Origin of the sequence: Burkholderia sp. Bp9142, assembly GCF_003853415.1 — a bacterium.
Lineage (GTDB): Bacteria > Pseudomonadota > Gammaproteobacteria > Burkholderiales > Burkholderiaceae > Burkholderia.
The window spans coordinates 1-228,429 of sequence record NZ_QTPP01000010.1; the positions used below are offsets into that span (position 1 = coordinate 1).

The following is a 228,429-nucleotide window of genomic DNA, read 5'->3' on the forward strand; positions in this document are numbered from 1 at the left end:
ATCCAGCCGATGTTCGAATTCGGCTACGGGCTGTCGTACACGCACTTCGCGTATTCGGGGCTGTCGGTGTCGCGGCAGCGGGACGGCTCGCTGAGTGTCGCGTTTACCGTGCGCAACGACGGCCGCGTCGCCGGCGCGGAAACGCCGCAGGTCTATCTCGGCGTGCCGTACAAGGACGAACCGCCGAAGCGGCTGGTCGGCTGGGAGAAGATCCGGCTGAACCCGGGCGAGGCACGGCATGTGCGCGTGACCGTGTCGGCGCGGATGCAGAGCGTGTGGGACACGTCGCGCAACGGCTGGCGCATGGTGCCGGGCGGGACCGTGTATGTCGGTGCGTCGTCGCGGGATATCCGGCTGCAGGGTAGCTGACCGACGATGGCGTGACCGGAAGCGCCGCGTGCGGCGCTTCCGGTGTCCGTGCAGGGGCCCCTTTCCCCGGCCACCTGTGCCGGCTACCGGAGCAACAGCGCCAGCAGCGTCGCGAGCGCGGCGATCCCGACGATCCCCGCCGCCAGGCCCGCCAGATGCGCGGCGACCGCGAGGCCCGCGGGCAACCGCATCGTCACGCGCTCCCTTCCAGCGTGTCCAGCAACGGCCGCGCGAAATGCAGCACCTGATACACCGTGCCCGCGCCGTCGTCGTCCGGCTCATGCTCCGAGACGAGCGCCCGCGTCAGCCTCCAGCGCGCCGGATCGACGCTGACGGCCGCCGCGACGACACCCGGCCGTCCCGCCGTTTCGCGATTGTGTGCGATCTCCCGCGCGAGCGCGGCGTCGAGATCGGCATCCGCCGCGATGTCGACGGCCTCGAGACGAACGAAGCGCGCCGTCGCTGCGCACCCCTTGCGCGCATCGAGCGCAACCCGGACCTCGACCGGCGGCCGTCCGAAACTGTCCGTCACGCCCCGGAAGCGGCCGTCCGCGACGAATTCGGCGAACGCCCGGTCGGAGCGCCACAGATAGAACGACGCATAGCCGTTTTCCGTCGCACCGTAGCGGCCGGCCTCGCGCAGCAGGAAACCCTTGAACAGCAGTTCGGGCGTGTCGTCCCAGCGCCCGCCGCGCTCGCGCACGCGATCGCGAATGATGTCGAGGTCGTAGTCCGCCGGCAGGCGGTGCATGTAATACGCGGTCAGCATGGGCGCCTCCTGGCGAAAGAAACGGCATGAATCGGGCGGATTTCGGAACGGCTGGACACAGCGTAGAAGGCCTTGAATCATTTGAAAAGGCGATGGCAGAATATTTCAATGATTCGTTTTCAAAATGGAGGAATGCGCGATGAAAACGCTCGACATCGACGCCGTGCATGCGTTCGTGCTGACCGCCGACCTCAGGAGTTTTACGCGCGCCGCCGAGGCGATCGACACGACGCAGTCCGCGGTGAGCCTGAAAATCAAGCGGCTCGAAGACGCGCTCGGCCGCCGGTTGCTCGAGCGCACGCCGCGCCAGGTGCGCCTGTCGGCCGACGGCGCCGCGTTCCTCGAACCGGCCCGCGCCCTGGTCGCGGCTCACCAGGGCGCGGTCGGCGCGTTCGGCACGGGCCAGCGGCGGCTGGTCATCGGCGTCAGCCACCATGTCGTCGGCGCGGATCTGCCGATGCTGCTGCGGCGCATGAACGACGCGGAACCCGGCCTCGTGCTGGAAATTCGGGTCGCGGCGTCGCGCGACGTGCTCGACGCATTCGATCGAGGCCGACTCGATGCCGCTGTCGTCCTGCAGCACGACAGCCGGCGCCTCGACGGCGAGACGATCCTGTCGGAATCGTTCGGCTGGATGGCCGCGGCCGATTTCGAGTACCATCCGCCGCAACCGCTGCGGCTCGCCACGCAGGCAGAACCGTGCAGCGTGCGGCGCATGGCGGTCGGCGCGCTCGACGAAGCCGGTGTCGCGTGGACGGAAGTGTTCGTCGGTGGCGGCGTCGCGACGATCGGCGCGGCGGTATCGGCCGGGCTGGCCGTCGCGGCGCTCGGGCATCGCGTCGCACCATCGGGCACCGTCGACGTCGGTACGCAGTATGGATTGCCGCCGCTGCCGGCCCGCGACGTCGTGCTGTACACGAACCGGACCGATGCGCACGCAAGACAGGCAATGCGCACGCTGGGGGCGGCGCTCCGGTCGTCGGTCGGGAGGCGGTAAAAGGCACGCGGCGAATCGCGAACGCGGCATCGTCGCCGGTCTGCGCCGCAGTACCGAACCCGGCACGATACCGGCGTGCGTCGCGGGCGGGTTAGCCATCGCCCCGCCCGCTCGGGGTATCCTTCGTCACACGCCACCGCGCGGCCGCCCCGTTCATCGGCCGGCCGCGCGACCGGCATGCGGACGCCGAACCGCGCAGCGCATTCGCCCCGGCCGAGACAGAACGCGCCCGCCATGCGGGCAACCCACTGCATGCTCCGTGCATGCCGACAACGATCAACGTGACTTACACCCTATCCGCTTCCCGCACGACCGAACTCGAAATCCGCAAGAGCCGCTTCATCGCGCACGCGATTCCGGTTGAAGACCGCGACGCCGCGATGCAGGCGCTGCAGCGCCTGCGCGCCGAGCACCCGACGGCCACCCACGTCTGCTGGGCGCTGCTCGCGGGCGGCCAATCCGGCATGTCGGACGACGGCGAGCCGTCGGGCACCGCCGGCCGGCCGATCCTCGAAGTGCTGCGTCATCACGATCTCGACGGTGTGCTCGGCGCGGTCGTCCGCTACTACGGCGGCGTGAAGCTCGGCGCGGGCGGCCTGGTGCGCGCCTATACGGATGCGATCGCCTCCGCGCTGCTCGACGCCGAGCGCGTCGAACGCATTCGCCACACGCGCTTCGCGATCGAAATCGGCTATCCGGACGAAGCGCGCGTGCGCCGCTGGATCGAGCAGGCGGGTTACGAGCTGGTGGACAGTGCGTACGGGATGACGGTGCGGCTCGTCATCAAGCTGCCGGAAACGGCCGAAGCGGCGGCGAAAGCCGAGCTGTTCGACCTGACGCAGGGGCGCTCGGGCTTCCCTGACCTGTGACGAACGGCCGGCCGCACTGCCTCCGCGTCACGGATTCGCGACGACCCCGCGAAAATTCAGATACGTCCGATAGAAAAACCGCGCACCGAAATTTAATCTCCTGCATTCCCGGTGCGGCGTTTCGCAAACGGCTGGCCGGGCATGCAGACACGCAGCCCATCGCGCGTCGCAAGCAATCAGAATCAAGCTACGGGGATATCGGACGCATGCAACTGCAAAAACTGCAAGCCCAGCTTGCGGAACTCGATCGACGCATCCAGGCGGCACGTCGCCGTGAACGCGACGCGGCACTCGTTCGGGTGCGCCGGCTCGTGACGAACTATGCGCTGACCGCGCGGGAAATATTCGGGCAGGGTTACAACGATCGCGCGAAGCTGTTCACGGTCGGTGCGAAATATCGCGACCCGGCGACGGGCGCGACGTGGAGCGGACGCGGCCGCGCACCCGCCTGGATCGCCGGCCGCGACCGTGCCGCGTTCCTGATCCGGGAGTGAGGCGCGCCGCGTTGCACGCGCGCCCCCGTGACCGCTCCGGCCGGCCTGCACCGCTCGCGCTCAATAAGTGTCCGGCACGATCATGGTGTCCGGCACCGGACGGCGAATGTAGTCCTCGTGATGCTCGCGCTGCGGCAAATCGATCGTCGGGCGCGGCACCTCGTGATACGGCACCTGGGTCAGCAGATGGTGGATGCAGTTCAGGCGCGCGCGCTTCTTGTCGACCGCCTGCACGACCCACCACGGCGCATCCGGAATATGCGTGCGCTGCAGCATTTCTTCCTTCGCGGCCGTATAGGCTTCCCAGCGGCGGCGGCTCTCGAGGTCCATCGGGCTCAGCTTCCACTGCTTCAGCGGATCCTCGATCCGGCTCTGGAACCGCACTTCCTGCTCGTGATCGGTGATCGAAAACCAGTACTTGACGATCTGGATCCCGCTGCGCACCAGCATCTTCTCGAACTCGGGCACCGAGCGGAAAAACTCCTCGTATTCGTCGTCGGTACAGAAATTCATCACGCGCTCGACACCTGCGCGGTTGTACCAGCTGCGATCGAACAGCACGATCTCGCCGCCGGCCGGCAGATGCGCGACATAGCGCTGGAAATACCACTGCGTGCGCTCGCGGTTGCTCGGCGCCGGCAGCGCCGCCACGCGGCACACGCGCGGGTTCAGGCGCTGCGTGATGCGCTTGATCGCGCCGCCCTTGCCTGCCGCGTCGCGGCCTTCGAAAATCACGACGAGCCGGTGCCCCGTGCTCACGACCCAGTCCTGCAGCTTCACGAGTTCGCCCTGCAGCCGGAACAGCTCGCGGAAATACTGCTTGCGCGCTTCGCGGCGCTCCGGCGAGAACAGCAGATCCTCGTCGTCGTCGAAGCGGCGGTCGTCGAGCTCCATTTCGAGCTCCTCGTCGTACGCGTCGACGAGGTCCTCCTCGAAACGGCGCTGGCGCGACTCGAGCGATGCCGTATCGGTGAAGTTGTCGGTCTCGGTGCGGGTATCGTTATCGCCCATGGGGCCTCCTTCCTTCAGTTGACGCAGCCAAACTCCGCCATTATCCCAGTGTTGCGCGTCAAATTGATGAAAAAGGGGCCGATCCGCCCCTCGGAAGCGAAAAGCGGCGACGCACGCCCGATCGCAGTGCATCAGCCGGACGGCGGCAGCACGACCGTGTCCTCTGGCCCGAGCACGCGCCCGTCCTGCGAGCGAAGCTCCAGCTTCCTGACGGGCAGGCCCTTCTTCCGGTCGACGAGGAGCACGTGTGCCTCGTCCGGTTCGAAGCAGAAATCCTCGCCCCACTGCCGCAGCGCGACGAGCACCGGAAACAGGCCGCGCCCCTTCTCGGTCAGCACGTACTCGTGATGCGCGCCGCCGTCCGCGGCCGGCACCACGTCCATGATTCCGTGTGCGACGAGATTGCGCAAACGCGCCGCGAGAATGTTCTTCGCCAGACCGAGGCTCGTCCGGAATTCGCCGAAGCGGCGGCGCCCGTCGAAGGCGTCGCGCACGATCAGCAGCGACCACCAGTCGCCAATCGCGTCCAGCGGGCGGGCAACGCCGCAAGGGGAATCTTCGTGGGTGGTTCGTCTGGTCATCGATGCGGGTCGAACGGCGGATCGCGCCATTGGCAATGAATGGTTTCAATATAAAACCAACAATATCGAAAATCAATCGACCCGCGCCCACTGTTCGAGAAGCGCGAACGATACGGGACTCGTCCTCGTGACTGGTTTTCCCGTTCACGCATATCGATGCGAAAACCCGCTGAATTCCCTACTCTTCCTGACCCGATGACCTCCCGTCGCCGAGGTATTCGAGCACGTCCTGATTATCCATTCGGTTGCAGCTTGCCATCTCCCGACTTACGCTCCCCATGGTTTCAATTTGAAACTATCCTCCTCGACCATATGAAGGAGCGCTCGATGATTTCGTCCGATGCCACGTTCGACGGCACCTTTCCATTCGCCCCGCGTTTCGACGACACGTCCGGTTTCCGGATGCACTACGCGGACGAAGGCCCGCGCGACGGCGAGACCGTTCTGTGCCTCCACGGCGAACCTACCTGGGGTTACCTGTTCCGCCACCTGATCGCGGCACTGAGCCCGACATGCCGGGTCGTCGTGCCCGATCACATGGGATTCGGCAAAAGCGCGACGCCGCAGGACCGCAGCTACTGGTTGCAGGACCATATCGACAACCTGGAGCGCTTCGTCCTCGCGCTCGACCTCGACCGCGTGACGCTGGTGATGCACGACTTCGGCGGCCCGGTCGGCATGGGCCTCGCCGCCCGTCATCCGGACCGCATCCGGCGCATTGTGTCGGCGAACGGACCGACGCCGTTCGGCCAGCCCGACCTCGTCGAACGCCTGGCCGCGAACGGTCGCGACGCGCCGTGGTTCCAGTGGATCATGCGCGCGGCCACGGACGGTTCGCTCGAAACGGTGCTCGGCCAGCTCGGTTTCAACATCCTGAGCACGCTGAAGCTGAACGGCTTCGAGAATCATGCGATCGTCACGGATACGTGGCTCGCCGCGTACGGCGCACCGTTTGCGCGGCCGGCCGACTGTATCGGCGCGATCGGATGGGCTCGGGGATTTGCCGACGGCGCACACCGGTTCGAGAAACCCGATGCGGCGGCGATACGCGCGATACGCGACAAGCCCGCGCTCGCGATCTGGGGAGACGCCGATCGAACGCTCGGCGCCCAGCATTTCCTGCCGCTGTTCACCGCGCTGTTTCCGTCGGCACCCGTCGATCGGCTGGCCGGCGTCGGGCACTATTGCTTCGAGGATGCGCCCGATGCGGTTGCGAGCCGGATCGCCGGATTCATCCGGGCCACCGCCTGAGCGTTGCATCGCGCGCGTGAGCGCTGCGGTGCGATTCCCCGACCGGGAGCGGGCGAATACCGGGCCGGGGAACCGCATGCGCGGCCGCTGTCGCAAACGCGCATGCGCCGCCCTGCGTCACCGAATGATCCGCGTCACCCCGCGCCCGCGCGGATCGGCCATCGCCTCCGGCGTCCTGCCATCGACCTTGATCACCTGGATGTCGCCGCTGAAGTCCTGTCCCTTCAACGTGTAGCCGCGCGCCTCGATCTGCTTCGCGAGCTCGCCTTCGATCGGGTGGTACGGCTCCCAGAAGATCGTGTTCGGCGGCAGCAGCTGATGGTGGAAGCGCATCGCGCCGACGGCCTCCTTCAACGGCATCCTGAAGTCGTAGATGTTGTTGATCACCTGGAAGATCGACGTGAAGATCCGCGAGCCGCCCGGCGTGCCGATCACGAGCGACACCTTGCCGTCCTTCGTCATGATCGTCGGCGACATCGACGACAGCGGACGCTTCTTCGGCTCGATCGCGTTCGCATCGCTGCCGACCACGCCGAACATGTTCGCGACGCCCGGCTTCGCGGAGAAGTCGTCCATCTCGTCGTTCAGCACGATGCCGGTGCCGTCGGCGATCACGCCCGAACCGAAATAGCCGTTGATCGTGTACGTGTTCGACACCGCGTTGCCCCACTTGTCGACGACCGAGAAGTGCGTCGTTTCGGCCTTCTCGGGCATCGACGTGCCGAGGCCCGGCTGCACGCTCTTCGTGTCGGACGGCTCCTTCGGATTGACCTCCGCCGCGCGCTTCGCGATGTACGCGTCGTCGGTCAGCTGCGCGATCGGCACCTTGTAGAAGTCGGGGTCGCCGAGGTATTGCGCGCGATCGGCGAACACGCGCTTCTCGATTTCGGCGACCAGGTGGATGTATTGCGGCGAGTTGAGCTTCACGCCCTCGAAGTCCTGCTTCAGGTCCGCCTTCATCTTCAGCAGCTGCACGAGGCCGATGCCGCCCGAGCTCGGCGGCGGCGCGGTGATCACGTCATAGCCGTTCCACTTCGCCTGCACCGGCTGGCGCCACACCGCGCGGTATTGCGCGAGATCCTCGGTCGTGATCAGCCCGTTGCCGTCGCCGGTCTTCATCGACGCGGCGATCAGCTGGGCCGTCTTGCCCTTGTAGAAGCCGTTCGCGCCGTCGTTCGCAATCCGCACGAGCACGTCGGCGAGATCGGGCTGCTTGAAGTTCGACCCGGCCTTCATCGTGGAGAAGTACTTGTCGAAGTTGGTCTTGCCGCCGAACTCCTTCGACGCGTCGACGCCGCGCTGCGCGAGCTGTTCGTCGACGACGAAGCCGTCGCGCGCATAGTGGATCGCCGGCGCGAGCACCTGCTTCCACTTCAGCTTGCCGAAGCGCTTCTGCGCTTCCCACATGCCCGCGACCGTGCCCGGCACGCCAGCCGCGCGCGGGCCGTACAGGCTCATGCCCGCGACGACGTTGCCGTCCTTGTCGAGGTACATGTCCTTCGTCGCGGCGAGCGGCGCGCGTTCGCGGTAGTCGATGAAGTACGGCTTGCCGTCCTTGTAGATCGTCATGAAACCGCCACCGCCGATGTTGCCGGCTTCCGGATACGTGACGGCGAGCGTGAAGGCGATCGCGACAGCCGCGTCGATCGCGTTGCCGCCTTCCTTGAAGATCCGCTCCGCGGCGTCCGCGCTGTACTTGTCGGCCACCGCAACCGCCGAGCTCGTCAGGACCGCCGGCTGCGGCCCCTTCGCATAAGCCGGCGCGTTCGGCAGGAAGCCGATGCCGGCCACCGTCGCGAGCACGGCGGCGGATGATTTGAAGCGATTCAGCGTCGTCATTGCATGTCTCCCATGTGGATCTCCAGCGGGCCGAAAAAAGCCCCTGATCCGCTTATATCCGCTGGCTCACGGTGGGCCATATGCCGGTTTCGTAGTGACGTGGGGCAATCGATCGAAAATCACGCACCACACTACGAATCTCCTCGAATCGTGTGCGGTGGGTCACGCGCCGGTGCAAAGGCGGACACGCGGATCGGTCGAAATTGCATGCGACCCATGCGAGGCACGGCCCGCAATCGGAAAATCACGGCACGCGCCACTTGCGCGGCTCCGCCGCATGCAAAAAAACCGCGATCGAACCGCCCGCTGCGCGGGCCGATCTGAGAAGATAGCGCCCCGCTTTCGCGCCCGATCGTTCGCGCTCGTTTGCCGCCGCTTCACGTTTTCTCGTCTCGTTTCCTATGGCATCACACAATGCGCATCACGCGTCCGGCTTCGCGGCCGGCGCCGCCGCCGCCGTCCTCGTCGCGCAAACCGGCGCGACCGGCCCCTGGCACGCGGGCCTGCTCGCCGCGTTCGCGGCCGGCGTCGCGGGCGGCACCGCGCCCGACTGGCTCGAAGTCGCGTGGTGGACCCGCAAGCGCCGCCTGTGGATCACGCACCGCACCGTCACGCACTGGGGCATCGGCTGGATCGCGCTGCTCGCGCTCGGATGGCACGGGCTCACGCATCATCCGCATCCGCTGTGGGCCGCGCCGCTGTTCGGTTTCGCGTGCGGCGGCGTGATGCACCTGCTCGCCGACTGGCCGAATCCGCTCGGCGTGCCGTGGATCTGGCGGCGCCACTCGCTGAACCTGTGGAACAGCGGACATTGCGACCTGATCGTCGTGGCCGCCGCATGGGGCGGCACGCTGTGGCTCGCGCAGTCGCTGTGGACGCGCGCGCCGTTCCTCGAACACTGGCTCGGCTGGCTGCACCGCGTGTAGTCACGTGTAGTCGCGTGTAGGCACGGATCGCGCCCTGCATCCGCCCGGCGCACCTCGACCGCCGCTTTCCCCTTCCGCAAGGCCGGCCACCCGTGACCCAACAGGTGCCGGCCCGCACGCGCGCACCTATTGCCTGTTGAAACGCCGGCACCGCGCCTCATCTGCCTCTCCGCCGCGTGCGTGCTCCCTGCCCGCGGCGCCCGGCATGCATCCGCGACGTCTGGCACACTGACGATTCGCGCGCGGCCGCCCGTGCGCTCGCACCCCATTTCAACGCTCCGATGGACGTCACCGCCACCCGCCCCGCCACCGCGCTCGACGTGTTCCACCCGGCCGTCGCCGCGTGGTTCCGCCGCGCGTTCGCCGCCCCGACCGGCGCGCAGGCGCTCGCGTGGCCGCACATCAAGGCCGGCCGGTCGACGCTCGTCGCCGCGCCGACCGGCTCCGGCAAGACGCTCACCGCGTTCCTGTGCGCGCTCGACGACCTCGTGCGCGATGCGCTCGCGCACGACGGCGCGCTGCCCGACGCGACGCTCGTCGTCTATGTGTCGCCGCTGAAGGCGCTGTCGAACGACATCCACGTGAACCTCGACGCGCCGCTCGCCGGCATTGCCGAGTCGCTCGCGCAACTCGGGCTGCCGGTGCCGGCGATCCGCACCGCCGTGCGCACCGGCGACACCACGCAGGCCGAACGCGCGGCGCTGCGCAAGCGCGCGCCGCACATTCTCGTGACGACGCCCGAGTCGCTGTACGTGCTGCTGTCCTCGACGTCGGGACGGCAGATGCTGTCGAGCGTGCGCTCGGTGATCGTCGACGAGATCCACGCGCTTGCGTCGTCCAAACGCGGCAGCCACCTCGCGCTGTCGCTCGAACGCCTCGATGCGTTGACGGGCCGCGCGTTGCCGCGCATCGGATTGTCGGCCACGCAGAAGCCGATCGACGCGGTCGCGCGCTTCCTGGTCGGCGGCCCGGCCGATGCGCCGCGCGACTGCACGATCGTCGACACCGGTCATACGCGCGAACGCGACCTCGCGCTCGAGCTGCCGAACGTGCCGCTCGAACCCGTGATGGCGACCGACGTGTGGGAACAGGTGTACGAACGGATCGCCGCACTCGCGGCCGCGCATCGTACGACGCTCGTGTTCGTGAACACGCGGCGCACCGCGGAGCGCATGGCGCGCCATCTCGCCGACCGCCTCGGCAAGGACGCGATCGCCACGCACCACGGCAGTCTCGCGAAGGAACACCGGTTCGACGCGGAACAGCGGCTCAAGCGCGGCGACCTGAAGCTGCTCGTCGCGACCGCGTCGCTCGAACTCGGCATCGACATCGGCGACGTCGACCTGGTGTGCCAGGTCGGTTCGCCGCGCGGGATCGCGCCGTTCCTGCAGCGCGTCGGCCGCTCGGGGCACCACGTCGGCGGCGTGCCGAAGGGCCGCCTGTTCCCGCTGTCGCGCGACGAGCTGATCGAATGCGCGGCGCTGCTCGACTGCGTGCAACGCGGCGAGCTCGACGCGTTGCGGATTCCCGAGGCGCCGCTCGACGTGCTCGCGCAGCAGATCGTCGCCGAGGTCGCCTGTGCGCAATGGCACGAGGACGCGCTGTACGCGAGCTTCACGCAGGCGGCGCCGTACGCACGCCTGTCGCGCGAACGCTTCGACGACGTGATGAAGATGCTCGCCGAAGGCTTCACGAGCCGCCGCCGCGGCGTGCGCGGCGCGTATCTGCATCGCGACGTGGTCGGCGGCACGGTGCGCGGGCGCCGCAACGCGATGATGACCGCGACGACGTCGGGCGGCACGATTCCCGACATGGCCGACTACGCGGTACTGCTCGAACCGCAGGGCATCCAGGTCGGCACCGTCAACGAGGATTTCGCGATCGAGAGCCTGGCCGGCGACGTGTTCCAGCTCGGCAACCAGTCATACCGGATCATTCGCGTGGAAACGGGCCGTGTGCGCGTCGAGGACGCGCAAGGCCAGTCGCCGAGCATTCCGTTCTGGCTCGGCGAGGCGCCCGGGCGCAGCGACGAGCTGTCGGCGGCGGTCGGCCGGCTGCGCGCGCGGCTCGACGGGCTGTTCGCCGAAGGCGATCGGCAAGCGGATGCCGGTGGGCCGAAGCGCGCAGGCGGCGACGCGGCCGGCAAGACGGGCACGCGCGGCAAAGCCGGCAAGGCGGTCGAGGCCGACATCGCGACCGATTCGCGAAGCGAGCCCTTCGGCACCGCGACGGCCCCGTCCGAAAGCCGTCTCGCGCCGGCGCTGCGCTGGCTCGCCGACGATCTCCACCTGTCGCCCGACGCGGCCCGCCAGATCGCCGACTACCTCGCGCGCACGCGCGCGGCGCTCGGCGCGCTGCCGACGCAGGACACGCTCGTGATGGAGCGCTTCTTCGACGAATCGGGCGGCACGCAGCTGGTGATTCATTCGCCGTTCGGCAGCCGCATCAACCGCGCATGGGGGCTCGCGCTGCGCAAGCGCTTCTGCCGCAGTTTCAACTTCGAGCTGCAGGCCGCCGCGACCGACGACGCGATCATTCTTTCGCTGTCGCTCGCGCACAGCTTCGCGCTCGACGAAGTGTGGCGTTACCTGCGCTCGGCCAGCGCCGAGCACGTGCTGGTCCAGGCCCTGCTCGACGCGCCGATGTTCGGCGTGCGCTGGCGCTGGAACGCGACGACCGCGCTCGCGCTGCCGCGCTTCACCGGCGGCCGGCGCACCGCGCCGCAGCTGCAGCGGATGAAAAGCGAGGACCTGCTCGCGACCGTGTTCCCCGATCAGGTGGCATGCCTCGAGAACATCGTCGGCGAACGCGAGATCCCGCACCATCCGCTCGTCGACCAGACGCTCGACGACTGCCTGCACGACGCGATGGATACCGACGGCTGGCTCGCGCTGCTGCGCCGGATCGAAAGCGGCGCGATCGAGCTGATCGCACGCGATCTGCCCGCGCCGTCGCCGCTCGCGGCCGAGATCCTCAACGCGAAACCCTATGCGTTCCTCGACGACGCGCCGCTCGAGGAGCGCCGCACGCAGGCCGTGCAGTCGCGCCGCTGGAGCGATCCCGAATCGGCCGACGATCTCGGCGCGCTCGACGCCGACGCAATCGACGCGGTGCGCGACGAAGCATGGCCGCTGGTGCGCGATGCCGACGAAATGCACGACGCACTGCTCACGCTCGCCTGCGTCGCCGACGGCGAAGCACATGCGCACGAAGGCTGGGCCGACCAGCTCGCGGAACTGGCCGAACGCCGCCGCGCGACCCAACTCGTCACGCCGGACGGCGCCGCGCTGTGGGTGCCGGTCGAACGGCTGGTCTGCATACGCGCGCTCCATCCCGGCGCACGCGTCGCACCCGCGCTGAAGGTGCCGGCCGCATGCGCACAGCCGTGGGAAGCCGACGCCGCACGCGTCGATGTAATCCGTGCGCGGCTCACCGGCTTCGGACCGCTGACGCTCGACGCCATCGCGCAGCCGCTCGGCCTGCCGCCCGCGACGATCGCGACGGCGCTCGCGGCACTCGAGCGCGAAGGCTACGTGATGCGCGGCCGCTTCACGCCGGGCGCGACAGCCGACGAATGGTGCGAACGCCACCTGCTCGCGCGCATTCATCGCTATACGGTCAAGCGGCTGCGCCGCGAGATCGAACCGGTCGAGCGCGCCGATTTCATGCGCTTCCTGTTCCACTGGCAGCACCTGACGCCCGACACGCGCGGCTCGGGCCGCGACGCGCTCGCGGCCGTCGTCGAACAGCTCGAAGGCTACGAAGCCGCGGCGAGCGCGTGGGAAGACGCACTGCTGCCCGCGCGGCTCACGGACTACACGGCCGGCGGCCTCGACGAGCTGTGCCGCTCGGGCAAGCTCGTCTGGACCCGCATCGGCGCGCCGGCCCGCGCGGCCGGCACGCCCGTGAAAACCACGCCGGTCGTGCTGCTGCCGCGCCGCCACCTCGGTGCATGGCAGGCGCTGCGCGACCCGGACGCGCAACCGGCGCTGTCGGCGCGTGCGACGCAGGTGCGTGACGCACTCGCCGCACATGGCGCGGTGTTCTTCGATGCACTGCTCGACGAACTGCACCTGCTGCCCGTCGAACTCGAACAGGCGCTCGGCGAACTCGTCTCGGCCGGCCTCGTGAATGCGGACAGCTTCGCCGGACTGCGTGCACTGCTGAAACCGGCGGTCAAGCGCCACGCGACGCATGGGCCGCGCACGCGGCGCGGCGGCGCACTGATCGGCGGGATGGACGATGCGGGCCGCTGGGCGCTCGTGCAACGCGTTTCGGCACCGGACGACGCGCCAACGCCGGCACCGAAGCGCGGTGTGCCCGCGACCGATCCCGCCGCGCTCGAACACGTCGCCTGGACGCTGCTGCGCCGCTATGGCGTCGTGTTCTGGCGGCTGCTCGAACGCGAGGCCGACTGGCTGCCGAGCTGGCGCGAACTCGTGCGCGTGCTGCAGCGGCTCGAAGCGCGCGGCGAAATTCGAGGCGGACGCTTCGTCGCGGGGCTCGCGGGCGAGCAGTTCGCGCTGCCGGAAGCGATCCCGATCCTGCGCGAACTGCGTCGCCAACCGGGTGACGGCCAGTATGTGTGCGTGACGGGTGCCGACCCGCTGAACCTTGCCGGCACCCTGCTGCCCGGCGACAAGGTGCCCGCGCTGGCCGGCAATCGCGTGCTGTTCCGCGACGGCGTGCCCGTCGCGTCGCTCGTGTCGGGCGCGTTCCACTATGCGCCCGACCTGCCGCCCGCCGCGCGCGAGGATGCGCGCCTACGCCTCGCACGCCGCTACTGACATCGGCTGACACGCGGCACGTCGCGGACTACTGAACGCCGCGCGGCATCGACGCACCCGTTCGGGTAGCATCGAACGATTCATCGCGCGGCCGACCGCGCCCAGAACAAGCCTTCCGGAGACTGCCTTTCATGTCCTCGCACGCCGATTCGCCCGCCGTTCATCACGCGGGTTCTCTGACGATTTTCCAGGGCGCCGCGCTGTATATCGGCGCGGTGCTCGGCACCGGCGTCATTGCGTTGCCTGCGCTCGCCGCCGAGGTCGCGGGGCCTGCGTCGCTGCTCGCGTGGGCCGCGCTCGTCGTGCTGTCGGCGCCGCTCGCGGCCACCTTCGCCGCACTTGGCGCGCGCTACCCGGACGCGGGCGGCGTATCGACCTACGCGCGACGCGCATTCGGACCGAAGGCCGCGGCGATCGTCGGCTGGTGTTTCTATTTCGCGGTGCCGGCCGGCGCGCCGGCCGCCGCGATGTTCGGCGGCGCGTACGTCTCGGCCGTCACGGGCGGCGGGCATGTCACGGTGGTCGTCACGGCGGCCGCACTGATCGCCACGGTATCGGCCGCGAATGCGTTCGGCGTCACCGTGTCGGGCCGCATGCAGCTCGTGTTGTCGGCGCTGCTCGTCACGCTGCTGCTGGCCGCCGTGCTCGCGTCCGTGCCGCATGCGAACTCGGCAAACCTGCATCCGTTCGCTCCGCACGGCTGGCTCGCGGTCGGCCAGGCCGCAGCGTTGCTCGTGTGGAGTTTCGCGGGCTGGGAAGCGATCACGCACCTTGCCGCCGAATTCCGCCGCCCCGCGCACGACATGCCGCGCTCGGCCGGCATCGCGGTCGTGGTCGTCGGGTTGCTGTATCTGTCGGTAGCGGCCGCGAGTGTGACGGTGCTCGGGCCGTCGGCCGGTGCGTCGGGCGCACCGCTCGCGGAACTGATCGCGGGCGGCATCGGCGGTCACGCGCAGGTGCTGGCGGCCGCGGCCGCGCTGCTGCTCACGCTCGGCACGATGAATGCGTATTTCGCGGGTGCGGCGAAACTCGGCGCGGCGCTCGGGCGCGACGGCGCACTGCCCGCGTGGCTCGCGCAAGGCAGCCAGGTCGGCGGCGTGCCACGCCGCAGCCTCGGCGTGATCGCGATGCTCGCGGCCGTCGCGCTGGCCGCCACGACCCTCTCGGACGTCGGGCCGAAACCGCTCGTGCTCGTGACCTCCGGTTGCTTCGTGATGGTGTACGGGCTGGGCGCGGCCGCCGCGCTGAAACTGCTGCCGCGCGGCAGCATCGCGTATCGCTGCGCGTGGATTTCGCTGGTCGCCGTCGCCGGGTTGTTCCTGACGACGGGATGGTATTTCCTGTGCCCGCTGCTGCTCGCGGGCGGCGCGTTGCTTTACCTGCGGATGGCCGGGCAGCGCACATGATCGTGCGCCGATGCCCGCGAGCGGACGAACATGCGCCCGCTCGCCGCGTTGCGCCAGCCCGCCGCCAACCGGCCACGCACCGTTTCGCCGGGCGCGTCAGGCCGGCACCAGCTCGAAGCTGAGCCGCTTGCCGAGTGCGGTGGCCGCGCTCGCGAGCGTCGCGAGCGTGAGGCTCGTGTCGGTTTCGTCGAGCAGCCGGTTGAGCGCGGCACGGCTGGTTTTCATCCGCGCGGCCATCGCGGTTTTCGTGATGTGCTGCGCCTTCATTTCCTGCCCGATCTGCCACGCGATCACGCGCTTGATCGCGGTGGCGGTGGCCGCTTCGAGCTGGCCTTCCTCCTCGAGGAAGGTGTCGAAGTCGCTGCCGATATGCGGGTTGTTCGTGGTCGTCATGGGTACTCCAGTGCATGGCGTGGCCGGCCGGCACGGCGGCGAACCGCATGTGCCGGCGCAACCGGGGAATTCAGATGGCGCGCGTCAGCGCTTTCAGCTGCGCGACGGTCACGTCGAGATCGTCGGACGGCGTGGCCTGCGACTGCTTGAAGAACGCGTGCAGCAGCACCATCGTGTCGCCGACGGCCGTGAACAGCACGCGCGCGCTTCGCCGCGGCAACATCACGCGGATTTCCCACAGATCGTTCGACATCTTCCGGACCAGCGGCATGCCGAGCGGCCAGCCCAGTTGAACGGTCTTGATCTCTTCGCCGATCACCCGGCGCTCGATCTGCCCGAGCGCCTTGAGCCATTCGCGCACCGGCTCGTTGCCACGCGCGGTGCGGAAGAACCGCACGCCGAGCGTGATCTGAATCTGCTGTCTCGCCATCGTCGTGTCATCTAGCGTACCAAAAACGATACGATATGCCAAGCACGACGAGACCCGCTACTGACCGAACGGCCGACGAATGGCGGTGAAGGAACGGCAGCCGGACGCCACGTGGCCCGGCCCTGCACGGCGTCTCAACGCTCGCGGCGAGCAGGCTTGCGCGCGCCGGGCGGCGCGCGATGCGCTCGCGCATCGCCGAACCGCGCCTGCGCGATGTCGCGCACGGCGTCGATCAGCGTCCGCGCGACGGGCGACGGTTGCGCATCGGTGCGCAGCACGAGCCCGACCGGCTCGTCGGTGCCCGCGGACGGCAGCGGCAGGCGCGCGAGCGCACCGGCCGACAGGTCGTATTCGGCCGCATAGAGCGGCACGAACCAGACCGCGTCGTTCTCGAGCGCGAGCGCGCGCGCGACCGACACCGACAGCACCTCGATGAACGAATCCAGCGGCGGCGCGCCGCATGCGCCGAGCAGTTGCTCGGCCGACTGGCGGATCAGCGTGCCGAACGGCGGCAGCACGACCGGATAGCGCGCGAGTTCGACGGCCGGCGCGGCGCTCGCGAGCAGCGGATGCCCCGCGCGCACGACCGCGACGAGCGGCTCGTTATACAGCTGCTCGAACGCCAGCCCGATCATCCGCTCCGGCTCCGACAAACGCCCGATCGCGCATTCGATCGCCCCCGCCTTCAGCCGCTCCAGCAGTTCGGCATTCGCGGCCGTCGCGATCCGCACGACGATGCGCGGCCAGCGTGCGGTCAGCGCCTTCATCAGCGCGGGCGCGAGCGATGCCGCAACCGTCGGCAGCATGCCGATCTCGAGTGTCGCCGCGGCCGCGCCGCCCTCGCGCGCGAGCAGCCCGACGCCCTGCCGCAGCGCCAGCACGCACGCGTTCGCATGCGGGATGAACAATTGCGCTTCGCGGGTCGGCTGCGCGCCGTGCCGCCCGCGTTCGAACAGCTTCACGCCGAGGATCGACTCCAGTTCGGCGATCGTCTTCGACACGGCCGGCTGTGTGATCGACAGGCTTTCCGCCGCCTTCTGCACGCCGCCCAGCTGCGCGACCGCGAGAAAACACTGCAGGTGCCGGAATTTGACGCGGCCGTCGGCGATACGGTTATTCATAACGGGCGGTTATGCGAGTGGCGATGTTGTGTCATTTTGCATAACTTTCCGGAAAGTCCCAAGCAATCGGCGCAGCATCACGCATGGCGCCGCAGCGTGTGGAATCCGGTCGGCTCCCAGATCCGCTTCGCGATCAGCAGGCCCGTGCCGCGCTTCTGCCCTAGCGGCGCGGACGACGACTCCGCGTGCAGCGCCGCCGCCTTGCTGCTCAGCCGCCGCAGTTCCTGCTCGAGTTCCGCGGCGGCCGCATCGGTCAGCATCCCCTGCGAGAACGTCATCGTCTCGCCCGGGCCGTCGAAGCGGCTGCCGAGAAAGTCGTCGAGCACGTGCGCATGGAAGTATCGGCGGATCGGCCCGCCCGGCAGCCAGTCGAAATCGCGCGCGACGCGCACGCGGATGCGGTCGCCCGGCAGCAGCGCGATCACGTTCATCCGGTCGAGCATCAACAGGTATTTCACGCACTCGGCCTGCGTCAGGCAGTAGGCCGACACGATGTCCTGCACGGTCCAGTAGTTGACCGCGCAGACGGCGACGAGCAGCAGTTTCTCGTCCGACACGAGCAGCGCCTCCTGCTGTTCGGTCAGCACGCGCAATCGCGGCGCGGATGCCGACGCCTCCTGCACCAGCTCGGCGAGCGTATAGCCGAGCAGCTGCGCGATCTCCGCGACGCGCTCCAGCGTGAAGCGGCCGCTCGCGAACAGCCGCTTCACGCTCGTCTCGGACACGTCGAGCGCACGCGCGACGTCGCGGTAGGTCATGCCCTGCGCCTTCAGCTGGCGCTTCAGCGTTTCGATCAGTTGGGCGGTCTCGGTCATGTTGGTATCGAAAAATGATGCTCGAGGTCGGATATTAGGCTACTCCAGCATCCATACAAGCACTATTGGGTACTTGTCTGCATAATCCGCTCCGTCCTGTCACTCACCGACGGAGCCGCGATGAGCACCCGAACCGACACCACCGCCTTCGACCCGCATCCCGCCGCGCCGCGCGACGCCCGCGACACGGATCGCACGCTGCCGCTCGCCACGGTGCGCACGCTGGCCGCCGGCGTGCACGTCGGGGACCTCGTGTTCATCCGCGTACCGGCCGGCGCGTCCCGCGAAGCGGCAGGCAACGCAGGCGTGTGGGCCGATCGCTTCGGCATCGTCGTCGATACGTCGGGCAACGAGCCGTTGATCGCCGAGCCCGCCTTTGCGCGCACGAAGCTCACGCCGCTGTCGCGCTTCGTCGCCCGCGCCGACGGCGGACGCATCGCACTGGCGCGCCGCGTCGCCGCACCGACCGCCGACGCGCAGCGCGACGTGCACGCGCTGGCCGAACAGCGGATCGACGCGCTGCTCGGCAGCCGCTTCAGCCTGCTGTCGCAGCGCGGGTTCTGCGCGAACTACGTGAGCGACGTGCTCGGCGCCGAGTGCGCGACGACGCCAGCCGCGCTGCTGCGAAGCGGAACGCTGTCGCTCGAATTCGACGGGATCGTCTTCGATCCCGCCCGACCGTAACCGCGAAGGACGAACGACGAATGGGCGCGCCCGGGGAGACCGGATAACAACAACGAAACAAGAAAAAGCAGCGACGGGCTGGCTGGAGGGCCGTGCACGGAGTCGTCACCGACGACGCGAAGCCCGATCGCTTTTTCCGCCGGACAGGCCACCTGTCCGGCGGATTTTCATTGGCGTCGCCGAACATAACCAATGGTTATGCGATTCGCGAAAAAAGGTCATTTTGCATAACTTTCCGGATTGGCTAAAGTCTTGCCATCCACTTCGCGAAATACCTAACAGGAGACGCCCGATGGATTCCCCCACGATCCTCACGCCGCGCGACTGGCCGTCGCATCCCGCGTATGTCCACCCCGAGTACCGTTCGTCGGTGAAGCGTGGCCCGACCCGCCCGCTGATCCCGTTGAAGGAAAAGCTGCGCGACCAGTACGCGCCCGTCTACGGCGCCGAGGATCTCGGCGCGCTCGACCATGACCTGACGAAGAACGCCGTGAAGAACGGCGAGCCGCTCGGCGAGCGCATGGTCGTCACCGGCCGCGTGCTCGACGAAGGCGGCAAGCCCGTGCGCAACACGCTCGTCGAGGTATGGCAGGCGAACGCGGCCGGCCGCTACGTGCACAAGGTCGACCAGCACGACGCGCCGCTCGACCCGAACTTCCTCGGCGCGGGCCGCTGCCTGACCGACGACGAAGGCCGCTACCGCTTCCTGACGATCAAGCCCGGCGCCTATCCGTGGGGCAACCATCCGAACGCGTGGCGCCCGAATCACATTCACTTCTCGCTGTTCGGCGACTACTTCGGCTCGCGCCTCGTCACGCAGATGTACTTCCCCGGCGATCCGCTGCTCGCGTACGACCCGATCTTCCAGGGCACGCCGGAAGCGGCGCGCGACCGCCTGATCTCGCGCTTCTCGATGGACATCACCGAAGAAGGCTATGCGCTCGGCTACGAATTCGACATCGTGCTGCGCGGCCGCGACGCTACCCCGATGGAGCGCTGAACCATGACGACGCTGAAGCAAACCCCTTCGCAGACGGTCGGCCCGTACTTCGCATACGGCCTGTGCCCGCAGCAATACGACTACGACCTGAAGAGCCTGTTCACGCCGTCGATCGCCTCGCCGGACGCCGAAGGCGAGCACGTGCTGCTGGTCGGTCAGGTGTTCGACGGTGACGGCAACGTCGTCGGCGACGCGGTGCTCGAATTCACGCAGGTGGACGGCGCGGGCCGCTATCCCGCGTCGCGCGACGACATCGCGAAATCCGGCTTCACGGGCTTCGCACGCGTCGGCACGGGCACCGATGCGCAGCATCGCTTCGTCGTCCCGACGGTGAAGCCGGGCCGCATCGCCACCGACGAGGCACCGCACATCAACGTGACCGTGATGATGCGCGGCATCCTGACCCACGCGTTCACCCGCGTGTATTTCGACGACGAAGCCGCGGCGAACGCGGCCGATCCGGTGCTGAACCTGGTACCGGCCGAACGCCGTGCGACGCTCGTCGCGAAGCGCGACGCGCAGCCGGGCCGACCCGTCGTGTACCGCTTCGACATCCGCATGCAGGGGCCGGACGAAACCGTGTTCTTCGACCTGTGACGCGCGAGCCGGCGCAGGCCGGCTGCTCGCGGCGGACCGCCGCGTGGCGCGATACCGACAGGCATCGCGTCGCGCGGCGGCTTTCGTTTTCGGGCGCCAACATTCGATGCTGGCCCGCAGCACGCCCTGTCGGAATCGCCGACGCCCATGGTCGACGGCTTCCGCCCCCGGTACCGAACACGCGATTGAAACGCTTGCTGCGACAGCACATGAATCGTTGCGCACACGCGATATCGTTTGCGCGTTACGCGGCGTATGCTTTGCTATCCTCAACGCACCGACGGGATTGAATCGGAATAGGCAACAATTTCACGAATCCATGCGCGAACACGGCCCCGCTGGCCGGTCGCGCATTTTTTCTGACCGAGTGCCTTTAAGCGCGTCTGGCCGAATCCTGGCAGGCGCGTTTTTTTCGTTCGCGCAAGAGCGGCCCGGCCGGCGCGGTACCCGCCGCCGCGTCCGTCCCGGCTACCTAGCGGCGAACCTCCAGATACCGGCTCGGCGTATCGCCGAGGATGCGGCGAAACGCCGACGTAAAGGCGCTCGCGCTCGCATAGCCGAGATCGAGCGCGACCCGCGTCACCGGCTGCCCGTCGCTCAGGCGCGCAATCGCCGCGAGCATGCAGACCTGCTGACGCCACGCGGCGAAACTCACGCCGGTCTGCGCGCGGAACAGCCGCGTAAACGTGCGCCGGCTCACGCCCGCATCGGTCGCCACCTGGTCGAGATCGGCCGCGATCGACGGCGACGCGAACAGATGCCGGCAGATCCTCGCGAGGCGCGCGTCGGCGGGCAGCGGCGCGTGCAGCGACAGCCGCGGCATCGTCGCGATTTCCGCGACCAGCAGCGCCATCAGCTTGCCCGCCCGGCCGTCGACGTCGTACATCGCCGGCAGGTCGATCGCATCGTCGATCAGTTGCCGCAGCAGCGGCGACACGCCGTATACGCCGCACTGGTCCGGCAGCCCGGCGGCCTGGGCCGCGTCGTCCGACACGAACGTGTTGAGCATCGTGACCGGCCCGGTCATCGTCATTTCGTGGCGAACGCCGGCCGGCACCCAGCACGCGCGCTGCGGCGGCACCAGCCAGCGGCCATGCGGCGTCGACACGCTGATCGTGCCGCGCGACGCGCACGCGAACTGCCCGCGCCCGTGCGCGTGCTCCGCAAACGTCGTGCCCGCCGCGTAGTCGTTGGCGGTCACGACGACGCTGCGCGCAATGTGTTCGTAGGGATCTGGCAGCGTATTTCTCAAGGCCCGAATTCCATCATGAATCACCGCAGCATGAACGACATGGCCGACAGGCTGTTCAGCGTGCGCACGACGTGCTCGACCGACGGCCCGTCGAAGCGCAGCGTCACCGCATCGACCCGCTCGAGCGACGGCAGCACGCAGAACAAATCGGCGAGCGCGGCCGTTTGCACGCGCAGCGTGCACGCGGCCGGCGCGGGCCGATGCGCGCTCGCGCGCCAGCCTGACGACAGCGCATGCGCGACCGTTTCGCGTGCGGCGGTCGCGATGCGCGCGCAGGACGCGGCCGGTGTGAGCGTATCGCCGCTCGATGCGCCGCCGGCCGTCTTGACCGTCTCGAACCGCGCGTCCGGAAACAGCGGCCGGGTTTCCTCGGCGAACACGTCGTCGCCCGACGCCAGCGCGACGTGCGCGCCGTATTCGCGCGCCAGCGCGCCATACAGCCCGGCCTCGCCGAGCTCGACGCCGTTCAGCCACACCTGCGTGAACGCGAAGCTGTTGATGGTGTGCGCGAGCACGCCGCGCGTCTGCGATTTCGCGTGAAAGCCGATCATGAACACGAGATCGGGCCGCTGTTCGAGGCCCGCCATCATCCCGAGCGTGCGCGGCTTGCCGAGCACGACGCGCGCACGCGCATCGAGCCCGTCGGGCAGCAGATTGCGAAAGCCGCCGTGCGAGTCGTTGACCCAGACGGTCTGCGCGCCGCCCGCGAACGCGCCTTCGAGCGCCGCGTTCGCCTCGGCGGTCATCCAGCGGCGCGCGCGTTCGTATTCCGGATTGCCGGCACGCGTCTGCTCGGTGGCGAACACACCGGCGACGCCTTCGATGTCGGTCGAGATCAGGATCTTCATGACGGGGGATGACGTCCTTCGTTGTCGTCGTTGAACAGGCATTCGAGATCGGGCACCGCGTCGCGCAGCGATTGCCGCACGTGGCCGTCGCGCCCGGCCACGGTCACGGCCTGCAGCAGCGCGTCGGCGATCGCCTGCTCGACGCTCTCGGCCGCGGCCATGAACAGCGGATCGAGCGCCGCATCGGCCACGAGGGCCGGCAGCGCGACGCTCGACGCATCGTGCGCGATCGTATACGCGGTGGAAAAGGCGAGCGCGATGTCGCCGCTGCCGTGCCCGTAGACCGAGCCGGTGCGGGCCAGGCCCGCGCCCGCGCGGCGGGCGAGCCGCGACAGTTGCCGCGCGTCGAGCGGCGCATCGGTCGCGAGCAGCAGGATGATCGAGCCTTGCTCGGGCGGCGCCGCGTGCGCGGCTGCAGCGGCACGCCGCTGCGCGACGATGCGCCCGAGCGGCACACCGTCGAGCGTCAGCATCGGCAGCCTGCCGAAATTCGCGAGCACCAGCGCGCCGACCGTATACGGCCGGCCGGCCGCGACGGCCACGCGCGACGCGGAGCCGATCCCGCCCTTCAGGTCGAAACACGACATCCCGCGCCCGGCGCCCACCGCGCCGCGCGCGAAGTCGCGCGCCGCCGTGCGGCACGCGTCGTCGTAATGCGCGGCCGTCACCGCGAACGCCTGGATATCGTTCAGATAGCCGTCGTTGCACTCGAACACGAGCGCGTTGACGGTCGGCCAGTCCCGGCCGATCCGCGGATTCTGCGCGATCGCGGCGCGGATCTGTGCCTGTGCGACCGCGCCGACTGCGAACGTGTTGGTCAGCGCGATCGGCGTATCGAGCGTACCGAGCTCGTCGACCTGCACGAGCCCGACGCTCTTGCCGAAGCCGTTGATCACGGCCGCGCCGGCCGGCACCTTGCTGCGGTACGGGTCGCCCGGGTGCGGCTTCACGACGGTCACGCCCGTCTGCACGTCACCGGCATCGAGCGTCGCATGGCCGACCGTGACGCCCGACACGTCGGCGATCGTGCCGCGCGGCCCGGCCGGCAGCGTCGCGGCCCACATGGGGACTGCACCCATCAGCGGCGCTCCAGCTTCGGGTCGAGCGCGTCGCGCAGCCCGTCGCCGAGCAGGTTGAACGCGAGCACGGTCAGGAAGATCGCGAGGCTCGGGAAGATCGCGACGTGCGGCGCGGTCACCATGTCCGCGCGCGCCTCGTTGAGCATCGCGCCCCACTCCGGCGTCGGCGGCTGCGCGCCGAGCCCGAGGAACGACAGGCTCGCGGCCGTGATGATCGACGTGCCGATCCGCATCGTGAAGTAGACGACGACGGACGACACGGTGCCCGGCAGGATGTGCCGCATGATGATCGTCCAGTCGGACGCACCGATGCTGCGTGCGGCCTCCACGTAGGTCATGTGCTTGAGCATCAGCGTGTTGCCGCGCACGAGCCGCGCGAACGCCGGGATGCTGAAGATCGCGACCGCGCAGATCACGTTGATCATCCCGTTGCCGAGGATCGCGACCACGCCGATCGCGAGCAGGATCCCCGGGAACGCGAACAGCACGTCGGCCACGCGCATCGTGATGCGGTCCCACCAGCCTTCGTAGTAGCCGGCGAGCAGCCCGAAGAACGTGCCGATGAGCGCGCCGAGCGCGACCGAGAAGAAGCCGGCCGCGAGCGAGATGCGCGTGCCGGTGACGATCCGGCTGAAGATGTCGCGGCCGAGCGAGTCGACGCCGAACCAGTGCACGGCCGACGGCCCCGCGTTCAGCGCTTCGTAGTCGAAATAGTTTTCCGGATCGAACGGCACGATGTGCGGGCCGGCGAACGCCAGCACGACGAGCGCCAGCACGAAGCCGCCCGCGACGAGCGCGACGGTCTGCTTGCGGAACTTGCGCCAGAACTCACGCCACGGCGTGCGGATCGCGGTCGATGCGGCCGACGCCGCGGGCTGGACAGTCGCGTTCATGCGCGCCTCACTTGAACCGGATGGTCGGGTTGATGACCGCGTACAGCACGTCGACGGTCAGGTTGATCAGGATGAACTCGAGCGAGAACAGCAGCACGATCGCCTGGATCACCGGGTAGTCGCGCATCGTCACCGCGTCGACCAGCAGGCGCCCGAGCCCCGGCCAGTTGAACACGGCCTCGACGACGATCGAGCCGCCGAGCAGGAAGCCGAACTGCAGCCCCATCATCGTGACGACCGGGATCATCGCGTTGCGCAGGCAGTGCTTGAGCACGACCAGCGGCTCGTGCACGCCCTTCGCGCGCGCGGTGCGCACGTAGTCCTCGTTGAGCACCTCGACGAACGACGCGCGCGTGAAGCGCGCCATCACCGCCGCGACCGCGGCGCCGAGCGTCAGCGACGGCAGCACATAGCTCTTCCACGTGCCGTCCGGCACGACGGGCAGCCAGCCGAGCTTCACCGAGAAGATTTCCATCAGCAGCATGCCGAGCGCGAATGCCGGAAACGAGATGCCCGACACCGCGATCGTCATCCCGAGGCGGTCGGGCCAGCGGTTGCGCCACACCGCCGACGCGATCCCGATCGCCATCCCGAACACCGTCGCCCACACCATGCTGACGAGCGTCAGCAGCAGCGTCGGCATGAAGCGCTCGCCGATCTCGGTCGACACCGGCCGCTTGCTGCGCGTCGACGTGCCGAAATCGCCGTGCGCGATCTTCACGAAGAAGTTCGCGAACTGCGCGGGCAGCGGCCGGTCGAGCCCGAGATCGGCACGCACCAGCGCGACCGTCGCGTCGTCGGCTTCGGGACCCGCCGCGAGCCGCGCCGGGTCGCCCGGCAGCAGGTGCACGAACAGGAATACCAGCACCGCGACGATCGCGAGCGTGGGCAGCAGGCCGAACAGGCGTTTGACGAGGAAATTCAGCATGGGGCACCGATCGAATCAGCGCGCCGGCAGCTTGCGCCGCCGGCGCCGCACAGCGGGCGAACCGCCGTCATTTCACCGAGATTTCGTCGAAGTTGAACGAACCGTCCGGCATCACGTACATGCCGTGCAGGCGCTTGCTGCGCGCATAGACGATCTTCTCCTGCACCAGGAAAATCCACGGCGCGTCGGCCCACACCTGCTTCTGCGCGTCGGCGTACAGGGCGGCCTTCTTCGTGTTGTCGGTCGTCTCGAGCGCCTTCGCGAGATCGTCGTCGACGGTACCGTTCTTGTAGTACGCGGTGTTGTAGAGCTTCGGCGGCGCGGACGTCGACGCGAGCAACGGCGACAGCGCCCAGTTCGCCTCGCCCGTCGACGCCGACCAGCCGCTGTAGTACATCCGCACCGGTGCCGTCGCCGGATCCTGCGCGCTCTCGACCTTCGCGACCCGCTCGCCGGCCTCGAGCGCCTGCACCTGCACCTTCACGCCGACCTGCGCGAGCTGCTGCTGGACGAACTGGATCAGCTTCTGCGCCGTCGAATGGTTGTACGCGGACCAGAGCGTCGATTCGAAGCCGTTCGGATAGCCGGCCTCCTTCAGCAGCGCGCGCGCCTTCGCCGGATCGTACGGCCAGGGGCCGAGCTTCGTCGCATATTCGACGCCGACCGGCGCGACACCCGTCTGCGGGGTCGCATAGCCGGCGAACACGACCTTCGCGAGCGCTTCCTTGTTGACCGCGTAGTTCAGCGCTTCACGCACCTTCGGATTGTCGAACGGCTTCTTCTGCGTGTTCAGCGAGATGTAGCGCTGGATGATCGACGGCCGCTCGATCAGCTCGACCTTCGGATTGCTCTTCAGGTCGGCCGCCTGCTCGAACGGAATCGTGAACGCGAAATCCGCCTCGCCGGTCTTGAGCAGCGCGGCACGCGTGTTGTTGTCGACCACCGGCTTCCAGTCGATCGAATCGACCTTCGGATAGCCCTTCTTCCAGTAGCCGGCAAACTTCTTCACCTTCATGTCGTCGGTCTGCTTCCATTCGACGAACTCGAACGGGCCCGTGCCGACCGGATGCAGCGACACGTCGCGCCCCCACTTCTTCAGCGCGGCCGGCGAAATCATCACCGCCGACGGATGCGCGAGCGTGTTGATGAACGCGGAGAACGGCTCGTGCAGCGTGAACCTCACCGTCATCGGATCGACCACCTCGGTCTTCTCGATCACGCGGAACAGCCCGTAACGCTTCAGCTTGTTCGCCGGATCGGTCACGCGGTCGAAGTTCGCCTTCACCGCGGCCGCGTTGAAGTCGGTGCCGTCGTGGAACTTGACGCCCGGGCGCAGCTTGACCGTATATGTCTTCGCATCGGGGCTCGCCTCATAGCCCGTCGCGAGCACGTTGACGAGCTTCATGTCCTTGTCGAAACCGAACAGCCCCTCGTAGAACGACTTGACGACGGCTTGCGACACCGTGTCGTTCGCGTCGTACGGGTCCATCGTCGTGAACGTCGAGTACACGGCGACCACGACGTTCTGTTGCGCGAACGCGGGCGCCGCGACCGACAGCGCGAGCGCGCCTGCCCCCGCGGCGAAGAACGCGCGCGGACGGAACATCGGGAACGAATGCGGCTTGTTCATTTTGTCTGGCTCCTGTGGATGATTCGGTAACGCGTGGTGGAAATCGCGGCGTGAGTGCATCCGCTCGGGAAAATGACGCCGTTGCCTGGCGCGTGCGCAGCTGCGGTCCATATGCGACTCGCCGTGCAATCAATACGCGCCGCCGACGCGATGCGTCGCGACGTAATGATCGGGGCCGACCGCGACGAGCGGCGCGACGAGCGGATCGTCGCCGGCCGCGCGGATCGGGCTCGGAATCTCGTCCGCCGCGAGCTGGCGCGGCGCATGCCGGCGCGCGGGGTCGGCCACCGGCACCGCGCTCATCAGCTTCTTCGTGTACGGATGCTGCGGTGCCTCGAACACCGCGCGGCGCGGGCCGATCTCGACGATCTGGCCGAGATACATCACCGCGACGCGATGGCTGACGCGCTCGACGACCGCCATGTCGTGCGAGATGAACAGGTACGCGACGCCGAGCTCGCGCTGCAGGTCGAGCATCAGGTTCACGATCTGTGCCTGCACCGACACGTCGAGCGCGGACACCGATTCATCGGCGATCACGACCTTCGGGTTCAGCGCGAGCGCGCGTGCGATGGCGATCCGCTGGCGCTGGCCGCCCGAGAATTCGTGCGGATAGCGGCGCGCGGCCTCCGGCGGCAGGCCGACCTTGTCGAGCAGCCAGTCGACGCGCGCCTGCGCGTCGCGGCCGCTCGCGACGCCGTGCACGAGCAGCGGCTCCATGATCGAGAAGCCGACGGTCAGGCGCGGATTCAGCGACGCGAACGGATCCTGGAAAATGAACTGGATGTTCCGGCGCAGCGCCTGCAGGTCCGCGCCCTTCAGTGCGCTGATGTCGCGGCCGTCGAATTCGATCGAGCCGCTCTGCGATTCGACGAGGCGCAGCAGCGAACGCCCGGTGGTCGACTTGCCGCAGCCCGATTCGCCGACGAGCGCGAGCGTCTCGCCCGCGCGCAGCTCGAAGCTCACGCGCTCGACCGCATGCACGTACTGCGACACGCGGCCGAACACGCCGCTCTTCACCGGAAACCGCGTGACGAGATCGCGCACGCGCAGGATCGGCGGCGCGGCCGGATCGACGTGCGGCTGCCCGGCGGCGGGGACTGCGGCCGCATCGCTCGCATCGTTCGCGGCAGGCGCCGGCGCGGCGGCGCTCGCGCCGTCCACCTTCAGCAGCGGGAATTTCTCGGGAATATCGGTGCCCTGCATCGAGCCGAGCCGCGGCACGGCCGCCAGCAGCGCCCGCGTGTAGCGGTGCGCGGGCGTCGCGAAGATGCGCTCGGACTCGCCCTCCTCGACCTTCTCGCCGCGATACATCACGAGCACGCGGTCGGCCACTTCGGCGACCACGCCCATGTCGTGCGTGATGAAGATCACGCCCATGTTCATTTCGTCCTGCAGGCCGCGGATCAGTTGCAGGATTTGCGCCTGGATCGTCACGTCGAGCGCGGTCGTCGGCTCGTCGGCGATCAGGAGCGCGGGCCGGCACGACAGCGCCATCGCGATCATCACGCGCTGGCGCATCCCGCCGGACAACTGGTGCGGATAGCGCACGAACACGCGGCGAGCCTCCGGGATGCGCACGAGATCGAGCAGCCGCAACGCTTCCGCGCGCGCCTCGGGCGCGCTCTTCGACTGGTGCAGCGCGATCGCCTCGCTGATCTGGTCGCCGACCGTAAACACCGGGTTCAGCGATGTCATCGGCTCCTGGAAGATCATCGCGATGTCCGCGCCGCGGATGCCGCGCATCGTCGCCGCGCTCGCCTGCGCAAGATCGACGATCGCACCGCCTCGGCGCCGCAACGCGATCCGGCCGCTCGTGATCTCGCCGCCGCCGTGCTCGACGAGCCGCATCAGCGCGAGCGACGTCACCGATTTGCCGGAGCCCGACTCGCCGACGATCGCGAGCGTCTCGCCGCGATCGACGTGAAACGACACGTTGCGCACCGCATCGAACGTCGCGGTTTCGCGACGGAACATGACCGACAGGTCGTCGACCGCGATGACGCGCTGCTCCGGCAGCACCAGCACGGACGGGGTTCGGCTCGAAGTCATGCGAAGGTCTCCTCGTGCGATCCGGAATCAGGCCGCATCGTCGCGATAGATGCCGACCACGGGCGTCTCGCCGACGCGCGCATAGCCGCGATACATCCCTTCCGTGTTGAACGGCATCGCGACGTTGCCGTGCCCATCGACCGCGATGATCCCGCCGCGCCCGGCCAGGCGCGCCAGCTTGTTCATCACGGCGTCGTGCGCGGCGTCGGCGAGCGATGCGCCGCGATACGCGATCTGCGCGGCCACGTCGTGCGCGGTCGCGAGCCGGATGAACATCTCGCCGGTGCCCGTCGCGGATACCGCGCAGGTCGCGTCGTCCGCGTAGCAGCCGGCACCGATGATCGGCGAATCGCCGACGCGTCCGGGCTGCTTGTTCGTGATGCCGCCGGTCGACGTCGCCGCCGCGACATGGCCGTCGAGGTCGCATGCGACCGCGCCGACCGTGCCGTGCTTGCGATCGGGATCGAGCGGCTCGGCCGCCTGTCCGGCGCCGAACGCGAAGGTCGCGGCATCGTGATCGAGCATCGTGCCGGCCGCCGCCGCGCGCGCCTTGATCCACTGCGCATGGCGCGCTTCGGTATCGAAGTAGCCGGGCTCGGCGAGTTCGAGGCCCTGCGCGGCCGCGAACGCGTCGGCGCCCGCGCCGGCGAACAGCACGTGCTCGCTCGCCTCCATCACGCGCCGTGCGGCGAGGACCGGATTGCGCACGCGGGTCGCGCAGCAGATCGCGCCGGCCGCGAGTGTCGCGCCGTCCATCACCGCCGCATCGAGTTCGTGCTTGCCTTGCGCCGTATAGACGGCGCCGCGCCCGGCGTTGAACAGCGGACAGTCCTCGAGCATCCGCACGGCGACGGTGACGGCGTCGAGCGCGCTGCCGCCGTCGGCGAGCACCTGTTGCGCGGCCTGCAGGATCGCGGTGAGCTCGGCGCGGTACTGGCGTTCGGTGTCGGTATCCATCGCATCGCGCAGGATCGTGCCTGCACCGCCGTGAATCGCGACGATCGCGGGTGAAGTCATGATTTTTTCGGCCCGGAGGAAGAAGGGTTGGCGGCCGGCAGCGCCGCTTGCGGCTGGATCAGCCATGGCAACAGGAATTCGGTCATTTCGGCGGCGGACTTCGCGGAGCGGTGCGTGCGCAGCGCGACCGCGTCGATCAGCGCCTCGATCATCGTCAGCACGGCCGCTTCCGACGTGGCCGCGAAACGCCGTTCGGCCTTCACGTACAGATTCAGCGACGCGATCGGCGCAAGCGGCGAACCGGGCCCGTCGGAAATGCCGAGCACGCGTGCGCCGCGCGCCGCCGCGCGGCGAGCCAGCTCGATCGTGTCCTTCACGTAGCGCGGAAACGCGAGCGCGATCACGAGATCGCGCGAGTCGGCCGTATACAGGCGCCGCGCCGCATGCGAAGGGCCACCGAGCAGCGCGAGCGACTGCACGTTGTCATGACACACCGACAATCCATGTTCCATCAGCCCGGTGAGAAACGCGCTCGAACCGGCGCCGAGGATCAGCACGCGCCGCGCGCCGACGATCGCCTCGACGGCCGCCTCGACATCGGCCGCGTCCAGCTGCGCGCGCGTGTTCTCGATGTTCGCGACGGCCTGGTCGAATACCGCGTCGATCCACGCGGCGCCGCGCACGCCCTGCTCCTGCTCTTGCTCCTGCGCGGATCGCAGCCGCTCGACGGGACCGAGCGTCGCCTCGAAGCCGCGCACGAGCGCCGCGCGCATCGCCGGATAGCCGTCGAAGCCGAGCGCCTTCGCGAAGCGGTTCGCGGTCGCGATCGACGCATTCACCGCCTGCGCGAGCTCGTCGATCCGCATCGTCGCCGCGCGAAACGGATTCGCGAGCACGAACTCGCCCATCCGGCGGTGGATCGGCGTCATCCGCGGCATGGCCGACGCGATGCGCGCCGCGATCGAGGATTCGTCCTGACTGGCATCGTGCGGAACGAGAGGCGTCATGCGAAAGGTTTTGCAAGGTGGATGAAAATCAATTTACACAATCTATCGACCGGAAAAAAATAAATTTTCATCAGGGTTGTCACGATCCTGCCGTGTCCGTCCGGCCGGGCCGGTCGTACGACGGCCGCCCACCCCGATCCGCCGGCGTTCGGCACGCAGGCTCCGTATGTCGCGGCCACCCTTGTCCGCCCATCTGCCGGGAAAACCCCGAGAACGTTCGTTCGAATGCAGATTCACGTTGACCGGATTCGAATTCGAACATAGGATGTTCGAAAATGATCAGTCGTCAGATAACATAGGCTTTCAACCGCAGCGAAATGTTCGATCGAATGCGGCTGTTCCGGCAAAAATCAGGCGGATCGGCGCCCACCAAGATCGGACATCGTACAAATAAGACAGGGCAAGACGTCCCGGACAGGCGGCTTGCATGGATCAGGAGACAGCAGTGAAAACAGTCAAGGCGTTGCGCTGGTGGATCATCGTGCTCGTATGTCTCGGCACGATCCTCAACTACCTCGCGCGAAATTCCCTCGCGGTGCTCGCACCGGAGCTCAAGCAGGTATTCGCGATCTCGACGCAGCAGTACTCGTACATCGTGGGCGCGTTCCAGATCGGCTACACGATCATGCAGCCGGTGTGCGGGTTCGTCGTCGACCTGATCGGGCTGCGGCTCGGATTCGCACTGTTCGCGATGCTGTGGTCGGTGGTCGGCGTCGCGCACGGCTTCGCATCGGGCTGGCTGTCGCTCGGCGTCCTGCGCGGCCTGCTCGGGCTGTTCGAGGCCGCCGCGATTCCATCGGGGATGAAGGCCGTCGCCGAATGGTTTCCGGATCGCGAGAAATCCGTCGCGGTCGGCTACTTCAACGCGGGCACGTCGCTCGGCGCCGCGATCGCGCCGCCGCTCGTCGTGTTCATCTCGATGCGGTTCGGCTGGCAATCCGCATTCATGGTCACCGGCGCGCTCGGCTTCGCATGGGCCGCGCTGTGGTACACGCAGTACCGGTCGCCGGCCGACCATCCGCGCATCACGTCGCAGGAGCGCACGCTGATCCGCGACGGCCAGACCACGATGCCGGCCGTGTCGAAGCGCCGGATTCGCGACGTCGTCACCGCGCGCCGCTTCTGGGCGATCGCGCTGCCGCGCTTCTTCGCGGAACCCGCGTGGCAGACCTTCAGCTTCTGGATCCCGCTGTACCTCGCCACCGAGCGCCACATGGCGCTTGCACAGATTGCCGTCTTCGCGTGGATGCCGTTTCTCGCGGCCGACCTCGGCGGTATCGCGGGCGGCTACCTGTCGCCCTACCTCGCGAACCGGTTCAAGCTGCCGCTCGTGTGGTCGCGCGTCGCCGGCGTCGCGCTCGGCGCGGTGCTGATGCTCGGGCCGGCGATGATCGGGCTCGTGTCGTCGCCGTACACGGCCATTGCGCTGTTCTGCGTCGGCGGCTTCGCGCACCAGATGATCTCCGCGCTCGTCAACACGCTGTCGGCCGACGTGTTCGATCCCGAGGAAGTCGGCACGGCCAGCGGCTTCGCGGGAATGGCCGCGTGGATCGGCGGGCTCGGCTTCTCGCTGCTGGTCGGCGCGCTCGCCGACAAGATCGGCTACGCGCCGCTGTTCGCGTGCCTCGGCCTGTTCGACATCATCGGCGTCACGCTGCTCGCGGTGCTGATCCGTGGGCAGTCGAAGCAGGAACGCCTGCTCGCGCAGCACGCCTGACATCCGTTCTCACCAGGAATCGCCTTCATGACTTCGCTTCTTCATCCGCCCGTGTTCCGCGTCGCCGACCGGCAGGCGAACCGTGTGCTGCTCGCGTCCGGCGCGGGCGCGACCCTCGAGATCTTCGTGCTCGAGGACGACATCGTGCGTGTGCGCGTGCTGCCCGACGCGCTGCCGCGCAATCCGCGCACGTGGACGATCGCACCGGGCCTCGACGATGTGCCGCTCGAAGGGCGCGACCGCCTCGACCTGAGCGGCTTCGCGCTGCCGGCCTACGACTTCGTTGAAGACGACAGCAGCGTGCGCATTGAAACCGCCCGGGTCCGACTCGCCGTGAACCGACAAGGCGGCCATTGCACGTGGTCGATGCGCGGCGCCGACGGCGCGTGGCGCGTCGTGCTCGCCGACCGCGCGACGCAGGCGTACAACTTCGGCTGGTGGGACGACCGCGCCTATCACTACGTCGCACGCGAGCGCGGCGACCAGGTGTTCGGCCTCGGCGAACGCGCGGGCGCCCTCGACCGCACCGGCGCGCGCTTCGAGATGCGCAACATCGACGCGATGGGCTACAGCGCGAAGCACACCGACCCGCTCTACAAGCACATCCCGTTCTACGTGACCTGGTCGCCCGACGCGTGCCAGGGCTTCGGGCTGTTCTACGACACGCTGTCGGATTGCGCGTTCGACATGGGCCGCGAACTCGACAACTACCACGGGCCGTACCGCTACTTCGTCGCCGAGCACGGCGATCTCGACTATTACTTCATCGCGTCGCCCGACACGCCGCTCACGGCCGCACGGCGCTTCACGTGGCTCACCGGGCGCCCGGCGCGCACGCCGAAGTGGGGGCTCGGCTATTCAGGCTCGACGATGAGCTACACCGACGCGCCGGACGCGCAGCGGCAGATGAACCAGTTCGTCGAGCAGTGCGACGCGCACGACATCCTGTGCGACTCGTTCCACCTGTCGTCGGGCTATACGTCGATCGGCGCGAAGCGCTACGTGTTCAACTGGAATCGCGACAAGTTTCCCGACGCGAAGGGTTTCGTGCAGCACTACCGCGACCACGGCATCCGCCTGTGCGCGAACATCAAGCCGTGCCTGCTGCGCGACCACCCCGCTTTCGACGACGCTGCACAGCGTGGGCTGCTGATCCGCTCGGCGTCCGGCGAGCCGGCGTGGGTGCAGTTCTGGGACGAGGTCGGCGCGTATCTCGACTTCACGCAGCCGGATGCGTACCGCTGGTGGCGCGAGCAGGTCACGTCGGCACTGCTCGACTACGGAATCGAGTCGACCTGGAACGACAACAACGAATACGAGATCTGGTCGCCCGACGCGATCGCGCACGGCTTCGGCGAGCCGTTCCCCGCGCGCGAGGCGAAGGTGCTGCAGACGATGCTGATGATGCGCGCGTCGCGCGAAGCGCAGCGCGCGCATGCGCCGGCGCAGCGGCCGTTCCTCGTGTCACGCTCGGGTGGCGCCGGCATGCAGCGCTACGTGCAGACCTGGTCCGGCGACAACTACACGTCGTGGGAAACGCTGCGCTACAACCTGAAGATGGGCCTCGGGCTCGCGTTGTCGGGCGTGTCGAACATCGGTCACGACATCGGCGGCTTCTCCGGTCCCGCGCCGTCGCCCGAGCTGCTGCTGCGCTGGGTGCAGTTCGGCATCTTCATGCCGCGCTTCAGCATCCATTCGTGGAATGACGACGGCACCGTCAACGAACCGTGGATGTATCCGGAGATCACCGCGCAGATCGCGTCGCTGATCAAGCAGCGCTACCGGCTGCTGCCGTATCTCTATCACCTGCTGTGGCTGTCGACCACGCGCTACGAACCGGTGCTGCGGCCGACCTTCGGCGACTTCCCCGGCGACGCGCGCTGCTACGACGCGTGCGACGACATGATGCTCGGCGACGCGCTGCTGGTCGCGCCGGTCGTCGACCCGGGCCGCACGGAGCGCACGGTCTACCTGCCGTCCGGCGCGCGCTGGATGTGCTGCGCGAGCGCGCAGTCGTTCGACGGCGGCGCGAGCGTGACGCTGCCCGCGCCGCTCGACACGCCGGTGATGCTGTTGCGCGAAGGCCGTGTGCTGCCGCTGAACGTCGCCGAGCAACGCTTCGGCGCACGCGCCGACACGCGCGGCTTCATCGTCGCGCCGCGCAGCGAGGACGGTGTCGCGTACGGCGAATGCGTCGAGGACGACGGCGAAACGGAAGCGTGGCGCGACGGCGAGTACGGGCTGTGGCGCATCGAGGCCGGACGCCAGGCATCTGGCGAACTCGGCGTGTCGGTCCGCTGGGACGGCCGCATGGCCCGCCCCGCCGAGCGCGTCGAGCTTCTGCTGCCGGCGTCGCTGCAAGGTGCGCTGGCGGTGCGCGGCGCGCGCGTCGAACACGATGCGCGGGACGGCGCGTGGCGCCGCATCGTCGTGGCGCTCGTCGACTGACCGCGCACCGCCGCACAGACACCGCTCCCTGATCGGGCGGGCCGGACATGCGGCCTGCCCGTCCACCAAAGAGGAGGCCATTCAGCTTCCCGCTCCCTTGAAGAGACTTGGAGATCGACAATGAAAGCATCGCATCACCGTTATGCAATCCTGATTATTTCGGGCGCGACACTCGGCGCTTGCGCCGCCCATGCGCAGAGTAGCGTGACGCTGTACGGCGTGGTCGACGATTCGCTCGCGTACGTGAACAACCAGCAGGGCCACTCGAACATCTACATGCGCGACGGCAACCTGTATGCGTCGAAGTTCGGGCTGCGCGGCGACGAGGATCTCGGCGGCGGCACGCACGCGATCTTCGACCTTCAATCCGGCTTCAACCTCAACACCGGCGCGCAAGCGGCCGCCGGCACGATCTTCAATCGCCAGGCATACGTGGGGCTGCGCAACGATCACTACGGCACGGTGACTGCCGGCCGCCAGTACACACCTTACTTCCTGCTGGTCGGCCCGTACGCGTCGAGCAGCTGGCTGACCGGTGCGACAGGCGCGCATCCGGGCGACATCGACGGCCTCGACACGACGATCCGCGTGAACAACTCGGTCACATACACGTCGCCGACCTTCTCCGGACTGACCGCGAGCGCGATGTACGCGTTCGGCGGCATTGCCGGCGCGACCGGCAAGGGCAACACGTTCAGCGCCGCGCTGCGCTATGCGAACGGGCCGGTCGGAATCGCGGCCGGCTACCTGCGCGTCAACAGCTCGGGTTCGTCGACGGGTTTCCTGAACCCGGCGACCGCGGCATCGGGCAGCTTCGCGGTGTCCGTGCTGAACCAGGGCTACCTGACCGCGAAGGCCGTCGAGCAGGTCGCGGCCGCCGGCAACTACACGCTCGGCGACCTGACGCTGGGCGTCAACTACTCGAACGTGAAGTACCTGCCCGGCAACGGTTCCGCGTTCACGGACACGGCCGTGTTCAACACCTACGGCGCGCTCGCCGCGTACCGCTTCACGCCGACGTTCTCGGTGGCCGGCGCGTTCGCGTACACGCTCGCGTCGAAGGCGAACGGCGTGTCGAACGCGGCCCGCTACCAGCAGTATTCGCTGAAGGAGTCGTACAGCCTGTCGAAGCGCACGACGCTCTATGCGCTGCAGGCATACACGCATTCGAGCGGACAGACGCTCGGCGCGCAGGGCGCCGGCCACATCGTCGACGCGGCGCCGATCGTCGGCGATTCGCAGCAGCTCACGCCGTCGACGACGCACGGTCAGTTCGTCGGCATGGCCGGTATCGCCGTGACATTCTGAACCTTCACGGCCGCGCATCGCCCACTTCCGACCCCGGACGATCCGCATCGTCCGGGGCCGGTTTCCGTTCCTCGCCCTCTTCCTTTCGCACGCTGCACGCAGCGTGCGGGTTTTCGCGATCGCCCCGATACCTTACAATTCGTCAGGTTGATCCCTGCTGCATGCCCCTTCTTGCAGTCCTGACACCGCGGTACACTCGACGCACGCCGTATCAGGGTCCGACGCGCGACGTGCGCGCCGGGCGGCGTCGCGCCTCGTTGCGCCCACAACTGGATGCCTGCCATGCCAGAATCCCGTCCCTCGCCCCGCACGACGTTCAAGCCGCAGGTCGTGCTGCCCGCGCTCGCGGTCATCGGCGCCCTGCTCATCGTGTGCGCGCTGCACCCGAACGAAGCCGGTGCGCTGTTCTCCTCCGGCCAGCAATGGGTCGTCGCGCGTTTCGACTGGTTCTACGTGCTCGCTGTCACCACCTTCCTCGTGTTTCTCGTGCTGATCGCGGCGAGCGACTTCGGCCACATCCGGCTCGGCCCGGACGACGCCGAGCCCGAGTTCAGCTTCCTGTCGTGGACGGCCATGCTGTTCGCGGCAGGCATGGGGATCGGCCTCATGTACTTCGGCGTCGGCGAGCCGATGCAGCACTTCCTGAAGCCGCCGACCGTCGACCCCGGCACGCCTGCCGCCGCGCGCGAGGCGATGCTGATGACCTTCTTCCACTGGGGCTTCCATGCGTGGGCGATCTACGGGCTGATGGGGCTCGTGCTCGCGTACTTCGGCTTCCGCTACAACCTGCCGCTGACGCTGCGCTCCGGGCTGTATCCGGTGCTGCGCGAGCGCGTGAACGGCTGGATCGGCCACACGGTCGACGCGTTCGCGCTGGTCGGCACGGTCGCGGGCATCGCGACGACGCTCGGCTATGGCGTGATGCAGTTGAGCGCGGGCCTGCATGGGGTCGCCGGCTGGGATACGAGCGGGAACGCGTTCCGTATCGGGCTCGTCGTGATCGTCGTGATCCTGGCCGGCGCATCGGCCGCGAGCGGCCTCGACAAGGGCGTGCGGCGGCTGTCCGAGCTGAACCTGCTGCTGGCGTTCCTGCTGCTCGCATTCGTGGTCGTCGCGGACCCGACGTCGTTCCTGCTGCGCGCGCTCGGCGACAACATCGGCCAGTACCTGTCGAATCTCGTCGACCTGTCGTTCCGCACCTATGCGTACGCCCCGCCGCGCGAGGAAGGCTGGTTCGGCGGCTGGACGATCCTCTACTGGGCGTGGTGGATATCGTGGTCGCCATTCGTCGGCATGTTCATCGCGCGGATCTCGCGCGGCCGCACGATCCGACAGTTCGTGATCGGCGTGTTGCTCGTGCCGACCGCATTCAATCTCGTGTGGATGACGGTGTTCGGCAACAGCGCGATCTGGCTCGACACGCACGGCGCGGCCGGTGCGCTCGCGCAAACGGCGAGCAATGTCGATGCGTTGCTGTTCCGTTTCTTCGATTTCCTGCCGCTGCCGCAGTTGCTGTCGATCGTCGCGATCGTGCTGATCGCGGTGTTCTTCGTCACGTCCGCCGATTCGGGCGCATTCGTGATCGACCAGATCGCGACGCGCGGCGCCGCGCATTCGCCGGTCTGGCAGCGGCTGTTCTGGGCTGCGCTGCTGGGTGTGACCGCGGCCGTGCTGCTGGTCGCGGGCGGGCTCGGCGCGCTGCAGGCGATGACGTTGATCGCCGCATTGCCGGTTGCCTTGATCATGCTCGCGCTGTGCTACGGGCTGTGGCGCGGGCTCGCGGCCGATCGCGTGCACTATTCGCAGGACGTCGCGCCCGCGACGAGCTTCTGGACCGGCCAGCACTGGCGTCATCGCCTGACGCACATCCTGCGGCAAACGACCGAGGCCGACGCACGCCAGTTCGTCGCGGATACCGTCGAGCCCGCGCTGCGCAAAGTCGCCGACGAGTTGCGTGCGGGCGGCGTCGACGCGCACGTGCAGCGCGACAGCGAATACGCGGTGCGGCTGACCGTGCCGACCGCGGAACACCGCGACTTCGTCTACGGCGCGCGCGTGACGGCGAAATCCGCGGCCGCGTTCCTCGTACGCGAGGCGGCCGAGCCGGAAGCGGCGCGTCCGCACGTGTACGGCATCGTCACGTTCTTCGAGGATGGCCGGCTCGGTTACGACGTCGAATACCTGCGCGGCGACGAACTGATCGCCGACGTGCTGCGTCAATACGAACGCTACGTCTCGCTCGCGGCCGACCAGCGCACGCATCTGCTGAGCCGCGCGCCAGGGCACGCAACGGAGGCCGAATGAACGAGACCGTCGCGTTCATCGCGTCGAGCCAGCGCGCGGCACCCGACGGAGCCGCACGATGAACGCCCTCCTGAACGACCGCACCGGCGACGTCGTCGCACTCGCCACGCTCGCGGTGCTGTACCTCGGCGGCGTCGGCCTCGCGCTATGGCGCATTCGCACCGCCGCGCCGCGCGACAAGGTCTACTGGATCATCTGCATCGCGCTGCTGGCCGGTGGCGCCATCGCGATAACCGCGAACCTGTCGCCGGTGCCGAACAGCGGCGAAATGCCGCCGGGTTTCGCGCTCGGCGTCGAGGCGGTGCTGCTCGGGCTCGCGCTCGTTGCGGCCGGCTGCGCATGGCTGATGTTGCGCGCGAGGCGCGGCTAATACACGCCCTTCGCACGGCGCGGCCTGGTCACGCGCAAACGACAACGCGCGTGCCGAACGTCGCGCCGCCGCCCTTCTCCCGATGCGTCATGCAGACGGCGCACGCGCGGTGACGAGCCAGCACGCGGCGTCGAAGCGCACGTCCGCGCCCTGCAGGTAGCCGTCGTACTCGGCGCGAACCGTCTCGATCACTCGACGCCGCGTCGCGTCGTCCGCGTGCTGAAGCGCGAGCCCGACCGGGCCCAGCCGCGCGATATAGTCGTCGAGCGCGGACGCCGGCAACGCACATGCCGTGTCGATCGCCTCGATCGCGATCTCGGCCCAGCCGCTGTCCGACAACACCGACGCGATCCGCTGCCGGTCGCCGAACGCGAATTGCCCCGGCGCGCCGGGCTGCCGCGCCGGCAGGTTCGGCAGCAATGGCGCCGCGGCGCGTTCGGCCGTCGTCATGAACGGGTTTTCGCTTGCGCCGCGCCATGCGACGAATCGCAATTGCGCGTTCGCGCGCGCCGCACGCCGCAGGTTCGCGAACGCGCGAACCGGATCGTCGAAGAACATCACGCCGAAACGCGACACGATCAGGTCGAACCGGCCAGGCGCGAACGCCTGGGTCTGCGCGTCGGCCTGCACGAAGCCGACGTCAGCGCCGTCGCGTGCGGCGCGTGCCCGTGCGGCGGCGATCATCCGCGCCGAGATGTCGACACCCGTACAGTGCGCGTGCGCGCCAAGCCGCCGTGCAATCGCGAGGGTCACCGCGCCCGTGCCGCAACCGACGTCGAGCACACTGCGGGCGGACGCCGCCACCGCCGCGTCCGCGAGCCGTGTCTCGAACGGCTCGAACATCCGGTCGAGCGAACGCTGCGCGTCGACCCACGCAAGCCCCGACGGACCGTTCCACAGCGCAGACTGCGCTTCGTTTGCCCGGTTGTCTTTCATCGTCGATTCTCCTTTTGTCCACGTCGTTGACCGTGATCCGGACTATGCTGCTTCAAGCCGGCTTGAGGTCAAGGCCGCGACCGCGATACGAACGTGCGTCGAGCGCCTGCCGTCCCGCGCTTTTCACATTTCTTACATTCGTGTTGCGTATCGTTGACGGCTTTCCCACGGTGCCTCCCATGCGACGATTCCTCTCGTGCGCGCTGTTCGTGCGCTGCGCTCCGCTTGTTGCCCTCGCGGCGCTGTCCGCGTGTTCGAATCACATCGATACGCCTGCCGACCCGGCCAGTGCCGCGATCAACGTCGAGGCCGCGTGGGTCGAGATCGGCGATGCGAACCAGGCGATCGCGCGCGTGATCACGAACTACCGGCCCGCGTCCGCGAGCGATCCGCTGTGTCCGCAACTGTCCGTCGACGGCAAGTTGTCGCGCATGACGCTGCGCGCCGGCGCCGCGACCGTCGCGCAACGAACGACCGCCAGCGACCCGGCCGACTCGAAACCGTCGAGCTTCCCGGTGTCCGTCTGCGAAACGACGCTGCCGGCCGATGCGCAGACGGCGAGCGTCGCGGGCCGCGCGCTGCCGCTGCCGAAAGCGCAGCCGCAGCGCATCGCGATCATCGCCGACACCGGCTGCCGGATGAAGAAGGCCGACAACGCATGGCAGGCGTGCAACGACGCGACGGTCTGGCCGTTCGGCACGATCGCGGCGAGCGTCGCGAAGCTGTCGCCGGACCTCGTGCTGCACGTCGGCGACTATCACTACCGCGAGAATGCATGCCCGCCCGACATCGCCGGCTGCAAGGACAGCCCGTGGGGCTACGGCTGGGACACGTGGCAGGCCGACCTGTTCCGCCCGGCCGCGCCGCTGTTCGCGAAGGCGCCGTGGGTGCTCGTGCGCGGCAACCACGAGGAATGCGCGCGGGCCGGCCAGGGCTGGTACCGCTTCCTCGATCCGCGGCCGTATGCGGCGGCCCGTTCGTGCGACGATCCGGCCAACGACAACGACGCGAACTACTCGGATCCCTATGCCGTATCGCTCGGCGGCGGCACGCAGGTGATCGTGTTCGATACCGCGAAGGTCGGCCGCAATCCGCTGAAGACGACCGATGCGCAATTCCGCATCTACCAGAAGCAGTTCCAGACGGTCGCGTCGCTCGCCTCGAAGGCCGGCATGACGACGACGATCTTCACGAACCACCATCCGATCCTCGCGTTCGCGCCGATCGCCGGCAGCACGCCGGCGCCGGGCAACCTCGCGCTGCAGTCGGTGATGTCGAGCCTGAACGCGCAGGCGTATTACCCGCCCGGCATCCACGTCGCGCTGCACGGGCACGTGCACGACTTCCAGGCGATCAATTTCTCGTCCGGACATCCGGCGACGATCGTGTCCGGCAACGGCGGCGACAACCTCGACGTCGCGCTGCCCGATCCGTTCCCGGCCGGCCTGACGCCCGCGCCGGGCGCCGTGATCGAGCGGCTGTCGCACAACAACAGCTTCGGCTTCCTGATCATGGAGCGACGCGCGGCGCCGGCGACGGGCTGGGTGTTCCATGCGTATTCGGCGGCGGGCAAGCTGCTCGCGTCGTGCGACCAGTCGGGCACGACGCTCGCATGCGACAAGACGGGGTTCATCACGCCGTGAGCGACGAAGTTCGACTGCATGACGGTTTGACGGGTTCGAACGGCCGCCGGCGACGGATGGCCGGATCGCGGAGGCGGCCGGTTTCGTCCGCGGCTTGCGCCGAGCGTTCGGTTTGCGCGTCGGTGCCGGTCGCCGGCACCGGCCGGACGGTACGCGTACTTGCCGCCGCCGTGTTCACCGGTGTGGCGCTCGCAGCCCACGCCGCACCGTCCGACACGACCCTGCTGCCCGGCGCGCCGCCAGCGCGCGTCGTCGGCACGATCGGCAACGGCACGCCGCAGGTGACCGGCAAGGTCGACGCGGCGACTGCCCATTTCGCGCCCGACCCGACGCTCGTCGCGCTCGGCCGCCGGATCTTCTTCGATCCGCGGCTGTCCAAGCCGCGCGGCATGTCGTGCGCGGGCTGCCACGATCCGGCGCGCGCCTTCGCGCCGACGCTGTCGGCGGCTTCGCTCGCGGGGCCGGGCGTGCCGGAAGGCAGCCGCCACGGGCGCTTCAGCCAGCGCAACGCGCCGTCGCTGCTCTACGTGCGCTACGTGCCGCGCCGCCACTTCTACCAGGACGACGACGCGCCCGCGCCGTCGCCGTTCGGCGGCCTCTTCAGCGACGGCCGCGCGAACACGCTCGCCGAACAGATCCGCGGGCCGTTGTTCGATCCGAACGAGATGAACAACCGGTCGCCGGCCGCGCTGCTGCGCAAGGTCGACGGCACCGAACTGGCCGGCGATCTGGCCGCGCGCTTCGGCGCATCGGTGCGGCGCGATCCCGAGCAACTGGTGCGCGCGCTGGGCTCCGCCGTGGAGGCCTATCTGCAGAGCGACGACATGGCACCGTTCACCTCGCGCTTCGACGCGTTCCTGCGCACGCGCAAGCCGCTCGCGCCCGCCGAGATGCGCGGCCTGGCGCTGTTCCGCAATCCCGACAAGGGCAACTGCATGAGCTGCCATACGCTGTCGGAGACGTCGAGCCGGCCGGAGCGCTCGCTCTTCACCGATTTCGGCTACGACGCGATCGCGGTGCCGCGCAACCGTGCGCTGCCCGCGAACCGCGATCCGCGCCATTTCGACAACGGCCTGTGCGACACGGCAACGCGGCTGCGCTGGCCCGAGCCGACGCAGTGGTGCGGCTACCTGCGCACGCCGGGGCTGCGCAACGTCGCGGTCAAGCAGACGTTCATGCACAACGGCGTGTTCACGACGCTGCGCGACGCGGTCGCGTTCTACAACACGCGCTCGACCGACCCGGGCTACTGGTATCACGGCGCCAGAACGTTCGACGACGTGCCGGCCGCGTATCGCGGCAACATCAACGTCAATTCGACGCCGATGAACCGCCGGCCGGGCACGCCGCCCGCGCTGACCGACGCGGAAATCGACGACATCGTCGCGTTCCTCGGCACGCTGACCGACGCACGCTACGCGAATCTCGTCACGCCCGCCGCACCCGCGGCTCCCGCGGCACGTGCCGCCCGGATCGCCGGCCCGCCGGTCGTCCGGACCGCCGCGCCGGCACGCTGACCCTGGCCGAACGGCCAGGCGCATGCGCGCCCGCTTGCGGCCGCCTCGAATACTGGTTATATTTACAGTACTGTATTTATGAACAGTGAGGTGCGCGATGGAACATCTGGTCCGTATCGTCAACGACACCGATCGCCAAGTACTGGCATGGCTGCGTGCGCAGGTCGGCGACGCCCGCGTCGAGCGCGCGGCGCGCCAGCTCGGGCATACGCGCAAGCCCTTTCCGTCGGCGGTATGCCGGTATCTGGGCATGAGCGCGCCGGCCACGCTGCGCCAGGCGGAACGGCCGCGTGCCGCACGCGACTTCTCGGTCGGCGATCGCTACCTGTCGCTGATCCGTCAGCACCTCGCCGCGCATGCGGTCGGCCGATGAAATCGCCGAAATCGTATCGCCGGCGCGTCGCCGCGCGGCGGCCGGCCGGGGTGAGCGCGGCGTGCCGGTTCGGCCGGCCCGTGCCGCCGTCGCGACAGCCAAGCCCGGCCGTCAACGCGCCCGCCCGGCCGATACCCGCCCCGCTTACGCAGCGGCCGCCGCGTCGCGTATCAGCTGGCCGAGCGTTTCGATGGCCGCTTCATGGGCCGAGTCGAACACCCGCGTGCACGCAAGCCGGATATAGGCATCGAAGCGATCGGAATTCGAGAAGATCGAGCCTGGCGCGATCCTTACCCCGCATGCCAGCGCTGCATCGAACAATGCTTCGGAATGCACGCCGTCCGGCAGCGCGATCCACAGCAGCATGCCGCCGGGCGGCCGGTTCATCCGCGTGCCGGCCGGAAAATGGCGCGCGATCGCATCGATCGTCACATCGCGCTGCGCGCGAAGCTGTTCGCGAAACCGGTGCAGGTGGCGATCGAACGCGCCCGAGCCGACGAATTCGGCCGCGACGGCCTGCAGCAACGCGGCGTTGTGCCGGCTGTGCGCGAACTTGAGCATCTTCACGCGCGCGTGCCAGCGGCCCGCGCTCATCCAGCCGAGCCGCATCCCGGGCGCCAGGACCTTGTTGAACGACGGGCAGTAGATCACCGTGCCGTCGCGGTCCCATGCCTTCACGGGCTTCACCGCGTGCGGCGCTTCGACGAGTTCGCGATACGGCTCATCCTCGATCACGGCCACGCCGCGGCGCGAGCACAGTGCGACCAATGCGGCCTTGCGTTCGTCGGGCATCACGCTGCCGAGCGGGTTCTGCAGGTTCGGCACGACGACCACGGCCCGAATGTCCGGGTACGCGGTCAGCGCCACGTCGAGCGCTTCGAGCGACAGCCCGGCCGTCGGGCTGGCCGGAATCTCGAGTGCGCGCAGGCCGAGGCTTTCGAGCAACTGGATCAAGCCGAAAAAGGCCGGCGATTCGATCGCGATCGTGTCGCCGGGGCGTGCCACCGCGCGCAACGCGAGATTCACGGCATCGACGCCGCCGCTCGTCGACATCACGTCATCCGGCGATACGGTCACGCCGTACGACAGCGCGCGCTTGGCCATCGTCTGCCGGAATTCGGGCGACCCGCCGACCGGCCCCGCGTCGGTCAGCAGCGTCGGCCTGCGCCGCAGCAGCCGGATCGCCAGCGCCTGCAGGCGCTCGGCCGGATACAGCGTCGCCAGCGCGGACGCCCCGCCGAGGTTCAGCGCATCGGGTTTCGCGTTCGCGCGATCGATCACACGCGACACGCGTTCGTGCAGCCCCGCGAACGGCGGCTCGACGCTCAGCGGCGGCCCGTCGCTTTCCGGCAGCGTGTCGAGCGTGGCCGCCGCGCGGCGCCGCACGAAGTAGCCCGAGCGCGGCCTTGCTTCGCACCAGCCCGTATCCTCCAGCCGCCGGAACGCCTGGATCGCGGTCGACAGGCTCACGCCGTGCTGCGCCATGAACGCGCGCACGGACGGCATCCGGTCGCCGGGCGACAGCGTGCCGGCCGCGATGATGCGGCGGTAATGCTCGGCGAGCCGTTCGTACAGCGGCTCGCCGGCCATCGGCAAAGGCATGCGGGACGGGGCGGTGATGGGCGTCATGCGGGTGATCGTGCCCGCACGCCCTGGCGCACGCCAGATACAGATTCGGGGAAAACCCACCGATACAGCGAGTCGAAATCGCCGCTTGCACCGCAACAGATTCCCGTCCCCTGAATCTGTCCCGCCCGCGCGCGTTTCCCTAACCTGATTGCACGCCGTCGCCCCGCCATCGCGGGGCTGCGCAACCGGGAAAAGGACTCGCCATGCGAACGCAAGACATCCGGCTCGACGCCGGGCAAAGCCACTTTGCGTGGTTCGACAAGGGCAGCCAGGTCATCGTGCTCGACGGCGCGCTCGCGGTCACGTTGCACCACGGCGGGCTCGACTGGCTGCCTGATGCGCCGCAATACGTCCGCCGCGTGCTCGACGAAGGCGAATGCCTGACGATCGAGACGGCCGGTCACGTGGCATTGACTGCCAGCGGTGCCGGGCCGGTCGACGCGGCCCTTGCGGTACCCGCCGCTCGCGCGGGGGCGTTCGCCGCATGGCGCGCGTGGCTGCACCGGGTGTCCGTCCAGCCATGCGGCGAGCGGTGTGTGCGCAGGCAGCCCTGACGCGGTGGCTCGCGCCGTCGCCGGTGGCGTCATGTGATTGCCGTATCGCCCCATCCGGCGACGACCGTGCTGAACCGATTCAACCGGGTCGACGACGCCCGACGCACTCCCCTCACCCGGCTACCGCACCTTCCGCGAACGCTCGATCCATTCGAACGACGCCATCCCGGCCAGCATCGCGACGACGAACACGATGCCCTTGACCGACCCAAGACCGATCGACACGAGCGCCGGCCCCGGGCAGAACCCGGCGAGCCCCCAGCCGATGCCGAATACGGCACTCCCGGCGACGAGCCGCACGGTGATCGTCCGTGCTGCCGGCCACTTGATCGGCAGACCGAGCCACGAGCGCGTGCGGCGCTTCGCCCATGCGAACGCGAATACGGCGACGCCAATCGCGCCGGCCATCACGAACGCGAGCGACGGATCCCAACGGCCTGCCAGGTCGAGAAAACCGAGCACCTTCTGCGGGTTGGCCATCCCCGACACGATGAGACCGACGCCGAACAGCAACCCCGCCAGAAACGCGAATCCTGCCTGCATGTCAGCCTCCGAGCACGTGTCGCCGCACGAATACGGTCGCGAAGCCCGCGACCATGAACACCGCCGTCGCGACGATCGAGCGCGTCGCACCGCGCGACAGCCCGCAGACCCCGTGACCGCTCGTGCATCCGCCCGCATAGCGCGTGCCGATCCCGACCAGCAGGCCGGCCGCCAGTAACTCGCCCCATCCTGCATCGACCTGCGGCGTCACGGCGGCACCGGTGATGCGCATCATCAGCGGCGCGGCAACCAGCCCGGCGACGAACGCGGCACGCCAGTCGCGCTCCGCGCCACCGGCCGTGAACAGGCCGCCGACGATGCCGCTGATCCCGGCGATTCGCCCGATGAATGCCACGAGCCACGCGGCGGCAAGCCCGATCAGCACGCCGCCGGCAAGCGACAACCCCGGCGTGAAATGAAGCGAATCAAGCTGCATGGCGCTTCCCCTTCGCGGCCGGGCCGCAGAACTGTTCGTACAACACGCCCATCACCGCGATCGCGGCCGGGCTGTCGAGCGAATAGTGGATGTTCTTGCCTTCGCGGCGCGTGCGGACGAGTGCGTTGTCCCGCAACACGCCGAGCTGCTGCGACAGCGTCGGCTGGCGGATATCCAGCCGCGCCTCGAGATCGCTCACGCAGCGTTCGCCCTGCGACAGTTCGCACAGAAGCAGCAGCCGGTCGGGATTGGACAGCGCCTTGAGCAGCGCGCATGCCGATTCGGCGGCTGCGCGCATCTGGTCGGGCTCGGGCGGCCCGGCGGAAGGATGGGCTTTCATGATGAAGGCGGCAGACGATTAACGAATCCATATTATATCAATTTATATATCATGGATTCGCGCCATCATCCTGTGCCATCACCCGGAAGGCGCCATCAACACCGCCCTGCCGTGCACCGCTACGCCTGTTCTCCGGCAATCGCATCGGCCGCCGCGGCCCGCTTCGCGCCGGCCCGCACCGCGCCGAGCGCCAGCACCGCGATTCCCGCGATCACGCACGGCGCCGCGACGCATGCGAACGCGGTCGGCAGCGGCAGCCCCATCGCGAGCATCGCCCCGCCCGCCATCGAGCCGACGACCGATCCGCCGCGGCCGATCCCGTTCGCCCAGCTCACGCCCGTGGTCCGGCATTCGGTCGGATAGAACGCGGCCGACAGCGCGTTCGCGCCGACCTGCGAGCCCGACACGCAGAAGCCGGCCGCGAACACAGCCAGCGCGGCACCGGCCGGCGACGCGGCCAGCACGCCGATCGCCGCGACGAACACGCCCGCCGCCGCATAGCTGCAGGCAAGCACGCGGTGCGGATCGAAGCGGTCCATCAGCCCCCCGAGCACGATCGCGCCGAGCGTGCCGCCGACCTGGAACATCGCGGTCACGCGCGCGGCCGTCTGCAGCGTCGCGCCGGTCGTGCGCAACAGCGTCGGCAGCCAGCTCGACAGCAGGTAGATGACGAGCAGGCTCATGAAGAACGTGAGCCACAGCAGCAGCGTGCCGCGCAGCAGATCGGCGCCGAACAGGCTGCCGAGCGGCGACCCGGCCGGCTTGCCGCGCGGTGCGATGAACGACGCGTGCGCGAGATGCGGGTCCGGTGCGATACGCGCGAGCATCGCCGCGATCCGCTCGCGCGCCGCGCCGGTGTTGACGAGGTAGCGCACCGATTCCGGCAGCCGCCACGCGAGCACCGGCAGGAGCAGCAGCGGCGCGGCACCGCCGACGACGAGCACCGCTCGCCAGCCGTCGCGCTCGATCAGCGATGCGGCCGCGAGCCCGCCGAGCGCGGAGCCGATCGTGAAGCCGCAGAACATCGTCGTCACGAGCAGCGAGCGCCGCCGCGCGGGGCAATACTCGGACGTCAGCGTGATCGCGTTCGGCATCGCGCCGCCGAGCCCGAGGCCCGTCACGAAGCGCCACGCGATCAGCTCGGTCAGGCTGCCCGCGCTCGCCGACGCGGCACTCGCGATGCCGAAGCACGCGACACAGGCGAGCAGCAGGCGCTTGCGGCCGAACCGGTCGCCGAACGGCCCGAACACGAGTGCGCCGGCCATCAGCCCGGCGAGCCCCGCGCCGAATACCGGCGCGAGCTGCGCGGGCGACAGGCCCCATTCCGTGCGAATGACGGGCGCGATGAACCCGATCGATGCCGTGTCGAAACCGTCGATCGCGACGATCAGGAAGCACAGCGCGACGATCGCGGCCTGAAACGGCGCAACGCGATGCCGGTCGATCCATTCGCTGACGTCGATGGACAGCGTATCGGTCATGATGGTGTCTCCTCCATGAAGGCGGTCGCGCGCGATGTCGTTGGAATGCGCGCCGCCGGATTCGGGCTGAAACGCGTCAAGCGACGGACTTCAGGCAATCCTCCGCACGCCAGCCGTGCAGCCAGTCGAGCGCATCGTAGAACTGCGCCTGCGTGCGTCCGACCCACAGCGCGTTGCGCACCTGCCGCTCGACGCCCTTTGCGTGATAGATCCGCCCCATCTCGCGCGCCGAATACAGCACGCGCGCGGTGCGTGGAATCCGCACGCGCTCGTACAGCGCAAACGCGGCCTCGAAATCGCCGCCGGTCCGCGCGACGGCCGCGCCGAGCGTCACCGCATCCTCGAGCGCCTGGCACGCGCCCTGCGCGATGTACTGCGTCATCGGATGCGCGGCGTCGCCGAGCACCGTCGCGCGGCCCGCGCTCCAGCGCTCGACCGGGTCGCGATCGGCGGTCGCCCAGCGCTTCCACGACGTCGGCCGGTCGAGCATCTGCTTCGGCAGCGGATGAATGCCGTCGAAGTACGACAGCACTTCCTCCTTGCTGCCCTCGCGCACGCCCCAGGTTTCCTGCTCGCGGCTGTGGAACGTGACGACGAGGTTGTATTGCCGTCCGCCGCGCAGCGGATAGTGGACGAGATGGCAATGCGGGCCGGCCCAGACGACCGGCGCGTTGATCTGCAGATCCTTCGGCATGTTGTCGACGTCGACGACCGCGCGGTATACGACGTGCCCCGTCACGCGATGCGCGTCGCCGATCAGCGCCTGCCGGATCGCGGACTTCACGCCGTCGCAACCGATCACCGCGTCGGCACGATAACGCTCGCCATGCTGGTCGATCACGGTCACGCCGGTGTCGTCCTGCTCGAACCCGCACACCTGCGTGCTGGTCCGGAATTCGATCAGCGGATGATCCTTGACCGCCTCGTAGATCGACAGGTGGATGTCCGCGCGATGGATCACCGCATACGGGTTGCCGAAGCGTTCGCGATACGCGGCACCCGTATCGATGCACGCGACTTCCCGCGCATCAACCGCATCCATCAACTGCAGCCGGTCGGTGAACACCGCGCGGCCGCGCGCGGCCTCGCCGACACCCAGCGCGTCGAGCGCGTTGAATGCGTTCGCGGCAAGCTGGATGCCCGCGCCGATCTCGCCGATTTGCGCGGCCTGCTCGAGCAGCTTCACGCGAATACCCTGGCGTGCGAGGGCCAGCGCCACCGCGAGTCCGCCGATGCCGCCGCCGATCACGAGTACGCGCCGGCCTGTGTTGTGTCTCTCGCCCATGTCTGTCTCCTGCTTCGTGTTACGCGACGTAGTCCGGTTGCCGCTGCGGCTGCGCCGCGTCGAACGCCGGCTCGCGCCGCGCGTGTTCATAAACCGCGAGACTGCGCGGATAGGCGCTCAGGTCGCAATCCATCCGCAGCGCGTTCGCGACCTGCGGCACGAGGCACACGTCGGCGAGCGTCGGCGCATCGCCGAAACACCACGGGCCCGTGTCCGCGCGCGCGAGCAAGCGCTCGACGCCGGCCATGCCTTCAGCGACCCAGTGCCGGTACCACGCACTCTTTTGCTGCGGCGTGACCTGCAGTGCGCTGTCGAGATAGCGCAGCACGCGCAGGTTGTTGACCGGATGGATGTCGCACGCGATCAGCGTCGCGAGTTCCAGCACGCGCGCGCGCAGATGCGGTTCCAGCGGAATCAGCCGCGGCGCCGGATGAATCTGGTCGAGGTAGTCGATGATCGCGAGCGACTGGCCAAGACGGAAATCGCCGTCGACCAGCGCCGGCACCGACGCCGACGGATTCACCCGCGCGACGTAGCCGGCCTCGCGGTGCTCGCCCGTGCGGATGTTCACGGGCAGCGTGTCGTACGGCAGTCCTTTCAGCGCGAGCGCGATGCGCACCCGGTAGGATGTCGAACTGTTGAAGAAGCCATGCAGTTGCACGATGTCGCCTTTCGAGGAAGATGCGTCAGACCACGCGCACGGTCAGTTCACCGAGGCGCTCGACGCCGACCTTCATCACGTCGCCCTTGACCACCGCGCCGACGCCTTCCGGCGTGCCGGTGAAGATCACGTCGCCCGGTTCGAGGCGGAAGAACGTCGACAGGTCGGCGACCGTTTCCGCGACCGACCAGATCAGGTGCGACACGTCGCTCTTCTGCTTCGTCGCGCCGTTGACGGTCAGCCACACGCCGGCCTGCTCGACATGACCGACTTCACTCGCCGGATGCACGGGGCCGATCGGCGCGGAACGGTCGAACGCCTTGCCGATTTCCCACGGCCGGCCCATCTCGCGCATCTTCATCTGCAGGTCGCGGCGCGTCATGTCGAGGCCGACCGCATAGCCCCACACGTGCTCGAGCGCGCGCTCGAGCGGGATGTCCGCCCCGCCCTTGCCGATCACCGCGACGAGCTCGGCTTCGTAGTGGTAGTTCTGCGTCTGCGACGGATACGCGAGATCGAGCGTTTCGCCGTACGCGACCGGCACGACCGAATCGGCCGGCTTGCAGAAGAAGAACGGCGGTTCGCGATCGGGATCGAAGCCCATTTCGCGCGCATGGGCCGCGTAGTTGCGGCCGACGCAATACACGCGGCGAACCGCGAAGCGGGCGTCGCTACCGGCGACGGAAAGCGCCACCGGCGCTTCGGGCGGGAAAACGTAAGTCATGAACGGCTCCAGCGTAGGCATGAATGAAGGAACGCGCGCCGCCTCGGCGGCGCATCGGACGAATCGAACGGATCGGAAGGATCGGGAAAAACGGCCGCGTCAGTCGCGCGCTTCGCGCAGCAGGTTCAGCGCGGACAGCACGGGCCGGTCGGAATAGCTGAACAGCACGCTGTCGGACGATGCCGACAACCGCACCGGCACCCACGACGGCGCGACGAAGATGTCGTGCGGCTCGAACGCGAACGCGTCGCCGCCGATGTGCGCCGTGCCGCTGCCTTCGACGACGCAGTAGATCGTCGCGTCGGTGCTGCGATAGGTGCGGCCGTCGAAGCCGGCGGGCAGGAACTGCATGAAGGTCGCGATCGTCGGCATCGGCCAGCCGCCCGTCGCGGGGTTCACGTAGCGCAGCTTCACGCCGTCCCACGCGTCGAGTTCGCCGTTGCGGTACAGCGCGTCGAGCGCCTCGCGGGTGCGTGCATACGGATAGCTGAACACCGGCGACGTCGGGTCGCTCGCGCGATGCCGCACCGGCACCATGTTGTGGCCGAAGCGCGCGTAGCTGTCGCCTTCCGCGCGGCTGACGGGCTGCTCGGCTTCCGAATGGTTCTCCGCGAAGCCCGCATCGAGGTTCGCGACCAACGGAATGTCGAGCCCGTCGAGCCACACGACCGGCTCGCCGCCGTCTTCCACGGACGGATTGCCGTGGTCGTGCCACGCCCACGACGGCGTGATGATGAAGTCGCCCGGATGCATCGTCGTGCGCTCGCCGTTCACCGCGGTCCACGCGCCCTTGCCTTCGACGATGAAGCGCAGCGCCGACTGCGTATGCCGGTGGCTCGGGGCGATCTCGCCCGGCAGGATCAGCTGCAGGCCCGCGTACAGGGTCGGCGTCATGCTCGACTTGCCGGGCAGCCCCGGGTTCTCCAGCACCAGCACGCGGCGCACGGCTTCTTCCGCGCTGATCACGCCGCCGGCCTGCAGCACCAGGTCGCGCACCTGCGCGTACTTCCAGATCGCGGCCTGCGCGGCCGGCTGCGGGGTTTTCGGCACGAGGTTGTGCAGCGATTCCCACAACGGCGCGAGGCGCTGTTCGGCGATCCGTGCGTAGTAGTCGGCGCGCGACGTATCCGGGTGTCGGCTGGTCATGATGTCTCCTTGAGGCGGCCGATCGCGGTCGGCGCTGTGTCGGGTCGGGGACCGCGTGCCGCAGTCCGTTAGCGCATTTATAGTCGACGCAGACATACCCGGTAAAATGACGAAATCATCTAATCCATATAATTTTTGATATACCTTCCGATACGGAGTGCACGATGGACTGGACCCACAGGCTGCGATTGCGACACCTGCAGGTGCTGCTGAGCCTGGCCAGCACGGGCAACCTGAGCCAGTCGGCGGCGGCGCTCGCGACCACACAGCCCGCGCTGTCGAAATGGCTGAAGGAGCTGGAAGAGGACGTGGGACTGCCGCTGTTCGAGCGGCACGCGCGCGGTTTGCGGCCGACGGCCTACGGCGACGCGCTGATCGAGCACGCGCGCCGCGTGGAGGCGCAGCTCGACGTCGCGCGCGACGACATGGCCGCGCTGCGCGAAGGCGGCAGCGGCCTGGTCACGATCGGCACGTCGGGCGTCGCGGCGGCCGATACGGTGCCGCTCGCGGTGTCGCAGCTGCTGAAGCGAATGCCGCGCGCGCAGGTGCGGCTTGCCGAGAGCACGATGAACCAGCTGATGCCGCAGCTCGCGCGCGGCGAGCTGGACATCGTCGTCGGCCGCTCCGGGTCCGCGTCCGTCGATCCTCACCTGCACGCCGAAGCGCTGTATGTCGATCCGGTGGTGTTCGTCGCGCGCCCCGATCACCCGCTCGTCGGCACGGCATCCGTCGGCTGGGACGAGGTGCTGGCCTGCTCGTGGATCGTCTGGCCGCCCGGCACGCCCGTGCACAACGCGCTGCAGGTCGCGCTGACGGCCGCCGGCCGCGTGCAGCCGCCGCACTGCGTCGAATCGAATTCGTCGATCCTGAACCTCACGCTGCTGAACAACACCGACCTGCTGGGCGTCGCGTCGCATCGTGCCGCGCGGCGTTTCGAGCAATTGAACGCGATCCGCATCCTGCCGATGCAGCTCGAGGGCCAGGGCGCGGTGTCGATGTACTGGCACCCGGACAGCGCGAATCGCGCGGCCGTGGCCGCCGCGATCGAGTGCCTGCGTGCCTGTGCGGCGCCGCAGGTGGGCGGATGGGAGAAAGTGAAGGTGGAGTGAGTGGCGAAGCGGCCCGGCGCGAACCGCGCCGCTTCACCGTGACGCGTCAGGCGCCGTCGCAGGTCGCCGTGTCGTCCAGCATCAGCGTGCCGACCCGCGCGGGCACGAGCGGCGTGCGCGGCACCGGCGGCGTCCAGCCGAACAGCGCCTGCGCGGCCGCCCCGCACACGCGGCCCTGGCACGCGCCCATCCCGCAGCGCGTCTGCAGCTTCGCGGCCGTCCAGCCCGGCGCCGGCGCGACCGCGTCGAAGCGCACGTCCTCGCAACGGCACAGCAGCGTATCGGGCCGTGCGAGCCGGCGGATCGGCTCGCGGATCGCGAAGCGCTCGCGCACCGCGTCCGCGAACGCCTGCCAGTGCGCGCGTCGCGCGACCAGCGCGGCCAACGGCGCCGTCTGCCCGGTGGCCGCGCAGCCGGCGATCTCGCCTTCGATCATCGCCAGTTCGCTACCGCCGACACCCGTGCACTCGCCCGCCGCGAAATAGCCGTCGCGGCTCGTGCGCTGGTGCGCGTCGACCGCGACCGCGCCGTTCTCGATCCGGCAGCCGAGATGGCTCGGCAGCACGGTGTTCGGCACGAGGCCGAAGCCGCACGCGAGCCGGTCGCAGTCGACGTCGAACTCGCGCTCGCCCTGCCGGATCCGCACGCGTTCGAGCCGCTTGTCGCCGAACGCTTCGACGACGTATGCATTGGGCCGGTAGGCGGCCGTGACGAGCTTCGCGGCCTGCGCGAGTTTCGACGGCCAGCGCCACAGCCCCGCGCCGAAACCGGCGACGTCGCTCCACGCAGCCTGTTCGAGCACGTGCGACACCTGCGCGCCGGCCTGGCGGGCTGTCGCGGCGCTCGCGAGCAGCAGCGGGCCGCTGCCGGCGATCACCGTGCGCTGCCCGCGCACGTCGAGGCCGTACTTGATCAGCGCCTGCAGGCCGCCCGCGCCGGTGACGCCCGGCAGCGTCCAGCCCGGGAACGGCAGCAGCAGCTCGCGCGCGCCGCAGCACAGGATCAGCGTGCGGAATTCGAGCAGGAAGCCGCGCGCGTCGTCCTCGAGCAGCAGCGTGCCGGGCTGCGTTTCGGCGACGATGCGCGTGGCCGCGAGATGCGTGACGTTCGGCTGCCGCAGCACGGCAAGGCGTTCCGCCGCGGCCGGCACCGGCGTGGCGTGAGCCGCCTGGCGCCAGATCTGCCCGCCCGCGCGCGGGTTGTCGTCGACGATCGCGACCGTGGCGCCGCTTCGTGCGGCGGCCCGCGCGGCCGACAGCCCGGCCGGGCCCGCGCCGACGATCGCGACGTCGACGCTCAGTCGTTGCTGTTTCATCGCGTGCGCTCCACCCGCATCCCGTCGCGGCACAGCGTCTGGCAAGCCAGACGGCGGCGCCCGTCGATCGTCATCCTGCACTCCTGACAGATGCCCATACCGCAAAACGGCGCACGCGCCGCACCCGTGCACGACACGCGCGTCGTGTCGTCGCCGCTCGCCGCGACGGCGGCCGCGACGGTCGCACCGTCGGCCACCGTCAGCGCGCGGCCGTCCAGATGAATGATCATGTCAGCCTCCGCCGGGCCGCCCCAAGGGGGCTGACAGCCCCCCGCGGGGGGAGCCTTGCATGGGACCGGAGTAAGTGCTGAAGCACCGACTCCGGTCGACAGCGAACGAAGTGAGCGTGGGGGTCGTTTCATGTCAGCGCTCCGGCTACGGGGGACGTCGTCAGGAAACGTCCCGGCAAATACGGTTCGATGTCGATGGGCGGCCGCTCGCCGGTCATCAGCGCGGCGAGGAGCCGCGCACTGCCCGGCGCGGTCGTCACGCCGAGCCCTTCGTGCCCGACCGCGAGCCACACGCCCGGCCGCGCCGGATGCTCGCCGAGCAGCGGCAGGCCGTCCGGGCTCGCGGACCGGAAGCCCGTCCAGGCGCGAATCCCGTTCAGCTCCGCCAGCTCCGGCAGGTAGCCGGCCGCGCGGCGCAGCATGCGCGCGAGCACCGGCGGCTCGATGCGCGCGTCCTCGGTGTCGAACTGGCGCGACGAGCCGATCAGCAGCTGGCCGGTCGGCCGCGGCTGCACGTTGAATGCGACCGACGTGCCGTCGCTCGCATGCGCGCTCGCCGCATAACCGAGCTCGACGAGCTGGTGCGACACCTGGCCCGGGTAGCGGTCGGTGATCAGCAGGTGGCCCTTCTTCGGGCGCAGCGGCAATTCGGGCAACAGCGTGCGCGCGGCGACGCCGTTCGCGACGACGACGCGTTCCGCGCGCAGCGTGTCGCCGCTCGCGAGCGTCACGCTCGGGCCGTCGACCGCCACCGCGCGGTCGCGGCGCAACGTGATGCCCGGCGCGCGCTGCAACAGCCAGCTCGCGGCGACGGGCGCATAGAGAATCGCGTCGCCGGGGATCTTCAGCGCGCCGCCAAGGCCCGCGCGCAGCATCGGCTCCAGCCGCGCGAGCGTTGCCGCGTCGATCAGCTCGCCCGCCACGCCGTGCGCGGCGAGCGTCGCCTGCTTGGCGCGCGCGAGATCCATCTCGTGGGCATCGGCGGCGAGCCACAGCGTGCCGCAGTTGCGGTACGCGCAGCCTTCCGGCATCTCGCCGGCGAGCGCACGCCACAGTTCGATCGAGTAATGGCTCAGCGCGAGCTCGGCCGCGTTGTCGTCCATCGCGACGAGGTGCCCCATGCCGGCGCCGGTCGCGCCACCGCTCGCGTCGTCGACGACGAGCACGCGCAGCCCGCGCCGCGCGAGTTCATGCGCGCATGCCGCGCCGACGATGCCGGCGCCGATCACGACGACGTCGGTGCTGGTCTCGCTCACGACACGATGCCCCAGCCGAACGGATCGTCTTCCTCGATCAGCAAGGTCGCTTCCGCGCTCAGGTGCGCGCTGCCGCGGATCGTCGGCACGACGCCGCCGTCGGCCTGCGCATAGCTCGCCTGGAACACGCTGCCGATCACGCTCGCCTGCCGCCACACGACGCCCGGTTCGAGCTTGCCGTCGGCCGCTAGGCACGCGAGCTTCGCGCTGGTGCCGGTGCCGCACGGCGAACGGTCGTACGCATGGCCCGGGCACAGCACGAAGCTGCGGCTGTCGTGCTCGGGATCGTCCGCGAACAGTTCGATATGGTCGATCTCGCCGCCGTTCGCGCCCGTGATGCCGGCGCGCTCGAGCCCCGCGCGCACCGCGGACGAATAGGCGGTCAGTGCCGCGACGTTGTCGCCGGCCACGCGCTGGCCGTGATCGCTGACCAGGAAGAACCAGTTGCCGCCCCACGCGATGTCGCCCTTCACGGGGCCGTAACCCGGCACGTCGACGGCGACGCCCTTCGCATGGCGGTACGCGAGCACATTGCGCACGCTGACCGACAGGTCGTCGTGCAGCGTCGCCTCGACGGTGCCGACCGGCGTTTCGATCCGGTGCACGCCCGGCGCGATGCGGCCCATGTGATGCAGCGTGCGCACGACGCCGATCGTGCCGTGCCCGCACATCCCGAGGTAACCGCTGTTGTTGAAGAAGATCACGCCGGCCGCGGCCTCCGGCGACACCGGTTCGCACAGCAGCGCGCCGACCAGCACATCGCTGCCGCGCGGCTCGAGAATGCACGCGGTGCGGTAGCGATCGTGCTCGCGCGCGAGCACGTCGCGGCGCTCGGCCATCGTGCCGTTGCCGAGCGAGGGGAAGCCGGACACGACGAGCCGCGTGGGTTCGCCGCCCGTGTGCGAATCGATGATCTGGATGCGCTTCATCATGAGCCGTCCGAAGTGGGGAAAGGAGCATAGCTTCCTCCGTCGCGCGTCCGTCCGCTTGTGGCTTTTCGATGAGGACGGCGACGAAATCGGCATAGTGCGGAACCCCTCGCGCGGCCCTTCCGGCCACTGTGCCGATTTCGTCATTCTGCTCCGCGATACGACTCAAGCGTGATGGGTGTTTGCACGGCGATACTGGTTGCACGTCGATGCCCCTGTCGTCGGCCGATACGAAGCAGGAGATTGCAGTGAGCCGAAACGCCATCCAGCGGACCGGAGTTTTCCCCGCCCTCAGCAACCGGTTCGTACCGGGCGCTTCCATCGCTTTCGACGCCGCGCGCCGCGCCGCACGGAACCGGGCGAACCGCTGACCGATTTTCCCCCGGCGGTGCAACGGCTCCCCCCGTCGCATCGCCAGTTCCGGTCCGGCATGGCCCGCACGGGCCCGTTCGCTGCAACGTCAGCCCGCGCTGCGCATGAACGGCCCTCGGCCCGCCCCGGTCGTTCGAACCGGTCGCACGCCGGCCCGCAGGTGCTGCGCCGCTGCTCCGTCGGAGCGCGGCGCAAGCCGCCCCTGCCCCGATATTTCCCAGGAGACAAACCCATGCCAGGCCAAGGCAACACACACCCGTCCGTCCCGCTTTCCCGTTCCGTGCCCGCCGACGGCGGTCACGGCAAGTTCAAGAAACAGCTGTCGCTGACCGACCTGACATTCATCGGCCTCGGTGCGATCTTCGGTTCGGGGTGGCTGTTCGCCGCGAGTCACGTGTCGACGATCGCCGGCCCGGCCGGCATCTTCTCGTGGCTGCTCGGCGGCTTCGCGGTGCTGCTGCTCGGCATCGTCTACTGCGAGCTCGGCGCCGCGCTGCCGCGCGCGGGCGGCGTGGTCCGCTACCCGGTGTTCTCGCACGGCCCGCTGCTCGGCTACCTGATGGGCTTCATCACGCTGATCGCGTTCTCGAGCCTGATCGCGATCGAGGTGGTCGCCGCGCGCCAGTACGCGGCCGCGTGGTTCCCCGGCCTCACCAAGGCCGGCTCGAGCGACCCGACGACGCTCGGCTGGCTCGTGCAGGCCGCGCTGCTGTGCTTCTTTTTTTGCCTGAACTACTCGAGCGTGAAGACGTTCGCGAAGGCGAACAACGTCATCAGCATCTTCAAGTTCATCGTGCCGCTGTCGGTGATCGCGGTGCTGTTCACGTTCTTCAAGCCGGCCAACCTGACCGTGCACGGCTTCGCGCCGTTCGGCATGCCGGGCATCGAGATGGCCGTGTCGGCCGGCGGCATCATCTTCGCGTACCTCGGCCTCACGCCGATCGTGTCGGTCGCGAGCGAGGTGCGCAATCCGCAGCGCACGATCCCGATCGCACTGATCCTGTCGATCCTGCTGTCGACGCTGATCTACGTGCTGCTGCAGCTCGCGTTCATCGGCAGCATCCCGACCGACATGCTCGCCGCCGGCTGGCATGACGTCAGCAAGGCGTTCTCGCTGCCGTACCGCGACATCGCGCTCGCGCTCGGCGTGGGCTGGCTCGCGGTGATGGTCGTCGCCGACGCGATGATCTCGCCGAGCGGCTGCGGCAACATCTACATGAACGCGACGCCGCGCGTCGTCTACGGCTGGGCGAAGACGGGCACGTTCTTCAAGGTGTTCACGCGCGTCGACGAAGCGTCGGGCATCCCGCGCGCGGGCCTGTGGCTCACGTTCGGCCTCGCGATCTTCTGGACGATGCCGTTTCCGTCGTGGGAAGCGCTGATCAACATCGTGTCGGCCGCGCTCGTGCTGAGCTATGCGGTCGCGCCCGTGTCGGTCGCCGCGCTGCGCCGCACCGCCCCCGACCTGCCGCGGCCGTTCCGCGCGGTGGCGTTCGGCATCACCGGCCCCGCGTCGTTCGTGATCGCCGCGCTGATCGTCTACTGGTCGGGCTGGGACACGGTGTCCTGGCTGCTCGGCCTGCAGATCGTGATGTTCGTGATCTATCTCGCCTGCCGCCGCTGGGTGCCGACCGCGCATCTGAGCATCGCCGAGCAGGTGCGTTCGTCCGCGTGGCTGATCGCGTTCTACGCGGCCATGATCGTGCTGTCGTACTTCGGCGGCTTCGGCGGCACGGGCCAGCTCGCGCATCCGTACGACACGGTCGTCGTCGCGGCCGTCGCGCTCGTCATCTACTACTGGGGCGCCCACACCGGCATCCGTTCCGACAAGCTGCAGCTCGAGGACGACGAAGGCTGACGCGCCCGCTTTCCCCTTCCCACTCCGGCCGGGCGCACCCCGCCCGGCCCCCGCATTTTCCGAGGAAAACCATGCAACTCACAGGTCAGCTCCTGATCGGCCAGTCGGCCGTCGCCGGACAGAACGGCACCCTCCACGCGATCGCCGCCGCGACCGGCGAACCGCTCGAACCCGCGTTCGGCGGCGCGAGCCTGCGCGACCTGGAAACGGCCTGCGCGCTCGCCGACGAAGCATTCGATACGTACCGCGAAACGCGTCCCGAGCAACGCGCCGCGTTTCTCGACGCGATCGGCCGCCACATCATGGCGCTCGGCGACGATCTGGTCGAGCGCTGCGTCACCGAAACGGGCCTGCCGCGCGCACGCATCGAAGGCGAACGCGGCCGCACGGTCGGCCAGCTCGCGCTGTTCGCGTCGCTCGTGCGCGACGGCGGTTACGTCGATGCGCGCATCGATCCGGCCCGCCCGGAGCGCAAGCCGCTGCCGCGCGTCGACCTGCGCCTGCGCAACGTCGCGATCGGGCCGGTCGCCGTGTTCGGCGCATCCAACTTCCCGCTCGCGTTCTCGGTCGCGGGCGGCGATACCGCATCGGCACTCGCGGCCGGCTGCCCGGTGATCGTCAAGGCGCACTCCGCGCACCCGGGCACGTCCGAGCTCGTCGGCCGCGCGACCCAGCAGGCCGTGCGCGAATGCGGGCTGCCGGCCGGCGTGTTCTCGCTGCTGTTCGACGCGTCGCGCGACATCGGCCAGGCGCTCGTCGCCGATCCGCGCATCAAGGCCGTCGGCTTCACCGGCTCGCGCCGCGGCGGCGTCGCGCTGATGCACATCGCGGCCGCGCGCCACGAGCCGATTCCGGTCTATGCGGAAATGAGCTCGATCAACCCGGTGCTGCTGTTCCCCGCCGCGCTCGACGCGCGCCGCGACACGATCGCGCCGCAGTTCGTCGCCTCGCTCGCGCTCGGCGCCGGCCAGTTCTGCACGAACCCGGGCCTCGTGCTCGCGGTCGACGGCCCCGCGCTGCGCGCGTTCGAAGCCGCGGCGGCCACCGTCGTGCAAGCGACTCCCGCGCAGACGATGCTCACGCCGCACATCCACGCGAGCTATGCGCAAGGCGTGGCCACCCTGCGCGCACACGACGCGGTCGAGCTGCTGGCGCAAGGCGTGGAAGGCAGCCGCTACCAGGCGCGCGCGGCGCTGTTCGCGACGTCGGCGGACGCGTTCATCGCGCACGCCGAACTGCGTGACGAAGTGTTCGGCCCCGCGTCGCTGATCGTGCGCTGCCCGGACGCCGACGCGCTGCATCGCGTGCTGAAAGCGCTCGAAGGCCAGCTGACGATCGCCGCGCATCTCGCCGACGGCGACGCCGCGCTGTTCGCCGCGCTGCGCCCGACGCTGGAGCGCAAGGCCGGCCGCATTCTCGTCAACGGCTTCGGCACCGGCGTCGAGGTCGGTCATGCGATGGTGCACGGCGGCCCGTTCCCGGCCACGTCCGACACGCGCACCACGTCGGTCGGCGCACGCGCGATCGAGCGCTTCCTGCGCCCCGTGTCGTACCAGGACGTGCCGGACGCGCTGCTGCCCGACGTCATCCGCGACGGCAACCCGCTGAACGTGCCGCAACGCATCGACGGCGTGCCCGCGCCGCGGGAAGCGCGCGATGACTGAGCCGCTTGCCGAAGTCGTCCTGTCGCTCGATGAGGTGCACGCGCTCGCGTTGCGCGTGCTGACGCACCACGGGATGTCCGCTGCGCACGCGCAGGCGATCGCCCGCGTGATCACGCAGGGCCAGCGCGACGAGTGCCACTCGCACGGCGTGTACCGGCTGCTCGTGTGCGTGCGCTCGCTGAAGAAGGGCAAGGTCGATCCGCAGGCCGTGCCGACGCTGCGCCGGCTGTCGTCGTCGATCGTCGCGGTCGACGCGCATCGCGGCTTCTCGCTGCTGAGCTTCGAGACCGGCCTGCCGGTGCTCGTCGAGATGGCGAAGCAGCACGGGATCGCCGCGATGGCGATCAACCACTGCTATCACTTCTCGGCGCTGTGGCCCGAGGTCGAGGCGATCGCCGCCGCGGGGCTGGCCGGCATCGCGATGAACCCGAGCCACAGCTGGGTCGCGCCGGAAGGCGGCCGCGAACCGGTGTTCGGCACCAACCCGATCGCGTTCGCGTGGCCGCGCCCGGACGGCGTGCCGTTCGTGTTCGACTTCGCGACCAGCGCGATCGCGCGCGGCGACATCGAGCTGCACGCGAAACAGGGCAAGGCGATCCCGCCGCACTGGGCGATCGATGCCGACGGCCGGCCGACCACCGATCCGAAGGCCGCGCTGCAGGGGGCGATGCGCACCTTCGGCGGCCACAAGGGCTCGGCGCTCGCGGCGATGGTCGAGCTGCTCGGCGGCGCGCTGATCGGCGACATGACGAGCCAGGAGTCGATGGACTTCGACGAAGGCGTCGGCGCGACGCCGTGCCATGGCGAGCTCGTGATCGCGTTCGACCCGAAGGTGTTCCTCGGCGACGCACTCGACGCGGGCCTCGCGCGCGGCGAGCGGATGTTCGCGTCGATCACCGGGCAAGGCGCGCGGCTGCCGTCGCAGCGGCGCTTCGACGCCCGCGCGCGCAGCCTCGCGCACGGCGTGCGGATTCCGAAGGCGCTGTACGACGAAATCCTGACGCTGCTCGACTGACGTGCCATTGCGGAACGGGGCGCGGCGTCATCGCCGGCAGGTCGGGCGATGCACCGCCGCCCGGTTCGCCCGGCGAGGTCCTGCGCCCGCCTTCCACGTGCGCTGCCCGGCGCACCGCCCGCCCCCCCTCGCCCGCTCCCGCGGGCGCCGCGGGCCCGACGGCTGTGGGATAATCGCCCAGTTTGCCCAGGGCGCAGCTCAAGAGGTTGTTCGCACGGGCGCGCGAGAGGCCTTTATTCCCGTGCCTCCACCCTTTTCCGCGATATTTCTTCAGCCATCACAATGCCCACATACCGTTCCAAAACCTCCACCGCCGGCCGCAACATGGCAGGTGCGCGCTCGCTGTGGCGCGCCACCGGCATGAAAGACGACGATTTCTCGAAGCCGATCATCGCGGTCGTCAACTCGTTCACGCAATTCGTGCCCGGGCACGTGCACCTGAAGGATCTCGGCCAGCTCGTCGCGCGCGAGATCGAGGCCGCCGGCGGCGTCGCGAAGGAATTCAACACGATCGCAGTCGACGACGGCATCGCGATGGGCCATGACGGCATGCTGTATTCACTGCCGAGCCGCGACATCATCGCCGACTCGGTCGAATACATGGTGAACGCGCATTGCGCGGACGCGATGGTGTGCATCTCGAACTGCGACAAGATCACGCCGGGGATGCTGATGGCCGCGATGCGCCTCAACATTCCGGTGATCTTCGTGTCGGGCGGCCCGATGGAAGCCGGCAAGACGCGTCTCGCGAACCCGGTCACCAAGACCGTCGAACTGAAGAAGCTCGACCTCGTCGACGCGATGGTGATCGCGGCCGACCAGTCGTATTCGGATGCCGACGTCGCCGAAGTCGAACGCTCGGCCTGCCCGACCTGCGGTTCGTGCTCGGGCATGTTCACCGCGAACTCGATGAACTGCCTGACCGAAGCGCTCGGCCTGTCGCTGCCCGGCAACGGCACGGTCGTCGCGACGCACGCCGATCGCGAGCAGTTGTTCAAGCGCGCCGGCCGCCGCATCGTCGAGCTGACCCGCGAGCACTACGAGCAGGACGACATGCGCGCGCTGCCGCGCTCGGTGGGCTTCAAGGCGTTCGAGAACGCCATGACGCTCGACATCGCGATGGGCGGTTCGACCAACACGATCCTGCACCTGCTGGCGATCGCGCAGGAAGCCGGCATCGACTTCACGATGAAGGACATCGATCGCCTGTCGCGCATCGTGCCGCAGCTGTGCAAGGTCGCGCCGAACACGAACAAGTACCACATCGAGGACGTGCACCGCGCGGGCGGCATCATGGCGATCCTCGGCGAGCTCGACCGCGCCGGCAAGCTGCACACCGACGTGCCGACCGTGCACGCGCCGACGCTGAAGGATGCGCTCGACCAGTGGGACATCGTCCGCACCGAGGACGCGGCAGTCCGCACGTTCTACCTGGCCGGCCCGGCCGGAATCCCGACACAGGTCGCGTTCAGCCAGGACACACGCTGGCCGAGCCTCGACCTCGATCGCGCCGAAGGCTGCATCCGCTCGTACGAACATGCGTTCTCGAAGGAAGGCGGCCTCGCCGTGCTGACCGGCAACATCGCGCTCGACGGCTGCGTGGTGAAGACGGCCGGCGTCGATGAAAGCATCCTCGTGTTCGAGGGCTCGGCCCACGTGACCGAGTCGCAGGACGAAGCGGTCGAGAACATCCTGAACGACAAGGTCAAGGCCGGCGACGTGGTGATCGTGCGCTACGAAGGCCCGAAGGGCGGCCCGGGCATGCAGGAAATGCTGTACCCGACGAGCTACATCAAGTCGAAGGGCCTCGGCAAGGCATGCGCGCTGCTGACCGACGGCCGCTTCTCGGGCGGCACGTCGGGCCTGTCGATCGGTCACTGCTCGCCGGAAGCGGCAGCGGGCGGCGCGATCGGCCTCGTGCGCGACGGCGACAGGATCCGCATCGACATCCCGAACCGCACGATCGACGTGCTGGTGTCGGACGAGGAACTCGCGCGTCGCCGCGAAGAGCAGAACGCGAAGGGCTGGAAGCCGGCGCAACCGCGTCCGCGCAAGGTGTCCGCGGCGCTGAAGGCCTATGCGAAGCTGGTGATGTCGGCCGACAAGGGCGCCGTGCGCGACCTGTCGCTGCTCGACGACTGACGCCGGGCGGCGGGCCGCGCGAACGGCCCGCCCGCCTGATCCGGAAGCCGCTCTCCGGAGCGGCTTTTTTGTCGATGGCAGGCCGGACCGTCGCGCGCTCAGCGACGAAACTCGTCGTGCCGACGATCGTCACCGCCACCGCCGCCGCCACCGCCGCCGTGGCCTCCCCCGTTATTTCCGCCGCCTTGCGGACGGCTCCCGTAACCGCCGCCGCCCGGATTCGCCTGCGGCGGCATCATTCGGGTCACCGCGCCGCCCTGCGCGGGCGCCGGACGCTCCACGGCAGCCGGCGGCCGGACATTGCCGCCCGCGCCAGGCATCGGCGCGGGTGCCGGTGCGGCCTGCGGCGCCGGCATGCGGTTCGGGCCGTTCCAGCCGCCGCGCGTGGCCGACGGCCGCGCGTCATGTTGCGCGGGCGGCGGCGCCCCGCCCGGTGCGCGCTGGATCGGGCCGCCCGGCTGCGGGCGCCCGTAGGCGGGCGGCATCCCGCCGGGGCCGACGCGCGGCTCCACTCGACGCTCCCAGCGATCGCGATCGTGATACCACGGCCGGTGGCGGTAATAGCGATCCCAGTACGCGCCGATCGCGAAGCCGGTGATCGGCACGCCGATGATCGCGCCGTATTCGAGCAACGGCACGTAACTGCCCTGGTACGGATAGTCGAGCTGCTCCGCGTCGATCCAGCCGCGCACGCCCGGCAGCGCGACGTCACACCACGCGTAGTCGCTCAGGCAGCCGAACACATCGACCGCGGTGCCGGGCGGGAGCTGCGCGACGACCGGATAGTCGGGCGCCGGCCCCGCGTAGAGTTCGGCCGCCGAGTTCGTGTAAGCGCTGCTTTGCGCGCCGGCGAGGCCCGGCACCGCGGCGATGCCGAACAGGACGACGCACAGACTTCGGATGATCGTGTTGCTCATGTTGCTCTCCCGCGCGGTGCCGCCGCGCGTCGGTCAGTGTCGATGGCCGCCGCCCCAATGTCCGCCGCCCCAGTGGCCGCCGCCCCATGGACGGTGCCAGTACCCGCCCCGATATCCGCCGCCCCAATACCCCCGGAAGCCGAGGCCGATCGTGACGGGCGGCCCGTACCAGCCCGGGTAGTACGCGGGATAGTAGGCCGGATAAGGGACGTAGGCCGGCGCGACATACACCGGGGCCGATGCGTCGGCGTAATCGTCCGCCGGCGGCGGCACGGCCGGCGCCGCGGGTGTCGACGGGACGACCGGTCCGGCGTTTGCCGGCGCCACCGGGATCTCGCGCTGCGACACCATGGCGGGCACAGGTGCGTAATATGGCGCATAGCCGTAGGGGCCCGTGTAATAGCAGCCGCTCAGCGCGAGCATGGCCAGCGCCATGACGGCAGGCCTCGCGGCGGGAATCGGGTTCATTTCATGCTCCGCGGGAATCCGCGCGTCGCCGCGTGGCGCGCGCCTGACTCTAGCTTACGTCCCCTGCATATTTCTGCGGGTTTGATCGGTTACTTTTTGTTTCCGGGCATCGAATGCGGGGGCAGCACTGCGCGGGCATGCCGCATGCGCGTGCATCAGCCGCGCCGGCGTTGAAGTTGACGCAAATGCCCTCAACTTGAATATCGAGTCAGGCTGGCCGGCGCGGACGGGTGTTCGCGGTCCCCGGCGGCCTGAAACCCGCGGGCCTCGGCCCGCCCAGACAGGAACGCGGCTCACGCCGCCATCGACATGACTACGCCACGCCCCACGCTTCGGGCGGACACGCCCCTCGATCCGATCATCCAGTTGCTGGCGCTTGCCGGCGAACAGGGTTATCTGACGCACGCCGACCTCGTCGACGCGCTGCCGCCGGAAAGCGACAGCCCCGACGCGCTGGACGTCGTGCGCGCCGCACTCGCGGACATCGGCATCGCCGTGCTCGACGAGCCGGCCGCCCCGGCGCCGTTCGCGGGTGCCGCACCGGTCGACGTCGATCGCGACGCGCTCGACGAAGGCCGCGCGCTGCTCGGCGATCTCGCTCGCGGCACCAGCGCATCGACGGATCCGCTCGCGCTCTACATGCGCCGCATCCATGCAGTGCCGCTGCTCAAGCGCGAGGACGAAATCGTGCTCGCCCGCGAAATCGAAACGGGCCGCCATCAGATCCTGCACGCGCTCGCCGGCTGTCCCGCGGCCGTCGATGCCCTGCTCGCGCGGCATGGCGCAATCGGTGCAACCGGCGAGGCCGACGAGGCCGACCACAAAGGCGACGACATCGGCGGCGGCGAAGGCGACACGCCGCCACCCGCGCGCTACGACACGCTGCAGGACGCGGTTGCGGCCGTGCGCGACGCATTGCACGCGCACGGCTGCCGCTCGGCCGAATACCGCGACGCGCGCAACCGCCTGGCCGCGCTGCTGGGCTCGCTCGCCTGGGTTGCACCGGCCGTCGACGACGCGAGCCGCGTCGTGCGCACGCTCGCCGCCGCGACGGTCGACGCCGCGACGGACGTCACCACCTGCACCGATGCCGCTTGCTTCGACACGGTCGCGCGGCGAGCGCTCGGCGCCGCGCTGAGCGACGGCCAGCAGAAGGTGCGCGACGGTACGCGCGCGATGCTGGAGGCGAACCTGCGGCTCGTACTGTCGATCGCGCGCAAGTACATGAACCGCGGCGTCGACCTGCCCGACCTCGTACAGGATGGCTGCCTCGGCCTGATGCGCGCGATCGAGAAGTTCGAATACCGGCGCGGCTTCAAGTTCTCGACTTACGCGACCTGGTGGATCCGGCAGGCGGTCGCGCGCGCGGTGGCTGACCGCTCGCGCACGATCCGCGTGCCCGTGCACGTCGGCGACCAGCACCAGCGCGTGCAGCGGCATGCGCTGCGCTTCCGCCAGCGCACGGGCCGCCGCGCGACGCCAGCCGAACTCGCGGCCGAGACCGGGCTCGCCGAGGACAAGCTGCGCGCGGTGCGCGCGCTGCCGGCCGAGCCGCTGTCGCTCGACACGCCGCTGCCCGACGCGGACACCAGCCTCGTCGACCTGATCGAGGACCAGGCATCCGCGAGCCCGTTCGAGCAACTGGCGGACACGCGCATGCGCGAATGCGTGACATCGCTGCTGCAGTCGGTCACGCCGGCCGAGGCCGACGTGCTGCGCCGGCGGTTCGGCCTCGGCGGCGCCGAGCCCGATACCTATGACGCGATCGCGCAGGACGCCGGCATGTCGCGCGAACGCGTGCGGCAGATCGAGAAGCGCGCGCTCGCCACGCTGCGCACGGCCGCGGAGGCCGAGGGCGCGCAATCATTCCTCGACGCGTAACCGGTCGCGCGTTCGTGCTGCAGCCCGGCACGAACGCGCGCGGCCCGGTTCCGCCTGTGCAACGTTTGCTATTGACGCACATCAAGTTTTGTTCGTCGCTTGCCGTGACAATGTGATGAAATAAAAGGTGGACTGGCGCATTGCACGCCGTGTCCGTTCCGTTTGCACATCCCGGGCTCTGCACATGCAAACGACCATCGGCCAAACTCACGAGGAAAACCGGCAAATCGCGGCCTGCCTGCGCGAAGCCGCGCAGTTGCTTGCCGACCAGGGGGCGAATCCCTATCGGGTGGCCGCCTACCGCGCGTCGGCCGATACGATGGAGTCGCTCGACTGCGACATCCGCACGCAGTTCGACGCGGGCGGCGTCGATGCGCTCGGCGCGCTGCCGGAGGTCGGCACGGGTGTCGCGCAGGCGATCGCCGAACTGCTGGTGACCGGGCGCTGGCGCCTGCTCGACCGGCTGCGCGGCGACGCGGAACGCGCGTCCGCATTCGAAGCCGTGCCGGGCATCGGTCACGCGCTCGCGCTGCGGATTCACGACCAGTTGCACATCGATACGCTCGAGGATCTCGAACGCGCGGCCCGCAGCGGCCAGCTCGAAGCGATCGCGGGCGTCGGCCCGCGTCGCGCGGCCGGCATCCGCGCGGCGCTCGACGACGTGCTGAGCCGGCGCCGGCGCTGGCAAGGCCACGCGCGCGATGCCGGCCCCGGCACCGAACCGCCGGTCGAACTGCTGCTTTACATCGACCGCCTGTACCGCAACAAGGCCGCCGCCGGCATCCTGCCGATGCTCGTGTCGCGTCGCCTGAACGCGGACGTCAGCGTGTCGCCCCCCGTGATGCACATGACGAAAGGCGGCTGGCATTTCACCGCGCTGTGCCCGTATCCCGCGCGACCGCACGAGTCCGGCAGCACCGCGGACTGGGTCGCGCTCTACTTCTACGATGCGTTGCAATGCGAGTACCAGCGGACCGTCGTCACCGAAACGCTCGGTTCGCTCGTCGGCAAGCGCATCGTGCGCGGACGCGAGATGGAATGCCGCGTGTATTACGCGGGTTGAGGCGCCCGGGACGCCGACCGCCTCCGTACAACCGCCCCGCAGCACGCTCGAGCGCCACGCTCCGGCCAGCCGACCCGGCTACGCACCGTCCGTCTTCGTGCGACGCGCCGGATGACGGTGCGCCGCGATGCGCAGCAGCTTGCGGAACGCCGGACACTCGAGATGACTCGGCGCCGGACAGAGTGCCGCATGCCGCAGCGCATCACGCACCGCACCGAGACGGCGGATCGTACGGTCGAGCTCGTCGGCCTTGTCGTCGAGCTTCGCGCGATCGATCGCCGGCCGGCCGTCCGCGCCGAACATCGCGAGGATGTCGTCGAGCGAAAAACCGGCCTCGCGGCCGAGCGCGATCAGCGCAAGGCGCTCCAGCACCGACTCGTCGTACTGGCGCCGCAGCCCGTGACGGCCGCTCGGCACGATCAATCCCTTTTCCTCGTAGTAGCGCAGCGTCGACGCGGGCAATCCCGAGCGACGCGCGACATCGGCGATGTCCAGGCGGCTCATGCTTGACCTCAAGTGAACTTGAAGTTGCACGATAGCCGTTCGACTCCTTCGCCACAAGATCCGGCAGCGTTCGGACTGGCGACGCTGGGCCGTTAGGCGCCGCGCACCGGCGTAGCGGATCGGGCCGGCGCAAATGAACTGAAACCGAATCGCGACATCCCGCGCCGCCTCGTCACCGCGGAAGACCCTCCGCCGTTTCCAGCCGCTTCAGCGGCCCGGGCTGACGCACGCGTCATTCGCCGCCGCTGTCGATCAGGTTGCGGCGCACGCGCCCGAGCAGACGCACGAGCGTGTCGCGCTCGTCGCGCGTGAAGCCGCGCAGCCCGTCGTCGGTGACGGTGTCGCCCACTTCCAGCATCTGCGGAAATATGTCGCGCGACTTGTCGGTCAGCCGGATCACGAACGCGCGGCGATCGTCGTCGTTCGCGATCCGTTCGATCCACCCGCAGCTTTCCATCCGGTCGAGCAGCCGCGTCAGCGAGATCGGCGTGATCTCGAGCCATTCCGCGAGCCGCGCCTGATTCATCTCGCCCTTCCACGTCAGGTACGCGAGCACGCGGCTTTGCGCGCGCGTCAGTCCGATGCGCTTCGCGCGCCGGTCGAACAGGCGTCCCTGCAGGCGGGCCACGTCGGAAATCAGGTAGCCGATCCGGTTCTCGTAAGTCTTGTCCATGCGGCGATTATAGGGGCAGGCCGCGAACGACCCGCGGCTCGGGTCAGGCGATGAGCACGGATATAATAAGCATGCTTATAATTCGAGGCACCCCGGATCGCCGCCCACGAAGACCGCCCCACGGAGACGCCCGCTTGAATCCCGCCGCCGACACTGCCACCTCGCCGCCCGCCCTCAATCGGCCGATGCTGACCCTGTCGATCATGCTCGCGACGCTGATCCAGACGCTCGACAGCACGATCGCGAACGTTGCGCTGCCGCACATGCAGGGCACGCTATCGGCGTCGCAGGACGAGATCACCTGGGTGCTGACCTCCTACATCGTCGCCGCGGCGATCGCGACCCCGCTGACCGGCTGGCTGTCCGACCGCCTCAGCATGAAGCGGCTGCTGACGATCTCGATCGCGGGCTTCACGATCGCGTCCGCGCTGTGCGGGCTGTCCGAGTCGCTCGTGCAGATCGTCGGCGCGCGGCTGCTGCAGGGCGTGTTCGGCGCCGCGCTGGTGCCGCTGTCGCAGTCGATCCTGCTCGACATCAATCCGCGCGAGAAGCAGGGCCAGGCGATGGCGATCTGGGGGATGGGCGTGATGGTCGGCCCGATCCTCGGCCCGACGCTCGGCGGCTGGCTCACCGACAGCTACAACTGGCGCTGGGTGTTCTTCATCAACGTGCCGATCGGCGCATTCGCGCTGGCCGGCGTGCTGACCTTCCTGCCCGCGCGCGCGCCGCGCCCGCACGTGAAATTCGACGCGTTCGGCTTCGCGACGCTCGCGCTCGCGATCGGCGCGTTCCAGGCAATGCTCGACCGCGGCGAACAGCTCGACTGGTTCGGCTCATACGAAATCCGTATCGAGGCGCTGATCGCGGCCGTCAGCTTCGCGTTCTTCCTCGCGCACACGGCAACCGTCGGCAAGGCGTCGTTCTTCAAGTCGGAGCTGCTGCGCGACCCGAACTTCGCGACCGGCACGCTGTTCATCTTCGTCGTCGGCGCGGTGCTGTACGCGACGCGCGCGCTGTTGCCGCCGATGCTGCAGAACCTGATGGGCTATCCCGTCGCGACGACGGGCCTCGTCACCGCGCCGAGCGGCGCGGGCACGATGATCGCGATGCTGTTCGTCGGGCGATTGTTGAAATACGTGGACGCGCGGGCGCTGCTGCTCGCCGGGCTGGCGATTTCCGCGCTCGCGCTGTGGCAGATGATGCAGTACACGATCGTGCTGTCCGAGGCGGACATCGTGTGGCCCGGGGTGGTCCAGGGCTTCGGGCTGGGGCTCGTGTTCGTGCCGCTGAGCGCGCTGTCGTTCTCGACGCTGCAGCCCGAGCTGCGCGCGGACGGCACGGCCACCTACAGCCTGATGCGCAACATCGGCAGCAGTATCGGCATCTCGATCGTGCAGACGCTGATGACGCGCAACACGCAGGTCGCGCATGCCGACCTCGCGACCCACGTCACGCCGTTCGACCCGGCCGTGCAGGCGCTGGCCGGCAGCCACCTCGACATCGCGCTGCTCGACCGCACGATCAACCAGCAGGCCGCGATGATCGCCTACCTGAACGACTTCAAGCTGATGTTCGTCGCGACGCTGCTGATGATCCCGCTGTTGCTGCTGATCCGCCCGCCGCGGAAAACGGCGAGCGTCGACGTCGCGCACGCGGCGATGGACTGACGATGCGACGGGCGCGCCCCCGTCGCAGGCCGATTCGTCAGGCCTTCATCGTCCCGGTGCGCACGTAGCGCTCGTGCCACGACAGCGCCTCGGCGAGCAGGTGCGGCGTGTGCTTGCCGAAGCTCTCGCGCGACGCGCGCTCGAAGTAGTCTTCGAGCATCGGACGGTAGTCCGGATGCGCGCAGGTCGCGATGATCTTGCGCGCGCGCTGCTTCGGCGACAGGCCGCGCAGGTCGGCGAGCCCCTGCTCGGTGACGACCACCGCGACGTCGTGCTCGGTATGGTCGACGTGGCTCGCCATCGGCACGATCCGCGAGATCGCGCCGCCCTTCGCGGTGCTGGCCGACATGAAGCACGACAGGTAGCCGTTGCGCGCGAAGTCGCCCGAGCCGCCGATGCCGTTCTGGATCTTCGTGCCCATCACGTGCGTCGAGTTCACGTTGCCGTAGATGTCGGCCTCGATCATCCCGTTCATCGCGATGCAGCCGAGGCGGCGCACGAGTTCCGGATGGTTGCTGATCTCCTGCGGGCGCAGCAGGATCTTTTCGCGGAACGTCGCGATCTCGTCGGCGAAGCGCTGCACGGCGGCCGGGCTCAGCGACAGCGCCGTGGCCGACGCGAAGCTCAGCGTGCCGTCATCGAGCAGGTCGAGCATGCCGTCCTGGATCACCTCGGTATAGGCGGTCAGGTTCGAGAAGCCGGCCGAGCTCAGTTCCGCGAGCACCGCGTTCGTGATGTTGCCGACGCCCGACTGCAGCGGCAGCAGGTTTTCCGGCAGGCGGCCGCGCTTCACTTCGTGGCGCAGGAAATCGATCAGCTGCAGCGCGATCTGCTTCGACGTGGCGTCCGGCGCGGAGAACGCGTTGCTGCGGTCCGGCGCGTCGGTCTCGACGATCGCGACGATCTTGTCGGCCGGGCAGCGCAGGTACGGCTCGCCGATGCGGTCGTCGCTTTTCGTCAGCGGAATCGGCTTGCGGTGCGGCGGCAGCGCGGTGCCGTAATAGACGTCGTGCATCCCGTCGAGGCCGAGCGGCTGGCGCGAGTTGACTTCGAGGATCACGTGCTTCGCCTGCTCGAGCCACGTCTTGTTGTTGCCGATCGATGCGGACGGAATCAGCAGACCGTCCTCGCGGATGCCCGCGACTTCGACGATCGCAACGTCGAGCTCGCCGTACAGCCCGAACCACGCGTATTGCGCGACGTGGCTCAGGTGCACGTCCTGGTAGTCGACTTCGCCGTTGTTGATCTTGTCGCGCAGCGTCGGGTCGGACTGGTACGGCAGGCGCATCGAGATGCCGTTGGTGCGGGCGAGCGCGCCGTCGAGTTCCGGCGCGGTCGATGCGCCAGTCAGCACGTTGATCCGGAAGTCCTCGCCGCGCGCGTGGGCGGCGTCGATGTGGGCGGCGAGCGCGGCCGGCACGGCCTTCGGATAGCCCGAGCCGGTGAAGCCGCTCATGGCGACGGTCATGCCGGGACGGATCAGCGCGGCGGCTTCGTCGGCGGTGCGGACGAGCGAACGCAGGGCGGGAGCGAGGATGCGTGATGAAGACATGGCTGGTTATCTGACGCTTTGGGTCTGTCGTTGACGTCGCGGGGGGTGTCTCCTGAGCGACGCAAAGCCCTTGGGGCCGCGAGGGGCGGCCCGGCACCACGGGCACGGTCCGAGTATCGCAGAGGCCATCGGCGCGAAATGTCCGCCGGATGCAAAAGATACTTACTGAATGCACCGGGTATCGAACGGCCGTTCTGTGACAAGGCGCTGCTTCGACGTCGAATGCTACCGAAAGGTTTGCGAAAGCAATCTGCCAATTTTCCGCTCGCGGATTGCGAATTACTGAACGTCAATCAACCGATACCCTTCCGGATTGACTGCGTAAACGCAGGGAATCCGCATCCAATGACCGATCGGCGATCGCCGCGGCCGATTGTCGCCCGGCACCGCGTTGCCGGGCCTGATGCACATCAACCCGTCAACGTGCGCGAATCGCCGCCAGGCCCGCGCGCGAGGCCCGTCGGCCCTTGACAGCCGCGTCTTGCGAACCACACTGGATCAGGTATGGCCCGCATGCGCGAACGCCGTTTCGCGCATCCGGTTTGCAACCGGCCGATGTCCGCAATGCGCGGTAACACTCCCGCATGTCAGGACATTGATCGAATAAAAAGCAACAAATTACAATTCCGTATATATTTCGCCGATGGACCAAAGAAAAACCGCCACACGTTCCGAACCGCCCCTGCCACGCACCTGGGATGCGCGGCTCGCGCGCGCGCTCGTCCGACCGCTGATCGACACGCCGGTCACCCCGAATCACCTCACCACCCTTCGTCTGCTGATCGGCCTCGCCGGTGCCTGGTGCCTTGCGCAAGGCGGCTTCGGCTGGAGCAACGCGGGGGCATTCCTGATCGTGCTGTCGAACTTCGTCGACCACACCGACGGCGAACTCGCGCGCATCAGCGGCAAGTCGAGCAAGATCGGTCACTTTTACGACCTCGCGGCCGACGCGCTCGTCACGGTCGCGCTGTTCGTCAGCATGGGCCTCGGCATCGTCGCCCAGGGCGGCCAGATGGCCGCGTCGCCCGTGCTGCTCGGTGCGCTGGCCGGTGCGGCCGTCGCGCTGATCTTCTTCCTGCGCATGCGGATCGAGTCGATCGCCGGCAAGGCCGGCACCAAGCAGGCGTTCGCCGGCGGCTTCGAGACCGAGGACGTGCTGTACCTGCTGCCGCTCGTGACGCTCGTCGACGGCGTCGAGCCGTTCCTGCTCGCGGCGTCGATCGGCGCCCCGCTGTTCGCCGCATGGGTCGTGATCGACTGGTGGCGCATCGTCCGGCGCGGCAACGTCCCGCAGAATTCAACCGAAATCCAGGCTTCCAAATGACTCCTAGCACGCGCGACGACTCCGTGCTGAGCCCGGCACGCCCCGCGCCTGCGCGCGCGGCAGCGGCCGATCCCGATCGCACCGTGGCCGACCGCGTCGGCCATCTCGACCTCGGCCGCCTGCGCGGCGACTACACGCGCCAGGGGTCGTTCCTGTACCTCGACGCGTTCCTGCCGGCCGATGCGCATGCGAAGCTCGCAGCCGCCGCCCGCGCGATGCAGCCCGGCCTGAACCGCAACTACCTGCCCGGCCACAAGCAGGGCGGCAGCGTGAGCCGGCACACGATCGACGAGCAGGCGCCGTACATCGCGGAGCTGTACCGCTCGAAGGCGCTGATCGGCTTCCTCGAGAAGATCACGGGCGACAAGCTGATGCTGTCGCCGGACAACGATCCGCACGCGTACGCGCTGTATTACTACACGAAGCCGGGCGACCACATCGGCTGGCACTACGACACGTCGTACTACGACGGCCGCCGCTACACGCTGCTGATCGGCGTGATCGACGAATCGTCGTGCCGGCTCGACTACGAGCTGCATACGCGCAATCCGGACGTGCCCGACGAACCGGGCTCCGTGCAGATCGCCGACGGCGGCATCGTGCTGTTCGACGGCGACAAGCTGCGCCATCGGATCACGCCGCTCGGCCAGAACGAGACGCGCGTGTCGCTGACGTTCGAATACGTGACCAACCCCGGCATGCGGCCGTGGAAGCGCTTCATCTCGAACATGAAGGACGCGATCGCGTATTTCGGTTTCCGCCAGGTGTTCAAGCAGCTGGCCACGCGCCGGTCGACCGGGTCATGACACGCGCCGGCCTGATCCTGCTGTCCCTCGGAACGGCACTGTTCGTCGCCCTGCTCGCGTGGCAGGGCATCGGCGCGGTCGCGTCGACGTTCCTCGCGGCCGGCTGGGGCCTCGCGCTCGTCGCGGTGTTCCACGTCGTGCCGCTCGTCATCGACGCGCTCGCGATCGCCGTGATGTTCCGCCGCGGCCAGCCGGCCGCCGAGCTCGGCAACGCGCTGCGCGCGCGCTGGGTCGGCGAATCGGTGAACAGCCTGCTGCCCGCCGGGCAGATCGGCGGCCCGGTGCTGATGGTGCGCCACCTCGCGCAACGCGGCACGCGGATGGCCGAGGCGGCCGCCGCGGTCACCGTCAGCACGACGATGCAGGCGCTCGCGCAGATGGCGTTCGCGCTGATCGGCATCGCCACGTTCAGCCTCTATGCGACGCACGAATCGGTCGCTCACCTGCGCACGCCGGCGCTGATCGCCACCGGCGTGCTCGGCGCCCTCGCCGTCGCGTTCTACGCGGCGCAGCGGCGCGGGCTGTTCGGCCGCGGGATGCGTCTCGCGTCGAAGCTGCTGGGCCCGCGCGACTGGTCGTCGCTGGCGACCCGCGCGGATGCGATCGACGCCGCGGTCGGTGCGCTGTACCGCGATCGCGCGAAGGTCGCGAAGACCTTCGCATTGAGCCTCGTCGGCTGGATCGTCGGCACCGCGGAAGTGTGGCTCGCGCTGCACTTCCTCGGGCACCCGGTCAGCTGGCTCGACGCGCTGCTGCTCGAGAGCGTCGGCCAGGCGATTCGCGGTGCGGCATTCGCGATCCCGGGCTCGCTCGGTGCGCAGGAAGGCGGTTACCTGCTGCTCGCCCCGCTGGTCGGCCTGCCGCCCGACGCGGCGCTCGCGCTGTCGCTCGCGAAGCGCGCGCGCGAACTCGCGCTCGGCCTGCCCGGCCTGCTCTATCTGCATTTCAGTGAAAGAAACTGGCAGCGGCGCCGTGCGCCGCAGCCGCTCGCCGACTGATCGTTCAGATCCGCCGGCTTTTTGGTTGGAGAACCCATGCGAGCCATCATTCTTGCGGCAGGCCTCGGCTTGCGCCTGCAACAACCGCCCGAGGCGCAATTCCCGAAGTGCCTGCTGCGCTTCGACGACGTGTCGCTGCTCGAGCGCCATCTGCGCGTGCTCGACGCCGCGGGCGTCGATGAAATCGTGCTCGGGCTCGGCTTCCAGTCCGGGAAGGTCGAGCAGGAGCTCAAGCGCCTCGGCCGCACCGCCGAGATCGTGCTGAACGAGCGCTACGACCTCGGCAGCGTGCTGACCGTGCATACCGTCGCCGATGCGATGACGCGCGGCGGCGACGTGCTGCTGATGGACGCGGACGTGCTGTACGACGAGAACATCCTGCACGCGCTGGTCGCCGATCCCGACAAGGCCGTCGACCGCCTGCTGATCGATCGCGACTTCGAGGCCGGCGACGAACCCGTCAAGCTGTGCCTGAAGAACGGTGTGCCGGTCGAGCTGCGCAAGCAGCTCGCGGTCGACCTCGACTACGACACGATCGGCGAATCGGTCGGCTTCTTCCGCTTCACCGAAGGCACCGCGCGCCGCCTCGCGACGATCGTCGCGGGCTACGTCGACAGCGGCCGCGCGAACATGCCGCACGAGGAAGCCGTGCGCGACCTGCTGCTCGAAGGCGGTCACTCGTTCGACGTCGCGGACGTCACGGGCTCGCCGTGGATCGAGATCGACTTCCCGAACGACGTGGCGCGTGCCACGCAAGACATCCTTCCCCTGATTCAACGCACTACCGCCGGAGCCGCACGATGAACGCACGCGAACCCAACTTCACCGAATCGCGCAGCGCACGGCTGCGCCGCATGCTCGTCAGCAGCGACCTCGAATTCCTGATGGAAGCGCACAACGGCCTGTCCGCGCGGATCGTCCGCGAAGCGGGCTTCAAGGGGATCTGGGCATCGGGCCTCGCGATCTCCGCGCAGTTCGGCGTGCGCGACAACAACGAAGCGAGCTGGACCCAGGTCGTCGACGTGCTCGAGTTCATGGCCGACGCGAGCGACCTGCCGATCCTGCTCGACGGCGACACCGGCTACGGCAACTTCAACAACGTGCGCCGCCTCGTGAAGAAGCTCGAGCAGCGCGGCATCGCCGGCGTGTGCATCGAGGACAAGCAGTTCCCGAAGACGAACAGCTTCATCGACGGCGAGCGTCAGCCGCTCGCCGAGATCGACGAATTCTGCGGCAAGATCAAGGCCGGCAAGGATTCGCAGAGCGATCCCGACTTCTCGATCGTCGCGCGCGTCGAGGCGCTGATCGCCGGCTGGGGGATGGACGAGGCGCTGCGTCGTGCGAACGCGTACGCGGAAGCCGGCGCCGACGCGATCCTGATCCACAGCAAGCTGTCGCGCCCGGACGAGATCCTGCAGTTCGCGCGCGAATGGAGCGGCCGCGCGCCGCTCGTGATCGTGCCGACCAAGTACTACAGCACGCCGACCGACGTGTTCCGCCAGGCCGGCATCAGCACCGTGATCTGGGCGAACCACCTGATCCGCGCATCGGCCTCCGCGATGCAGGCGACCGCGCGCGAGATCCACGAGAACGAAACGCTGATCAACGTCGAGGACCGCGTCGCGTCGGTCAACGAGATCTTCCGCCTGCAGGACGCCGACGAATATTCGGCGGCCGAGCGCATCTACCTGTCGTCGTCGTCGCGCGCGTCGAACGCCGCGATCGTGCTCGCCGCCAGCCGCGGCAAGGGGCTCGAGGCCGTCACCGAGGATAAACCCAAGGTCATGCTGCCGGTCGCCGGCAAGCCGCTCTTGCGCTGGCTCGTCGACGGCTTCAAGAAGCATGGCGTCAACGACATTACCGTGGTCGGCGGCTATCGCGCCGATGCGATCGACACGTCGGGCATCAAGCTCGTCGTCAACGAGCGCCACGCGCAGACGGGCGAGCTCGCGTCGCTCGCATGCGCGGCCGAACGCCTGACCGGCGACACCGTGATCTCGTACGGCGACCTGCTGTTCCGCAGCTACATCCTGCGCGACCTCGCGGAGAGCGAGGCCGAGTTCAGCGTCGTCGTCGATTCGTCGCTCACCGAGACCAACCAGAGCGTGCGCGATTTCGCGCTCTGCTCGGCCGCCGACGACCGCGGCCTGTTCGGCCAGAAGACCTACCTGCAACGCGTATCGAGCGACGTCGCCGCGGGCACGCCGCACGGCCGCTGGATCGGTCTGCTGAACGTGCGCGGCGCAGGCGTCGACCGCCTGAAGGCGATGCTCGCGACGCTGCAGGCGCGTCCTGATTTCGACACGCTCGACATCCCGTCGCTGCTGAACGAACTGATCGCCGCCGGCGAGAAGATCGAGGTGCAGTACGTGCACGGCCACTGGCGCGGCGTCAACGACCTGGAAGACTTCCGCCGCGCGGGCGACTTCGCGCACGGCCAGACGCCGCTGTCCGAGCCGGGCGCAGGCAACGGGGGCGCACGATGATCGAAGCGGCCCAGTTCGTCGAGGCCGCGCGCGAACGCGGCTTCGACTGGTACGCGGGCGTGCCCTGCTCGTACCTGACGCCGTTCATCAACTATGTGCTGCAGGACCCGACGCTGCACTACCTGTCGGCCGCGAACGAAGGCGACGCGGTCGCGCTGATCGCGGGCGCCACGCTCGGCGGCAAGCGCGGGATCGCGATGATGCAGAACTCCGGGCTCGGCAACGCGGTGAGCCCGCTCACGTCGCTGACCTGGACGTTCCGGCTGCCGCAGTTGCTGATCGTCACGTGGCGCGGCCAGCCGGGCGTGCCCGACGAGCCGCAGCACGCGCTGATGGGGCCGATCACGCCGGCGATGCTCGACACGATGGAGATCCCGTGGGAGACGTTCCCGACCGACCCCGAACAGGTCGGCCCGGCACTCGACCGCGCGATCGCGCACATGGACGCGACGGGCCGCCCGTACGCGCTCGTGATGCAGAAAGGCAGCGTCGCGCCATATGAGCTGAAGGCAAACCCGGCGGCAGCGCCGCGCGCGCATGTCGCCGCACAGTCGGCCACACGCACCGAAGCGCCCGCCGCGTGGCCGACCCGCCACGACGCGCTGCGGCGCGTGATCGCGCACACGCCGGTCGAGTCGACCGTCGTGCTCGCGTCGACCGGCTTCTGCGGCCGCGAACTCTATGCGATCGACGATCGTCCGAACCAGTTGTACATGGTCGGCTCGATGGGCTGCGTGACGCCGCTCGCGCTGGGTCTCGCGCTCGCGCGCCCCGACCTGCGCGTGGTGGCCGTCGACGGCGACGGCGCCGCGCTGATGCGCATGGGCGTGTTCGCGACGCTCGGCACCTACGGCCCGTCCAACCTCACGCACGTGCTGCTCGACAACGGCGCGCACGAATCGACGGGCGGCCAGGCGACCGTGTCGCGGCATGTGTCGTTCGCGGGCGTCGCGGCAGCATGCGGCTATGCGTCGGCCGTCGAAGGCGACACGCTCGACGTGCTCGATGCGACGCTCGACGCATCGCATCCGGCCGACGGCACGCGCTTCGTGCGGCTTGCGATCCGCACCGGCGTGCCCGACGGCCTGCCCCGCCCGACCGTCACGCCGGTCGAGGTCAAGACCCGCCTGATGCGGCATATCGGCGCCGCACAGGCTGAAGCCCACGCCGAAGGAGCTCATTGATGCTGCTGCTGAACCCCGGCCCGGTAACGCTGACCGAACGCGTGCGCCGCAGCCTGCTGCAACCCGACCTGTGCCATCGCGAAAGCGAATTCTTCGATCTGCAGGATGAAGCGCGTGCGCGCCTCGTCGGCGCGTACGAACTCGACCCGGCCGAATGGGCCGCCGTGCTGATGACGGGTTCGGGCACCGCCGCCGTCGAAAGCATGATCGCGGCGCTCGTGCCGCAGGACGGCAAGTTGCTCGTGATCGAGAACGGCGTGTACGGCGAGCGCATCACGCAGATCGCGACGCAGTACGGGATCGCGCACGACGTGCTGAAGCATGAGTGGATGCAGGCGCCCGATCTCGCGCAGATCGCCGCGCGTCTCGACGCGGGTGGGTATTCGCACGTCGCGGTGATTCATCACGAAACGACGACCGGCCGGCTGAACGACCTCGGCGCGATCGCGGAAGTGTGCCGCGCGCGCGGCGTGAAAATGCTCGTCGACGGCGTCAGCAGCTTCGGCGCCGAAGCGATCGACTTCGCCGGCGGCGTGATCGACGCGGTCGCCGCGACCGCGAACAAGTGCCTGCACGGCGTGCCGGGCGCGGCGTTCGTGATCGTGCGCCGCAGCGCGCTCGCGAAGGCCGCGAGCCGTACTTACTACCTCGACCTCGGTCGGCTCGCGAAGCTGCAGGATCAGCGCAATACGCCGTTTACGCCGTCGGTGCACGCGTATTACGCGCTCGTCGAGGCGCTGCGCGAGTTTGATGAGGCCGGCGGCTGGCGGGCGCGGCATGCGCATTACAAGGCGCTCGCCGATCAGGCGCAGGCTGGGCTTGCGGCGCGCGGGATGACGCTCGTGCTGCCGGAAGGTGAGTCGTCGGTTGTGCTGCGCGCGTACCGGCTGCCGCAGGGCGTCACGTACGAGACGCTGCACGACGGGTTGAAGGCGCGCGGCTTCGTGATCTACGCGGGGCAAGGCGGGTTGTCGAAGGAGTTGTTCCGGATCTCGACGATGGGTGCGATCGAAGCGGCTGATGTCGAGCGGTTGCTGGAGGGTTTTACGGCGCTGACGCAGTAAGCTCTCGCCCTCACCTTCGTCGACGAAAGGCCCGCAAGGGCCTTTTTTATTCTTCGAAAATTTATCGGACACACGGAACACAATGTCGGCGTTCGGCCAACAGGCGACCTTCGTGGGCAACGGGGTTCGGACATTCAGACGTTCGTTGCGCCCCTGGATGCGGCCATTCAAATCGCGCGTACAGCCTGAGCGCCACCTGGGGGATGGCTGGAAAGCAATGCAGCGCAGCGCTCCCGTAGAAAGGCATGCAACTCGGTCATCGCCGGCGTGAGTTGCGCACGGTGCGCGCAAATCAAGTGCAACGGCGCAGGCTCGCAATACTCCGGCGGAAATAACTCCATCAGTCGACCAGCCCTCAGATCGTCGATGAGGTCCAGTCGCGACTTATAGATAAGGCCTTCCCCGGCTATCGCCCAGCGACGAACCGCATCGGCATCGTCGCTGATGCGATTACCGGTGACCGCCACGGTGCGGTCGCCACCGGGCGGGGTAAAGCGCCAGCGCTCATGGATCTGCTCGCTCCATACGTACCGAAGGCAGTTGTGCCGCCGCAGGTCGTCGACTTTGGCCGGTGCGCCATGCCGTTCGAGGTAGGACGGCGCGGCACACAATGCGCGCCGGTTGTTGTCGACCAACTTCATGGCCAGAAGAGACGAATCCGGCAGCGCTCCGTAGCGCACGACTGCATCCAGCGGCTGGCGAATCAGGTCGGCCGCACGGTCGCTCATTTTCAGGTGCAGCGACAAACCAGGGTGCCGGTGCTGAAAATCATCCAGCCACGGCAACAGCAGGTTTCGACCAAAGTCAGACGGCGCGGACAGCCGCAGCGGGCCGGACAGCGCCCCCCGGCCGTTTGCCAGTGCCTGCTGGCCTTCCTCCAGCGCACCCATCATGACCCGCGCATGCGGCAGGTAACGCTCTCCAGCCTCCGACAGTTGCATGCTTCGCGTGGACCGCGTGAACAGGCGCGTGTCCAACGCCTTCTCGAGCCGCTGCACCGATGCACTCGCGTGTGCCGGCGCGATATTCAGCTGGCGCGCCGCCTCCGAGAAGCTGCCGTAGTCCACCGTGTGCACGAAGATCCGAACGTCATCGAGTCGAATCATTTTCATTGAAATGCCGAAATTGTTTGAGCTCGGTGGCCATTTATCCGCATACCGACGAAAGATAACATGGTCTCAATCCCCCTTGGAGGCCACGTGTATGAAAGCCATCGGTTTCAATCAGAACCATCCGATCAGCCACCCGCAGGCGCTGCAGGATATCGAGATTCCGACCCCGGAACTGCGCGACCATGATCTGCTGGTGGAAGTGAAAGCGGTATCGGTCAATCCGGTCGATACCAAAATCCGGCGCGGTGGCGATATTCCGGAAGGCGGTGCGCGCATCGCCGGCTGGGACGCGGCGGGAATCGTCCGCGCGACCGGTCCGCTGGCCACGCGCTTCAAGGCAGGCGACCGTGTCTGGTACGCGGGCGACATCAAGCGACCCGGCAGCAACAGCGAGCTGCACGCCGTGGACGAACGTATCGTCGGACCCATGCCGACATCACTGGATTTCGCAGAGGCCGCTTCGTTGCCGCTGACCACGATCACCGCGTGGGAGCTGCTGTTCGACCGTCTGCGTGTTCAGGCAGCGGACCCGACCGACAACAACGTGCTGCTCGTGATCGGAGCGGCTGGCGGTGTCGGCTCGATTCTGACCCAACTGGCGCGTGAGCTTACGGGCATGACAGTCATCGGCACGGCCTCGCGACCGGAAACCCGCGAGTGGGTGCTGGCACATGGTGCGCATGACGTCCTCGATCACCATCAACCCTGGGCAACCCAGTTGGCCGCGCTCGGTATCGAGCACGTCACCCATGTTGCCGGGTTGAACAACAGCGCTGCCTATGTGACTCAAATCGCCGACGTGCTGCGCCCGGAAGGCCAGTTCGCCCTTATCGACGACCCGGTGGGTCTGGACATCGGACCGTTCAAGGGGAAATCCATCTCGATTCACTGGGAGCTGATGTTTACCCGTGCGATGTTCACCACCGACACCCTCGCACGGCAACACGCCTTGCTGCGCCGCGCGGCGCAGCTGGTTGACCAGGGCCGCCTCAAGCACACCCTGACCCGACGCATTGACGGCATCAACGCCGCAGGCCTCATCGAAGCGCATGCGCTGGTCGAGGCCGGCAACATGATCGGCAAGGTCGTCGTCGCCAACCGCTGAACCCTTCTGACAAGGAGCATCAACATGACATCGCCAATCATCAACACGACCACGATCAGCCTGGAAGCCGCACAAGCATTGATGGCCGAAGCGCGCCGCGCGTGCGCCGCGCGAGGATTCGCCGCGACAATCGCGATTACCGATGCAGGCGGCCACCTGCGCGCTTTCGAGCGCGCGGATGCCGCCCCGTTCCTGACGGTTGACGTCGCCATCGACAAGGCATGGACCGCCGCGTCGTTCGGCATGGCCACGCATCAATGGAATCAGTACATGGCCGAACCTGCCGTTGCCCCGCTGGCGCACCATCCGCGGCTGATGCCGGTCGGCGGTGGCGTACCGATCTTTCACGAAGGGCGTCTGGTCGGGGGCATCGGTGTTTCTGGCGGAACGTCGGCTCAAGACCACGAGGCCGCCGAGGAAGCGCTGCGCCACGCAGGGTTTAACCAGTAAGCCTGGGCCGTTGAGCGGTCGCCTTGCCGTCAATCGACAAACGTTCTACAAAGGCGAAACCGTTGCTCGTGAGGGACCGGCCCGGACGGCCGGATCTCTCCAATAACTGCCGTTGAAGCTCTGGCGGCTCGAACAGCGGCTTCGGGGCAGTAAGCGACATCCACGAAAACCTGTGAAAAACCCTTTTCATCGTGATCACGAGCATCCTTCGTTTCGCCCCGCTGCTGGCGCTCGCCGCCGCCCCGACGGTTCAGGCCGCCGACAATCAGCCTTGCGACGACGCGACCATCACGGCCGTCGCCCGCTGGGCCGGCATCGCGAGCGCGCGCATCGCCACCCGCGACGCGGACCGGCTCGTCATCGCATCGGCGTGCAAGGCGATGCCGAATACGCCGGGCACGACGATCGCGGCCATCGCGTTCGATTCGCTGCCGAAGAGCAAGAACCCCGACGAAAGTGCCAAGCTCCAGGTCATCGCGCTCGTCGAAGGCGGCAAGGTCGTCGCCGCCGACCGGTCGGTGATCGACGAAGATGCCGCGACGGAGATCGGCGAGAACAGCTATCGCATCGATACCGCGCCGTACCGGCTGTCGCCCGACGTACGCGCGTTCGGCGTCGTGTTCACGAGCAGCGCGCGCGGTCCAAGCTGTCCTGATGCGAACGCAAGCGAAGAGCTGACGCTGTGGGTGCGCGAAGGCAATCGCATCCGGCCGGTGTTCGGCACCAACCTGTACGGCTGGGTCAGTGTCGAGGGCGAAGCCTGCGGCGCCGGTGCGGGCGATGCGCGCAGCGAAGATGCCCGCATGACGATTGCCGTCGAGAAAACGTCGAGCCACGGCTTCGCCGACCTGTCGATCACCGCGCACATCACGAAAACGCAACGCAAGGACGGCGATTACTCGGATACGGGCAAGCGAACCGCGCGCACGGTCGTCAAATACGATGGCAAGTCGTACGGAATCGATATGTTCAGGACGTTCTGGTATTCGCCTGACGTACAGAAGTGATTTAAGTGACGCGGCAGGTCGAGTACGCCCGCTCGCCTACTCCACCACCTTCGGCCCGATTGCGTCGTTCGGCGACGGCATCCGCAGCGAGTCGTCGCGCACGCGTCGCGCTTCGCGCGCCGTATAGCGATCCTTCAGCCGCAGGAACGGTTTCTCGACGAGAAAGTAACTGGCTGTCGCGGCCATCAGCGCCCACACGATACCGAGCGGAAACGCATGCGCGACCGGCAGATCCGGGTTCGCGAACGGCTGCTGCCAAAGATAAAGACTGAACGAGATCGTGCCGACGAACACGACCGGCCCGGCCCGCAGCCATCGCGCGCACCAGAACTCGCTGCGGAAATTCAGCACGACGATCACGATCGCGATCAGCGCGGCCTCGAGCGTCACGCCGTAGGTCGCATTCCAGAAGCCGCCGAGCCGGTGTTCGGCAAGCGGCATCCCGAACAGCACGATGAAGACGAGCGCCGTCACGATGCGCGACTCGCCGCGCCATGAACGAATCCACGCTTCGAGCCGTTCGCGCTCGAGCGCCGCGTAGCAGCCGATCAGGATCGGATCGACGCCCGTATGCAGCATCATCCCGAGTTGCCCGCGCAGCGCCGGCGCGACGAAATACGTCAGCGCGCGCACCAGCGGCACGACCAGGATCAGCGCGGCCAGCCAGCGCGTGCCGCGACGCCGCGTGCCGTACACCAACAGCAGCGGCCAGAACCAGTAGAACTGCTCCTCGAGCGCGAGCGACCAGAAGTGGCCGAGATACCATGCGCCGTCCGGATGCAGCGCGTTGTCGCCGGCCAGCCCGAACCACGCCGAGTAATTCCACAGATGCAGCGCCGCATACAGCCACTGACGGCGATCGACGTCGAGCCAGCCGGCGGCGGCGAGCACGCCGACGGTCGCGAGATACACATAGCAGGCCGGCCAGATCCGCAGCGCGCGGCGCACGTAGAACGCCGTCAGCGCGATCCCGCCGGTGCGCGCGAACTCGGCGCGCAGCACGTTGGTGATCAGGAAGCCGCTGAGGACGAAGAAGATCAGCACGCCGAGCCGGCCATCGGCGATCAGCCGCAGCGGCGCGAACCAGCCGGTGTAGCCGCCGGGCAGCACGTGCTCCGCATGGCCGACGACGACCATCGTGACCGCGACGGCGCGCAACCCGGTCAGCTGCTTGACGCGATGGTTCATCGGCTGGATTCCGTTGGCACGGTGGAGGGATGGCAGGCCGACGCCCCGATCCGCGGCGCCGATATGCCGCCGGGATTTTGTCTGAAAAATATCGGAATGAAATTGCTTAAAAAATTCCGGTGCGCATGCCGGGCTGAATGCGGTGCCGCGCGCCGGATGCCGACCGGCGCGCAGCGGCCGGAATGAATGGGCATAATGACAAGCGTTGTCCGGCGGCGGCCGGTCCGATGCAGACACAACCAATTTTGCGGCGCCGCAATATCCGCGATACCGGCGCTGCCGTATTCCGCCCGCATCCCGGTCCGTGCCGCGTCCGCCCTCCTGTCGATCCTCACCCGGAGCCTGCCTGTGTACCCACCGATCGAACCCTACGCCCACGGCCACCTCGACACCGGCGACGGCCACCGCATCTACTGGGAGCGCTGCGGCAACCCGTCCGGCAAGCCCGCCGTGTTCCTGCACGGCGGCCCGGGCGCAGGCTGCAGCCCCGACCATCGCCGCCTGTTCGATCCCGAGCGTTACGACATCCTGCTGTTCGACCAGCGCGGCTGCGGGCGCTCGACGCCGCATGCGAGCCTCGACCACAACACAACCTGGGACCTGGTGGCCGACATCGAGCGGCTGCGCGAGATGGTGGGCGCGGAACAGTGGCTCGTGTTCGGCGGCTCATGGGGCAGCGCGCTCGCCCTCGCCTACGCGGAGACGCACCCGCAACGCGTGAGCGCGCTCGTCGTGCGCGGCATCTTCACGATGCGTCGCGCGGAGTTGCTGTGGTACTACCAGGAAGGCGCGTCGTGGCTCTTCCCCGACCTGTGGGAGGAATTCCTCGCGCCGATTCCGGAAGCCGAGCGCGGCGACCTGATGGCCGCGTACCATCGCCGGCTGACGGGCGACGACGAAGCCGCGAAGCTCGAAGCCGCACGTGCGTGGAGCCTCTGGGAAGGCCGCACGATCACGCTGCTGCCCGATCCGGCGCTGGCCGCGCACTTCGCGGACGGCCACTACGCGCTCGCGTTCGCGCGGATCGAAAACCATTACTTCGTGAATCGCGGGTTCGTCGACGAAGGCCAGTTGCTGCGCGACGCGCATCGCCTCGCCGGCATTCCGGGCGTGATCGTGCAGGGCCGCTACGACATCGCGACGCCCGCACGCACCGCGTGGGATCTCGCGAAGGCATGGCCCGACGCGACGTTCGAGATCGTGCCGGATGCCGGACACGCATACAACGAACCGGGCATCCTGAAGGCGCTGCTCGCCGCGACGGACCGGTTCGCCGCGTAAGCAGCCCAGTACGGCGCAATACGACGCGGCGCGCTACAGCCGGCCATCCCGGCCTGCACGCGCCGCAAGCTCAAAGCGCGGCTTCGACGATGGTCCGGCCGCTGATCGCGCGCTCGACGAGCTGTTCGTCCCCGACCTTGCGGATCGCATCGTCGAGCAATCCTTCGGGCTCTTCCGTCGCCACCTTCAGCAAGCCCGACAGGCCGCGCGCGTCGAGCACCACCAGCGTCTCCATCGAATCCGCACGGCTCACGAGCACGCGACGGAATGCCGGGCCCGCGCCGAAGCTCGCGCAGAGCGCGATCGTCTCGTTGCCGAGCGTGTAGTCGAAGTTCTTGATCATGTGTGCCGCCGTTGCAAGGAAATGGCGACGCGCGACGGCGCGGCGCCGTGACGTCGACGCACCCGTGCGTGCCACCGGCGCCGGACCAGGGGCCGATCCGGTCGCCGGCACCACCATGCTAGGCGGGCAGTATTAACGAAGACTTAAACGGCCGGCGAGCAGTGCGTCAGGCCGATCGCGCCGTATTACGACGCATCGTCGAGCGGCTCGACCGTCACGCCGACCTTCAGCTCCTGATCCGCGCCGCCGCCACGAATCACGCCGCGCAACGGCGTCACGTCCGCATAGTCGCGGCCGATCGACAACATCACGTAGTCGTCGCCCGGCGCACGGTCGTTGGTCGGATCGAGCTGCAGCCAGCCGCCGTCTTCGGGCCATGCCGGGTCGTACACGTCGACCCATGCATGCGACGCATCCGCGCCGATCAGCCGCGGCTGCCCGGGCGGCGGCTGCGTCAGCAGATAACCGCTCACGTAGCGCGCGGCGAGCCCGAGCGAGCGCAGCGCGCCGATCATCACGTGCGCGAAATCCTGGCAGACGCCTTTGCGCAAGCGCAGCGCATCGAGCGCGGTCGTCGTGATGTCGGTGCTGTTCGGCGTATACGCGAAATCGGCGTGGACTCGCCGCATCAAGTCCCACGCGGCCTGCACGAGCGGCCGCCGGGGCGTGAAGCTCGCGGCCGCATACGCAGCCAGCTCGGGATCGCACGCCACATGCGGCGATGCGAACACGAACTCGCTCGCCGCGTCGTACGGCTGTCCCGCGCGAAACCGCAAGCGGTCGCGCACGGCTTCCCACGCCGTGGCGTGGTCAGGATCGGGACTCGCGATCGCGGGCGGCGGCGCGCCGCGTGCGCCCTGCGACCATACGGGCGGACTCACGCGCACCGTGCTGCGGCTGCGCACGAGCAGCGCATCGTGAGGCTGGTTAAGTGCGAACGATGCACGCGCGTTGCCGAACGCGTCGATCTCGGTGCCGACCGCCTCCGGTGCGGGTTCGATGTCGAGCGCGAACGTCAGCACCTGCTGGCGCGGCGTCGCGAGCGGCTGCAGCCGCGCCTGGTGCTGCGCGGATTCGACGCGTGCCGCGTAGCGGTATTCGGTGTCGTGCGTGACGCGCAGCACGCGGCCCGGTACGGCGGCAGCCGATCGCGCAGGTGTCGCAGGCGTGATCGCCGCTGCGGCCTGCTTCGGATGGCCGGAACCCGGCGCGGGCGGCGTCTTCGCCGCGTGTTTCGCTGTCACCATAGCGTCCTGCCCGCCTCGCGCACGTGACTGAAATAACGCTCGCCGATCCGGTTCGACAGATCCCACACGGCCTTCACGGTCGTGTCGAGCGCATCGAGCAGCTTGTCGTGCCGGCCGTCGTCGCCGGTTTCGCACAGTTCGTGCAGCGACCACGCGGGCACGTCCGGAATCGTCTCGGCCAGCTCGGACAGCGCATAGCCTTCGCTGCGCTCGACCTTCGTCAGCCGGCCGCGCAGCGCCTGCACGACCCAGCCGAGCGAGCGCGGGTTGTCGGTGTCGAGCACCGCGAGCGACAGCAGCGGCGCGACGTCGAAGCAGCGCTGGAAGCGCGAGCGGAACGTGATCGTGCTGTCGAACAGCTCCAGCACGAGCTCGAAGCCGTCCTGCCGGTGCACGGCGCCCTCGTCGAACGCGAACTTCAGCACGCTGCACAGGAAGTCCAGCCGGTCGATCTGCCGGCCGATGGACAACAGCCGCCAGCCGTCGTCGCGCGTCATGTTGTCGGTCTGCGCGCCGGTGATCGCGCCGAGCAGCAATCCGAGCCTCTCCAGCAACTGCAGCGCCTCGTTGCCGATCTGCTCCTCGGCTTCCGGATGGTCCGCACTATCGGCGAACAACTGCGTCGCATCGTCGATCAGCCGCCACTGATCGCTCGACAGCCGCTCGCGGATCGCGGCAGCGGCGCCGCGCATCCCGAACAGGCAGGACGCGATGCCGGACGTGCGGTCCGCGCCGCGCGTCAGCGACGTCGCGAGCGCGTGCTGGAACGCACGCGGCGCATCGACGGCGTTCGGCGCGTCGGGGGCGATCAGGCCGGTGTCGCGACAGAGCGTATCGATGAGCTCCAGATGCGCGGGGCTGTCGACGTCGTCCTCGCCGCGCAGCCGCTCGAGCGCGGCGCGCGCGAGACGCATCAGATTGGTCGCGCGCTCGGTATAGCGGCCGAGCCAGAACAGGTTCTCGGCCGCGCGGCTCGCGATCGCACGCGGGCGCTCGACCAGATCGTCGGGGCCGAGACGGGTCTGCAGCAGCGTGGTCGAATCGACGATGCCCTCGGTCATCACCCACGTATCGACGGTGCTGCCGCCACGCGGCATCGGCGCGTTGAACAGCGTATCGCGCGTGCCGACCCGCGACAGTCCGCCCGGCAGGAGCCGCCAGCTTCGCGCGCCGTCGGCGAGCGCGAACACGCGCAGCAGCAGCGGTTTCGGCACGATGCGCGCGCCGCCGTTGCCGTCGGGCGCGTCGCGCCCCGGCCAGGTCGGCGCCTGCGACAGCGGCAGGTCGGCCTGCACCGTGTAATGCTCGGGCCGGGCGAGGATCCGCGCACGCCACTCGGCCAGCTGCGCCGGCGTGAGGCGCGCACCGATCACCGGGTCGAACGCGCCGCCGGCCTGCGCGTCGGGCGGATACGACGGCTTCACGATGCTGCGCGCGAGCTGCGGCAGCGCGTCGTCGCATGCAGCCGCCTCGCCGCACCACCACGAATGCACGGCGGGCAGCGTCAGCGTTTCGCCGAGCAGCCCTTCCGCGAGGCGCGGCATGAAACCGAGCACGCCCGGCGATTCGAGGAAGCCCGAACCCGGCGCATTCGCGAGCAGCACGTTGCCCGCGCGCACGGCCTGCAGCAGCCCTGGCACGCCGAGCATCGAATCGGGCCGCAGTTCGAGCGGATCGAGCCACGCGTCGTCGACGCGCCGCAGAATGCCGTGCACGGGTTCGAGCCCGCCCAGTGTCTTCAGGAACACGCGGTTGTCGCGCGCGGTCAGGTCGCCGCCCTCGACCAGCGTGAGGCCGAGGTAGCGCGCGAGATACGCATGCTCGAAGTACGTCGCGCTGTGCGGCCCCGGCGTCAGCAGCACGATCCGCGAGTTCTTGCGGGCGGGGCTCAACGCCTGCATGCTCTGCAGCAGCGACCGGTACGCGGATGCGAGCCGCTGCACGCGCAGCCCGCGGAAGCCGCGCGGAAACAGCCGCGACACGATCAGCCGGTTCTCGAGCAGGTAGCCGAGACCGGCCGCGCCCTGCGTGTGCTGCGCGACGATCCGCCATTGGCCGTCGGGGCCGCGCGCGAGATCGAACGCGACGACGTGCAGCCACGTATCGCCCGGCACGCGTGCGCCGCGCATCGCGCGCAGGTAGCCCGGGTGGCCGGTCACGAGCGCGGGCGGCAGCAGCCCGCGCTGCAGGATCGTCTGCGGCCCGTACAGGTCGGCCATCGTCGCGTTCAGCAGCCGCACGCGCTGCAGCACGCCGCGCTCGATCGCGACCCAGTCCTCGGGCGTGACGATCAGCGGCAGCAGGTCGAGCGACCACGGGCCGGCCGCGCCGTCGCCGGCGCGTTGTTCGTGGAGCTGGTAGAACAGCCCGTTCTCGCGCATGCGCCGCTGCAGCGCGTCGGCTCGGCGGTCGAGGTCGGCCACGCCGTCGCTGCCGATCGACGTGAAGAAGCTGCGCCAGGCAGGGGCGAGCAGCGGCGCGGTAAGGCCGGCGGCGCTGCCGCGCAGTTCGTCATAGCGGCCGGCCGCGGCCGGCGCCGCGAGCGCGGCGGCCAGTTCCGCGGCATCCGGCTGCGCACCGGTATCGAAGAGCGTGGGCATCGCGTCGGCGTCGGCGAGATCGTCGGGGTGAATGGGCGGCACAGTCGAGATCGTTCCGTCGTCAGGGGGCGGCCGCGCCCGCGCGCCGCCGCACCGGCGGCCCGGCACGGCGGACGCGGCGGGCGGCCGCAGTCTGCCCGCATCCTAGCACTCCGGCCGGCGCGCCGGGAGGTCGCGTACCGCGCATCGTCGTCCGTCCTTTCATCCGACGATCAGGGCCGCCGCAGGTCGAGCGTGAACGGGAATTCACGGCTCGGCGCGGCCGCCGCCACCGTCATCCGCCCCGGCGTGTGCCCCATCGCGACGAAACGCGCGAGCCGGCGGCTCTCGGCCTCGTACGCATTGACCGGGAACGTCGCATAGTTGCGTCCGCCCGGGTGCGCGACGTGATACCGGCAGCCGCCGAGCGAGCGCTGCAGCCACGTATCGACGATGTCGAACGTGAGCGGCGCATGCACGCCGATGGTCGGATGCAGCGCCGACGGCGGCGCCCACGCCTTGTAGCGCACGCCCGCGACGTATTCGCCGACGGTGCCGGTCGGCTGCAGCGGCAGCGCGCGGCCGTTGACGGTCACGACGTGCCGGTTGTCGTTCAGTCCGGTCACGCGCACTTCGAGCCGCTCGACCGACGAATCGACGTAACGCACCGTGCCGCCGGGCGCACCCTCCTCGCCCATCACGTGCCACGGCTCCAGCGCGCCGCGCAGCGACAGCTGCATCCCGTTCACCGCGATCTGCCCGAACAGCGGGAAGCGGAATTCGAAGTGCGGCGCGAACCAGGCCGGGTCGAACCCGAAACCGGCGTCGCGCAGCTCGGCCAGCACGTCGTCGAAATCCATCTTCAGGAACGCGGGCAGCATGAAGCGATCGTGCAGCGCGGTGCCCCAGCGCGTGAGCGGCGTCGTGTACGGCGCGGCCCAGAAGCGCGCGACCAGCGCGCGCAGCAGCAATTGCTGCACGACGCTCATCCGCGCATGCGGCGGCATCTCGAACGCACGCAGTTCGAGCAGGCCGAGCCGTCCGGTCGACGCGTCGGGCGAGTACAGCTTGTCGATGCAGAATTCGCTGCGGTGCGTGTTGCCGCTCACGTCGATCAGCAGGTTGCGCAGCACGCGGTCGACGAGCCACGGCGGCATGTCCTGCCCGTACAGCAGCTTGTTGCGCTGGATTTCCGCGAATGCGATGTCGAGCTCGTAGACCTGGTCGTTGCGCGCCTCGTCGACGCGTGGCGCCTGGCTCGTCGGGCCGATGAACAACCCGGAGAACAGGTACGACAGCGACGGATGGTTGTGCCAGTAAGCGATCAGGCTCGCGAGCAGGTCCGGGCGGCGCAGGAACGGGCTGTCGGCCGGCGTCGCGCCGCCGAGCACGAAGTGGTTGCCGCCGCCCGTGCCGACGTGCCGGCCGTCGACCATGAACTTCTCGCTGGAAAGGCGCGACTGCCACGCGGCGTCGTACAGGAATTCGGTCTGGCCGACGAGTTCGTCGAAGCTCCGGGCCGGATGGATGTTCACCTCGATCACGCCGGGGTCGGGCGTGACCTGCAGCACCTTGAGCCGCGCGTCGCGCGGCGGCGGATAGCCTTCGAGCACGAGCTTCACGCCGAGCGCGTGCGCGGTCAGCTCGATCGCGGCGAGCAGGTCGAGATAATCCTCGAGCGCGGCCAGCGGCGGCATGAACAGGTACAGGACGCCGTTGCGCACTTCGACGCACAGCGCGGTCCGCGTGATCCATGCGGCCGATTCGAAGCGCTCGGGGCTGCGCCGCGGGTCCTGCAGGCCATGCGCGTGCGGTCCGTCCGCGTCCGCGTCGGCGCCGTCGCCGCGCCACTGCATGACCGTTTGCGCGGGCGCTTCGCGATGCATGCCGGCCAGGTAGCGCGGTGCGTCGGCGGCGCCCGCATGACGCGCACGGAATGCGGCCGCATCCGGCAGCGCGGCGCGCGGCGCGAACGGATCGCGTTCGACGAGGAACGGATAGTCGGCACCGGCGACCCACGGCAGCGAATCGAGCGGCAGCCGATAGCCCATCGGCGAATCGCCGGGCACGAGGTACATCCGCTCGTCGCGGAAGAACCACGGGCCCGTCTGCCAGCGCGGACCGTCGAGCTCCGGCCGATCGCGGCCCGACCGATCGCGGCCCGGCACATCGTCCGCGCGCTTGATGGGCAGCACGTAGCCGACCACGCTGTCGAGCTGCTGGTCGAACACCTTGCGCAGCCGCGCGCGTTCGAGCTCGTCGTCGAGACGCGAATCGAACGGATCGACGTTGACGGGCAGCCGGCGCTCGCGCCACAGGTAGTACCACACGTCCTCGTAGCCGGGCCGCACGAATTCGTCGGTCAGGCCCAGGCGCGCGGCCAGCGCGTCGATGAAGCGCTTCGCATCGTCGGTCGTGCACGCGGAGGGCTCGCGCTCGTCGGCGAACAGCGACGGATCGTGCCACACGGGCTGGCCGTCGGCGCGCCAGAAGATCGACAGCGCCCAGCGCGGCAACTGCTCGCCCGGATACCACTTGCCCTGCCCGAAATGCAGGAAGCCGCCTTCGCCGTATTCGGCGCGCAGCCGCTGCACGAGCTCGGTCGCGTAGCCGCGCTTGGTCGGGCCGAGCGCATCGGTGTTCCACTCGGCGCCGTCGCGATCGTCGATCGACACGAAGGTCGGCTCGCCGCCTTGCGTCAGCCGCACGTCGCCGGCCGTCAGCGCGCCGTCGACCTGCGCGCCGAGCGTGCGCACCGCATCCCACTGCGACTCGGTATACGGCTTCGTCACGCGCGGCGACTCGTACACGCGCGTCACCGCCATCTCGTGCTCGAACGTGACCTCGCATTCGTCGATCAGCCCTTCGACCGGCGCGGCGCTGGTCGGCTGCGGCGTGCACGCGAGCGGGATATGCCCTTCGCCGGCGAGCAGGCCCGAGGTCGGATCGAAACCGATCCAGCCCGCGCCCGGCAGGTAGACTTCGCACCAGGCGTGCAGGTCGGTGAAGTCGACCGTCGTGCCGCTCGGGCCGTCGAGCGCTTTCACGTCGGGCGTGAGCTGGATCAGGTAGCCGGACACGAAGCGCGCGGCGATGCCGAGATGCCGGCACAGCTGCACGAGCAGCCACGCGCTGTCGCGGCACGACCCGGACGCGAGCTCGAGCGTCTGCTCGGGTGTCTGCACGCCCGGCTCCATCCGCACGAGATAGCCGATGTCGCGCTGCAGCTGCTGGTTCAGCGCGACGAGGAAGTCCACGGTGCCGGCGGGCGTACGATCGACGCCGTCGACATACGCACGGAACAGCGGCGCCGCGCTCGTCTGCGGATCGCACGCGAGGTACGGCGCGAGTTCGGTCTTCAGCGCGTCGTCATAGCTGAACGGGTATTGCTCCGCGCTCGCTTCGAGAAAGAAGTCGAACGGGTTGTACACCGACATCTCGGCAACCAGGTCGATCGTGATCTCGAAGTGTTCGGTGCGCTCCGGAAACACGAGCCGCGCGAGATAGTTCGAGAACGGGTCCTGCTGCCAGTTGATGAAGTGCTGCGCGGGCTCGACCGTCATCGAATACGAGACGATCGGCGTCCGGCAGTGCGGCGCGGGCCGCAGCCGCACGACCTGCGGCCCGAGGTTGACGGGGCGGTCGTAGCGGTAGCGGGTGGTGTGATGCAGCGCGACGTGGATGGACATGGGAGAGCCGCTCGGTTCGGGTTGGGCCGGCCGCACGCGCCGCGTCGCCGTCGCTGCGGCGGCACGGCACGGCGAATTCGGTGAAAGGGCGCGTCAGACGAGTTCCGGCGACTGCACGACGCTGATCTCGATGCCGACGGTGCTCGCGCCGAGCCCCGTCACGGGCTGCGCGTCGCGATGGTCGAGGCCGATGGCGATGCGCACGTAGCGCTCGTCCGGGCAGCGGTTCATGAACGGATCGAAGCCGACCCAGCCGAGCCCTTCGACATAGGCCTCGGCCCACGCGTGCCCTGCCGGCTGCTGCATCAGCGCGGCGGCCTGCGGCTGTGTGCCGAGCGCCGCCAGCGGCAAGCCCTGCGACTGCGCGGCGTGCGATGCGCCGAGCGCCTGCTGCATGCCGTCGCCGCTCTGCAGCGCGAGCGCTTCCTCTTCCTCGTCGCCGGCCGCGCTCTGCTTCGCGTCGGCGATGCGCTGCATCGCGCTGTCGGCAAGCACGTAGCCCGAGATGTAGCGCGCGGGCACCTTCAGCGCACGCGCGGCCGCGATGAACGCATGCGCATGGTCGCGGCTCGTGCCCTCGCCGCTTTGCAGCGCGGTTTCGGCGTCGACCGTTGCGTCGGCCAGGTTCGGCGCATACGCGATGCGCCCGTGCACTTCCGTCATCAGCCAATGCAGCGCGTCGAGGCTGTGCGGCTCGATCGGCAGCGCCTGCGTGATTTCGCGAACGGTATCGCCGGCTTTGGTGAGCGCGGTTTCGCGTTCGAAGATCCACGGCGGCGCATAGCCCTCGGGGTTGCCGAGAATGCCCGCGCGGTCCTGCGTCTCGACGACGCCTGCCGCGACGACGACGATTTCGTTCTTCGCGCCGCGGTCGTGGCGCACGAGGTCGGTCCGGTTGCCGAGCCCGTCCGTATAGGACAGCGTCGGCTCGACGCCGTCGATCGTGACCTGCCACGCGCGCACCGTCTGCCCGGGCCCCGATTGCGGGCGCAGCCGCAGCCGTTGCAGCGCATGGGTGGCTTGATCGTCGAACTGATAACGCGAGATGTGTCGGATGGCGAGTCGCATGGCAAGTCTCTCAGTCGAAGTTGTAGGCCTGGGCGATGTCGATCCCGAGGCTGTTGTTGCGGCCGATGAAGTCGGTCAGGAATTCGTGCAGGCCGCTCTTGAAGATCCGCTCGACCGACGTGTCGGACAGCATCTGCAGGATCTTCGTGGCCGTGTCGTGACACGGGTGTGTCACGCCGTAATCCTTCGCGAGCAGGTTCAGGCTCGACACGACGCGCCCGTAGCAATAGCGCAGCGAACGCGGCATGCGGCCGTTCAGGATCAGGTAGTCGGCGATGTTCATCGGCTTGTACTGCACGTCGTACACCCAGCGATACGACCGGTGTGCGGCCACGCAGCGCAGGATCGTCTCCCACTGGTAGTTGTCGAGGATCGTGCCGACGTGCGACACCGACGGCAGCAGCAGGTGATATTTGACGTCGATGATCCGCGCGGTGTTGTCGGCCCGCTCGATGAACGCGCCGATCTGCGCGAAATCGAAGATCTCGTTGCGCAGCATCGTGCTGTAGAAGCTGCCGAGGATCAGCGCGGTTTCGCGCTTCACTTCGTCGAGCACCGCCGGCAGCCCGCTCTCCGGCACCGGCTGCGCGAGTGCGCGGCGCAGTGCAAGCCATGCGCCGTTCACGCTCTCCCACGCCTCGCGCGTGAGCGCCGTGCGCACCATCCGCGCGTTCGAGCGCGCGGCCTCGATGCACGACAGCACGCTCGACGGGTTGTCGCGGTCGCGCAGCAGGTAGTCGGTCACGGTATCGGCGGCATACGCGTCGTACTTCTGACGATAGCCGTCGTCCGCGCCCGAGCTGACCAGCACCGACGACCATTCGGCCGGCGCGTCGGACGTGCGCGTGAGCGCCATCCGCAGCCCGGCATCGACGATGCGCGCGATGTTCTCCGCGCGCTCGATATAGCGGTACATCCAGTAGAGACCGCTCGCAGTTCGTCCCAGAAGCATCTCGTGTCCACTCCGTCTTCGTTCGGTTCGCGCGCCGGCTGCGGCGCGCGTGGTCGTGCCCGGCTCAGTCGGCCAGCACCCAGGTGTCCTTGGTGCCGCCGCCCTGGCTCGAGTTGACGACGAGCGATCCCTCCTTCAGCGCGACGCGCGTGAGCCCGCCCGGCGTGATGCGGATCCGGTCCGACACCAGCACGAACGGCCGCAGGTCGACGTGGCGCGGCGCGAGTCCGGCGTCGGTCAGGATCGGCGTCGTGGACAACGCCAGCGTGGGTTGCGCGATGTAGTTCGCGGGCCGCGCGCGCAGCTTCGCGGCGAACGCCTCGAGTTCGGCCTTCGATGCGCACGGCCCGACCAGCATCCCGTAGCCGCCCGAGCCGTGCACTTCCTTCACGACCAGTTCGTCGAGATGGTCGAGCACGTATTTCAGGCTGTCGGCCTCGCCGCAGCGCCAGGTCGGCACGTTCTCCAGCAGCGCCTTGCGGCCGGTGTAGAACTCGACGATCTCCGGCATGTACGAGTAGATCGCCTTGTCGTCGGCGATGCCGGTGCCCGGCGCGTTCGCGATCGTGATGTTGCCGGCGCGGTAGACGTCCATGATCCCGGCCACGCCGAGCACCGAGTCGGGGCGGAACGTGAGCGGATCGAGGAACGCGTCGTCGACGCGGCGATACAGCACGTCGATCGGCCGGAAACCTTCGGTCGTGCGCATCGCGACGCGGCCGTCGACCACCTGCAGGTCGCTGCCCTCGACGAGGTGCACGCCCATCTGGTCGGCGAGGAACGAATGTTCGTAGTACGCGGAGTTGTGGATGCCGGGTGTGAGCACGGCGATGGTCGGGTTGTCGGCGTTGCCGCCCGGCGGGCACACGGCCGCGAGCGACTGGCGCAGCATCTGCGGATAGGTCTCGACCGGGCGCACCTTGACCTGCTGGAACAGCTCCGGGAAGAGCTGCATCATCGTCTCGCGGTTTTCCAGCATGTACGACACGCCCGACGGCGTGCGCGCGTTGTCCTCCAGCACGTAGAACTGGTTCTCGGCGGTGCGCACGATGTCGACGCCGATGATGTGCGTGTAAACGTTGCCGGGCGGCCGGAAATCGATCATTTCCGGGATGAACGCCTCGTTGTGCGCGATCAGGTGCTTCGGCACGATGCCGGCACGCACGATTTCCTGGCGGTGGTAGATGTCGTCGAGGAACGCGTTGAGCGCCATCACGCGCTGCTCGATGCCGAGCGACAGCCGGCTCCATTCCGCGCCCGAGATGATCCTCGGCACGATATCGAACGGAATCAGCCGCTCGGCGGCCTGTGAATCACCATACACGGCGAACGTGATGCCCGTCCTGCGGAACACGCCTTCCGCATCGTGGGCCTTCTGGGCGAGGCTCGCAGGGTTCTGCGTGTCGAGCCATTGCTTCAGGCGCGCGTAAGGCGCCCTCACCATGTCGCCGGATTGCAGCATTTCATCGAACGGTTTCATCGAATTGTTCTCCATCGTTCTCCCCGGCATTGCGCATGCCGGACCGGCGTCACATCTGCTTTGCAAGGAACGTGCCTTGCGCGATCCACTCGATTCCCCCTTTTTGCGCCGCATCACGCACGCTCGTGCGCCATGTCGCACCACGACGGTGCAGCGACGGCCCGCTCCGCGGCAGCGACGCGCCGCGATCGCGCGCGGCCGATGCCGCACCTGTCAAACATAGTTCCCCCGCGTGTCACGAATGTGCAATCTGCACCGCACCAAATGCGCGCCCGCGCCGGCCGCGCGCGTCGTGGCGGAGCGTGCCCCCGCACCGTCCGCCCCGGCTTCGGCTGTTCGATTCCCGATTCCCGCTTTCGCCCGGGATGGCATCGTGCCGGGCCGTCGCAACGAACCGCGGGAAAGGCGGGCCGGCCACGCAACCCGCGCGGCCGGCCCTGGGGAAGTACCGTCTGCGGCCGCACCGGCGTTCGACGCGGTGAACTAACCGGTTAGCCGGGTCCGGCGCCTCAAACTTATGCAGCCGTAATGGCGCCGACAACGCTCATGCATATTTCGACTGACACCGATCGAAAAAAAACATCGGCTGCTTGCGCGCGAGGCACGGTAGTCTAGAAGGTTCGTGCAGCGAAACGGCGCCGCCGCCCCTGTGGGCGCCCGACTATAAAAAGCGAAGATCGAAATGGAAGCGAAGTGGCTGGAAGATTTCCTGAGCCTTGCAGATACCAAGAGCTTTTCCCGGGCCGCGCGTCATCGGCACCTCACGCAGTCGGCATTCAGCAGACGAATCGCCGCACTCGAAACGTGGATGGACGCGAAGCTGGTCGACCGCAGCATCAACCCGATCGCGCTGACGCCGGCCGGGCAGATGTTCCGCGGGCTGGCCGCGGACATCCTGCGCAGCATGTATGCGGCACGCAACCTCGTGAACGGCTACGACCAGTTCGCGGCAAGCGACCAGGTCGTGCGCTTCGCGGTCGCGCATACGCTCGTGTTCACGCTGTTCCCCGAATGGCTCAAGCAGCTGAACGGCGAAGTCGGCCACGTGACCGCGCGCGTCAACGCAGTCAACGTGCCCGAAGGCGTGCAACAGCTCGTCGAAGGTGAGTGCGACCTGCTGCTCGGCTATCACCATCCGCAGTTGCCGATCGTGCTCGATCCGAACCACTTCCCGTTCGTCACGCTCGGCGTCGAACGGATCCTGCCGGTGTCGACGCCCGACGCGCGCGGCAAGCCGGTATTCGAACTGCCGGGCACGGCGGACGCGCCGCTGCCGCTGCTCGCGTATTCGTCGGGCGCATTTCTCGGCAATGTCGTCGAGATGCTGCTGCTGAATGCGTCCGAACCGTACGCGCTGCATCGCTGCTTCGAAACCCACATGTCCGAGGCGCTGAAGGGCATGGTCGTGGCCGGGCACGGGATCGGCTGGCTGCCGGAAAGCTGCGTGGCGAAGGAACTCGCGGAAGGGTCGCTCGTCTGCGCGGGTTCGGCGGACTGGATCACCGAGCTCGAGATCCGTCTTTACCGGTCCGCGCGCAAGCGCGGGCTCGCGGCCGAACAGCTGTGGACCTACATCATGAACCGGCCGCGAGCGGCGGCCGACGGCACGATCGCCGCCGATCGGGTCGCGCCGGCCGTGCGCATGGCGCGCCGCAGCGCCGGCGGCAGCCGGTAACGCGCCCTTACGTACTCACGCACGAGAACGCCGGCGCGCGACGCGGATCGATCCGCGCCGCGCCGGCCATTAACCCGCGCCTGCCCGCGGAGCATCTTTCGCTCGCGCTTCATATTCGAATCAATATCGCACGCCCGATCAATTGCGATTAAAAGCCAAACGTTTGCGCGCCCGCGCCGTATTCTTCGACAAATCAAGCAGCGGCCCCAAATAACCCATCGATTTATAAGACGGAAATACCCTGTTACACAACAAATCAAAAGTTTCTGTTTGCATATAATGCCGACCGATATCAATAAACGTCGCACCCTCCTTTCCGGCTTCCCGGCCTGTGCATCGACCTTCATCGCCATGCCGCGAGCACAGAGGCAAAAAATCCTTTTATCAGTCGTTATTTCTCGGCACGAACTTCGGTACCACTTTCGTCGGAGAATTTTCGTCTGGTCATCGCTACCGCTGAGCAATAGTCATATTCGGCAATATCGACTTTATTCAGCGTTAAACAAACCACCAAAATCCGCCACAATCTTCGTTCAATAATACATTTAAAATCCGTCCCATTCCGGCCACACGCAGTTGTTTGTTCAAAACCCATCGTGTATCAATAGCGTGTCGCAAATAGAACATCGCCAATTTCGACTCGGGATAAATGCGCCGTCATCGATTCCGGACGGAGGTTGCAATGTCTTCCTCGTTTAGGCAGCACGCTAACCCACTCCTCGGCATCGCCGTATCCGCACTCTGCATCAATGCCGTGGCCCAGTCCCAAACCCCGGCCGACACGCCTGCGTCCGGGGCCGGCCCCGGGCGATACGTGATTTCGTACATCTGCGGCGACGCGCGAATCGACGGGACGGCGCCGCTTCCCCCCGATGGCCGTCCGTACAACCTCGGTGTGTCGTTCGTATCGGGCGCCAACGGGCAACCGCTTTCGAACGTGCAGGTACGGCTGCGACGGCACGGCCGCGTGCTCGTCGAGTTCAAGGCAACGGGGCCGCGCTGTCTGTTCAGCGTGCCCGAGGCAAGTTACCGGGTCGAAGGGACTTATCAGGGAGCCACCCAGTTCGCGGTCGTCGAAACGGGCACGCTCGCCACGCAGCTGCGGTGGTGAACGTCAGTCGAATCCGCGTGCCGATGGTGCGCGCGATCGCGTCATGCACGGCAATCCATCGAATCGAGGAGGATTGAATGACTCGTGCAGAACAACCGGACGGCTCGCCCGTCCGTCAGCCGAAACCCTTCTGGGGCCCGGGAAAGAGTGCGGCACTCAGCATCGTTGCATTTGCCGCGATCTTCGGTGCCTTCGCATACGTCGAGCGGGACGTGGGGCTCGGCCATGCAACCGTGACGCACGACATCGCCGGCATGATCGGCACTGCCGCCGGAAAGTATCGCGAGGCCGTCGCGGCCGCGACGGCCGACGTCTCCGGTGCGGCATCGACGGTCGCGCAGGCCGCGCCGGTCACGCCTTCTGCACCGGTCATGCCGTATGCGCCGGCAACACCCGCCTTGTCGGCTGCGGCGGAACCGGCCGTGCCGCCGCAAACGACTACCCGCTCCGCCGCGAAACACGCGCGCCCCGCACACATGCCGTCCACGACGCTCGCGGCGAACGCACACGCCGCATCGGCCAGCGGTCGTGCGGCACGTCCCAGCGACACGCACCGGACGTCACGTTCACAGTCGCTCGCGCGCACGAGAACACACACCGACCCCGCGCCGCGACGGCAACCGCAGTCGTATCTCGCCGACACGGCACACATGGAGACCACGCGCGTCACGCACGACGATCTGGAAGGTGCTCGCGCCCTGGCCAAGGCGCGCTGGTGCGCACGAATCGACGAATGGAACTGCGTGGAGCAAAACGCGAGCCGGGCACTCGCCATCGACCCGAAGAACAGCGAATCGCGTGCGCTGCTTGGACAAGCGATCCGCAACCGCCTGTGAACCGGCCGGATGCCGCCGGGCCTCGCTGCCCGGCGGCGTGACGGCCGGCGACGAGCATCGTCGGGCGTGCAACCGATGTGATCGATTCAGAGTGAGGACTACCGTGGCCAACAATCGTCAACAACAATGCACCACCGTCGCTCCGCCCAACCGGCGGATCCTCCTGCACGCGCCGTTGCTGTTGCTGCTCGTCGCGTACGGCCCCTGCCTTGCCGCCGAAGGCGACGCGGAACCCGGCGGCGCGAGCAAAATCGCCGGAACCCACGGCGCGCCGGATGCCCTGCCTCCCGACATCCAGCCGACGGGGGCGTCGATGCGGCTCGCCCAGGGTCCGGACACCCTGCCTCCGCTTGCGCCGACGCCGATCGCGCAGGCATCCGATGCGTCGATGCAGATCGTGCAGGCGTCGAACCCGCAACCGCAGGCGATGCCGACCACGGTCGTGGTGGAGCCGGACGTGGCGCAGCCGAATGAACCGGCGCCGGACGCGCAATCGCCGAATACGCAGGCACCAGACGCTCAGGCGTCGAATGCGCCGATGCAACTTGCCCAGGCATCCGACGCCGTGCCGACGAATGCGCCGGCATCGGTCGCGCCTGCATCGGACGCGCCGATCCAGATCGCGCAGCCCGCGAGCACCCAGCCGCCCGAAGCACCGCCGCAAGGCGCTTCCACGACGACCGACGTACCTGCCTCTCATTCGCCAGCACCGAGCGCGTCCCCCTCGGACACCCCGCTGCAGGCCGCGACCGACGCGCCGCCGAATGCGCCGACGAAAACCGCGCAGGCATCCGGCACCCCGACGCCGAACTCGCCTGCGCCGGTTACCCTGACGCCCGGCGCGCAACCGCCGTCGTCCCAGGGACCGAATTCGCAAACGCCCGGCGCCCAACTGCCGGGCACGGCGACGCAACCCTCGCAAGGACCTGACGTCGAAACGCCGAATGCCCAGGCACCGAACCTCCGCACCGCCGATGTCGCGACCGTGCGCAACGACGTGTTCGGCCTCGCCGCGAGCGGCGGCGCGATCAAGGCGCTCGAAGAAGCGAAGGCGCGGCCCGATGCGTTCTCGGCCGTCGACATCGCGCAGCTGGAAGAACTGTCGATTCGCCAGCAGGTGCGCGGCGGACGCGACAAGTCGCGCTCGATGACGAGTACCGACCGCTTCGACGGGCTCGACAGCGCACTGCGCGCGGCCGACGACCTCGGCAAGCGGATGCCGGCCACGCCCGAGTATTCACCGGTGAGGACCGCGCTTGCCGGCGACCGGACGGTCGCCTACGCGGCACGCGGCGACATGAAGCAGGCAGTCGCGACGTTCGAGACGATTCCGCCCGACGCGGAGATCTCGATCGACGCGCTGGCGGCCGTCGGCGACGCCTACCTGTACCTGAGCGAACCGGGCAAGGCGAACACCGTATACCAGCGCGCGCTGAAGCAGGCGACCGCGGCGCCGACGGACCGCGCGACCCGCGGCTTCCAGTACGGTGCACGCACGCGCCCGATCGAACTGCGCGAAGGGCTGTTCTGGTCGTACGTCGACCGGGCGCGCGCGGCGGACGCGAAGCAGGTGCTCGACGACATGGGCAAGTCGCTGCCACCGGCCAACGAGGTGCGCAACTACGGCCCGGAGGAAAGCGACTATCTGCGCTACTACCGGCTGCGCGCGCAATACCTGATCTTCACGGGCCACGTCGACGAAGGGATCGCCGCGCTCGAAGCGCTCGAGAAACAGGTGCCGTTCAACGCGGAGATCCGCGCCGCGCACGCCGACGCGGTGTCCGGCCAGTCACATCCGCGCCAGGCGATCGCGATGTATCGCGCGTCGCTCACGGATCATCCGGACAGCGTCGAGATGCTCGCGGGCCTCGGCCGCGCGTCGCTCGTCGCGGACGACTACGCAACCGCGAAGAACGTCGACCAGACTCTGGACAACGTGTTCCCGGACAGCGGCGCCGTGCGCGGCTTCAAGCGCGACTACAAGGCATACCGCAGCCCCATATTCACGACCGACCTGAGCTTCGAGCACGGTAACAGCGCGCTGGCCGACAACAGCTTCACGTCGGACAGCTACATTTACTCGCAGCCGTTCGGCGACAACTGGCGCGTCTTCTCGCACACGTTCTTCGGCCATGCACAAACCGACAGCGGCAGCGTCAGCCGCACGCGCACGGGCATCGGCGGCGACTACCGGCACGGGCCGCTCACCGTGCTGGGCGAAGTCACGCGCTCGCTCGGCGGCGACGGCCGAACCGGCGGCCGCGGGTCCATCGCGTACGCGCTGAACGACTACTGGACGGTGTCCGGCGCGCTCGACACCAACGACAACTCGCTGCCGTGGAAGGCGTATGCCGCGCACATCTGGGGCCGCTCCGCGAACGTCTCGGTCGTGTATCGCCAGAACGACCGTCGCGAGGTCAAGCTGAGCTACGGCGTGAGCCGCTACAGCGATTCGAACCTGCACCAGGAGATCACGGCGACCGCCACGCAGCGCGTGTACACGGCCGCCAACCAGCTCGTCAACGTCTCGCTGGATCTCGGCACCGACAGCAACACGCGCCAGAACGCGCCCTACTTCAGCCCGGGCCGCGACTACGCGGCCGCCGCGACCGTCATGCACCAGCTGACGCTGTGGAAGAAGGGCGACATGGGGTTGCAGCAGCGCCTGTCGGTGTCGGGCGGCGTGTACAACGAGCGCGGCTTCGGCACCAGCCCGCTGTGGAGCGCGCGCCTCGAGCACGCGTGGACGTTCAAGCACGACATCACGCTGAGCTATGGCGTCGAGGTCAGCAGCCACGCGTACGACGGCCAGCGCGAGCGCTCCGAAACCGGCTTCCTGTCGGTCAACCTGCCGTTTTAGCAAGGAGATCGCGCCATGCAAACCAGACGGACCTTCATGTGCGGATGCCTCGGCACGTTTACCGCCTGTTCGCTGTTCCCCGGCGTGACCAATGCCAGGATGATCGACCTGCTGCCGCCGTCCGATCCGGCGGACGGCAAGACGTTTCGCGTGATCTGCATGCACGACGTGCGCGACAACCTGATGGCGTCATTCTCCTCCGCGTCGGCGATGGTCGACCCGTTCGCGGTCGATACCGGCACGCTGACCGCGATCTTCTCGTGGCTGCAGACCAACAACTACCACACCATCACGGTCAAGCAGATCGAGGAGTCGCGGCACGGCGGCAAGCCGCTGCCGCCGCGCGCGGTGCTCCTCACGTTCGACGACGGTTACCGCAGCCACTACACGAAAGTGCTGCCGCTGCTCGAGCGCTTCAAGTATCCGGCCGTGATGGGCATCGTGACCGCATGGATCGACGCGCCGCTGGATGCGCCGATCCGCATCAGCGACAAATTCCAGGTGCCGCGCAACTACTTCATGTCGTGGGACGAGGTGCAGAAACTCGGCCAGTCGCACCTCGTCGAGCTCGGTTGCCACACCCACAACCTCCATCACGGCGCGGTCGCGAACCCGCAAGGCAACGAGTTGCCGGCGACCACGTCGCACCTCTACCTGCAGAACGAGAAGCGCTATGAAACCGACACCGAATTCGAAACACGCGTGCACAACGACCTGCAGACATGCGTGCAGCAGATCCGCGAACGCACCGGCATCGTCGCACGCTCGATGGTGTGGCCATACGGTGCGGAAAACCAGCCCGTGCGCAAGATATCGACGTCGCTCGGCATGGACATCCAGTTCAGCCTCGATGCCGGCCCGAATACGCCGGACGTGCCTTTGGACCGGCTGAGGCGGATCCTGATGATGTACGACGTCGACATCGGCGGGTTCGAGCGCTCGATGCGCGAGCCGGCGTCCAACCGCGGCGACGTCGACGTGCCCGAGCGCATCGTGCAGGTCGATCTCGACCAGGTCTACGATCCGGATCCCGCGCGGCAGGAGGCGAATCTCGGCAAGCTGGTCGAGCGCATCTACCGGATGCAGCCGAAATCAGTGTATCTCCAGGCGTATGCGGACCCGAAAGGCACCGGCGTGGCCGAAGCGGTGTATTTCCCGAACCGGCACCTGCCGATGCGCGCCGACCTGTTCTCGCGCGCCGCGTGGCAGCTCAACACGCGCTCCAACGTGCAGGTGTACGCGTGGATGCCGGTGCTCGCGTTCCGGCCGCCGGCCGACAAGCAGCGCGGGCTCGAGGCCGTGAGTGCCTATGGCGGCGCACCGGCCCGCGAGAGCGGTACGCGCATGTTCCGGCTCAGCCCGTTCGATCCGGATGCGCGGCTGATGATCCAGCAGATCTACGAGGATCTCAGCAAGCACGCGTCGTTCAGCGGCATCCTGTTCAGCGACGACGCCGTGCTCGACGACTACGAGGATGCGGGCCGGCACGCGCTGCGCATCTATTCGCAGTGGGGGCTGCCGGCCGACGTCGGCAAGATCCGCGAGAACCCCGACCTGATGAAACGCTGGACGCGCCAGAAGTCGCGCTACCTGATCGACCTGACCCGCCAGCTCGAACAGGTCGTGCTGGCCCACCAGAACGTGGGCGACGTGCTGACCGTGCGCAACATCTTCGCGATGCCGGTGCTCAAGCCCGAATCGGAAGCGTGGTACGCGCAGAACTACGACGACTTTCTCGCCGCCTACGACTATGTCGCGCTGATGGCGATGCCGTACATGGAGCAGGCGAAGGATCCGCAAGGCTGGCTCGACCAGCTCGTGCGGGCCGTCCGCGCGAAGCAGCGCGGGCTGCAGCGCACCGTGTTCGAACTGCAGTCGTACGACTGGCATGCGCACAAGGACGTGCCGGCCGGCACGCTGCTCGCGCAGATGCGGCGGCTGCGCAGCGAGGGCGCGGTGAATTTCGGCTACTACCCGGACAACTTCCTGAACGGCCAGCCGGAGCTCGACGCGATGCGCGACGTGATGTCGCTGAAGTCGCGCCTCGATCCGACCTCGATCAACGCGCTGATGCAGATGCAGCATGCACAGGGGACCAAGACGCCATGACCACCCACGGCATCATCCAGCGCCTGCAGGACTTCGTCTTCTACTATCCGTTCTTCATGTCGTATCTGTGGATGATCGGTGGTGTCGTGCATTACTTCCTGCTCGAGGAAGGTCGCGAGCTGTCGACGCGCACGATCGCCGCGAGCGGGATCCCGAAGATCTCGATCGTCGTGCCGTGCTTCAACGAGGCGGCGAACGCGCGCAGCGTGATCCGTCACCTGAACGCGATGGACTACCCGAACTACGACATCATCGCGGTCAACGACGGCAGCAAGGACCGCACCGGCGACATCCTCAACGAGCTGGCCGTCGAGATTCCGCGGCTGCTCGTGATCCATCACGCGTGCAACGAAGGCAAGGCGGTCGGGCTCACCACCGCGGCGTCGGTCTCGAACGCGGAATACCTGCTCTGCATCGACGGCGACGCACTGCTCGCGCACGATGCGATCGGCTGGATGCTCGAGCATTTCCTGACCGATCCGGGCGTCGGCGCGGTCACCGGCAACCCGCGCATCCGCACGCGCACGTCGCTGTTGGGACGCATGCAGGTCGGCGAATTCTCGTCGATCGTCGGGCTGATCAAGCGCACGCAGCAGGTGTACGGGCGCATCTTCACGGTGTCGGGCGTGATCACGATGTTCCGCAAGACCGCGCTCGCCGACGTCGGCTACTGGAGCTCGGACATGCTGACCGAGGACATCGACATCAGCTGGAAGCTGCAATGCCGCGACTGGCGCGTCGTGTACGAGCCGCACGCGCTCAGCTGGATCCTGATGCCCGAGACGCTGAAGGGGCTGTACCGGCAGCGGCTGCGCTGGTCGAAGGGCGGCATCCAGGTGCTGCTCAAATACGCGGGCACGCTCGCGCGGCCGACGCAGATGATGATGTGGCCGCTGTTCGCCGAGTACCTGATCGGCATCGCGTGGGCCTATTCGATGTCGTTCATCCTGCTGCTCGCGCTGATCGACGTCGTCTACCCGCTTCCGTCGAGCTGGCATGTGTCCGTGGTGCCGCACTGGCACGGGATGTTGCTGGTCGCGACCTGCACCCTGCAACTGATCATCGGCTGCATGATCGATCGTCGTTACGACGAAAAACTCCTGATGTACTTCCTTGACACCATCTGGTACCCCGTCGCGTTCTGGTTGATCAGCATGATCACCACCGTCGTCGCCCTGCCCGCCGTCTTACTGCGGGGTCGCGGCAAGCGCGCCGTTTGGGTCAGTCCCGACCGAGGCATTCAACATGAAGAACGCGCCGATTATTGACCTTTCCCTGCGCGCGCCGCGCGAACTGATCGCCGAGCGCGGCAACATCGTCGGGCCCGTGCTCGTCGTGTGGTTCCGCCTCGTGCGACCCGCGCTGGTCGGCGGCGTATGGGCATCGATCTGCATCTACACGTATCGCTACCTGCTGCCGTTCAACCAGGCCGAAATGCCGATCGAGCAGATCGTGTTCTACGTGACGAGCATCGCGCTGATTGCCGGCACGATCGTCATGTGGCTGATCGCGGGGCGCGTCGTGCATCCGCTCGCGTACCGGTTGCGCGCGTCGAAGATGCTGCGGCGCTCGGCCACCGTGAAGATGCGCTCGGTGCCGCCGACCGCGCTCGCGGGCGCCCGCCGGCGCGGCGCGCGGCGCACGACGCGCATTCTCGTCGCGTCGCACGATGCGAACGGCTCGATCTCGGGCATCGAATGGGTCGCGCATGCGGGACCGCGGCCCCGCGAGTAGATCACCGGAGACGCGCCGCGCCGCGCGCAACGCATGCCGCGCGGCGCGACACCGCTCCCGGAATCGTGCTGGCGCGCGTCGCGCGCCGGCCGGCAACTTCCTGTAGACGAGGTGAATCATGTGCGGAATCGTCGGAGCAAGCGGCCTGAAGAATCAAGTGCCGCAACTGGTCAACGCGCTGAGCCGGCTCGAGTATCGCGGCTACGATTCGTGCGGCATCGCCGTGCTGCGCGACGGCCGCCTGCGCAGCGAACGCACGTTGCGGCGCGTGGCGGACCTGCAGGACCGCGTGCTGACGCTCGGTCTCGAAGCGCAGACCTGCATCGCGCACACGCGCTGGGCAACGCACGGCGCGCCGTCGGAAATGAACGCGCACCCGATCATGTCGGGCGACACGATCGCGGTCGTGCACAACGGGATCATCGAGAACCACGATGCGTTGCGCGCCGAACTCCGGGAGCGCGGCTATACGTTTCGCGGCGAGACCGACACCGAAGTGATCGCACATCTGATCCACAGCGTGTATCGCGACGATCTGTTCGATGCCGTCATCCGCGCGGTCAAGCGGTTGCACGGCGCGTATGCGATCGCCGTGCTGAGCGCACGCGAACCGCAGCGGCTCGTCGCCGCGCGCGCCGGCTCGCCGCTCGTGATCGGCATCGGCGCACACCAGAACTATCTCGCGTCCGACTGCGCGGCACTCGGCGACCTGACCGACCGCTTCGTCTACCTGGAAGACGGCGACGTCGCGCGGATCACGCCGGAACGCATCGACGTCGTCGATTCGGTCGGTTGCGAAGCCAGGCGTCCGCTGTGCGAGGTCAAGGCACGCGACGACGACGCCGCGCTCGGCCCGTACCAGCACTTCATGCAGAAGGAGATCTTCGAGCAGCCGAAGGCGATCGCCAGCACGATCGACGGCATCGACACGATCTCGCCCGCGCTGTTCGGCGGCAACGAAAGCGCGCGCGCATTGCTGTCGAAGACCCGGAGCGTGCTGCTGCTCGGCTGCGGCACCAGCTACTACGCGGGCCTGACGGCGAAATACTGGCTCGAGGGCATCGCGGGCATCCCGGCACAGGTCGAGATCGCGAGCGAATATCGCTACCGCGATACCGTGCCCGATCCGCGCACGCTGGTCGTCGGCATTTCGCAGTCCGGCGAGACCGCCGACACGATCGGCGCGATCGAGCGCGCGCGCGGGATGGGCCAGGACCTGTCGATGGCGATCTGCAACGTCGCGACCAGCTCGATCGCGCGCGGCGCGCCACTGTGCTTCCTGACGCGCGCCGGCATCGAGCTCGGCGTCGCGTCGACCAAGGCGTTCACGACGCAGCTCGTCGCGCTGTTCCTGCTGACGCTGACGCTCGCGCAGCAGCGCGGCCGGCTCGACGCGGCGCATGTCGCGATGCACCTGAAGAAGCTGCACGAACTGCCGGAGCGCATCGGCCACGCACTCGCGCTGGAAACGCAGATCATGGGCTGGGCCGCGAAGTTCGCGCGCACCGAGAACGCGCTGTTCCTCGGCCGCGGCATTCACTATCCGATCGCGCTGGAAGGCGCGCTGAAGCTCAAGGAAGTGTCGTACATCCATGCGGAAGGCTATCCGGCCGGCGAACTGAAGCATGGCCCGCTCGCGCTCGTCACGAGCGCGATGCCGGTGGTCACGATCGCGCCGGACGACCGCCTGTTCCAGAAGCTGAAGTCCAACATGGCCGAGGTGCGCGCACGCGGCGGACGGCTGTACGTGCTCGCGGGCCATCATCTCGAGATCGACGCCGACCGCGACACGCACCTGATCCGCGTGCACGAGTCGGGCGATGCGCTGTCGCCGGTCGTCAACGTGATACCGCTTCAGCTGCTCGCGTATCACGTCGGCTGCGCGCGCGGCGCCGACGTCGACAAGCCGCGCAACCTCGCGAAATCGGTCACCGTCGAATGACGCGGCGGCCGGACGTGGCGCACGCGTTCGCCATGCGCGCACACGCGGCCCGGCGGGCCGCCGCGTGGCGCGTCGCGGCGGCGCTGTGCGGCGCGTGCGGTGCGGTCGCGGCGCCGTCGTACACGTGCGCCGGCGCGCCGGCCGTGCATACGGTCGCCGTGCGGGAACCCGCGTCGCCGCAGGAAAGCGGCGACCCGCGGCGCTTCATGCACGGGATCGGCGTGGCCGACGCCGGCGACGGACGGCGCTGGGTGTTCTTCAGCAGCTCGGGCGTCGTGCCGCGCGGCGCGCTGCGCAACGGCAACTGGCCGCATGACGTGTACGTCGGCGAGTGGCGGGCGGGCAAGCCGCGCCTGCTGCGCGTCCATACGTTCATCAGCCGTCCGGAAGCGCAGGAGCCCGTGTCGATCGCGCAGAACCCGCGCGGCGACATCTTCGTCACGTTCGAGGACGGCTGGAACACGCCGCAGGTGGTCAGCCAGCGGTACGGCGTCTATCGGCGCGACCTGAAGCCGGTCAAGCCCTACCCGAACGACGTCGAAGCGGGCGGCCATTCGGGGCACGTCGCCGCGGTTGGAGAACGCTTCGTCGTGTTCTATTCCGCTGACTGGATCGACGGCGGCGGCGTCGACAACCTCGGCACCGGCAACGGTGTCTACGTGAAAACCTACGATGCAGAAGGACACGCGCTGAACCATGTGCCGGTCGCCCCGCACCGCCGCGAGTGGTGGCCCGTGGTCGCGGGCTCGCCGCGCCGCGCGCTGCTGGTCTGGCAGAAATACATCGAAGGCAGCACCGCCGCGACGCTCGAATACGCGATGTTCGATCCGGTCACGGCGAAGCTCGACAAGCTCGGGGCGCTGAGCGACACGATCCAGTACTACGTGTATTCGTCGGCCTACGTGCCGGCGGTCGACCGCTTCGTCATCGTCACGACGACCGCGGACAATCGCGGCGTCGCGATGCTGATCGACGCGGACGGCCGGCACCTCGCCACGCTCGACTGCCTGCCGGCGTCGGTGCGCGAATCCGGGATCGGCGTCGACGGCACGCATGCGTATGTCCCGACCCGCGACGGGCGGCTGATGACGCTGGCGCTCTCGCCAACCGGCATGTCGGTGAGCGGCGTGCAGCGCTCGCCGGTTCCGTGGGGCGCGACCGGCATCGCCGGGTTCCCGGCACGCGACGGGACGATGCATTTCGTGTCGCTGACACCCTACGGGACGCGCGAAGCCGATTTCGACACGACGCGGGAAACGCCGTTGCCGAACGCCGACGCGCAGTGTTCGGCGCATTGACGTCGAGGCGCGCCGATCGGAACCGACGCGATTCACCCGTGCAGTTGCGCCGCTGCCCGAATCGCGCAGCGCGATCCTTCCGCACGCATCCGGCGGCCGGGTAGCCGGACACGCCGCTGGCCGGCCCGCTCCCGCGCCGAAGTCGCCAGCGCCGCCCGTACCGGATAGACTGTCGCCCGATTCCTTCCATCGACCGCGGCACTCGCCCTTCTGCCGCCGCCGGAACGCCCTTCCACGGAGAACGAATGCTGAAGCGCCAGTGGTTTTCGCTGTTGCTGATGACGGTGTGCCTGATCGCCACGCGCGCGTCCGCCCAGGGCTCGCTCGAGCTCGAGACCGACGGCACGCCGCGCGTCCTGACGCGCCAGGCGCTGCTCGCACGCGCCGACGCGACGGACATCCACGTGCCGCGCGACATCGCGTACGGCCGGCCGATGACGTTCCGTGCGGTGCCGTTCGCCGCCCTGCTCGGCGACACGCCGCTGCCGGCCGACGGCGTGCTCGAAACGCGCGCGGCCGACGGTTTCGCCGCGCAATTGCCGCTGGATCTCGCGCGCCGCCGTGCGCCCGCCGGCGCCGTCGCGTGGCTCGCGATCGAGGACCCTGCGCACCCATGGCCGAAGCTGCCGGGCAAGCAGGTCGGCGCGGGGCCGTTCTATCTCGTGTGGTTGGGACCGGAGGCGGCGTCGGTACGCGGCGAGCAGTGGCCGTATCAGATCGTGCGCATCACGGTCGAGTCGTCGCCGCTCGCGCGCTGGCCGTCGCTCGCCGTCGATCCTGCGCTGCCGGCCAACGATCCGGCCCGCGCGGGCCAGCGGCTGTTCGTCACGCAATGCCTCGCGTGCCATCGCCTCGACGGCGCGGGCAGCAGCCATGCCGGCCCCGACCTGAACGCACCGATGAATCCGGTCGACTACTTCCAGCCCGCCGCGCTGCGCCGCTACATCCGCAATCCGGCATCGGTGCGCGACTGGCCGGGCCGTGTGATGCCGGCGTTCCCGCGCGATCAGCTGAGCGACCCGGAACTCGACCAGATCGTCGCCTACCTCGCCTATATGGCCCGGCGCAAGGCCGGCAAGTAAGCCGCGCCGGTCAGGCGCCCGCTTCCTGCGCGCTTTGCAGCACCGCGCGCAGCAGCACGTCGGCGCCCGCCGTCGACCATTCCGGCGTGATCGCCTCGGCCTCGTTGTGGCTCAGCCCGTCGACGCAGGGCACGAAGATCATGCCGGTCGGCGCGACGCGCGCGACATAGCATGCGTCATGGCCCGCGCCGGACACGATGTCCATGTGCGACAGCCCGAGCGCCTGCGCCGCGTCGCGCACCGCGTCGATGCAGCGCGGCGCGAACGGCACGGGCGGATACGTGAAGATCTGCTCGATCCGCGCACCGAGGCCGGCGTCGGCGGCCACGCGCGCCAGTTCCGCGCGCAGCGCCGCATCGAGTTCGTCGAGCACCGCATCGTCGGGATGGCGGAACTCGACCGTGAAGAAACAGCCGCCCGGCACCGTGTTGCGCGAATTCGGCCGCGCCTCGATCATCCCGACCGTCGCGCGCGCATGCGGCGCATGACGACGGCCGAGCGCATCGACGAACTCGATCATCCGCGCGGCACCCACCAGCGTGTCGCGCCGGAATTCCATCGGCGTCGTGCCCGCGTGCGCGTCGACGCCCGTCAGCGTCACCTCGTACCAGCGCTGCCCCTGCCCGGCCGTCACGACGCCGATCGTCCTGCCTGCGCGCTCGAGAATCGCGCCCTGCTCGATATGCAGTTCGTATGCGGCATGGACCGGATAACCACCGACGGGCTCGGCGCCCGCGTAGCCGATCCGCGCGAGTTCCGCGCCGATCGTCTTGCCGGCACCGTCGGTGCGCGACAGCCCGTATTCGAGCGGATAGACGCCCGAGAACACGCCGGCCGAGATCATCGCCGGCGCGAATCGCGAGCCTTCCTCGTTGGTCCAGATCACGACGTCGATCGGGCGCTCGGTCTCGATGCCCGCATCGTTCAGCGCGCGCACGACCTCGAGGCCGCCGAGCACGCCGTAGATGCCGTCGTAGCGGCCGCCCGTCGGCTGCGAATCGGCGTGCGAGCCCGTCATCACCGGCGCGGCGTCGGGATGGCGGCCCGCGCGGCGCGCGAACACGTTGCCCATTTGGTCGACGCGCACCGTGCAGCCGGCGTCGTGCGCCCACTGTACGAACAGGTCGCGCGACTCGCGGTCGAGGTCGGTCAGCGCCAGACGGCAGACGCCGCCCTTCGGCGTCGCGCCGATCTGCGCCATCCGTTCGAGCGACGCCCACAGCCGCGCGCCGTCGACGCGCGGTGCGCGCGCGAGGTCGTCACGCATGGCCGGCCTCCGGTGCGTCGTCGCGCGGCGTGACCTGCAGCGCATAGCGGAAATCGCAGCGCTTGCCGCCTTGCATGATCGTGCTCGTGCGCGTCAGCGCGATGCGCGGGTCGTAACCCTCGATGAAGTAGCTGTCGCGCGCGCAACTCAGCAGGTGGCCGATCTCGCCGAGCCCCATCGCGTGATACATCTCCGCATAGCTGCAGCGATGCACGTCGTAGTCGTAGTGCGCGTCGTCCGCGCGACGCACCTCGACGTCGAGCGCGTCGTCCTTCTCCCACAGCACCTGCAGCGCGATGAACGACTGCACGCTCGTGCCGTCGGGCTCCTGCGCGGCGAACGTGCGGCCCGCATCGACGGCCGCGCCGCGCACGGCTTCCGCGATCACGGCCTGCGCGCGCTCGGTGCCGAACTCGCGCTTCATGATCTCGTAGATCGGCTTGATGATTTCCGCTTCGATGCGGCGCCGCGCGAGGATGCCGAGGCGCGTGTCCTCGGGTGCCGCTGCGCAGGCATGAGTCGTGTCGGTCATGGGGATCGTCTCCGTCGTTATTTCGTTGCGGTGCGCGCGCCGCCGAGCACGTCGACGACGGTCCACTTGCCGCCGCGTACCTGGTAGATCGTGAACGCCGGGTCCTTCAGGTTGCCCTCCTGATCGAACGCGACCCGGCCGGTCACGCCGGACCGGTCGATCGCGCGCACGGCCGCGACCAGCTTCGCCGGCTGCGTCGTGCCGGCCTTCTGCGCGGCCGCGATCAGCGTGGCGGCCGCGTCGTACGCGAACGGCGCGTGCAGTTCGATCGGCGTGTGGAAGCGTGCGCGGTATTGCGTATCGAACGCCTTGCCGCCCGGCATCCGGTCGAGCGGCAGGCCCGGCTCGAGCGCCGTCACGCCGTCGCCGTCCTTGCCTGCGAGCGACAGGAAGGTCTGGCTCACGAAACCGCCGGCGCCGAGCAGCGGCGCGTTCACGCCGAGCTGGCGCATCCGTCGCGCGATCGGCGCGGCCTGCGCGTCGAGCCCGCCGAAGAACACGAGATCCGCGCGCTTGCCCTTGATCGCGGTCAGCACGCCGCTGAAGTCGGTCGTCCTGTCGTTCACGTACTGGCGATCGACGATCGTGCCGCCGTTCGCCTGCACGCCCTTGATGAACTGGTCGGCGAGCCCGGCGCCGAACGACGTGCGATCGTCGATCACCGCGATACGCTTCGCCTTCAGCGTCTTCACCGCATAGGCGCCGGTGAAGTTGCCGCCCGCATCGTCGTGACCCATGATCCGGAACGCCGTCGCGTAGCCCTGCTGCGTGTACGGGTGGCCGGTGGATGCCGGCGCGATCTGCGGGATGCCCGCATCGCGGTAGACGCGCGACGCCGGCACGCTGCAGCCCGTGTTCCAGTGACCGACGACGCCGATCACGTGCTGGTCGGCCAGCTGCTGCGCGACCGCGACGGCCGTGCGCGGGTCGGATTGGTCGTCGGTCACGACGAGCTTGTAGACGACCGGCTTGCCGCCGATGCTCGGATGCTTCGCGTTCGCGTCGTCGATCGCGAGCTGCGCGCCGTTCTGCAGGTCCTTGCCGATCCGCGCGGACGGGCCGGTGAGCGGCGCGGCGAGACCGATCAGGATCGTCTGCGGCGCGGATTGCGCAAAGGCGGGAACGGCAGCGATCAGCGTGGCTGCGGAGAATGCGAGGCTGGCGGGAAGAAAGGCGATTTTCATGGGCAGGGATCGGTGATTCGGCTCAAAACATGAAAAATATTAAAGATTCGTCACCTACACCCCAAATACTCAATTGTTGGATGCTTATGCCATTCCCGACACAATAACGTAATCACCTGTAAATACAGGATATTTTCGCGTTGTCGCTTACCCTGATTTTTCGATAAAATTCGATACATGAAAAATATCGAACAATTGCCGCATGATCCGCCGCTGCGCGCCGTCCGCGCGTTCGAGGCATTCGCGCGTCTCGGGTCGGTCACCGCGGCCGCGCACGAGCTCGACATCACGCCGTCCGCGGTCAGCCACCAGCTGCAACTGCTCGAAGCGTTCATCCAGACGCCGCTGACCGTGCGCGAAGGCCGGCTGCTCGCGCTCACCGACGAGGGGCGCGACTATTACCGCTCGATCAGCGCCGCGTTCTCGGTGCTGCGCAGCGCGACGCGCTTCGTGCGCGACCGGTCGTCGCTGCGGCAGATCACGATCAGCCTGATTCCGCTGCTCGGCATCGGCTGGTTCATACCGCGGCTGCACGCGTTCCTCGCCGACAACACCGACGTCGACGTGACCGTGCTGTATGCGCATCACCGCAACTATCGAAGCGACGCATCCGACCTGTCGATCCGCTTCGGCACCGGCGACTGGCCCGGCTACCGCTGCGAGCGGCTGCTGCCGGGCGCGATGGTGCCGATGTGCAGCCCGACGTTCCTGAAGCGCCACGGGCCGTTCCGCACGCCTGCCGATCTCGCGCGGGCGCCGCTCGTGCACGACGAGGATCGCAGCACCTGGGTCAACTGGCTGCAGGGCGCCGGCGTGCGGCACGTGTCGCATGCGGTGGGGCCGATGTTCGAGGATGGGCAACTGACGCTGAGCGCCGCGCGCGCGGACCTCGGCGCGGCGCTGTTGCGCGCGCCGCTGGTCGAGCGCGAACTGGCGAGCGGCGAACTCGTGAAGCTGTTCGACCACGCGCTCGACGACGGGCGCGACTACTACCTGTGCACGCGCGAGGATGCGGACATGCCGGACGGGGCGAGACGGCTCGCCGACTGGCTGAGGAAGATCGCCGCCTGAATGCCCGTTCCACCGCCTGCCGGCGGACCGCCACGGTTGCCGGGCAAGCCGGCGCCTTGCGGACGACCGCGCGTGTATATATGATATGCATATCATATATCGGAGGCTGCAATGAGCCGTATCCTGATCGATCTGTCGAATGGCCAGCTCGACGAACTGGCCGCCATCGTCGAGACTGAGCAACGCCCTCGCGCCGCGATCATTCGCGACGCGATCGACGCGTACATCGCGCAACACAAGCGAGCGCATGCCGATAACGTATTCGGCCTGTGGAAGGATCGCGCGGTCGACGGGCTCACCTATCAGGAGGCACTGCGTTCAGAATGGTAAAAGCACTCATCGACACCCCCGGCGCGGCCGCGCATTCGGGCCGCGCGCCTGCGGCCCACGCTTGCCTCGTGCCGCGCCGGCCGCCGCATGCCTGCACCGTGTTCGGTCTCTGGAAAGCCCGTGCGCTCGACGGGCTCGCCTATCAGGAGGCACTGCGCGCGGAATGGTAAAGGCACTCTTCGACACCAACATCCTGATCGACTATCTCGGCGGCGTGGAGTCCGCGCGCGCGGAGCTGGGCCGCTACGACTATCGGGCGATCAGCATCGTGACCTGGATGGAAGTCCTGGTCGGTGCAACGGCCGGCGACGATGCGGCGATCCGCGCATGGCTTTCGTCGTTCGACCTCATCCCGCTCGACAGCACGGTGGCCAATCGCGCCGTAACGATTCGCAAGGAACGTCGCATTCGCCTGCCCGATGCGATCGTCTGGGCATCGGCGCAAGTGAACGGCCTGCTGCTCGTGTCGCGCAACACGAAGGATTTTCCGCTCACCGAGCCGGGCGTGCGGGCGCCCTATCGGATCTAGCGCGAGCGGAGTCCGTCATGCATGCCGGACGTCCGCGCATCGCGCCGTCGCCGCGCGTCACCCTGGCCGCCCCCATCCGCGCTCGGCCGCATAGGCGAGCGTCGCGCGCGCCAGCTCCTGCGTGCTGTCGACCAGCGCAAACGGCGCATCGCGCAACGCACGCGCGGCGATCGGAATTTCCGTGCAGCCCATCACCGCGACGCCCACGTCGCGCCGCGCCAGCGTCGCGAGCGCGCGCGACAGGCACCGCACCGACGCATCGATCTTCCCCGCCTTGACGGCCGCGATGCACGCGGCGATATCGCGCTGCGCGGCCACGCCCGGCATCACCGGCTCGAACCCGCGCGCGCGCAGCGCCGCCTGGTAGAAGCCCGATACCAGCGTGCCGCCGGTGGCGAGCACCGCGACGCGTCGCACGCCGGCCGGCAACGCGGCCACCGACGCATCGGCGATATGCAGGACCGGCACCGCGCTGCGTTCGCGCAGCGGCACATACCAGTGGTGCGCCGAGTTGCACGGGATCGCGATCACGTCGACGCCGCAGCGGTTCAGCAGCGCGACGCCATCGAGCAGCGCCGGCAGCGGATCGGCCCCGCCGTCGATGATCGCGCGCGAACGATCGGGCGTCTGCGTCAGGTTCGCGACGATCATCGGCAGGTGCTCCTGGTCGCAGCGTGCGCGCGTCAAGCGAATCACACGATGCATGAAGTCGACCGTGGCCAGCGGCCCCATTCCGCCCAATACGCCGACGAGTGCCATGATGCCTCCTTCACGCGCGCGGCGGCCGCGCACAGATCGCGGATACGACGGCCGAGTTGCCGATCACCAGCAACAGCGTGCGCAATATCTCGCAGAGCGGATCGACCGCCACGAACAGTACGAACGCGGCCTCGAACGGCAGATGCAGCGCCGCGCACACCATTCCGGCGAGCGACACCGTCACGACGCCCGACGTGCCGGTCGACGCGAACCCCGCCAGCACCGACGCGACCAGCACGACGCACAGCTCGCCGGGGCCGAGCGACCGTTCGTAGAGTTGCGCGACGAACAGCGTCGCACTCGCGTAATAGGCCATCGGCCCGACGCGCAGCAGCGACACGGCGAGCGGCACGACCAGCTCGACGCGCGCGCGTGCAAAACCGAACCCGTCGGCCAGGCACTCGATCATGCTCGGCATGCAGGCCACGCTGCTGCGCGTGGCGAGCGCCATCGCGAACGGCGTGCGCAACCCGGCGAGCGTCTCGCCCAGCGTCGCGCCCGAGCGCTTCCAGATCACGGCGATCGCCGCCGCGATCAGCATGAGGGCGACGACGACGAACGCCGCGACGAAGCGGACCATCGCCTCGAGCGGCCCGAACCCGGTCGTGCCGATCTGCGCGGCGCCGCCGCAGAACAGCACGACCGGCGTCGGATACGCGAGCCAGTGCATGATCTTCTGGCAGGTGAAATACACGGTCTCCAGCGTCTGGCTCAGCGCCGCCGAGATGCTCGTCGGCACGCGCCCCGACGCGAAGCCGAAGAACAGCGAGAACACCAGCGCCTTCAGCGTGTCGCCGCTCGCGAGCGCCGCGAAGAAGTTGCCGGGCACCAGCGCGATCAGCATGTCGGCGAGGCCCGACGATTTCTCCGCGGGATCGGTGCCATACAGCGTCATCACGGTGTCGCTCGCCGCGCCGTCGCTGCCGACCAGCGCGCCGAACGCCTTCAGCGTCGCGTTCGACAGGTGCTCGCCCGGACGCATCGCGACCAGCACGACCGCGCCGACCACCACGACGAACGCCGCCACGCAGCAGAAGATCGCCATCACGCGCATCACGAGATCCGATGCGCTGCCGTCGCGCAGCAACCGCTGCAGGCTGAAGATCACGGCGGCCGTCATGAACGGCAGCGCCGTCATCTTGAGCAGGCCGACATACACCTGGCCGACGTAGTCGAACCGCGGCGCGGCCGCCGGCCACAGCACGCCCGCCACGATCCCGAGCGCGAGGCTGCCGAATACCGTCAACGGATGGATCGCGAGCGCGTGCAGCCGCTCGATGCGGGGCGTGATCCGGATGTTCTCGTTCATGTTCATGTCAGTGACCCATCGCGTCGAGCAGGGATTTCACGTCGAGCCGCTTGTTGCGCTCGGCCAGGAACTGGTTGACGAACGCGAGCAGCGTCGGCGCGGACACCGGCACGCCGACGGCGAGCGCATCGGTCAGGTCGTCGAAGGTCGCGACGCGCAGCCGGATCGGCGCGGTCGGGTCGTCCTGCATCACGAGCTTGATCGCGAGCTCGTCGCGATACACGGCCGTGACCGCGCCGGCGTTCAGCGCGTCGAGCGTCGCCGGCCAGCTCGGATAGGTGCGCACCTGCGCGGCCGGGAAGTCGCTGCGCACGTATTCGGCGTAGGCCGAGCCCGCGACGACGCCGATCGTGCCGTGGTAGTCGCGCACGACTTCCGGCAGCGGCCGCCCTTTCGCGAGTTCCGCGAAGCTGACGCGGTTGATCAGCAGCGCGCGCCGCAGGCTGATGTACGGCGTGCTGAAGCGGACCACCTGCGCCCGCGGCAACGTGCGCGACAGCTTGCTGATCGCGACGTCGGCCTGCCCGGTCGCGAGCAGATGAACGACGTCGTCGAACGTGCGCGCATCGCGATCGAACTGCACGGCCACGCCGAGCTGCTTCGCGAGCGCCTCGGCGAGGTCGATGTCGGCGCCCGCCAACGCGCCGTTGCGCGACATGAAGAACGGCGGCTGATCGACGCCGAGCACCGCGACGACGAGCGTGCCGCGCGTGACGATGCGGGCGAACTCGGGCGCGAGCAGCCGGCCGTCGGGCATCGGCACGAGCCCGGTTGCCGTGGTGGCGGGCGCAGCCGCCGCGGCCGGCGCAGATGCATCGAGGGCCAGCGCCGGCGCGGCGCATGACACGGCAATGAATGCGCAGGCCGCGCCGCGTAAATGCCGACGCAGGCAACGGCGCCCGAGGAAGATGTCGCGGAACCACGCAAGCCGCGCGCGTGCGGCGCGTCCGGAAAAGAGGTTCATGGCACATTGGCACGGAGAGTGTCGAACGACCGCGCAGCCGTTCGTGCAGAACGGGCGCCGGGCCCTGGCGGGGAGCGCGTGGCCGTTGCTTGGCGCCACCCTCTCCCGCACGCCCAATGTGTCAGAAGCGCCGGCCGGCCGAAATCCGCCGGAAGGCCCGGCCCGGACGGCACGGGCCGTCCGGACGGCCCGCCGCAACGGGGGCCGGAAGCAGATAGAAATTCCCGATGCCGCGGATTGAAACAAGCAATTTCACAAACTCAGGGTGAACCCGGATACTGGGAACACTTCATCAACACCACCGCAAAGGAACTCGCAAGATGCCGATCATCAACACCCAAATCAAACCGTTCAAGGCAACCGCATACCACAACGGCGAATTCGTGCCCGTGTCCGAAGAAAACTTCAAGGGCAAGTGGTCCGTCGTCGTGTTCTACCCGGCCGACTTCACGTTCGTCTGCCCGACCGAACTGGGCGACCTCGCCGACCGCTACGCGGAATTCCAGAAGCTGGGTGTCGAGATCTACGGTGTATCGACCGATACGCACTTCACGCACAAGGCATGGCACGACACGTCGGACACGATCGGCAAGATCAAGTACCCGATGATCGGCGACCCGACGCTCACGCTGTCGCGCAACTTCAACGTGCTGATCGAGGAAGAAGGGATGGCACTGCGCGGCACGTTCGTGATCAACCCGGAAGGCGAGATCAAGCTGTGCGAAATCCACGACAACGGCATCGGCCGCGACGCAGGCGAACTGCTGCGCAAGGTGCAGGCCGCGCAATACATCGCGGCGCACCCGGGTGAAGTGTGCCCGGCCAAGTGGACGCCGGGTGCGGAAACGCTGACCCCGTCGCTCGACCTGATCGGCAAGATCTGACGATCGCGCCGCGCGCCTCGCACGAGGCGCGCGAATCCCGCGATGCGGGCCGCCTCGTGCGGCCCGCGCCCTCCTCCGGCACGACGTGCCCGACCATAATTATCAATACGGAATCCGAAACGCCATGCTCGACGTCAATCTCAAGAATCAACTGAAAGCGTACCTCAAAAAGATCACGCGCCCGATCGAACTCGCCGCGTCGCTCGACGACAGCGCGAAGTCGCAGGAACTGCTTGCGCTGCTGAACGAGATTGCGTCGCTGACGTCGCGTGTGACCGTGACCGAACGCCGCGACGACGCCGAGCGCAAGCCGTCGTTCTCGATCGGCGAACCCGGCAAGCCGGCCGGCATCCGCTTCGCCGGCATCCCGATGGGCCATGAATTCACGTCGCTCGTACTCGCGCTGCTGCAGACGGGCGGCCATCCGATCAAGCTCGACGACGACGTGATCGAACAGATCCGCGCGCTCGACGGCGACTACGCGTTCGAGACGTACTTCTCGCTGTCGTGCCAGAACTGCCCGGAAGTCGTGCAGGCGCTGAACGTGATGTCGCTGATCAACCCGCGCATCCGCCACGTCGCGATCGACGGCGCGCTGTTCCAGAACGAAGTCGAAGCGCGCCAGATCATGGCCGTGCCGACGATGTTCCTGAACGGCGAATCGTTCGGCCAGGGCCGCAGCAGCGTGAAGGAAATCCTCGCGAAGCTCGACACGGGCGCCAGTGCCCGCGCCGCGAAGTCGCTCGAGAACAAGCCGGTGTTCGACACGCTGATCGTCGGCGGCGGCCCGGCCGGTGCGGCGGCCGCGATCTACTCGGCGCGCAAGGGCATCGCGACGGGCGTCGTCGCCGAGCGTTTCGGCGGCCAGGTGCTCGACACGATGGCAATCGAGAACTTCGTGTCGGTGCAGGAAACCGAAGGGCCGAAGTTCGCCGTCGCGCTCGAGCAGCACGTGAAGCAGTACGACGTCGACATCATGGACGTGCAGCGCGCCGACGCGCTGATTCCGGGCGACGTGCACCAGATCCGCCTCGCGAACGGCGCGGTGCTGAAGGCGAAGACGATCGTTCTCGCGACCGGCGCGCGCTGGCGCGAAATCAACGTGCCGGGCGAGCGCGAATACCGCAACCGCGGTGTCGCGTACTGCCCGCACTGCGACGGCCCGCTGTTCAAGGGCAAGCGCGTCGCGGTGGTCGGCGGCGGCAACTCGGGCGCCGAGGCCGCGATCGACCTGGCCGGCATCGTGAAGGCGGTCACGCTGATCGAATACGGTGCGCAACTGCGCGCGGACGACGTGCTGCAGCGCAAGCTGCGCAGCCTGCCGAACGTGACGATCGTCACGCAGGCGCAGACGACCGAGCTGACCGGCGACGGCAGCAAGCTGAACGGGCTCGTCTACAAGGATCTGCGTTCGGGCGAAGCGCAGCGGATCGATCTCGAAGGCGTGTTCGTGCAGATCGGCCTCGTGCCGAACACCGAATGGCTGAAAGGCACGATCGAACTGTCGAAACACGGCGAGATCGTCGTCGATGCGCGCGGCGCGACGTCGGTGCCGGGCGTGTTTGCCGCCGGCGACGTGACGACGGTGCCGTTCAAGCAGATCGTGATCGCGGTCGGCGAAGGCGCGAAGGCATCGCTCGGCGCGTTCGATCACCTGATCCGGCAAGACGCGACGCCGGCTACGGCCGACGCGCCGCGGGCCGAAGAAGCGATCGCCGCGTAACGCGCGACGCACCGCACCGGTTCGTCTCTCTTGGCCCCGCATGCCCTGGTCGGCGTGCGGGGTCCTTTTTCATCCGGCGTCGAGCGACGCTGCGCACGCGCGGGGGCGCCTTGCTCACTGGGTCACGCCGGGGCCGGCGTTCGCCGGCGCGGTTGCCTTGATGCTGCTCGACTGCCTGACCAGCTGGTCGGTCATCGCGGCGCCCACCGCATTCGCACCCGCCGACGTGTGCTGGCGCTCGGCACTCGGCGTCGCCACGTATTGCGGCGGCGGCAGCGACGGATCGAGCTTCGCCGATTCACGCACGAGCGCGGCGGTTTCAGGCGTTTCGGATTTCATGACGGGTGTCGCCGCCGCGTGCCGCTCGAGTCCGTCGCGCTTGCGCGCCGCGCGATGCGTCGGCTGATCCGCCTGCTGACTCGGCCGGGTCGCCTGTGCAGCCTGGACCGGCGGTGTCGATTGCACCGGTTGAGCCGGTTGAGCCGGTTGCGCCGCCTGTACCGGCGCCTGCACCGCTTGCGCGGGCTTGGCCTTGGCCGGGGTCGCATCCTCCGGCTCGACCGTCACGACGTGGACGGTCGGCGGCGGTGCGCTCGGTTTCGCCGGTGGCGTCTGTGCGGCGATGACCGGCGCGACGGCAGCGGATGCCGGCGCCGCGCTCGTACGCGCAGCAGCCGCGGCTGGCGGCGGTACGGCCGGTCGTTGCGGCACGGCCTCGTCCACATGCGCGGAAGGGACGGCAACGGGCGCCGGTGGCGCAATCGTGCCTTGTGCGGTATGGCCGTCGTTCGCCGCTGTCACGGCGGCAGCAGGTGCTGCGGAATCGCCGATGCCGGCCTCCGCGATCGCGCGGTGGTCCGCACGCAGGAGCATCACGTAGCCGGCGCCTGCCGCGGCAACCAGCAATCCGCCGGCGATCATCAATGTCTTACGGGTACTAGTCATGCTTGCTCACCGAACTTATCGACGTGAACAAGCCATCATACGCGTGCGTTCGTGCTTGATCCCGCACGAATACAATTGGTTGCATCGACGTCGACCCCAAGACCGTCGAGGCCGTACGACGCCGCGCCGCCCTATCGTCAGACGGTTCGACACCGTCTGCCTTCCGCCCGTCGGATGCAGAAGATCGCAATCGCGATCCCGCCGAACAGCGCCCACTTGGCGATGCGATATGCATCAGCAAGACACGGCGAGGACGCCGATCGACCCGCGCAAAAATGCCGAAAAGCCCGTGTGGACGGGCTTTTCGACGCAATCGGAACGTGCGCGCGACATCCGCCGACGCACGCGCATGCGGCGGCGATTATTCCGGAAACGGTAAATCAGTCTGTCCGTCCGCGCGCATGCCGAACGTGTTGAGCGTCATCGCCACGAGCGCGTAATAGCCGAGCAGCGCGACGAGGTTCACGACGGTCTCGTGGCCGAAACGCGCCTGCGCGCGCGCGAACGTCGCATCGCTCACGCGCCGCGTGTCGTACAGCTCGGTTGCGAACGCATGGATCAGCGCATCGTCGTCCGATTCGAACGCAGGCGTGACGCCACGCCGGATCGCGTCGGCCGTCGCGGCCGGCACGCCGGCATCGAGCGCGATCGGATGGTGGATGTGCCACTCGGCCTGCGAGCGCCAGCGCGCGGCGGTCACGAGAATCGCGAGCTCCGACAGCCGCAGCGACAGGCCCGTGCGATAGCGGCAGAACGCGCCGAGCCGCTGCGCGTGCTGCGCGAGTTCAGGGCTCGCGATCCAGCCGAGGAACGGCCCGTTCAGGTTGCCGCGCGGGCCGCTGAGGATTTCGGCGAGCACGGCCTTCTGCTCGTCGGTGGCCGATGCGGGATCGAAGGAAGGCAGTCTGTCTGTCATGGTGAGGATCGGGTGGGGTCGTGGTTCACGCGCCGGCCGATGCGAGCGCCGCATCGATCGCGCCGGACAACCGTTCGACGATCGTGTCGATCTGCCGCGCGGTGCAGATGAACGGCGGTGCGACCAGGATGTGATCGCCGTGCACGCCGTCAATCGTGCCGCCCATCGGATACACCATCAGGCCGCGCTGCATCGCCTCGCGCTTGACCGCCGCATGCAGCTTCCGCGCGGGATCGAACGTCGCCTTGCTGTCGCGGTCGCGCACGAGTTCGACGCCGACGAACAGCCCGCGGCCGCGCACGTCGCCGACATGCGGATGCGCACCGTAATGCGCGCGCAGCGCCGCACGCAGTTGCTCGCCGCGCGCCTTCACGTTGTCGAGCAGCCGCTCTTCGGCGATCACGCGCTGCACTTCGAGCGCGGCCGCGCAGGCGGTCGCGTGGCCGAGATACGTGTGGCCGTGCTGGAAAAAGCCCGAGCCGTCGACGATCGTCCGGTAGATGCGGTCGCTCACCAGCGTCGCGCCGATCGGCTGGTAACCCGCGCCGAGCCCTTTCGCGATCGTCAGCAGGTCGGGCGAGACTCCGTCTTCGTCGCATGCGAACAGGTAACCGGTGCGCCCCATCCCCGACATGATTTCATCAAGGATCAGCAGCACGCCGTACTTGTCGCACACCGCGCGGATCTTCTTCAGGTAGGTACGCACCGGCGGCACCGCGCCGGCCGTCGCGCCGACCACCGTTTCCGCGACGAACGCCGCGACGTTTTCCGCGCCGAGTTCGACGATCTTCTGCTCCAGCTCGTCAGCCAGGCGCTGCGCATACGCTTCGTCGGTTTCTCCCGCCTGCTGGTCGCGATACGCATAGCACGGGCTGACGTGGTGCGCTTCGATCAGCAGCGGCAGGAACGGCTCGCGCCGCCATGCGTTGCCGCCGATCGCAAGTGCGCCGAGCGTGTTGCCGTGATAGCTCTGGCGTCGTGCGATGAAATGGCGGCGCTGCAGTTCGCCCTTCTCGACGAAATACTGGCGCGCGAGCTTCAACGCGGCTTCGATCGCCTCGGACCCGCCCGACACGAAATACACGTGTTCGAGGCCGGCCGGCGCGGCCTCGACGAGCCGGTCGGCCAGTTCCTCGGCCACGTCGGTCGTGAAGAACGACGTATGCGCGTACGGCAGTTGCTGAACCTGCCGCTTGATCGCATCGATCACGCGCTGGTTGCTGTGGCCGAGACACGACACGGCCGCGCCGCCGCATGCGTCGATATAGCGTTTGCCGGTCGAATCGACGATCTCGATGCCGTCGCCTGCGACGGCAACGGGCAAGGTGGTGCGCGGAGCGCGATGAAAAACGGTCGTCATGCGTTGCCTCATGGATCAGGACGCGCCGGGCGCGGGCGCGGACGGCACGATGCGCGTCGTGAAACGCTGCGCGCCGTGCTGGTGAATGGTGAAGTCGATCGCGGTGTCGCGAATGGCTAACACGGCGGTCGCCAGCGTGTTTTCGTCGTCGGGGTCGGCCGGATCGTCGCGATAGATCGGCAGCCCTTCCGGTGCACGGTCGCCGAGCACGCGCAGCAGCGCGGCTTCGTCGATCGTATCGATACCCGGCGTCAGCGCATCGACGCGCCGCTGGCGATCGCCGGACGATTGCGTGACGATCTGCGCTTCCGCGTCGCACCCCGGATGCACGAGATGATTCGCGTGGCCGGTGAGATGCGCAACATCGACGACCGAACAGCGCGCGACGCTCGCCTCGATGCTCAGCAGCCGCGTATCGCCAGTCGCGCCGAGCGTGTGGTGAAAGCCGCTCGCGCGCGCATGCGTGCGCAGCACGTCGGCGGCCGCATCGAGCGACGTCGCGTCGAGCACCGCACGCGCGAGAATCATCCGCGGCACGCCGGACGCCGGCGTGCGAATCCGCAGGTTGTTGATTGCCTGCGCGATGCCCGCGCGGTTCGCGGCGAACGTATGCCCGGGCAGCGAGCCCGGGTAATAGAAGCTGATGAAACCCGGCTTGCCCTGCGGCTGCACGTCGACCAGCAGGCAGCGCTCGCGCAGGTATGGATCGCCGTCCTCGTTGTGCGCGATCCAGCGCGTGCCGTGAGCGTCGCGCCCGGCGAGCGTGGTGCAGCCGTCCGGCGCGTTGTGGATCAGTTCGCCGCGGCAGTTCCACAGGAAGAGGTCCTCGGCCGGCCAGCCGACGCCCGCCGCGATCCCGTCCAGCTCCGCGACGAGATCGGGGTACGCGGCGAGCGCCGCCTGCCGCAGCGCGGCGACGAACGGATGGCCGCGCCAGCGGCGCACGGCCTGCCATGCGCTGCTCTGCTGCATGTACGGATCGAACACGGGGCGGGCAAGCTCGCCCAGGCGCACGCCGATGTCGAACGGCGTGCCGGCGATGACGGGGGTAAGGGAAAGCGGCATGTCGGGCAATTCGGTTTCGTTCAGGACACGTGTTTCAGGAATTCCTTCAGGCGCGGCGTCGGCGGCCGGTCGATCAGGTCGACCGGATGGCCGTCCTCGGCGATGCCGCCCTGATCCATGAACAGCAGCCGCGTGCCGACCCGCTTCGCGAAGCCGATCTCGTGCGTGACGACGATCATCGTCATCCCTTCGGTGGCGAGATCCTGCATCACTTTCAGCACTTCGTGGCGCAATTCCGGATCGAGCGCCGACGTCGGCTCGTCGAACAGCATCAGCCGCGGCCGGATCGCTAGCGCGCGTGCGATCGCGACGCGCTGCTGCTGGCCGCCCGACAGCTCCGACGGATAGTGATTCGCACGCGATTCGAGGCCGACCTTGTCGAGCAGCGCCATCGCCTGGTCGCGCGCGTCAGCGCGCGCCGCGCCGCGCACCTGGATCGGCCCGAACATCACGTTCTCGAGCGCGGTCATTTGCGGAAACAGGTTGAACTGCTGGAACACCATGCCCGCCTCGAGCCGGATGTTGCGGATCGTCGACGCGTTGCCGCGCACGCTCTGGCCGTCGACCAGCAGCTCGCCGCCGGTGATTTTCTCGAGCGCGTTGATACAGCGCAACATCGTCGACTTGCCCGAGCCCGACGGACCGATCACGACGACCACTTCGCCCGCGTCGATCTTCAGGTCGATGTGCTTCAGCACCGGCACATGGCCGAAGCTCTTCGACACGTTCTGGAATTCGATCATGCTCATAAGATGCGCATCCTCTTTTCGACGAGCCGAAGCGTCAGCGTCATCGCGCCGGTCAGCATCAGGTAGATGACAGCCACCGCGGTCCAGATCTCGACCGCCTGGAAATTGCCGGCAATGATTTCCTGCCCCTTGCGCGTCAGTTCGCCGACGCCGATCACGATGAACAGCGACGTGTCCTTGAGGCTCACGATGCACTGGTTGCCGAGCGGCGGAATCAGCCGCCGGAACGCGAGCGGCCCGACCACCTTCAGCAGCACGCGCGGCATCGACAGGCCCATCGCGAGCCCCGCTTCCGTCAGCCCCTTCGGGATCGACAGCAGCGCGCCGCGCACCACTTCCGCGAGATACGCGCCCGAATTCACCGTGATCGCGATGATCGCGGCCGTCAGGCCGTCGATGCGGATATGCGCGAGCAGCGGCAGCGCGAAGTACAGGAACATCACCTGCACGACGATCGGCGTGCCGCGGATCAGTTCAATATAAACCTGTGCGAGCACGTTCATCGCCTTCGGTCCGTATGCGCGGAACATGCCCGCGATCATCCCGACGACGAACCCGCCCGCCAGCCCGAAAAATGCGATGAACACCGTCAACCGGACCCCGTCCATCAGGTCCGGCAACGCCGCCCAGATCGCCGACCAATCGAAATTCACGTGTCGCTCCCCGTCCGATTCAAGACCGGCGCGGCCGGGTGGCCGCGCCGTGTTGTGCCGCCACGCTCACATCTTCGGCGGCTCGGCGCCGAACCACTTCTTGTAGATCTGCGCGTAGCGGCCGTCGGCCTTGATCTTCACGAGCGATGCATTGACCTTCGGCACGAGCGGGCTGCCCTTCGGGAAGCCGATCCCGTACCTGTCGCCGCTGACCGGCTGGCCCGCGACCTTCACCTTGCCCTTGCCTTCGTTGTTCACGAAGAACAGCACGTTAGGCGTGTCGTGCATCGCCGCGTCGACGCGGCCGGCCTCGAGCGCGAGGTACGCCTGGTCGATGTTCGGGAACTGGCGGATCTCCTTCGGCTTCAGGTGCGCCTTGATCCAGTCGATCGTCGCGGTGCCCGTCTTCGCGGCGATCACCTTGCCGTTCAGGTCGTCGATCGACTTGATCGACGTGTTGCCGACCTGCACCATCGCCGCGAGCCCGCTGTCGTAGTACGGCGCGGAGAAGTCGATCGCCTTCTTCCGTTCTTCCTTGATGGTCATCCCCGACAGCGCGACGTCGATGTTCTGCGTCTGCAGCGCCGGAATCAGGCCCGCGAAATCCATCGGCTGGATCGTGTACTTCCAGCCCTGGTCCTTCGCGATCTCCGCCCACAGGTCGAGATCGAAGCCGACGTACTTGTCGCCCTGCTTGAACTCGAACGGCATGAACGACGTATCGGTCCCGACGACGAGCGTCCTGGTATCCGCGTGCGCGATGCTGGCGCCGAGCGCGGCGACCACCGCGACGGCTTTCAGGAAGGAACGGCGACTCATGACTTTTCTCCGCATGATTGAGCGATGTAACCGGCCGGGTGGCCGGGGAACGACGACATCAAGCCGCACCGCAACATGCGATGTTGAATTAGACCGTAGTGCAACAAGTGTTGTCAACACGGATACTACGACAACAAAAAAAATACTCAACGGGAAAATGATCGAGACAAACCCGAGCCCGGCGGGCGGGATAGATCAGAGGAAAGGGACGCGCGGGGCGGGTGCGGGGGGAACGGCGGCGGAGGCGTCCGGGGGCACGGCGGCGCTTGAAGTCGGGGACGGTGTGGTGCGCGCGACCCGCCGTTGCGGCGGGCCGGTGTGTTGCCGCGGCGATCCGCGCGCCCGCATCGAAAGCCGGCGCGCGTGTCGGCAGTTCGTTACCTCGTCACGGCACCGCGAAGAACAGCGCGACGACGCAGACCATTCCCGCGAACCACACGAGCGAGCGCAGCGACGCCCAGTTCAGCAGGTACATCAGCGCGTAGACGACGCGAGTCGCAACGAACCCCATCGCAAGCTGGTCGACGTGGTGCGCGTTCGCGCCGTTGTGCCATGCGACGACCAATGCGGCCGTAAACAGTGCCAGCGCTTCCCACGCATTCTGGTGCGCGGCCTGCGCCCGCGCGCGCCAGCCTTCGAGCTTCGCCAGGTACTCGCGCGGCGTGCGGTTGTCGTACCCCTTGCGGGCCTTGGCCAGGAACGTCATCGGGAATGGCAACAGCGCCACGATGAACAGGCACAGCTGGGACGTCGTCGTCATCAAAGTCTCCTCCTTTATGATTACATTGATCAATGACAGGGTCGCGCAGAGCTTAGCATTGCGCCGCGCGGTTCGCGCACCGGTTTTCTAGACGGGAGGCTCGGCAACGCGGGCTGCCGGAGGCACTGCCGGCATGGGTCCAGCACCAAAAATTCCACCAAATCGCCGACAAATACGTTAATTAAAACTGGTCGAACACCAATAAGATAGCGCTCAACACTGGCTTGGCGCGTTGCCGCGCCAACCTGCCGACCCGCGCCGCACCGCCGCGCGCGCCGAACGACTTTCGACCCGAGCCCGCCCATGCCCCGTCCCATCGTCGCCCATATCCGTCCCGACGCCGTCCGCCACAACCTCGACTTCATCCGCCGCACCGCCGCGCAATCGCGCGTGTGGGCCGTGATCAAGGCCAACGCATACGGTCACGGGATCGAGCGGATCTATCCCGGCCTCGCGGCCGCCGACGGCATCGCGCTGCTCGATCTCGACGAAGCCGTGCGCGTGCGCGAGCTCGGCTGGGACAAGCCGGTGCTGCTGCTCGAAGGAATCTTCGAGCCGGCCGACGTCGAACTGGCCGATCGCCACCGGCTGACGGTGGCCGTGCATTGCGACGCGCAGCTCGACCTGCTGATCGCCGCGAAGCCGCGGCAGCCGATCGACATCCAGCTGAAGATGAACTCCGGGATGAACCGGCTCGGCTACCGGCCGCACGCATTCCGCGCCGCGTGGGAACGTGCGGCGGCCGCGCCGTCGATCGGCACGATCACGCTGATGATGCATTTCGCGAACGCGGACGAAGGCGAAGTCGACTGGCAGCTCGAACAGTTCGATGCGGCCACGGCCGGGATTCCGGGCGAGCGCTCGACGTCGAACTCGGCGGCCGTGCTGTGGCATCCGCGCGCGCATCGCGACTGGGTGCGGCCCGGCACGATCCTGTACGGCGCGTCGCCGACGGGCGCATCGCGGCACATCGCCGACACGCCGCTGATGGCCGCGATGACGCTGACCAGCAGGATCATCGGCGTGCAGACGCTCGCGCCGGAAGAAACCGTCGGTTACGGGCGGCGCTTCACGGCCGACCAGCCGATGCGGATCGGCGTCGTCGCGTGCGGCTACGCGGACGGCTATCCGCGCCACGCACCGACCGGCACGCCGATCGCGGTGGACGGCGTGATGACGCGCGTCGTCGGCCGCGTGTCGATGGACATGCTGACCGTCGACCTGACGCCGTGCCCGAACGCGGGCATCGGTTCGAGCGTCGAGCTGTGGGGCGATCAGGTGAAGGTCGACGACGTCGCGGAAGCCAGCGGCACGATCGGCTACGAGCTGATGTGCGCGCTCGCGCGCCGCGTGCCGGTCGTGATCGTGCCGCCCGGCGCGTCGACGGTGCAGCCGGCGCTGCGCACGGGCAGCTACGGGCGATAGGCGATAACGGAGGTCATGGATGCGGCGGCACGATCGCGTGCCGTTGCGCATCCGGATTCGCTTGCAGGCCGCTTTGCAAGCGGCTCGTTTGCTTGTGCGGCGTATGAAAACGCAGGTGTCGCCGATGAGAACGTCCTGCCGCCCCGCCGCTGCGCGACGCGCTACGACCGCCACGTCGGCTTGCGCTTCTCCAGGAACGCATCGATCCCCTCGCCGGCGTCTTCTTCCATCATGTTGCGCGCCATCACGTCGCCCGCATACGCATACGCGTCGTCGAGCGGCAGTTCGCGCTGATGGTAGAACATCTGCTTGCCGTGGCGCACCGCCGCCGGGCTCTTCGCAACGATCTCCGCGACCTTGCGCGCGACGGCCGCATCGAGCGCATCCTCGGGCACCGCTTCGTTGACGAGCCCCCACGCGGCGGCCGTCGCCGCATCGACGAAACGCCCGGTGACGAGCATGTCGAACGCGCGCTTCGCCGACACGTTGCGGCTCAGCGCGACGGCCGGCGTCGAACAGAACAGCCCGACGTTGATGCCCGACACGGCGAAGCGCGCGGTGTCGGCCGCGATGGCGAGGTCGCACGCGGCGACGAGCTGGCAGCCGGCCGCCGTCGCGACCCCTTGCACGCGCGCGATCACCGGCACCGGCAATGCGCGCATCGCGAGCATCACGCGGCTGCATTGCGCGAACAGCGTGCGGTAGTAATCGAGTTCGGGCTTGCCGCGCATCTGCCGCAGGTCGTGGCCCGCGCAGAACGCCTTGCCCTGCGCGGCCAGCACGACGCAGCGCACGTGCGGATCGGCGGCCAGCGAATCGAACGCGTCCTGCAGGCTCGCCAGCATCGCCTCCGACAACGCGTTGAACTGTTGCGGCCGGTTCAGCCGCAGCGTGACGACGCCGTCGCGCACGTCACGCAGCAGGATGGGTTCTGCCGAAGCGGAATTCGAGTCCATGACGTCCCCAATTCGAAAGCGATCGTGATGCGATAACACATCAATATAGTCCAAAGGGGCAGTCCATGGATGCCGGTGCCGGCACCGGGCCGGCCGTGCGGTCAGCCCGCGAGCTTCTTCAGCGCGTCGAGCACCGCGTCGCCCTTGAACGGCTTCACGATCCAGCCCTTCACGCCGGCGGCCTTGCCGCGCTCCTTCATCGCCGGGCTGCTCTCGGTCGTCAGCATCACGACGTTGACCGACGTGTTCGCCAGTTCGCCGCGAATCTTCTCGACCATCGTCAGGCCGTCCATGTTCGGCATGTTCACGTCGCTGATCACGAGGCGCACGCCGGGCGTCGCCTTGAGCTTCGCGAGCCCGTCCTTGCCGTCCACCGCCGTCGCCACGTCGAGCCCGTGATTGCGCAGGAAACCCGCGACTTCATTGCGCACCGTGCCCGAATCGTCGACCACCAGAATCTTTGCCATGCCGTATTCCCCTTTCGTTGTTGCTGACTTCAACCTTCAAAACAGTTCGAGCTCGCCCGATTCGACCATCGGCCCCACGTCCTGCACCGATTCGCGGAAATCCTCCGGCGACCAGCTCAGGCTGAACACGAATCGCTGGTCGAGCCGCACCGACCGCCCCGATGCGGGGTCGGTCATCCGGTACTTGAAACAGAGCTGCGGACAGTCGCCGCCGAACGAAATGAACTTCTGCTTGTGATTGACGACGAGCGGCACCTGCACCGGATGACGCGCGAGCGCCTCCGCGTCGCCGAGATAGCGGTTCTTGAACGCGCCCCACACGAGGTTGGTCAGCTCGCCGAGCACGCTGTTCACGTCGCGGAAATCGGGTGCGCGGCCGTCGTCGCGCGTGCCGCCGATCATGTCGAGCAGCGGCTGCTCGCTCGTCTGCAGCAGCATGTAGCCGCGGCACCATGCGCTTTCCAGCGCGATCAGGCTGAACACCTCGCCGAAGATGATCTGGTCGCGGACGATGCACGGCGTGTCGCGCTCGATCGTCATGCCCGGAAACAGGCTGTCGAGCCGCGCCTCGGTGATCTCCGCGATGCCGCGCACGAGCGCGTTCGGGTAGTCGCGGCCGAACAGGTATTCGTCGATCGCGCGCTTGAGCGGCGTCAGGTCGTCGGCGGCGTAGGCCGCGCACGCGACGCGCGCGAGCGCATCGGGCAGCCCGTCGCGCGACGCGTCCGACGCGCGGCGCAGGATGATCGGCAGCTCCGGCCGCAGCGCATCGATCTGCGTCGCGATGATCGCGCTCTCGGCCGGCGAGCCGCCGTAGTCCTCGGCGAGCAGGATCGCGCCGAGATCGATGTTCGAGCGCAGCACCTTCAGCAGCCGGTTGCGCCGCACGGTCAGGCCGACCAGGTTGTGCTCGTCGCAGAAGCGCTTGATCGTCGCGGCATGCGCACGGCTGTCGTCGAGCACGAGCACCTTGCTGACGGGTTGGTCTACGGTCATCTCGGGAAGTCCTCGGAATCGGTCAAAACAGTTCGAGCTCACCGCCCGAGTCCACGCTCGCCGCCTCCGGCACGTGGAAATCGACCGGCGCGTTCGCGCACACGCACAGCGTCGCGCCGATCCGCACGTCGCCGTCGAGCGTCACGTCGTACACGGCCACGTGATCGGGGTTCAGCGCAGGCAGGTAGTCGACGCTCGCGCCGCTCAGCAGGTAAGGCGTCGACATCCCGAGATTCGGGAACGGCGCGGTCAGCGCCTGGTTGATCGCGCCGCAGCACAGGTTCGCAACTTCCATGAACGCCTCGGGCAGCGGCCGCTGCGTGCTCGCGCCGGGCGCCGCCGCGGCGAAATGACGGCGCGTCGGATCGTCGTCGCGAAAGCGCAACGCGAGCAGCAACCGGAAATGCAGTGCCGAGATCGTCAGCACCGCGACGTGCTCGGGCACCTTCGGCGTCGCGTGCGACTTCATGCGAGACGGATCGTGCGACGCGTCGTGCGCATCGCCGGCGGCCGGCCGGATCTCGCACGCGCCGCCGGACGCGAGCCGCGTGCGCGCCGCGTCGAAGAAGATCCGCTCGAAACCAGCCCGGGCCTGCACACTGATCACGCCGCCGCTCCTTCGAGCCGCGCATGCAGCTGCCCGGCCAGCGTCTCGACCGTCGCGAGCGCGGCCGTGATCATCTTGCCGCCGGCCTGGATGTCCTGGAACGTCGCGGCCGTCACGAGATCGTTGCGGTTCAGGCTGTCGCGATAGCTGTTCGACAGTTGCTGCGAGCGCGCGGCGAGTCCGCGCACCTCGCTCGCGACGATCGAGAAGCCGCGCCCGGCCGTGCCCGCGCGCGCGGCTTCGATCGACGCGTTCAGCGACACGATCGACACGTGCGCGACGATCGCCGACAGTTCCTGGTTCTTCGTGCGCATGTCCTGGTTCTGCGTGGTCAGCGAGATCATCTGCTCGTGCCAGCGCTCGAACGTGCCGGCCAGCCCGCGCAGCCGCGCCGCTTCGTCGGCGAGTTTCGTCGCATGCTGCGAAAGTGTCGCGCGCTCGGCCGCGAGCGCCTGCAGCGCGTCGCGCTGCTCACCGGTGCCGGCCGCCTCGCGGGCCAGCGCTTCCTCGAGCTCCGCTTCCCGGCGCGCCCATGCCTGCGCCGCTTCGGCGTGTGCGGCGACGGCTTCATCGGCCCGCGCATCGGCCGCGCCGAGCACATCGCGCAATGCATCCGCTTCGCGCGTCATCGCGGCAACGAGCCGCGCTCGCGTGACGCGACACACGATCGCGGCGATCGCCGCGACCACCAGGCCGCCCGCCAGCGCGGCGCCGATCGGGATCATCCACGCTTGCACGGTCATTCCGCCACGTCGACGTTCGCGATGCCGGCACGTGCTCGCGGCGCGGCGTCATGCGCGGCGCCGTCCGCCGCGAAACGCGCCGGCAGCGACACGATCGTCTCGAACGCGCGATACGGCGAGCCGACGCGATCGTCGGTGAAGCGCAGCGCGATGTCGCCGCCGTCGCGCTTCAGGAAGTTGCGCACCGCGTCCATCCCGACGCCGCGCCCTGACACCTCGGTCACCGCGCGCGCAGTCGAGAAGCCCGGACGGAAAATCAGCTCGGCCACCGCTTCGTCGCTCAGCGCGGTTTCGTTGCCGGCATCGATCCAGCCGCGCTCGCGCGCGATCCCGCGAATCCGGTCGAGCGCGAGGCCGCGGCCGTCGTCGCCGAGCACGAAGCGCAGCGCACCGTCCTCGACGTCGACCGCGATGTCGATCTTGCCGGCCGGCGCCTTGCCGGCCGCGCGACGCTCGTCGGACGTTTCGATCCCGTGGTCGATCGCATTGCGCAGCAGGTGCATGAACACGTTCTTCAGCGTCGCGCCGATCTCGCTGCGCACGCGATGGCCGTTGCTGTCGATATGCACGACGGGTGCCGGCTTGCCGAGTTCGGCCGCGAGCGACGGCAGCGACTCGATCACGCCGCCCAACGCATCGCCGATGCCCTGCGTGCCGAACTGGCTCAGCAGGCGGCGCACCGAATCGCGCGCCGCGTGCCAGTCGCCCGCGTTCGCCGGATCGGCACCATCGAGCATGCGCAGGCTCTCGCTGATGTGCGCGCGCTCGACCATCAGGTAGTCGGCGCCGCCATGCGCCGGTTCGCCGTGGCGGCCGAGCGTGACCGCGTTGATCGTCGCGTAGTGGTCGACCGCCTCGCGCACGCGGGCCAGGTCGTCCATCAGCGCATCGCGGTTCCACTCGGGGCCGCCGTCCGCGCGGCGCAGCGATTCGTACGCCTGCTCCGCTTCATGCACGATGTTGGTCAGGTGCTGAAGGCTGTACGTGCGCGCATTGCCCTTGATCGTATGCATGTTGCGGAACAGCGCCGCGACGATCGAGTGATCCGCGCGTTCGTGCTGGCGGATCATCCGCTCGTTCTCGCTGAGGAAACCCTTCGCGCTGTGCACGAAGTCGTGGAACTTGTCCTGGCTGATCGACAGGATCTCGCCGATCATCTCGAGGCGGCGCTGCTGCTCGCCGGCCTGCGCGGTCAGCTCGCGGATCTCGGTCACGTCGCGCACGCACAGCATCAGCCGCACGACCGTGTCGGTCTCGTCGGTGATCGCCGACCAGCTCAGGTCGAGCCATTTCTCGCGGCCGTCCGGCATCCGCTTCGCGACTTCGTTGACGAGCAGGTGCTCGTTGAACGCGAAGTTCATGCTGTCCTCGCCGAGGCATGCATGTACGGCCGCGTCGACCTGCGAACGCGCATCCGCGCCGATGCTCGAATCGTCGAACACGAGCGCCATCAGGTCGCGCCCGGCGATGTCGCTCGTCTCGAAGATGGTTTCGAGGTAAGCCGAATACTCCGCATGCACGACGCCGCCTTCGACGACGGTCAGGATCCCCTGCTGCATGTTCTGCAGCATCGCCTGGATATCCGCCGTCTTCTGCTTCAGTTGCGCGGCGTTCTCCTGGATCTTCTCGATCATCCCGTTGAACGCGACGATCGAATGGCCGATCTCGTCCATCCGGCCCACCGGCACGCGGCGCGTGAAGTCCTGGCGCGTCGCGATCTCGCTCATCGCCGTCTGCATCCCGATCAGCGGGCGCGTGATCTGGCGGTACAGCACGAAGCCGAGCGCGGTCAGCAGCACGACGACCGTGCCCGCGACAGCCGCGATCGCGGTCGCCGTCGTCGACAGCATGCCGTTCAGCGCGCGGATCGCGTCGTCCTTCTGGCGGTTCTTCTCGACGCGCAGCGTGTCGACGATGCTTTCGAGTTCGTCGCGATACTGCGCGACGTTCGCGAACAGGTACGCCTGCGCCATCTCCGGCTTGCCGCCGGCCTTCATCTTCACGGTGTCGTCGATCGCCGCGAAGTAGTTCGCGGCGCTGTCCTTCGCCTGCTCGACGAGGCCTTGCTGCGCCTGCCCGACCGCCGATTTCGCCTGCGCGTCGAGCGCCGTGCGCAGCGCGCCCTGCTTCGCCTTCAACTCGTCGCGCGCCTGCGCGGCGGTATTCGCGTCGGGCGCGTAGACGAGTGTCATCGTCGCGATCTGGATGTTTTTCACGTCCGCGACGAGATCAGCCGACGCGAGCGCGCTCGGCACGATTCCCTGGGTAACCTGACGCACCTCGGACGCGCTCTTGCGCGTCTGGTACACGGCGTACACGCCGATCGCGGACAGCGCGAAAAACGTCAGGACGACTAGCAGCGTAATGCGATGACGGATGGTCATGAGTACAACTCCCCGCAGCGATCCGGCTTCAATCGCCTTCTGGCCTATTGAAAGAATATGAGCGCCGAATTATCGGGGATGGTGTATGACCGTCCGATGACTGAAAATCAATCGGTCATTGAGGAAATCGCAATGAATAATTGCAGCGTGAAAATCCTAAAGTTTTTCTCGAATCGGCCGTTAACTTCTGGCCGGCATGACCTGGCGGGGCTGCCCGGCAGCCTGCGATAAACGAATCCGGATATTCATTCTTTTATTCATGATCCGGCAATTCAATCCGGTCAAATACCGGTAAAACGTTTGCGCATTATCTTCGAATCGAATCGGTCATGCAGTCCTTTACGTACGATGACGCGAGCCGTCTCACCGGCCGGCGCCATCGCCGTTCACGGATCGAGCGCGATGTCGCCCTGCGAGCCCACCCGCTCGCGATCGCAATCCGCGCCGGTTGCCCCATGACTCGCCAATCCCGGCCGCTCCTGAGCGGCAGGCTCGGTTGCCGCGGCGACCTCGAAATCGGCGTCAACCGGGCCGATCAACGGTGTCAGCCATGCCCAGTCTTGCGGCACCGGTTCGAGAATGACAGACGCGCCGTGCCGACGAATCCGGACCTCCGTTGTATCGAAGCGGAAATCCTTCGGCAAGCGGACGGCCTGCGATCCACCATGCTTGAAAAGCTTGGCAGTCTCCATCTCCCAACCCCATGTATCTACAAAACGTATCTATTTTTTCAACTATGGGTTGCGATGACGAGTCATCCGGCTGGCATATTGACCATAACCAGTCGCCCTACCGGCAAATTTGCTCGTACACGATACAACTAGCTGCCCCCAATATCCGATACCGTGGGCCCCGCATTCATTCCATCCAGGAAACAATCAATCGCCATCCGGCGATTCACCTCCCCGCCTGCGCCCTCTAGACTATCGGATCGATCTCCCACCGGACCCACGCCATGACCGACGTCCTGCCGCTGACCACCGACTCCGAATCCGGCCTCCAGTACCGGCTGCGCCCGGCCGCCGGACAACCCACGGGCCGCCTGTTGCTGCTGCACGGCGTCGGCGGCAACGAAACCAACCTGCTGAACCTGGCCAGCATGATCGATCCGCGCATCGAAATCGCGTTCGTGCGCGGCCCGCTGACGTTCGGCCCCGATCAGCACGCGTGGTTTCCGGTGCGCTTCGGACCCAACGGCCCCGAAATCGACGCGGCCCGCGCGGATGCGAGCCGCGTGCAACTGATTGCGCTGCTGCGCGCGTTGCGCGCCCGGGATGACGCAAACGAAAGCCCCGTCTTGCCGGCCGTGATCGCCGGCTTCAGCCAGGGCGGCATCATGAGCGCGAGCGTCGCGCTCACGTCGCCGGCCGACGTCGCCGCATTCGCGGTGCTGTGCGGGCGCATCCTGCCGGAGATCGATCCGCTGATCGCGTCGCGCGATGCATTGAGCCTGCTGCACGCGCTGGTGGTGCACGGCCGCTTCGACGACAAGCTGCCGGTCGCGTGGGCCAATACGGCCGACGCGAAGCTGACGTCGCTCGGCGTCGCGCACGATACGCGGATCTACGACGCGGGCCATGAACTGACGCCGGAGATGGCCGGCGACTTCAGCCGCTGGGTATTCGCACGCACCGGATTGAACTGAACTGAGCGCACCGGGCGGCCGACCGCCCGGGCATATCGTCAGACGTTGCCCGCCGGATCGGCGACGATCGGCGCGGCGGCAGCAGCAGCAGCCTCCCGCGCGGCTCCGCGCTTCGCGAGCTTCCAGCCGACCACCAGCGCGAGCACGACCACGGGAATCATCGCGACGGTCCAGGTGCCGCCCGGGTAGTCGAACGCCATCAGCACCAGCACGCTGACGAGAAACCCGAGCGTGAGCCACGACGTGAACGGCGCGCCGGGCATCCGGAACGACACGGGGCTCAACTCGCCGCGATTGACCGCGCGGCGGAACAGGATCTGGCACATCACGATGAAGCCCCAGGTCGTGATGATCCCGAGCGACGCCATGTTCAACACGATCTCGAACGCCTGCGCCGGCACGATGTAGTTCAGCGGCACGCCGATCGCGTTGACCGCGACCGTGACGAGGATCCCGCCGTACGGCACGCCGCGCGCGTTCATCCGCGACACGAAGCGCGGTGCCGAGCCGCCCATCGCGAGCGAACGCAGCACGCGCCCGGTCGAATAGAGGCCGGAATTCAGGCTCGACAGCGCGGCGGTCAGCACCACGACGTTCATCACCGTGCCGACGTACGGCACGCCGAGCTTGCCGAAGAACGTCACGAACGGACTTTCGTGCGCGCTGTACGCGGTCCACGGCAGCAGCATCGTCAGCAGCACGACCGAGCCGACGTAGAACAGCGCGATGCGCCACATCACGCTGTTGATCGCCTTCGGCAGCACCTTGCGCGCATCGGCGGTCTCGCCCGCCGCGACGCCGACGAGCTCGATGCTCGCATACGCGAACACGACGCCCTGCACGATCAGCACGGCCGGCAGGATTCCGTGGGGAAAGATCCCGCCGTGATCCGCGATCAGGTGCAGCCCCGGCATCTGGCCGGCGACCGGATGGCCGCTCGCGAGAAACACGGCGCCGACCGCGAGGAACAACGCGAGCGTCCCCACCTTGACGATCGAGAACCAGAACTCCATCTCGCCGAACACCTTCACGCCGATCATGTTCATCACCGACACGATCCCGAGCGCGCCGAGCGCGAACACCCATTGCGGCACGTCGGTGAACACGGCCCAGTACTTCATGTAGATCGCGACCGCGGTGATGTCGACGATGCCGGTAGTCGCCCAGTTCAGGTAGTACATCCAGCCCGCGACGAACGACGCGCGCTCGCCCATGAACTCCCGTGCGTACGACACGAACGAGCCGCTGGTCGGGCGGTGCATCACGAGCTCGCCGAGCGCGCGCATGATCAGGAACGCGAATACGCCGCACACGAGATACACGACCGCCAGCGCGGGCCCCGCACTCTGCAGGCGGCCGCCCGCGCCGAGAAAGAGGCCGGTGCCGATCGCACCGCCCATCGCGATCATCTGCACGTGGCGCGGCTTCAACTGCTTCTCATAGCCGGTTTCGTGCGACGCGAACATCGCATCGCGATCGGCATGACGGGGATCCGCGCCGCCGGCCGTGTCGGCCGGGCGCTCGCTGGCGTGCTTCATGGTATGTCTCCGTTTCTTGATGTGTGGCGCCCGTCGACGGGGCGCTGCGGGAACGGTCGCGCACGAGCCGCCGGCGGCATACGCCGGCGCCGCGCGGCCGGAATCAGTACGCGCGCGGACGGATCAGCGCTTCGGGCCGCAACGCTTCATCCAGTTGCGCGTCGGTCATCAGCTGGTGATCCAGCACGACCTCGCGGATCGACTTGCCGCTCTCGTGGGCTTCGGCGGCCACGGCGGTCGCGCGCTTGTAGCCGATGTACGGGTTCAGCGCGGTCGCGAGCGCGACCGAGCGCTCCATCGTTTCGCGCAGTCGCTCGGGGTTCGCGGTGATCCCGCTCACGCAGCGGCCCGCGAGCGTCGTGCACGCGGCCGTCAGGTGGCTGAAGCTGCGGAACAGCGCGCTCGCGATCACCGGCTCGAACGCGTTGAGCTGGAGCTGTCCGGCCTCGGCGGCGAACGTCACCGTCAGGTCGTTGCCGAACACTTCGAACGCGACCTGGTTCACGACTTCCGGAATCACCGGATTCACCTTGCCCGGCATGATCGACGAGCCGGCCTGCACCGGTGGCAGGTTGATCTCGCCGAACCCTGCGCGCGGGCCGCTCGACAGCAGCCGCAGGTCGTTGCAGATCTTCGACAGCTTGACCGCGATCCGCTTCAGCACGCCGGAGATCTGCACGAACGCGCCGCAATCCTGCGTCGCTTCGATCAGGTTCGGCGCGGTGCTCAGGTCCAGGCCGGTAATGCGTCGCAGCGCGGCCAGCGCCTTCTCCGCGTACTGCGGATGCGCGGTGATGCCGGTGCCGATCGCGGTCGCGCCGAGATTGATCTCGCGCATCAGCAAGCCGGCCTCCTGCAGGCGCGCGATGTCTTCCGTCACCATCACCGCGTAGGTCGAGAACTCCTGGCCGAGCGTCATCGGCACGGCGTCCTGCAGCTGCGTGCGGCCGAGCTTCAGCAGGCCCGAGAACGCGTCGGCCTTCTCCGCGAACGCATCGCGCAGGCGTGCCATCGCCTCGAGCAGATGCTCGACCGCGAAGCAGGTCGCGATCCGGATCGCGGTCGGATAGACGTCGTTCGTGCTCTGCGCGAGATTGACGTGCTCGTTCGGATGCAGGTATTCGTACTGCCCGCGCGCATGCCCCATGATTTCGAGCGCGCGGTTGCAGATCACCTCGTTCGCGTTCATGTTGGTCGACGTGCCGGCCCCGCCCTGGATGATGTCGACCACGAACTGGTCGTGCAGCCGGCCTTCGCGGATCTCGACGCACGCAGCGGCGATCGCGTCGCGATACGCGGCCGGCAGCAGTCCGAGCTCGCAGTTCGCATCGGCGGCGGCTTCCTTGACGGCCGCGAGCGCCATGACGAGGTACGGCAGCGACGCGATCGTGCGCCCCGAAATGTCGAAGTTCTCCTTCGCGCGCAGCGTATGGACGCCGTAGTACGCCGAATCCGGAATGCTTCGTTTCCCTAAAAGATCCGCTTCGACGCGGAAGCCGTTTTCCGTCATGGTGCCCCTCCTGAAATGTCTCGTGCCGCCGCGGGAAACCGGCTGCGTGCGCCGTTTCCCGGTATGACGGGATCGCATTCTATGCCTTTGCACACAGAAGCTCGATTCTGTATTATCGAAAGCGGTTTTGCGTGGGACGCAACAGCGAGAGACGGATGAAAACAATGGCGAGAGACACCGGCATCGATCACCTCGGCGCGATGCGCGCGTTCGTGCGCGTCGTCGAAATGGGGAGCTTTTCCGCGGTCGCGAAGGAGATGCACGTGTCGACGTCCACCGTCGCGCGCAAGATCACGGCGATCGAGGACGCGCTCGGCGTGGCGCTACTGCATCGCTCGACGCACAGCGTGACGCTGACCGAGGCCGGCCACATCTACCTGGAACGCGCGGTCACGCTGATCGCCGATCTCGACGACACGCTGCGCGTCGTGGCCGAGCTCAATGCGCAGCCGAGCGGCCCGCTGAAGCTCACCGCGCCGGTCGCGTTCGGCCGCCGTCATCTCGCGCCGCTGATCGCGCCGTTTCTCGCGCGCTACCCGACGATCCAGCTCGACGTGCGGCTCACCGACAACCACAACGACCTCGTCGCCGGCGGATTCGACCTCGACATTCACGAGGGCGAGAACTATCTGGACAACCTGGTCGTCCACCGGCTGTCGCGCAACGACAGCATCCTGTGCGCGACGCCCGGCTATCTCGACCGCTGCGGGCGGCCCGCGACGCCGGACGACCTGCAGCACCACAACTGCCTGCGCTACGTGCATCCCGAGGGCGATCCACGCTGGGAACTCGCGCGCGGCGACGCGCGGCACAGCGTGCTGCCGGCCGGCAACCTCGTCACCGATCACTCGGAGCTGCTGCTCGACGCGACCTGCGCGGGGCTCGGCATCGCCGAATTCGAGATCTGGCTGGTGCGCGACCTGCTCGCGAGCGGCCGGCTCGAAGCCGTGCTGCCGCGCTATCGGCTGCAGAACAAGCTGACCGGCGACTACATCTACATCGCGTATCTGGCGAACCGGCGCAGCTCGGCGAAGCTGCGCGTGCTGAAGGACTTTCTCGCGGAACATCTCGCGCACATCGGCGAGCTGTCGGAGGTCGAGTTGGGGAAGATTCGCGACGCGGGCGCGTAGTGGGCCGCACGGGCGGCCGCAGCCGCGCCGGTCGGCTGGCAAGCGCCGATGCGCGCCGCACTTGCCGCCACGACACGCGTATCGACGTGTTGTCGCCCTTCAGGCAGGCTGCAATTCGAACGGGAACGTCGCGTGCCCGATCTCGACACCCTGCGTGTTCAGCATCCGCGGCCGGTGGAACGCGGCGAGCCGCGCGCGCTGCGCGTCCGTGCCGATCTGCAGCCGTTCGAGCAGTTCGCTGACCATCATGTACAGCACGTCGATGTTGCCGTCCTCGATCTTCACCGAGATGCCGAGCGCGCCGTCGGCGCCGAGTTCCCGCGTGCGCGTCGACGCGCGTACGCCGATCCCGTAGCACGCATCCGCGCCGAGCTTGCCGACGACTTGCCCGTCGAACGCGTCCATCAGCACCGTGCAGTAGCGCCCTTCCCCGGCGACCAGCTCCGGATGGGCAGTCATCGCGTGATGAATGCGCGCCAGCGCGCGCACGCGATCGGTCGCGGCAGCGCCGCCGGCTTCCAGCGTATCCGCGCCGTCGGCCAGCGATGCGTAAAGACGCGCGAGGCGATCGAGCGGGAACGCCGGCGTCGGCAGGTTGCAGCCGTCGATCGCCCAGTCGACTTCGTCGTCGCGCAGGCCGCACGCGTCGGCGACCACATGCTTGACGCGCACCTGCATCGGATGCTCCGGCAGATGGTAGTCGGCGATCGCGGCGCCGATCGAACGCGCGCCGGCCAGCATCCCGACGTGCTTGCCCGAACAGTTGCTGCAGACGCCGGTCGGCGTGTAGTCGCGCTTGATCCACGACCGGTACACCGCGTCCGACAGCGGCGCATGGCCGCCGCACCGCAAGTCCGACTCCTGCGCGTCGACCTTCTCCAGCATCGCCCGCGTGCGCGCGATGTGCCGCTCCTCGCTGCTGTGCGACGCGCACATCAGCGCGATGTCCGCGTCGTCGAAACCGAACCGCTCGGGCGCGCCCGTCTCGATCACGGACAACGCCTGCGCCGGCTTCGCCGCCGAGCGCGCGAGCGTGGTCCGGAACGGATCGCCGAGCCGGAACAGCAGCTTGCCGCCAGCATCCACCACCGCCACGTCGGCGACGTGCGTGTTCTCGATCGCCTTGCCGCGGTACGTGACGACCGCTGCGCGTTGGGTGTCCATCTGTGCTGTCTCCTTCGTCGGGCCTGATTGCCGGGGCCCGTGCAACCGGTTCCGCAGTGTATCGGCTCGCCGCCGGGTCGAGCCGGTCGGGGGATGGAAAGCGGTATTGCGCCGGATGCAAAGGCAGTTGCACTGGAGACAGTCAGCAACAATGCTCGCGTGCGAGTCGATTGAATGGGGCCCCAAACACCCATTCAGTCGGCTTTTTCGTCGCCATACCTTCCGACCACACATCAAATTCAGCGTTGATGAATTGCAGCGATGCCTACGACAAACAGTCCCTTGGTGAACTGACAGCATGTGCGTGCGACAGCAGAGGTCGACCGGGCTCTTCTGCCGATACTTCTCCCGCATACGCGCCATGGGTTACGCGTCGATCGCCAGCAACGCAAAGGTCGCAAGCCAGTGCTCGCCCATGTAGTCGCCGGCCACGTGCGCGAGCGCGCTCGCGAGATGCCGGTCGGCCGCATCGAGCAGCGTCGCGCGCCGTGCATCGCCTTCCGGCAGCGCGCCGGCGAGCGAGCGCTGGCACCACGCGCGGCTCAGGTTCAAGCCGTCCAGATGCGCGATCTTGCCGTCGCTGCGGTCGCTGACCGTCGCCGGCACGAACAGTGTCGCCGGCTCGCCGCGCGCGAGATCCGGCAGGAAACGCGCGAACCAGCCGTCGAATTCGGCGGCCGGCAGCACGCGCCGCATCAGCTCCGCCTCCATCAGCGCGGGCGACAGGAACTCGTCGCCCGACGGCTCCCACGCCTGGCACGCGACATCGTCCAGGTGCCAGCGTTTCGCCGTATCGGCGATCAGCACCGCGAGCCCGTCACGCTGCGTCGCGCGCGCGAAGTCGAACGTGAGCGCCAGCGCGAACGCGGTGTTGAAGTGCGTGCCGACCCGCAGCGGATAGGTCGCCTTCGGCAGGAAGGTCTCGAAGCGCGCGACGAACAGGTCGGTGAGCGGCGCGATCGTCTTCGCCCAGCGGGCAGCCTGCGGCACCACGCCCTTCAGCGCGAGCCGCTCCAGCTGCGCGGACAGCGCCAGCAGCCACGCCCAGCCATAAGGCCGCTCGAAGCCGCTGTTGTGCGGCAGCGCGAGATACGCGCGTTCGCCGGCGACGTTCGCGTCGGTGAAATGCGCGTCGACGACGGCGATGATCCGCTCGGCCTCCGGCAGCGCCGGATAGCGTTCGAGCACGCGCAGCACGAGCCAGTAGCCGTGCACGCACGAGTGCCAGTCGTAGCTGCCGTAGAAGATCGGGTGCAGCGCGCGCGGCCCCTGCACGTCGTGCGGGCCCTCGAGCGAATGCGTGAGCTTGTTCGGATATTCGCGGGTCAGGTGCGCGAGCGCGAGCGACGCGAATTTCGATGCGAGTTCGGGGGTCAGTCGGTCGGTCATGGACATCTCGTCAGAAGCGGAATACGAACGCGTACATCAGCAACGTGTTCACGGCCAGCAGCAACACGGCGGTCGGCCACTGCGCCTTGATCACGCCGTTCTTGTCCTTCAGTTCGAGCAGCGCCGCGGGCACGATGTTGAAGTTCGCGGCCATCGGCGTCATCAGCGTACCGCAGAAGCCGCTCAGCATCCCGATCGCGCCGAGGATCGCCGGGTTGCCGTGAAATTGATGGACGATCAGCGGCAGGCCGATGCCGGCCGTCATCACGGGGAACGCCGCGAACCCGTTGCCCATGATCATCGTGAACAGCGCCATGCCGACCGTATAGGCGGCAACGACCGCGAACGGCGAATCGATCGGCACCCAGTCCTTCACGAGCCCCGACACCACGCCGCCGACGCCCGCGACCGCGAACAGCGCGCCGAGCGCCGCGAGCATCTGCGGCAGGATCGCGGCCCAGCCGACCGCGTCCATCGTGTGACGCGCCTCCTTCAGCGCGTGCACGGGCGAATCGCGCAGCATCGCGAGCGCGACGGCGAACGCGACGAGCGTGCCGAGCACGAGCGAGATCAGCGTCACGCTCTTCGGATCGACGAACGGCACGCGCTTCAGCGCGAACGTGCCGATCAGCGTGACGACGGGAATCAGCAGCGCCGGCAGGAACAGCGTGTTGCCGAAGCGCAGCGCCTTCGCCCCGCGCCGCGTGGCCGCCGCAACGCCTGCTTCGTCCGACTTGCCGCGTCCGAGCTTGCCCGAGCCCGCGATCAGCGCGAGCGCGATCGCGAGGCAGCCCGTCACGAAGTGCGGCAGCAGCGCGCCGAACAGGAACGTGAGCGCGTAGATCGCCCAGAACGCGAAATTGACGACGCGGCGCGGGTTCGTGCGGTCCGTCAGGTTGAAGCACGCGAACGCGGCGAACATCAGCCCGGCGAGCGTATACAGCGGTTCGAGGCCGATCATCGTGCGCCCTCCCGCCCGAATGCGCCGAAGCCGCGCGACAGCCGGTGGTCGAGCAACGCGAGCCGCGTGCAGTGGATCAGCAGCGCGGCGATCGCGGTCGGGATCGCCCAGACCGACAGGTGCAGCGGCTCGATCGCGATCCCGTTCTGTTCGAGAAAGCCCTTGATCAGCAGGATCGACTGGATCGCGATGAAGATGTCCTCGCCGAAGAACACGGCGACGTTGTCGGCGGCCGACGCGTGCGCACGGATCTGCTGGCGCACCGACTCGGGCAGGTCGCCGTGCCGGCTGACGGCGGCGGCCTCGGCCATCGGGGCGATCAGCGGCCGCACCATCTGCGCGTGACCGCCGAGCGACGTGAGGCCGAGCGCGGCGCTCACCTGGCGCAGCACGAAATACAGCATCAGCACGCGGCCCGTGGTCGCCGCCTGCACGCGCGAGATCATCCGCTTCGCCTGTTCCTTGAGCCCGTTGCGCTCGAGCAGCGCGATCACCGGCAGCGTCAGCCAGATCAGCCCCATGTAGCGGTTGTCGGTGAACGCCTTGCCGAACGCGCTGACGATGTCGACAAGATTCATCCCGCCCGCGAGCCCCGTCGCGAGGCCCGCGATCGTGACCACCAGCAGCGCGTTGAAGCGCAGCGCGAAACCGATCACGACGATCGGCACCCCAATCAGCACCAGCATTGCCCCTCCTTGTGTCGGATGCGCGGCGTCGTGAAGACGCGCCGCCCGCCCGGTTTCGACCGGGTTCAGGTCGCAAAATCTAACACGAGACTTTATCGATAAAAAGTCGACAATTTGAAGCTTCGGGTAAACGTTGAAACCGGTGCCGCGTGGCGCCGGCCGCGTGTCCGCCGTGTTTCGTCCGAGCGATCGGCAACGGGCGGCGGGCGGCCACGCGCGCGTGGCGTGAACAATTCCGGCGGGCGAACCGCGGACGGTCCGCGTTCCTGCCCGGGATGGCGGAGCCCCGGTGCGCCGACTAAACTGGAAAGCATCGGCAACGTTCGGGAGAGCCGCCATGATTGACGTATTCCAGACCATCGGCAGCCGCGCGTTCTCCGCTCATCTGGCGAAGGACGGGATGGTGACGCTGATGGAACAACGCCATGAAGTCGACCGCGTGACGCTCGCGACCGCCTATGCCGCGCTCGTCGAGGAATCGGAGCAGGAATCCGACCTCCTCGACGCGACGGTCGAAGGGATGATGCGCGCGCTGATCGAAGGGTACGCACGCAGCCATTGAACGACTGAGGGCGCGGTGCGCCGGCCTGCGCCGCCGGCTCGCCGATGCCCGCGCGCGTGCCCATGCCGGGCGCGCCGCCTTCCCGTCGAAACGCATGCGTCGGCGACGGGTTTCCGCCCTGCCGTATGATCTTGCGCATGGCTGCCCGGCGCCCCGGGCGGCAGGAAATGCCGCCCGGCCATGGAGGAAACGGTCGAAAACGACGCTATGCGCAATTTTTTTGATTGCCGCCGCTCGCGCCGCATGACAGCATGCGGGCGTCGCCAATCGAAAAGAATTCCGTGCCATCCGCCCGCCAATGCCATTCGGCGGCGCCGACCCGGCACTGCCTTCCATGAACCCGGCCCACCTCCAACACTACGAACCGACCGGAGTATCCCGCTTGTGAACATCGGCATCGTCAACGACCTCCCGCTTGCCGTCGAGGCGATGCGCCGTGCGATCGCGCACCGGCCCGAGCATCGCGTGCTGTGGGTCGCGACCGACGGCGCGCAGGCCGTCGAACTGTGCGCCGCGCAACCGCCCGACGTCGTGCTGATGGACCTGATCATGCCGAAGTTCGACGGAATCGAGGCGACGCGGCGGATCATGCGCTCCGCCCGCCCGTGCGCGATCCTGATCGTGACGAGCTGCATCGGTGCGAACGCGTGGCGCGTGTTCGAAGCGATGGGCGCCGGCGCGCTCGACGCGGTCGACACGCCGCGCCTCGGCGAAGGCGCCGCGGGCGACACCGCACGGCTGCTGCTCGCGAAAATCGACCAGATCGGCCGGCTGCTCGACGCGCCCGGCGGCGTACGCGCGGCCGGCACGACCGCACGCGCGGACGGCGGCCCGCTGATCGCGATCGGCGCGTCCGCCGGCGGCCCCGGCGCGCTCGCATCGATCCTCGGCAGCCTGCCGGCCGGCTTCAGCGCGCCGATCGTGATCGTCCAGCACGTCGATCGCGCATTCGCCGAAGGGATGGCGCAATGGCTCGACGGCCAGACGCCGCTGACCGTGCGCGTCGCGCGCGAAGGCGACCGCCCGCAGCCGGGCGTCGCCCTGCTCGCGGCGACCGACGATCACCTGCGCATCACGCGCGCCGGCACGCTCGAATACACGCGCGAGCCGGCCGCCACGCCGTACCGGCCGTCGGTCGACGTGTTCTTCAACAGCCTGACCGAGCACTGGCCGGGCCGCGTGATCGGCGTGCTGCTGACCGGCATGGGACGCGACGGCGCGATCGGCCTGAAGGCGCTGCGGATGAAGGGCTACCATACGATCGCGCAGGACGAGGCGACCAGCGCCGTCTACGGGATGCCTAAAGCGGCCGCAACACTCGGCGCGGCCCGCGCGATCCTGCCGCTCGAGCGCATCGCGGGCGAACTGGCGGCGCTCGCGCGGATCTGAGCCCGTTGACGTCTTTATATGAACACCTGGCGATGCACGTCCGCAGCGGAAAATGTTCAGCGCAGTGCTGATATCACGAGCATGTGCGACACCCCAGTTACTGCAATCCCACTCTCTTTCCCGCAGTCCCGCGATACCTTTCGGCCGCGTCATGCTGTCCTTCGACCCGCACGCCGAACAGGACTGGGGGGAACCGCTTTCGTCACCCTCCTCGCGCGTGACTCCGTGCGCCATCGCCTTGTAACGGCGCTTGTCCCGGAAGGACGACCTGGATGCGTCATGGACGCGCTTCGCCAGCCTGGTTCCGGCACGTTTCGCGGGCGACACATTGCCGACCGCGATGTAATCGAAGCGCCGCACCCGATCGAGCGCGAGCGTGTGCCGGAAATCCGCGCGGGCGTTTGCAACCTTGGCGTGCGGCGTCGCACTATGCCGCTTGTGCTTTCCCGCCATCAATGGCGGGGTTTCTCGGAGAGATTCGTGGTGAAACCCCGTTACACCCCTCGCAGCCATGGCGCAACCTGGCATCAATCATGACTAGCGACCTCACCCGCCCGCCCGGCGGCCTGCATGCGGCGTTCGACGCCGTGCACCTCCGGCCCGCGCCGCACGCCGACGCCCCTGCGATGGTTTTGCTGGTCGACGACCAGACGATCGTCGCGGAAGCCATCCGGCGCGCGCTCGTCGACGAGGACGGCATCGACTTCCACTACTGCCCGCGCTCGGACGACGCGCTGGCCACCGCGATCGAGACACGGCCGACGGTGATCCTGCAGGATCTCGTGATGCCCGGCACCGACGGGCTCAGCCTCGTGAAGGCGTATCGCGCGAATCCGGCGACGCGCGACGTGCCGATCATCGTGCTGTCGACGCAGGAAGAGCCGTTGGTCAAGAGCGCCGCGTTCGCGGCCGGCGCGAACGACTACCTCGTGAAGCTGCCCGACCGCATCGAGCTGGTCGCGCGGATCCGCTATCACTCGCGCTCGTACATGAACCTGCTGCAGCGTGACGAGGCCTATCGCGCGCTGCGGCAATCGCAGCAGCAACTGCTCGAGGCCAATCTCGAACTGCGGCGCCTCACGCATTCGGACGGTCTGACCGGGCTGTCGAACCGGCGCTATCTCGACGAATACCTGGCCGCCGAGTGGCGGCGCGGCACGCGCGAGCGCAGCGAGCTGTCGCTGCTGATGATCGACGTCGACAACTTCAAGCTGTACAACGACACGTACGGCCACGTGTCGGGCGACGGCGTGCTCAAGCAGGTCGCGGCGACCATCGAGCGCTGTCTCGGGCAGTCCGGCGATCTCGCCGCGCGGTTCGGCGGCGAGGAGTTCGCCGTCGTGATGCCGACCACGTCGCCGGGCGCCGCGCGGCTGCTCGGCGAGAAGATCCGCCTCGCGATCGAGTCGCTGCGGCTCGAGCACATGCACTCGTCGACGGGCCGCTACGTGACGATCAGCATCGGCGGCGCGAGCATCGTGCCGGCCCCCGGCCTGCCGACGACGTCGCTGATCGAGGCGGCCGACCGCGCGCTGTATCGCGCGAAGCACGACGGCAAGAATCGCGTCGAGATCGATGCGCCGCCCGCACCCTCGGTTCCGCCCGTCCCGCCGGGCGCCGGCGACGCCGGTTGAGGGCCTACACGGTGACGAGCCGGCGCGCGTAGTCGATCGGATCGAGCGGCCGGCCGAACAGGTAGCCCTGCTGCATGTCGCAGCCGATCTGCTGCAGGAACCACGACTGCGCCTGGGTCTCGACGCCTTCCGCGGTGACTTTCATCCCGAGCGAATGCGCCATCGCGACGACGGCCTGCGTGATCGCGACCGAGTCGTGATGATCGGGCACGCCCGACACGAACGAACGGTCGACCTTCAGGTTGTGCAGCGGAAACCGCTTCAGGTAGGCGAGCGACGAATAGCCGGTGCCGAAATCGTCGACCGAGATCCGCACGTTCATGTCCGTGAGCGCCTCGAGCATCGGCAGCACGGTGTCCGTGTCGTTCATCAGCAGGCCCTCGGTAATCTCCAGTTCGAGCGCGCCCGGATCGAGCTGCGTCTGCGCGAGGCAGCGGTCGACCGACTCGACGAGTCCCTCGTGGAACTGCCGCGGCGACAGGTTGACCGCCAGCATCAGGTCGGGCGCGATCGTGCGGCGCCATTCGGCAGCCTGCCGGCAGGCCGTTTCGAGCACCCACTGGCCGATCGCGACGATGAGCCCCGTATCTTCAGCAACCGGAATGAATTCCGCCGGCGACATCGGCCCGAGCTCCGGGCTCGTCCAGCGCAGCAGCGCTTCGGCGCCGACCGTGCGGCCGCTGCGCGCGTCGACGACCGGCTGGTACGCGAGCCGCAGCATGTCCGACGACAGCGCGCGCCGCAGTGACTGCTCGATCGCGAAGCGGCGCTGCAGCCGCAGGTTCAGCTGCGCGGTGAAGAACGTGAAGTGGTTGCGGCCGCGCTGCTTCGCGTCGTACATCGCGGAGTCGGCGTTGCGCATCAGCGTGACCGCATCGTCGCCGTCGCGCGGCGCGACGCTGATCCCGATCGACACGCCGAGCCAGTACTCGTTGTCCGCGATCGCGAACGGCTTGCCGATCGTGTCGATCACCTCGCGCGCGAGCACGGCCAGCTCGTCGGGATCGTCGCAGTGGTCGACGAGGATCACGAACTCGTCGCCGCCGACGCGCGTGAGCGCGTGGCGTCCGCCCGCGCAGGCCGCGAGGCGCGCCGCGACGCTGCGCAGCAGCGCGTCGCCGGCGTCGTGGCCGGCCGTGTCGTTGACCTTCTTGAAGCCGACGAGATCGATGAACAGGATCGCGACGCGCGCGGGCCCGGCCGCCGCATCGCGCGCGCCGAACAGCTCGCGCATCCGGTCGGAGAGCCAGCGCCGGTTGTAGAGGCCCGTCAGCGCGTCGCGCGTCGCCAGGTAGCGCAGTTGCTGCTGCGCTTCGCGCACGGGGCCGATGTCGTGAAACGACACGAGCACCGACTCGGGCTGTGTCTCGCCCGGCTTCACGATCGGCACCGCGTTGCCGCGTACCCAGATGATGTCGCCGTCCGCGAGCCCGAAGCCGACCGAGTAGTCGAGCAGCGGCGCGGCCGTGACGAACGCGCGCCGGCTCGGCCAATCGTCGGGCGCGATCGGCGTGCCGTCCTCGTGCAGCTTGTACAGGATCACCGTCGACAGCCGGCGTCCGACGAGGTCGCCCTTCACGCGCATCATCCGGTTCGCGCTCGGGTTGCTCGCGATCACCACGCCGTCGGGCGACACGACGACGATCCCCTCGTTCAGGCTGTTGACGACCTGGCGGTGATGCGCCTCGCTGCGCGCGAGCTGCCGCGAAATCGAGTCCTGGTGCACCGCGAGGCCGACGCTGTTGCCGATATCGCGCAGCAGGTCGGTTTCCACGTCGCTCGGTCGCCGCGACGCACGGTGATAGACGGCGAACGCGCCGAGCACGGTGCCCGCGTCGTCCAGGAACGGCACCGACCAGCACGCGCGCAGGCCGAGCGGCAGCGCGAACGCACGATAGTCGGCCCATAGCGGATCGGTTTCGATGTCTTCGACGGCGACCATCCGGCGCTCGTACATCGCCGTGCCGCACGAGCCCGCGGCGGGCCCGATCGATGCGCCTTCGATCGCGACGCTGTACTGCGCGGGCAGCGACGGCGCGGCGCCGACGTGCACATGCACGCCGTCCGCGTCGAGCAGCAGGATGGTGCACGACGCACCGTCGCCGAGCAGCGCCTCGGCGCGCCGGCATACCTCGACGAGCAGCTCCGGCAGCGGTGTGTTGCGCGTGATCAGCCTCAGCACGCTTTGCTCGGACGCGAGGACTTCCGCTGCAAGGCCGAGGCTGTAGCGAGAACTTTGCGGTTCGGTATTCAAGATGAATCCTGCCGTCAGCTCGACCGGGTTCTGATGCGCCCGATTCGTTAGCGGTCCGTCGTGCCGTTTATCGCTCCGGGTTTACGTGAACCCGGTGCGTCCCCATGCGCGCGCGCCGCAACGCGCACCAAAATACATTTAACACCAATCCGTGCAGCCCCGTACATCCGCACGCATCAGGGCTTACGCGCGGTCGCGGCATGCACGTCGAATCCCCATTTGTCAGACGATTGATGCCGACCGCGCCGAGGCGGCTCGCGTGCGACGGCCTTCAGCGCGTCGATCGCGCCGACGCGGCCAGCCGCGTTCGCGGATACGTGCTTCAATGTGGTTCGAACCGGCGTCGCGCGCTGGCCGCCACGCAGCGCAGCGCGTTCCCCTCGACCGACCTTCACGGAATCCCATGACGAACCCTGCCGACATCAAGGCGCTCGTTTTCGACGTGTTCGGAACGATCGTCGACTGGAGAACCGGCGTCGCGCGCGAAGCCGCCACGTTCCTGGCACGCCATGCGCCGGATCTCGATCCGTTCGAATTCGCCGATACGTGGCGCCGCGAATACTCGCCTTCGATGGAGGAAATCCGCAGCGGGCGCAGGCGCTACGTGCGGCTCGACGTGCTGCATCGCGAGAACCTCGTGCGCACCCTCGATCGCTACGGGATCGACGGCACGCCCGATGAAGAGATCGACGCGCTCAACCTCGCGTGGCACCGGCTCGATCCGTGGCCCGATTCCGTCGCGGCGCTGCAGCGGCTGAAGCAGCGCTACGTGATCGCGCCGCTGTCGAACGGCAACATCCGGCTGATGGTCGACGTCGCGAAGCACGGCGGCCTGCCGTGGGACGCGATCCTCGGCGCGGAAGTCGCGCACGCGTACAAGCCGTCGCCGAAGGTCTATACCGAAGCGGTCGACATTCTCGGCGTCGCGCCGGCCGAGCTGTGTCTGGTTGCCGCGCACAACGGCGACCTGGCCGCCGCGCGGCAACTCGGGCTGGCGACCGCATTCGTGCCGCGGCCGACCGAACACGGGCCCAGCCAGACGACGGACCTGAAAGCCGACGATGCGTGGGACTTCGACGTCAAGGACCTGAACGAACTCGCGGATCGGCTCGGTTGCGTGCGTTGACGCCGACCGCGTGCCCGGATGGAGGTCACGACGTGAACGTGCAGGTCGTCACCGCGGCCGGACCGCCACCTGCGCGCCCGCCCCGCGAAGTCACTATGTCAAACCGGTACGCGACACGAAATCCATCAATCGACACGTGACGGATCGCCCGTGACGCACCGCTTCGCTCACGTCGCGCTGCCCGCGCGCTCCTCGACGAAACACAACGTCCCCGACTCCCCCATCAACAACGGCCGATTCGCGTCGGCCGCCGCACGCAGGTAATCCCACAGCGCCGTCACGCGCCGCAGCTTGCGCAGATCCTCGCGACAGGTCAGCCAGAAGCACCGCGTGACCACCACGTCGTCCGGCAGCACCGGCACCAGCGCCGGCTGCGTGGCCGCCATGAAGCACGGCAGGATCGCGAGCGCGCCGCCCTGCAGCGCCGCGAATACCTGCGCGATCACGCTGGTCGTGCGCAGCCCGGCCGTCGCGCCCGGCACCGCGCGCTCCAGGTACAGCAGCTCGCTGCTGAACGCGAGATCGTCGACGTAGCTGATGAACGCATGCCGCGCGAGATCGTCCGTGCAGGTGATCGGCGGATGATTCGCCAGATAGTCGCGCGTCGCATAGAGCCGCAACTGGTAGTCGCACAGCTTCGTGACCACGTAAGGCCCGCGTTCGGGCCGCTCGAGCGTGATCGCCAGGTCGGCCTCGCGCTTCGGCAGGTTGACGAAATGCGGGACCGGCAGCAGGTCGACCGTCACGTGCGGATGCGCGACGCGAAACCGCGCAAGTTGCGGCGCGAGGAAAAAGCAGCCGAACCCTTCGGTCGACCCGATCCGCACGTGGCCCGACAGTGCCTCGCCGGTGTTCGCGACCTGGTCGCACGCGGATTGCACGGTCGTCTCCATCGCATCCGCATACGCGACGAGCCGCTGCCCCTCGGCCGTCAGCGTGAAGCCTCCGGAGCGCGACTTGTCGAACAGCAGCGTGCCCATCGCGGCCTCGAGCGCGCGAATGCGCCGCGCGACGGTCGTGTAGTCGACGCCGAGCCGCTTCGCCGCGCCGCTCGCGCGCTGCGTGCGTGCGACTTCGAGGAAAAAGCGCAGGTCGTCCCAGTTCAGGTTGCCGGAAACCGGCTCGGTGGCGTGTCGCATCGGCAAAAAAGGGGCAGGCGTCTCGGGGCCGGGTATCGATATGCATAAATGCACATCCAACCGGTTTTCTTGTCGGTACATCATGGATCCGCGCATAACTATACTCGACCGTGACCTGCGGACCATGAGCTGCAGGCAATCAATACGGAGACACCATGCAGACGCGATCCACCCTCGATGAGCATGCAACCATCGCGGCGCCAGCGCCCGAGCGCATCGCGAAGCACTACCTGCTGGCCGGCTGGGCCAGCATGGCCGGCACGACGATCGAGTGGTACGACTTCTTCCTCTACGGCACCGCCGCCGCGCTCGTATTCAACCGCATCTTCTTCCCGTCGCTGGACCCCGTCGTCGGCACGCTCGCCGCGTTCGGCACGTTCGCGGTCGGCTTCATCGGCCGGCCGATGGGCGGCATCGTGTTCGGCCACTTCGGCGACCGCATCGGCCGCAAGTCGATGCTGATGATCACGCTGCTGCTGATGGGCGTGCCGAGCATGATCATCGGGCTGATCCCGTCGTACGACCGGATCGGCTACTGGGCCGCCGCGCTGCTGATCGCGATGCGCTTCCTGCAAGGGATGGCGGTCGGCGGCGAATGGGGCGGCGCGGTGCTGATGGCCGTCGAGCATGCGCCGAAGGGCCGCAAGGGGCTGTTCGGCAGCCTGCCGCAGACGGGCGTCGGACTCGGCCTGATCCTGTCGTCGGTCGCGATGGCCTCGGTGGCCGCGCTGCCGGACGCCGACATGCTGTCGTGGGGCTGGCGCGTGCCGTTCCTCGCGAGCATCGCGCTGGTCGGCCTCGGCTGGTTCATCCGCGCGAAGGTGCCGGAGTCGCCGGACTTCGAGAAGATGCAGCGCCAGGGCAAGGCCGAGAAGTCGCCGGTGACGGCCGCGCTGCGCCGCCATCCGCGCGAAGTGCTGACGATCGTCGGCGCGCGCGCCGCCGAGAACACCTGGTTCTACATGGTCGTCACGTTCGCGCTCGCCTATGCGACGCAGCAACTGCATCTGCCGAAGGCCGAGATGCTGCACGCGATCACGGCCGGTGCAGCGCTGTCGCTCGTCACGATGCCGCTGTGCGGGCATCTCAGCGACCGCATCGGCCAGCGTCGGATGTTCGCGATCGGCCTCGTGCTGATGTGCGCGTTCGCCGCGCCGTTCTTCTTGATGCTCGGCACGCAGCAGACGTCGACCGCATGGTGGGCAATCGTGCTCGGCCTCGGCGTCGTGTTCCCGATTCTCTATGCGCCGGAGTCGCTGCTGTTCGCGCAGCAGTTCCCGGCGGAAATCCGCTACAGCGGCATCTCGCTGTCGGTGCAGCTCGCCGGCGTGATCGGCGGCGGCTTCGCGCCGATGATCGCGACGTCGCTGCTCAAGGCCGGCGGCGGCCAGCCGTACTACGTGATCGCGTACCTCGTCGGCTTCGGCGTATTCGCCCTCGCGTGTACCGCACTGATGCGTCCGGCGCGTATTGAGCGCACCTGAGCGCACCGGCCTGCATTGACCCGATTCCTGTTTGACCTGCCGTCCGCCGCGGCTGCACGCGCGACGGAGACAGGCCGCCCTTTTTCTTCGCATCACCGTTTCCCGGAGAGTTCAATGAACGCCGCAGTTCCCCAGACCACCCTCGCCCTGCCCACCGCCAAGCTGCTGATCGACGGCGCGTTCGTCGAATCGCAAAGCGCCGAATGGGGCGACATCGTCAACCCCGCGACGCAGAAAGTGATCGGCCGCGTGCCGTACGCGACGCTCGACGAGGTCGACGCCGCGATCGCATCCGCGCAGCGCGCGTTCCAGACCTGGAAGACGACGCCGATCGGCGCGCGGCTGCGCATCATGCTGAAGTTCCAGGACCTGGTGCGCCGCAATCTCGAACGGATCGCGCATACGCTGACGGCCGAGCAAGGCAAGACGCTGCCCGACGCGCAGGGCGACATCTTCCGCGGCCTCGAAGTGGTCGAGCACGCATGCTCGATCGGCACGCTGCAGCAGGGCGAATTCGCGGAGAACGTCGCGGGCGGCGTCGACACCTACACGCTTCGCCAGCCGATCGGCGTGTGCGCGGGCATCACGCCGTTCAACTTCCCCGGGATGATCCCGCTGTGGATGTTCCCGATGGCGATCGTGTGCGGCAACACGTTCGTGCTGAAGCCGTCCGAACAGGACCCGCTGTCGACGATGCAGCTCGTCGAGCTCGCGATCGAGGCGGGCGTGCCGCAGGGCGTGCTGAACGTCGTGCACGGCGGCAAGACCGTCGTCGACCGTCTCTGCACGCACCCGGACATCAAGGCGATCTCGTTCGTCGGCTCGACGCGCGTCGGCACGCACGTGTACAACCTCGGCAGCCAGCACGGCAAGCGCGTGCAGTCGATGATGGGCGCGAAGAACCACGCGGTGGTGCTGCCCGATGCGCACCGCGAGCAGTCGATCAACGCGCTGGTCGGCGCGGGCTTCGGCGCGGCGGGCCAGCGCTGCATGGCGACCTCGGTCGTCGTGCTGGTCGGCCGTGCGCGCGACTGGCTGCCCGATCTGGTCGAGAAGGCGAAGACGCTGAAGGTCAACGCCGGCGCCGAAGCCGGCACCGACGTCGGGCCGGTCGTGTCGCAGGCGGCGAAGGCGCGCATCCTGTCGCTGATCGACGCCGGCGTGAAGGAAGGCGCGACGCTGCTGCTCGACGGCCGCGACGTGAAGGTGCCCGGCTACGAGCAGGGCAACTTCGTCGGCCCGACGATCTTCTCGGGCGTGACGACCGACATGTCGATCTACAAGGAAGAAATCTTCGGGCCGGTGGTGGTCGTGCTCGAAGCCGACACGCTCGACGACGCGATCGCGCTCGTCAACGCGAACCCGATGGGCAACGGCGTCGGCCTGTTCACGCAGAGCGGCGCGGCCGCGCGCAAGTTCCAGAGCGAGATCGACGTCGGCCAGGTCGGCATCAACATCCCGATTCCCGTGCCGGTCCCCTACTTCAGCTTCACCGGCTCGCGCGGCTCGAAGCTCGGCGATCTCGGCCCGTACGGCAAGCAGGTCGTGCAGTTCTACACGCAGACGAAGACGGTCACCGCGCGCTGGTTCGACGACGACGCGACGGCCGGCGGCGTGAACACCACGATCGCGCTGCGCTGAGGGGGAGCCTGCACATGGACATCGCATTCATCGGACTCGGCAACATGGGCGGTCCCATGGCCGCCAACCTGCTCGAGGCCGGCCACGCGCTGACGGTGTTCGACCTCGACGCGAACGCGGTCGACGCCGCGGTGCGCGCGGGCGCGGCGGCGGCCGCGTCGCCGCGTGACGCGGCCGCCCGCGCGTCGCTGCTGATCACGATGCTGCCGGCCGCGCAACACGTGCGCGCCGTCTACCTCGGCGACGACGGCGTGCTGGCCGGCGCGCGCGCCGGCGCAATCTTCGTCGACTGCAGCACGATCGATCCGGGCACCGTGCGCGCGGTGGCCGACGCCGCCGCGCAGCGCGACTTCCCGCTCGCCGACGCGCCGGTGTCGGGCGGCACCGGCGGCGCGCAGGCCGGCACGCTGACCTTCATGGTCGGCGCGGACGCCGCGCTGTTCGAGCGCATCCGCCCCGTGCTGCTCGACATGGGCAAGAACGTCGCGCACTGCGGCGGCACGGGCACCGGGCAGATCGCGAAGATCTGCAACAACCTGCTGCTCGGGATCTCGATGATGGGCGTGTCCGAAGCGATGGCGCTCGGCGCCGCGCTCGGCATCGATCCGGCCGTGCTGGCCGGCATCATCAACACGTCGACCGGCCGCTGCTGGAGCTCGGACACGTACAACCCGTACCCGGGCGTGAACGACGCGGCGCCCGCCGCGCGCGGCTATGCGGGCGGTTTCGCCGCGAACCTGATGCTGAAGGATCTCGGGCTCGCGACCGAAGCCGCGCGCAGCGCACGGCAGCCGGTGTGGATGGGCGCGCTCGCGCAACAGCTCTATCAGTCGATGAGCCAGCAGGGGCTCGGCACGCTCGACTTCTCCGCGTGCGTGAAGCTGTACGAGGCGCAGCCCGTGTAACGCGCTCGACGGACGTGCGCCGACCCGCGATGCCCGTCAACGGCATCGCGGGTCGTTTCACATCCGGAGCAACGCGGGCGCGGAGGCTACGACCGCGCGGGCAACGCGGTCTCGAAGGTCGGATGGCACTCGAAAGCGAGTTCGGAGCGCGCGTCGACGCGGCGGCCGCCGGTCACCGACTCCTGCTTCAGGCTCGCGCGCATGCCGCGCTGCGTGCAATAGCTGGTCGCTTCGCTGACGGCCTTCTCATGGGCATCGGCCCACGTCGTCGACACGCCGAGCGTGCGCGTCGTCACGGTGAAGACGTTCGGGTTCGACGTCGCGGTCACGTCGGAAGCGGTTGAACACGCGGCGAGCAAGCATGCAGCCGCCGCGATGGTCAACCATCGCAGGGATCGAAAAGGTACAGGGATGGACATGGGGGGCAAGCGCACGTCGAGTCGACGGCATTGAGCAACATAGGCGACAGTATGCCTGCCCGATCGCCGGAGATCATGCCCTTTTCGGTGAACACATTGTTTCGAATGGTTAAACGATGGGGCGATGCCGGCAAGATTTACGGCCGGCGTTGCGCGTGACGTCGCCCGGCAGGTTGCTTTTCCCGGTTACCGCGCGGCTTCGGGCCGCCACGCCCGCCGGCACACGGGTGTCACGGCATTCCATACCACGCGGGCACATCGCTTGCGACATCCATGCGCCCGCCGCCCCGGCGGACGACCCTCCTTCCCTCAACCGGCGCTGCGCACCGCGCGACGCCTCGCGCGGCGAGACCGCATCGCAAGCAGGCCCTGAACGAGAGGACGACGATGAAATCCATTCGAACGATAGTGGCCCTGTGCTCGGTCATTTCCGTACTCGCGGCGTGCGGCGGCGACGGCAACGACGTCGGCACCGAACTCGGCATCTCGAAACCGCAGGCGCGCTTCATCAACGCAGTGCCGGCCGGCCCGAATCTCGACTACTACCTGAATGCGAAGGTGGATGCGTCGGGCGTCGCGTACAAGGGCGTGACCCGCTATCACGACATCGACTCCGGCACGCGGACCGCGAGCTACAACGTCTCGGGCACGACCGCGACCATCGCGTCGCAATCGTTCGGCGCGGTGAACGGCCACCACTACACGACGATCGCGTTGCCGAGCACCTCGTCGGCGATCTCGCTGATCGACGATCCGTTCGACAAGAAGCTGCTGTCGGACAAGGCGCGCGTGCGCAGCTTCAACGCGTCGCCGAACGCACGGAACGTCGACGTGTACGTTGTTCCCCCCGGCACCGACATCAACACGCAAAGCCCGACGCTGGCCGGCACGGCGTACCAGAACGCGGTGCCGGCGTCGAGCCAGGATTCCGTCTACCTGAACGGCGGCAGCTACCAGGTGGTCGTCACGACGGCCGGCAGCAAGTCGCCGATCCTGAGGACCGCACCGGTCGCGATCAACAACAATGCCGACTGGCTGCTGGTGACGATTCCATCGGGCGGCATCGGCGACGTGACGCCGAACGACATCCACGTGCTCGTCGCGCAAGGCAACGATGCGGATACGTCCGCACAGGAACTCGGCCCGCAGTAACGGCCCTCGGCGGGCCGCCCCCGAACGATCGCCGATGCGTCAGTCGGTCCGCTCGAGGCGAATCACGTGCTCGGCCCGCGTGCCGTCGCCATGCTCGACGTCGACATCGCCGACAACCCGGACGCGCCAGCCCGGCCGCGTCGCGATCTGCGGAACGTTGCCGCCCGGCCGGCTGTCGATCCCGCCGAGCCCCTCGTCGGGCGTATCGACCGCGTCGTCGAGCGACGCATTCGAGTAGATCACGTTGTCGTGCCACTCGGTCGCGCCGGTGCGCGCCTCCATGCCCTTGCCGTCCACGTCGACCGTGTTGTCGGTCATCGCCATGTTCGCGTTGTCGAGCGTGACGATCCGGCTCCCGGCACGACGCACGGGGTCGCCGCTGTCGACCGCATACGCATCGACGTCGATCGGCGGCAGGCCGGTCGGCGTTTTCGCCGCGACCGCCTCCGGCGTCAGCGGCCGCTTCGCGACTTCCGCGGCCTGGGTCGCCGCATCGGGCATGTCGCCGGCCGCCGGCGTCTTCACCGGGCTCTTCCCGATCTGTTCCTGCTGCTGTTTCGGGGTGGGGTTCGATTCCGCGTTCTGCATCGCACCTCCTGTTCCGGACGGCATGCGCCGGCGTGATGCAGCCGGCGCCGGTCCGGGAATCGCTACAACGGTCCTTGCACATCTTTCACGCGCAGGGCATCGCACACGTGCGCCCTGCGACGCACATGCCGCACCGGCATGTCACCGCGGCAGCACCGGGCGGCGCGCTCGCCTACGCGGCGGGCGCCGCCCGCTCCCGCCGTCAGCCGCCGCTCGCGCCTGCCGGCGCGGATGCCGCGCCCGGCATGCTCGCCGCGCCGCCTGTCGTGCCGCTGCCCGGCATGCCCGACGGCGCGGTGGACGGCGCCGGCGCCATGCCGCCCGTGGCGCTCGAACTCGCACCGGTGCCGCCGGTGTCGGTCTCGCTCTTCTTCTGACAGCCCGCACCCGCCGCCAGGCCGGCGATCAGGATGCCGGCGAAGACGGCTCGCGATACGTGACGAATGGAATATCGCTGCATGACACCTCCGCTGATGTCGACGTGGATGGAGCCCTCTGACCAGCAATTCGCGTGCCTCGCGCCGTCGCCGCCAGCGATCGCATCCCATTCATTTTTCAAATGACGCCCAGCCGAATATTTAATTTCCCATCGCCGCGGCGGCCACCCATACTCGCGAACAAATCCGAGACATAACGTCCACGGCGGCCGGGCCCGCGCTGCGTGCATACGCTGCCGGTTCGCGCCCCAAACATGGAAGGAGACAAGGCGTGCAACTGGAAGCCACCCACCGCGCGGGCATCGTGCTCGACGCGGACGACGCATTGCATCGAACCGGTACGGCCGCGCGCGATCCCGCGCCGAGCCCGCGGCTGCACAATCCCGACCTCGCGCCGACCAAGGCCGAGGGCAGGACCTGGGGTCGCTACAGCATCTTTGCGTTGTGGACCAACGACGTGCACAACATCGCGAACTATTCGTTCGCGATCGGCCTGTTCGCGCTCGGCCTGTCGGGGTGGCAGATGCTCGCATCGCTCGCGATCGGCGCCGTGCTCGTGTACTGCTGCATGAACCTCACCGGCTACATGGGCCAGAAGACCGGCGTGCCGTTCCCGGTGATCAGCCGGATGAGCTTCGGCATCTACGGCGCGCTGCTGCCCGCCATGATCCGCGCGGTGATCGCGATCGCCTGGTTCGGGATCCAGACCTATCTCGCGTCGGTCGTGCTGCGCGTGCTGCTCACCGCGGTGTGGCCGGGCCTCGCCGCGTTCGACCAGAACGCGATCCTCGGGCTGTCGACGCTCGGCTGGATCACGTTCGTCGCGATCTGGCTCGTGCAGATCGGCATCCTCACCTACGGGATGGAGATGGTCCGCAAGTACGAGGGGCTCGCCGGCCCGGTCATCCTCGTCACGACGCTGTCGCTCGCCGCGTGGATGTTCAGCCGCACCGGCGGCCATCTCGCGATGTCGATCGGCAAGCCGATGACCGGACTGAAGATGTGGACCGAGGTGTTCGCGGGCGGCGCGCTGTGGCTCGCGATCTACGGCACGCTGGTGCTCAACTTCTGCGATTTCGCACGCTCGTCGCCGAGCGCGAAGACGGTGCGGGTCGGCAACTTCTGGGGCCTGCCGGTGAACATCCTCGTGTTCGCGACGATCAGCTTCGTGCTCGCGGGCGCGCAGTTCAAGCTGAACGGCCAGATCATCCACAGCCCGACCGAGATCATCGCGACGGTGCCGAACAAGTTGTTCCTCGTGCTCGGCTGCCTCGCGTTCCTGATCGTGACGGTCGCGGTGAACATCATGGCGAACTTCGTCGCACCGGCCTTCGTGCTGACGAGCCTCGCGCCGCACCGCCTGACGTTCCGCCGCGCGGGCCTGATCAGCGCGACGGTCGCGGTGCTGATCCTGCCATGGAACCTGTACAACAGCCCGATCGTGATCGTCTACTTCCTGTCCGGCCTCGGCGCGCTGCTCGGCCCGTTGTACGGGATCATCACGGTCGACTACTGGCTCGTGCGCAAGCAGCGCGTGAACGTGCCGGATCTCTACACCGAAGCGCCCACCGGCGCCTATTTCTATACGCGCGGCGTGAACCGCAAGGCGCTTGCGGCGCTCGTGCCGTCCGCGCTGATCTCGATCACGCTCGCCGTCGTGCCGGCCTTCAGCGCGATGACGCCGTTCTCCTGGCTGCTCGGCGCGGCCATCGCGGGCAGCGTGTACTGGCTGACGGCCGATCGCAAACGGCAATACGAGGCGCGCTCGGGCGAACACATCGCGGTCGCCTGCGCCGAACACTGAACGCAGCATACGGAGTGCACCCATGAGAATCCTGGTAGTCAACGTCAACACGACCGAGTCGATCACCGACGCCATCGCCGCGCAGGCGCAGGCCGCCGCGTCGCCGGGCACGGAGATCGTCGGGCTGACGCCGCGCTTCGGCGCGGAGTCGGTCGAAGGCAACTTCGAGAGCTACCTCGCGGCGATCGCCGTGATGGACCGCGTGCTGAGCTACGACGAGCCGTACGACGCGGTGATCCAGGCCGGCTACGGCGAACACGGCCGCGAAGGGCTGCAGGAACTGCTGACGGTGCCCGTCGTCGACATCACCGAAGCGGCCGCGAGCGTCGCGATGCTGCTCGGCCACCGCTACTCGGTCGTCACGACGCTGGACCGCACGGTGCCGCTGATCGAGGATCGCCTGAAGCTCGCCGGGCTCGATGCGCGCTGCGCGTCGGTGCGCGCGAGCGGCCTCGCGGTGCTCGAACTCGAGGCGGACCCGGCCCGCGCGATCGAGTCGATCGTCGGCCAGGCGCAGCGCGCGGTGAAGGACGATCACGCGGAAGTGATCTGCCTCGGCTGCGGCGGGATGGCCGGCCTCGACCGGCAGATCGAGGAATGCACGGGCGTGCCCGTCGTCGACGGCGTCTCGGCCGCGGTCGCGCTCGCCGAATCGCTGGTGCGCCTGAAGCTGAAGACGTCGAAGGTCCGCACCTATGCGCCGCCACGTCCGAAGCGGATCGTCGGCTGGCCGGGCACCTTCGTCAAATGACGGGCCGCGGGAACGCGTAGCGACATGCGGGACGCACCGGAGCCGAACGGCCTTCCCCTCGACGCGTCCGACGCAACGGGCGCGCTCGACGTACTGGACGCGCGGCTGATGCGCATCCTGCTCGTGCTGCTCACCGAGCGCACCGTGTCGCGCGCGGCCGTGCGGCTGAACATGTCGCAGCCGGCGACGAGCGCCGCGCTCAAGCGCCTGCGCACGCTGCTCGGCGACCCGCTGCTGGTGCGCAGCCGCTACGGGATGGTGCCGACCGAGTTCGGCGCGCGGCTGATCGACCCGTTGCGCAATGCGCTGCGCGTGATCGACTTCATCCGCATCCAGCAGCCGACCTTCGACGCGCGCACCTCCGTGCGCACCTACCGGATCGGCTGCCCCGACTACCTGAACGTGCTGTTCGTGCCGAAGCTCGTCGCGCTGTTCCGCGAACGCGCGCCGAACGCGCAACTCGTGTTCCATCCGCTCGGCGACGGCTTCGACGACGAACGCGCGCTCGCCGACGGTGAACTCGACGTCGTGATCGACAATCGCCCCGCCCGTTCGTCGCGGTTCCGGCAGGACGACCTGTTCGACGACCGCGTCGTGTGCCTGATGCGCGCGACGCATCCGCTCGCGCGGCGCGGCGCGATGACGGCCGCCGAATTCGCGCAGGCAGCGCAGCTGTGCCCGACGCCGTCGTGGCTCGAAGCATCAGGTGCGATCGACCGGCAGCTCGAACGCGTCGGCCTGCAGCGGCGGATCGTCGTCACGCTGCCGCATTTCGAACTCGCCGCGCATACGCTCGTGCGCTCCGACCTGATCCTGACCACCACCTACCGGCTCGCGCGCCACTACGCGAAGCTGCTGCCGCTCGGCGCGGTCGCGCTGCCGGCCGAGCCGCCCGACATCGTGTACCGGATGACGTGGAACGAGTCGGGTTCGTGCGTCGACGGCGTGCGCTGGCTGCGCGCGCTGATCGCCGAAGCGACACGCAGCTGGCTCGACGCGGAGGCCGCGCAACCGGCCGTCGCGGCGGTTGCCGCAAATGCAAACGCGCAGACGCCGGTGCCGGTCGCCAACGACCCGCCCGAACCCGCGCGACGCACCCGCCGCCGGCAGGCAACGCGTTGCGGCACATCGCAGCAGCCGCGCGTCGCGCGTGCGGCACGCAGCCATCGCATCGCGACGAAGCCGCACTGAACCGCACCGACTCGCCCTGAATCACGCCGAGTCGCGCGCCGCGCCGCGCGCAACGTCACACGTGCCGTGCGATCGCGAACAGCACCGGTGGCGACACGACCGCCCCGAGCGTCGACAGGAGAATCGCGCGCGACGTCACGTGCGCTTCACGCTCATGGAACTCGGCCAGCGTGTACGGCCCCGTGCCGGTCGGAAGCGCGGCGAGCACGACCGCGATCTGCGCGAGCATCGGCGGCATCGCGTACACGGGCAACAGAATCCCGATCGATGACGGCATCCTGAACACGCCGCGCGAAACCGGAACGCGCAAGCGTAACGGCCACGTGTCTTCGCACGAAATGGACGGCGCACGCATCACGCGTCACGCATCGGTTGCGCAAGCAACTTGCATGCAACGACGGCGGCCGCGAGCGCGAGCACGCCGCTCACCGTCAGCGCGACGGCGAATCCGCCCGCAAAAGCCGCGGGCGCCGCATCCGCGAGCGTGCGTGCGGCCGACGGCGGCACGTGCGCGAGCGCCTGCGCGAGATCGCCGGCCAGCAGGCTCGACATGAACCGCGCATCGACGAATGCCCGCACGCCCGGCGCGGCGGACAGCAGCCGCTCGAGTTGCGCGTGCGTGCTGGCGGCCAGCACCGCGCCGAGCACGCCGACGGCCGTCACGATCGCCGAGAAGCGGGTGGTCGTGCTGATGCCCGACGCCATCCCGGTACGGTTCGGCGGCACGCACGCCATGATCGCCTTCTGCGTGTCGCCGTTCATGATGCCGGCGCCGCAGCCCGTCACGAACATGCCGAGCGCGACGAGCCGATAGTCGCCGGCGGCCGTCAGCGCCGCGGTCGCGAGATCGCCCGCGCCGATCAGTGCGAGCCCGCCCGCCAGCACGCCGCCGGACGACACGCGCGCGGCGAGCATGCCGCCGAGTGACGGCCCGGCGATCATCGCGACCGCGAACGGCAGCATCCCGAGCCCCGCGTCGATCGCCGACATGCCGAACGCGTTCTGCAGGTACAGCGGCAGGAACGTCATCATCACCTGCGCGCACGCCGCATAGCCGAACATCGCGAGCACGGCGCCGACGAAGCGCGGCTGGCGGAACAGCGCGAGATCGATCATCGGGCGCGCCTGCCAGCGCTCCGCGCCGATGAACGCGGCCAGCAGCGCGGCGGCGAGCGCGAACCGGCCGAGCGTCGCGGCCGACAGCCAGCCGTGCGACGGCGCGCCGATCAGCGCCGCGATCGCGCACGCGAGCGCCGCGCCGAACAGCACGCTGCCGGCGGCGTCCACCCGTTTCGCGTGCGGATCGCGCGACTCGTCGATCGCGACGCGCGCGCCGGCCGCGAGCAGCGCACACGCCGGCAGGTTCATCAGGAACACCCAGCGCCAGCCGATCCACTGCGTGATCGCCCCGCCGACAAGCGGCGCGACGGCCGTCGCGATCCCCATGCACATCCCCCAGATCGCCCACGCGCGGGCCCGTTCGCGCCCGTCCGGAAAGCGGTTTGCGATCACCGCGAGCGCGGCCGTCAGCAGCAGCGCGGCCCCGCCGCCCTTCACCGCGCGCGCGGCGATCAGCCAGCCGGCCGACGGCGCGATCCCGCACCCGAGCGACGCGAGCGCAAAGAGCGCGAGCCCCGCGCCGAGCATGCGCTTGCGCCCGAAGCGGTCCGCGAGCCCGCCGGCCGGCAGCAGGCAGGCGGCGAACGCGGTCATGTAGGCGCTCACGACCCATTCGATGTCGGCGAAGCTCGCATGGAAGCCGCGCGCGATGCTCGGCAGCGACACGGCGACGACGTTCGTGTCGAGCACGATCAGCGAGCACGTCGCCGACGCGACCGCGAGCGTCGCGGCGGCCGGCAGGCGGGTGCCCGCGCGCGCGGCGGCAGGCGCGCCTGCGCGCGGGGCGGGGGAAGGCTGGGACATCGGCGGCTCCGGAGCAAGAGGAACGAGCCGTATGCTAGGCTTGGCCGGTATTGCCCGTCATTGATATATCCATGCAGTTTTATTGACGAAAATTGCAATCATGAATCTGCTCGAATTCCGTCATGTACGCGCGTTCCTGAGCGTCGCGCAGCACCTGCATTTCGCCCGCGCGGCCGACGCGCTCGAGATGGCGCCGCCCGCGCTCACGCGGCAGATCCAGGAAGCCGAGCGGCTGCTCGGCGTGCGGCTGTTTCAGCGGTCGCGCCGCGCGGTCACGCTGACGGCGGCGGGCGAAGCGTTTCTCGCCGAGGCAACTGCCGCGCTCGAGCATCTGCAGCGCGGTCGCGAACTCGCGACGCTGGCCGAGCGCGGCGAACTCGGCCGCATCGAAATCGGCTACGTGTCGTCGGCCGTCTATTCGGGCACGCTGCAGCGCACGGTCGGCGCGTTCCGCGCCGCGCATCCGCGCATCGAGCTGAACCTGCGGGAAGTGCCGATGGACGACGTCGCGAAGCAGCTCGACGCAGGCCGGCTGGATCTCGCCTACGTCCGCCCGCCGTTGCCGCTGCCGGGCGGGCTGCGGATCGTCACGCTGCAGCGCGACGTGTTCGTCGCCGCGGTGCCGGCCGATTCGCGCTACGCGTCGATGACTGCCGTGCGGGCCGCCGATCTCGCCGACGCACGCTTCGCGGTGCCCGAACAGGAACGCGGCACGCTCGAAGTCGCACGCCGCGGCCGCTTCGCGCCGGTGATCGCCGCGCGGCCGGGCGGGTTGCTCGCGGTGCTCGCTTGCGTGTCGGTGAACGGCTGGGTCGCCGTGATTCCGGACGCGCTCGCCGGCTGCGTGTCGTTGCCGGGCGTCGTGTACCGGCCGATCGCCGGCAAGCCGATCATGTCCGAACTCGCGCTCGCGCACCGGCGCTTCGAGAAGGCGCCCGCGGTGCGCGCGTTCCTGCGCACCGTCGCCGCGGCAGGCTAGAGCCGCTGCCGGGGGTTCGCCGGGGCGCCCGGCCGTTGCTTTCCCCACCACCATGCACCGCCTGTACGCGAATAAGCATTTCGCGATTCGATGTTTGCCGGCGCCCGACCGATTCCGTAATCTGCCCGGCAGCCGCGCGGCCTGCGCGCGGATCACCGAGGACCCGCCGCCGATGACTTCGCCCCCCGCCCCGGCCCGCCGCCGCGCACTGCTGCGTGTGGCCGCCCTGGCTGCCGCACCGCTTGCGGGCGCCGCCGCACTGCCCGCCCGCGCGGCCGGCACCGACCTGTCGAACGTCACGCTGGTGCTCGGCGACCAGGCCGGCGGCCTGCGCGCGCTGGCCGAGGCCGCGCGCGTGCTCGACGGCGTGCCGTACCGGTTTCGCTGGGCGAATTTCCAGGGCGCCGCGCCGCTGTTCGAAGCGCAGCGCGCGGGCGCGATCGATCTCGCGCCGGCCGGCGACCTGCCCGTGCTGACGGCCGCGCTCGGCGATCCGGCGCTGCGGATCGTCGCGACGCGCGTCGGCTCGCCGGCATCGCTCGGCATCGTCGTGCAGCCCGATTCCCCGGTGCGCACGGTCGCCGACCTGAAGGGGCGCACCGTCGTCGTGTCGTCGGCGCGCGGCAGCATCTCGCAATACCAGTTGTACGGCGCGCTGCGCGAACACGGCCTCGCACCGGGCGACGTCGACGTGCGCTTCGTGCTGCCGGTCGATGCGTTCGCCGCGTTCGAGGCGAAGCAGATCGGCATCTGGGCGACCTTCGATCCATATTATGGAAACGTGGTGCGGCGCGGCGCGCGCATCGTGCGCGACGGCAGCGGGATCAATTCGGGGCTTGCCTTCCTCACGTCGCCGGTCGACACGCTCGACGATCGATCGAAGCGCGCGGCGCTGTCGGACGTGCTTGCGCGGCTCACCCGCGCCGGGCAGTGGGCGCTCGCGCATCCGGCCGACTACGCGAGCGTCTATGCGTCGCTCACGCGCCTGCCGCGCGATGCCGCCGCCGATATCGCCCGCCGCGCGGCACTCGCGCAGCGCGGCGTCACCGGCGCGGACATCGACGTGCTGCAGCGTGTCGCCGATCGTGCGGCCGCGGACGCGATCCTGCCGAGACGCGTCGACGTCGCATCGATCGCAGTGCGCAACCTGTCGGCCGCGTAACCGGCGTTCGCAAGCGCTCAGCGCGGCTTCGACATGTCGAGATCCGGCACGTCGTCGCCGAACGTCGACGCGACCAGCGTGCGCATCGCGGCGACCAGCAGCGTCGGCCCCGACTGGTTGAACGTGCAGCGCTCGCCCGCCGCCGGCACCGCCCGGTGCAGCACGGCGCGCCACGCGCCGTGCCCGCCGTCGCGTTCGAACGCGCCGAACGGCAAGCGCTCGACGAGCGGGCCGCCGTCCGCCCACGCCGACGACGGCGCGTACGGCTCCGGCGCGCCGCCCGGTTCGCGAATGACCGTGCACCCCGCGGCGCCGACGCGCGGCGCGCCGAGGTCTTCCGCCATCGCCACCCAGAAATCGAGCGGCGCGCCAGCCAGATCCTGAACGTGCATCGCGCCCTCCTTCGGCATTGAAAATGCCATCCTAGCGCCGCCGCGCGCGGCACGCCGACAACCGCCGACCGGTGTTTTCCCCGGTGAGCCGTCCGGCGTGCAAATCGATCGATACGTGTTACGAATCGCCGATTCCTGCCTACAATGAACGCAACACCCGTCGTCCGGCCGGCGGTGGACACGCAGGCCGGAACCGAATTCGCGCCGAACCGGGCCGGGCCCGTTCGGCACACGACAACCGGAACCATACGGTGCAGCGCAGGCCGGATCTCTCGGGGAGCCGCAGCATGTCCACGCACGCCAGGAAGCCGCTGATATCGCTCGTCGTGCCGTTTCATGACGAAGAGGAAGCGATCGACGCGTTCTTTGCCGAAACGCTGCCCATTCTCGAATCGGTCGACGGCGTCCGCTTCGAGATCGTCTGCATCAACGACGGCAGCCGCGATCGCACGCTCGACCGGCTGCTCGCGGTCGCCGCCGGCGACGCGCGCGTGCACGTCGTGGATCTCACGCGCCGCTTCGGCAAGGAGGCGGCGCTCACCGCTGGCCTGGACGAGGCGGCCGGCGCCGCCGTGATCCTGATCGACGCCGACCTGCAGGACCCTCCCGCGCTGATTCCCGCGATGATCGAACACTGGCGCGGGGGCGCCGAGGTCGTCGCCGCGAAACGCACCGACCGGATGTGCGATCCCTACCTGCAGCGCGCGGCGGCGGCGCTCTACTATCGCGTGCACAATGCGCTGTCCGAGGTGGAAATGCCGGAAAACGTCGGCGATTTCCGCCTGATGGATCGCGAAGTCGTCGATGCGCTGCGCGCGCTGCCGGAGCGGCGACGGTTCATGAAAGGGCTGTTCGCGTGGGTCGGCTTTCGCACCGTGATCGTCGAATACACGCGTGCGCCGCGCAGCGGCGGCCGCTCGAAGTTTTCCGGATGGCGGCGCTGGAATTTCGCACTCGAGGGCATCACGAGCTTCAGTACGGTGCCGCTGCGCGTGTGGACCTACGTCGGCCTCACGTTCGCGATGCTGTCACTCGTGTATGGCGCCTTCATCGTGGTGCGGACGCTGCTGTTCGGCAATCCGGTGCACGGCTACCCGTCGCTGATTTCCGTCGTGCTGTTCGTCGGCGGCATCCAGCTGATCGGCATCGGTGTGATCGGCGAATACCTCGGCCGGATCTATCACGAGTCCAAGCAGCGCCCCGTCTATCTTGTCAGGCGCCGCTACCGTGCCGAGCGGGACGCCGCCGCGCAGCCAGCGTCGAAGCTGCTGCAGTTCCCCCTGAAGCGCGCGCACGCGGCCCGCCGCCGCACCGCGATACCGGCAGGCGCCGGCATCGCCGCCCGCAAGTCATCGTTCAAGTAGAACGGGGGCGCGGCAATTGGACATTCCGCAGCAATCGATGCGCTCGGCGAAGCGGCCGGTCGCCGCGTGGCTGACACCGCGACGCCTCGCCCTGTACAGCGCGCTGATGCTCGTGTTCTACGTGCTGTTCATCGCGATCTGGGCAACCGTCATTCGTCATGCGCACGGAACGCTCCTGTCGCGCGCCGGCGCCGACTTCTCGATATTCTGGTCGGCATCGTACGTCATGCTGCACGGCTCGCCATCGCAGGCGTACGATTTCTCCGCGTTCTCGCGGCTATCGGCCGAGCTGTTCGCGAACCTTCGCCGCGACGCCTTCGCCCCGTGGCTGTACCCGCCCACCTATCTGCTGCTCGTGACCCCGCTGGCGCTGCTGCCCTTCGCGCTCGGTTATCCGCTGTTCGTCGCGTTCGGGGTCGTCGTGCTCGGCCTCGCCGCGTGGCGCGTATCCGGCCTTGGCACGATTCCCGGCGCATGGCGCTCCGGTACGCTCGCGCTGGCCGCCGCGCCCTGCGTGTTCGTCACCGCGACGCTCGGGCAAAACGCGTTCCTGACGGCATCGTGCGCGGCGCTGGCCGTCCATTGGGCCGGCCGGCGGCCGATGTGGGCCGGCTTCTGCATCGGCCTGCTGTCGGTCAAGCCGCAGATGGCGCTGCTGTTCCCGTTCGTGCTGGTTGCGGCGCGCGCATGGCGCACGATCGCGTGGGCCGCGCTTGCCACCGGCACGTTCGTCGCGCTGAGCGTGCTGATCTGCGGCCTCGAGTCGCTGCGCCTGTTCGTCGCCAGCACGGGACTCGCGCGCTCGATCGTCCTCGAACAGGGTGTGGTGTTCTGGCTCGTATCGCCGACACCGTTCGCGACGCTCCGGCTTGCGGGCGTGCCGCTCGGCGCCGCGTATGCCGCGCATGCGTGTATCGCCGCGATTGCGATCGCAGCCGCCTGCATCGTGTGGGCGCAGTCGCGCGATACCCGCTTGCGCGCGGCCGTGCTGACGGTCGCGACGCTCACGGCGAACCCTTATGTGTGGCACTACGAACTCGCGTGGCTCGCCATCGCGATCGCCTGCATGCTGGCGATCGGCTGGCGCGACGGCTGGCTGCGCGGCGAACAGAGCGCGATCGCGCTGATGTGGGCGCTGCCGGTCGCCGAATACCTGAACCCGTGGCTGCAGCTACCGCAGATCGGCCCCGCCGTGACGCTCTTCGCGCTGCTGGTGCTGCTGCGCCGCGCGCGGCACGACGCTCACAACGCGAGCCGCGGCGGCACGTACACGCCGTAATACGGCCCGACGCCCGTCGCGACACCGGTCATCTTCACGCCGGCGACGAAGTGCCCCTGGATGTACTTGTAGGTGCCGCCGAGCGACACGTCGATGTGGAACGCGGCAAACGCGACGATCGGCACGTAGGTGCTGCTCGACGTCTGCGTGACGACCGGCAGCACGACCGTCGTGCCGATCGGCACCGACGTGTAGAGCGTCGCCTTGACGCCGGTCGCGAGATAGATGCTGTCGCCGATATTGAGCGTCGTCGGGTTGCCGGTCACCATCAGGCCGCCCATCGTCGTCGTGTCGGTCGCGGTCGACTGGAACGACGTCCACTGGCCGCCCATGCACAGCGCGCCGTAGGTCTGGCCGTTCGTGATCGAGAATTCGTACGGCAAGCCCGTCAGCGGATTGATCAGCGGCTGGTTGGTCTGCGCATTCCAGTACTGGTTGTACACGCACTGGTCGATCGCGATCGGAAAGAGGCCGCCCGCCGCCACCCCGCCCGGCGCGGCGAGCACCGCGATCGCGGTCGCGCTGCCGGACGCACCGGGGATGCCCAGCAGACCACCGAGCAGCAGCGGAATCGAGCCGCCGTTCACGCCCGGCGCGCGCGATACCGTGACCTGCACCGCCGGCACGTCGTATGCGCCGGGCGTGATGGTGGTCGACTGCATCGATGCGGGGGTACGCGTCACGTTCCAGTAGCCGGTCGTCACCGTGCCCGTCGCCAGCGGTGCGCCGGCCGCCGAATTCTGCGCGATCACACCGTTCGCGGCCGGCGCGGCCTGCGACCAGTTCAGCGCGCCGCCCGTCGGCGACATCATCGCATCGGCCGCCGCGAGCGCGGCCGCGTCGGCGGCGTTCTGCAGCTGATTGCGCACCGTGGCCACCCACGCGATGTCGATCGCCAGCGCGCCGAACGACAGCAGCGGAATCAGGAACATCAGGAAGAACAGCGCGACGGAGCCGCGCGCGCGCGGGGGGCCGATGCGTCGCGTGCCGGCTGCGTCATTCATAGAGCATCACCGAACTGGCCGAAATCGTCACCGGGCCGGTCAGCGCGCTGAACGCCGAACCCAGCACCAGCCCGGAATACGTGTAGGTCACCGTGACCGTCAGCGCGGTGCCCGCCGTCGTGCCGTTCGCCTGCGTCACGGTCACGTTCGGCGTCGTCGCGGTGCCGCCGGTGATCAGGCTGTTCTGCGTATAGCTCAGCGCGACGTTGGCGATCTGCGTCGGGGTCAGCATCGGCACGCGCAGCACGACGCCGGCACGCGCGGCCTCGCGGCTCGCGTTCGTGATGACGGCCTTGTCGCACAGCAGCAGGCTCGTGTCGATGATGCCGATCAGCACCATCAGCAGGAACGGCAGCATCAGCACGAATTCGAGGGATACGACGCCGCGCGCGTGGCGGGCGCCCATCGCCCCGCGTGTCATTTTGCGGCCCCCGCGGCGGGCGGCACGGCGCGCGGCTCGAGCGCGGCACCCTTCAACGGTCGCGCGGCGGCTGGCGCCGGGCGCGACGCCAACTGCGCGCGCACTGCCTGGTAGACGCGCAGATTGTCGGCCACCGCCGATGCGGGCAGATCCGCTGACAGCAGCTTCTTCGCCGAATCGGTGTTGCCGAGCACGCCATACGCGAACGCGAGGTTCTGGCGCGCCTGCCACGGCGCGTCGGGCAGCCCGGCCACGTCGAGCAGCACGTTCACGCCCTCGCGCGGCCGGTTGCTCAGCACGAGCGACAGCCCGAGGTCGACGCGCAGCCCCTGCGCGTCCGGATGCGCGCGCAGCGCATCCCGGTACACGGCCTGCGCGTCCTCGTGGCGGCCCTGCAGGTCGAGCACCGTGCCGAGCCCTTCGGCCGCGAGCGGAAGGTTCGGCTGCGCGGCCAGCAGGTCGCGGTAGCGCCGGGCGGCCTCATCGAGCCGACGCTGCCGCAACGCGACGCGCGCGAGCCCGACCTGCGGCCCGAGTTCCGCAGGTGCCTGCTGCCGTGCCTGCTCATAGAGAATCCGCGCACGCTCCAGATCGCCGCTGCGGTAGTGGACGTCGCCGAGCCCCAGGCGCGCCGCGAGCGAATCGGGATGCCGGGCGAGCACCTTCTCGTACAGCGTCGACGCGAGATCGACGTTGCCGCCGGCGAGCGCGCTGTCGGCAATGCGCAGTTCGGCCTGCGGGTCGTCGCTCTTGTGCGACAGCGCCGGCCTCGTCTGGATGCCCGGCGCGCAGCCGCCGGTCAGCACCGGCAGCAGGGCCGCGAATGCGAGCGCACAGATGACGGATCGTGTCATTTGAACACCTCGAGCAGGCGGATCGCCGCCGGGCCCGCCGCGATCAGGCCGACCGTCGGCAGGATGAACAGCATCATCGGCAGCGTGATCTTCGGCGCGAGCTTCGCGGCCTTTTCCTCGAGCGCGACGATCTGCTCGGTGCGCTCGCTGCGCGACAGCGTGCGCAGCGCCTGCGTGACCGGCGTGCCGAATCGCTGCGATTGCGTGAGCGTCGTGGCAAGCGAGCGTGCCGACGCAAAGTCGACGCGCAGCGCGAAATGCGTCAGCACTTCGGACACGTTGCCGCTCAGCGTCAATTCGTCCGCGCATACCGTCAGTTCGTCGGCGAGCGGCGGGCAGATGCGCTCGAGTTCGCGCGCGACGCGCCGCACGCCCGATGCGAGGCTGTTGCCGGCCATCGTGCAGATCACCAGCAGGTCGAGCGCATCCGGAAAGCACGCGGCGATGATCCGCCGGCGCCGCCGGATCATCGCGCCGAGCACGTATTCCGGCACGATCACGCCGATCACGAACGCGGCGACCATCGCCACCGCGCGGATCACGAAGTATTCGCCGAAACGCGGAATGGTCGGGCTGAACACGATCGCGATACCCGCGAACAGCACGCCGCAGCTCAGCTTGATGCCGATCATCGACGACACCGCGCGGCGCTCGCGAAAACCCGCCCGGGTCAGCTGCAGCCCGAGCTTCGCACGCTGCATCGGATCGAGCACGGGCAGCCGCTCGCCGAGCTGCGCGAGCCGCCGCGTCAGGTCCTGACGCACCTCGCCCGGCTGCAGCCGCCCCGGCACCAGCGACTGCGGGCGCTGCCCGGCCGCCTGCTGCACGCGCGCGGCGATCCGCCGGCGCGTGCCGCCGCCGGGCGTCGCAAGCGCCGCCGCGACACACGCGAGCAACAGCAACAGTTCGAGGCCGCGGGCGGCCAGTATCGACAGGGTCATCGCGCGGTATCCAGTTTCGAGATCTTGTGGATCGTCAGCAGTCCGATCGTCAGCAGCACGGCGGCGATCGTCAGCAGCACGCGTCCGGCGTGCGTGTCGAACAGCAGCATCACGTATGCGCGGTTCACGACGAACAATGCGCCGATCATCACGAACGGCACCGCCGAAATGATCTTCGTCGTGATCCGCCCCTCGGCGGTCAACGCGCGTGTCTTCAGGCGAATGTCGCGACGCGTGCGGATGATGCTCGACAACTCGTCGAGCGTCTCGCCGAGGCTGCCGCCGGTCTCGCGCTGCAGCAGCAGGTAGACGGTGAAGAACGAGAAGTCCGCGATCATCAGCCGGTCTGCCGCGTACGTCAGCACGTCCTTCAGGTCGGCGCCGACGCGCAGGCTGTCGCCCATCGTGCGGAACGTCGAGCGCACCGGCTCGGCCGCGCTGTCGCCCACCGTGCTGATCGCCTGCGTGACCGGAATGCCTGCGCGCACCGCACGCACGATCAGGTCGATCGCGTCCGGGAATGCTTCGAGGAAACGCAGCCGGAAACGCTCGACCAGTGCGCGGTAGCTGGCGCGCATCGCCACCAGCGGCAGCCCCACGTAGATCAGCGGATGCAGGACGCGCGGGAGTGCGACGAACTGCATCGCGACGATCGCCGCGATCGCGCCGGCGATCGTGCTGGCGACGACGATCCGCATCCCGCGTTCGCCGCCGACCGCGCGCACGCGCGTCACGTAGCGCTGCAGCCACGCGCGCGCGCGGCTTTGCCGGCGCGGCAGGTTGAACAGCGCGACGCCGGGCACGGCATCCGCACCGGCCTTCCGGCCCGCCAGCGACGGTGCAAGGTGCTGCATCCGCGCGCGAATGCGCTGCTCCGGCGTGCGGCCCGCACGATCCAGCAGCGCGGACAGCACGAGGCCCAGCGCGAGGATCACGACGAATGCGCCGAGCGCGACGAGGTCCGCGGCCCTCATTGCCGGAATACCTCGGAGAGCGCGTCCTCGACACCGTAGTACGCGGCGCGCGGCGCGAACGCGGGCCGCAGCGACGATGCCTCGAACACGCCCTTCACCACCTCGCGCGTCGTGTCGCCCTCCTGGCGGAACGCGAACAGGTCCTGCGTGATCACCACCTCGCCTTCCATCCCGACGATCTCCGTGATCCGGGTCACACGGCGCACGCCGTCGCGCATCCGCTCGACCTGCACGAACAGGTGCACGGCGCTCGCGATCTGGCGCCGGATCGACAGCAGCTGCAGGTTCGCGTTTGCCATCATGACCATGCTTTCGAGCCGGCTGATCGCGTCGCGCGGCGAGTTCGCATGGATCGTCGTCATCGAGCCGTCGTGACCCGTGTTCATCGCCTGCAGCACGTCGAACGCCTCGGCACCGCGGATTTCGCCGAGGATGATGCGGTCCGGCCGCATCCGCAGCGCGTTGCGCACGAGGTCGCGCTGCGAGATCCCGCCGAGCCCTTCGGTATTCTCCGGCCGCGTCTCGAGACTGACGACGTGCGGCTGCAGCAGTTGCAGCTCGGCCGCATCCTCGATCGTGACGATCCGCTCGTGCTCCTCGATGTGTTGCGACAGCGCGTTGAGCAAGGTCGTCTTGCCCGAGCCGGTACCGCCCGAGATCACGATGTTCAGCCGGCACGCGCAGGCGATCTTCAGCACCTGCAGCATCCCGTGCGAGATGTTGCCCTGATGTGCCATCCGCGCGAGCGTGATGTCTCGCTTCGCGAACTTGCGGATCGAGATCGACGCGCCGCGCATCGCGATCGGCGGCAGCACGACGTTCACGCGGCTGCCGTCGGCGAGACGCGCATCGACCATCGGGCTGCTCTCGTCGACGCGGCGCCCGACCGCCGCCGCGATCCGCTGCGCGACGCTCGTCACGTGCGCGTTGTCGCGAAACTTCAGCGACGTGAGTTCGAGCCGGCCCGCGCGCTCGACGTACACCTGGTCGGGGCCGTTCACGAGGATGTCGGAGACGGTGTCGTCGGCGAGCAGCGGCTCGATCGGCCCGACGCCGAACATGTCGTTCAGGATCGCATCGACGATCAGCACCTGCTCGCCCGCCGTGATCTTCAGGCGCTCGCGCTCGACCGTGTGCGCGGCCACCTGCTCGATGCCCGCACGCACTTCGTCGCGCGTCTTCATCAGCGCCGCCGACATGTTCATCGACGTGAACACCGCGGTGCGAATCGCGTCGAACTTGCCGGAGCGGATCAGCGCCTCCTGGGTATCGGCCGCCGCGGGCCCGCGGGCAGGCGCGGGAGCCGGGCTCGCGACCGGCCCCGGCGCCGGTGCGTCGCCGCGCGGCGCGGCAGGCGTGCCCACCGGTGCAGCGTCCGGCGTCGGCTCTTTGCGGGTGCCGAACGTCACGATCCTTTCCTCCATCTGACGAAGCGCGCATACCACGGCTCGGCGACGGCCATCGATTCCCCGGTGATGCCGTTCGCGAGCCGCCGGATCTCGTCCAGGAAGCCATGGCGCTTCGCGCCTTCGATCGGCTCGCCGAGGTTCTCGGCGGTCGCGAGCGACTGCGGCTCGTGCGGCAGCTCGCGCAGCCTCACGCCGCCGAATGCGTCCTCGAAGTCGGTCTGCGCGACGCGCCCCTTGACCGGCTCGAGCGGATTGTTCAGCACCATCGACAACAGCCGCTCGCCCGGCAGCTCCCTCACGAAGCGCGCAAGCCGTGCGGCTTCGTACGCGGCATGTACCGAGCGGTCGGCGACGACATAGACGAGATCGGACGCTTCCAGTGCACCCTCGAACAGCTTGCCGGCGCGGGTGCCCACGTCGAACAGCACGTAATGGAAGCGGTCCTGCAGCATGCCGACGAGCTGCGCGATCGCATCGTCGCGCAGCGGCGCGTCTTCGCCGTACGCCAGTTCGGCCGACAGCACATGCAGGCGGTCGCCCTTCGTGACGAACATGCGGTCGAACAACGCGTCGTCGGGACGCTGTTCCATGTTCAGCAGTTCGATCAGCCCGTTGTTGCTCGACAGCCCGAGCATCGAGTTCGCGCCCCCGCCATGCAGGTTCAGGTCGACGTACGCGACGCGGCGGCGCTTCTCCCCCGCGAGGCAGCGGGCAAGGCTCACCGCGATCGTCGTCGCGCCGATGCCGCCGCGCGCGCCGACGAAGCTGACGACCTTGCCGGTGCGCGCCTGCACGACCGATTCCGTCGCGGTCAGCGCGCGCCGCATCAACTCGACGGTCAGCGGCTTCACGATGTAGTCCTGCACGCCGATGCCGAGCAGGTTGCGGAACAGCCCGACGTCGTTCTGCGTGCCGACCGCGACGACCCGCACCGACGGGTCGCACACCTCCGAGAGCCGCATCAGGTCCGACACCGGCAGCACCGAATCCGACACGTCAACGATCAGCTGGCGCGGCGAACGCTCGTTGTGCTGCAGCAGCCGGATCGCGTCGTCGCAGTCGCCCGGCTGCACGTGGGCACGCGTGATCGACAGGTCCTGCGCGACGCGGCGAATCACGTCCTCGCTGCCCGCGTCCGACACGACCGCGACGAGATCCGCCGCTCCGGCGGAAGCGGCACGCTTGGCGTTCTGGCGATCGAGGACGTTCATGGGCGGCATCGTGATGGCATCGGGAGCGGGTCAATGGCCGGGCGAGCCGGTCGTCGTCAGCGTCTTCCCGGGTGTCGGCTGCTTCACGCGATCCTCGACGTAGCGGCGCACCGCGTCGGCCGCGACCTGCGCGTCCGCGCCGCCGTACGGCACGGGCGCGACGAGATCTTCCGGCCGCGCGAGCATGGTCGCGAGATTCGTGTAGGTCGCGCAGCCGAACGGCACACCGGGCCGCCCGAACCCGGCATCGACGAGATGCGACGGCTGCATCAGCTTCGCGCAGTCGGGCGGCACCGCGTGCACGCCGTCGAAGCCGATCGCGCGTGCATCCGGCAGGTTGATCGGCGGCGGCGCCGACAGGCAGCCTGCGAGCGCCGGCGACAGCAGGGCCGAGACGATGGTTCGAACTCGCATGCGCGCTCCTCCGTTCAGTACACGAAGCCCGCGGCGCCGACGAGGCGCGGCGTGTCGCCCGACAACAGGTCGAGCCCGAGGTTGCGCTGTATCGCGAACTCGAGATCGCTGCTCGGCCGCGCGACGGTGTCGAGCGCCTGCTCGAGCTGGCCGGGGCCGGTCGGCTGCACGATGTACGGCGTCACGATCACGACGACCTCGGTCTTGTTGTCCTGGAAGTTCTTCGACGAAAACAGCCGGCCGATGATCGGCAGCCGGCCGAGCCCCGGGATCTGCGACACGGTATCGGCAGTCTGGCTTTGCAGCAGCCCGCCGATCGCGAAGCTCTGCCCGCTCGACAGCTCGACCGTCGTCTCGACGCGCCGCACGGTGAGTGCCGGCACCTTGATGCTGCCCGTCGTCACGCTGTTGCTCGCATCGACCTCACTGACTTCCGGGCGCACCTTGAGGCTGATGCGGTTGTCGGCGAGCACGGTCGGTGTGAAGTCGAGCGACACGCCGAACGGCTTGTAATCGACCGTGATCACCCCCGTGTTGCCGGCCTGCGCAACGGGAACCGGAATCTCGCCGCCCGCGAGGAAGCTCGCGGTCTCGCCGGACATCGCGGTGAGGTTCGGTTCGGCGAGCATCGTGATCAGGCCCTCCTGGTCGAGCGCATCGAGCACGACGTCGATCGACCAGCGCCCCGCGCGGAACCCGCCGAGCACCGAGAATGCGCCCGTCGGCGACAGGTTGAACAGGCCGTTCGTCGGATCGAACAGCGTGCGCCCGTTGAACAGCCCGCCGACGAAGTTGCCGGCGCTGCCAAGCGAGCTCCAGTTGATGCCGAGCTGCTGCGTGACGTTGCGGCTCACCTCGGTCACCCGCACGCGCAGGTTCACCTGGATCGGGCGCGACAGCGTGAGCCGGTTGACGATCTTTTCCTTGTCGCGCAGGTACGGCGCGAGCGACTGCATCACGGCGTCCGCGTCGGCCGCGCTCGGCACCTTGCCCGACACCATCAGCGAGCCCGGCGCGCCGGACACCGACAGCTTCAGTTGCGGAAAGCGGCTGTCGAGCACCGCCTGCAGCGACGCGGTGTCGACCTGCACGATCACCGTCCGGCGCAGGATCGGCCGATGGTTCGCGCCAAGCGCGATCAGCGTGGTGGTGCCGGCCTTCTTGCCGAACACGAACACGGTGCGCGGCGACGGCACCTGGATGTCCGCGATGCTCGGGTCCGCGACGAACATCGCGGTCGCGGGTTCGGGCAGCGACAGCATCTCGCCCTTGCCGGTCGCGATCGACAACGCCGCGCCGGCGTCCGCCGCCTGCGCGCGCTGCGCGAGCGCGACACCCGGCGCGACGATGCAGGCCAGGCACCAGAAAGCGATCCATCGAACCATGCGCACCATGCGTCTTCCCGTCAAATGCCTGCCGCCGAGCGGCCGGCCCCATTCGTCACCGTGTCACCGTGTCACTGCGGCGCCGCCGGCCGCGGCGCTTGCGCCGTCGCGTCCGCGGCAGCGTTGCCGCCCGCGGGCCCGGCCGGCGCAACCGGCATGCCCGGCCAACCGGCCGGTAGCGGCGGCACGCCCGGCATGCCGGTGCCCGTGCCCATGCCGTGCGATCCATCGTCGACCGACGAGCCGCGATAGATCACGACCGTGTTGCCCGGCGACGCCGGCCGCGTGCCGGCGTCCGTCCGCGCGGACGGCACCCGCGCCGCGCGCGACACGTCGCCGGCCCACACCGGCGGCGTATCGGGCTCCGCTTCGTCGCTGCCTGCCGCCTGACGGCGATCGCTCGTCGCGAAGCTGCGCAGCGCCAGCGACAGCGAGCCGAGGCGCGTCGCGACCAGCACGACCTGCGCGGTGCGCGGCGCGACTTCGAGCGTGACCGTGCGCGCGCGGACCGGCGCGTCCACCGCGCTCGCGGGTGCCTTCGCGCGCTGGAATTCCGAGCCGACCGCGAGCACGCGCGCGCGCCGCACGACCGTCTCCGCTTCGAACGTGCCGGGCGTCGTCGCGGAACCGCCGATCTGCTGCGTGAGCACCACGTCGACGAAGTCGCCCGGCTGGATCAGCCCCGCGTTGCCCGACACGTCGTCGACCGGCACCGAGATCGCGCGCATGCCGGGCTGCAGCGCGGCCGCGAGAAAATCCGGCGCGCCGGCCGGAATCACGTTGTCCGTGCGGATCGGCGCCCCGGCGTCGACGCGGTTGCGCAGCAGCGCGCCTTTGAGCTCCGCGCCCGGTTGGGATTCGACGAACGCACCGGCCGGCACCTGCGCGCGCGGCATGCGCTTCCACGCAAGATCGTTGTCGCGCAGCAGCAGCCCTTCGGGCAGGTCGGCCGCCGCGACACGCACGCGTACCTCGGCCACTTCGCCGGGTGCCGACGGCGTCGACGCGGCGACGTACAGTTGCCGCAGGAGGAACGCGCCGATGCCGGCAGCGATGATCAGCACGGCCATTCTCAGGGGTTTGGGCATGGCAGCGTGCGTTCCCCGGCTAGGTGAGCGAAACCGCGTGGGGAAACGGCACCCAGACGGCAAGGGCACCGCCGAGCGCCAGCGCGACACCGTACGGTACGCCGCGCGTCGCGATCGCGCCGGCCGGTGCGATGCGACGCTGCCGCGCAACGGCCACCAGCACGGCGACGCCGTACGCGGCGCCGCTCGCCCCGATGATCGTCAGCACCGGGAGCGCCAGCGTCGGACCTGCCCACAGGAATACGGCCGCCGCCAGTTTCACGTCGCCGCCGCCGATCCAGCCGGCGTGACGCAGGCCGCCGAACAGCAGCAGCATCGCCGCGGCGGTCGCAACGTGACCGGCGAGTTGCGCGAGCCCTTCGCGGGCCAGCGCCGCCGCGACGAAATACAGCAACGCGAACGCCAGCACCGCGCGATTGGACAGGCGCCGCGCGCGCACGTCTTGCGTCGCGAGCGACACCAGCACGAGCGTCGCCGTCGACTGTACGAGATAGAGCATCGGAGATGCCGTCCGTCGGCGCGCCCCGGCTGGATACGTCGTACCGCTGCGGATCCGTGTGTTCGTCGGCGGCGCGCGGGTTCAGGGGATCAGATCAGCGCGGTGACCTTGTTGATCAGCGCCGTGAACACGGCCGGCAAGCCGCCGGAGGTGCTGCTCAAGATTACGCCCACCGCCGCCAGTGCAACCACGACGATGCCGCCCAGGACCGCGTATTCGAGCGAGCTGACGCCACGTTCATCGCGCAGCAAGGTCTTGACGTATTGCAGCATGACAACCTCCGTGTGACGGGGTCGGTGATCGACCGTTGAATGTAAAGACGCTGTGTTGCTTCGGTGGCGCGCACGGCGTTAGCCCATTCATGACTCATGCGGCAGCCCCGGCATCGGGCCGTTCGCATCCCCCGGAATCCATTCGATCGCTGCCACGCGCGGCGTACGGCAATGGCGTCTGCCGCTACGTTCGCGCGTCTGTTGCATAGCCGCATTGGCACGATGCTGATCACGCTGATTCGTCTAGGGTATAGACAATTTTTTTGGCGAATTCAAATTATTTGGCGTCGGAGTGCATTTATGGGCAACGGCCTTCAACGATGAAATACACGCAGATCATTTACCGCTTTTTCATCGCCATTCAGAAGGCTTGTCGCGGCGTGCAGTAAGAATGTTAACGCCGGGACGCATCATTTCTGCCGCTGCGCCACTCGATGATTTTTATTCAGCTTTTCGATATGCCGCGTGATTCGCATTTGCCAATTTGAAACGAACTCGCACACGCGTTGGCCGGTAACTTTTTTCGATCGAGCCGGCATGGCCCGGAAAATATTGCGCGCGCCGATCGCATTGCCCGATCCGGATCGGCGCCGCCATCATCGACGATCGATTCGCCGTCGATCGGCATGCGGGACCCGCACGTCGCGCTCGCTCGCGTCACCATTTCCAATCGGCGACACGCGTGATTTGCCAACCCGAAACGCGGCGATAAGCATAGTTCAAATCGTTGCTTGTCCCGCGCCCGACGCGTCCTCCAGAATGGTTCGACACCCTCCGGCCCGATTTCCACTCCTCGCCATCCGACGCTCCATGATCGACCGATTCCCGTCTCCACTGCGCCTGCTGCGATCGCTGCTGATCGCGTCCCTCGTCGCGTTGCCCGCCGCCGCCGCGCACGCCGACAAGCCCGCGACGATCCGCATCGGCGTCGCCCAGCAGGGCGCCGGCGATCCGCCGACCTTCGGCGGATCGAGCGCGGCGACCGTGCAGCTCCAGCAGCTCGTCGAAAAGGAATTCGCGGCCGACGGCATCAAGGTGCAGTGGCTGTTCTTCAAGGGCGCGGGCCCGGCCGTCAACGAGGCGATCGCCGACAAGGCGCTCGACTTCGCGTACCAGGGCGACCTGCCGGCGGTGCTCGCGCGCGCGAACGGGATCAAGACGCATCTGCTGCTCGCCGCCAGCGTGCGCTCGGGCGTCAAGATCGCGGTGCCGCCCGACTCCGATATCCGCTCGATCACGGACCTGAAGGGCCGCCGCGTGTCGATCTTCCGCGGCACCAACCTGCAGCTCGTCGCCGACAACGCGCTCGCGAAGAACAGCCTGAGCGAACGCGACCTGCGCGTGATCAACCTCGACGCCGCGAGTGCGCTCGCCGCGCTCGCGTCGAAGGGCATCGACGCATCGGTCGGCGACTATCAGCTGTACAAGCTGCGCGACGCGGGCCTCGCGAAGATCATCTACGAATCGCAGAACGACGGCCCGCAGCTCACGCGCCAGACCCACCTGCTCGTGCTCGACGACTTCGAGCGCGCGCATCCGGACCTCGTGCAGCGCGTCGTCAACGCATTCGTGAAGGGGGCGCAATGGTCGTCCGACGAGGCGAACCGCGACGCGTTGTTCAAGCTGTGGGCAAAAAGCGGCGTGCCGTATGCGTTATGGCAGGCCGATTATGCGAACCAGCGCCTGAAGGACCGCCTGTCGCCGCTGATCGATCCGTTCGTGATCGCGCGCTACAAGGCCGTCGCGCAGGATGCGCTGAAGCTGAAACTGATCCGCCAGGCGGTCGACGTCGACGGCTGGTTCGAGCCGAAGTATCTCGACAACGCGTTGCGCACGCAAAAGCTCGAACACTACTGGCCGCGTTACGACGCGGCCGGCCAGCCCCTTTCCTGACCCGGACCCGCCCCGATGAGCGACACCGCGATCCCGATTCCGTCGTCCGACCCGCATGCGCTCGCAGCGCCGTCCCGCGCGGCGAGCGTGAAGCGCGTGGCGTGGCGGCTCGCGCCGTGGGCGCTGCCCGCGCTGCTGTTCGCGCTGTGGACCGTCGGCAGCGCGCGCGGCTGGATCGCACCGCAGATCCTGCCGCCGCCCGGACAGGTGGCGGACTCGCTCGCGGAACTCGCGGCCAGCGGCGATCTCGCGCGCCACACGCTGATCAGCTTGCAGCGCGTGCTGGTCGGCTTCGCGGCCGGTACGCTGCTCGGTTTCACGACCGGCGCCGCGCTCGGCCTGTCGCGCACGCTGGAGGCCTACGTGCTGCCCGGCTTCAACGCGCTCGTGCAGATTCCGGTGCTCGGCTGGCTGCCGTTCCTGCTGCTGCTCGTCGGCGTCGGCGAGCCGCTCAAGTACCTGCTGATCGCGCATGCGGCGCTCGTCCCCGTGACGATGAGCACGCTCCAGGGGTTCCGCCAGACGCCGCCCGCGCTCGATGAAGTCGCGCGCGTGTTCGGCTATACGCGCCGCCAGCGCATCGTCCACGTCGTACTGCCGGCCGCGATCCCGACGCTCGCGACCGGCGTGCGGCTCGCGTTCACGAAATCGTGGCTCGCACTGGTCGTCGTCGAACTCGTCGCGTCGTCGGAAGGGCTCGGCTACCTGATCGTGTACGGCCGCCAGCTGTTCCAGCTCGATCTCGTGATGGCGGCGGTGATCGTCGTCGGCGCCGTCGGCCTCGTGATCAACCGGCTGCTCGACGCGCTCGAAGCACGGCTGCGCCGCGGCGTGCCGTCCGCGTTCCGCGGCTGAGCCTGACTCAAGGAGCCCTTCCGTGCCACCTGCCTCCACGTCGACGCCGGACACCGCGGCGCCCGCCGCCGCGATTGCCCGTCGCATTCCCGTGCCCGACTGGCGCGGATTCGTCCTGCCGCTCTCCGCGTTCGCGCTCTGGTGGGCCGTCTCGTCCGCACACCTCGTCAAAAGCGGACTGCTGGTCGGCCCCGCCGACGTGCTGCACACCGCGTGGACCCAGGCGGCCAGCGGCGCGCTGGCGCGTGCGCTGTCGGCATCGCTCGCACGCGAAGCGTGCGGCTTCGCGATCGGCGCGACCGGCGGCCTGCTGCTCGGCGCCGCGCTCGGGCTGTCGCGCATCGCCGCGCGCGTGGTCGGCCCGAGCTTCGACACGTTCAAGCAGATCTCGCTGTTCGCGTGGATTCCGCTGATTTCCGTATGGTTCGGCCTCGGCGACGTCGCCAAGGTCGTGTTCCTGTCGCTCGCCGCGCTGCTGCCGGTCGCCGCGCATACGTGCGACGGCATCCATGCGGTGCCGCGCGCGTATGTCGACGTGGCCCGCGCGCTGCGCTATTCGCGGCTTCAGCTCGTGCGCTACGTGATCCTGCCCGCCGCGCTGCCGTCGATCTTCACCGGACTGTATCTCGGCCTCATCTACTCGTGGCTCGCGACGCTCGGCGCCGAATACCTGCTCGTCGCCGGCAGCGGGATCGGCAACACGCTGATCGACGGCAGCGAGCAGTTCCGGATGGATCTCGTGCTGTTCGGCATCATCGTCGTCGGCACGACCGGCTGGGCACTGAACGCGGTCGCCCGTGCGATCGAACGCAAGGTGCTCGCCCGGCGCGGCGACCTGCGCCGCTGATCGCCCTCCTCCTTCCTGTCGCTTCCTTCTCCGTCATGACGACCCTCGCTTCCGATTCGCTCGATATCCTTCACGTGAGCAAGCGCTACGCGCAACGCGGCACATCGCTCGCCGTGCTCGACGACGTGTCGCTGCACGTGCGTGCCGGCGAGTTCGTCACGATCGTCGGCGCGAGCGGCTGCGGCAAGTCGACGCTGCTGCGGCTGATCGCCGGGCTCGATACCGACTACGCGGGCGAGATCCGCGCCGGAGATGAACGGGTGCGCGACACGTCGCTGCAGCGCGGGATCGTGTTCCAGGATCACCGGCTGTTCCCGTGGCTGACGGTTGCGCAGAATGTCGAGGCCGCGCTGCGCAACGCGCCGCTCGACGCGGCCGCCAAGCGGCGCGCGGTGGCCGGGCACATCGCGCTCGTCGGGCTGAACGGCTTCGAGCATGCCTACCCGAACCAGTTGTCGGGCGGGATGGCGCAGCGCGTCGCGATCGCGCGCGGCCTCGTGAACCGCCCGCGCGTGCTGCTGCTCGACGAACCGTTCGGCGCACTCGATGCGCAAACCCGCGCGCGCATGCAGAACGAACTGCTGCACATCTGGGAGCAGGAGGGCATCACGATGGTGCTCGTCACGCACGATGTCGACGAAGCCGTCTATCTCGGCGATCGCGTCGTCACGATGGCGCCGCGCCCGGGGCGCATCGCGCGCATCGTCGACGTCGCATTGCCGCGGCCGCGCCGGCGCGACTCGCCTGAATTCGCGCGGCTGCGCGACACGGTGCTCGCCGATTTCGACGATCGCGAGCCGCCCGCCGACGGCGGCACGAAACGCACCGCTGCTTCCGATGCGCACCGGATCGGCGCATGGCGGCTCGCGTGGTAATGCGGTAACGCGGTAATGCGGATGGCCCGATACCACGCACGAATCGTTCAGCATGACGACACATATCGATCATCGCGGCGCGCGCTAAGGTTGTGACGATTCATCGGTTCCGGTTTCGCGCGGTCCCTGCTTGAATGGAGACTCGACCGATCCGACCCAGGAGACTCCCGATGTCCGAAGTCCAGCACGCCGCTCACCCGTCATCGCATGCTTCGCACGCCGCCGCACCGCGCGCGGCCGCCGTCCCGCTTCAGCTTCGCCAGGTCGCCGGCCGGATCGGTGCCGAGATCGCCGGCGTCCGGCTGTCGGGCACGCTCGACGACGCGACGTTCGACGCAATCCACGCCGCGCTGCTGCGCCACAAGGTGCTGTTCTTCCGCAACCAGGGTCATCTCGACGACACCGCGCAGGAAGCATTCGCGCGCCGCTTCGGCGAGACTGTCGCGCACCCGACCGTGCCGTCCGTCGACGGCAGCGCGCACCTGCTCGAACTCGATTCCGCGCACGGCGCGCGCGCCAATTCGTGGCACACCGACGTGACGTTCGTCGATGCGTACCCCAAGGTGTCGATCCTGCGCGCCGTCGTGATCCCGCCGGTCGGCGGCGACACCGTGTGGGCCAACACGGCGGCCGCCTACACGCACCTGCCTGAATCGCTGCGCGCGCTCGCCGACACGCTGTGGGCGGTGCACACGAACGCCTACGACTACGCGTCGACGCACGTGCATGCCGACGACACGCAACTGAAACGCTATCGCGAAGTGTTCACGTCGACCGTCTACGAGACCGAACACCCGGTCGTGCGCGTGCATCCGGAGACCGGCGAGCGCACGCTCGTGCTCGGGCACTTCGTGCAGAAGCTGAAGGGGTTGTCGTCGCAGGATTCCGCGCATCTGCTGCAGGTCTTCCACGAGCACGTGACGCGCCTCGAGAACACCGTGCGCTGGAGCTGGCAGCAAGGCGACGTCGCGATCTGGGACAACCGCGCGACGCAGCACTACGCGATCAACGACTACGGCGATGCGCGCCGCGTCGTGCGTCGCGCGACCGTTCATGGCGACGTGCCGGTCGGTATCGATGGCCGCCGCAGCGTCGTACAGAAGGGTCCGGGCGCGACGCTGCAATGACGTTCGCCGCGCACGGTGGCGGCGTCAACCGCCGCCGTGCGCGGCGCCATCCCTGCATTCCCGACCGGAGGATCCGACCATGACCTTCCCGCCACCGGGCCGACGCGTGCACGCGCAACGATGTCGCCGGCCGGCCGCCCCGTTCACTTCCGCCAGGAGCGTCGCATGAGCGCCCTACCCGAGCCCGCCGCCCAGCCGGTCGACGTGATCCCGCTGTCCGCCCACATCGGCGCGGAGATCCGCGGCATCGACCTTACCCAGCCGTTGACCACGCCGCAGATCGCCGCGATTCGCGCCGCGCTGCTGAAATGGCGCGTGATTTTCTTCCGCGAGCAGTTCCTCACGCACGAGCAGCATGTCGCGTTCTCCGCGCAGTTCGGCGAACCGACCGTCGGCCATCCGGTGTTCGGCCACGTCGACGGTCATCCGGCCGTCTATTCGATCGCGAAGCATCGCAAGGCGACGCGTTTCGAAGGCGAGCCGGTGCGCCGGCCGTGGACGGGCTGGCACACCGACGTGACCGCCGCCGTGAATCCGCCGTGGGCGTCGATCCTGCGCGGCGTGACGATCCCGCCGTACGGCGGCGACACGCACTGGACCAACCTCGTACGTGCCTACGAGACGCTGTCCGCGCCGCTGCGCGGCTTCGTCGACGGCTTGCGCGGCGTCCATCGCTTCACGCCGCCGGCCGGTGCGCGCGCGACCGGCGCGTTCGACGAAGCGGTCGAGCGCCGCCCGCTCGTGACCGAGCATCCGCTGGTGCGCGTGCATCCGGAAACCGGCGAACGCGCGCTGTACGTGAGCCCGAGTTTCCTGAAGTCGATCGTCGGGCTGACGCCGCGCGAGAGCCAGGCCCTGCTCGAACTGCTGTGGGAGCACGCGACGCGGCCGGAATTCACGATCCGCTTCAAGTGGGAGCCGCGCAGCATCGCGTTCTGGGACAATCGCGCAACCGCGCATCTCGCGCCCGTCGATATCTTCGATCTCGACTTCGATCGCCAGCTCTACCGCACGACGCTCGCCGGCGACGTGCCGGTCGGCCCCGACGGACGGCCATCCGTCGCGCTCGACGGCTCGCCGGTCGAGGCAGCGGCCGCGGTCGCACTGAACTGACCGCGGCCTCGACAGCCGGCGCGCGCGCGCCGGCTTCCCTGCTTCAGTCCAGCCACACGCCGTCGAACCGGTGTCCACCGAGCGGGGAGAACGCCAGCCCGTGCACACGCTTCGAGACGGGCAGCGACACGATCGAGGTCGCGATCGGCGTGAACGGCACCTGATCCTTGAACACGACCTGCGCCTGCTCGTAAAGCGACGTGCGTTTCGCGACGTCCGCGTTCGTGCGCGCCGCACTGACGAGCCGCTCGAAATCCGCGTTGCACCACTTCGCGAGATTGCTGCCGTGCACCGCATCGCAGCCGAGCAGCGTGCCGAGCCAGTTGTCGGGGTCGCCGTTGTCGCCCGACCAGCCGTACAGGATCGCGTCGTGCTGCCCGTCATGCTTCGCGCGGCGGTTGTACTCGCCCCACTCGTAGCTGACGATCTTCGCGCGCACGCCGATCTTCGCCCAGTCCTGCTGGATCAGTTGCGCCATCAGTTGCGCGTTCGGGTTGTACGGGCGCTGCACCGGCATCGCCCACAGCGTCAGGTCGAAACCGTTCGGGAATCCCGCGCGCGCCAGCAGCGCCTTCGCGGCGGCCGGATCGCGCGGCGAGTCCTTCAGGCGCGGGTTGTACGACCATTGCGCGGGCGGCATCGGGTTCGTCGCGAGCGTCGCGTCGCCGTTGAACACGGTCTTGATGATCGCCGTCTTGTCGATCGCGATATCGAGCGCGCGCCGCACGTCGACGCGATCGAGCGGCGGATGCTGCGTGTTGTACGCGACGAAGCCGACGTTGAAGCCCGTCGCCGAAAACAGCGTCAGCTTCGGATCGCGCCGCACCGTCTCGAGATCGGCCGGCCGCGGGAACACCGACACCTGGCACTCGCCGGCCGTGAGCTTCTGCAGGCGCGCGGCCGGATCGGGCGTGATCGCGAACACGAGATGCGCGAGCTTCGCGTCGTCCGGCTTCCAGTAGTCGGGGTTCGCGTCATAGCGGATCACCGCGTCCTTCTGGTACGCACGCAGCTGGAACGGCCCCGTGCCGACCGGGAGCTGATTGATGTCGGCCTCGCGATGGCGTGCCGCCAGCTGCGACGCATATTCGGCCGACAGGATCGACGCGAACGCCATCGCGAGATTGCGCACGAACACGACGTCGGGCGACTTCAGCACGAAGCGCACGGTGTCGTCGTCGACCTTTTCGATACGCTCGATGTTGCGGTCGAAACCGAGATCGCTGAAGTACGGGAAGCTGACCGGATAGGCCTTGCGGAACGGGTCGTCGGGATCGAGCATCCGGCGGAACGTAAAGACGACGTCGTCCGCCTGGAACGGGCGCGTCGGCTTGAACCACGCGGTCGTCTGGAACTTCACGCCGCGCCGCAGGTGGAACGTATGGACGCGCTGGTCGGACGACACGTCCCAGCTCGTCGCGAGCGACGGAACGAGATCGAGCGTGCCGCGCCTGAACTGCACGAGCCCGTTGTAGATCGTGTACGTGCTCGCATCGAAATCGGTGCTGGTCGTATGCTGGCCCGGATCGAAGCCGGCCGGGCTGCCTTCGCTGCAGTACACGAGCGTCTTGCCGGCCGGCGCGGCGAACGCGTGCGTGAGCGCGCCGGCGAGCAGCAGCGACGCGGCCATGCCGCGCAACGCCACGACGCCGACGGAAGTGCGCCGCGCACGATGCGCGGCGGATGAGACAAGTGGAATCTTCATGGTGGCGGTCAGGAAAGGACTGTGATGCGAATGACGACCGCCGATCTTCGCGCGCCGCCCGCCGATCGCTTACCAATTAATTCCGCGTTGCTTATCGCGGCCGATGCATCCCGCTGCCGTCGCATCGAAATGTCCATGCGAGCAGCGGGGACATGCCGGCGAACACCGCCGCGGCGGCCCGCCCTGCATCGCGCATCGACGCCCACCGCCGCGCGTCGCCTTCCGGCCCCCTGCAGGTCCTCCGGAATTGGCGCATCGTATCGGTTGGCCGACGCCGGCACCGGTGCGCGGGATCCGCCCGGCGCGCACGCACCGGCACCGCGCGCCTGCCGGCGCGCTGCCCCTTCCTGGAGGACCCACGATGTCGATCAGCCCCGATACACCCTCTCGTCCGGTGAAGTCGCCGGGCCCCGATCATCCGATCACGATCGAACCGCACCCGTCGCGCGTCGTGGTGAAGGTGGCCGGCAAGACCGTCGCCGATACGCGCCGCGCGCTGGCGCTGCGCGAGGCCAGCTATCCGGCCGTGTTCTACATTCCGCGCGAAGACGCCGACATGTCGCTGCTGCAACGCACCGACCATGCGACGTACTGCCCGTACAAGGGCGATTGCGCGTACTACTCGATCGCCGCCGGCGGCGCACGCTCGACCAACGCGGTGTGGACGTACGAGCATCCGAACCTGGCCGTCGAATCGATTCGCGCGCACCTCGCGTTCTATCCGGACCGCGTCGACTCGATCGACGAAAGCCCGCTCGGCACCGATTGAGCGCGGCGGCACCCTGCCGCCCCGTCGTTCGCGTATCGCCCGGCCGCTGATTTGCATATGCGGATTCGTTGGTTGGCCGCCGGCCCGCGCGGCCGTATCGTCGTGAATCCGGCGCGGGCCGGCCGCGCGCGTCGCCCGCATCCGGCTGCGTCCTGCGCCGATCGCGCCGCAAGCCCGCGCGCCCCGTGAACCCGCCAGCAGGACGCCTCGATGAACGACACACCGCACGCAGACCTTGAAACGACCCCGGCAAACCCGCGCCGCCGCCAGTGGCTGCACGGCGCGGCCGCCGGACTGGCCGGGCTCGCGCTCGGCCCGCTCGCGGGCCTGCCCGCGCTGGCCCAGGGCAGCGACAAGCGACTGCGCATCGGCTTCCAGAAGTACGGCAATTTCGTCGTGCTCAAGGCGCGCGGCACGCTCGAGAAGCGGCTCGCGAGCCAGGGCGTGACGGTGCAATGGCTCGAGTTCCCGGCCGGCCCGCAATTGCTCGAGGGGCTGAACGCCGGCGCAATCGACGTCGGCACGGTCGGCGAGACCCCGCCGATCTTCGCGCAGGCCGCGGGCGTCGATTTCGTCTATATCGGCAACGAACCGCCCGCGCCGCACGGCGAGGCGATCGTCGTGCTGCCCGATTCACCGATCCGCACCGTCGCGCAGCTGCGCGGCAAGAAGGTCGCGCTCAACAAGGGTTCGAACGTCCACTACCTGCTCGTGAAGGCGCTCGAACATGCGGGGCTCACGTATGCCGACATCCAGCCGATCTACCTGACGCCCGCCGATGCGCGCGCCGCGTTCGTGCAGCGCAGCGTCGATGCGTGGGTGATCTGGGATCCGTACCTGGCGGCCGCCGAACGGCAACTCGGCGCGCGCGTGGTCGCGAACGGCGACGGGCTCGTGCGCAACACGCAGTACTACCTCGCCGCGCGCAAGTATGCGGCCGCGCAGCCGCAGGTGCTGCGCGCGCTGCTCGACGAAGTCGACGCGGTCGATCGCTGGGGACGCGACCATGTTCCGGAAGTCGCCGCGCAACTGTCGCCGCTCGTCGGCCTCGACGCGCCGACGCTCGAAGTCGCGCTCAAGCGGACCGGCTACGGCGTGCAGCCGATCACCGATGCGACGCTCGCGTATCAGCAGAACATCGCCGACGCGTTCAGCACGCTGAAGCTGATTCCCGGCAAGGTGACGGTCGCCGACGCGCGCTGACATGCCGCCGATGCGGCACCGTTACGGCGAACCCGTCGCACCGATCCGCTGCCACTCGTCGTAATCGGTGACGAGGCCCGCATCGTCGAGCGCGATATCGGCCGCATACGTGCCGCTCTCGTAGCGGTACACGCGCTCCGCCGTGCGCGCATAGCGCTGCTCGCCGCGCACGAGCTCGAACGCCGGGAAACGCAGCCAGGCGGTGTGGATGACGGCCGACGCGCCGACTTCAAGCCCGAGACGCCGGATCGGCAACGTATTGGTCGACGGACTGAAGCCGAGATCGATGTCGGTCGCACCCGCAAGGGCCGGCGCGTCGACGCCGTCGACCGTCCAGCGTCCCGCGTCGCGTTCGATCGCGAGTTGCCGGGGCGGCGCCGCGCCGAGCCAGTGCGTCACGCGCACCGAGCGCGTCAGCCAGTCGGTGCCGCACGCGATCGCATAGTCGACGCGAAACGGCGTGCCGTCGATCGCGCCCGCGACCGTCCCCGACAGGTCGATGCCCGCGCGCGTCTCGACGAGCCGGCACCATTCGGCTGCCTGCCAGGTTTGCACGATCTGCCATGCGACGCATCGCGCGCGCGCCGCTTCGTCCCGTTGCGTCATGTCGTCTCCTGTCGAGGTCGGCGGCAACTCGTTGCTCGTGCACCGGTATCGGTACTTCGACGGCGAACCCGAATCGACCTGCAAGGATTGCGATCCGAAACAGCAGCGGCCGGTTACGGCACACCGTTGACCGTTGCACGGTCACGCGCGCCGCGTCACCATGCGCGGCGATAGATCGCCAGCGCGTCGCCTTCCGTCACCTCACGCGGATTGTTCACGAGCAGGCGCGTCTGCAACATCGCATCCGACGCCATCCTCGGCAGGTCGCCCTCGCCGATGCCGACCTCGCGCAACGTGCGTGGAATACCCGTCGCTACGATCAGGCGATCGATCTCGTCGATCAGCGCCTGCGCCCGCGCTTCGTCGCTGCCCGTCGCCGACGGCGCGACGATGGCCGCGAGCTCCGCATATAGCGGTGCGGCGGCCGGCGCGTTGAAGCGCAACACATGCGGCAGCACGAGCGCATTGGACAACCCGTGCGGCACGTGGAAAATCCCGCCGACCGGATAGGCCAGCGCATGCACGGCCGCGACCGGCGCATTCGCGAATGCCTGGCCGGCGAACATCGCGCCGACCAGCATCGCCTCGCGCGCGTGGCGATCGGTGCCGTCGTCGCATGCCTTCAGCAGGTTGCGCGACAGCAGCGTCAATGCCTGCACGGCCAGCATGTCGGACACCGGATTCTTCAGCCGCGCCGACGTATAGGCCTCGATCGCATGCACCATCGCGTCGATGCCCGTCGCGGCCGTTGCCGCGCGCGGCAGCCCGAGCGTCAGTTCGGCGTCGAGGATCGCGACGTCCGCGAACAGATGCGGCGACACGACACCCATCTTGCGCGCCTCGCCGACCGTGACGATCGACACGGCCGTCACTTCGGAGCCGGTGCCGGCCGTCGTCGGCATCTGCACGAGCGGCAACCGCGACGTTGTCACCTTGTCGACGCCGTACATGTCGGCCAGCGCCTGGCACCCCGGCGCGAGCGCCGCGATCAGCTTCGCGACGTCCATCGACGAACCGCCGCCGAGGCCGAGCACGAGTTCGGCGTCGGCCGCCACGGCCCGCGCGGTCGCGTCGAGCACCACATGCTCGGGTGGATCGGCGACGACGTCGTCGATCACGGTCACCTGCCAGCCGTGCGCGGCGAGGCTCTCCAGCGCGGGCGCGAGCACGCCGCTGCGATGCAGGAACGCGTCGGTGACGACACACAGCCGCGCGAGCGCCGGAAAGCGTTCGCGCATCATCGCGCCGAGCCGGCGCGCGGCGCCGAATTCGACGATCTGCGTCGGAACGGTACGGAATTGAAACGGGTTCATCGGGTGCCTCCCGGTGGCGTCGCCGTGCCGGTGTCCGGCTGCACCATGTAGCGCGTCACGTCGCGGCGATCGAGCAACGGAATGATCGTGCCGACACCGATCCGCTGGAAATGCGGCGTTTCCCGATGCGCGTCGAGGCCGTCGGCATCGCGGTAGCGCTCGAGGATCACGATGTGGTCGGGGTCGACCGGCGACCGGAAGTACGCGTAGTCGAGGTTCTTCGGCTCGGCGCGCGTGGCCGGCGCGAGTTCCGCGAGCAGTTCGATCACGCGGTCGCCGTTGCCGTGTGTCGCGAAGTAATGCGCGATGACCTGCAGGTAAGGTTCGTTCATGCTGCGCTCCGTATTCGCCGGTGGCCCGTCCAGGCGGGTCGTCATTCCATGATGCACGGTCGCTGTCGATACCGCTCATCGAACGTGGCGGTTGGCTGCCCGACACGGCGCCGACACCTCGACGTCGCATTGTATTGAATCGGCGCGGCGTGCGCAGCGCGCCGCGCGCGCTGACGAACCGGTGCGGCGCCGCGCGTTCGGCGCCCCGATCCGGCAGCGCTTTCCCGAATCCCGCCTATCGCGTCGCGCCCGGGCAGCGCCGGCGGGGCCTTCGGCTAAAATGCCGCACTTTCCACCTTGTCCGGCCCGCTCGCCATGCAACCCGCCTCCCCCGCCCGATCCGCCTCCCACGGCGCTCACGACGCAGATTCGTCGCACGACCTCGTCTATGGCCCCAATGACCGGCCCGCGCCGATGGTCGCCTTCGTCGCCGCGCTGCAGCACCTGCTGGCGATCATCGTGCCGATCGTCACGCCCGGCCTGCTGATCTGCCAGGCGCTCGGTGTATCGAGCCGGGACACGACGCTGATCGTGTCGATGTCGCTGGTGATCTCCGGCATCGCGACCTTCGTGCAGTGCAAGCGCTTCGGCCCGCTCGGCGCCGGCCTCCTGATCGTGCAGGGCACCAGCTTCAACTTCGTCGGCCCGCTGATCGCCGGCGGCAGCGTGATGGTCAAGCAGGGCACGCCGGTCGAGACCGTGATGGCGGCGATCTTCGGTGTCGTGATCGCCGGCTCGTTCGTCGAGATGGGCGTGTCGCGCATCCTGCCGTTCGTGAAGCGCCTGATCACGCCGCTCGTCACCGGCATCGTCGTGCTGCTGATCGGCCTCACGCTGATCAAGGTCGGCCTCATCAGCATGGGTGGCGGCTACGGCGCGATGGCCAACGGCACGTTCGCGAGCGCGCAGAACCTGACGCTGTCGTGCCTCGTGCTCGGCACGATCATCCTGCTGAACCGCGTGCCGATCGTGTGGGTGCGCAGCACCGCGCTCGTGATCGCGCTCGTGATCGGCTATGCCGCGGCCGCGGTGCTCGGCCGCCTCGACTTCACCGGCGTGCACCAGGCCGCGCTGTTCCAGGTCCCGACGCCGCTGCACTTCGGCATCGGCTTCTCGTGGTCGCTGTTCGTGCCGATGCTGATCATCTACCTCGTCACGTCGCTCGAAGCGATCGGCGACGTCACGGCCACCAGCAAGATCTCGAAGGAGCCGGTCGAAGGGCCGGTGTGGATGCAGCGGATCAAGAGCGGCGTGCTCGTGAACGGCGCGAACTCGCTGCTGGCCGGCGTGTTCAACACGTTCCCGAGCTCCGTGTTCGCGCAGAACAACGGCGTGATCCAGATCACCGGCGTCGCGAGCCGCTACGTCGGCATCTGGATCGCGGGCATGCTCGTGGTGCTCGGCCTGTTCCCGGTGGTCGCCGGCGCGCTGCAGGCCGTGCCGGAGCCCGTGCTCGGCGGTGCGGCCATGGTGATGTTCGGCGCGGTGGCCGCATCGGGCATCAACATCCTGTCCGGCATCCAGCTCGATCGCCGCGCGCTGCTGATCATCGCGGTGTCGCTCGCGCTCGGCCTCGGCGTGTCGCAGGTGCCGGACATCCTGAACAGCCTGCCGCATGCACTGAAGAACGTGCTGGAATCGGGCGTCGCGACGGGCGGCATCTGCGCGCTCGTGATGAACTGGTTCTTGCCGGAACAGAAGTAACGCTACGGACTCCATGACGACGCGATCCGGCCCGCGGGCCGCGTCGCGCTCGACGCCCCCGACTTGGCCGGGCACCCGACACTCGCTGGAATCGGGTCATGCCTCAAGCCCCCGTCTCCACGAATACGCCGGAAGCCAATGCCGTCCCCATCAAGGAACGGGCAACCGTCGTCTGCCACCGCGAAGAACAGGTCTCGCTCGTTGCGCGCGCATCGTCGCGCTGGGCGCTGCCCGGCGGCACGATCAAGCGCGGCGAAGCGCCGCTCGAGGCCGCGCACCGGGAACTGCAGGAAGAGACCGGCATCACCGGCCAGCATCTCGTCTATTCGATGCAGTTCACCGGGCTTGCAAAGGCGCATCACGTGTTCTTCGCCGAAGTCGGCCCGGACTAAACACCTAGACGCCGCAAGCGAGCAACGAGATCGCGAAGTGCTCGTGGTTTCGCATCGACAGCGTCGATGAACTGCGCGCGAGCATCCCGACGAAACGCATCGTCGAGCTCGTCTACCGGCACGAACGCCTCAAGTAGGTAGACACCCCACCCCCACCGGCTCGCACGGGCCGATATGATGCGCCCACGGTCCGTCGCCGCGTTCCCTTCCGAGCGAGCTGCAGATGAACAGTGCGTACACCTACCGCGGATACACCATCGACGTCCGCTGCGAATTCCGGCTCGATCCGCCGCGCGGCCATGTGCCGCCACCCGACACGCTGCGGTTCGGGTTCGTCGCGGTCGTGCAGGTGCGCACGGCCGGCCGCGCGCCGCGTCTGCTTGCACCGGTCCGTCTCGCGGACGATGGCGGCCGCCTGTTCGACGACACCCTCGACGCGTTGCGCGCAGGCCAGGCGGCCGGCGAAATCATCGTCGACGATCTATTGGTCGATGCGGGTCCGCCCGAAGGGCGAGCGCATTCCTGAGCCGTCGGTCGGCCCGGAACGTTCTGCCCGGATCATCGGCGCTCAGTGCGCGCGCCTTCTTCGTAGTTCGTGCGTGGAATAGACGACGAGGAAGATACCGAGCATCGCGACACCCGATGCCATGAAGTCGTTTGCGGTCCCCGCGCCGTGCAGCGCTTTCGGGAAGATGCCGAGGCTCAGTCCTGCGGCAGCGAGGAGCAAGCCTGCCGCCACACCCCAGACCGGTCCGGTGGTCTTTTCATTTGTGTTTTTCATACAGCACCCGTCTACAGTCGTTGCCTGAACGGTGTCGGCGCATGGCGCCGCATCTACCGCCCGAGCTTCGACTATAGCGAGGAAACAAATGAAACGGATTCGGTGCTTTTACCGATCAAGTTTTTTTGCGGCCGCAATCGCGCGGCGTCGCGCGCGCCAGGATTCATCAGATGAATGGAGGATATTCGGTCGCCGCAAGCAGCTTTCCCGGCCGTCGCATCGCCAATCGCAATCGACCGGCAACAGCCCTTACGCTCCGACGCACAATTTACGGTTCGTTTCAAAGCTGCCCACACCATGTGCACTCCCGGCCGCTATGCTTCGTTGCACCCACAATCACATCGGAGGGGGATAAAACAATGAAGAACAATTTCTGGAAGGCCGCACTCTGTGCAGCCATGGTGCCGTTTGCGCTGACAGGCTGTGGCGGCGGTGACGATGGCGGCAGCGTGCAGACAGGCACCTTGCATGTCGCGATGACGGACGCGCCGTCATGCGGATTCGATCATGTCTACGTGACCGTCTCGCAGGTCCGCGTCAATGCGAATGCGAATGCTTCCGATAACGATGCCGGCTGGTCGACGATCACGCTGGCGACACCGCAGAAGATCGACCTGCTGTCGCTCACCAACGGCGTGCTCGCCGATATCGGACAGACCGCGCTGCCGGCCGGCCAGTATCAGCAGATCCGTCTCGTGCTCGCGCAGAACCAGGGCAACACCCTCGCGAACTCGGTCGTCCCGACCGGCGGCACGGAACAGGCGCTCGTGACGCCGAGCGCAACGCAAAGCGGCTACAAGATCATCCGGCCGTTCACGGTGCAACCGAACACGCTCGTCGACCTCGTGCTCGACTTCAACGCGTGCAAGTCGATCGTCCAGCGCGGCAACGGCACGTATGCGCTGAAGCCGGTCGTCACCGCGATCCCGACCGTCGTGAGCGGCGCGATCTCCGGCTATGTCGCATCGGCCGAAGCCGGCGCGACCGTGTATGCGGAACAAGGCGGCAAGGTGGTTCGCGGCACGGTGGCCGACAGTTCGGGCAAGTTCGTGCTGTCGCCGCTGATCCAGAGCTCGACGCAAGGCAACTATGATGTCGTGATCGTGCAGAACAATTTCGCGTCGGGCATCGTGCGCTCGGTTCCGGTCGTGGTGAACACGACCACGGCGGTTTCGGCGTCGACCGCCCCGATCGCGCTGCCGGCATCGACGATGAGCACGGTCAGCGGCACGGTGACGGCAAGCGCCGACGCGTTCGTGCGTGCATTGCAGACCGTCGATGCAAACGCGTACGAAATCACGTCGATCAACGCGAACCTGGATACGGGCGCCTATGCGCTCAACGTGCCCACGGCCGCGCCGATCGTCGGTACGTACTCGGGCTCGCTGCCGGTCGCGCTGGCCGCGTCGCCGGCTGCCGCGGCACAATATACGATCGAGGCGGACGCAGCGTCGGGCGCAACGCAATCGACGAACGTCAACGCAACGACCAGCCAGTCGAACGTCAATTTCAGCTTCTGACGCGTCGGCAGCATCAACGAAAGGGCCGCACGGCCCTTTCCTCAATAACGGGAGAACGAAGTGAAGAAAGGGGTTATCGCATTGCTCGCCGCGGCGAGCGTGGTCGGCGCGCTCAGCGGGTGCGTCGCGTACGTTCCGGGTCCGCCGGTCGTCATCGCACCGCAGGGCGGGCCGGGGAACGGATTCTGCCCGCCCGGACAGGCGAAGAAAGGCAATTGCTGATTGCACGAGGCCCGCGGAAAGCGGGCTTTTTCATGGCGCCTGCATCGACTACTTTCTCCGGCACGAGATTGCTCCGGGCGCTGAAGCCAGCGCATCGAGCATCTGGAGCCAGGCCAGCCCGATGTTGACACGGTCGAGATACGCCGCGAAAAAGCAGAAAAAGCACAGCGTCAACAAGCGTGGTTGCCTTGCGGTACAACCCGTCGAGGCCGACCTCTCCGGTCGCGCCAAGGTGCGAATTGAAACGGCGGAATCGGTCGTATCGGGATACTCAACTGAAGACGAGTCTGGCGGCACCTGGCCTTGCGTCTTTCCCCCATGCGCGTCGAAGAGCGCGTCCGCACTTTTCGCGCGCGCATCATCACGCACGCCTTCCCCGATGGACCAGCGATTCGTTGTTACCGCTGAAATGAAATGGTCAACGCTCAGGCTTGTCTGGATAACGCCGTACCGACATACGGCCCGCAGCGTTCGATCGCCACGCGAACCGTCTCTTCCGGCGGCCGTTCCCACCAATCCAGCTCGGAGAAGATTTCCAGCTCGAACGGCCCGGCATAGTCGATATCGTCCAGCCATCCCTTGATACGCGGAATATCGACAACACCGTCGCCGACCATGCCGCGATCGCGCAGATTTCGCGTCGGCACGAGCCAGTCGCAATAGTGAAAGGTGACGATGCGCTTCGGTCCCGCGCGGCGAAGTTCAGCTTCGAAGGCCGGATCCCACCAACAGTGGTAAACGTCGGGCACGAGCCCGGCACCCTCACCGAGTTCGTCACAGAGATCGTTGGCAAGCTTGATCGAGTTCAGTACGCTGCGGTCACCGGCGTACATCGGATGCAGCGGCTCGAGGCCGAGCTTGACGCCGACTTCACGCGCATGCGGCAACAACGTGAACAACGCGTCGCGCACGCGGGCGCGTTGGCCCTGTATGTCCTTGCTGTCCGGCGGCATCCCGCCGACCACCATCATCAGGCACGCCGCGCCGATTTCCGCGGCGGCATCGAGCAGGCGCCGGTTCGTTTCGATCGCCGCCGCCATGCTCTTTTCGACGCTGACGTTGAGCCATTCGCTCGTGCACAGCGACGGCACCCACATCTCCAGCTGCCGCAGATGCTTGCGTGTTTGCGCGACGCCATACTCTTCCAGAAACCGCCGCCAGACCGCAATGCCGCTGATCCCCTGACGCTTGTATCCTTCGAGTGCTTCCGGCAGGGTCCATTTGGGCGTCGTGATTTGATTGATCGCGAACCGCGAAAGGTCGTAACTCATGCGTCTGCTTTCTCCATGGGTTCTTCCGTACGGATGCGCGAGTACTCGTGCAATCAACGGTATTTCAGCCCATGCTCACGCGCTGAAATTGCGCACGACATGTACACGCCGTGATACCTGTACAGGCGGCAGGAACTGCACACTTGGAAAGCGGGTAGGTGCCCAGTCAGCGGCCGATGGAATCCGCGAGAAAGTTGAACAGACGGTCGAAATTGCAATGCGCGACGTTGAACCTCAGCCAGCTCGTCTTGACGCGGCCGGCAAAGAACAGGTGTCCGGGCGCCAACAAGATATTCTGCTGCTCCGCCAGCTCGGCCAGCCGCGAGGAGTCCGTATCGTCACCGGCCGGTTTCGCCCAGACGAACATCCCTGAACGCGGCTCGCAGAACACGTCCATGCCGCTCGCCTCCAGCCGCCTGCACGTCCTTTCCTGCGCCGCGGCCAGTCGATCCCGCAATTGTTCCGTCTGCTTTCGGTAGTGCCCTTCCGACAAAACCGCACTGACGAGACGCTCGGTGACGGTCGGTGTCGACATGCCGGACACCAGCTTCTGATAAAGGAGCGCTTCGATGACATCGTGATCGGCAACGACGAAGCCGACACGCAACCCCGCCCCGATGGTCTTGGAAAAACTGCCGACATAGATCACGTTGCGCAGCTGATCCATCGATGCGAGCGTGAAATGTGCGCCTTGCACGAGATCGGCCGACACGTCGTCTTCGACGATCAGGCAATCGTGTCGCTCCGCAAGCTTGAGCACCTTGTAGGCCGCCGACGAGCTGTAGCTCGCTCCGGTCGGATTGTGCAACCGGGTGTTCGTGAAGTAGAGCTTCGGGTGACGTGCGTCGAGCGCGGCTTCCATTGCCGCGACGTCCGGCCCAGTGGGCGTCATCGGAATACCGATGGTTTCGACATCGCGCATCCGCAGTGCGACCAGCAAGTCGCTGTAGCAAGGCTCGTCCACCATGACGACGTCGCCGGCCTGCGTGAATTGACGAATCACGAGATCGAGCGCCTGGTTTGCGCCCAGCGTCGTCATGATGCCGCCGACGTCGGTTTCGATTTCGTATTCGGCCAATTGACGCACGATTTGTTCGCGAAGCCGATCGAAGCCCCGCGCATGTCCGTAGCCCAGCAGATGCTCGGGGTGCGCCGCGAGTTGCCGGAGCGACCTCGCCATCCCTTCGCTGTCGAACCACGTTTCGGGAAGCCAGCCTGCACCTGCATGAATGGCCCCTTCGGTTGCACCGAGAAAATTGCGCACCAGCCATCCGTTCGTAACCTTCTCGTCGAGTTTTTCCGTCGCTTTCCGGGGCACGCCCAGACGCCGTTCCGAGACATAGAAGCCAGACCCGCGACGCGCCACCAGGACACCTTGCGCAACGAGGCGATCGTAGGCCTCCACCACGGTAAAGGTGGATACGCCATGTGCCCCGGCGAATGCGCGGATGCTCGGCACGCGCGCACCCGGCCGCCAGCGCTTTTCGTCGACCTCCCGGATGATGCCCGCCACGATCTGCATGGTGAGCGACATCTCGGAACCAGGATCCAGGGAAAGAACGGGCTTCATAAAAATGACTCGCAACAAGAGACATGCGTATAGGCCATGGAGCCTGTACAGCGATCCGCCAGTACGGACAAGTGTACATGTATCTGTGCAGGGTGTTTGCCTAAATTGCCCTTACGTCATCGCTGCATGCGTTCGGCGAGACGGCAATCCTTCACAGATACCCGTATGAAGAAAATACGAAATTCCGCAGAGCTTCTCTCTCAGGGCGCCGTCGAATCCCGGCGCATCGTTCTGGAAATCGCCGACCGTACGCTCCAGCGTCTGGACGGCTACCAGCGCATTCGAAGCATCATGCGCGTCGATGGCGACATACTGCATATCGGTACGCGCTCCTGGGATTTGTCGAAAAAGCGAAACGTGTATCTGGTCGGTGCGGGCAAGGCCTGCAATCACATGGCGATGGCGGTCGACCACGTGCTCGGAGACCGGCTGACCCATGGCATTGCCATCGTGAAGATCCACGAGGAATCGGATCGCTTCAATAAAACGGAAGTGTTCGTCGGTGGCCATCCGCTGCCAAACGAGGAAGGCCATCGCGCGTCGCGAAAGATCATCGAACTGGTCGATCAGGCCGGGCCCGACGATCTGTTCATCGCGGTGATCAGTGGCGGCAGCTCCGCGCTCATGTCATGCCCGATCGACGGCATCACGCTGCAGGACGAAATCGACACGACCGACGTGCTGCTCAAGTCCGGGGCGGGCATCTATGAAATCAACGCGGTGCGCCGGCACATTTCCGCGCTCAACGGTGGCATGTTGGCGAAGCGCATTCAGGCCGTGGGCGCAGAGCTGATCGGCTTCGGCATCAGCGATGCGGTCGGCTCCCCGGCAACCGGCGATATCGCCGTGCCGTACGCGGCTTACAAGAGCACGCCGATCGGACCCGACATGACCACGCTCGACGATGCGCGAGCGACCATCGTCAATCGCAACGTTGCAGACCGTCTGCCGAAGAGCGTCGTCGACTACCTGATGAATGCGGGCCCCGAGGCGGAGACGCCCAAGGCGTTTCCCGACAACACGTATTTCCTGCTCAATACGTTGCCGGATTCCTGCATCTACGCCAAGGAGGCATGCGAGGAAATGGGCCTTCCGGCGATGATCGTCTCCTCCTTCCTTGAAGGCGAGAGCCGCGACGCCGGAACATTCCTTGCGTCGATGGCTCGCGAAATCCAGAGCTACGGCAATCCCGTCAAGCCGCCTTGCGTGCTGCTCAGCTCAGGCGAAGTCACGACGCACATCAGCGATAACAGCACCATCAAAGGACATGGCGGCCCGGGTCAAGAGATGACGGTCAGTTTCGCCATCACGGCGGAAAAGACGCAGGGCACATGCCTGCTTTCGATCGACAGCGAAGGCACCGACGGAACCGCGAAGGTCGCCGGCGGCATCACGGATTCGAGCAGTTTCAAGGCGGCTGCGAAAAAAGGCATCAGTCTTTATCAGGCCTTGCGCGAGCATAGCTGCTTTGAAGCGCTCTCCTCGATCGATTCAGCCGTCTTCACGGGTAACACCGGGACCAATCTGTGTGATCTGAACATTCTCTACGTCCCTGCTCTCAAGGAGGGCGCGTGATGGAAGACAGAATTACCTCCGTTCGCGCGCAGCAGATCATCGACTGCAAATGCCGTCCCGCCGTCGAAGTCGAAATTCAAACCGAAAGTGGCGCCATCGGTCGAGGCGCGGCGCCAACGGGAACGTCGGTCGGCATGCATGAATCGTTCGTCCTGCGCGACGGTGATCCCTCGACTTACAAAGGGCTCAGCGTGCACAAGGCCGTCGATCATGCGGTGAACGTCATAGGCCCGGCGCTGATAGGCATGAACGTGTTCGACCAACGCGCCATCGACGAGAGAATGATCGTGCTCGACGGCACGCCGGACAAGCATCGACTCGGCGGTAACACGATCTATTCAGCTTCCATCGCGGTGTTTCGAGCGGCGGCTGCCGCACGCGCCATTCCGCTTTACGAGCACATTGCGGGCCGAGAAATCCGGACCGTTCCCGTGCCCTGCTTCAACGTGATCAATGGCGGCCGCTACGAAGGCTTTACCCAGGCGTTCAACGAGTTCCTCATCGTCCCCTACGGCACGAATAGCATCGACTATTCGATCGAAATGGCGGTCACGGTGTTCCAGAAGCTCGCGGATGTACTGACCGGCTATCTCGGAAAAAAGCCACAGGTCGCCAGTTCCTATGGCTACGCCGCGCCATCCGACGATCCTGAAGTAATCCTCACGCTGATGCAGAAAGCGATTGATGCATGCGGCTTCACGGACCGGATCGCGTTCGCGCTGGATTGCGCGTCGAGCGAAATGTACGACAAGCAAACCGGCCGCTACCTGCTGAAGGGAAACCAGGTTTCGTCGAGTGAGATGGTCGCGTACGCGAAATCCCTGACCGGGAAATTCAACCTCGTCTTCATCGAAGATCTGCTCGACGAAAACGACTGGACGGGCTACAGCCACGCGACGAAGGAACTGACGCGCACGATCGTGCTGGGCGACGACCTCACGGTGACCAATCTCGAACTGCTTCGAAAGGCCCACGAAACACGAGCCGTTGACGGCTTCGTGCTCAAGCCCAATCAGGTCGGCACGATCACCGAGGCCATGGACGCCTATCGGTTCGCTCAGGCACACGGAATGATCGCGGTGCCGTCGGGCCGCTCGGGCGGCGTGGTGGATGACGTGGTGATGGACTTTTCTGTTGGTCTCGAAGTGCCGTTCCAGAAGAACGGCGCACCGCGTTCGGGTGAGCGCATCGAAAAACTCAACTTCCTGATGCGGGCCAATGCGCGCAGTCCCGCTTGCCGTCTTTACGACATCTCGCCATTACTCCGGTTCTGACGCGACATGGAACCGCTTTTCGAACCGAAACATCTCTACTGTTGAAGAAGGACTATCCATGTATCCGAAGATCGATTTTCTCTATCTTTCCGAGCCCGACATGATCGAGGCCGGCGTCCTCGACGCCGCGCATTGCGTCTCCGTCTGCGAAGAGACGTTCAGCCTGCTCGGCAAAGGCGACTACCTGATGGGCGGCGCCAATCATAACAACCACGGCATGAACATCGTGTTCCCGAAAGAGACGAAGTTCCCCAACATGCCGGTGGCGGGTCCGGACCGCCGCTTTGCCGCAATGCCCGGTTATCTCGGCGGACGTTTCGATGTGTGCGGAAACAAGTGGTACGGCTCGAATCACGCGAATGCACAGAAGGACCTACCGCGTTCGATCCTCACCATGATGATCAACGACAAGGACACGGGCGCGCCGCTCGCCCTCATGTCCGCGAACCTGCTGAGCGCGGCGCGTACGGGTGCTGTTCCAGGTGTCGCCGCCAAGTATCTGGTCAACCAGGATGCGAAGACGGCATCGGTGATCGGCTGTGGTCCGATCAACAAGGCGTGCTTCACCGCGATCATGAGCCAGCTCGGCGCGATCGAGCAGGTCGTGTGCTTCGATGTATTCATCGACAAGGCGAACGAATTCGCGCGTTGGGTGGAGGAGAAATATGGCATTGCCGCGATCGGTGTCGACGATGCCGAAACGGGCTTTCGCGGTGCGGACGTGATTACCGTTGCCGCGTCGCGCCTCAAACCGCTTTATTTCAAGGACGAATGGATCAAGGAAGGGGCAACGATTCTCGTGTCCGGGCCGTTCAATACCGACGAATCCTTCCTGACCAACTGCAAGATCATCTACGATCACACGCCTTTGCAGGAAGCATACGTCGAGGATGCCATTGCTTCGGGCAACAAGGAAGGCTATTACAACGGCGTGATCGGCGGCCCGTTTTATCGGCTGATCGATGCGGGAAAACTGCCGGCACTTGCAGATTCGACGGGTCTCGGAGATGTGGTCAACGGAGACAAACCGGGGCGCGAAAACACCAAAGAGCGTGTCATCTTCATTGCCTGCGGCATGGCAGTGTTCGACATCAGCTGGGGCTTCGAGATGGTTGAAAATGCCCGGAAGAAAGGCATTGGTCAATCGTTGAATCTGTGGGAGAAGCCGGCCGGGCTCTGATGTTTGAATGCGCTGGGCCCCGGCTGTGCCTGGGTCAAAAAAACGGTCGCCCCATGCCGGAACGATTCGGTCATGGGGCGACCGTTTTTTCAAAGGGACACCCGATGCATCGGGTGTCCTCAGGATCAGACGCCCGCCTTCGAGAACTCGGACAGATCGAAACCCTGCGCGTAAGGTTGCGTGTCGTCGACGTAATGCTCGCCGCGACCGGTGATATAGGCGCGCCCTTCCACACTCGGATAAACCGCCTCAAGACCGCTCTCCAGCCGCGTCTGCGATTCCACACGACCGATGAAGCGACTGAGGATCAGACTCTCGTGACGGTATTCCTCGCCCACCGACAGCAGCCCGCGTGCGAACCGCTGAGCGACCCGCGCGGACGTTCCCGTGCCGCACGGCGACCGGTCGATAATCAGATCACCTGCAATCACGACCGCGCGTGCATGGGAGTCACTGGCCACGGCGCGCCCCGTCCACATGCAGTGCTTGACGCCACGAATCTGCGGATTGTCCGGATGCACCACGTCGAGCGCATGGTTTACCCGTTTTTGAACCTCCCGGCCCATCTCGAGCAATTGCTCCGGCGTGAAATGTTCGCAACCGGGGAAATTCTCCTGCACCTCGACGATGGGATAGAAGTTGCCGCCGTATGCGATATCGACTTTGAGTTTGCCGAGTCGAGACACTTCGATTTCAACGTCCTTGTGAAGCAGGAAGCTCGGCACATTCGTGAACCGTACCGATTCGACCTTGTCGCCGTTCATCACGTACCTGGCTGTCACCTGACCGGCGGGAACGTCGACCACCACTTGACCCGGCGTCTTTGGCTTGATCAGACCGGTTTCGAGCGCAAAGGTGACGGATCCGATCGTCGCATGCCCACACATCGGCAAGCATCCCGAGGTCTCGATGTACAGGAGACTGAAATCGGCACTGGCGCTCACGGGCGGATAGAAAATGGTGCCCGACATTTGCCCATGTCCGCGCGGCTCCAGCATCAACGCGCGGCGGATCCAGTCGTACTTCTCGACGAAAAAAAGACGACGGTGATTCATCGTCGCACCCTGCAACTCCGGGCCGCCGCTCACCACCATGCGCACCGGCATGCCTTCGGTATGACCTTCAATGCATGAAAAGGTATGCTTTGTCATTGACGTTTCCTGGAAAAACCAAACAACGGAACCGTGAATCATCGGCTTGAATATGATCGACCTTCTAGTCGCGACCCGCCATGGATCCACTGCTAAAAAAAACCCGTGCCGAGACACGGGCGAATACCCCCTTGGTTTACCTTCTTCGCCCTCTCTCACGCATGATGTGGCACGAGGTCACGCAATTCGGGCGGAAAGAGCATGTCGCGAGCGATTGAATCGTCGCGTCGCAAGAACTCGGCCGCATGGTTCAACCCGAAAAACTCGAGAAACAACGGCGATTGCAGGATCAGCATGTCGAAACCGGGAAGCACGGTGTTTCCCTTGGACATGGCCGCCTTCAGGAATGGGGTGGGCTGGTTCTTCATGAGGATGTCGCACACGACAGCCGAGCTTTCGATCCGCTCCGGCGCCGTGGGCAGCGGATCATCGGCCCTGAGGCCGAGCGGCGTGGCGTTGATGACCACCTCGAAGCCGCGAGGATCGTTCGTACTCTGCGCCGAGACCGGAATGCCGTAGCGCTCGCCGACCGAGCGCGCCAGACTTTGCGCTTTCGCCTCGTCGACATCGTAAATCGCGATGCGAGCCGCGTGGCCCTCCGCGAGCGCCGCGGCGATTGCGCTGGCCGCGCCGCCTGCGCCGATCAACAATACCGCCTTGCCACGGTACGCCATCGCGTAACGGTCCATCGACTTCGCGAAGCCGGTGCCGTCGAACAAGTCGCCTTCCAGCCCACCATCATCGCCCCGTCTGATCGCATTCACGGCGTTGGCGGTCATTGCCCCGTTCGAGAGGCGGTCGACGATACCCGCTGCCGCATTCTTGTGCGGAATCGACAGCACCATGCCGCCTGTCGTCTTCGACTTGAACAGCGATCGGATCGTGCTTTCCAGGTTGGCCGGCTCGACGTGCAGCGGAACCATCACCGCATCGAGATCGCACAGGGGAAACACCTTGTTGAAGATTTCCGGGGTTCTGACCTGCTCGATTGGATCCGCCACCATGAAAAGAACATTCGTCTTTCCAGTAATCATGTTCTGCTTCAATTTCCACTCCTGATCTGCATGCCGTTCCCTGAATACGAGATCTCATGGACCCCGCGCTAAAGGTTCAGAATCCTTCGCCCCACGTATCGCTCAACATGAATCCTGCGCTCAGCGGATCGTCGGGATCCACACCAATCTGTTCGATGCTGTAGATCCACGCGCGCCCCTGAATACGCGGTAGTACCGCAGGCCGCCCGCCCATCTCGGTTCGCCCTAGCATCTCGACCTTGAACTCGCTTCCGATGGTCGATATCGACTTCAATTGCGAGCCGACGTCGACCTTGCCGCGCGCCGCGAGTGTCGCGAGGTTGGCCGAGCTTCCCGTTCCGCACGGCGACCGGTCCACGCGTCCAGGCGGCAAGGTCGTGCACGTCTGATATTCCGTGTCCGACACACGGTTGCGGAACATCACGTAGGCCAGCTGGTTGATCTGCGGATACAGAGGATGCTGAAGCTTCACTTGCTCATTGATGACCGCGCGGAGCTTGACCCCGAGATCGGCGAGCTGACGAGCGTTCTGCGGTGCGATCGTGAGGCCGACCTGTTCGACGTCGACGAGCGCGTAATAGACGCCGCCAAAGGCCACGTCGACGGATATCGTGCCGAACGCTTCCGTCTCGACGGCGAGGTCGAGGTGTTCGACGAACGCGGGAACCATGTCCAGAGACACGCCGATGCATCGCCCGTCCTTGCACGCCGCGCGAGCAGTGACGAGTCCCGCCGGCGTATCCAGCACAACCGTCGTTTCCGGTTCCTGCATCTCCACCATGCCCAGTTCAAGCAACGCCGTGACCACGCAAATGGAATTGCTGCCCGACATCGGATGCGCCTTGTCCGACTGAAGCACGATGAAACCTGCATGTGCCTCCGGACGCGTCGGAGCCAGAAGCAGATTCACCGACATCTGCAGACATCCGCGAGGTTCGAACACGACAAGCCTCCGAATGCTGTCGTCGACTTCGTTGATGTAGTTCATCTTGTCGAGCATGGTCTTGCCGGGAATGTCGACCACGCCTCCCGTAATAACCTTGCCGATTTCGCCTTCGCAATGAACGCCAACCAGCTGCAAGCTTTTCTTCCAGCGCATGATTCAGTTTCCCATCCTTGTTGATCACCTGTGCATGAGGGCCCTGCCGAGACAAGCCGCTCGCTTATCTGAACCGTCGTGCGCTGAAGGGCGCGAGGTCCTGCTTCGGCGTTCGGCCGCACGCGAGATCCGCAATGAGCCGTCCGGTGGTTGCCCCGAGCGTCAAACCGAGCTGCCCGTGACCGAGCGCCAGCAGAACATTCGGAAGCCGTGCCGAGCGGTCGATAATCGGTTTGGTGTCCGGCAGGAACGGCCGATAGCCCACTCCGAATTCGTGTCTTGCTGCGTTCAACTCAGGCAGAACTTTCTTGGCCTTGGCCAGGATGATTTCCGCGCGCTTGAAATTCGGCTTCGCGTTACGCCCTGCAAATTCGATCGTTCCGCCAATCTGAAGCCCACGAAGCATCGGCGTGAAGCAGAATCCGCCGTCCGCGTAGATGACGGAATGCTTGAGCTCGACTTCCGGTTCCGGAACCAGTACCTGATAACCGGCGACGCCCTCCAGGGGCGCGCTCACGCCGAGTTGGGAGAAAAAGCGCCGGGAACCCGCTCCGGCCGCGACGACGAGATGTTCGGCCTGCACGCTCTCGCCGCTCTCGAGCGTCACGCCGGTGGCGCGACCTGCCTCCTCGTTGATTCGGACCACGACGCTCTGTACGCGGCGGCCACCGTTGGCCACGAAGTGATCCGTCAGCGCTTGCAGAAATCGTTCCGTGTCACTGACAAACCGCCATTGCGGAAGCAGCAGGCCATGTGAGAAGCGCCCCTTCAACGCAGGCTCGAGATCGTCGATCTCCGCGCGGCCGATGATCTGCGTGTCGAACCCCAACGACTTCCTGAGCTCGATATGCGGACGTTCGTGCTCGATGCCCGCGGCGCTGTCAAACACTTCGAGAATCGGCCGTTGGCCGATCAGCGCATCGTCATCGATGGCGTCGAGCAATGTTGCGTAGTCCGCGAAGACGTCGGTCGTGAGGGATGCCATCGCGGTTGCAATCTCGACGATCTTCGAGGGTCGCGCACACGACAGGAAACGCACGAACCACGGCACGATTCCCGGCAATGCTCCGGGCCGCAGCGCGAGCGGCCCTGTTTGATCGAGCAGCCATCCCGGCACCTTGAGGAGAATGCCCGGCTTCGACAAGGGAATGATCTCGCCGACGGAAATCTGGCCGCAACTCCACTTTGCCGTGCTGTCGCCCGGTGGCGCGGGATCGACAAGCGTGACCTTGAAGCCGCTTCGCTGAAGATACAGCGCACAGCAGGTGCCGACGATTCCGCCACCGATGACGGCCGCCTGCCGTGGCGATGCAGCAGCTACGTCCGGGGCCGGGTATTGCTCGCGAGGTACCGAATTCATCTTTGATGTCGTCCGTGGCTCAGGTAGAACGCATTGTTCCGTGTACTCAATACGCAAAACGCCGCAGGAATCTCGATTCCACTACGCCGACCAACCGCGTCAAGGGGAAAGCGACGGCGAAGTAGATGATTCCAACGGTGGTCAAGAATTCGAGGGGCCGCGCCGTGGCGTTCGAAGCGCTCTGGCCGACATACATCAGATCGGCCACGCCCACGGACGATACGAGTGCGCTCTCCTTGAACAGGCTGATGATGTTCGACAGCAGCGGCGGCACTGCGCGCAGCAAAGCCTGCGGAAAAATGACATGTACAACCTTCACCTGAGGCGTCAGCCCGAGCGCGATGCATGCGTCATGTTGCTCCGACGAGATCGATTTGAGTGCGCCGCGAAACGTCTCGCTGGTGATCGCCGTCATGTAGAACGTCAACGAGATGATGACTGAAAGGTACGGCGGAACCGGCAAATGAAACACGACCGGGAAGCAGAAGAAGACCCAGAATAGCTGGATCAGCAGCGGCGTACCCCGGAAGAACTCCACATACAAGGCCGTCAGTGCCTTGACCCATCGGGAGGGCGACATCCTCAACAGACTCAGCGCGAAGCCGAGCAGGCTGCCCAGCACCGCACAACCGCTCGTAAAGGCGATGGTAAGCGCGAGGCCTTTGAGCAATACCAGCCAGTAGGATGCGACAACAGAGAGATCGATGCTCATTCCTTTCTCCTCAACGCTGCACAGCCGCATCTTGCCGGCGCTCGATCACATGGACCAAACGCGAGATCGGCAACGAAAGCGCGAAGTAGATGAGCGCCACGACCGAATACGTTTCAAGCGGGCGATATGCTTCCGTCGCGAGACTCTTCGCGACATACATCAGATCCGCCACCGCGACGATCGCAACCAGTGCGCTCTGCTGCAAGGTGCCGATCCCGTTGGTCATCAGCACCGGAAGCGCACTGCGCAAGGCCTGCGGCAGGACCACGAACAGCGTGCGCTGCCAAGGCCTGAGGCCCAGCGCGACACAGGCATCGAGATGTTCCTTGGGCACGGCCTGGACGCCCGCGCGATATGCCTCCGCATTGAACGCCGTCAGATTCAGCCCGAGCGCGAGAACGCCCATCGCAACCGGGTCAATGAAGACGTCGACCATCATGGGAATGCAGTAGAAGAACCACACGATCTGCAGCAAAGCAGGCGTGCAGCGAAAGAATTCGATGAAGAGCTGCGCGGGCCAGCGGATGATGTGCCAGCGGCTCATGACCATCAGGCAGAGGACGAAACCCAGTACGAGCCCCATCACGTTCGCTGCCAGCGCCAGCTCGATCGTGACCTTCAGGCCCTTGAGCAGCGCGTCGAAGCTTCCGTGAAGAAACCCGAAATCGAATTGATAGCGCATGTCGATCTCTCAATCCAGATGAAGGACTTTCTCGAGGAATTCGCGCGTGCGCGGTTCCTTCGGGCATTTGAAAATCTCTGACGGCGCGCCCTGCTCGACCACCTTGCCGCTCGCGCAGAAAACCACTCGCGTTGCGATGTCCCGTGCGAAATGCATGTCATGCGTCACGATGATCATCGCCATCTTCTGCTCGGCAAGCTGGAGCATCACGTTCTGTACTTCGATCACCATCTCGGGATCGAGTGCGGAAGTAACTTCGTCGAAGAGCATGAGCTTGGGCTCCAGCATCAGCGCACGCGCGATCGCGACGCGCTGCTTCTGGCCGCCGGAGAGCTGGCTCGGGTAAGCGTTGAGCTTGCTTTCGAGGCCGAGACGCGCGAGGTACAGCCGTGCGCGTTCCGATGCTTCTGCTTTCGACATCCCGCACACCTTGACGGGTGCCAGGATCAGATTCCCCAACACCGACAGATGCGGAAACAGCGTGTAGTGCTGAAACACCATGCCGATCTGCTTTTGCAGCTTCGGATCGATCCGCTTCGAGCCGCCGACATCGGCACCGCGAATGTACGGCTTGCCCTGAAACGAAATCTCGCCGCCCTGAACACCTTCGAGCCCCATCAGCACACGGAGAAGCGAGCTTTTTCCGCTACCGCTCGGCCCGATCACGACGAGCCGGTCATCGGCGCGCATATCGAGGCTCATGCGGTCCATGACGACGAGGTTCTCGCCATAAGACTTGTACACATTCCTCAACTGTACAAAGTCGCCCGACGCTGCTGACAGAGACGAGAGGTTCGCCGGACTGGTCGGGTGCACCATCGACGATGCGTGTGTCTGGGATAGAAACATGAGGACTTTCTCCAGCAGAGCGCAACGCTGGCGCTCGCGACTTCATTCAAATGGGCAGAACGTGCCGTTACGCCACGCATCGCCGCGCGAACCGATGACGGAACTGCGGATTCGCAATTCCGTCAACACGACCGTGGATCACTTCGTATTGGCGATCGTCTCTTTTACAGATGCGTCGACGTATGCATTCACGGTCCCCGCTTGCTTCTGCCTTTCGATAAACTGGTTGAGCACCGCAACATCAGCTGCCGGCGTGTCCTTGCGAATGCCGAAGCAAATCCCCTGCGGCGCGAGAAGCGGATTCGGCTTGAATGCCTCGGCCCAGTCCGGATGAGCACGCGTGAGCAACAGGTTCGTCATGCTGTCGTCGGCCAGCAGATCCGCGCGCTTGGACATCAGCGCCAGGCGCGTTTCATCGAAGCCCGGCAGGCGCATGATCGTTGCCTGCTTGAGCACGGCAGAGATGGCCTTGTCCTGGGCCGTACCCGACATCACGGTAACAGTCATGCCCGGCTTGTCGATATCCGCAATGGACTTGATTGGCTTCGTGACTTTCGGGTTGTTCTTGTTGAATGCAAACGTCACGCTGTAATCCACAACCGGTTCGGTGAACGAGATGGCCTTCCTGCGCTCGGGCGTGTCGTTCAACGAAAGCGAGACATCCCACTTGTCCGACTGCAGGCCTGCGACGATGTTGTCCCAGGTGGTGTCCACGTATTCGACCCTGACTTTCAAAACCTTTTCCGCGAAGTCACGGCAGAGGTTCGGAAACACGCCGCTATACGTGTTCGTTTTCGGGTCCTTCATCGTGTACGGAGGCGAAGTCGCAATGCCGCACCGAAGCACACCAGCCTTTTTAACGCTCTGCCACGTCGCATCGGCTTGCGCATGCGCGGTAACGGGAGTCGTTGCAAGGGCACCCAATGCAGTCGCACAGATCATTACGCGACCGAGTAAGCGGGACATCTGGAACATGATCGACCTCTGACTGAGAAGAAAAGAAGATGAAGCGAACGTTCAAAACGACGAGTGTTTATGCATCACGTAAGTTCGAAGACCCCCTCAAGCTCGACGGCAACGTTTCGCGGTAGCGAGATGCAACCAACTGCGGCGCGAGTATGTCGACCAATATCACCCAGCACCGCGACGACGAGATCGGATGCACCGTTGATCACCTTGGGATGCTCGGTGAAATCCTCGGTCGCGTTAACGAACCCTCCCAGTCGCACGCATCCGGCCAGTCGGCTCAGGTCTCCTTCCAGCGCACGATCGACTTGAGCGAGCAGATTCACCGCGCACAGGCGGGCAGCCGCCTGACCGTCTTCAATCGTCACGTCACGCCCGAGCTTGCCGACGTATTGGTCCACGCCATCACGCACGGGTACCTGCCCTGATACGTAAAGAAGATTGCCGACTCGCTTGACAGGAAGGAAATTCGCACCAGGCTTGGGTGCGGTCTGGGGCAGATCGATACCCAGTGCGCTCAAGCGCTCTTTCAGGCTTTGACTCATCTGGCTTCTCCCTGTCAATCCGCGCGACGGCCGGCTTTCGAGCGCGCGTGATCGATGCGCTCACCGTCGAACACGACCTTGTGGTGACGTTCCGCGTATTCGCGCGTGATCTTTCCGTTTGCGAGATCCGCTTCGATACGATCAAGCGTTCTCGCCGCGGGATCCCCATACCCGCCGCCACCCGCCTGCTCGTGGCGAATGATCGCGCCGCGATGAAGCGTTCGCGTGAACTTGCTGGGCAGCGGTGACAGCCCTTCGTCCGAGCGCAGGTAGTTGGCCGAGCACGCGCCTGGCGCACCGCCAAACAACCCGTACGGTGCGTGCGATGCGCGGTCGGAACGAATCTGCGCGACCACCTCCTCCGCTTCGATCCGGTACTCGCGAACAAGACCCAGGCCGCCGCGATACTCGCCCGCGCCTCCCGAGTCGGCCGCGAAACCGTACTCTTCCATGATGATCGGATAGCGCGCCTCGAGCGTTTCGATCGGCATGTTCGACATGTTCTGCGACGGGTTCGTCACGCCTTCGATGCCGTCCTTGTTGAAGCGACCGCCCCACGCGCCGTTGATCATGTCCACGAGAATGAACGGCTCGCTCGCTTCCTTGTCGTAACCGCTGAGCGCGATGACCGTGTTACCGCCCTCGCCTGCCGCCATCACCTTCTTCGGGGCAATCTGTGCGAGTGCACCGAAAACACAGTCGACCACGCGATACCCCGTCAGCGCACGCGCGGCAACAGGTGCCGGCATGCGCGGATTCAGAATCGATCCCTCGGGTGCCGTGATGTCGATGCACCGATAGACGCCCGCGTTGTTCGGGACATCGGCATCGAGCGCACACCGCACGCTCAGGTACGTTGCCGACTTCACGAACGACAGCGTCGAATTGATCGCACCGCGCACCTGCGGCGACGAGCCCGCAAAGTCGACCTTCACTTTCGAACCTTCCACCGTGATCGCGCACTTGATCGGGATCGCGTCATCGGTGAATCCGTCGTTGTCGATGTAATCGGTGAACTCGTATACGCCGTCCGGCCATGCTTCGATCGCGCGACGCGTCAGCCTCTCGCCATAGTCGAGCAACTCGTCGAAATAGGCCTGCAGGTTCATTTCGCCATAGCGATTGATCAGGCGAAGCAGTTCCCGCTCGCCGATGTTGCAGGTCGCGAGTTGCGCGTCGAGATCGCCCAGCACGAGGTCGGGCAAACGCACATTCTTCTTGATGATGTTGATGAGCGTTTCGTTCGGCTCGCCACGGGTATAGAGCTTTGTCGGCGGAATGCGCAGGCCTTCCTGGAAGATCTCTGTCGAGTCCGCCGCATTCGAGCCCGGTACGCGCCCGCCCACGTCGCAGTGGTGCGCGATCACGACCGAAAATCCCTGCAAGCGCTTCTCGTGGAAAATCGGCTTGAACATGAAGATGTCGGGCAGATGCATCCCGCCCTCGTACGGGTCGTTCAGGATGATCACGTCACCCGGCTCGACCGTGGCCGCGAACTTGTCGATGATGACGTCCACCGCATCCGGCACGGCGCCGAGATGCAGTGCGACGGTCTTCGCCTGCGCGAGAATGCGGCCGGCGGCATCACACATCGTGACCGAGTAGTCGAGCACGTCGCGGATGATGGGCGAACGCGCGGTGCGCATCACGGCGAATGCCATGTCGTCCACGATCGTGTCCAGCGCGTTCTTGACGACGGCAAAGGTAATTGGGTCAACGTTTCGTTGGGTCATGATTGCTCCATTCAATTCATTCGATCGACGCGATGACACTGCCCACCTTGTCGGTACTCACGCGCCAGCCCGGCGGAATGACGATGGTGGTGTCGGAACTTTCGAGGATGACGGGGCCCGTGATGGGTTGGTCGAGCTTCGAGCGCGCCAGGATCGGCGTATCGACCCACCCCGTCTGGCGATCGAAGTAGACGCGACGCGTGGCTGCCGACGCTTCGAATCGAGACGCCTTCGAGCTGCGGATATCGTTGAAATCGAGCGTGCTGGTCGCGATGCCGCGTGCGAGGAGACGAACGTTCGCGCATTCGATGGCATCGTTGGATGCATACCCGTAGATGCCTGCATAAGCGTCGCGAAACGCCTTGCGCAATGTCTCGCGCGTGGATTCGTTCAACTGCTCCGGCAACGGGACGGGAATCTCGTAGTCCTGCCCCTTGAAGCGCATGTCGAGATCGAAAACGTATTGAATGCGATCCGCCGGATAACCTTCGTCCGCGAGCGCGCGAAGCGCGTCTTCACGCATTTGCGCAACCGTTTCAGCAAGCGCATCGATGTCGAGCGAGTCCAGCAGGTTGAGCGACGGTTTCACGAAGTAGCGTTCAACCGCGCCCGCCAGCATGCCCATCGCAGTGAAGACGCCAGGCGCCGCCGGAAAAACCACTTTTTTCATGTCGAGCGCGCGCGCCAGATCGCAGGCGTGAACCGGCCCTGAGCCACCGAAGGCCACGAGCGTGAAGTCACGCGGATCGACGCCGCGTTCGACCGTCACTGCCTTGATCGTGCGCGCCATGTTGACGTTGACCACTTCACGGATGCCGACGGCTGCCTCCTCGACCTCAATGCCGAGCGGTTTGGCGAGCAGCGTCTCGACGGCGTCGCGCGCGGTGGCGATCTTGAGTTCCATCGTGCCGCCGGCCAGGCGATGCGGCAGGAAGCCGAGGATCGCGTTGGCATCGGTCACGGTCGGCTTGTCGCCGCCGATGCCGTAACAGACTGGCCCCGGAAAGGCACCCGCCGACACGGGTCCGACGTTCAGCAAGCCACCCGCGTCGATCCAGGCGATCGAACCCGCTCCGCTGCCTACTTCGGCAACGTCGATCGTCGGCACGCGCATCATGTAGCCGCCTGCCTTGATGAAACGGCTCGGCGTCGAGATGCCGGCGCGGAACTCGTACTCGTTGGTGCGCGCCAATTGCCCATCGTGAATGAGCGATGCCGATGCAGTCGTGCCGCCCATGTCGAACACGACGAGATCCTTGTCCTTGCGCGCATCGCCGAGACGGCCGGCACCCACCACGCCTGCGGAACGTCCCGAGGAAATAAAGAACACCGGCGTGTCCTGCGCACTCCTGGCACTCGACAGGCCACCGTTCGAATTGCTCACGAGCAAAGGCGCTTTCACGCCGATTCGCTTGAGGCCCGTTTCCAGACGCTGGAGATAGGTGCGAAGAGCAGGCAGAACATAGGCGTTCACGACCGTCGTCGACGTGCGCTCATATTCGCGAAGTTCCGGGAGTACGGAAATCGAAGCGGTCACGCTGATGTCCGGAAACGCGCGCTGAAACGCTTCGAGCGCGGCGGCTTCATTCGCACCGTTCTTGTACGAGTTGATGAAGCAGATTGCGACAGATTCGACGCCTTCCTTCTGGAAGAACTCACCCGCCTTGATTACCTCGTCGACGGGCGTCGGACGCAGCACCTCACCCGAGGCCAGCACGCGTTCGTTGATCTCCATGCGGTAGCGGCGCTCCACGAGCGGCACGGGCTTGTCCCACGACAGATCGAACATCGTCGGAGTGCGCACGCGCCCGATCTCGAGCACGTCGCGAAAGCCTTTGGTCGTGATCAGACCGCACTTCGCGCCCACCTTCTGCAGCATCGTGTTTGACCCGACGGTCGTACCGTGAAGCACTTCCTTCACGTCGGCTGTCGCCAGACCGGACTGCTCAAGGATGCGCTCGACACCCGTGAGCACCGCCTCTTCGGGCGCCTTGGGTGTGGACGAGACCTTGGTGAAGTGAACGTTGCCCTCATCGTCGAGCAACACAAGGTCAGTGAAAGTACCGCCGATGTCGACGCCGATTCTTGCGCTTGCCATATCGATTCCCGATTTTCTCGAGTCCTCGAGCCGAGTTCCGGACGAGGCCCTCGTTACCTAGTTGAAAGACCACAGCAAACTCCACGGAAGTTCGCGATGCGAACACCGAACTTCGGCGGGGTATGGATTATTGGCGCCAATTATCTGCTTCGCGGAAAGTCCTGCTTCGCGGTAAAAATGCATCGCCCTTCCATGGACGCATTGTCGATCAAATGACGACAAAGTCAAAGTCGAAAAAAAATAAGTTGCCTGCGAGTACGGCCAAAGTCCTTGTCGGACATGGGTTTCAGCGTCAAATAGGTGGTTAACCTGATCGGCAATAGCCCTGGCAAAGAGCCTTGACAGATGGCGAGCCACCGTGAAAATATTGTCGACATAAGATCGACTTCACGCCGACAAGCCTGTCCGGCGTGGTCGTTTCCATCGAGATAGCGAGGCACTATGAAAGACGAATCGAACCTGATTGTTGTGACGGGAGGCGCGAGCGGGATCGGCGAAGCAACCGCGCAACGCTTCGCGCGGGCCGGCTGGCGGCTGGCCGTCGCGGACGTCAACGCCGAAGGTGGGGAAAAGGTGGTCGCATCACTGCGCAAGACCGGCATCGATGCACGGTTCTTCCAGGTGGATCTGGCCGATGAAGCCTCTGTCACCCGCTTCGCCGATGCAGTCGTTCGAGAACAAGGTGTGCCCGATGCATTAGTGAACGCAGGCGGTATCCTGCAGAACGCGGTGCGCCTGCTCGACCTCGAACTGGCGGAATTCGATCGACTGTTTCAGATCAATGTGCGCGGTACGCTCATCGCGTCACGAGCCTTTGGGAAATTCATGTGCGAAGCGGGACAAGGGTCTATCGTCAACCTCTGTTCGCTGACGACGTTTCGCCCTTCGGCGCAGATTGGATACGCGGTCGGCAAGTCCGGGCTCAAGCTGCTGACGGAGACTATCGCGGCGGAATGGGGTCCCAAGGGGGTACGAGTGAATGCGGTGGCACCAGGCTATACGCTGACGCAGGCAATGCAGGCGCGCATCGATTCGGGGCAACGCGACCCCGATGCAGTCATCAGCAAGTCGGCACTGCGTCGATTCGTCAAGCCTTCCGAGGTAGCGGACGCCATCTATTTCCTCTGCTCGCCCGAGGCGGCGGCCATCACGGGCGTCACGTTGCCGATCGACTGCGGCTGGCTCGTCAGCACGGCGTATCAGGCATACGCGTCACAACCCGCGTAACCTTCAAGGGATAACTGAAATGCCTATCCTCACCCTGGAAATGTTGTCCGGCAGGACGGAAGAACAGAAAATCGAGCTCGCAGACGTGCTCACCCGCGAAACCGCTCGCATCGCAAAGTGCGCGCTTCAGGATGTGCAGGTTATTTTCGCCGAGGTGCCACACGTGAATTGGGCGGTTGGCGGAAAGCTGGCGTCGAAGAAAAATGCGCCTGGCAGCGAGAGCGAGTGAGGGAAGCCGGCCGTTAGCGCTTGCGGCCGGCTGTTGCCATGAATTGCGGAACGATTCTGGCGCCTGGCGCCAGAGATCAGCTACATGACGGGCTGGTTTCCTTTGCCGCCTTCGTCTGTCTGGAACGGGCGTTCCCCTGCCGCTCGTCCGTCGCATTGCGCGACTGGCTCCTGGACGCAAACTTGACCGGAATCTGCGCGGTGAGGTTGCGATCCAGAAAATCCATGAAGCGGCCTTTGAACTGCACCGCGTGCTCATGAGCGCATGCCTCCGCGTGATCGGCGTCTCCTTCCTCGATAGCCTGCAGCATCTCGGTATGGTGGGCCGCCATCCCTTCCGGCGTGATGGCCGGATCCAGCGCCATGTACTTCAGATGCAGGTGCAGCATCCGCCGCCCTTCGTCGAGCAAACGCCGGTACAGGTCCGCGAAATAGATGTTGCGCCCCGCTTTCGCGATGGCCATATGGAAGTCGAAGTTGCGCTCGATCATGGGAAGGCTATCGCCGGTTTTGATGCTCTCGGCTACCCCCTTCAGGTACGCCTTGTGCGCGGCGTGGATGGCGCGTATATCGTCTGTGGTTCGATGCAAGGCCGCCAACCGGTGCGTGACCCTCTGCAGCAAGTCCAGCGCGTCAAGAAATTCGGGGACACGTTGAAAATCGATTGGCGTGACGATATTTCCGCGATTCGGCAGAATCGTTACCAGGCCTTCGGCCGACAGTCGAACGAGCGCCTCGCGAACCGGCGAGCGAGACACGGAGAACCGCTCGCCCACGCCCAACTCATCGAGATGGGTGCCTGGAGCGATCTTCATGGTCAGGATTTCGTTGCGCAGCGTCAGATAGACGCGCGCTGTACCCGTTTCCTTTGTTGCCTCGGCGGGTTGCTCTTGCCCCGCCACCTTTGCCACCTTTGCCATAACGAATCCCGTTTGCGTGTCGAAGTGGCTCCGGGGCCGAAGCATTGTCGACATGTTGCCGACATTCTACTACTTTCCCTCACATCCACGTACACGTGCCAGGGCATGGTTGACCCGAAGGCGGCGCTCGCTTCGGCATGGAAGGTTTATTGGCTACAATGATCTGGTTTGCTGAAGCAACACCCGTCACCCTTTCCGGTAAAACCGAAATCCCTCTTCCCGGTCGGCCCACACAATGTCGTCAGTCCTTGCCATCCCTAAAGTCGTCAAGCAAACCATGGGGGCGCAGGCAGTCGAGGTGCTACGGCAAGCCATCACCCGCGGCGACATACCAGCAGGCTCCCGCATCACCGAAGTGCAGTTGTCCGCGCATCTGGATCTCTCCCGCGCCACTGTAAGGGGGGCATTGCATCAACTGGCCAAGGAAGGATTGACGAAACTGGTGCCATACACCGGTTGGACGGTTGTCGCGCTGACTTCTACAGATGCGTGGGAGCTGTACACCTTGAGGTCAAGTCTGGAGAGACTCGCGGCACAGCTCGTTGCATCGAGCCTCGACAGTCACAAGCGCAAGACCATCAACTCCCGTTTCGCGACGCTGGAGAAGTGTTGCGCACGCGCCGATGCGGAGGCGATTGCCGAGGCGGATTTCGCTCTTCACAAGTCGATCATCGAGCTTGCCGATCATGAGCGGCTTCGAACCCAATACGAGATCGTCGAGCGGCAGATCCGCATCTTCATTCGGTCGAGCGACCAACTGGCGAGTGACCCGCAACATCTGATCGACCAACATCGACCCATCGTTCAAGCACTGCTCGCAAAGGATATCGACGAAGCCGGAAGGCTGTCGGAGGCGCACAACGTAACGGAAGGAAGCAACCTGAGGGCGCATCTGCTTTCCCTTGAGTCTCAACAACCTGCATCAGAACACCCCGGGGTGACGGGGCGGCTGAAGAATCTGAACGCGCGCCGTCACAAGGAAACGTAGGTGCGCGTGCGCTACTTCGATGTTGCCTGCTCGACGTCGAGCACGACCGATTGTCCTGAACGGCACGAGCGTTCGACTCGCGCGAAGCCGAAACATTTGCACAAACGTCGCTGGTCCCCGGCTTGCGACATACTTCAGCGACCGGAGTACCCGGCTATGCCTGCTTCAATGCGTATGAAACCTGCTTCTCGGCGACGCGTTCGAAAATCAGGCAGTCGCAGTATGAATTGCCCTCTTGCAGCAACATGTCAAGCTGGCGGCATCGTCTCAGTGCCGAATCAAAGCTATAGCACTCCCTGAACAACGTCATCTGCAATGCACGGGGCTTGATATCCAGTTTCGACGCAACCTTCTCGAGCGTCCAGGCGTACCGTGGCAATTGAAACATATTCTGCGTGAGTGCGACTCCAAAGCCTCGTCGGCTCCCCGAGTACGCCGCGGCAAGATCACCCCATTCCGGCTCCGTCAACGCGGACTTCACCGTTAAGTCGAGTTCCAGGCGACCTGCAACCGCACCTGTCTCGTCGGGAGTCATTCGAATGTCGAACGACTCCTCGACCCGTACGTCGGCATTTCCACCCTGGAAAAGCAGTTCGCCACGTCCTTCATTCGAAATACGGAGAAATCCGCGTTCGGCGTACCACTTCAACGGAAAGGGGAATCGGAGTCCCGTCAACTCGACACTGCGCGTCGCCACGAATTGATACGCCAACACACTTGATCCTGGCTGCTTGAAAACTGTGTATTCACGAGATCTTTTCCGAGCGGCTGCCGCAGACTCGCCAGACGCAACGATATTACTTGAGCGCAATTAGACCGCCCACGTTCCATGTGGCGTCGCCAACGGCAGCACCGTCTCAACTCATGCTCGATAGCCGCCGCCATCGCGATCGAGAAGACGCAGCAACGCAGTCCACTCCCGGTCGAGGTGAACGGTATCAAGGTACGCGTAGTCGTCGTGCTGCTTTGCCGCGTGTTCGCACACTTCCGGCGAAGGAATCGTCACTTTCTGTCCCGCCGACAACGTCGCTACCTGAATCTCGCATGCCTTGTTCAAGTAGTACATGCGCGTGAATGCTTCTGCGACCGAACGTCCCGTCGTCAGAAGTCCGTGGTTGCGCAAGATCAGGTAGTCCTTTTCCCCGATCGATTTGACAATGCGCTGGCGTTCATCGAGATCGAGCGAGATCCCCTCGTAGTCGTGGTACGCGACACGGTTGTAGAACTGCATGCTGATCTGGTTGAGCGGCAACAGCCCGCATTCCATCGCCGCGACTGCCATCCCGTACGTGGTATGAAGATGTACGACGCACTCCACATCGTGCCGTGCCTGATGAAGCGCGCTATGGATCGTGAAGCCGGCCGCATTGACTTCGAAACGGTCATCGCCAATCGGTTTCCCGTTCACGTCGATCTTGACGAGCGACGATGCCGTGATCTCATCGAAGAACCAGCCGTGCGGATTGATCAGGAACTGGTCGTCCGTACCCGGCACACGCGCCGAAATATGTGTATAGATCAGGTCCGTCAACTCGAACTTCGCCGCCAGACGATATGCTGCAGCGAGTTGCACGCGCGTGTCCCATTCCGTCTGGGCAATATTTCTCGGTTTGCGATTGATGTGCGGATCGGTAGTGGAAATCATGAGGAATACTCTCCATTAAGTGCGGCTATCACCGCTGACGATTTGATGCGACTGAGCAGGTGCGAATCCAGAATCTGACACCGCCCGGATTCGCGGAAAAATTCACAAGCCGTTCTACAAGGCCTCAATCAACGCAGGAACCGCGTCAAACAGGTCACCCACCAGGCCGTAATCAGCCACACTGAAGATCGGCGCCTCCGGATCCTTGTTGATTGCGACGATCACCTTCGAATCCTTCATGCCGGCCAGGTGCTGGATCGCCCCCGAGATGCCGACCGCGATGTACAGCTGCGGCGCGACGATCTTGCCGGTCTGGCCAACCTGGTAGTCGTTCGGCACGTAGCCCGCGTCGACTGCCGCGCGCGATGCGCCGAGGGCTGCCGACAGCTTGTCCGCCAGCGGCTCGAGCACCTTCGTGTAGTTTTCGCCGCTGCCCAGGCCGCGGCCGCCCGACACGATGATGTTCGCGCTGGTGAGTTCGGGGCGATCGAGCTTCGTCACCTCGCGGCTGATGAACCGCGACACGCCCGCGTCTGCCGCCGCTTCGATCTTCTCGACCGACGCGCTGCCGCCTTCCGCGGCAACCGGATCGAAACCCGTTGCGCGCACCGTGATGACCTTGATCGGATCGCTCGACTGCACCGTCGCGATCGCGTTGCCCGCGTAGATCGGACGCTCGAACGTGTCGGCCGAATCGACCCCCGTGATGTCCGAGATCTGCGCGACGTCCAGCTTCGCGGCAATGCGCGGCGCGATGTTCTTGCCGTACGCCGTCGCCGGCGCGAGGATGTGCGAGTAGTCCTTCGCGATGTTCAGCGCGGTCGCTTCGACGTTTTCCGCGAGGCCCGCCTCGAGCTGCGGCGCGTCGGCCAGCAGCACCTTCGACACGCCTGCGATCTTTGCTGCCGCGTCCGCCGCCGCTTGCGCGTTGTGGCCCGCGACCAGCACGTGAATGTCACCGCCGACGAATTTGCCAACCTCGGCCGCCGCTGCCACCGTGTTCAGCGTCGCGGCCTTGATCGTCGAAGCGCCGCGTGCCCCGTCATGCTCGGCAATAACCAGAATCGTCATTTCTTTCCGCTCCCTCTTACAGCACCTTGGCTTCGGTCTTCAGCTTCTCGACCAGCGTCTTCACGTCCGGCACCTTCACGCCGGCCGCGCGCTTCGGCGGCTCGGCCACCTTCAGCGTCTTCAGACGCGGCGCGACGTCCACGCTCAGATCCTCCGGCTTCACCGTTTCCAGCGGCTTCTTCTTCGCCTTCATGATGTTCGGCAGCGTCACGTAGCGCGGCTCGTTCAGGCGCAGGTCGGTCGTGACCACCGCCGGCAGCGTCAGCGACAGCGTTTCCGCGCCGCCGTCGACTTCACGTGCGACCGTGGCACGGCCATCGGCGATCGTGACCTTCGATGCGAACGTCGCTTGCGGCAGCCCTGCCAGCGCAGCCAGCATCTGGCCCGTCTGGTTCGAATCGTCGTCGATCGCCTGCTTGCCGAGGATCACCAGCTGCGGCTGTTCCTTGTCGACCAGCGCCTTGAGGATCTTCGCGACGGCCAGCGGCTCGACACTGTCGTTCGTCTCGACGAGGATCGCGCGATCCGCGCCGATCGCCAGCGCCGTGCGCAGCGTTTCCTGCGCTTGCGCGACACCGACCGACACCGCGATCACTTCGGTCGCGACACCCGCTTCCTTCAGGCGCACGGCTTCTTCCACCGCGATTTCGTCGAACGGGTTCATCGACATCTTCACGTTCGCGATGTCGACGCCCGTGTTGTCCGACTTCACGCGGACCTTCACGTTGTAATCGACCACTCTTTTCACTGGCACCAGGATTTTCATTTGACTTTCCTTTCACACATCCGAATATGGCTGAGATTGATCATTCACCCAGATACGCGGCCCGCACCTTCGGATCGTCGAGCATCTGCTTCGCGTCGCCTTCCATCGTGACCGTGCCGGAATCCATCACGTAGCCGCGATCGGCCGCCTGCAGCGCAAGGCGTGCGTTCTGTTCGACGAGCAGCACCGTGATGCCCTCCTTCGAGATCTCGCGCACCACTTCGAAGATCTTCTCGACCATGATCGGCGACAGCCCCATCGACGGCTCGTCGAGCAACAGCAGCTTCGGCTTGGAGAGAATCGCGCGCGACATCGCCAGCATCTGCTGCTCGCCGCCCGACAGCGTGCCCGCGAGCTGCGACGCACGCTCCTTCAGCCGCGGGAAGAAGCCGAACATCCGGTCGACGTCCTTCTTGATCTGCTCGTTGTCGTTGCGCAGGTACGCGCCCATCTGCATGTTCTCGATGATCGACATCCGCGCGAAGATCCCGCGGCCTTCCGGCACCATCGCGAGGCCGCGCTTGAGCAGCTCGTGCGACGGCACGCCCTTGATCGACTTGCCGTCGTACTCGATGTCGCCCGCCGAGTACGGCTTCAGACCCGTGATCGCCTTCATCGTCGTGGTCTTGCCCGCGCCGTTCGCGCCGATCAGCGTCACCAGCTCGCCCTGGCGGACTTCCATGTCAACGCCCTTGACGGCCTGGATGCCGCCGTAGTTGACCTGCAAGCCCTTGAT

The 228,429-nt window shown here is 67.6% G+C and carries 206 protein-coding genes and 3 pseudogenes; 93 read left to right on the forward strand and 116 right to left on the reverse strand.

The window, feature by feature from the left end:
• Window positions 1-369, forward strand: a 369-nt coding sequence (locus DIE22_RS13355) for a fibronectin type III-like domain-contianing protein (RefSeq protein ID WP_185640609.1), incomplete at its 5' end; no start/stop codon positions are given.
• Between the two features lie 193 nt (window positions 370-562).
• Here DIE22_RS13355 and DIE22_RS13360 read toward each other — a convergent pair.
• Window positions 563-1,138 (reverse strand): DUF4865 family protein, encoded by a 576-nt coding sequence (locus DIE22_RS13360; protein WP_260426662.1) that lies wholly within the window; start codon window positions 1,136-1,138, stop codon window positions 563-565.
• A 139-nt stretch (window positions 1,139-1,277) separates the two neighbouring features.
• Between DIE22_RS13360 and DIE22_RS13365 the strand changes: the two genes are divergently transcribed.
• The 3 genes from DIE22_RS13365 to DIE22_RS13375 all read left to right on the forward strand — a co-directional run bounded on the left by DIE22_RS13365 (window position 1,278) and on the right by DIE22_RS13375 (window position 3,498).
• Window positions 1,278-2,135: a LysR family transcriptional regulator gene (locus tag DIE22_RS13365; protein ID WP_124605268.1), complete on the forward strand. Its 858-nt coding sequence runs from the start codon at window positions 1,278-1,280 to the stop codon at window positions 2,133-2,135.
• A 263-nt stretch (window positions 2,136-2,398) separates the two neighbouring features.
• Entirely contained in the window at window positions 2,399-3,004 is a 606-nt protein-coding gene (locus DIE22_RS13370) for an IMPACT family protein (protein ID WP_409410191.1), read from the forward strand.
• A gap of 206 nt (window positions 3,005-3,210) precedes the next feature.
• On the forward strand, window positions 3,211-3,498 hold the full coding sequence (locus DIE22_RS13375; protein WP_124497971.1) for an H-NS family nucleoid-associated regulatory protein: 288 nt from the start codon (window positions 3,211-3,213) through the stop codon (window positions 3,496-3,498).
• Between the two features lie 60 nt (window positions 3,499-3,558).
• Here DIE22_RS13375 and ppk2 read toward each other — a convergent pair whose 3' ends face one another.
• Window positions 3,559-4,509 (reverse strand): polyphosphate kinase 2, encoded by a 951-nt coding sequence (gene ppk2 / locus DIE22_RS13380; protein ID WP_124497970.1) that lies wholly within the window; start codon window positions 4,507-4,509, stop codon window positions 3,559-3,561.
• Window positions 4,510-4,640: 131 nt separating this feature from the next.
• Window positions 4,641-5,090: a helix-turn-helix domain-containing protein gene (locus DIE22_RS13385; protein ID WP_124605269.1), complete on the reverse strand. Its 450-nt coding sequence runs from the start codon at window positions 5,088-5,090 to the stop codon at window positions 4,641-4,643.
• Window positions 5,091-5,417: 327 nt separating this feature from the next.
• Here DIE22_RS13385 and DIE22_RS13390 point away from each other — a divergent pair, with 327 nt between their 5' ends.
• On the forward strand, window positions 5,418-6,341 hold the full coding sequence (locus DIE22_RS13390) for an alpha/beta fold hydrolase (RefSeq protein ID WP_124605270.1): 924 nt from the start codon (window positions 5,418-5,420) through the stop codon (window positions 6,339-6,341).
• A 117-nt stretch (window positions 6,342-6,458) separates the two neighbouring features.
• Here DIE22_RS13390 and ggt read toward each other — a convergent pair whose 3' ends face one another.
• The gene (gene ggt / locus DIE22_RS13395; protein ID WP_124605271.1) at window positions 6,459-8,180 is read right to left on the reverse strand and encodes a gamma-glutamyltransferase; all 1,722 of its coding nucleotides are present in this window, start codon (window positions 8,178-8,180) and stop codon (window positions 6,459-6,461) included.
• Between the two features lie 401 nt (window positions 8,181-8,581).
• On the opposite strand from ggt, the gene DIE22_RS13400 reads away from it, so the two are divergent.
• From DIE22_RS13400 to DIE22_RS13410, 3 genes are all read left to right on the forward strand, one after another.
• Window positions 8,582-9,106: a metal-dependent hydrolase gene (locus DIE22_RS13400; RefSeq protein WP_124605272.1), complete on the forward strand. Its 525-nt coding sequence runs from the start codon at window positions 8,582-8,584 to the stop codon at window positions 9,104-9,106.
• Between the two features lie 281 nt (window positions 9,107-9,387).
• On the forward strand, window positions 9,388-13,893 hold the full coding sequence (locus tag DIE22_RS13405; RefSeq protein WP_124605273.1) for a DEAD/DEAH box helicase: 4,506 nt from the start codon (window positions 9,388-9,390) through the stop codon (window positions 13,891-13,893).
• Window positions 13,894-14,024: 131 nt separating this feature from the next.
• Window positions 14,025-15,299, forward strand: a complete 1,275-nt coding sequence (locus DIE22_RS13410; RefSeq protein ID WP_124605274.1) for an APC family permease — start codon at window positions 14,025-14,027, stop codon at window positions 15,297-15,299.
• 96 nt (window positions 15,300-15,395) lie between these two features.
• Here DIE22_RS13410 and DIE22_RS13415 read toward each other — a convergent pair whose 3' ends face one another.
• From DIE22_RS13415 to DIE22_RS13430, 4 genes are all read right to left on the reverse strand, one after another.
• Window positions 15,396-15,692 (reverse strand): XRE family transcriptional regulator, encoded by a 297-nt coding sequence (locus DIE22_RS13415; RefSeq protein ID WP_124497964.1) that lies wholly within the window; start codon window positions 15,690-15,692, stop codon window positions 15,396-15,398.
• Window positions 15,693-15,762: 70 nt separating this feature from the next.
• Complete coding sequence (locus DIE22_RS13420) at window positions 15,763-16,122, reverse strand: type II toxin-antitoxin system RelE/ParE family toxin (protein WP_124605275.1); 360 nt, start codon at window positions 16,120-16,122, stop codon at window positions 15,763-15,765.
• A gap of 134 nt (window positions 16,123-16,256) precedes the next feature.
• Window positions 16,257-17,243: a pca operon transcription factor PcaQ gene (gene pcaQ, locus DIE22_RS13425; protein ID WP_124497962.1), complete on the reverse strand. Its 987-nt coding sequence runs from the start codon at window positions 17,241-17,243 to the stop codon at window positions 16,257-16,259.
• A 77-nt stretch (window positions 17,244-17,320) separates the two neighbouring features.
• Window positions 17,321-18,058: a helix-turn-helix domain-containing protein gene (locus tag DIE22_RS13430; protein WP_124605276.1), complete on the reverse strand. Its 738-nt coding sequence runs from the start codon at window positions 18,056-18,058 to the stop codon at window positions 17,321-17,323.
• Window positions 18,059-18,178: 120 nt separating this feature from the next.
• Here DIE22_RS13430 and DIE22_RS13435 point away from each other — a divergent pair, with 120 nt between their 5' ends.
• The 3 genes from DIE22_RS13435 (at window position 18,179) to pcaG (ending at window position 20,339) form a co-directional block, all read left to right on the forward strand.
• Window positions 18,179-18,742, forward strand: a complete 564-nt coding sequence (locus DIE22_RS13435; protein ID WP_124605277.1) for a YiiX/YebB-like N1pC/P60 family cysteine hydrolase — start codon at window positions 18,179-18,181, stop codon at window positions 18,740-18,742.
• Window positions 18,743-19,034: 292 nt separating this feature from the next.
• The gene (gene pcaH, locus DIE22_RS13440; RefSeq protein WP_006489685.1) at window positions 19,035-19,742 is read left to right on the forward strand and encodes a protocatechuate 3,4-dioxygenase subunit beta; all 708 of its coding nucleotides are present in this window, start codon (window positions 19,035-19,037) and stop codon (window positions 19,740-19,742) included.
• Window positions 19,743-19,745: 3 nt separating this feature from the next.
• Window positions 19,746-20,339 carry a protocatechuate 3,4-dioxygenase subunit alpha gene (gene pcaG, locus DIE22_RS13445; RefSeq protein WP_124497959.1) on the forward strand — a complete coding sequence of 198 codons (594 nt, stop codon included), beginning with the start codon at window positions 19,746-19,748 and terminating at the stop codon, window positions 20,337-20,339.
• A 472-nt stretch (window positions 20,340-20,811) separates the two neighbouring features.
• Here pcaG and DIE22_RS13450 read toward each other — a convergent pair whose 3' ends face one another.
• The 9 genes from DIE22_RS13450 to DIE22_RS13490 all read right to left on the reverse strand — a co-directional run bounded on the left by DIE22_RS13450 (window position 20,812) and on the right by DIE22_RS13490 (window position 30,985).
• The gene (locus DIE22_RS13450; RefSeq protein WP_124497958.1) at window positions 20,812-21,591 is read right to left on the reverse strand and encodes an AraC family transcriptional regulator; all 780 of its coding nucleotides are present in this window, start codon (window positions 21,589-21,591) and stop codon (window positions 20,812-20,814) included.
• A gap of 20 nt (window positions 21,592-21,611) precedes the next feature.
• Window positions 21,612-22,439 (reverse strand): M55 family metallopeptidase, encoded by an 828-nt coding sequence (locus DIE22_RS13455; RefSeq protein ID WP_124497957.1) that lies wholly within the window; start codon window positions 22,437-22,439, stop codon window positions 21,612-21,614.
• Window positions 22,436-23,518: a P1 family peptidase gene (locus tag DIE22_RS13460; protein ID WP_124605278.1), complete on the reverse strand. Its 1,083-nt coding sequence runs from the start codon at window positions 23,516-23,518 to the stop codon at window positions 22,436-22,438. Before DIE22_RS13460 ends, DIE22_RS13455 begins: the two co-directional genes overlap by 4 nt.
• The gene (gene gsiD, locus DIE22_RS13465) at window positions 23,518-24,411 is read right to left on the reverse strand and encodes a glutathione ABC transporter permease GsiD (RefSeq protein ID WP_124605279.1); all 894 of its coding nucleotides are present in this window, start codon (window positions 24,409-24,411) and stop codon (window positions 23,518-23,520) included. Before gsiD ends, DIE22_RS13460 begins: the two co-directional genes overlap by 1 nt.
• 7 nt (window positions 24,412-24,418) lie before the next feature.
• Window positions 24,419-25,339 (reverse strand): glutathione ABC transporter permease GsiC, encoded by a 921-nt coding sequence (gene gsiC / locus DIE22_RS13470; protein WP_124497954.1) that lies wholly within the window; start codon window positions 25,337-25,339, stop codon window positions 24,419-24,421.
• 67 nt (window positions 25,340-25,406) lie between these two features.
• Window positions 25,407-26,969 carry a glutathione ABC transporter substrate-binding protein GsiB gene (gene gsiB / locus DIE22_RS13475; RefSeq protein ID WP_124605280.1) on the reverse strand — a complete coding sequence of 521 codons (1,563 nt, stop codon included), beginning with the start codon at window positions 26,967-26,969 and terminating at the stop codon, window positions 25,407-25,409.
• 129 nt (window positions 26,970-27,098) lie between these two features.
• Window positions 27,099-29,021 carry a dipeptide ABC transporter ATP-binding protein gene (locus DIE22_RS13480; protein WP_124605281.1) on the reverse strand — a complete coding sequence of 641 codons (1,923 nt, stop codon included), beginning with the start codon at window positions 29,019-29,021 and terminating at the stop codon, window positions 27,099-27,101.
• 27 nt (window positions 29,022-29,048) lie between these two features.
• Window positions 29,049-30,038, reverse strand: a complete 990-nt coding sequence (locus DIE22_RS13485; protein ID WP_124605282.1) for an isoaspartyl peptidase/L-asparaginase family protein — start codon at window positions 30,036-30,038, stop codon at window positions 29,049-29,051.
• The gene (locus tag DIE22_RS13490) at window positions 30,035-30,985 is read right to left on the reverse strand and encodes a MurR/RpiR family transcriptional regulator (protein ID WP_124605283.1); all 951 of its coding nucleotides are present in this window, start codon (window positions 30,983-30,985) and stop codon (window positions 30,035-30,037) included. Before DIE22_RS13490 ends, DIE22_RS13485 begins: the two co-directional genes overlap by 4 nt.
• A 445-nt stretch (window positions 30,986-31,430) precedes the next feature.
• Here DIE22_RS13490 and DIE22_RS13495 point away from each other — a divergent pair, with 445 nt between their 5' ends.
• From DIE22_RS13495 to DIE22_RS13515, 5 genes are all read left to right on the forward strand, one after another.
• Window positions 31,431-32,702 (forward strand): MFS transporter, encoded by a 1,272-nt coding sequence (locus DIE22_RS13495; protein WP_124497949.1) that lies wholly within the window; start codon window positions 31,431-31,433, stop codon window positions 32,700-32,702.
• Window positions 32,703-32,729: 27 nt separating this feature from the next.
• A complete protein-coding gene (locus DIE22_RS13500; protein ID WP_124605284.1) occupies window positions 32,730-35,150 on the forward strand; it encodes a glycoside hydrolase family 31 protein in 2,421 nt (806 codons plus the stop codon).
• Window positions 35,151-35,270: 120 nt separating this feature from the next.
• The gene (locus DIE22_RS13505; protein WP_124605285.1) at window positions 35,271-36,458 is read left to right on the forward strand and encodes a porin; all 1,188 of its coding nucleotides are present in this window, start codon (window positions 35,271-35,273) and stop codon (window positions 36,456-36,458) included.
• A 282-nt stretch (window positions 36,459-36,740) separates the two neighbouring features.
• A complete protein-coding gene (locus tag DIE22_RS13510; protein ID WP_124605286.1) occupies window positions 36,741-38,762 on the forward strand; it encodes a BCCT family transporter in 2,022 nt (673 codons plus the stop codon).
• Between the two features lie 58 nt (window positions 38,763-38,820).
• Complete coding sequence (locus DIE22_RS13515; protein ID WP_124605287.1) at window positions 38,821-39,132, forward strand: hypothetical protein; 312 nt, start codon at window positions 38,821-38,823, stop codon at window positions 39,130-39,132.
• An 87-nt stretch (window positions 39,133-39,219) separates the two neighbouring features.
• Here DIE22_RS13515 and DIE22_RS13520 read toward each other — a convergent pair whose 3' ends face one another.
• The gene (locus DIE22_RS13520) at window positions 39,220-40,068 is read right to left on the reverse strand and encodes a class I SAM-dependent methyltransferase (RefSeq protein ID WP_124605288.1); all 849 of its coding nucleotides are present in this window, start codon (window positions 40,066-40,068) and stop codon (window positions 39,220-39,222) included.
• A 179-nt stretch (window positions 40,069-40,247) separates the two neighbouring features.
• Between DIE22_RS13520 and DIE22_RS13525 the strand changes: the two genes are divergently transcribed.
• From DIE22_RS13525 to DIE22_RS13535, 3 genes are all read left to right on the forward strand, one after another.
• On the forward strand, window positions 40,248-41,711 hold the full coding sequence (locus DIE22_RS13525; RefSeq protein WP_124497943.1) for a metallophosphoesterase family protein: 1,464 nt from the start codon (window positions 40,248-40,250) through the stop codon (window positions 41,709-41,711).
• Between the two features lie 170 nt (window positions 41,712-41,881).
• Window positions 41,882-43,228: a cytochrome-c peroxidase gene (locus tag DIE22_RS13530; RefSeq protein ID WP_260426663.1), complete on the forward strand. Its 1,347-nt coding sequence runs from the start codon at window positions 41,882-41,884 to the stop codon at window positions 43,226-43,228.
• A 97-nt stretch (window positions 43,229-43,325) separates the two neighbouring features.
• A complete protein-coding gene (locus DIE22_RS13535) occupies window positions 43,326-43,601 on the forward strand; it encodes a hypothetical protein (RefSeq protein WP_124605290.1) in 276 nt (91 codons plus the stop codon).
• A 144-nt stretch (window positions 43,602-43,745) separates the two neighbouring features.
• Here DIE22_RS13535 and DIE22_RS13540 read toward each other — a convergent pair whose 3' ends face one another.
• Window positions 43,746-45,230 carry a PLP-dependent aminotransferase family protein gene (locus tag DIE22_RS13540; RefSeq protein ID WP_185640610.1) on the reverse strand — a complete coding sequence of 495 codons (1,485 nt, stop codon included), beginning with the start codon at window positions 45,228-45,230 and terminating at the stop codon, window positions 43,746-43,748.
• Window positions 45,231-45,433: 203 nt separating this feature from the next.
• Here DIE22_RS13540 and DIE22_RS13545 point away from each other — a divergent pair, with 203 nt between their 5' ends.
• The gene (locus DIE22_RS13545; protein ID WP_124605291.1) at window positions 45,434-45,784 is read left to right on the forward strand and encodes a hypothetical protein; all 351 of its coding nucleotides are present in this window, start codon (window positions 45,434-45,436) and stop codon (window positions 45,782-45,784) included.
• Window positions 45,785-45,904: 120 nt separating this feature from the next.
• On the opposite strand, the gene DIE22_RS13550 is transcribed toward DIE22_RS13545, so the two are convergent.
• From DIE22_RS13550 to gtdA, 8 genes are all read right to left on the reverse strand, one after another.
• Window positions 45,905-46,327, reverse strand: coding sequence for a DUF6691 family protein (locus DIE22_RS13550; protein ID WP_124605292.1), 423 nt, complete (start codon window positions 46,325-46,327; stop codon window positions 45,905-45,907).
• 1 nt (window position 46,328) lies between these two features.
• Window positions 46,329-46,763, reverse strand: a complete 435-nt coding sequence (locus tag DIE22_RS13555; RefSeq protein ID WP_124605293.1) for a YeeE/YedE family protein — start codon at window positions 46,761-46,763, stop codon at window positions 46,329-46,331.
• On the reverse strand, window positions 46,753-47,103 hold the full coding sequence (locus tag DIE22_RS13560; protein WP_124497937.1) for a helix-turn-helix transcriptional regulator: 351 nt from the start codon (window positions 47,101-47,103) through the stop codon (window positions 46,753-46,755). The genes DIE22_RS13555 and DIE22_RS13560 overlap by 11 nt, the downstream gene beginning before the upstream one ends.
• 119 nt (window positions 47,104-47,222) lie before the next feature.
• On the reverse strand, window positions 47,223-48,584 hold the full coding sequence (locus DIE22_RS13565) for an aromatic acid/H+ symport family MFS transporter (protein ID WP_124605294.1): 1,362 nt from the start codon (window positions 48,582-48,584) through the stop codon (window positions 47,223-47,225).
• A gap of 76 nt (window positions 48,585-48,660) precedes the next feature.
• Window positions 48,661-49,869: a 3-hydroxybenzoate 6-monooxygenase gene (locus DIE22_RS13570; protein ID WP_124605295.1), complete on the reverse strand. Its 1,209-nt coding sequence runs from the start codon at window positions 49,867-49,869 to the stop codon at window positions 48,661-48,663.
• Window positions 49,870-49,888: 19 nt separating this feature from the next.
• Entirely contained in the window at window positions 49,889-50,530 is a 642-nt protein-coding gene (gene maiA, locus DIE22_RS13575; protein WP_124497934.1) for a maleylacetoacetate isomerase, read from the reverse strand.
• A gap of 25 nt (window positions 50,531-50,555) precedes the next feature.
• Complete coding sequence (locus DIE22_RS13580; protein WP_124605296.1) at window positions 50,556-51,254, reverse strand: fumarylacetoacetate hydrolase family protein; 699 nt, start codon at window positions 51,252-51,254, stop codon at window positions 50,556-50,558.
• A gap of 99 nt (window positions 51,255-51,353) precedes the next feature.
• On the reverse strand, window positions 51,354-52,400 hold the full coding sequence (gene gtdA, locus DIE22_RS13585) for a gentisate 1,2-dioxygenase (RefSeq protein ID WP_124497932.1): 1,047 nt from the start codon (window positions 52,398-52,400) through the stop codon (window positions 51,354-51,356).
• A 164-nt stretch (window positions 52,401-52,564) separates the two neighbouring features.
• Here gtdA and DIE22_RS13590 point away from each other — a divergent pair, with 164 nt between their 5' ends.
• Window positions 52,565-53,509 (forward strand): LysR family transcriptional regulator, encoded by a 945-nt coding sequence (locus DIE22_RS13590; protein ID WP_124497931.1) that lies wholly within the window; start codon window positions 52,565-52,567, stop codon window positions 53,507-53,509.
• 46 nt (window positions 53,510-53,555) lie between these two features.
• Here DIE22_RS13590 and DIE22_RS13595 read toward each other — a convergent pair whose 3' ends face one another.
• The 4 genes from DIE22_RS13595 to DIE22_RS13610 all read right to left on the reverse strand — a co-directional run bounded on the left by DIE22_RS13595 (window position 53,556) and on the right by DIE22_RS13610 (window position 57,239).
• Entirely contained in the window at window positions 53,556-54,824 is a 1,269-nt protein-coding gene (locus DIE22_RS13595; protein ID WP_124497930.1) for an FAD/NAD(P)-binding oxidoreductase, read from the reverse strand.
• Entirely contained in the window at window positions 54,821-55,054 is a 234-nt protein-coding gene (locus DIE22_RS13600) for a 2Fe-2S iron-sulfur cluster-binding protein (protein ID WP_011658575.1), read from the reverse strand. The genes DIE22_RS13595 and DIE22_RS13600 overlap by 4 nt, the downstream gene beginning before the upstream one ends.
• Before the next feature lie 128 nt (window positions 55,055-55,182).
• Window positions 55,183-56,310: an FAD-binding oxidoreductase gene (locus DIE22_RS13605; protein ID WP_124497929.1), complete on the reverse strand. Its 1,128-nt coding sequence runs from the start codon at window positions 56,308-56,310 to the stop codon at window positions 55,183-55,185.
• Entirely contained in the window at window positions 56,307-57,239 is a 933-nt protein-coding gene (locus DIE22_RS13610) for a 4-hydroxyproline epimerase (protein WP_124498050.1), read from the reverse strand. Before DIE22_RS13610 ends, DIE22_RS13605 begins: the two co-directional genes overlap by 4 nt.
• A 604-nt stretch (window positions 57,240-57,843) precedes the next feature.
• Between DIE22_RS13610 and DIE22_RS13615 the strand changes: the two genes are divergently transcribed.
• The 4 genes from DIE22_RS13615 (at window position 57,844) to ilvD (ending at window position 64,290) form a co-directional block, all read left to right on the forward strand.
• The gene (locus DIE22_RS13615) at window positions 57,844-59,469 is read left to right on the forward strand and encodes an APC family permease (RefSeq protein ID WP_124497928.1); all 1,626 of its coding nucleotides are present in this window, start codon (window positions 57,844-57,846) and stop codon (window positions 59,467-59,469) included.
• A gap of 71 nt (window positions 59,470-59,540) precedes the next feature.
• Window positions 59,541-61,133, forward strand: coding sequence for an aldehyde dehydrogenase (NADP(+)) (locus DIE22_RS13620; protein ID WP_124605297.1), 1,593 nt, complete (start codon window positions 59,541-59,543; stop codon window positions 61,131-61,133).
• Window positions 61,126-62,148 (forward strand): Ldh family oxidoreductase, encoded by a 1,023-nt coding sequence (locus DIE22_RS13625; protein ID WP_124497926.1) that lies wholly within the window; start codon window positions 61,126-61,128, stop codon window positions 62,146-62,148. Before DIE22_RS13620 ends, DIE22_RS13625 begins: the two co-directional genes overlap by 8 nt.
• Window positions 62,149-62,430: 282 nt before the next feature.
• Entirely contained in the window at window positions 62,431-64,290 is a 1,860-nt protein-coding gene (gene ilvD, locus DIE22_RS13630) for a dihydroxy-acid dehydratase (RefSeq protein ID WP_124497925.1), read from the forward strand.
• Window positions 64,291-64,388: 98 nt separating this feature from the next.
• Here the strand turns inward: ilvD and DIE22_RS13635 are convergent, their stop codons facing one another.
• Both DIE22_RS13635 and DIE22_RS13640 read right to left on the reverse strand, forming a co-directional pair.
• Window positions 64,389-65,207, reverse strand: coding sequence for an SH3 domain-containing protein (locus DIE22_RS13635; protein WP_124497924.1), 819 nt, complete (start codon window positions 65,205-65,207; stop codon window positions 64,389-64,391).
• A gap of 33 nt (window positions 65,208-65,240) precedes the next feature.
• Window positions 65,241-65,675 (reverse strand): hypothetical protein, encoded by a 435-nt coding sequence (locus DIE22_RS13640; protein WP_124605298.1) that lies wholly within the window; start codon window positions 65,673-65,675, stop codon window positions 65,241-65,243.
• Window positions 65,676-65,984: 309 nt separating this feature from the next.
• On the opposite strand from DIE22_RS13640, the gene DIE22_RS13645 reads away from it, so the two are divergent.
• Both DIE22_RS13645 and DIE22_RS13650 read left to right on the forward strand, forming a co-directional pair.
• On the forward strand, window positions 65,985-67,556 hold the full coding sequence (locus DIE22_RS13645) for a sigma-70 family RNA polymerase sigma factor (protein ID WP_124497922.1): 1,572 nt from the start codon (window positions 65,985-65,987) through the stop codon (window positions 67,554-67,556).
• 184 nt (window positions 67,557-67,740) lie between these two features.
• On the forward strand, window positions 67,741-68,619 hold the full coding sequence (locus DIE22_RS13650) for a helix-hairpin-helix domain-containing protein (RefSeq protein ID WP_124500944.1): 879 nt from the start codon (window positions 67,741-67,743) through the stop codon (window positions 68,617-68,619).
• 78 nt (window positions 68,620-68,697) lie between these two features.
• On the opposite strand, the gene DIE22_RS13655 is transcribed toward DIE22_RS13650, so the two are convergent.
• Both DIE22_RS13655 and DIE22_RS13660 read right to left on the reverse strand, forming a co-directional pair.
• Complete coding sequence (locus tag DIE22_RS13655; RefSeq protein WP_124605299.1) at window positions 68,698-69,123, reverse strand: helix-turn-helix domain-containing protein; 426 nt, start codon at window positions 69,121-69,123, stop codon at window positions 68,698-68,700.
• A 232-nt stretch (window positions 69,124-69,355) separates the two neighbouring features.
• Complete coding sequence (locus DIE22_RS13660; protein ID WP_124500942.1) at window positions 69,356-69,796, reverse strand: MarR family winged helix-turn-helix transcriptional regulator; 441 nt, start codon at window positions 69,794-69,796, stop codon at window positions 69,356-69,358.
• Window positions 69,797-69,930: 134 nt separating this feature from the next.
• Between DIE22_RS13660 and DIE22_RS13665 the strand changes: the two genes are divergently transcribed.
• Window positions 69,931-71,463, forward strand: a complete 1,533-nt coding sequence (locus DIE22_RS13665; RefSeq protein WP_409364658.1) for a DHA2 family efflux MFS transporter permease subunit — start codon at window positions 69,931-69,933, stop codon at window positions 71,461-71,463.
• 37 nt (window positions 71,464-71,500) lie between these two features.
• Here DIE22_RS13665 and DIE22_RS13670 read toward each other — a convergent pair whose 3' ends face one another.
• On the reverse strand, window positions 71,501-73,015 hold the full coding sequence (locus DIE22_RS13670; protein WP_124500940.1) for an acetyl-CoA hydrolase/transferase family protein: 1,515 nt from the start codon (window positions 73,013-73,015) through the stop codon (window positions 71,501-71,503).
• A 643-nt stretch (window positions 73,016-73,658) separates the two neighbouring features.
• Between DIE22_RS13670 and DIE22_RS13675 the strand changes: the two genes are divergently transcribed.
• The 7 genes from DIE22_RS13675 to DIE22_RS13705 are packed head-to-tail and all read left to right on the forward strand — an operon-like array spanning window position 73,659 to window position 80,877.
• Window positions 73,659-74,339, forward strand: coding sequence for a CDP-alcohol phosphatidyltransferase family protein (locus DIE22_RS13675; RefSeq protein WP_124500939.1), 681 nt, complete (start codon window positions 73,659-73,661; stop codon window positions 74,337-74,339).
• A complete protein-coding gene (locus tag DIE22_RS13680) occupies window positions 74,336-75,145 on the forward strand; it encodes a 2OG-Fe(II) oxygenase (RefSeq protein ID WP_124500938.1) in 810 nt (269 codons plus the stop codon). Before DIE22_RS13675 ends, DIE22_RS13680 begins: the two co-directional genes overlap by 4 nt.
• Complete coding sequence (locus tag DIE22_RS13685) at window positions 75,142-76,143, forward strand: HpnL family protein (protein ID WP_124500937.1); 1,002 nt, start codon at window positions 75,142-75,144, stop codon at window positions 76,141-76,143. The genes DIE22_RS13680 and DIE22_RS13685 overlap by 4 nt, the downstream gene beginning before the upstream one ends.
• 36 nt (window positions 76,144-76,179) lie before the next feature.
• A complete protein-coding gene (locus DIE22_RS13690; RefSeq protein WP_124500936.1) occupies window positions 76,180-76,947 on the forward strand; it encodes an NTP transferase domain-containing protein in 768 nt (255 codons plus the stop codon).
• Window positions 76,944-78,629: a phosphoenolpyruvate mutase gene (gene aepX / locus DIE22_RS13695; protein ID WP_124605300.1), complete on the forward strand. Its 1,686-nt coding sequence runs from the start codon at window positions 76,944-76,946 to the stop codon at window positions 78,627-78,629. Before DIE22_RS13690 ends, aepX begins: the two co-directional genes overlap by 4 nt.
• On the forward strand, window positions 78,626-79,813 hold the full coding sequence (aepY, locus tag DIE22_RS13700) for a phosphonopyruvate decarboxylase (RefSeq protein ID WP_124605301.1): 1,188 nt from the start codon (window positions 78,626-78,628) through the stop codon (window positions 79,811-79,813). The genes aepX and aepY overlap by 4 nt, the downstream gene beginning before the upstream one ends.
• Window positions 79,813-80,877, forward strand: a complete 1,065-nt coding sequence (locus DIE22_RS13705; protein ID WP_124605302.1) for a 2-aminoethylphosphonate aminotransferase — start codon at window positions 79,813-79,815, stop codon at window positions 80,875-80,877. The genes aepY and DIE22_RS13705 overlap by 1 nt, the downstream gene beginning before the upstream one ends.
• Window positions 80,878-81,044: 167 nt before the next feature.
• Here DIE22_RS13705 and DIE22_RS13710 read toward each other — a convergent pair whose 3' ends face one another.
• Complete coding sequence (locus DIE22_RS13710) at window positions 81,045-81,983, reverse strand: LysR family transcriptional regulator (RefSeq protein WP_124500947.1); 939 nt, start codon at window positions 81,981-81,983, stop codon at window positions 81,045-81,047.
• 97 nt (window positions 81,984-82,080) lie between these two features.
• Here DIE22_RS13710 and DIE22_RS13715 point away from each other — a divergent pair, with 97 nt between their 5' ends.
• The 3 genes from DIE22_RS13715 to DIE22_RS13725 all read left to right on the forward strand — a co-directional run bounded on the left by DIE22_RS13715 (window position 82,081) and on the right by DIE22_RS13725 (window position 84,551).
• Window positions 82,081-83,094, forward strand: coding sequence for a zinc-binding alcohol dehydrogenase family protein (locus tag DIE22_RS13715; RefSeq protein WP_124500932.1), 1,014 nt, complete (start codon window positions 82,081-82,083; stop codon window positions 83,092-83,094).
• A gap of 24 nt (window positions 83,095-83,118) precedes the next feature.
• Complete coding sequence (locus DIE22_RS13720; RefSeq protein WP_124500931.1) at window positions 83,119-83,544, forward strand: heme-binding protein; 426 nt, start codon at window positions 83,119-83,121, stop codon at window positions 83,542-83,544.
• A 191-nt stretch (window positions 83,545-83,735) separates the two neighbouring features.
• Entirely contained in the window at window positions 83,736-84,551 is an 816-nt protein-coding gene (locus DIE22_RS13725; RefSeq protein WP_124500930.1) for a multidrug ABC transporter ATPase, read from the forward strand.
• A gap of 36 nt (window positions 84,552-84,587) precedes the next feature.
• Here the strand turns inward: DIE22_RS13725 and DIE22_RS13730 are convergent, their stop codons facing one another.
• Window positions 84,588-85,739 carry an acyltransferase gene (locus DIE22_RS13730; protein WP_124605303.1) on the reverse strand — a complete coding sequence of 384 codons (1,152 nt, stop codon included), beginning with the start codon at window positions 85,737-85,739 and terminating at the stop codon, window positions 84,588-84,590.
• Between DIE22_RS13730 and DIE22_RS13735 the strand changes: the two genes are divergently transcribed.
• Both DIE22_RS13735 and pip read left to right on the forward strand, forming a co-directional pair.
• On the forward strand, window positions 85,731-85,925 hold the full coding sequence (locus DIE22_RS13735; protein ID WP_124500928.1) for a hypothetical protein: 195 nt from the start codon (window positions 85,731-85,733) through the stop codon (window positions 85,923-85,925). The two genes, DIE22_RS13730 and DIE22_RS13735, sit on opposite strands and share 9 nt — an antisense overlap.
• Window positions 85,926-86,087: 162 nt before the next feature.
• Window positions 86,088-87,020 carry a prolyl aminopeptidase gene (gene pip / locus DIE22_RS13740; protein WP_124500927.1) on the forward strand — a complete coding sequence of 311 codons (933 nt, stop codon included), beginning with the start codon at window positions 86,088-86,090 and terminating at the stop codon, window positions 87,018-87,020.
• A 70-nt stretch (window positions 87,021-87,090) separates the two neighbouring features.
• Here the strand turns inward: pip and DIE22_RS38195 are convergent, their stop codons facing one another.
• The 7 genes from DIE22_RS38195 to DIE22_RS13775 all read right to left on the reverse strand — a co-directional run bounded on the left by DIE22_RS38195 (window position 87,091) and on the right by DIE22_RS13775 (window position 98,378).
• A complete protein-coding gene (locus DIE22_RS38195) occupies window positions 87,091-87,363 on the reverse strand; it encodes a hypothetical protein (protein WP_059450605.1) in 273 nt (90 codons plus the stop codon).
• 185 nt (window positions 87,364-87,548) lie between these two features.
• Window positions 87,549-88,610, reverse strand: coding sequence for a transglutaminase family protein (locus DIE22_RS13750; RefSeq protein ID WP_124500926.1), 1,062 nt, complete (start codon window positions 88,608-88,610; stop codon window positions 87,549-87,551).
• On the reverse strand, window positions 88,604-91,210 hold the full coding sequence (locus DIE22_RS13755) for a circularly permuted type 2 ATP-grasp protein (RefSeq protein WP_124500945.1): 2,607 nt from the start codon (window positions 91,208-91,210) through the stop codon (window positions 88,604-88,606). The genes DIE22_RS13750 and DIE22_RS13755 overlap by 7 nt, the downstream gene beginning before the upstream one ends.
• Before the next feature lie 212 nt (window positions 91,211-91,422).
• Complete coding sequence (locus tag DIE22_RS13760; protein ID WP_124605304.1) at window positions 91,423-94,878, reverse strand: DUF2126 domain-containing protein; 3,456 nt, start codon at window positions 94,876-94,878, stop codon at window positions 91,423-91,425.
• Between the two features lie 93 nt (window positions 94,879-94,971).
• Window positions 94,972-95,946: a transglutaminase family protein gene (locus DIE22_RS13765; protein WP_124500924.1), complete on the reverse strand. Its 975-nt coding sequence runs from the start codon at window positions 95,944-95,946 to the stop codon at window positions 94,972-94,974.
• Window positions 95,947-95,956: 10 nt separating this feature from the next.
• Window positions 95,957-96,898 (reverse strand): alpha-E domain-containing protein, encoded by a 942-nt coding sequence (locus DIE22_RS13770; protein WP_124500923.1) that lies wholly within the window; start codon window positions 96,896-96,898, stop codon window positions 95,957-95,959.
• A gap of 64 nt (window positions 96,899-96,962) precedes the next feature.
• Window positions 96,963-98,378: a circularly permuted type 2 ATP-grasp protein gene (locus tag DIE22_RS13775; RefSeq protein ID WP_124500922.1), complete on the reverse strand. Its 1,416-nt coding sequence runs from the start codon at window positions 98,376-98,378 to the stop codon at window positions 96,963-96,965.
• A 682-nt stretch (window positions 98,379-99,060) separates the two neighbouring features.
• On the opposite strand from DIE22_RS13775, the gene DIE22_RS13785 reads away from it, so the two are divergent.
• The 10 genes from DIE22_RS13785 to DIE22_RS13830 all read left to right on the forward strand — a co-directional run bounded on the left by DIE22_RS13785 (window position 99,061) and on the right by DIE22_RS13830 (window position 113,025).
• The gene (locus tag DIE22_RS13785; protein WP_124605305.1) at window positions 99,061-100,053 is read left to right on the forward strand and encodes a LysR substrate-binding domain-containing protein; all 993 of its coding nucleotides are present in this window, start codon (window positions 99,061-99,063) and stop codon (window positions 100,051-100,053) included.
• A 682-nt stretch (window positions 100,054-100,735) separates the two neighbouring features.
• The gene (locus tag DIE22_RS13790; RefSeq protein WP_124605306.1) at window positions 100,736-101,164 is read left to right on the forward strand and encodes a hypothetical protein; all 429 of its coding nucleotides are present in this window, start codon (window positions 100,736-100,738) and stop codon (window positions 101,162-101,164) included.
• A 77-nt stretch (window positions 101,165-101,241) separates the two neighbouring features.
• Window positions 101,242-102,000: a hypothetical protein gene (locus tag DIE22_RS13795; RefSeq protein ID WP_124500919.1), complete on the forward strand. Its 759-nt coding sequence runs from the start codon at window positions 101,242-101,244 to the stop codon at window positions 101,998-102,000.
• 103 nt (window positions 102,001-102,103) lie between these two features.
• Window positions 102,104-104,860, forward strand: a complete 2,757-nt coding sequence (gene pgaA / locus DIE22_RS13800) for a poly-beta-1,6 N-acetyl-D-glucosamine export porin PgaA (RefSeq protein ID WP_124605307.1) — start codon at window positions 102,104-102,106, stop codon at window positions 104,858-104,860.
• 15 nt (window positions 104,861-104,875) lie between these two features.
• A complete protein-coding gene (gene pgaB / locus DIE22_RS13805) occupies window positions 104,876-106,969 on the forward strand; it encodes a poly-beta-1,6-N-acetyl-D-glucosamine N-deacetylase PgaB (RefSeq protein WP_124500917.1) in 2,094 nt (697 codons plus the stop codon).
• Window positions 106,966-108,237: a poly-beta-1,6-N-acetyl-D-glucosamine synthase gene (gene pgaC, locus DIE22_RS13810; protein WP_124500916.1), complete on the forward strand. Its 1,272-nt coding sequence runs from the start codon at window positions 106,966-106,968 to the stop codon at window positions 108,235-108,237. Before pgaB ends, pgaC begins: the two co-directional genes overlap by 4 nt.
• Window positions 108,215-108,703 (forward strand): Biofilm PGA synthesis auxiliary protein PgaD, encoded by a 489-nt coding sequence (locus DIE22_RS13815; RefSeq protein WP_124500915.1) that lies wholly within the window; start codon window positions 108,215-108,217, stop codon window positions 108,701-108,703. The genes pgaC and DIE22_RS13815 overlap by 23 nt, the downstream gene beginning before the upstream one ends.
• 118 nt (window positions 108,704-108,821) lie before the next feature.
• On the forward strand, window positions 108,822-110,645 hold the full coding sequence (gene glmS / locus DIE22_RS13820) for a glutamine--fructose-6-phosphate transaminase (isomerizing) (RefSeq protein ID WP_124500914.1): 1,824 nt from the start codon (window positions 108,822-108,824) through the stop codon (window positions 110,643-110,645).
• 32 nt (window positions 110,646-110,677) lie between these two features.
• Window positions 110,678-111,943, forward strand: coding sequence for a hypothetical protein (locus DIE22_RS13825; RefSeq protein ID WP_260426664.1), 1,266 nt, complete (start codon window positions 110,678-110,680; stop codon window positions 111,941-111,943).
• Between the two features lie 245 nt (window positions 111,944-112,188).
• Window positions 112,189-113,025, forward strand: a complete 837-nt coding sequence (locus DIE22_RS13830; protein ID WP_124500912.1) for a c-type cytochrome — start codon at window positions 112,189-112,191, stop codon at window positions 113,023-113,025.
• 10 nt (window positions 113,026-113,035) lie between these two features.
• Here the strand turns inward: DIE22_RS13830 and DIE22_RS13835 are convergent, their stop codons facing one another.
• The 3 genes from DIE22_RS13835 to DIE22_RS13845 are packed head-to-tail and all read right to left on the reverse strand — an operon-like array spanning window position 113,036 to window position 116,008.
• The gene (locus DIE22_RS13835; RefSeq protein WP_124605308.1) at window positions 113,036-114,292 is read right to left on the reverse strand and encodes a Zn-dependent hydrolase; all 1,257 of its coding nucleotides are present in this window, start codon (window positions 114,290-114,292) and stop codon (window positions 113,036-113,038) included.
• A complete protein-coding gene (locus DIE22_RS13840) occupies window positions 114,285-114,824 on the reverse strand; it encodes an L-2-amino-thiazoline-4-carboxylic acid hydrolase (protein ID WP_124500910.1) in 540 nt (179 codons plus the stop codon). The genes DIE22_RS13835 and DIE22_RS13840 overlap by 8 nt, the downstream gene beginning before the upstream one ends.
• A gap of 17 nt (window positions 114,825-114,841) precedes the next feature.
• Window positions 114,842-116,008, reverse strand: a complete 1,167-nt coding sequence (locus tag DIE22_RS13845) for a branched-chain amino acid ABC transporter substrate-binding protein (protein WP_124605309.1) — start codon at window positions 116,006-116,008, stop codon at window positions 114,842-114,844.
• 177 nt (window positions 116,009-116,185) lie between these two features.
• Here DIE22_RS13845 and DIE22_RS13850 point away from each other — a divergent pair, with 177 nt between their 5' ends.
• The 4 genes from DIE22_RS13850 to DIE22_RS13860 all read left to right on the forward strand — a co-directional run bounded on the left by DIE22_RS13850 (window position 116,186) and on the right by DIE22_RS13860 (window position 117,938).
• Window positions 116,186-117,079 (forward strand): LysR substrate-binding domain-containing protein, encoded by an 894-nt coding sequence (locus DIE22_RS13850; protein ID WP_124500908.1) that lies wholly within the window; start codon window positions 116,186-116,188, stop codon window positions 117,077-117,079.
• Between the two features lie 111 nt (window positions 117,080-117,190).
• Window positions 117,191-117,409 (forward strand): ribbon-helix-helix protein, CopG family, encoded by a 219-nt coding sequence (locus tag DIE22_RS13855; RefSeq protein ID WP_057923781.1) that lies wholly within the window; start codon window positions 117,191-117,193, stop codon window positions 117,407-117,409.
• Entirely contained in the window at window positions 117,403-117,579 is a 177-nt protein-coding gene (locus tag DIE22_RS38200) for a hypothetical protein (protein ID WP_185640611.1), read from the forward strand. The genes DIE22_RS13855 and DIE22_RS38200 overlap by 7 nt, the downstream gene beginning before the upstream one ends.
• Window positions 117,573-117,938: a type II toxin-antitoxin system VapC family toxin gene (locus DIE22_RS13860; protein ID WP_124605310.1), complete on the forward strand. Its 366-nt coding sequence runs from the start codon at window positions 117,573-117,575 to the stop codon at window positions 117,936-117,938. The genes DIE22_RS38200 and DIE22_RS13860 overlap by 7 nt, the downstream gene beginning before the upstream one ends.
• A 57-nt stretch (window positions 117,939-117,995) precedes the next feature.
• Here DIE22_RS13860 and DIE22_RS13865 read toward each other — a convergent pair whose 3' ends face one another.
• Genes DIE22_RS13865 through DIE22_RS13875 form a run of 3 tightly spaced genes read right to left on the reverse strand, consistent with a single transcriptional unit; the run spans window position 117,996 to window position 120,970 of the window.
• Entirely contained in the window at window positions 117,996-118,697 is a 702-nt protein-coding gene (locus DIE22_RS13865; RefSeq protein WP_124605311.1) for an aspartate/glutamate racemase family protein, read from the reverse strand.
• A 10-nt stretch (window positions 118,698-118,707) separates the two neighbouring features.
• Complete coding sequence (locus DIE22_RS13870; RefSeq protein ID WP_124605312.1) at window positions 118,708-120,012, reverse strand: dicarboxylate/amino acid:cation symporter; 1,305 nt, start codon at window positions 120,010-120,012, stop codon at window positions 118,708-118,710.
• Window position 120,013: 1 nt separating this feature from the next.
• The gene (locus DIE22_RS13875; protein WP_124605313.1) at window positions 120,014-120,970 is read right to left on the reverse strand and encodes an ABC transporter substrate-binding protein; all 957 of its coding nucleotides are present in this window, start codon (window positions 120,968-120,970) and stop codon (window positions 120,014-120,016) included.
• A 320-nt stretch (window positions 120,971-121,290) separates the two neighbouring features.
• On the opposite strand from DIE22_RS13875, the gene ahpC reads away from it, so the two are divergent.
• Both ahpC and ahpF read left to right on the forward strand, forming a co-directional pair.
• Complete coding sequence (gene ahpC / locus DIE22_RS13880) at window positions 121,291-121,854, forward strand: alkyl hydroperoxide reductase subunit C (protein WP_124605314.1); 564 nt, start codon at window positions 121,291-121,293, stop codon at window positions 121,852-121,854.
• 124 nt (window positions 121,855-121,978) lie between these two features.
• On the forward strand, window positions 121,979-123,577 hold the full coding sequence (ahpF, locus tag DIE22_RS13885; RefSeq protein ID WP_124605315.1) for an alkyl hydroperoxide reductase subunit F: 1,599 nt from the start codon (window positions 121,979-121,981) through the stop codon (window positions 123,575-123,577).
• Between the two features lie 114 nt (window positions 123,578-123,691).
• Here ahpF and DIE22_RS13890 read toward each other — a convergent pair whose 3' ends face one another.
• The 8 genes from DIE22_RS13890 to DIE22_RS13925 all read right to left on the reverse strand — a co-directional run bounded on the left by DIE22_RS13890 (window position 123,692) and on the right by DIE22_RS13925 (window position 130,844).
• Complete coding sequence (locus tag DIE22_RS13890) at window positions 123,692-124,522, reverse strand: extensin (protein WP_124605316.1); 831 nt, start codon at window positions 124,520-124,522, stop codon at window positions 123,692-123,694.
• A gap of 361 nt (window positions 124,523-124,883) precedes the next feature.
• Window positions 124,884-125,438, reverse strand: a complete 555-nt coding sequence (locus tag DIE22_RS13895) for a carboxymuconolactone decarboxylase family protein (RefSeq protein WP_124500900.1) — start codon at window positions 125,436-125,438, stop codon at window positions 124,884-124,886.
• 25 nt (window positions 125,439-125,463) lie between these two features.
• Window positions 125,464-126,798, reverse strand: a complete 1,335-nt coding sequence (locus DIE22_RS13900) for an aspartate aminotransferase family protein (RefSeq protein ID WP_124605317.1) — start codon at window positions 126,796-126,798, stop codon at window positions 125,464-125,466.
• A gap of 15 nt (window positions 126,799-126,813) precedes the next feature.
• Entirely contained in the window at window positions 126,814-127,863 is a 1,050-nt protein-coding gene (locus DIE22_RS13905; protein ID WP_124605318.1) for a C45 family peptidase, read from the reverse strand.
• A gap of 20 nt (window positions 127,864-127,883) precedes the next feature.
• Window positions 127,884-128,612 carry a glutamine ABC transporter ATP-binding protein GlnQ gene (gene glnQ, locus DIE22_RS13910; RefSeq protein ID WP_185640612.1) on the reverse strand — a complete coding sequence of 243 codons (729 nt, stop codon included), beginning with the start codon at window positions 128,610-128,612 and terminating at the stop codon, window positions 127,884-127,886.
• Window positions 128,609-129,265: a glutamine ABC transporter permease GlnP gene (glnP, locus tag DIE22_RS13915; RefSeq protein WP_059507216.1), complete on the reverse strand. Its 657-nt coding sequence runs from the start codon at window positions 129,263-129,265 to the stop codon at window positions 128,609-128,611. Before glnP ends, glnQ begins: the two co-directional genes overlap by 4 nt.
• A 66-nt stretch (window positions 129,266-129,331) precedes the next feature.
• Window positions 129,332-130,084, reverse strand: coding sequence for a glutamine ABC transporter substrate-binding protein GlnH (glnH, locus tag DIE22_RS13920; RefSeq protein ID WP_124500897.1), 753 nt, complete (start codon window positions 130,082-130,084; stop codon window positions 129,332-129,334).
• A gap of 385 nt (window positions 130,085-130,469) precedes the next feature.
• Window positions 130,470-130,844: an MAPEG family protein gene (locus DIE22_RS13925; protein ID WP_124500896.1), complete on the reverse strand. Its 375-nt coding sequence runs from the start codon at window positions 130,842-130,844 to the stop codon at window positions 130,470-130,472.
• 303 nt (window positions 130,845-131,147) lie between these two features.
• Between DIE22_RS13925 and alr the strand changes: the two genes are divergently transcribed.
• The gene (alr, locus tag DIE22_RS13935) at window positions 131,148-132,269 is read left to right on the forward strand and encodes an alanine racemase (RefSeq protein ID WP_124500894.1); all 1,122 of its coding nucleotides are present in this window, start codon (window positions 131,148-131,150) and stop codon (window positions 132,267-132,269) included.
• 161 nt (window positions 132,270-132,430) lie between these two features.
• On the opposite strand, the gene DIE22_RS13940 is transcribed toward alr, so the two are convergent.
• The 7 genes and pseudogenes from DIE22_RS13940 to DIE22_RS13970 all read right to left on the reverse strand — a co-directional run.
• Window positions 132,431-133,225, reverse strand: coding sequence for an enoyl-CoA hydratase (locus tag DIE22_RS13940; protein WP_124605320.1), 795 nt, complete (start codon window positions 133,223-133,225; stop codon window positions 132,431-132,433).
• Window positions 133,226-133,326: 101 nt separating this feature from the next.
• Window positions 133,327-133,692 (reverse strand): response regulator, encoded by a 366-nt coding sequence (locus DIE22_RS13945; RefSeq protein ID WP_124500892.1) that lies wholly within the window; start codon window positions 133,690-133,692, stop codon window positions 133,327-133,329.
• 36 nt (window positions 133,693-133,728) lie between these two features.
• Window positions 133,729-134,688, reverse strand: a complete 960-nt coding sequence (locus DIE22_RS13950; protein ID WP_124500891.1) for a chemotaxis protein CheX — start codon at window positions 134,686-134,688, stop codon at window positions 133,729-133,731.
• A gap of 22 nt (window positions 134,689-134,710) precedes the next feature.
• Complete coding sequence (locus DIE22_RS13955; RefSeq protein ID WP_124605321.1) at window positions 134,711-135,295, reverse strand: hypothetical protein; 585 nt, start codon at window positions 135,293-135,295, stop codon at window positions 134,711-134,713.
• Window positions 135,292-136,038 carry a methyl-accepting chemotaxis protein gene (locus DIE22_RS13960; protein WP_124500889.1) on the reverse strand — a complete coding sequence of 249 codons (747 nt, stop codon included), beginning with the start codon at window positions 136,036-136,038 and terminating at the stop codon, window positions 135,292-135,294. Before DIE22_RS13960 ends, DIE22_RS13955 begins: the two co-directional genes overlap by 4 nt.
• Window positions 136,035-138,422: an MCP four helix bundle domain-containing protein gene (locus tag DIE22_RS13965; protein ID WP_124605322.1), complete on the reverse strand. Its 2,388-nt coding sequence runs from the start codon at window positions 138,420-138,422 to the stop codon at window positions 136,035-136,037. Before DIE22_RS13965 ends, DIE22_RS13960 begins: the two co-directional genes overlap by 4 nt.
• A gap of 464 nt (window positions 138,423-138,886) precedes the next feature.
• Window positions 138,887-139,114: pseudogene (locus DIE22_RS13970) on the reverse strand (antitoxin); the annotation flags it as partial.
• Window positions 139,115-139,377: 263 nt separating this feature from the next.
• Here DIE22_RS13970 and DIE22_RS13975 point away from each other — a divergent pair.
• A complete protein-coding gene (locus DIE22_RS13975; RefSeq protein ID WP_124605323.1) occupies window positions 139,378-140,067 on the forward strand; it encodes an alpha/beta hydrolase in 690 nt (229 codons plus the stop codon).
• A gap of 38 nt (window positions 140,068-140,105) precedes the next feature.
• On the opposite strand, the gene DIE22_RS13980 is transcribed toward DIE22_RS13975, so the two are convergent.
• Window positions 140,106-141,605 carry an amino acid permease gene (locus tag DIE22_RS13980; RefSeq protein ID WP_124605324.1) on the reverse strand — a complete coding sequence of 500 codons (1,500 nt, stop codon included), beginning with the start codon at window positions 141,603-141,605 and terminating at the stop codon, window positions 140,106-140,108.
• Window positions 141,606-141,708: 103 nt separating this feature from the next.
• Complete coding sequence (locus DIE22_RS13985) at window positions 141,709-143,115, reverse strand: aspartate ammonia-lyase (protein WP_124500885.1); 1,407 nt, start codon at window positions 143,113-143,115, stop codon at window positions 141,709-141,711.
• Window positions 143,116-143,270: 155 nt separating this feature from the next.
• Here DIE22_RS13985 and DIE22_RS13990 point away from each other — a divergent pair, with 155 nt between their 5' ends.
• A complete protein-coding gene (locus DIE22_RS13990) occupies window positions 143,271-144,245 on the forward strand; it encodes a LysR family transcriptional regulator (RefSeq protein WP_124500884.1) in 975 nt (324 codons plus the stop codon).
• A 99-nt stretch (window positions 144,246-144,344) separates the two neighbouring features.
• Here DIE22_RS13990 and DIE22_RS13995 read toward each other — a convergent pair whose 3' ends face one another.
• The 4 genes from DIE22_RS13995 to DIE22_RS14010 all read right to left on the reverse strand — a co-directional run bounded on the left by DIE22_RS13995 (window position 144,345) and on the right by DIE22_RS14010 (window position 148,445).
• Entirely contained in the window at window positions 144,345-145,409 is a 1,065-nt protein-coding gene (locus DIE22_RS13995) for an asparaginase (protein ID WP_124500883.1), read from the reverse strand.
• 366 nt (window positions 145,410-145,775) lie between these two features.
• Window positions 145,776-146,798, reverse strand: coding sequence for a DUF2891 domain-containing protein (locus DIE22_RS14000; RefSeq protein ID WP_124500803.1), 1,023 nt, complete (start codon window positions 146,796-146,798; stop codon window positions 145,776-145,778).
• Between the two features lie 10 nt (window positions 146,799-146,808).
• Window positions 146,809-147,759, reverse strand: a complete 951-nt coding sequence (locus DIE22_RS14005) for a DUF979 domain-containing protein (RefSeq protein ID WP_124500804.1) — start codon at window positions 147,757-147,759, stop codon at window positions 146,809-146,811.
• Window positions 147,756-148,445, reverse strand: a complete 690-nt coding sequence (locus DIE22_RS14010) for a DUF969 domain-containing protein (RefSeq protein WP_124500805.1) — start codon at window positions 148,443-148,445, stop codon at window positions 147,756-147,758. The genes DIE22_RS14005 and DIE22_RS14010 overlap by 4 nt, the downstream gene beginning before the upstream one ends.
• Before the next feature lie 337 nt (window positions 148,446-148,782).
• Between DIE22_RS14010 and DIE22_RS14015 the strand changes: the two genes are divergently transcribed.
• Window positions 148,783-149,007, forward strand: a complete 225-nt coding sequence (locus DIE22_RS14015; protein ID WP_124500806.1) for a hypothetical protein — start codon at window positions 148,783-148,785, stop codon at window positions 149,005-149,007.
• Between the two features lie 384 nt (window positions 149,008-149,391).
• Window positions 149,392-150,396 (forward strand): chemotaxis response regulator protein-glutamate methylesterase, encoded by a 1,005-nt coding sequence (locus DIE22_RS14020; RefSeq protein ID WP_124500807.1) that lies wholly within the window; start codon window positions 149,392-149,394, stop codon window positions 150,394-150,396.
• A gap of 15 nt (window positions 150,397-150,411) precedes the next feature.
• Here the strand turns inward: DIE22_RS14020 and DIE22_RS14025 are convergent.
• Window positions 150,412-150,846: pseudogene (locus DIE22_RS14025) on the reverse strand (zinc ribbon domain-containing protein); the annotation flags it as partial.
• 83 nt (window positions 150,847-150,929) lie between these two features.
• On the opposite strand from DIE22_RS14025, the gene DIE22_RS14030 reads away from it, so the two are divergent.
• The gene (locus DIE22_RS14030; protein WP_124500808.1) at window positions 150,930-152,030 is read left to right on the forward strand and encodes a diguanylate cyclase; all 1,101 of its coding nucleotides are present in this window, start codon (window positions 150,930-150,932) and stop codon (window positions 152,028-152,030) included.
• 4 nt (window positions 152,031-152,034) lie between these two features.
• Here DIE22_RS14030 and DIE22_RS14035 read toward each other — a convergent pair whose 3' ends face one another.
• Window positions 152,035-154,284, reverse strand: a complete 2,250-nt coding sequence (locus DIE22_RS14035; protein ID WP_124500809.1) for a bifunctional diguanylate cyclase/phosphodiesterase — start codon at window positions 154,282-154,284, stop codon at window positions 152,035-152,037.
• A gap of 403 nt (window positions 154,285-154,687) precedes the next feature.
• Between DIE22_RS14035 and DIE22_RS14040 the strand changes: the two genes are divergently transcribed.
• Complete coding sequence (locus DIE22_RS14040) at window positions 154,688-155,410, forward strand: haloacid dehalogenase type II (RefSeq protein ID WP_124605325.1); 723 nt, start codon at window positions 154,688-154,690, stop codon at window positions 155,408-155,410.
• A gap of 167 nt (window positions 155,411-155,577) precedes the next feature.
• Here the strand turns inward: DIE22_RS14040 and DIE22_RS14045 are convergent, their stop codons facing one another.
• Window positions 155,578-156,549, reverse strand: coding sequence for a LysR family transcriptional regulator (locus DIE22_RS14045; RefSeq protein WP_124605326.1), 972 nt, complete (start codon window positions 156,547-156,549; stop codon window positions 155,578-155,580).
• A gap of 155 nt (window positions 156,550-156,704) precedes the next feature.
• Here DIE22_RS14045 and DIE22_RS14050 point away from each other — a divergent pair, with 155 nt between their 5' ends.
• The 3 genes from DIE22_RS14050 (at window position 156,705) to mmsB (ending at window position 160,579) form a co-directional block, all read left to right on the forward strand.
• Window positions 156,705-158,033 (forward strand): MFS transporter, encoded by a 1,329-nt coding sequence (locus DIE22_RS14050; RefSeq protein ID WP_124605327.1) that lies wholly within the window; start codon window positions 156,705-156,707, stop codon window positions 158,031-158,033.
• A gap of 114 nt (window positions 158,034-158,147) precedes the next feature.
• Window positions 158,148-159,674, forward strand: a complete 1,527-nt coding sequence (locus DIE22_RS14055) for a CoA-acylating methylmalonate-semialdehyde dehydrogenase (RefSeq protein WP_124500813.1) — start codon at window positions 158,148-158,150, stop codon at window positions 159,672-159,674.
• A gap of 14 nt (window positions 159,675-159,688) precedes the next feature.
• The gene (gene mmsB / locus DIE22_RS14060) at window positions 159,689-160,579 is read left to right on the forward strand and encodes a 3-hydroxyisobutyrate dehydrogenase (protein WP_124605328.1); all 891 of its coding nucleotides are present in this window, start codon (window positions 159,689-159,691) and stop codon (window positions 160,577-160,579) included.
• 86 nt (window positions 160,580-160,665) lie between these two features.
• On the opposite strand, the gene DIE22_RS14065 is transcribed toward mmsB, so the two are convergent.
• Entirely contained in the window at window positions 160,666-160,998 is a 333-nt protein-coding gene (locus tag DIE22_RS14065) for a hypothetical protein (protein ID WP_124500815.1), read from the reverse strand.
• A 387-nt stretch (window positions 160,999-161,385) separates the two neighbouring features.
• On the opposite strand from DIE22_RS14065, the gene DIE22_RS14070 reads away from it, so the two are divergent.
• A complete protein-coding gene (locus tag DIE22_RS14070; RefSeq protein WP_124605329.1) occupies window positions 161,386-162,150 on the forward strand; it encodes a DUF4397 domain-containing protein in 765 nt (254 codons plus the stop codon).
• A gap of 39 nt (window positions 162,151-162,189) precedes the next feature.
• Here DIE22_RS14070 and DIE22_RS14075 read toward each other — a convergent pair whose 3' ends face one another.
• The gene (locus DIE22_RS14075) at window positions 162,190-162,738 is read right to left on the reverse strand and encodes a DUF3005 domain-containing protein (RefSeq protein WP_124605330.1); all 549 of its coding nucleotides are present in this window, start codon (window positions 162,736-162,738) and stop codon (window positions 162,190-162,192) included.
• 125 nt (window positions 162,739-162,863) lie between these two features.
• On the opposite strand from DIE22_RS14075, the gene DIE22_RS38740 reads away from it, so the two are divergent.
• From DIE22_RS38740 to DIE22_RS14100, 4 genes are all read left to right on the forward strand, one after another.
• Window positions 162,864-163,115 carry a hypothetical protein gene (locus DIE22_RS38740; RefSeq protein ID WP_260426666.1) on the forward strand — a complete coding sequence of 84 codons (252 nt, stop codon included), beginning with the start codon at window positions 162,864-162,866 and terminating at the stop codon, window positions 163,113-163,115.
• Between the two features lie 331 nt (window positions 163,116-163,446).
• Entirely contained in the window at window positions 163,447-164,979 is a 1,533-nt protein-coding gene (locus DIE22_RS14090) for an NCS1 family nucleobase:cation symporter-1 (RefSeq protein WP_124500818.1), read from the forward strand.
• A 22-nt stretch (window positions 164,980-165,001) separates the two neighbouring features.
• A complete protein-coding gene (locus tag DIE22_RS14095) occupies window positions 165,002-165,730 on the forward strand; it encodes an aspartate/glutamate racemase family protein (RefSeq protein WP_124605331.1) in 729 nt (242 codons plus the stop codon).
• 24 nt (window positions 165,731-165,754) lie between these two features.
• Window positions 165,755-166,921 carry a LysR family transcriptional regulator gene (locus DIE22_RS14100; protein WP_124605332.1) on the forward strand — a complete coding sequence of 389 codons (1,167 nt, stop codon included), beginning with the start codon at window positions 165,755-165,757 and terminating at the stop codon, window positions 166,919-166,921.
• Window positions 166,922-166,976: 55 nt separating this feature from the next.
• Here the strand turns inward: DIE22_RS14100 and DIE22_RS14105 are convergent, their stop codons facing one another.
• Window positions 166,977-167,198, reverse strand: coding sequence for a hypothetical protein (locus tag DIE22_RS14105; RefSeq protein ID WP_409410192.1), 222 nt, complete (start codon window positions 167,196-167,198; stop codon window positions 166,977-166,979).
• A gap of 77 nt (window positions 167,199-167,275) precedes the next feature.
• The gene (locus DIE22_RS14110; protein ID WP_124605333.1) at window positions 167,276-168,844 is read right to left on the reverse strand and encodes an MFS transporter; all 1,569 of its coding nucleotides are present in this window, start codon (window positions 168,842-168,844) and stop codon (window positions 167,276-167,278) included.
• Window positions 168,845-168,944: 100 nt separating this feature from the next.
• On the opposite strand from DIE22_RS14110, the gene DIE22_RS14115 reads away from it, so the two are divergent.
• Together DIE22_RS14115 and DIE22_RS14120 are read left to right on the forward strand one after the other, a co-directional pair.
• The gene (locus tag DIE22_RS14115) at window positions 168,945-169,823 is read left to right on the forward strand and encodes a LysR family transcriptional regulator (RefSeq protein ID WP_124605334.1); all 879 of its coding nucleotides are present in this window, start codon (window positions 168,945-168,947) and stop codon (window positions 169,821-169,823) included.
• 172 nt (window positions 169,824-169,995) lie between these two features.
• On the forward strand, window positions 169,996-170,985 hold the full coding sequence (locus DIE22_RS14120) for an ABC transporter substrate-binding protein (protein ID WP_124500823.1): 990 nt from the start codon (window positions 169,996-169,998) through the stop codon (window positions 170,983-170,985).
• A 17-nt stretch (window positions 170,986-171,002) separates the two neighbouring features.
• On the opposite strand, the gene DIE22_RS14125 is transcribed toward DIE22_RS14120, so the two are convergent.
• Window positions 171,003-171,377, reverse strand: a complete 375-nt coding sequence (locus DIE22_RS14125; RefSeq protein ID WP_124605335.1) for a phage protein NinX family protein — start codon at window positions 171,375-171,377, stop codon at window positions 171,003-171,005.
• 287 nt (window positions 171,378-171,664) lie between these two features.
• Here DIE22_RS14125 and DIE22_RS14130 point away from each other — a divergent pair, with 287 nt between their 5' ends.
• Both DIE22_RS14130 and DIE22_RS14135 read left to right on the forward strand, forming a co-directional pair.
• The gene (locus DIE22_RS14130; RefSeq protein ID WP_124500825.1) at window positions 171,665-172,741 is read left to right on the forward strand and encodes a glycosyltransferase family 2 protein; all 1,077 of its coding nucleotides are present in this window, start codon (window positions 171,665-171,667) and stop codon (window positions 172,739-172,741) included.
• A gap of 16 nt (window positions 172,742-172,757) precedes the next feature.
• Complete coding sequence (locus DIE22_RS14135) at window positions 172,758-174,020, forward strand: glycosyltransferase family 87 protein (RefSeq protein ID WP_260426667.1); 1,263 nt, start codon at window positions 172,758-172,760, stop codon at window positions 174,018-174,020.
• Here the strand turns inward: DIE22_RS14135 and DIE22_RS14140 are convergent.
• The 12 genes from DIE22_RS14140 to DIE22_RS14195 all read right to left on the reverse strand — a co-directional run bounded on the left by DIE22_RS14140 (window position 173,984) and on the right by DIE22_RS14195 (window position 184,492).
• Window positions 173,984-175,024 (reverse strand): TadG family pilus assembly protein, encoded by a 1,041-nt coding sequence (locus DIE22_RS14140; RefSeq protein ID WP_124605336.1) that lies wholly within the window; start codon window positions 175,022-175,024, stop codon window positions 173,984-173,986. The two genes, DIE22_RS14135 and DIE22_RS14140, sit on opposite strands and share 37 nt — an antisense overlap.
• Entirely contained in the window at window positions 175,017-175,445 is a 429-nt protein-coding gene (locus tag DIE22_RS14145; protein ID WP_124605337.1) for a TadE/TadG family type IV pilus assembly protein, read from the reverse strand. Before DIE22_RS14145 ends, DIE22_RS14140 begins: the two co-directional genes overlap by 8 nt.
• Window positions 175,442-176,299 (reverse strand): tetratricopeptide repeat protein, encoded by an 858-nt coding sequence (locus tag DIE22_RS14150; RefSeq protein ID WP_124605338.1) that lies wholly within the window; start codon window positions 176,297-176,299, stop codon window positions 175,442-175,444. The genes DIE22_RS14145 and DIE22_RS14150 overlap by 4 nt, the downstream gene beginning before the upstream one ends.
• The gene (locus DIE22_RS14155) at window positions 176,296-177,240 is read right to left on the reverse strand and encodes a type II secretion system F family protein (protein ID WP_124500829.1); all 945 of its coding nucleotides are present in this window, start codon (window positions 177,238-177,240) and stop codon (window positions 176,296-176,298) included. Before DIE22_RS14155 ends, DIE22_RS14150 begins: the two co-directional genes overlap by 4 nt.
• Window positions 177,237-178,214 (reverse strand): type II secretion system F family protein, encoded by a 978-nt coding sequence (locus tag DIE22_RS14160; RefSeq protein WP_124605339.1) that lies wholly within the window; start codon window positions 178,212-178,214, stop codon window positions 177,237-177,239. The genes DIE22_RS14155 and DIE22_RS14160 overlap by 4 nt, the downstream gene beginning before the upstream one ends.
• Complete coding sequence (locus DIE22_RS14165) at window positions 178,211-179,623, reverse strand: CpaF family protein (RefSeq protein ID WP_124500831.1); 1,413 nt, start codon at window positions 179,621-179,623, stop codon at window positions 178,211-178,213. The genes DIE22_RS14160 and DIE22_RS14165 overlap by 4 nt, the downstream gene beginning before the upstream one ends.
• Complete coding sequence (locus tag DIE22_RS14170) at window positions 179,620-180,843, reverse strand: AAA family ATPase (RefSeq protein WP_124605340.1); 1,224 nt, start codon at window positions 180,841-180,843, stop codon at window positions 179,620-179,622. The genes DIE22_RS14165 and DIE22_RS14170 overlap by 4 nt, the downstream gene beginning before the upstream one ends.
• Before the next feature lie 21 nt (window positions 180,844-180,864).
• The gene (locus DIE22_RS14175; RefSeq protein WP_124500833.1) at window positions 180,865-181,248 is read right to left on the reverse strand and encodes a CpaD family pilus assembly lipoprotein; all 384 of its coding nucleotides are present in this window, start codon (window positions 181,246-181,248) and stop codon (window positions 180,865-180,867) included.
• 14 nt (window positions 181,249-181,262) lie between these two features.
• Window positions 181,263-182,642: a type II and III secretion system protein family protein gene (locus tag DIE22_RS14180; RefSeq protein WP_124500834.1), complete on the reverse strand. Its 1,380-nt coding sequence runs from the start codon at window positions 182,640-182,642 to the stop codon at window positions 181,263-181,265.
• 62 nt (window positions 182,643-182,704) lie between these two features.
• Complete coding sequence (gene cpaB / locus DIE22_RS14185; RefSeq protein WP_124605341.1) at window positions 182,705-183,721, reverse strand: Flp pilus assembly protein CpaB; 1,017 nt, start codon at window positions 183,719-183,721, stop codon at window positions 182,705-182,707.
• Between the two features lie 19 nt (window positions 183,722-183,740).
• Window positions 183,741-184,220 (reverse strand): prepilin peptidase, encoded by a 480-nt coding sequence (locus DIE22_RS14190; RefSeq protein WP_124605342.1) that lies wholly within the window; start codon window positions 184,218-184,220, stop codon window positions 183,741-183,743.
• An 89-nt stretch (window positions 184,221-184,309) separates the two neighbouring features.
• Window positions 184,310-184,492, reverse strand: coding sequence for a Flp family type IVb pilin (locus DIE22_RS14195; protein ID WP_124500837.1), 183 nt, complete (start codon window positions 184,490-184,492; stop codon window positions 184,310-184,312).
• A gap of 810 nt (window positions 184,493-185,302) precedes the next feature.
• On the opposite strand from DIE22_RS14195, the gene DIE22_RS14200 reads away from it, so the two are divergent.
• From DIE22_RS14200 to DIE22_RS14225, 6 genes are all read left to right on the forward strand, one after another.
• Complete coding sequence (locus DIE22_RS14200) at window positions 185,303-186,385, forward strand: ABC transporter substrate-binding protein (protein WP_124605343.1); 1,083 nt, start codon at window positions 185,303-185,305, stop codon at window positions 186,383-186,385.
• 15 nt (window positions 186,386-186,400) lie between these two features.
• Window positions 186,401-187,240 (forward strand): ABC transporter permease, encoded by an 840-nt coding sequence (locus tag DIE22_RS14205; protein WP_124605344.1) that lies wholly within the window; start codon window positions 186,401-186,403, stop codon window positions 187,238-187,240.
• Window positions 187,241-187,262: 22 nt separating this feature from the next.
• Window positions 187,263-188,087 (forward strand): ABC transporter permease, encoded by an 825-nt coding sequence (locus tag DIE22_RS14210; protein WP_124500840.1) that lies wholly within the window; start codon window positions 187,263-187,265, stop codon window positions 188,085-188,087.
• A 35-nt stretch (window positions 188,088-188,122) separates the two neighbouring features.
• Window positions 188,123-188,962 (forward strand): ABC transporter ATP-binding protein, encoded by an 840-nt coding sequence (locus tag DIE22_RS14215; RefSeq protein WP_124605345.1) that lies wholly within the window; start codon window positions 188,123-188,125, stop codon window positions 188,960-188,962.
• 170 nt (window positions 188,963-189,132) lie between these two features.
• Window positions 189,133-190,089 (forward strand): TauD/TfdA dioxygenase family protein, encoded by a 957-nt coding sequence (locus DIE22_RS14220; RefSeq protein WP_124605346.1) that lies wholly within the window; start codon window positions 189,133-189,135, stop codon window positions 190,087-190,089.
• 165 nt (window positions 190,090-190,254) lie between these two features.
• A complete protein-coding gene (locus DIE22_RS14225) occupies window positions 190,255-191,202 on the forward strand; it encodes a TauD/TfdA dioxygenase family protein (protein ID WP_124605347.1) in 948 nt (315 codons plus the stop codon).
• A gap of 43 nt (window positions 191,203-191,245) precedes the next feature.
• Here the strand turns inward: DIE22_RS14225 and DIE22_RS14230 are convergent, their stop codons facing one another.
• Window positions 191,246-192,907, reverse strand: a complete 1,662-nt coding sequence (locus DIE22_RS14230; protein WP_124500844.1) for an ABC transporter substrate-binding protein — start codon at window positions 192,905-192,907, stop codon at window positions 191,246-191,248.
• A gap of 361 nt (window positions 192,908-193,268) precedes the next feature.
• Here DIE22_RS14230 and DIE22_RS14235 point away from each other — a divergent pair, with 361 nt between their 5' ends.
• Both DIE22_RS14235 and DIE22_RS14240 read left to right on the forward strand, forming a co-directional pair.
• On the forward strand, window positions 193,269-193,676 hold the full coding sequence (locus DIE22_RS14235) for a DUF427 domain-containing protein (RefSeq protein ID WP_124500845.1): 408 nt from the start codon (window positions 193,269-193,271) through the stop codon (window positions 193,674-193,676).
• Between the two features lie 210 nt (window positions 193,677-193,886).
• Window positions 193,887-194,879, forward strand: coding sequence for a sulfonate ABC transporter substrate-binding protein (locus DIE22_RS14240; RefSeq protein ID WP_124500846.1), 993 nt, complete (start codon window positions 193,887-193,889; stop codon window positions 194,877-194,879).
• Between the two features lie 21 nt (window positions 194,880-194,900).
• On the opposite strand, the gene DIE22_RS14245 is transcribed toward DIE22_RS14240, so the two are convergent.
• The 3 genes from DIE22_RS14245 to DIE22_RS14255 form a co-directional block, all read right to left on the reverse strand.
• Window positions 194,901-195,485 carry a putative glycolipid-binding domain-containing protein gene (locus DIE22_RS14245; protein ID WP_124500847.1) on the reverse strand — a complete coding sequence of 195 codons (585 nt, stop codon included), beginning with the start codon at window positions 195,483-195,485 and terminating at the stop codon, window positions 194,901-194,903.
• Between the two features lie 155 nt (window positions 195,486-195,640).
• A complete protein-coding gene (locus DIE22_RS14250; protein WP_124605348.1) occupies window positions 195,641-196,798 on the reverse strand; it encodes an iron-containing alcohol dehydrogenase in 1,158 nt (385 codons plus the stop codon).
• Window positions 196,795-197,130, reverse strand: coding sequence for a putative quinol monooxygenase (locus tag DIE22_RS14255; RefSeq protein WP_124605349.1), 336 nt, complete (start codon window positions 197,128-197,130; stop codon window positions 196,795-196,797). The genes DIE22_RS14250 and DIE22_RS14255 overlap by 4 nt, the downstream gene beginning before the upstream one ends.
• 315 nt (window positions 197,131-197,445) lie before the next feature.
• Between DIE22_RS14255 and DIE22_RS14265 the strand changes: the two genes are divergently transcribed.
• From DIE22_RS14265 to DIE22_RS14275, 3 genes and pseudogenes are all read left to right on the forward strand, one after another.
• Window positions 197,446-198,834 carry a nucleobase:cation symporter-2 family protein gene (locus DIE22_RS14265; protein ID WP_124605350.1) on the forward strand — a complete coding sequence of 463 codons (1,389 nt, stop codon included), beginning with the start codon at window positions 197,446-197,448 and terminating at the stop codon, window positions 198,832-198,834.
• A gap of 98 nt (window positions 198,835-198,932) precedes the next feature.
• A pseudogene (locus DIE22_RS14270) lies at window positions 198,933-199,363 on the forward strand (NUDIX hydrolase).
• 86 nt (window positions 199,364-199,449) lie between these two features.
• Entirely contained in the window at window positions 199,450-199,752 is a 303-nt protein-coding gene (locus DIE22_RS14275) for a hydrogenase maturation factor (protein WP_124605351.1), read from the forward strand.
• 42 nt (window positions 199,753-199,794) lie between these two features.
• On the opposite strand, the gene DIE22_RS14280 is transcribed toward DIE22_RS14275, so the two are convergent.
• Window positions 199,795-200,007 (reverse strand): hypothetical protein, encoded by a 213-nt coding sequence (locus DIE22_RS14280; protein WP_124500853.1) that lies wholly within the window; start codon window positions 200,005-200,007, stop codon window positions 199,795-199,797.
• A gap of 359 nt (window positions 200,008-200,366) precedes the next feature.
• Between DIE22_RS14280 and DIE22_RS14285 the strand changes: the two genes are divergently transcribed.
• A complete protein-coding gene (locus tag DIE22_RS14285) occupies window positions 200,367-201,527 on the forward strand; it encodes a DUF4382 domain-containing protein (RefSeq protein WP_124605352.1) in 1,161 nt (386 codons plus the stop codon).
• A 647-nt stretch (window positions 201,528-202,174) separates the two neighbouring features.
• Here DIE22_RS14285 and DIE22_RS14300 read toward each other — a convergent pair.
• Entirely contained in the window at window positions 202,175-203,020 is an 846-nt protein-coding gene (locus tag DIE22_RS14300; protein ID WP_124500857.1) for a sugar phosphate isomerase/epimerase, read from the reverse strand.
• Between the two features lie 166 nt (window positions 203,021-203,186).
• A complete protein-coding gene (locus DIE22_RS14305) occupies window positions 203,187-204,590 on the reverse strand; it encodes a PLP-dependent aminotransferase family protein (protein ID WP_124500858.1) in 1,404 nt (467 codons plus the stop codon).
• Window positions 204,591-204,755: 165 nt separating this feature from the next.
• On the opposite strand from DIE22_RS14305, the gene DIE22_RS14310 reads away from it, so the two are divergent.
• From DIE22_RS14310 to DIE22_RS14320, 3 genes are read left to right on the forward strand one after another with little or no spacing between them, the layout of a single operon-like run.
• A complete protein-coding gene (locus tag DIE22_RS14310; RefSeq protein ID WP_124605354.1) occupies window positions 204,756-206,165 on the forward strand; it encodes a glycerate kinase in 1,410 nt (469 codons plus the stop codon).
• Window positions 206,165-207,439, forward strand: a complete 1,275-nt coding sequence (locus DIE22_RS14315) for a phosphopyruvate hydratase (protein ID WP_124500860.1) — start codon at window positions 206,165-206,167, stop codon at window positions 207,437-207,439. The genes DIE22_RS14310 and DIE22_RS14315 overlap by 1 nt, the downstream gene beginning before the upstream one ends.
• Window positions 207,440-207,497: 58 nt before the next feature.
• Window positions 207,498-208,619, forward strand: a complete 1,122-nt coding sequence (locus DIE22_RS14320) for a tyramine oxidase subunit B (protein ID WP_124500861.1) — start codon at window positions 207,498-207,500, stop codon at window positions 208,617-208,619.
• 125 nt (window positions 208,620-208,744) lie between these two features.
• On the opposite strand, the gene DIE22_RS14325 is transcribed toward DIE22_RS14320, so the two are convergent.
• The 11 genes from DIE22_RS14325 to DIE22_RS14375 form a co-directional block, all read right to left on the reverse strand.
• Window positions 208,745-209,770: a 4-hydroxyproline epimerase gene (locus tag DIE22_RS14325; RefSeq protein WP_124605355.1), complete on the reverse strand. Its 1,026-nt coding sequence runs from the start codon at window positions 209,768-209,770 to the stop codon at window positions 208,745-208,747.
• 155 nt (window positions 209,771-209,925) lie between these two features.
• Complete coding sequence (locus DIE22_RS14330) at window positions 209,926-210,816, reverse strand: shikimate dehydrogenase family protein (RefSeq protein WP_260426669.1); 891 nt, start codon at window positions 210,814-210,816, stop codon at window positions 209,926-209,928.
• 64 nt (window positions 210,817-210,880) lie between these two features.
• Window positions 210,881-211,903 (reverse strand): proline racemase family protein, encoded by a 1,023-nt coding sequence (locus tag DIE22_RS14335; protein WP_124500863.1) that lies wholly within the window; start codon window positions 211,901-211,903, stop codon window positions 210,881-210,883.
• Between the two features lie 64 nt (window positions 211,904-211,967).
• On the reverse strand, window positions 211,968-213,263 hold the full coding sequence (locus DIE22_RS14340; protein ID WP_124500864.1) for an FAD-binding oxidoreductase: 1,296 nt from the start codon (window positions 213,261-213,263) through the stop codon (window positions 211,968-211,970).
• 46 nt (window positions 213,264-213,309) lie between these two features.
• Window positions 213,310-213,975: an amino acid ABC transporter permease gene (locus DIE22_RS14345; RefSeq protein WP_124500865.1), complete on the reverse strand. Its 666-nt coding sequence runs from the start codon at window positions 213,973-213,975 to the stop codon at window positions 213,310-213,312.
• Between the two features lie 10 nt (window positions 213,976-213,985).
• Window positions 213,986-214,657 carry an amino acid ABC transporter permease gene (locus tag DIE22_RS14350; RefSeq protein ID WP_124500866.1) on the reverse strand — a complete coding sequence of 224 codons (672 nt, stop codon included), beginning with the start codon at window positions 214,655-214,657 and terminating at the stop codon, window positions 213,986-213,988.
• Between the two features lie 9 nt (window positions 214,658-214,666).
• The gene (locus tag DIE22_RS14355; RefSeq protein ID WP_124605356.1) at window positions 214,667-215,506 is read right to left on the reverse strand and encodes an amino acid ABC transporter ATP-binding protein; all 840 of its coding nucleotides are present in this window, start codon (window positions 215,504-215,506) and stop codon (window positions 214,667-214,669) included.
• 138 nt (window positions 215,507-215,644) lie between these two features.
• Window positions 215,645-216,481 (reverse strand): substrate-binding periplasmic protein, encoded by an 837-nt coding sequence (locus tag DIE22_RS14360; protein WP_124500868.1) that lies wholly within the window; start codon window positions 216,479-216,481, stop codon window positions 215,645-215,647.
• A gap of 65 nt (window positions 216,482-216,546) precedes the next feature.
• Window positions 216,547-217,017, reverse strand: coding sequence for a RidA family protein (locus DIE22_RS14365; protein ID WP_124500869.1), 471 nt, complete (start codon window positions 217,015-217,017; stop codon window positions 216,547-216,549).
• Window positions 217,018-217,031: 14 nt separating this feature from the next.
• Window positions 217,032-218,750, reverse strand: coding sequence for a hydantoinase B/oxoprolinase family protein (locus tag DIE22_RS14370; RefSeq protein ID WP_124500870.1), 1,719 nt, complete (start codon window positions 218,748-218,750; stop codon window positions 217,032-217,034).
• Window positions 218,751-218,766: 16 nt separating this feature from the next.
• Window positions 218,767-220,848 (reverse strand): hydantoinase/oxoprolinase family protein, encoded by a 2,082-nt coding sequence (locus tag DIE22_RS14375; protein ID WP_124500871.1) that lies wholly within the window; start codon window positions 220,846-220,848, stop codon window positions 218,767-218,769.
• A gap of 441 nt (window positions 220,849-221,289) precedes the next feature.
• Between DIE22_RS14375 and DIE22_RS14380 the strand changes: the two genes are divergently transcribed.
• A complete protein-coding gene (locus DIE22_RS14380) occupies window positions 221,290-222,075 on the forward strand; it encodes an SDR family NAD(P)-dependent oxidoreductase (RefSeq protein WP_124500872.1) in 786 nt (261 codons plus the stop codon).
• Between the two features lie 19 nt (window positions 222,076-222,094).
• Entirely contained in the window at window positions 222,095-222,304 is a 210-nt protein-coding gene (locus DIE22_RS14385; protein ID WP_124500873.1) for a tautomerase family protein, read from the forward strand.
• A gap of 76 nt (window positions 222,305-222,380) precedes the next feature.
• Here the strand turns inward: DIE22_RS14385 and DIE22_RS14390 are convergent, their stop codons facing one another.
• Window positions 222,381-223,223 carry a GntR family transcriptional regulator gene (locus tag DIE22_RS14390; protein ID WP_124500874.1) on the reverse strand — a complete coding sequence of 281 codons (843 nt, stop codon included), beginning with the start codon at window positions 223,221-223,223 and terminating at the stop codon, window positions 222,381-222,383.
• A gap of 235 nt (window positions 223,224-223,458) precedes the next feature.
• Between DIE22_RS14390 and DIE22_RS14395 the strand changes: the two genes are divergently transcribed.
• Entirely contained in the window at window positions 223,459-224,211 is a 753-nt protein-coding gene (locus tag DIE22_RS14395; protein WP_124605357.1) for a GntR family transcriptional regulator, read from the forward strand.
• Between the two features lie 154 nt (window positions 224,212-224,365).
• Here DIE22_RS14395 and DIE22_RS14400 read toward each other — a convergent pair whose 3' ends face one another.
• The 5 genes from DIE22_RS14400 to DIE22_RS14420 form a co-directional block, all read right to left on the reverse strand.
• The gene (locus DIE22_RS14400; RefSeq protein ID WP_124500876.1) at window positions 224,366-224,923 is read right to left on the reverse strand and encodes a hypothetical protein; all 558 of its coding nucleotides are present in this window, start codon (window positions 224,921-224,923) and stop codon (window positions 224,366-224,368) included.
• Between the two features lie 150 nt (window positions 224,924-225,073).
• Complete coding sequence (locus tag DIE22_RS14405; RefSeq protein ID WP_124500877.1) at window positions 225,074-225,856, reverse strand: class II aldolase/adducin family protein; 783 nt, start codon at window positions 225,854-225,856, stop codon at window positions 225,074-225,076.
• 114 nt (window positions 225,857-225,970) lie between these two features.
• Window positions 225,971-226,927: an electron transfer flavoprotein subunit alpha/FixB family protein gene (locus DIE22_RS14410; protein WP_124605358.1), complete on the reverse strand. Its 957-nt coding sequence runs from the start codon at window positions 226,925-226,927 to the stop codon at window positions 225,971-225,973.
• A gap of 16 nt (window positions 226,928-226,943) precedes the next feature.
• The gene (locus DIE22_RS14415; protein WP_124605359.1) at window positions 226,944-227,693 is read right to left on the reverse strand and encodes an electron transfer flavoprotein subunit beta/FixA family protein; all 750 of its coding nucleotides are present in this window, start codon (window positions 227,691-227,693) and stop codon (window positions 226,944-226,946) included.
• Window positions 227,694-227,733: 40 nt separating this feature from the next.
• Window positions 227,734-228,429, reverse strand: a 696-nt coding sequence (locus tag DIE22_RS14420; RefSeq protein WP_260426670.1) for an ABC transporter ATP-binding protein, incomplete at its 5' end; no start/stop codon positions are given.

Coding starts and splice junctions, on each gene's coding strand:
- DIE22_RS14065 (WP_124500815.1), bottom strand. CDS start 160,998: ATGTCCATCCCTGTACCTTTTCGATCCCTGCGATGGTTGACCATCGCG.
- DIE22_RS13650 (WP_124500944.1), top strand. CDS start 67,741: ATGCAAACGACCATCGGCCAAACTCACGAGGAAAACCGGCAAATCGCG.
- DIE22_RS14350 (WP_124500866.1), bottom strand. CDS start 214,657: ATGCGCTATCAATTCGATTTCGGGTTTCTTCACGGAAGCTTCGACGCG.
- gsiC (WP_124497954.1), bottom strand. CDS start 25,339: ATGCTGAATTTCCTCGTCAAACGCCTGTTCGGCCTGCTGCCCACGCTC.
- ahpC (WP_124605314.1), top strand. CDS start 121,291: ATGCCGATCATCAACACCCAAATCAAACCGTTCAAGGCAACCGCATAC.
- DIE22_RS13515 (WP_124605287.1), top strand. CDS start 38,821: ATGAACGCCCTCCTGAACGACCGCACCGGCGACGTCGTCGCACTCGCC.
- DIE22_RS13405 (WP_124605273.1), top strand. CDS start 9,388: ATGGACGTCACCGCCACCCGCCCCGCCACCGCGCTCGACGTGTTCCAC.
- DIE22_RS13640 (WP_124605298.1), bottom strand. CDS start 65,675: ATGAACCCGATTCCCGCCGCGAGGCCTGCCGTCATGGCGCTGGCCATG.
- DIE22_RS14410 (WP_124605358.1), bottom strand. CDS start 226,927: ATGACGATTCTGGTTATTGCCGAGCATGACGGGGCACGCGGCGCTTCG.
- DIE22_RS14390 (WP_124500874.1), bottom strand. CDS start 223,223: ATGGCAAAGGTGGCAAAGGTGGCGGGGCAAGAGCAACCCGCCGAGGCA.
- glmS (WP_124500914.1), top strand. CDS start 108,822: ATGTGCGGAATCGTCGGAGCAAGCGGCCTGAAGAATCAAGTGCCGCAA.
- DIE22_RS13510 (WP_124605286.1), top strand. CDS start 36,741: ATGCCAGAATCCCGTCCCTCGCCCCGCACGACGTTCAAGCCGCAGGTC.
- DIE22_RS13595 (WP_124497930.1), bottom strand. CDS start 54,824: ATGAAACAGCAACGACTGAGCGTCGACGTCGCGATCGTCGGCGCGGGC.
- DIE22_RS13860 (WP_124605310.1), top strand. CDS start 117,573: ATGGTAAAGGCACTCTTCGACACCAACATCCTGATCGACTATCTCGGC.
- DIE22_RS13825 (WP_260426664.1), top strand. CDS start 110,678: ATGCGCGCACACGCGGCCCGGCGGGCCGCCGCGTGGCGCGTCGCGGCG.
- DIE22_RS13375 (WP_124497971.1), top strand. CDS start 3,211: ATGCAACTGCAAAAACTGCAAGCCCAGCTTGCGGAACTCGATCGACGC.
- DIE22_RS13775 (WP_124500922.1), bottom strand. CDS start 98,378: ATGAAACCGTTCGATGAAATGCTGCAATCCGGCGACATGGTGAGGGCG.
- DIE22_RS13505 (WP_124605285.1), top strand. CDS start 35,271: ATGAAAGCATCGCATCACCGTTATGCAATCCTGATTATTTCGGGCGCG.
- DIE22_RS14375 (WP_124500871.1), bottom strand. CDS start 220,848: ATGGCAAGCGCAAGAATCGGCGTCGACATCGGCGGTACTTTCACTGAC.
- alr (WP_124500894.1), top strand. CDS start 131,148: ATGCCCCGTCCCATCGTCGCCCATATCCGTCCCGACGCCGTCCGCCAC.
- DIE22_RS13785 (WP_124605305.1), top strand. CDS start 99,061: ATGGAAGCGAAGTGGCTGGAAGATTTCCTGAGCCTTGCAGATACCAAG.
- DIE22_RS14190 (WP_124605342.1), bottom strand. CDS start 184,220: ATGCTCTATCTCGTACAGTCGACGGCGACGCTCGTGCTGGTGTCGCTC.
- DIE22_RS13525 (WP_124497943.1), top strand. CDS start 40,248: ATGCGACGATTCCTCTCGTGCGCGCTGTTCGTGCGCTGCGCTCCGCTT.
- DIE22_RS13580 (WP_124605296.1), bottom strand. CDS start 51,254: ATGACTTACGTTTTCCCGCCCGAAGCGCCGGTGGCGCTTTCCGTCGCC.
- DIE22_RS13555 (WP_124605293.1), bottom strand. CDS start 46,763: ATGCAGCTTGATTCGCTTCATTTCACGCCGGGGTTGTCGCTTGCCGGC.
- DIE22_RS13645 (WP_124497922.1), top strand. CDS start 65,985: ATGACTACGCCACGCCCCACGCTTCGGGCGGACACGCCCCTCGATCCG.
- gsiD (WP_124605279.1), bottom strand. CDS start 24,411: ATGAACGCGACTGTCCAGCCCGCGGCGTCGGCCGCATCGACCGCGATC.
- DIE22_RS13435 (WP_124605277.1), top strand. CDS start 18,179: ATGAGCACCCGAACCGACACCACCGCCTTCGACCCGCATCCCGCCGCG.
- DIE22_RS13685 (WP_124500937.1), top strand. CDS start 75,142: ATGACACGCGCCGGCCTGATCCTGCTGTCCCTCGGAACGGCACTGTTC.
- DIE22_RS13615 (WP_124497928.1), top strand. CDS start 57,844: ATGCCAGGCCAAGGCAACACACACCCGTCCGTCCCGCTTTCCCGTTCC.
- DIE22_RS13855 (WP_057923781.1), top strand. CDS start 117,191: ATGAGCCGTATCCTGATCGATCTGTCGAATGGCCAGCTCGACGAACTG.
- DIE22_RS13850 (WP_124500908.1), top strand. CDS start 116,186: ATGAAAAATATCGAACAATTGCCGCATGATCCGCCGCTGCGCGCCGTC.
- DIE22_RS14170 (WP_124605340.1), bottom strand. CDS start 180,843: ATGCCGCCCATGAACGTCCTCGATCGCCAGAACGCCAAGCGTGCCGCT.
- DIE22_RS14140 (WP_124605336.1), bottom strand. CDS start 175,024: ATGAATGACGCAGCCGGCACGCGACGCATCGGCCCCCCGCGCGCGCGC.
- DIE22_RS14345 (WP_124500865.1), bottom strand. CDS start 213,975: ATGAGCATCGATCTCTCTGTTGTCGCATCCTACTGGCTGGTATTGCTC.
- DIE22_RS13620 (WP_124605297.1), top strand. CDS start 59,541: ATGCAACTCACAGGTCAGCTCCTGATCGGCCAGTCGGCCGTCGCCGGA.
- DIE22_RS13830 (WP_124500912.1), top strand. CDS start 112,189: ATGCTGAAGCGCCAGTGGTTTTCGCTGTTGCTGATGACGGTGTGCCTG.
- DIE22_RS14195 (WP_124500837.1), bottom strand. CDS start 184,492: ATGCTGCAATACGTCAAGACCTTGCTGCGCGATGAACGTGGCGTCAGC.
- DIE22_RS13660 (WP_124500942.1), bottom strand. CDS start 69,796: ATGGACAAGACTTACGAGAACCGGATCGGCTACCTGATTTCCGACGTG.
- DIE22_RS14155 (WP_124500829.1), bottom strand. CDS start 177,240: ATGACCCTGTCGATACTGGCCGCCCGCGGCCTCGAACTGTTGCTGTTG.
- DIE22_RS14305 (WP_124500858.1), bottom strand. CDS start 204,590: ATGAAGCCCGTTCTTTCCCTGGATCCTGGTTCCGAGATGTCGCTCACC.
- DIE22_RS13870 (WP_124605312.1), bottom strand. CDS start 120,012: ATGAACATGAACGAGAACATCCGGATCACGCCCCGCATCGAGCGGCTG.
- DIE22_RS13635 (WP_124497924.1), bottom strand. CDS start 65,207: ATGAGCAACACGATCATCCGAAGTCTGTGCGTCGTCCTGTTCGGCATC.
- DIE22_RS13875 (WP_124605313.1), bottom strand. CDS start 120,970: ATGAACCTCTTTTCCGGACGCGCCGCACGCGCGCGGCTTGCGTGGTTC.
- DIE22_RS14205 (WP_124605344.1), top strand. CDS start 186,401: ATGAGCGACACCGCGATCCCGATTCCGTCGTCCGACCCGCATGCGCTC.
- DIE22_RS13535 (WP_124605290.1), top strand. CDS start 43,326: ATGGAACATCTGGTCCGTATCGTCAACGACACCGATCGCCAAGTACTG.
- DIE22_RS13690 (WP_124500936.1), top strand. CDS start 76,180: ATGCGAGCCATCATTCTTGCGGCAGGCCTCGGCTTGCGCCTGCAACAA.
- DIE22_RS13500 (WP_124605284.1), top strand. CDS start 32,730: ATGACTTCGCTTCTTCATCCGCCCGTGTTCCGCGTCGCCGACCGGCAG.
- DIE22_RS13485 (WP_124605282.1), bottom strand. CDS start 30,038: ATGACTTCACCCGCGATCGTCGCGATTCACGGCGGTGCAGGCACGATC.
- DIE22_RS13940 (WP_124605320.1), bottom strand. CDS start 133,225: ATGGACTCGAATTCCGCTTCGGCAGAACCCATCCTGCTGCGTGACGTG.
- gsiB (WP_124605280.1), bottom strand. CDS start 26,969: ATGAACAAGCCGCATTCGTTCCCGATGTTCCGTCCGCGCGCGTTCTTC.
- DIE22_RS38740 (WP_260426666.1), top strand. CDS start 162,864: ATGCCGCACCGGCATGTCACCGCGGCAGCACCGGGCGGCGCGCTCGCC.
- DIE22_RS13550 (WP_124605292.1), bottom strand. CDS start 46,327: ATGCAGGCAGGATTCGCGTTTCTGGCGGGGTTGCTGTTCGGCGTCGGT.
- pcaH (WP_006489685.1), top strand. CDS start 19,035: ATGGATTCCCCCACGATCCTCACGCCGCGCGACTGGCCGTCGCATCCC.
- DIE22_RS14175 (WP_124500833.1), bottom strand. CDS start 181,248: ATGCGAGTTCGAACCATCGTCTCGGCCCTGCTGTCGCCGGCGCTCGCA.
- DIE22_RS13715 (WP_124500932.1), top strand. CDS start 82,081: ATGAAAGCCATCGGTTTCAATCAGAACCATCCGATCAGCCACCCGCAG.
- DIE22_RS14235 (WP_124500845.1), top strand. CDS start 193,269: ATGTCGATCAGCCCCGATACACCCTCTCGTCCGGTGAAGTCGCCGGGC.
- DIE22_RS13795 (WP_124500919.1), top strand. CDS start 101,242: ATGACTCGTGCAGAACAACCGGACGGCTCGCCCGTCCGTCAGCCGAAA.
- DIE22_RS13430 (WP_124605276.1), bottom strand. CDS start 18,058: ATGACCGAGACCGCCCAACTGATCGAAACGCTGAAGCGCCAGCTGAAG.
- DIE22_RS13675 (WP_124500939.1), top strand. CDS start 73,659: ATGGACCAAAGAAAAACCGCCACACGTTCCGAACCGCCCCTGCCACGC.
- pcaQ (WP_124497962.1), bottom strand. CDS start 17,243: ATGAATAACCGTATCGCCGACGGCCGCGTCAAATTCCGGCACCTGCAG.
- DIE22_RS13540 (WP_185640610.1), bottom strand. CDS start 45,230: ATGACGCCCATCACCGCCCCGTCCCGCATGCCTTTGCCGATGGCCGGC.
- DIE22_RS13735 (WP_124500928.1), top strand. CDS start 85,731: ATGGTTCATCGGCTGGATTCCGTTGGCACGGTGGAGGGATGGCAGGCC.
- DIE22_RS14240 (WP_124500846.1), top strand. CDS start 193,887: ATGAACGACACACCGCACGCAGACCTTGAAACGACCCCGGCAAACCCG.
- DIE22_RS13625 (WP_124497926.1), top strand. CDS start 61,126: ATGACTGAGCCGCTTGCCGAAGTCGTCCTGTCGCTCGATGAGGTGCAC.
- DIE22_RS13390 (WP_124605270.1), top strand. CDS start 5,418: ATGATTTCGTCCGATGCCACGTTCGACGGCACCTTTCCATTCGCCCCG.
- DIE22_RS13750 (WP_124500926.1), bottom strand. CDS start 88,610: ATGGTGACAGCGAAACACGCGGCGAAGACGCCGCCCGCGCCGGGTTCC.
- DIE22_RS14040 (WP_124605325.1), top strand. CDS start 154,688: ATGACGAACCCTGCCGACATCAAGGCGCTCGTTTTCGACGTGTTCGGA.
- DIE22_RS14050 (WP_124605327.1), top strand. CDS start 156,705: ATGCAGACGCGATCCACCCTCGATGAGCATGCAACCATCGCGGCGCCA.
- ggt (WP_124605271.1), bottom strand. CDS start 8,180: ATGACGACGCTGAATCGCTTCAAATCATCCGCCGCCGTGCTCGCGACG.
- DIE22_RS14415 (WP_124605359.1), bottom strand. CDS start 227,693: ATGAAAATCCTGGTGCCAGTGAAAAGAGTGGTCGATTACAACGTGAAG.
- DIE22_RS14100 (WP_124605332.1), top strand. CDS start 165,755: ATGCGGGACGCACCGGAGCCGAACGGCCTTCCCCTCGACGCGTCCGAC.
- DIE22_RS13455 (WP_124497957.1), bottom strand. CDS start 22,439: ATGAAGATCCTGATCTCGACCGACATCGAAGGCGTCGCCGGTGTGTTC.
- DIE22_RS13865 (WP_124605311.1), bottom strand. CDS start 118,697: ATGGCACTCGTCGGCGTATTGGGCGGAATGGGGCCGCTGGCCACGGTC.
- DIE22_RS14045 (WP_124605326.1), bottom strand. CDS start 156,549: ATGCGACACGCCACCGAGCCGGTTTCCGGCAACCTGAACTGGGACGAC.
- DIE22_RS13985 (WP_124500885.1), bottom strand. CDS start 143,115: ATGACGGAAAACGGCTTCCGCGTCGAAGCGGATCTTTTAGGGAAACGA.
- DIE22_RS14220 (WP_124605346.1), top strand. CDS start 189,133: ATGTCCGAAGTCCAGCACGCCGCTCACCCGTCATCGCATGCTTCGCAC.
- DIE22_RS14030 (WP_124500808.1), top strand. CDS start 150,930: ATGACTAGCGACCTCACCCGCCCGCCCGGCGGCCTGCATGCGGCGTTC.
- DIE22_RS13610 (WP_124498050.1), bottom strand. CDS start 57,239: ATGAAGCGCATCCAGATCATCGATTCGCACACGGGCGGCGAACCCACG.
- DIE22_RS13570 (WP_124605295.1), bottom strand. CDS start 49,869: ATGGGCGAGAGACACAACACAGGCCGGCGCGTACTCGTGATCGGCGGC.
- DIE22_RS38200 (WP_185640611.1), top strand. CDS start 117,403: ATGGTAAAAGCACTCATCGACACCCCCGGCGCGGCCGCGCATTCGGGC.
- DIE22_RS13600 (WP_011658575.1), bottom strand. CDS start 55,054: ATGATCATTCATCTGGACGGCCGCGCGCTGACGGTGGCCGACGGTGCG.
- DIE22_RS13960 (WP_124500889.1), bottom strand. CDS start 136,038: ATGACCGTGCAAGCGTGGATGATCCCGATCGGCGCCGCGCTGGCGGGC.
- DIE22_RS13590 (WP_124497931.1), top strand. CDS start 52,565: ATGGACTGGACCCACAGGCTGCGATTGCGACACCTGCAGGTGCTGCTG.
- DIE22_RS14370 (WP_124500870.1), bottom strand. CDS start 218,750: ATGACCCAACGAAACGTTGACCCAATTACCTTTGCCGTCGTCAAGAAC.
- DIE22_RS13545 (WP_124605291.1), top strand. CDS start 45,434: ATGCGAACGCAAGACATCCGGCTCGACGCCGGGCAAAGCCACTTTGCG.
- DIE22_RS14015 (WP_124500806.1), top strand. CDS start 148,783: ATGATTGACGTATTCCAGACCATCGGCAGCCGCGCGTTCTCCGCTCAT.
- DIE22_RS14275 (WP_124605351.1), top strand. CDS start 199,450: ATGAACAGTGCGTACACCTACCGCGGATACACCATCGACGTCCGCTGC.
- cpaB (WP_124605341.1), bottom strand. CDS start 183,721: ATGCCCAAACCCCTGAGAATGGCCGTGCTGATCATCGCTGCCGGCATC.
- DIE22_RS14005 (WP_124500804.1), bottom strand. CDS start 147,759: ATGATCGGCCTCGAACCGCTGTATACGCTCGCCGGGCTGATGTTCGCC.
- DIE22_RS13975 (WP_124605323.1), top strand. CDS start 139,378: ATGACCGACGTCCTGCCGCTGACCACCGACTCCGAATCCGGCCTCCAG.
- DIE22_RS14255 (WP_124605349.1), bottom strand. CDS start 197,130: ATGAACGAACCTTACCTGCAGGTCATCGCGCATTACTTCGCGACACAC.
- DIE22_RS14180 (WP_124500834.1), bottom strand. CDS start 182,642: ATGGTGCGCATGGTTCGATGGATCGCTTTCTGGTGCCTGGCCTGCATC.
- DIE22_RS14215 (WP_124605345.1), top strand. CDS start 188,123: ATGACGACCCTCGCTTCCGATTCGCTCGATATCCTTCACGTGAGCAAG.
- DIE22_RS13730 (WP_124605303.1), bottom strand. CDS start 85,739: ATGAACCATCGCGTCAAGCAGCTGACCGGGTTGCGCGCCGTCGCGGTC.
- DIE22_RS14145 (WP_124605337.1), bottom strand. CDS start 175,445: ATGACACGCGGGGCGATGGGCGCCCGCCACGCGCGCGGCGTCGTATCC.
- DIE22_RS13360 (WP_260426662.1), bottom strand. CDS start 1,138: ATGCTGACCGCGTATTACATGCACCGCCTGCCGGCGGACTACGACCTC.
- DIE22_RS13995 (WP_124500883.1), bottom strand. CDS start 145,409: ATGGACACCCAACGCGCAGCGGTCGTCACGTACCGCGGCAAGGCGATC.
- ahpF (WP_124605315.1), top strand. CDS start 121,979: ATGCTCGACGTCAATCTCAAGAATCAACTGAAAGCGTACCTCAAAAAG.
- DIE22_RS13840 (WP_124500910.1), bottom strand. CDS start 114,824: ATGACCGACACGACTCATGCCTGCGCAGCGGCACCCGAGGACACGCGC.
- DIE22_RS14070 (WP_124605329.1), top strand. CDS start 161,386: ATGAAATCCATTCGAACGATAGTGGCCCTGTGCTCGGTCATTTCCGTA.
- DIE22_RS14110 (WP_124605333.1), bottom strand. CDS start 168,844: ATGTCCCAGCCTTCCCCCGCCCCGCGCGCAGGCGCGCCTGCCGCCGCG.
- DIE22_RS14300 (WP_124500857.1), bottom strand. CDS start 203,020: ATGAGTTACGACCTTTCGCGGTTCGCGATCAATCAAATCACGACGCCC.
- DIE22_RS13670 (WP_124500940.1), bottom strand. CDS start 73,015: ATGTCTTCATCACGCATCCTCGCTCCCGCCCTGCGTTCGCTCGTCCGC.
- DIE22_RS14285 (WP_124605352.1), top strand. CDS start 200,367: ATGAAGAACAATTTCTGGAAGGCCGCACTCTGTGCAGCCATGGTGCCG.
- DIE22_RS13845 (WP_124605309.1), bottom strand. CDS start 116,008: ATGAAAATCGCCTTTCTTCCCGCCAGCCTCGCATTCTCCGCAGCCACG.
- DIE22_RS13560 (WP_124497937.1), bottom strand. CDS start 47,103: ATGAAAGCCCATCCTTCCGCCGGGCCGCCCGAGCCCGACCAGATGCGC.
- aepX (WP_124605300.1), top strand. CDS start 76,944: ATGAACGCACGCGAACCCAACTTCACCGAATCGCGCAGCGCACGGCTG.
- DIE22_RS13705 (WP_124605302.1), top strand. CDS start 79,813: ATGCTGCTGCTGAACCCCGGCCCGGTAACGCTGACCGAACGCGTGCGC.
- DIE22_RS13765 (WP_124500924.1), bottom strand. CDS start 95,946: ATGCGACTCGCCATCCGACACATCTCGCGTTATCAGTTCGACGATCAA.
- DIE22_RS13655 (WP_124605299.1), bottom strand. CDS start 69,123: ATGAGCCGCCTGGACATCGCCGATGTCGCGCGTCGCTCGGGATTGCCC.
- DIE22_RS13895 (WP_124500900.1), bottom strand. CDS start 125,438: ATGACAGACAGACTGCCTTCCTTCGATCCCGCATCGGCCACCGACGAG.
- DIE22_RS38195 (WP_059450605.1), bottom strand. CDS start 87,363: ATGATCAAGAACTTCGACTACACGCTCGGCAACGAGACGATCGCGCTC.
- DIE22_RS14315 (WP_124500860.1), top strand. CDS start 206,165: ATGGAAGACAGAATTACCTCCGTTCGCGCGCAGCAGATCATCGACTGC.
- DIE22_RS13770 (WP_124500923.1), bottom strand. CDS start 96,898: ATGCTTCTGGGACGAACTGCGAGCGGTCTCTACTGGATGTACCGCTAT.
- DIE22_RS13565 (WP_124605294.1), bottom strand. CDS start 48,584: ATGACCGATACGCTGTCCATCGACGTCAGCGAATGGATCGACCGGCAT.
- DIE22_RS13370 (WP_409410191.1), top strand. CDS start 2,399: ATGCCGACAACGATCAACGTGACTTACACCCTATCCGCTTCCCGCACG.
- DIE22_RS14310 (WP_124605354.1), top strand. CDS start 204,756: ATGAAGAAAATACGAAATTCCGCAGAGCTTCTCTCTCAGGGCGCCGTC.
- DIE22_RS13460 (WP_124605278.1), bottom strand. CDS start 23,518: ATGGGTGCAGTCCCCATGTGGGCCGCGACGCTGCCGGCCGGGCCGCGC.
- pgaB (WP_124500917.1), top strand. CDS start 104,876: ATGCAAACCAGACGGACCTTCATGTGCGGATGCCTCGGCACGTTTACC.
- gtdA (WP_124497932.1), bottom strand. CDS start 52,400: ATGACCAGCCGACACCCGGATACGTCGCGCGCCGACTACTACGCACGG.
- DIE22_RS13720 (WP_124500931.1), top strand. CDS start 83,119: ATGACATCGCCAATCATCAACACGACCACGATCAGCCTGGAAGCCGCA.
- DIE22_RS14000 (WP_124500803.1), bottom strand. CDS start 146,798: ATGACCGACCGACTGACCCCCGAACTCGCATCGAAATTCGCGTCGCTC.
- DIE22_RS14265 (WP_124605350.1), top strand. CDS start 197,446: ATGCAACCCGCCTCCCCCGCCCGATCCGCCTCCCACGGCGCTCACGAC.
- DIE22_RS13410 (WP_124605274.1), top strand. CDS start 14,025: ATGTCCTCGCACGCCGATTCGCCCGCCGTTCATCACGCGGGTTCTCTG.
- DIE22_RS14245 (WP_124500847.1), bottom strand. CDS start 195,485: ATGACGCAACGGGACGAAGCGGCGCGCGCGCGATGCGTCGCATGGCAG.
- DIE22_RS13965 (WP_124605322.1), bottom strand. CDS start 138,422: ATGACCATCCGTCATCGCATTACGCTGCTAGTCGTCCTGACGTTTTTC.
- DIE22_RS13365 (WP_124605268.1), top strand. CDS start 1,278: ATGAAAACGCTCGACATCGACGCCGTGCATGCGTTCGTGCTGACCGCC.
- mmsB (WP_124605328.1), top strand. CDS start 159,689: ATGGACATCGCATTCATCGGACTCGGCAACATGGGCGGTCCCATGGCC.
- DIE22_RS14250 (WP_124605348.1), bottom strand. CDS start 196,798: ATGAACCCGTTTCAATTCCGTACCGTTCCGACGCAGATCGTCGAATTC.
- DIE22_RS13945 (WP_124500892.1), bottom strand. CDS start 133,692: ATGGCAAAGATTCTGGTGGTCGACGATTCGGGCACGGTGCGCAATGAA.
- DIE22_RS14405 (WP_124500877.1), bottom strand. CDS start 225,856: ATGATTTCCACTACCGATCCGCACATCAATCGCAAACCGAGAAATATT.
- DIE22_RS13790 (WP_124605306.1), top strand. CDS start 100,736: ATGTCTTCCTCGTTTAGGCAGCACGCTAACCCACTCCTCGGCATCGCC.
- DIE22_RS14055 (WP_124500813.1), top strand. CDS start 158,148: ATGAACGCCGCAGTTCCCCAGACCACCCTCGCCCTGCCCACCGCCAAG.
- DIE22_RS13385 (WP_124605269.1), bottom strand. CDS start 5,090: ATGACCAGACGAACCACCCACGAAGATTCCCCTTGCGGCGTTGCCCGC.
- DIE22_RS13680 (WP_124500938.1), top strand. CDS start 74,336: ATGACTCCTAGCACGCGCGACGACTCCGTGCTGAGCCCGGCACGCCCC.
- DIE22_RS14230 (WP_124500844.1), bottom strand. CDS start 192,907: ATGAAGATTCCACTTGTCTCATCCGCCGCGCATCGTGCGCGGCGCACT.
- DIE22_RS13420 (WP_124605275.1), bottom strand. CDS start 16,122: ATGGCGAGACAGCAGATTCAGATCACGCTCGGCGTGCGGTTCTTCCGC.
- pcaG (WP_124497959.1), top strand. CDS start 19,746: ATGACGACGCTGAAGCAAACCCCTTCGCAGACGGTCGGCCCGTACTTC.
- DIE22_RS13520 (WP_124605288.1), bottom strand. CDS start 40,068: ATGAAAGACAACCGGGCAAACGAAGCGCAGTCTGCGCTGTGGAACGGT.
- DIE22_RS14340 (WP_124500864.1), bottom strand. CDS start 213,263: ATGAATTCGGTACCTCGCGAGCAATACCCGGCCCCGGACGTAGCTGCT.
- DIE22_RS13400 (WP_124605272.1), top strand. CDS start 8,582: ATGGCATCACACAATGCGCATCACGCGTCCGGCTTCGCGGCCGGCGCC.
- DIE22_RS14010 (WP_124500805.1), bottom strand. CDS start 148,445: ATGCTGGTGCTGATTGGGGTGCCGATCGTCGTGATCGGTTTCGCGCTG.
- DIE22_RS14365 (WP_124500869.1), bottom strand. CDS start 217,017: ATGAGTCAAAGCCTGAAAGAGCGCTTGAGCGCACTGGGTATCGATCTG.
- DIE22_RS14355 (WP_124605356.1), bottom strand. CDS start 215,506: ATGTTTCTATCCCAGACACACGCATCGTCGATGGTGCACCCGACCAGT.
- DIE22_RS14125 (WP_124605335.1), bottom strand. CDS start 171,377: ATGCACGTTCAGGATCTGGCTGGCGCGCCGCTCGATTTCTGGGTGGCG.
- DIE22_RS13490 (WP_124605283.1), bottom strand. CDS start 30,985: ATGACGCCTCTCGTTCCGCACGATGCCAGTCAGGACGAATCCTCGATC.
- DIE22_RS14120 (WP_124500823.1), top strand. CDS start 169,996: ATGACTTCGCCCCCCGCCCCGGCCCGCCGCCGCGCACTGCTGCGTGTG.
- DIE22_RS13900 (WP_124605317.1), bottom strand. CDS start 126,798: ATGACGACCGTTTTTCATCGCGCTCCGCGCACCACCTTGCCCGTTGCC.
- DIE22_RS14320 (WP_124500861.1), top strand. CDS start 207,498: ATGTATCCGAAGATCGATTTTCTCTATCTTTCCGAGCCCGACATGATC.
- DIE22_RS13925 (WP_124500896.1), bottom strand. CDS start 130,844: ATGACGACGACGTCCCAGCTGTGCCTGTTCATCGTGGCGCTGTTGCCA.
- ilvD (WP_124497925.1), top strand. CDS start 62,431: ATGCCCACATACCGTTCCAAAACCTCCACCGCCGGCCGCAACATGGCA.
- DIE22_RS14200 (WP_124605343.1), top strand. CDS start 185,303: ATGATCGACCGATTCCCGTCTCCACTGCGCCTGCTGCGATCGCTGCTG.
- DIE22_RS13415 (WP_124497964.1), bottom strand. CDS start 15,692: ATGACGACCACGAACAACCCGCATATCGGCAGCGACTTCGACACCTTC.
- pgaC (WP_124500916.1), top strand. CDS start 106,966: ATGACCACCCACGGCATCATCCAGCGCCTGCAGGACTTCGTCTTCTAC.
- DIE22_RS14385 (WP_124500873.1), top strand. CDS start 222,095: ATGCCTATCCTCACCCTGGAAATGTTGTCCGGCAGGACGGAAGAACAG.
- DIE22_RS14380 (WP_124500872.1), top strand. CDS start 221,290: ATGAAAGACGAATCGAACCTGATTGTTGTGACGGGAGGCGCGAGCGGG.
- DIE22_RS14095 (WP_124605331.1), top strand. CDS start 165,002: ATGAGAATCCTGGTAGTCAACGTCAACACGACCGAGTCGATCACCGAC.
- DIE22_RS14150 (WP_124605338.1), bottom strand. CDS start 176,299: ATGACACGATCCGTCATCTGTGCGCTCGCATTCGCGGCCCTGCTGCCG.
- glnH (WP_124500897.1), bottom strand. CDS start 130,084: ATGAGTCGCCGTTCCTTCCTGAAAGCCGTCGCGGTGGTCGCCGCGCTC.
- DIE22_RS14225 (WP_124605347.1), top strand. CDS start 190,255: ATGAGCGCCCTACCCGAGCCCGCCGCCCAGCCGGTCGACGTGATCCCG.
- DIE22_RS14325 (WP_124605355.1), bottom strand. CDS start 209,770: ATGACAAAGCATACCTTTTCATGCATTGAAGGTCATACCGAAGGCATG.
- DIE22_RS13990 (WP_124500884.1), top strand. CDS start 143,271: ATGAAAACAATGGCGAGAGACACCGGCATCGATCACCTCGGCGCGATG.
- DIE22_RS13755 (WP_124500945.1), bottom strand. CDS start 91,210: ATGCCCACGCTCTTCGATACCGGTGCGCAGCCGGATGCCGCGGAACTG.
- DIE22_RS13710 (WP_124500947.1), bottom strand. CDS start 81,983: ATGATTCGACTCGATGACGTTCGGATCTTCGTGCACACGGTGGACTAC.
- DIE22_RS13480 (WP_124605281.1), bottom strand. CDS start 29,021: ATGACTTCGAGCCGAACCCCGTCCGTGCTGGTGCTGCCGGAGCAGCGC.
- DIE22_RS13815 (WP_124500915.1), top strand. CDS start 108,215: ATGAAGAACGCGCCGATTATTGACCTTTCCCTGCGCGCGCCGCGCGAA.
- DIE22_RS14075 (WP_124605330.1), bottom strand. CDS start 162,738: ATGCAGAACGCGGAATCGAACCCCACCCCGAAACAGCAGCAGGAACAG.
- DIE22_RS13905 (WP_124605318.1), bottom strand. CDS start 127,863: ATGCCGCTTTCCCTTACCCCCGTCATCGCCGGCACGCCGTTCGACATC.
- DIE22_RS14360 (WP_124500868.1), bottom strand. CDS start 216,481: ATGTTCCAGATGTCCCGCTTACTCGGTCGCGTAATGATCTGTGCGACT.
- DIE22_RS14280 (WP_124500853.1), bottom strand. CDS start 200,007: ATGAAAAACACAAATGAAAAGACCACCGGACCGGTCTGGGGTGTGGCG.
- DIE22_RS14335 (WP_124500863.1), bottom strand. CDS start 211,903: ATGCGCTGGAAGAAAAGCTTGCAGCTGGTTGGCGTTCATTGCGAAGGC.
- DIE22_RS14130 (WP_124500825.1), top strand. CDS start 171,665: ATGTCCACGCACGCCAGGAAGCCGCTGATATCGCTCGTCGTGCCGTTT.
- DIE22_RS14395 (WP_124605357.1), top strand. CDS start 223,459: ATGTCGTCAGTCCTTGCCATCCCTAAAGTCGTCAAGCAAACCATGGGG.
- DIE22_RS14115 (WP_124605334.1), top strand. CDS start 168,945: ATGAATCTGCTCGAATTCCGTCATGTACGCGCGTTCCTGAGCGTCGCG.
- DIE22_RS13890 (WP_124605316.1), bottom strand. CDS start 124,522: ATGACTAGTACCCGTAAGACATTGATGATCGCCGGCGGATTGCTGGTT.
- DIE22_RS13980 (WP_124605324.1), bottom strand. CDS start 141,605: ATGAAGCACGCCAGCGAGCGCCCGGCCGACACGGCCGGCGGCGCGGAT.
- DIE22_RS13760 (WP_124605304.1), bottom strand. CDS start 94,878: ATGTCCATCCACGTCGCGCTGCATCACACCACCCGCTACCGCTACGAC.
- aepY (WP_124605301.1), top strand. CDS start 78,626: ATGATCGAAGCGGCCCAGTTCGTCGAGGCCGCGCGCGAACGCGGCTTC.
- ppk2 (WP_124497970.1), bottom strand. CDS start 4,509: ATGGGCGATAACGATACCCGCACCGAGACCGACAACTTCACCGATACG.
- DIE22_RS13835 (WP_124605308.1), bottom strand. CDS start 114,292: ATGCGTGACGACCTCGCGCGCGCACCGCGCGTCGACGGCGCGCGGCTG.
- glnQ (WP_185640612.1), bottom strand. CDS start 128,612: ATGAGCATGATCGAATTCCAGAACGTGTCGAAGAGCTTCGGCCATGTG.
- DIE22_RS14105 (WP_409410192.1), bottom strand. CDS start 167,198: ATGCCGTCATCGATCGGGATTCTGTTGCCCGTGTACGCGATGCCGCCG.
- DIE22_RS13950 (WP_124500891.1), bottom strand. CDS start 134,688: ATGACCGTAGACCAACCCGTCAGCAAGGTGCTCGTGCTCGACGACAGC.
- DIE22_RS14160 (WP_124605339.1), bottom strand. CDS start 178,214: ATGAGGGCCGCGGACCTCGTCGCGCTCGGCGCATTCGTCGTGATCCTC.